The 226,249-nt window shown below is 60.2% G+C and carries 220 protein-coding genes, 1 other RNA gene and 2 pseudogenes (2 of these 223 running past the window's edge); 119 read left to right on the top strand and 104 right to left on the bottom strand.

What is annotated here, in order from left to right:
* Positions 1–1,006, top strand: the 3' portion of a protein-coding gene (locus JFT91_RS04970; RefSeq protein WP_201231724.1) for an MFS transporter. 140 nt of this gene lie to the left of the window's left edge; the window shows 1,006 of its 1,146 coding nt (coding positions 141–1,146); its start codon lies beyond the left edge, outside the window; the stop codon is at positions 1,004–1,006.
* Positions 1,007–1,195: 189 nt separating this feature from the next.
* Here the strand turns inward: JFT91_RS04970 and JFT91_RS04965 are convergent, their stop codons facing one another.
* A complete protein-coding gene (locus tag JFT91_RS04965) occupies positions 1,196–2,764 on the bottom strand; it encodes a phospholipase D-like domain-containing protein (RefSeq protein WP_201231723.1) in 1,569 nt (522 codons plus the stop codon).
* A gap of 59 nt (positions 2,765–2,823) precedes the next feature.
* On the bottom strand, positions 2,824–4,245 hold the full coding sequence (locus tag JFT91_RS04960) for an aminotransferase-like domain-containing protein (RefSeq protein WP_201231722.1): 1,422 nt from the start codon (positions 4,243–4,245) through the stop codon (positions 2,824–2,826).
* Between the two features lie 179 nt (positions 4,246–4,424).
* On the opposite strand from JFT91_RS04960, the gene JFT91_RS04955 reads away from it, so the two are divergent.
* Positions 4,425–4,670: a DUF1127 domain-containing protein gene (locus JFT91_RS04955; RefSeq protein WP_201147461.1), complete on the top strand. Its 246-nt coding sequence runs from the start codon at positions 4,425–4,427 to the stop codon at positions 4,668–4,670.
* Positions 4,671–4,786: 116 nt separating this feature from the next.
* Here the strand turns inward: JFT91_RS04955 and JFT91_RS04950 are convergent, their stop codons facing one another.
* Positions 4,787–6,097 (bottom strand): NAD(P)/FAD-dependent oxidoreductase, encoded by a 1,311-nt coding sequence (locus tag JFT91_RS04950; RefSeq protein ID WP_201231721.1) that lies wholly within the window; start codon positions 6,095–6,097, stop codon positions 4,787–4,789.
* A 148-nt stretch (positions 6,098–6,245) separates the two neighbouring features.
* Between JFT91_RS04950 and JFT91_RS04945 the strand changes: the two genes are divergently transcribed.
* The gene (locus tag JFT91_RS04945) at positions 6,246–6,599 is read left to right on the top strand and encodes a YkgJ family cysteine cluster protein (RefSeq protein ID WP_064116421.1); all 354 of its coding nucleotides are present in this window, start codon (positions 6,246–6,248) and stop codon (positions 6,597–6,599) included.
* Between the two features lie 119 nt (positions 6,600–6,718).
* On the opposite strand, the gene JFT91_RS04940 is transcribed toward JFT91_RS04945, so the two are convergent.
* Entirely contained in the window at positions 6,719–7,207 is a 489-nt protein-coding gene (locus tag JFT91_RS04940) for an Lrp/AsnC ligand binding domain-containing protein (protein ID WP_003206849.1), read from the bottom strand.
* Between the two features lie 153 nt (positions 7,208–7,360).
* Between JFT91_RS04940 and dadA the strand changes: the two genes are divergently transcribed.
* From dadA to JFT91_RS04910, 6 genes are all read left to right on the top strand, one after another.
* Positions 7,361–8,665: a D-amino acid dehydrogenase gene (dadA, locus tag JFT91_RS04935; protein WP_150649016.1), complete on the top strand. Its 1,305-nt coding sequence runs from the start codon at positions 7,361–7,363 to the stop codon at positions 8,663–8,665.
* The gene (locus JFT91_RS04930) at positions 8,637–8,990 is read left to right on the top strand and encodes a RidA family protein (RefSeq protein WP_201229253.1); all 354 of its coding nucleotides are present in this window, start codon (positions 8,637–8,639) and stop codon (positions 8,988–8,990) included. Before dadA ends, JFT91_RS04930 begins: the two co-directional genes overlap by 29 nt.
* A gap of 95 nt (positions 8,991–9,085) precedes the next feature.
* On the top strand, positions 9,086–10,159 hold the full coding sequence (gene alr / locus JFT91_RS04925) for an alanine racemase (RefSeq protein WP_201231720.1): 1,074 nt from the start codon (positions 9,086–9,088) through the stop codon (positions 10,157–10,159).
* 88 nt (positions 10,160–10,247) lie between these two features.
* Positions 10,248–10,796: a type II toxin-antitoxin system RelB family anti-toxin gene (gene relB / locus JFT91_RS04920; RefSeq protein WP_025112726.1), complete on the top strand. Its 549-nt coding sequence runs from the start codon at positions 10,248–10,250 to the stop codon at positions 10,794–10,796.
* Between the two features lie 181 nt (positions 10,797–10,977).
* On the top strand, positions 10,978–11,394 hold the full coding sequence (locus JFT91_RS04915) for a c-type cytochrome (protein WP_053125000.1): 417 nt from the start codon (positions 10,978–10,980) through the stop codon (positions 11,392–11,394).
* Positions 11,395–11,529: 135 nt separating this feature from the next.
* Positions 11,530–13,452, top strand: a complete 1,923-nt coding sequence (locus tag JFT91_RS04910) for an acetyl-CoA hydrolase/transferase C-terminal domain-containing protein (RefSeq protein ID WP_201231719.1) — start codon at positions 11,530–11,532, stop codon at positions 13,450–13,452.
* A gap of 129 nt (positions 13,453–13,581) precedes the next feature.
* Here the strand turns inward: JFT91_RS04910 and JFT91_RS04905 are convergent, their stop codons facing one another.
* Complete coding sequence (locus JFT91_RS04905) at positions 13,582–14,154, bottom strand: xanthine phosphoribosyltransferase (protein WP_201229243.1); 573 nt, start codon at positions 14,152–14,154, stop codon at positions 13,582–13,584.
* 58 nt (positions 14,155–14,212) lie between these two features.
* Positions 14,213–16,222, bottom strand: a complete 2,010-nt coding sequence (gene rep / locus JFT91_RS04900) for a DNA helicase Rep (protein ID WP_201147467.1) — start codon at positions 16,220–16,222, stop codon at positions 14,213–14,215.
* A 262-nt stretch (positions 16,223–16,484) separates the two neighbouring features.
* Here rep and JFT91_RS04895 point away from each other — a divergent pair, with 262 nt between their 5' ends.
* On the top strand, positions 16,485–18,158 hold the full coding sequence (locus tag JFT91_RS04895) for a putative bifunctional diguanylate cyclase/phosphodiesterase (protein ID WP_201229240.1): 1,674 nt from the start codon (positions 16,485–16,487) through the stop codon (positions 18,156–18,158).
* Between the two features lie 198 nt (positions 18,159–18,356).
* Here JFT91_RS04895 and JFT91_RS04890 read toward each other — a convergent pair whose 3' ends face one another.
* Positions 18,357–19,754 carry a NorM family multidrug efflux MATE transporter gene (locus tag JFT91_RS04890; protein ID WP_201231718.1) on the bottom strand — a complete coding sequence of 466 codons (1,398 nt, stop codon included), beginning with the start codon at positions 19,752–19,754 and terminating at the stop codon, positions 18,357–18,359.
* 159 nt (positions 19,755–19,913) lie between these two features.
* On the opposite strand from JFT91_RS04890, the gene JFT91_RS04885 reads away from it, so the two are divergent.
* Both JFT91_RS04885 and JFT91_RS04880 read left to right on the top strand, forming a co-directional pair.
* Positions 19,914–20,834 (top strand): LysR substrate-binding domain-containing protein, encoded by a 921-nt coding sequence (locus JFT91_RS04885; protein ID WP_201231717.1) that lies wholly within the window; start codon positions 19,914–19,916, stop codon positions 20,832–20,834.
* Between the two features lie 184 nt (positions 20,835–21,018).
* Complete coding sequence (locus JFT91_RS04880) at positions 21,019–22,995, top strand: methyl-accepting chemotaxis protein (RefSeq protein ID WP_201231716.1); 1,977 nt, start codon at positions 21,019–21,021, stop codon at positions 22,993–22,995.
* A 12-nt stretch (positions 22,996–23,007) separates the two neighbouring features.
* Here JFT91_RS04880 and JFT91_RS04875 read toward each other — a convergent pair whose 3' ends face one another.
* The 12 genes from JFT91_RS04875 to JFT91_RS04820 form a co-directional block, all read right to left on the bottom strand.
* The gene (locus JFT91_RS04875) at positions 23,008–23,721 is read right to left on the bottom strand and encodes an NTP transferase domain-containing protein (protein WP_201231715.1); all 714 of its coding nucleotides are present in this window, start codon (positions 23,719–23,721) and stop codon (positions 23,008–23,010) included.
* A gap of 7 nt (positions 23,722–23,728) precedes the next feature.
* Positions 23,729–24,349 (bottom strand): gamma-glutamyl-gamma-aminobutyrate hydrolase family protein, encoded by a 621-nt coding sequence (locus JFT91_RS04870; RefSeq protein ID WP_201231714.1) that lies wholly within the window; start codon positions 24,347–24,349, stop codon positions 23,729–23,731.
* Positions 24,346–26,661, bottom strand: a complete 2,316-nt coding sequence (locus JFT91_RS04865) for a PEP/pyruvate-binding domain-containing protein (RefSeq protein WP_201231713.1) — start codon at positions 26,659–26,661, stop codon at positions 24,346–24,348. The genes JFT91_RS04870 and JFT91_RS04865 overlap by 4 nt, the downstream gene beginning before the upstream one ends.
* Before the next feature lie 6 nt (positions 26,662–26,667).
* The gene (locus JFT91_RS04860; protein ID WP_201231712.1) at positions 26,668–27,417 is read right to left on the bottom strand and encodes a class I SAM-dependent methyltransferase; all 750 of its coding nucleotides are present in this window, start codon (positions 27,415–27,417) and stop codon (positions 26,668–26,670) included.
* Positions 27,418–27,419: 2 nt separating this feature from the next.
* Entirely contained in the window at positions 27,420–27,962 is a 543-nt protein-coding gene (locus tag JFT91_RS04855; RefSeq protein WP_201231711.1) for an adenylyl-sulfate kinase, read from the bottom strand.
* Positions 27,963–28,033: 71 nt separating this feature from the next.
* Positions 28,034–29,206: a hypothetical protein gene (locus tag JFT91_RS04850; RefSeq protein WP_201231710.1), complete on the bottom strand. Its 1,173-nt coding sequence runs from the start codon at positions 29,204–29,206 to the stop codon at positions 28,034–28,036.
* A 300-nt stretch (positions 29,207–29,506) separates the two neighbouring features.
* Positions 29,507–31,000 (bottom strand): YifB family Mg chelatase-like AAA ATPase, encoded by a 1,494-nt coding sequence (locus JFT91_RS04845; protein WP_201231709.1) that lies wholly within the window; start codon positions 30,998–31,000, stop codon positions 29,507–29,509.
* Between the two features lie 171 nt (positions 31,001–31,171).
* Positions 31,172–31,342: a hypothetical protein gene (locus JFT91_RS04840; protein WP_171057229.1), complete on the bottom strand. Its 171-nt coding sequence runs from the start codon at positions 31,340–31,342 to the stop codon at positions 31,172–31,174.
* A gap of 34 nt (positions 31,343–31,376) precedes the next feature.
* A complete protein-coding gene (locus JFT91_RS04835; RefSeq protein ID WP_201231708.1) occupies positions 31,377–31,913 on the bottom strand; it encodes an N-acetyltransferase in 537 nt (178 codons plus the stop codon).
* A gap of 667 nt (positions 31,914–32,580) precedes the next feature.
* A complete protein-coding gene (locus JFT91_RS04830; protein WP_347340310.1) occupies positions 32,581–33,126 on the bottom strand; it encodes an N-acetyltransferase in 546 nt (181 codons plus the stop codon).
* Between the two features lie 195 nt (positions 33,127–33,321).
* Positions 33,322–33,834 (bottom strand): BRO-N domain-containing protein, encoded by a 513-nt coding sequence (locus JFT91_RS04825; RefSeq protein WP_201232238.1) that lies wholly within the window; start codon positions 33,832–33,834, stop codon positions 33,322–33,324.
* 364 nt (positions 33,835–34,198) lie between these two features.
* On the bottom strand, positions 34,199–34,459 hold the full coding sequence (locus JFT91_RS04820; protein WP_201231707.1) for an accessory factor UbiK family protein: 261 nt from the start codon (positions 34,457–34,459) through the stop codon (positions 34,199–34,201).
* A 413-nt stretch (positions 34,460–34,872) separates the two neighbouring features.
* Between JFT91_RS04820 and glnK the strand changes: the two genes are divergently transcribed.
* From glnK to sutA, 4 genes are all read left to right on the top strand, one after another.
* Positions 34,873–35,211 (top strand): P-II family nitrogen regulator, encoded by a 339-nt coding sequence (gene glnK, locus JFT91_RS04815; RefSeq protein WP_002555808.1) that lies wholly within the window; start codon positions 34,873–34,875, stop codon positions 35,209–35,211.
* Between the two features lie 38 nt (positions 35,212–35,249).
* Entirely contained in the window at positions 35,250–36,587 is a 1,338-nt protein-coding gene (locus tag JFT91_RS04810) for an ammonium transporter (protein ID WP_064589789.1), read from the top strand.
* A gap of 216 nt (positions 36,588–36,803) precedes the next feature.
* Positions 36,804–37,229 (top strand): secondary thiamine-phosphate synthase enzyme YjbQ, encoded by a 426-nt coding sequence (locus tag JFT91_RS04805; RefSeq protein WP_201148218.1) that lies wholly within the window; start codon positions 36,804–36,806, stop codon positions 37,227–37,229.
* Between the two features lie 101 nt (positions 37,230–37,330).
* Positions 37,331–37,657, top strand: coding sequence for a dormancy-specific transcriptional regulator SutA (gene sutA / locus JFT91_RS04800; protein ID WP_007920420.1), 327 nt, complete (start codon positions 37,331–37,333; stop codon positions 37,655–37,657).
* A gap of 242 nt (positions 37,658–37,899) precedes the next feature.
* Here the strand turns inward: sutA and JFT91_RS04795 are convergent, their stop codons facing one another.
* From JFT91_RS04795 to lptM, 6 genes are read right to left on the bottom strand one after another with little or no spacing between them, the layout of a single operon-like run.
* Positions 37,900–38,604, bottom strand: coding sequence for an HAD family hydrolase (locus JFT91_RS04795; RefSeq protein ID WP_201231706.1), 705 nt, complete (start codon positions 38,602–38,604; stop codon positions 37,900–37,902).
* Positions 38,601–39,500, bottom strand: a complete 900-nt coding sequence (gene xerC, locus JFT91_RS04790; RefSeq protein ID WP_201231705.1) for a tyrosine recombinase XerC — start codon at positions 39,498–39,500, stop codon at positions 38,601–38,603. The genes JFT91_RS04795 and xerC overlap by 4 nt, the downstream gene beginning before the upstream one ends.
* A gap of 2 nt (positions 39,501–39,502) precedes the next feature.
* Positions 39,503–40,228 (bottom strand): DUF484 family protein, encoded by a 726-nt coding sequence (locus JFT91_RS04785; protein WP_201148216.1) that lies wholly within the window; start codon positions 40,226–40,228, stop codon positions 39,503–39,505.
* Between the two features lie 13 nt (positions 40,229–40,241).
* Positions 40,242–41,072 carry a diaminopimelate epimerase gene (gene dapF / locus JFT91_RS04780; RefSeq protein WP_201229216.1) on the bottom strand — a complete coding sequence of 277 codons (831 nt, stop codon included), beginning with the start codon at positions 41,070–41,072 and terminating at the stop codon, positions 40,242–40,244.
* 3 nt (positions 41,073–41,075) lie between these two features.
* Positions 41,076–42,323, bottom strand: a complete 1,248-nt coding sequence (gene lysA, locus JFT91_RS04775) for a diaminopimelate decarboxylase (protein ID WP_201229214.1) — start codon at positions 42,321–42,323, stop codon at positions 41,076–41,078.
* A gap of 9 nt (positions 42,324–42,332) precedes the next feature.
* The gene (lptM, locus tag JFT91_RS04770; RefSeq protein ID WP_003229400.1) at positions 42,333–42,509 is read right to left on the bottom strand and encodes an LPS translocon maturation chaperone LptM; all 177 of its coding nucleotides are present in this window, start codon (positions 42,507–42,509) and stop codon (positions 42,333–42,335) included.
* A 316-nt stretch (positions 42,510–42,825) separates the two neighbouring features.
* Here lptM and cyaY point away from each other — a divergent pair, with 316 nt between their 5' ends.
* The 3 genes from cyaY to rnk all read left to right on the top strand — a co-directional run bounded on the left by cyaY (position 42,826) and on the right by rnk (position 44,063).
* Entirely contained in the window at positions 42,826–43,158 is a 333-nt protein-coding gene (gene cyaY, locus JFT91_RS04765) for an iron donor protein CyaY (protein ID WP_077575013.1), read from the top strand.
* Positions 43,159–43,162: 4 nt separating this feature from the next.
* On the top strand, positions 43,163–43,381 hold the full coding sequence (locus tag JFT91_RS04760) for a DUF1289 domain-containing protein (protein WP_201231704.1): 219 nt from the start codon (positions 43,163–43,165) through the stop codon (positions 43,379–43,381).
* Positions 43,382–43,652: 271 nt separating this feature from the next.
* Entirely contained in the window at positions 43,653–44,063 is a 411-nt protein-coding gene (gene rnk / locus JFT91_RS04755; RefSeq protein ID WP_201231703.1) for a nucleoside diphosphate kinase regulator, read from the top strand.
* Positions 44,064–44,070: 7 nt separating this feature from the next.
* On the opposite strand, the gene JFT91_RS04750 is transcribed toward rnk, so the two are convergent.
* From JFT91_RS04750 to JFT91_RS04740, 3 genes are all read right to left on the bottom strand, one after another.
* Positions 44,071–46,914 carry a class I adenylate cyclase gene (locus tag JFT91_RS04750; RefSeq protein ID WP_201231702.1) on the bottom strand — a complete coding sequence of 948 codons (2,844 nt, stop codon included), beginning with the start codon at positions 46,912–46,914 and terminating at the stop codon, positions 44,071–44,073.
* Positions 46,915–47,097: 183 nt separating this feature from the next.
* Positions 47,098–47,343, bottom strand: a complete 246-nt coding sequence (locus JFT91_RS04745; RefSeq protein WP_008084565.1) for a TIGR02647 family protein — start codon at positions 47,341–47,343, stop codon at positions 47,098–47,100.
* A 257-nt stretch (positions 47,344–47,600) separates the two neighbouring features.
* Positions 47,601–47,891, bottom strand: a complete 291-nt coding sequence (locus JFT91_RS04740; RefSeq protein ID WP_201229205.1) for a hypothetical protein — start codon at positions 47,889–47,891, stop codon at positions 47,601–47,603.
* Positions 47,892–48,014: 123 nt separating this feature from the next.
* On the opposite strand from JFT91_RS04740, the gene JFT91_RS04735 reads away from it, so the two are divergent.
* Positions 48,015–48,674 carry a glutathione S-transferase family protein gene (locus JFT91_RS04735; protein ID WP_201231701.1) on the top strand — a complete coding sequence of 220 codons (660 nt, stop codon included), beginning with the start codon at positions 48,015–48,017 and terminating at the stop codon, positions 48,672–48,674.
* 106 nt (positions 48,675–48,780) lie between these two features.
* On the opposite strand, the gene argH is transcribed toward JFT91_RS04735, so the two are convergent.
* Positions 48,781–50,175 (bottom strand): argininosuccinate lyase, encoded by a 1,395-nt coding sequence (gene argH / locus JFT91_RS04730; RefSeq protein WP_201231700.1) that lies wholly within the window; start codon positions 50,173–50,175, stop codon positions 48,781–48,783.
* A 321-nt stretch (positions 50,176–50,496) separates the two neighbouring features.
* Between argH and JFT91_RS30075 the strand changes: the two are divergent.
* The 8 genes and pseudogenes from JFT91_RS30075 to rsd form a co-directional block, all read left to right on the top strand.
* Positions 50,497–50,649, top strand: a pseudogene (locus tag JFT91_RS30075) (sensor histidine kinase); the annotation flags it as partial.
* Positions 50,646–51,392: a LytR/AlgR family response regulator transcription factor gene (locus tag JFT91_RS04725; protein WP_126367570.1), complete on the top strand. Its 747-nt coding sequence runs from the start codon at positions 50,646–50,648 to the stop codon at positions 51,390–51,392. The pseudogene JFT91_RS30075 and the gene JFT91_RS04725, both read left to right, overlap by 4 nt.
* A gap of 138 nt (positions 51,393–51,530) precedes the next feature.
* Positions 51,531–52,472, top strand: a complete 942-nt coding sequence (hemC, locus tag JFT91_RS04720; RefSeq protein ID WP_201231699.1) for a hydroxymethylbilane synthase — start codon at positions 51,531–51,533, stop codon at positions 52,470–52,472.
* Positions 52,469–53,236 (top strand): uroporphyrinogen-III synthase, encoded by a 768-nt coding sequence (locus tag JFT91_RS04715; protein ID WP_201231698.1) that lies wholly within the window; start codon positions 52,469–52,471, stop codon positions 53,234–53,236. The genes hemC and JFT91_RS04715 overlap by 4 nt, the downstream gene beginning before the upstream one ends.
* A 16-nt stretch (positions 53,237–53,252) precedes the next feature.
* Complete coding sequence (locus JFT91_RS04710) at positions 53,253–54,395, top strand: uroporphyrinogen-III C-methyltransferase (RefSeq protein ID WP_201231697.1); 1,143 nt, start codon at positions 53,253–53,255, stop codon at positions 54,393–54,395.
* On the top strand, positions 54,392–55,630 hold the full coding sequence (locus tag JFT91_RS04705; RefSeq protein WP_201229193.1) for a heme biosynthesis protein HemY: 1,239 nt from the start codon (positions 54,392–54,394) through the stop codon (positions 55,628–55,630). Before JFT91_RS04710 ends, JFT91_RS04705 begins: the two co-directional genes overlap by 4 nt.
* Positions 55,631–55,850: 220 nt before the next feature.
* On the top strand, positions 55,851–56,402 hold the full coding sequence (locus JFT91_RS04700; protein WP_201231696.1) for a disulfide bond formation protein B: 552 nt from the start codon (positions 55,851–55,853) through the stop codon (positions 56,400–56,402).
* Positions 56,403–56,586: 184 nt separating this feature from the next.
* Positions 56,587–57,045: a sigma D regulator gene (gene rsd / locus JFT91_RS04695; RefSeq protein ID WP_201232237.1), complete on the top strand. Its 459-nt coding sequence runs from the start codon at positions 56,587–56,589 to the stop codon at positions 57,043–57,045.
* A gap of 57 nt (positions 57,046–57,102) precedes the next feature.
* Here rsd and JFT91_RS04690 read toward each other — a convergent pair whose 3' ends face one another.
* Positions 57,103–57,768 carry an FKBP-type peptidyl-prolyl cis-trans isomerase gene (locus tag JFT91_RS04690; protein WP_201229188.1) on the bottom strand — a complete coding sequence of 222 codons (666 nt, stop codon included), beginning with the start codon at positions 57,766–57,768 and terminating at the stop codon, positions 57,103–57,105.
* Between the two features lie 192 nt (positions 57,769–57,960).
* On the opposite strand from JFT91_RS04690, the gene JFT91_RS04685 reads away from it, so the two are divergent.
* A complete protein-coding gene (locus JFT91_RS04685; protein ID WP_201231695.1) occupies positions 57,961–59,082 on the top strand; it encodes an AlgP family protein in 1,122 nt (373 codons plus the stop codon).
* On the opposite strand, the gene JFT91_RS04680 is transcribed toward JFT91_RS04685, so the two are convergent.
* The gene (locus JFT91_RS04680) at positions 59,079–59,540 is read right to left on the bottom strand and encodes a TIGR02444 family protein (RefSeq protein ID WP_201231694.1); all 462 of its coding nucleotides are present in this window, start codon (positions 59,538–59,540) and stop codon (positions 59,079–59,081) included. The two genes, JFT91_RS04685 and JFT91_RS04680, sit on opposite strands and share 4 nt — an antisense overlap.
* 50 nt (positions 59,541–59,590) lie before the next feature.
* Here JFT91_RS04680 and JFT91_RS04675 point away from each other — a divergent pair, with 50 nt between their 5' ends.
* The 3 genes from JFT91_RS04675 to JFT91_RS04665 all read left to right on the top strand — a co-directional run bounded on the left by JFT91_RS04675 (position 59,591) and on the right by JFT91_RS04665 (position 62,870).
* Positions 59,591–61,501, top strand: a complete 1,911-nt coding sequence (locus JFT91_RS04675) for an ATP-binding cassette domain-containing protein (protein WP_201147872.1) — start codon at positions 59,591–59,593, stop codon at positions 61,499–61,501.
* Positions 61,501–62,082, top strand: coding sequence for a mechanosensitive ion channel family protein (locus JFT91_RS04670; RefSeq protein WP_201229179.1), 582 nt, complete (start codon positions 61,501–61,503; stop codon positions 62,080–62,082). Before JFT91_RS04675 ends, JFT91_RS04670 begins: the two co-directional genes overlap by 1 nt.
* Positions 62,083–62,237: 155 nt before the next feature.
* The gene (locus JFT91_RS04665; protein ID WP_201231693.1) at positions 62,238–62,870 is read left to right on the top strand and encodes a LysE family transporter; all 633 of its coding nucleotides are present in this window, start codon (positions 62,238–62,240) and stop codon (positions 62,868–62,870) included.
* Between the two features lie 191 nt (positions 62,871–63,061).
* On the opposite strand, the gene JFT91_RS04660 is transcribed toward JFT91_RS04665, so the two are convergent.
* From JFT91_RS04660 to JFT91_RS04640, 5 genes and pseudogenes are all read right to left on the bottom strand, one after another.
* Positions 63,062–63,805 (bottom strand): penicillin-binding protein activator LpoB, encoded by a 744-nt coding sequence (locus JFT91_RS04660; protein ID WP_201231692.1) that lies wholly within the window; start codon positions 63,803–63,805, stop codon positions 63,062–63,064.
* A gap of 3 nt (positions 63,806–63,808) precedes the next feature.
* On the bottom strand, positions 63,809–64,396 hold the full coding sequence (gene lpoB, locus JFT91_RS04655) for a penicillin-binding protein activator LpoB (RefSeq protein WP_201231691.1): 588 nt from the start codon (positions 64,394–64,396) through the stop codon (positions 63,809–63,811).
* A gap of 36 nt (positions 64,397–64,432) precedes the next feature.
* The gene (locus tag JFT91_RS04650) at positions 64,433–64,807 is read right to left on the bottom strand and encodes a YcfL family putative periplasmic lipoprotein (protein ID WP_011336502.1); all 375 of its coding nucleotides are present in this window, start codon (positions 64,805–64,807) and stop codon (positions 64,433–64,435) included.
* A 15-nt stretch (positions 64,808–64,822) separates the two neighbouring features.
* Positions 64,823–66,217, bottom strand: coding sequence for a COG3014 family protein (locus JFT91_RS04645; protein WP_201198799.1), 1,395 nt, complete (start codon positions 66,215–66,217; stop codon positions 64,823–64,825).
* Positions 66,218–66,425: 208 nt separating this feature from the next.
* Positions 66,426–67,831: pseudogene (locus tag JFT91_RS04640) on the bottom strand (COG3014 family protein).
* A gap of 130 nt (positions 67,832–67,961) precedes the next feature.
* On the opposite strand from JFT91_RS04640, the gene JFT91_RS04635 reads away from it, so the two are divergent.
* The 3 genes from JFT91_RS04635 to JFT91_RS04625 all read left to right on the top strand — a co-directional run bounded on the left by JFT91_RS04635 (position 67,962) and on the right by JFT91_RS04625 (position 71,400).
* Entirely contained in the window at positions 67,962–68,861 is a 900-nt protein-coding gene (locus JFT91_RS04635; RefSeq protein ID WP_201231690.1) for a LysR family transcriptional regulator, read from the top strand.
* Positions 68,862–68,946: 85 nt separating this feature from the next.
* Positions 68,947–70,842 carry an FTR1 family protein gene (locus JFT91_RS04630; protein WP_201231689.1) on the top strand — a complete coding sequence of 632 codons (1,896 nt, stop codon included), beginning with the start codon at positions 68,947–68,949 and terminating at the stop codon, positions 70,840–70,842.
* A 102-nt stretch (positions 70,843–70,944) separates the two neighbouring features.
* Positions 70,945–71,400, top strand: a complete 456-nt coding sequence (locus JFT91_RS04625; RefSeq protein WP_201229167.1) for a YaiI/YqxD family protein — start codon at positions 70,945–70,947, stop codon at positions 71,398–71,400.
* 155 nt (positions 71,401–71,555) lie between these two features.
* Here the strand turns inward: JFT91_RS04625 and elbB are convergent, their stop codons facing one another.
* Entirely contained in the window at positions 71,556–72,224 is a 669-nt protein-coding gene (elbB, locus tag JFT91_RS04620; RefSeq protein WP_201231688.1) for an isoprenoid biosynthesis glyoxalase ElbB, read from the bottom strand.
* 116 nt (positions 72,225–72,340) lie between these two features.
* Here elbB and JFT91_RS04615 point away from each other — a divergent pair, with 116 nt between their 5' ends.
* On the top strand, positions 72,341–73,576 hold the full coding sequence (locus tag JFT91_RS04615) for a sterol desaturase family protein (protein ID WP_201231687.1): 1,236 nt from the start codon (positions 72,341–72,343) through the stop codon (positions 73,574–73,576).
* Here JFT91_RS04615 and JFT91_RS04610 read toward each other — a convergent pair.
* A complete protein-coding gene (locus tag JFT91_RS04610) occupies positions 73,557–74,207 on the bottom strand; it encodes a DedA family protein (RefSeq protein ID WP_201231686.1) in 651 nt (216 codons plus the stop codon). The genes JFT91_RS04615 and JFT91_RS04610 overlap by 20 nt on opposite strands.
* A gap of 207 nt (positions 74,208–74,414) precedes the next feature.
* Between JFT91_RS04610 and hemB the strand changes: the two genes are divergently transcribed.
* Positions 74,415–75,428 (top strand): porphobilinogen synthase, encoded by a 1,014-nt coding sequence (gene hemB, locus JFT91_RS04605; protein WP_008084506.1) that lies wholly within the window; start codon positions 74,415–74,417, stop codon positions 75,426–75,428.
* Positions 75,429–75,446: 18 nt separating this feature from the next.
* The gene (gene ppk1 / locus JFT91_RS04600) at positions 75,447–77,672 is read left to right on the top strand and encodes a polyphosphate kinase 1 (RefSeq protein WP_201229160.1); all 2,226 of its coding nucleotides are present in this window, start codon (positions 75,447–75,449) and stop codon (positions 77,670–77,672) included.
* A 190-nt stretch (positions 77,673–77,862) separates the two neighbouring features.
* On the opposite strand, the gene ppx is transcribed toward ppk1, so the two are convergent.
* The 5 genes from ppx to JFT91_RS04575 form a co-directional block, all read right to left on the bottom strand.
* Positions 77,863–79,365 (bottom strand): exopolyphosphatase, encoded by a 1,503-nt coding sequence (gene ppx, locus JFT91_RS04595; protein ID WP_201231685.1) that lies wholly within the window; start codon positions 79,363–79,365, stop codon positions 77,863–77,865.
* Positions 79,366–79,572: 207 nt separating this feature from the next.
* A complete protein-coding gene (locus tag JFT91_RS04590; RefSeq protein WP_201229158.1) occupies positions 79,573–80,310 on the bottom strand; it encodes an amino acid ABC transporter ATP-binding protein in 738 nt (245 codons plus the stop codon).
* Positions 80,297–80,947 (bottom strand): amino acid ABC transporter permease, encoded by a 651-nt coding sequence (locus tag JFT91_RS04585; protein ID WP_201231684.1) that lies wholly within the window; start codon positions 80,945–80,947, stop codon positions 80,297–80,299. The genes JFT91_RS04590 and JFT91_RS04585 overlap by 14 nt, the downstream gene beginning before the upstream one ends.
* Positions 80,944–81,618, bottom strand: a complete 675-nt coding sequence (locus JFT91_RS04580) for an amino acid ABC transporter permease (RefSeq protein ID WP_201229157.1) — start codon at positions 81,616–81,618, stop codon at positions 80,944–80,946. Before JFT91_RS04580 ends, JFT91_RS04585 begins: the two co-directional genes overlap by 4 nt.
* Before the next feature lie 21 nt (positions 81,619–81,639).
* Positions 81,640–82,425, bottom strand: a complete 786-nt coding sequence (locus tag JFT91_RS04575; protein WP_201229156.1) for a transporter substrate-binding domain-containing protein — start codon at positions 82,423–82,425, stop codon at positions 81,640–81,642.
* 256 nt (positions 82,426–82,681) lie between these two features.
* On the opposite strand from JFT91_RS04575, the gene JFT91_RS04570 reads away from it, so the two are divergent.
* The 7 genes from JFT91_RS04570 to JFT91_RS04540 all read left to right on the top strand — a co-directional run bounded on the left by JFT91_RS04570 (position 82,682) and on the right by JFT91_RS04540 (position 90,833).
* Positions 82,682–83,389, top strand: coding sequence for a FadR/GntR family transcriptional regulator (locus JFT91_RS04570; protein ID WP_201231683.1), 708 nt, complete (start codon positions 82,682–82,684; stop codon positions 83,387–83,389).
* A gap of 120 nt (positions 83,390–83,509) precedes the next feature.
* A complete protein-coding gene (gene trxA, locus JFT91_RS04565; protein WP_003206727.1) occupies positions 83,510–83,839 on the top strand; it encodes a thioredoxin TrxA in 330 nt (109 codons plus the stop codon).
* Positions 83,840–84,087: 248 nt separating this feature from the next.
* On the top strand, positions 84,088–85,347 hold the full coding sequence (gene rho / locus JFT91_RS04560; RefSeq protein WP_003229334.1) for a transcription termination factor Rho: 1,260 nt from the start codon (positions 84,088–84,090) through the stop codon (positions 85,345–85,347).
* 124 nt (positions 85,348–85,471) lie between these two features.
* Entirely contained in the window at positions 85,472–87,427 is a 1,956-nt protein-coding gene (locus tag JFT91_RS04555; RefSeq protein ID WP_201231682.1) for an acyltransferase family protein, read from the top strand.
* Between the two features lie 80 nt (positions 87,428–87,507).
* Positions 87,508–88,974: a 4-hydroxy-3-polyprenylbenzoate decarboxylase gene (gene ubiD, locus JFT91_RS04550; protein WP_008081413.1), complete on the top strand. Its 1,467-nt coding sequence runs from the start codon at positions 87,508–87,510 to the stop codon at positions 88,972–88,974.
* A complete protein-coding gene (locus JFT91_RS04545) occupies positions 88,974–89,942 on the top strand; it encodes a CDP-6-deoxy-delta-3,4-glucoseen reductase (RefSeq protein WP_201229152.1) in 969 nt (322 codons plus the stop codon). Before ubiD ends, JFT91_RS04545 begins: the two co-directional genes overlap by 1 nt.
* Positions 89,943–90,164: 222 nt before the next feature.
* Positions 90,165–90,833, top strand: a complete 669-nt coding sequence (locus tag JFT91_RS04540) for a gamma-glutamylcyclotransferase (protein ID WP_201229150.1) — start codon at positions 90,165–90,167, stop codon at positions 90,831–90,833.
* On the opposite strand, the gene glpT is transcribed toward JFT91_RS04540, so the two are convergent.
* Complete coding sequence (gene glpT, locus JFT91_RS04535; RefSeq protein WP_201229148.1) at positions 90,809–92,158, bottom strand: glycerol-3-phosphate transporter; 1,350 nt, start codon at positions 92,156–92,158, stop codon at positions 90,809–90,811. The two genes, JFT91_RS04540 and glpT, sit on opposite strands and share 25 nt — an antisense overlap.
* Before the next feature lie 224 nt (positions 92,159–92,382).
* Here glpT and JFT91_RS04530 point away from each other — a divergent pair, with 224 nt between their 5' ends.
* Together JFT91_RS04530 and JFT91_RS04525 are read left to right on the top strand one after the other, a co-directional pair.
* On the top strand, positions 92,383–93,012 hold the full coding sequence (locus tag JFT91_RS04530; protein ID WP_201231681.1) for a flagellar basal body-associated protein FliL: 630 nt from the start codon (positions 92,383–92,385) through the stop codon (positions 93,010–93,012).
* A 178-nt stretch (positions 93,013–93,190) separates the two neighbouring features.
* A complete protein-coding gene (locus JFT91_RS04525) occupies positions 93,191–93,802 on the top strand; it encodes an energy transducer TonB (protein ID WP_201231680.1) in 612 nt (203 codons plus the stop codon).
* Positions 93,803–93,873: 71 nt separating this feature from the next.
* Here the strand turns inward: JFT91_RS04525 and JFT91_RS04520 are convergent, their stop codons facing one another.
* Positions 93,874–94,851 carry an NADPH:quinone oxidoreductase family protein gene (locus JFT91_RS04520; protein WP_201231679.1) on the bottom strand — a complete coding sequence of 326 codons (978 nt, stop codon included), beginning with the start codon at positions 94,849–94,851 and terminating at the stop codon, positions 93,874–93,876.
* Positions 94,852–95,001: 150 nt separating this feature from the next.
* On the opposite strand from JFT91_RS04520, the gene JFT91_RS04515 reads away from it, so the two are divergent.
* Positions 95,002–95,409, top strand: coding sequence for a flagellar basal body-associated protein FliL (locus tag JFT91_RS04515; protein WP_201147854.1), 408 nt, complete (start codon positions 95,002–95,004; stop codon positions 95,407–95,409).
* A gap of 141 nt (positions 95,410–95,550) precedes the next feature.
* Here JFT91_RS04515 and JFT91_RS04510 read toward each other — a convergent pair whose 3' ends face one another.
* Positions 95,551–96,003, bottom strand: a complete 453-nt coding sequence (locus JFT91_RS04510) for an EVE domain-containing protein (RefSeq protein ID WP_201229144.1) — start codon at positions 96,001–96,003, stop codon at positions 95,551–95,553.
* 196 nt (positions 96,004–96,199) lie between these two features.
* Here JFT91_RS04510 and JFT91_RS04505 point away from each other — a divergent pair, with 196 nt between their 5' ends.
* A complete protein-coding gene (locus JFT91_RS04505; protein ID WP_008081430.1) occupies positions 96,200–96,355 on the top strand; it encodes a hypothetical protein in 156 nt (51 codons plus the stop codon).
* 34 nt (positions 96,356–96,389) lie between these two features.
* Here JFT91_RS04505 and JFT91_RS04500 read toward each other — a convergent pair whose 3' ends face one another.
* The 4 genes from JFT91_RS04500 to JFT91_RS04485 all read right to left on the bottom strand — a co-directional run bounded on the left by JFT91_RS04500 (position 96,390) and on the right by JFT91_RS04485 (position 97,806).
* Positions 96,390–96,995, bottom strand: coding sequence for a 5-formyltetrahydrofolate cyclo-ligase (locus tag JFT91_RS04500; RefSeq protein WP_201231678.1), 606 nt, complete (start codon positions 96,993–96,995; stop codon positions 96,390–96,392).
* 78 nt (positions 96,996–97,073) lie between these two features.
* A non-coding RNA gene (ssrS, locus tag JFT91_RS04495) (6S RNA) lies at positions 97,074–97,252 on the bottom strand.
* Between the two features lie 30 nt (positions 97,253–97,282).
* The gene (locus tag JFT91_RS04490) at positions 97,283–97,600 is read right to left on the bottom strand and encodes a cell division protein ZapA (RefSeq protein ID WP_034151990.1); all 318 of its coding nucleotides are present in this window, start codon (positions 97,598–97,600) and stop codon (positions 97,283–97,285) included.
* Positions 97,597–97,806, bottom strand: coding sequence for a TIGR02449 family protein (locus tag JFT91_RS04485; RefSeq protein WP_016985919.1), 210 nt, complete (start codon positions 97,804–97,806; stop codon positions 97,597–97,599). The genes JFT91_RS04490 and JFT91_RS04485 overlap by 4 nt, the downstream gene beginning before the upstream one ends.
* Before the next feature lie 118 nt (positions 97,807–97,924).
* Here JFT91_RS04485 and JFT91_RS04480 point away from each other — a divergent pair, with 118 nt between their 5' ends.
* The 9 genes from JFT91_RS04480 (at position 97,925) to gcvH (ending at position 107,383) form a co-directional block, all read left to right on the top strand.
* Positions 97,925–98,485 (top strand): YecA/YgfB family protein, encoded by a 561-nt coding sequence (locus JFT91_RS04480; RefSeq protein ID WP_201229139.1) that lies wholly within the window; start codon positions 97,925–97,927, stop codon positions 98,483–98,485.
* A 27-nt stretch (positions 98,486–98,512) separates the two neighbouring features.
* Complete coding sequence (gene pepP / locus JFT91_RS04475) at positions 98,513–99,847, top strand: Xaa-Pro aminopeptidase (protein WP_201229137.1); 1,335 nt, start codon at positions 98,513–98,515, stop codon at positions 99,845–99,847.
* Entirely contained in the window at positions 99,844–101,031 is a 1,188-nt protein-coding gene (ubiH, locus tag JFT91_RS04470) for a 2-octaprenyl-6-methoxyphenyl hydroxylase (RefSeq protein WP_201231677.1), read from the top strand. The genes pepP and ubiH overlap by 4 nt, the downstream gene beginning before the upstream one ends.
* Entirely contained in the window at positions 101,024–101,509 is a 486-nt protein-coding gene (locus JFT91_RS04465; protein WP_201229133.1) for a DUF4442 domain-containing protein, read from the top strand. The genes ubiH and JFT91_RS04465 overlap by 8 nt, the downstream gene beginning before the upstream one ends.
* 9 nt (positions 101,510–101,518) lie before the next feature.
* A complete protein-coding gene (locus tag JFT91_RS04460) occupies positions 101,519–102,736 on the top strand; it encodes a 2-octaprenyl-3-methyl-6-methoxy-1,4-benzoquinol hydroxylase (protein WP_201232236.1) in 1,218 nt (405 codons plus the stop codon).
* A 221-nt stretch (positions 102,737–102,957) separates the two neighbouring features.
* Positions 102,958–103,962: an extracellular solute-binding protein gene (locus JFT91_RS04455; RefSeq protein WP_201146566.1), complete on the top strand. Its 1,005-nt coding sequence runs from the start codon at positions 102,958–102,960 to the stop codon at positions 103,960–103,962.
* 132 nt (positions 103,963–104,094) lie between these two features.
* On the top strand, positions 104,095–105,711 hold the full coding sequence (locus tag JFT91_RS04450) for an ABC transporter permease subunit (protein ID WP_201231676.1): 1,617 nt from the start codon (positions 104,095–104,097) through the stop codon (positions 105,709–105,711).
* A gap of 156 nt (positions 105,712–105,867) precedes the next feature.
* Positions 105,868–106,950, top strand: a complete 1,083-nt coding sequence (gene gcvT / locus JFT91_RS04445; protein ID WP_201231675.1) for a glycine cleavage system aminomethyltransferase GcvT — start codon at positions 105,868–105,870, stop codon at positions 106,948–106,950.
* 49 nt (positions 106,951–106,999) lie between these two features.
* Positions 107,000–107,383, top strand: a complete 384-nt coding sequence (gcvH, locus tag JFT91_RS04440; RefSeq protein WP_201229129.1) for a glycine cleavage system protein GcvH — start codon at positions 107,000–107,002, stop codon at positions 107,381–107,383.
* Positions 107,384–107,535: 152 nt separating this feature from the next.
* Here the strand turns inward: gcvH and JFT91_RS04435 are convergent, their stop codons facing one another.
* A complete protein-coding gene (locus JFT91_RS04435; RefSeq protein ID WP_201231674.1) occupies positions 107,536–108,678 on the bottom strand; it encodes a DegT/DnrJ/EryC1/StrS family aminotransferase in 1,143 nt (380 codons plus the stop codon).
* A gap of 156 nt (positions 108,679–108,834) precedes the next feature.
* Here JFT91_RS04435 and gcvP point away from each other — a divergent pair, with 156 nt between their 5' ends.
* Complete coding sequence (gene gcvP / locus JFT91_RS04430; protein ID WP_201231673.1) at positions 108,835–111,708, top strand: aminomethyl-transferring glycine dehydrogenase; 2,874 nt, start codon at positions 108,835–108,837, stop codon at positions 111,706–111,708.
* Positions 111,709–111,895: 187 nt separating this feature from the next.
* On the opposite strand, the gene JFT91_RS04425 is transcribed toward gcvP, so the two are convergent.
* The 5 genes from JFT91_RS04425 to JFT91_RS04405 all read right to left on the bottom strand — a co-directional run bounded on the left by JFT91_RS04425 (position 111,896) and on the right by JFT91_RS04405 (position 115,946).
* Positions 111,896–112,216: a DUF2388 domain-containing protein gene (locus tag JFT91_RS04425; protein WP_169843014.1), complete on the bottom strand. Its 321-nt coding sequence runs from the start codon at positions 112,214–112,216 to the stop codon at positions 111,896–111,898.
* Positions 112,217–112,282: 66 nt separating this feature from the next.
* A complete protein-coding gene (locus JFT91_RS04420) occupies positions 112,283–112,726 on the bottom strand; it encodes an NfeD family protein (protein WP_201231672.1) in 444 nt (147 codons plus the stop codon).
* A gap of 3 nt (positions 112,727–112,729) precedes the next feature.
* Entirely contained in the window at positions 112,730–113,650 is a 921-nt protein-coding gene (locus JFT91_RS04415) for an SPFH domain-containing protein (RefSeq protein ID WP_016983812.1), read from the bottom strand.
* A gap of 80 nt (positions 113,651–113,730) precedes the next feature.
* Positions 113,731–115,515, bottom strand: coding sequence for a type IV pilus assembly ATPase TfpB (gene tfpB / locus JFT91_RS04410; protein WP_201231671.1), 1,785 nt, complete (start codon positions 115,513–115,515; stop codon positions 113,731–113,733).
* 92 nt (positions 115,516–115,607) lie between these two features.
* Positions 115,608–115,946 carry an ACT-like domain-containing protein gene (locus JFT91_RS04405; protein WP_201229117.1) on the bottom strand — a complete coding sequence of 113 codons (339 nt, stop codon included), beginning with the start codon at positions 115,944–115,946 and terminating at the stop codon, positions 115,608–115,610.
* Between the two features lie 126 nt (positions 115,947–116,072).
* Between JFT91_RS04405 and JFT91_RS04400 the strand changes: the two genes are divergently transcribed.
* On the top strand, positions 116,073–116,537 hold the full coding sequence (locus tag JFT91_RS04400; RefSeq protein WP_027610503.1) for an Lrp/AsnC family transcriptional regulator: 465 nt from the start codon (positions 116,073–116,075) through the stop codon (positions 116,535–116,537).
* A 122-nt stretch (positions 116,538–116,659) separates the two neighbouring features.
* Here the strand turns inward: JFT91_RS04400 and JFT91_RS04395 are convergent, their stop codons facing one another.
* On the bottom strand, positions 116,660–118,030 hold the full coding sequence (locus tag JFT91_RS04395; RefSeq protein WP_201231670.1) for a CYTH domain-containing protein: 1,371 nt from the start codon (positions 118,028–118,030) through the stop codon (positions 116,660–116,662).
* Positions 118,031–118,186: 156 nt separating this feature from the next.
* On the opposite strand from JFT91_RS04395, the gene argE reads away from it, so the two are divergent.
* Positions 118,187–119,341 (top strand): acetylornithine deacetylase, encoded by a 1,155-nt coding sequence (gene argE / locus JFT91_RS04390; protein ID WP_201231669.1) that lies wholly within the window; start codon positions 118,187–118,189, stop codon positions 119,339–119,341.
* A 265-nt stretch (positions 119,342–119,606) separates the two neighbouring features.
* Positions 119,607–120,908, top strand: a complete 1,302-nt coding sequence (gene argA, locus JFT91_RS04385) for an amino-acid N-acetyltransferase (RefSeq protein ID WP_008085349.1) — start codon at positions 119,607–119,609, stop codon at positions 120,906–120,908.
* Between the two features lie 144 nt (positions 120,909–121,052).
* Here the strand turns inward: argA and tauA are convergent, their stop codons facing one another.
* Positions 121,053–122,042 carry a taurine ABC transporter substrate-binding protein gene (gene tauA / locus JFT91_RS04380; RefSeq protein ID WP_518524855.1) on the bottom strand — a complete coding sequence of 330 codons (990 nt, stop codon included), beginning with the start codon at positions 122,040–122,042 and terminating at the stop codon, positions 121,053–121,055.
* Between the two features lie 363 nt (positions 122,043–122,405).
* Between tauA and JFT91_RS04375 the strand changes: the two genes are divergently transcribed.
* The 9 genes from JFT91_RS04375 (at position 122,406) to coaA (ending at position 130,792) form a co-directional block, all read left to right on the top strand.
* Complete coding sequence (locus tag JFT91_RS04375) at positions 122,406–123,764, top strand: OprD family porin (protein ID WP_201229111.1); 1,359 nt, start codon at positions 122,406–122,408, stop codon at positions 123,762–123,764.
* Positions 123,765–124,057: 293 nt separating this feature from the next.
* A complete protein-coding gene (locus JFT91_RS04370; RefSeq protein ID WP_095186915.1) occupies positions 124,058–124,696 on the top strand; it encodes a peroxiredoxin in 639 nt (212 codons plus the stop codon).
* 309 nt (positions 124,697–125,005) lie between these two features.
* Entirely contained in the window at positions 125,006–125,599 is a 594-nt protein-coding gene (gene ssuE, locus JFT91_RS04365) for an NADPH-dependent FMN reductase (RefSeq protein ID WP_201231668.1), read from the top strand.
* 89 nt (positions 125,600–125,688) lie between these two features.
* Positions 125,689–126,669 (top strand): sulfonate ABC transporter substrate-binding protein, encoded by a 981-nt coding sequence (locus JFT91_RS04360; protein WP_201146804.1) that lies wholly within the window; start codon positions 125,689–125,691, stop codon positions 126,667–126,669.
* A gap of 25 nt (positions 126,670–126,694) precedes the next feature.
* The gene (gene ssuD, locus JFT91_RS04355; protein ID WP_141125856.1) at positions 126,695–127,843 is read left to right on the top strand and encodes an FMNH2-dependent alkanesulfonate monooxygenase; all 1,149 of its coding nucleotides are present in this window, start codon (positions 126,695–126,697) and stop codon (positions 127,841–127,843) included.
* 8 nt (positions 127,844–127,851) lie between these two features.
* Positions 127,852–128,634: an aliphatic sulfonate ABC transporter permease SsuC gene (gene ssuC, locus JFT91_RS04350; RefSeq protein WP_003229260.1), complete on the top strand. Its 783-nt coding sequence runs from the start codon at positions 127,852–127,854 to the stop codon at positions 128,632–128,634.
* Positions 128,631–129,437, top strand: a complete 807-nt coding sequence (ssuB, locus tag JFT91_RS04345) for an aliphatic sulfonates ABC transporter ATP-binding protein (protein WP_201229105.1) — start codon at positions 128,631–128,633, stop codon at positions 129,435–129,437. The genes ssuC and ssuB overlap by 4 nt, the downstream gene beginning before the upstream one ends.
* 32 nt (positions 129,438–129,469) lie before the next feature.
* Positions 129,470–129,685, top strand: a complete 216-nt coding sequence (locus JFT91_RS04340) for a TOBE domain-containing protein (RefSeq protein ID WP_003229256.1) — start codon at positions 129,470–129,472, stop codon at positions 129,683–129,685.
* Positions 129,686–129,838: 153 nt separating this feature from the next.
* On the top strand, positions 129,839–130,792 hold the full coding sequence (gene coaA, locus JFT91_RS04335) for a type I pantothenate kinase (protein WP_201231667.1): 954 nt from the start codon (positions 129,839–129,841) through the stop codon (positions 130,790–130,792).
* 4 nt (positions 130,793–130,796) lie between these two features.
* On the opposite strand, the gene JFT91_RS04330 is transcribed toward coaA, so the two are convergent.
* A complete protein-coding gene (locus JFT91_RS04330; protein WP_201229102.1) occupies positions 130,797–131,435 on the bottom strand; it encodes a TetR/AcrR family transcriptional regulator in 639 nt (212 codons plus the stop codon).
* A 259-nt stretch (positions 131,436–131,694) separates the two neighbouring features.
* Positions 131,695–133,071: a glutamine synthetase family protein gene (locus JFT91_RS04325; protein ID WP_007913842.1), complete on the bottom strand. Its 1,377-nt coding sequence runs from the start codon at positions 133,069–133,071 to the stop codon at positions 131,695–131,697.
* A gap of 278 nt (positions 133,072–133,349) precedes the next feature.
* Here JFT91_RS04325 and JFT91_RS04320 point away from each other — a divergent pair, with 278 nt between their 5' ends.
* The 8 genes from JFT91_RS04320 to JFT91_RS04285 all read left to right on the top strand — a co-directional run bounded on the left by JFT91_RS04320 (position 133,350) and on the right by JFT91_RS04285 (position 142,169).
* Entirely contained in the window at positions 133,350–133,715 is a 366-nt protein-coding gene (locus JFT91_RS04320) for a glutamine amidotransferase (RefSeq protein ID WP_201231666.1), read from the top strand.
* Between the two features lie 95 nt (positions 133,716–133,810).
* Entirely contained in the window at positions 133,811–135,169 is a 1,359-nt protein-coding gene (locus tag JFT91_RS04315; RefSeq protein ID WP_008085328.1) for a glutamine synthetase family protein, read from the top strand.
* A 55-nt stretch (positions 135,170–135,224) separates the two neighbouring features.
* Complete coding sequence (locus tag JFT91_RS04310; protein WP_201231665.1) at positions 135,225–136,589, top strand: aspartate aminotransferase family protein; 1,365 nt, start codon at positions 135,225–135,227, stop codon at positions 136,587–136,589.
* A 171-nt stretch (positions 136,590–136,760) separates the two neighbouring features.
* Complete coding sequence (locus JFT91_RS04305) at positions 136,761–137,870, top strand: polyamine ABC transporter substrate-binding protein (RefSeq protein ID WP_201229097.1); 1,110 nt, start codon at positions 136,761–136,763, stop codon at positions 137,868–137,870.
* A gap of 187 nt (positions 137,871–138,057) precedes the next feature.
* Positions 138,058–139,155, top strand: coding sequence for a polyamine ABC transporter substrate-binding protein (locus JFT91_RS04300; RefSeq protein WP_201231664.1), 1,098 nt, complete (start codon positions 138,058–138,060; stop codon positions 139,153–139,155).
* A 67-nt stretch (positions 139,156–139,222) separates the two neighbouring features.
* Positions 139,223–140,365, top strand: coding sequence for an ABC transporter ATP-binding protein (locus tag JFT91_RS04295; protein WP_007913856.1), 1,143 nt, complete (start codon positions 139,223–139,225; stop codon positions 140,363–140,365).
* Positions 140,362–141,282, top strand: coding sequence for an ABC transporter permease subunit (locus tag JFT91_RS04290; protein WP_207196772.1), 921 nt, complete (start codon positions 140,362–140,364; stop codon positions 141,280–141,282). The genes JFT91_RS04295 and JFT91_RS04290 overlap by 4 nt, the downstream gene beginning before the upstream one ends.
* Positions 141,279–142,169: an ABC transporter permease subunit gene (locus JFT91_RS04285; protein ID WP_093429780.1), complete on the top strand. Its 891-nt coding sequence runs from the start codon at positions 141,279–141,281 to the stop codon at positions 142,167–142,169. Before JFT91_RS04290 ends, JFT91_RS04285 begins: the two co-directional genes overlap by 4 nt.
* A gap of 186 nt (positions 142,170–142,355) precedes the next feature.
* On the opposite strand, the gene JFT91_RS04280 is transcribed toward JFT91_RS04285, so the two are convergent.
* Complete coding sequence (locus tag JFT91_RS04280) at positions 142,356–142,997, bottom strand: HD domain-containing protein (protein WP_201198685.1); 642 nt, start codon at positions 142,995–142,997, stop codon at positions 142,356–142,358.
* A gap of 302 nt (positions 142,998–143,299) precedes the next feature.
* Here JFT91_RS04280 and JFT91_RS04275 point away from each other — a divergent pair, with 302 nt between their 5' ends.
* On the top strand, positions 143,300–144,265 hold the full coding sequence (locus tag JFT91_RS04275) for a GlxA family transcriptional regulator (RefSeq protein WP_201231663.1): 966 nt from the start codon (positions 143,300–143,302) through the stop codon (positions 144,263–144,265).
* Between the two features lie 114 nt (positions 144,266–144,379).
* Here the strand turns inward: JFT91_RS04275 and JFT91_RS04270 are convergent, their stop codons facing one another.
* Entirely contained in the window at positions 144,380–146,791 is a 2,412-nt protein-coding gene (locus JFT91_RS04270) for a penicillin acylase family protein (RefSeq protein ID WP_201231662.1), read from the bottom strand.
* Positions 146,792–146,893: 102 nt separating this feature from the next.
* Positions 146,894–147,472: a DUF6436 domain-containing protein gene (locus JFT91_RS04265; protein ID WP_201231661.1), complete on the bottom strand. Its 579-nt coding sequence runs from the start codon at positions 147,470–147,472 to the stop codon at positions 146,894–146,896.
* Between the two features lie 98 nt (positions 147,473–147,570).
* Between JFT91_RS04265 and bipL the strand changes: the two genes are divergently transcribed.
* Positions 147,571–148,518 carry a phospholipase BipL gene (gene bipL / locus JFT91_RS04260; protein WP_201229083.1) on the top strand — a complete coding sequence of 316 codons (948 nt, stop codon included), beginning with the start codon at positions 147,571–147,573 and terminating at the stop codon, positions 148,516–148,518.
* 104 nt (positions 148,519–148,622) lie between these two features.
* On the opposite strand, the gene JFT91_RS04255 is transcribed toward bipL, so the two are convergent.
* On the bottom strand, positions 148,623–149,354 hold the full coding sequence (locus tag JFT91_RS04255; protein WP_201229081.1) for a DUF2059 domain-containing protein: 732 nt from the start codon (positions 149,352–149,354) through the stop codon (positions 148,623–148,625).
* Positions 149,355–149,462: 108 nt separating this feature from the next.
* Between JFT91_RS04255 and JFT91_RS04250 the strand changes: the two genes are divergently transcribed.
* Both JFT91_RS04250 and JFT91_RS04245 read left to right on the top strand, forming a co-directional pair.
* A complete protein-coding gene (locus JFT91_RS04250; RefSeq protein ID WP_201229079.1) occupies positions 149,463–150,095 on the top strand; it encodes a 2OG-Fe(II) oxygenase in 633 nt (210 codons plus the stop codon).
* A 2-nt stretch (positions 150,096–150,097) separates the two neighbouring features.
* A complete protein-coding gene (locus JFT91_RS04245; protein WP_201231660.1) occupies positions 150,098–150,583 on the top strand; it encodes a 2-thiouracil desulfurase family protein in 486 nt (161 codons plus the stop codon).
* A gap of 120 nt (positions 150,584–150,703) precedes the next feature.
* On the opposite strand, the gene JFT91_RS04240 is transcribed toward JFT91_RS04245, so the two are convergent.
* Positions 150,704–151,276 (bottom strand): transporter substrate-binding domain-containing protein, encoded by a 573-nt coding sequence (locus JFT91_RS04240; protein WP_201231659.1) that lies wholly within the window; start codon positions 151,274–151,276, stop codon positions 150,704–150,706.
* Positions 151,277–151,411: 135 nt separating this feature from the next.
* Between JFT91_RS04240 and JFT91_RS04235 the strand changes: the two genes are divergently transcribed.
* Positions 151,412–151,837 carry a DUF4399 domain-containing protein gene (locus JFT91_RS04235; RefSeq protein WP_201229073.1) on the top strand — a complete coding sequence of 142 codons (426 nt, stop codon included), beginning with the start codon at positions 151,412–151,414 and terminating at the stop codon, positions 151,835–151,837.
* A 61-nt stretch (positions 151,838–151,898) separates the two neighbouring features.
* On the opposite strand, the gene serA is transcribed toward JFT91_RS04235, so the two are convergent.
* Positions 151,899–153,128: a phosphoglycerate dehydrogenase gene (gene serA / locus JFT91_RS04230; protein WP_201146813.1), complete on the bottom strand. Its 1,230-nt coding sequence runs from the start codon at positions 153,126–153,128 to the stop codon at positions 151,899–151,901.
* A gap of 206 nt (positions 153,129–153,334) precedes the next feature.
* Here serA and JFT91_RS04225 point away from each other — a divergent pair, with 206 nt between their 5' ends.
* The 4 genes from JFT91_RS04225 (at position 153,335) to JFT91_RS04210 (ending at position 157,692) form a co-directional block, all read left to right on the top strand.
* Positions 153,335–154,729: a D-2-hydroxyglutarate dehydrogenase gene (locus JFT91_RS04225; protein WP_201231658.1), complete on the top strand. Its 1,395-nt coding sequence runs from the start codon at positions 153,335–153,337 to the stop codon at positions 154,727–154,729.
* A gap of 41 nt (positions 154,730–154,770) precedes the next feature.
* The gene (locus JFT91_RS04220; protein WP_053124802.1) at positions 154,771–155,436 is read left to right on the top strand and encodes a fumarylacetoacetate hydrolase family protein; all 666 of its coding nucleotides are present in this window, start codon (positions 154,771–154,773) and stop codon (positions 155,434–155,436) included.
* 290 nt (positions 155,437–155,726) lie between these two features.
* Positions 155,727–156,650 carry an SdiA-regulated domain-containing protein gene (locus JFT91_RS04215; protein WP_201231657.1) on the top strand — a complete coding sequence of 308 codons (924 nt, stop codon included), beginning with the start codon at positions 155,727–155,729 and terminating at the stop codon, positions 156,648–156,650.
* 112 nt (positions 156,651–156,762) lie between these two features.
* On the top strand, positions 156,763–157,692 hold the full coding sequence (locus JFT91_RS04210) for an SdiA-regulated domain-containing protein (RefSeq protein WP_201231656.1): 930 nt from the start codon (positions 156,763–156,765) through the stop codon (positions 157,690–157,692).
* Positions 157,693–157,861: 169 nt separating this feature from the next.
* On the opposite strand, the gene rpiA is transcribed toward JFT91_RS04210, so the two are convergent.
* The gene (gene rpiA / locus JFT91_RS04205) at positions 157,862–158,536 is read right to left on the bottom strand and encodes a ribose-5-phosphate isomerase RpiA (RefSeq protein WP_201231655.1); all 675 of its coding nucleotides are present in this window, start codon (positions 158,534–158,536) and stop codon (positions 157,862–157,864) included.
* A gap of 312 nt (positions 158,537–158,848) precedes the next feature.
* On the opposite strand from rpiA, the gene ilvA reads away from it, so the two are divergent.
* From ilvA to JFT91_RS04185, 4 genes are read left to right on the top strand one after another with little or no spacing between them, the layout of a single operon-like run.
* Positions 158,849–160,363 carry a threonine ammonia-lyase, biosynthetic gene (ilvA, locus tag JFT91_RS04200; RefSeq protein WP_041072159.1) on the top strand — a complete coding sequence of 505 codons (1,515 nt, stop codon included), beginning with the start codon at positions 158,849–158,851 and terminating at the stop codon, positions 160,361–160,363.
* A gap of 39 nt (positions 160,364–160,402) precedes the next feature.
* Positions 160,403–160,816, top strand: a complete 414-nt coding sequence (locus JFT91_RS04195) for a DUF2269 family protein (protein WP_201231654.1) — start codon at positions 160,403–160,405, stop codon at positions 160,814–160,816.
* A gap of 15 nt (positions 160,817–160,831) precedes the next feature.
* On the top strand, positions 160,832–162,088 hold the full coding sequence (locus JFT91_RS04190; protein WP_201231653.1) for an SDR family oxidoreductase: 1,257 nt from the start codon (positions 160,832–160,834) through the stop codon (positions 162,086–162,088).
* Positions 162,085–162,552, top strand: coding sequence for a DUF2269 family protein (locus tag JFT91_RS04185; RefSeq protein ID WP_201231652.1), 468 nt, complete (start codon positions 162,085–162,087; stop codon positions 162,550–162,552). Before JFT91_RS04190 ends, JFT91_RS04185 begins: the two co-directional genes overlap by 4 nt.
* A gap of 45 nt (positions 162,553–162,597) precedes the next feature.
* Here the strand turns inward: JFT91_RS04185 and JFT91_RS04180 are convergent, their stop codons facing one another.
* Entirely contained in the window at positions 162,598–163,254 is a 657-nt protein-coding gene (locus tag JFT91_RS04180) for a histidinol-phosphatase (RefSeq protein ID WP_201231651.1), read from the bottom strand.
* A gap of 143 nt (positions 163,255–163,397) precedes the next feature.
* Here JFT91_RS04180 and JFT91_RS04175 point away from each other — a divergent pair, with 143 nt between their 5' ends.
* The gene (locus tag JFT91_RS04175; RefSeq protein ID WP_003229203.1) at positions 163,398–163,877 is read left to right on the top strand and encodes an RNA pyrophosphohydrolase; all 480 of its coding nucleotides are present in this window, start codon (positions 163,398–163,400) and stop codon (positions 163,875–163,877) included.
* Positions 163,878–163,899: 22 nt separating this feature from the next.
* Positions 163,900–166,179, top strand: a complete 2,280-nt coding sequence (gene ptsP, locus JFT91_RS04170; RefSeq protein WP_201229065.1) for a phosphoenolpyruvate--protein phosphotransferase — start codon at positions 163,900–163,902, stop codon at positions 166,177–166,179.
* Positions 166,180–166,338: 159 nt separating this feature from the next.
* Here ptsP and JFT91_RS04165 read toward each other — a convergent pair whose 3' ends face one another.
* A complete protein-coding gene (locus JFT91_RS04165; RefSeq protein WP_201231650.1) occupies positions 166,339–167,085 on the bottom strand; it encodes an NRDE family protein in 747 nt (248 codons plus the stop codon).
* A gap of 129 nt (positions 167,086–167,214) precedes the next feature.
* On the opposite strand from JFT91_RS04165, the gene JFT91_RS04160 reads away from it, so the two are divergent.
* The 3 genes from JFT91_RS04160 to JFT91_RS04150 all read left to right on the top strand — a co-directional run bounded on the left by JFT91_RS04160 (position 167,215) and on the right by JFT91_RS04150 (position 169,914).
* Entirely contained in the window at positions 167,215–167,997 is a 783-nt protein-coding gene (locus JFT91_RS04160) for a sulfite exporter TauE/SafE family protein (protein WP_201231649.1), read from the top strand.
* Positions 167,998–168,076: 79 nt separating this feature from the next.
* On the top strand, positions 168,077–168,892 hold the full coding sequence (gene lgt, locus JFT91_RS04155; protein ID WP_201229059.1) for a prolipoprotein diacylglyceryl transferase: 816 nt from the start codon (positions 168,077–168,079) through the stop codon (positions 168,890–168,892).
* 50 nt (positions 168,893–168,942) lie between these two features.
* Positions 168,943–169,914, top strand: a complete 972-nt coding sequence (locus JFT91_RS04150; RefSeq protein WP_201231648.1) for a thymidylate synthase — start codon at positions 168,943–168,945, stop codon at positions 169,912–169,914.
* 125 nt (positions 169,915–170,039) lie between these two features.
* On the opposite strand, the gene cadR is transcribed toward JFT91_RS04150, so the two are convergent.
* Positions 170,040–170,489: a Cd(II)/Pb(II)-responsive transcriptional regulator gene (gene cadR, locus JFT91_RS04145; RefSeq protein ID WP_007964189.1), complete on the bottom strand. Its 450-nt coding sequence runs from the start codon at positions 170,487–170,489 to the stop codon at positions 170,040–170,042.
* Positions 170,490–170,573: 84 nt separating this feature from the next.
* Between cadR and JFT91_RS04140 the strand changes: the two genes are divergently transcribed.
* The 7 genes from JFT91_RS04140 to JFT91_RS04110 all read left to right on the top strand — a co-directional run bounded on the left by JFT91_RS04140 (position 170,574) and on the right by JFT91_RS04110 (position 179,656).
* The gene (locus tag JFT91_RS04140; RefSeq protein ID WP_201231647.1) at positions 170,574–172,883 is read left to right on the top strand and encodes a heavy metal translocating P-type ATPase; all 2,310 of its coding nucleotides are present in this window, start codon (positions 170,574–170,576) and stop codon (positions 172,881–172,883) included.
* A gap of 16 nt (positions 172,884–172,899) precedes the next feature.
* A complete protein-coding gene (locus JFT91_RS04135; RefSeq protein WP_201229049.1) occupies positions 172,900–173,763 on the top strand; it encodes a LysR substrate-binding domain-containing protein in 864 nt (287 codons plus the stop codon).
* Positions 173,764–173,985: 222 nt separating this feature from the next.
* On the top strand, positions 173,986–175,062 hold the full coding sequence (locus tag JFT91_RS04130; protein ID WP_201231646.1) for a putative 2-aminoethylphosphonate ABC transporter ATP-binding protein: 1,077 nt from the start codon (positions 173,986–173,988) through the stop codon (positions 175,060–175,062).
* Positions 175,062–176,786: a putative 2-aminoethylphosphonate ABC transporter permease subunit gene (locus tag JFT91_RS04125; RefSeq protein WP_201231645.1), complete on the top strand. Its 1,725-nt coding sequence runs from the start codon at positions 175,062–175,064 to the stop codon at positions 176,784–176,786. Before JFT91_RS04130 ends, JFT91_RS04125 begins: the two co-directional genes overlap by 1 nt.
* Before the next feature lie 35 nt (positions 176,787–176,821).
* Entirely contained in the window at positions 176,822–177,847 is a 1,026-nt protein-coding gene (locus JFT91_RS04120; protein WP_201231644.1) for a putative 2-aminoethylphosphonate ABC transporter substrate-binding protein, read from the top strand.
* 118 nt (positions 177,848–177,965) lie between these two features.
* Positions 177,966–179,099: a TIGR03364 family FAD-dependent oxidoreductase gene (locus tag JFT91_RS04115; protein ID WP_201231643.1), complete on the top strand. Its 1,134-nt coding sequence runs from the start codon at positions 177,966–177,968 to the stop codon at positions 179,097–179,099.
* Entirely contained in the window at positions 179,099–179,656 is a 558-nt protein-coding gene (locus JFT91_RS04110; protein WP_201231642.1) for a phosphonate degradation HD-domain oxygenase, read from the top strand. The genes JFT91_RS04115 and JFT91_RS04110 overlap by 1 nt, the downstream gene beginning before the upstream one ends.
* Before the next feature lie 114 nt (positions 179,657–179,770).
* Here the strand turns inward: JFT91_RS04110 and JFT91_RS04105 are convergent, their stop codons facing one another.
* Both JFT91_RS04105 and JFT91_RS04100 read right to left on the bottom strand, forming a co-directional pair.
* Positions 179,771–181,147: a GTPase/DUF3482 domain-containing protein gene (locus JFT91_RS04105; protein WP_201231641.1), complete on the bottom strand. Its 1,377-nt coding sequence runs from the start codon at positions 181,145–181,147 to the stop codon at positions 179,771–179,773.
* Positions 181,140–182,513 carry a DUF2868 domain-containing protein gene (locus JFT91_RS04100; protein ID WP_201231640.1) on the bottom strand — a complete coding sequence of 458 codons (1,374 nt, stop codon included), beginning with the start codon at positions 182,511–182,513 and terminating at the stop codon, positions 181,140–181,142. Before JFT91_RS04100 ends, JFT91_RS04105 begins: the two co-directional genes overlap by 8 nt.
* A gap of 85 nt (positions 182,514–182,598) precedes the next feature.
* Here JFT91_RS04100 and JFT91_RS04095 point away from each other — a divergent pair, with 85 nt between their 5' ends.
* A complete protein-coding gene (locus JFT91_RS04095; RefSeq protein ID WP_201231639.1) occupies positions 182,599–183,111 on the top strand; it encodes a dihydrofolate reductase in 513 nt (170 codons plus the stop codon).
* 79 nt (positions 183,112–183,190) lie between these two features.
* Here JFT91_RS04095 and JFT91_RS04090 read toward each other — a convergent pair whose 3' ends face one another.
* On the bottom strand, positions 183,191–184,582 hold the full coding sequence (locus JFT91_RS04090) for an L-cystine transporter (protein ID WP_201231638.1): 1,392 nt from the start codon (positions 184,580–184,582) through the stop codon (positions 183,191–183,193).
* Positions 184,583–184,822: 240 nt separating this feature from the next.
* Between JFT91_RS04090 and JFT91_RS04085 the strand changes: the two genes are divergently transcribed.
* Positions 184,823–185,884, top strand: a complete 1,062-nt coding sequence (locus JFT91_RS04085) for an HAD family hydrolase (protein ID WP_201229029.1) — start codon at positions 184,823–184,825, stop codon at positions 185,882–185,884.
* 164 nt (positions 185,885–186,048) lie between these two features.
* On the opposite strand, the gene ilvD is transcribed toward JFT91_RS04085, so the two are convergent.
* The 6 genes from ilvD to JFT91_RS04055 form a co-directional block, all read right to left on the bottom strand.
* Positions 186,049–187,890: a dihydroxy-acid dehydratase gene (ilvD, locus tag JFT91_RS04080; protein ID WP_201229028.1), complete on the bottom strand. Its 1,842-nt coding sequence runs from the start codon at positions 187,888–187,890 to the stop codon at positions 186,049–186,051.
* Between the two features lie 255 nt (positions 187,891–188,145).
* Positions 188,146–189,369 (bottom strand): MFS transporter, encoded by a 1,224-nt coding sequence (locus JFT91_RS04075; RefSeq protein WP_201198608.1) that lies wholly within the window; start codon positions 189,367–189,369, stop codon positions 188,146–188,148.
* On the bottom strand, positions 189,362–190,339 hold the full coding sequence (locus JFT91_RS04070) for a diiron oxygenase (RefSeq protein WP_201229026.1): 978 nt from the start codon (positions 190,337–190,339) through the stop codon (positions 189,362–189,364). The genes JFT91_RS04075 and JFT91_RS04070 overlap by 8 nt, the downstream gene beginning before the upstream one ends.
* Positions 190,336–191,409 (bottom strand): SagB family peptide dehydrogenase, encoded by a 1,074-nt coding sequence (locus tag JFT91_RS04065; protein ID WP_201198606.1) that lies wholly within the window; start codon positions 191,407–191,409, stop codon positions 190,336–190,338. Before JFT91_RS04065 ends, JFT91_RS04070 begins: the two co-directional genes overlap by 4 nt.
* 451 nt (positions 191,410–191,860) lie before the next feature.
* Positions 191,861–193,057, bottom strand: coding sequence for a class I SAM-dependent rRNA methyltransferase (locus JFT91_RS04060; RefSeq protein WP_201229024.1), 1,197 nt, complete (start codon positions 193,055–193,057; stop codon positions 191,861–191,863).
* A 241-nt stretch (positions 193,058–193,298) separates the two neighbouring features.
* Positions 193,299–193,838 carry a type 1 glutamine amidotransferase domain-containing protein gene (locus JFT91_RS04055; RefSeq protein ID WP_201231637.1) on the bottom strand — a complete coding sequence of 180 codons (540 nt, stop codon included), beginning with the start codon at positions 193,836–193,838 and terminating at the stop codon, positions 193,299–193,301.
* 227 nt (positions 193,839–194,065) lie between these two features.
* Here JFT91_RS04055 and JFT91_RS04050 point away from each other — a divergent pair, with 227 nt between their 5' ends.
* The 3 genes from JFT91_RS04050 (at position 194,066) to JFT91_RS04040 (ending at position 196,096) form a co-directional block, all read left to right on the top strand.
* The gene (locus JFT91_RS04050; protein WP_201230616.1) at positions 194,066–194,878 is read left to right on the top strand and encodes an HDOD domain-containing protein; all 813 of its coding nucleotides are present in this window, start codon (positions 194,066–194,068) and stop codon (positions 194,876–194,878) included.
* Between the two features lie 12 nt (positions 194,879–194,890).
* Positions 194,891–195,703: a bifunctional DNA-formamidopyrimidine glycosylase/DNA-(apurinic or apyrimidinic site) lyase gene (mutM, locus tag JFT91_RS04045; protein ID WP_201229019.1), complete on the top strand. Its 813-nt coding sequence runs from the start codon at positions 194,891–194,893 to the stop codon at positions 195,701–195,703.
* A 69-nt stretch (positions 195,704–195,772) separates the two neighbouring features.
* A complete protein-coding gene (locus JFT91_RS04040) occupies positions 195,773–196,096 on the top strand; it encodes a multidrug transporter (protein ID WP_201229017.1) in 324 nt (107 codons plus the stop codon).
* 121 nt (positions 196,097–196,217) lie between these two features.
* Here JFT91_RS04040 and JFT91_RS04035 read toward each other — a convergent pair whose 3' ends face one another.
* From JFT91_RS04035 to JFT91_RS04015, 5 genes are all read right to left on the bottom strand, one after another.
* Entirely contained in the window at positions 196,218–196,469 is a 252-nt protein-coding gene (locus tag JFT91_RS04035) for a YfhL family 4Fe-4S dicluster ferredoxin (protein WP_162439378.1), read from the bottom strand.
* A gap of 145 nt (positions 196,470–196,614) precedes the next feature.
* Entirely contained in the window at positions 196,615–197,094 is a 480-nt protein-coding gene (coaD, locus tag JFT91_RS04030; RefSeq protein WP_007953414.1) for a pantetheine-phosphate adenylyltransferase, read from the bottom strand.
* Positions 197,095–197,209: 115 nt separating this feature from the next.
* A complete protein-coding gene (locus JFT91_RS04025; RefSeq protein WP_201231636.1) occupies positions 197,210–198,805 on the bottom strand; it encodes a GMC family oxidoreductase in 1,596 nt (531 codons plus the stop codon).
* Positions 198,806–198,894: 89 nt separating this feature from the next.
* On the bottom strand, positions 198,895–199,440 hold the full coding sequence (locus tag JFT91_RS04020; RefSeq protein ID WP_201231635.1) for a twin-arginine translocation pathway signal protein: 546 nt from the start codon (positions 199,438–199,440) through the stop codon (positions 198,895–198,897).
* A gap of 28 nt (positions 199,441–199,468) precedes the next feature.
* Positions 199,469–200,899, bottom strand: coding sequence for a coniferyl aldehyde dehydrogenase (locus JFT91_RS04015; protein ID WP_201231634.1), 1,431 nt, complete (start codon positions 200,897–200,899; stop codon positions 199,469–199,471).
* Between the two features lie 146 nt (positions 200,900–201,045).
* Between JFT91_RS04015 and JFT91_RS04010 the strand changes: the two genes are divergently transcribed.
* Together JFT91_RS04010 and JFT91_RS04005 are read left to right on the top strand one after the other, a co-directional pair.
* On the top strand, positions 201,046–201,717 hold the full coding sequence (locus JFT91_RS04010; RefSeq protein WP_201229009.1) for a TetR/AcrR family transcriptional regulator: 672 nt from the start codon (positions 201,046–201,048) through the stop codon (positions 201,715–201,717).
* Between the two features lie 32 nt (positions 201,718–201,749).
* Positions 201,750–202,604, top strand: a complete 855-nt coding sequence (locus JFT91_RS04005; protein WP_201231633.1) for a sulfurtransferase — start codon at positions 201,750–201,752, stop codon at positions 202,602–202,604.
* Between the two features lie 77 nt (positions 202,605–202,681).
* Here the strand turns inward: JFT91_RS04005 and JFT91_RS04000 are convergent, their stop codons facing one another.
* The 8 genes from JFT91_RS04000 to JFT91_RS03965 form a co-directional block, all read right to left on the bottom strand.
* A complete protein-coding gene (locus JFT91_RS04000) occupies positions 202,682–203,512 on the bottom strand; it encodes an AraC family transcriptional regulator (protein WP_201231632.1) in 831 nt (276 codons plus the stop codon).
* A complete protein-coding gene (locus tag JFT91_RS03995; protein ID WP_347340622.1) occupies positions 203,509–204,516 on the bottom strand; it encodes a hydrolase in 1,008 nt (335 codons plus the stop codon). Before JFT91_RS03995 ends, JFT91_RS04000 begins: the two co-directional genes overlap by 4 nt.
* 66 nt (positions 204,517–204,582) lie before the next feature.
* Entirely contained in the window at positions 204,583–206,088 is a 1,506-nt protein-coding gene (locus JFT91_RS03990; RefSeq protein WP_201231631.1) for a M16 family metallopeptidase, read from the bottom strand.
* Positions 206,081–207,421: a M16 family metallopeptidase gene (locus JFT91_RS03985; protein WP_201231630.1), complete on the bottom strand. Its 1,341-nt coding sequence runs from the start codon at positions 207,419–207,421 to the stop codon at positions 206,081–206,083. Before JFT91_RS03985 ends, JFT91_RS03990 begins: the two co-directional genes overlap by 8 nt.
* A 116-nt stretch (positions 207,422–207,537) precedes the next feature.
* Positions 207,538–208,137 (bottom strand): 16S rRNA (guanine(966)-N(2))-methyltransferase RsmD, encoded by a 600-nt coding sequence (gene rsmD / locus JFT91_RS03980; protein ID WP_201231629.1) that lies wholly within the window; start codon positions 208,135–208,137, stop codon positions 207,538–207,540.
* Positions 208,137–209,624, bottom strand: a complete 1,488-nt coding sequence (locus JFT91_RS03975; RefSeq protein WP_201229004.1) for a M16 family metallopeptidase — start codon at positions 209,622–209,624, stop codon at positions 208,137–208,139. Before JFT91_RS03975 ends, rsmD begins: the two co-directional genes overlap by 1 nt.
* Positions 209,617–210,972, bottom strand: a complete 1,356-nt coding sequence (locus JFT91_RS03970; RefSeq protein ID WP_201229003.1) for a M16 family metallopeptidase — start codon at positions 210,970–210,972, stop codon at positions 209,617–209,619. Before JFT91_RS03970 ends, JFT91_RS03975 begins: the two co-directional genes overlap by 8 nt.
* A 417-nt stretch (positions 210,973–211,389) precedes the next feature.
* A complete protein-coding gene (locus JFT91_RS03965; protein WP_025112092.1) occupies positions 211,390–211,584 on the bottom strand; it encodes a hypothetical protein in 195 nt (64 codons plus the stop codon).
* Here JFT91_RS03965 and ftsY point away from each other — a divergent pair.
* The 4 genes from ftsY to rpoH all read left to right on the top strand — a co-directional run bounded on the left by ftsY (position 211,583) and on the right by rpoH (position 215,802).
* Complete coding sequence (ftsY, locus tag JFT91_RS03960) at positions 211,583–213,142, top strand: signal recognition particle-docking protein FtsY (RefSeq protein ID WP_201231628.1); 1,560 nt, start codon at positions 211,583–211,585, stop codon at positions 213,140–213,142. The genes JFT91_RS03965 and ftsY overlap by 2 nt on opposite strands.
* On the top strand, positions 213,139–213,810 hold the full coding sequence (gene ftsE, locus JFT91_RS03955) for a cell division ATP-binding protein FtsE (RefSeq protein WP_008065082.1): 672 nt from the start codon (positions 213,139–213,141) through the stop codon (positions 213,808–213,810). Before ftsY ends, ftsE begins: the two co-directional genes overlap by 4 nt.
* Positions 213,807–214,832 (top strand): permease-like cell division protein FtsX, encoded by a 1,026-nt coding sequence (gene ftsX / locus JFT91_RS03950; protein ID WP_201229000.1) that lies wholly within the window; start codon positions 213,807–213,809, stop codon positions 214,830–214,832. Before ftsE ends, ftsX begins: the two co-directional genes overlap by 4 nt.
* A gap of 115 nt (positions 214,833–214,947) precedes the next feature.
* Positions 214,948–215,802, top strand: a complete 855-nt coding sequence (rpoH, locus tag JFT91_RS03945) for an RNA polymerase sigma factor RpoH (protein WP_007897890.1) — start codon at positions 214,948–214,950, stop codon at positions 215,800–215,802.
* Positions 215,803–215,986: 184 nt separating this feature from the next.
* On the opposite strand, the gene mtgA is transcribed toward rpoH, so the two are convergent.
* Positions 215,987–216,709 carry a monofunctional biosynthetic peptidoglycan transglycosylase gene (gene mtgA, locus JFT91_RS03940; RefSeq protein ID WP_201231627.1) on the bottom strand — a complete coding sequence of 241 codons (723 nt, stop codon included), beginning with the start codon at positions 216,707–216,709 and terminating at the stop codon, positions 215,987–215,989.
* 74 nt (positions 216,710–216,783) lie between these two features.
* Between mtgA and JFT91_RS03935 the strand changes: the two genes are divergently transcribed.
* The 4 genes from JFT91_RS03935 (at position 216,784) to trmB (ending at position 219,026) form a co-directional block, all read left to right on the top strand.
* The gene (locus JFT91_RS03935) at positions 216,784–217,164 is read left to right on the top strand and encodes a DUF423 domain-containing protein (RefSeq protein WP_201231626.1); all 381 of its coding nucleotides are present in this window, start codon (positions 216,784–216,786) and stop codon (positions 217,162–217,164) included.
* A gap of 71 nt (positions 217,165–217,235) precedes the next feature.
* Positions 217,236–217,436, top strand: a complete 201-nt coding sequence (gene thiS / locus JFT91_RS03930) for a sulfur carrier protein ThiS (protein ID WP_201147634.1) — start codon at positions 217,236–217,238, stop codon at positions 217,434–217,436.
* Between the two features lie 60 nt (positions 217,437–217,496).
* A complete protein-coding gene (locus JFT91_RS03925) occupies positions 217,497–218,291 on the top strand; it encodes a thiazole synthase (RefSeq protein ID WP_201228808.1) in 795 nt (264 codons plus the stop codon).
* 9 nt (positions 218,292–218,300) lie between these two features.
* On the top strand, positions 218,301–219,026 hold the full coding sequence (gene trmB / locus JFT91_RS03920; RefSeq protein ID WP_201231625.1) for a tRNA (guanosine(46)-N7)-methyltransferase TrmB: 726 nt from the start codon (positions 218,301–218,303) through the stop codon (positions 219,024–219,026).
* Positions 219,027–219,157: 131 nt separating this feature from the next.
* Here trmB and JFT91_RS03915 read toward each other — a convergent pair whose 3' ends face one another.
* From JFT91_RS03915 to JFT91_RS03865, 11 genes are all read right to left on the bottom strand, one after another.
* On the bottom strand, positions 219,158–219,706 hold the full coding sequence (locus tag JFT91_RS03915; RefSeq protein WP_201231624.1) for an RNA 2'-phosphotransferase: 549 nt from the start codon (positions 219,704–219,706) through the stop codon (positions 219,158–219,160).
* 129 nt (positions 219,707–219,835) lie between these two features.
* Positions 219,836–220,159: a DUF3392 domain-containing protein gene (locus JFT91_RS03910; RefSeq protein ID WP_008083808.1), complete on the bottom strand. Its 324-nt coding sequence runs from the start codon at positions 220,157–220,159 to the stop codon at positions 219,836–219,838.
* A gap of 35 nt (positions 220,160–220,194) precedes the next feature.
* A complete protein-coding gene (hemW, locus tag JFT91_RS03905; RefSeq protein ID WP_242489208.1) occupies positions 220,195–221,400 on the bottom strand; it encodes a radical SAM family heme chaperone HemW in 1,206 nt (401 codons plus the stop codon).
* Positions 221,397–221,993, bottom strand: a complete 597-nt coding sequence (gene rdgB, locus JFT91_RS03900) for an RdgB/HAM1 family non-canonical purine NTP pyrophosphatase (protein WP_201147631.1) — start codon at positions 221,991–221,993, stop codon at positions 221,397–221,399. The genes hemW and rdgB overlap by 4 nt, the downstream gene beginning before the upstream one ends.
* The gene (locus tag JFT91_RS03895) at positions 221,990–222,424 is read right to left on the bottom strand and encodes a DUF4426 domain-containing protein (protein ID WP_201231623.1); all 435 of its coding nucleotides are present in this window, start codon (positions 222,422–222,424) and stop codon (positions 221,990–221,992) included. Before JFT91_RS03895 ends, rdgB begins: the two co-directional genes overlap by 4 nt.
* A gap of 26 nt (positions 222,425–222,450) precedes the next feature.
* Positions 222,451–223,071, bottom strand: coding sequence for a methionine biosynthesis protein MetW (metW, locus tag JFT91_RS03890; RefSeq protein ID WP_201228816.1), 621 nt, complete (start codon positions 223,069–223,071; stop codon positions 222,451–222,453).
* A gap of 7 nt (positions 223,072–223,078) precedes the next feature.
* A complete protein-coding gene (gene metX, locus JFT91_RS03885; RefSeq protein WP_201228819.1) occupies positions 223,079–224,218 on the bottom strand; it encodes a homoserine O-succinyltransferase MetX in 1,140 nt (379 codons plus the stop codon).
* Between the two features lie 236 nt (positions 224,219–224,454).
* Positions 224,455–224,745, bottom strand: coding sequence for a DUF167 family protein (locus tag JFT91_RS03880; RefSeq protein WP_201231622.1), 291 nt, complete (start codon positions 224,743–224,745; stop codon positions 224,455–224,457).
* Entirely contained in the window at positions 224,742–225,332 is a 591-nt protein-coding gene (locus JFT91_RS03875; RefSeq protein WP_201228822.1) for a YggT family protein, read from the bottom strand. The genes JFT91_RS03880 and JFT91_RS03875 overlap by 4 nt, the downstream gene beginning before the upstream one ends.
* A 10-nt stretch (positions 225,333–225,342) precedes the next feature.
* Positions 225,343–226,161 carry a pyrroline-5-carboxylate reductase gene (gene proC / locus JFT91_RS03870; protein ID WP_201228824.1) on the bottom strand — a complete coding sequence of 273 codons (819 nt, stop codon included), beginning with the start codon at positions 226,159–226,161 and terminating at the stop codon, positions 225,343–225,345.
* A 23-nt stretch (positions 226,162–226,184) separates the two neighbouring features.
* Positions 226,185–226,249, bottom strand: the 3' end of a protein-coding gene (locus JFT91_RS03865; protein ID WP_201228826.1) for a YggS family pyridoxal phosphate-dependent enzyme. Its footprint extends 622 nt past the window's final position; the window shows 65 of its 687 coding nt (coding positions 623–687); its start codon lies off the right edge, out of view; the stop codon is at positions 226,185–226,187.

Genomic DNA, 226,249 nt, shown 5'->3' with positions numbered 1-226,249 from the left:
GCCGGCGATTGGCGTGTTGTTGGGCGCAAAGATCTCCAGTCATTTGGCGGCGCGTTTCGGCACGGCGAATCTGATGCGTCTGTGCCTGTGGGCGGGGGCACTGTCGATTGGTCTGTTGGCGTTGTTGCCAAGCTATCCGATCTGGCTGGCGCTGCGCCTGATGATCGGCGTGATCCTGACCATCGTGTTCATCCTCGGCGAAAGCTGGATCAATCAACTGGTGGTCGAGCATTGGCGCGGCCGGCTGGTGGCGTTGTATGGCAGCAGTTATGCGTTGAGCCAACTGTCGGGGCCGCTGCTGCTGGGTGCGCTGGGCACCGAGCATGATTACGGTTTCTGGGTTGGCGTCGGCCTGCTGCTGGTTTCGCCGTTGCTGTTGCTGCGCCGTAGCGGTGCGCCGAGCAGTGAAGCGAGCAGTGTGACGTTCCGTGACCTCTGGGGGTTTGCCCGCGAACTGCCGGCGATTGCCTGGGCGGTGTCGTTGTTCGCGGCGTTCGAGGCGATGATCCTGACGCTGCTGCCGGTGTATTGCCTGCAACAGGGCTTCACCGCTGACATCGCCTTGGCGATGGTCAGTACCGTGGTGGTGGGCGATGCGCTGCTGCAACTGCCGATTGGTGCGTTGGCCGATTACCTGTCGCGACGGACGCTGTTTGCCGGGTGCGCGGTGGTGCTGATGCTGTCGAGTCTGGCGATTCCGTTGTTGCTCGATACGCTGCTGATCTGGCCGTTGTGGGTGTTGTTCGGTGCCAGTGCCGGCGGGCTGTTTACGCTCTCGCTGATTCTGATTGGCGAGCGTTACCGCGACGATGCGCTGGTACGGGCGAATGCCCATATCGCGCAGCTTTGGGGTGTGGGCTGTCTGGTTGGGCCATTGGCGGCAGGGGCAGGTAGCCAGTGGATCAACGGGCATGCGTTGCCGCTGTTGATGGCGATCGGGGCGTTTGGGTTGGTGCTGCTGCTATTGCGCCAAGGTGCGTTTGGCCCAGTCACCGAACCTGCCTGACCCGAACCTGAAGCGCTGATGACCTGTGGCGAGGGGATTTATCCCCGTTGGGCTGCGAAGCAGCCCCAAAACCTGCGATTACGCTGCATCAGATACACGGCGTGCGATGGTTTTTACGACTGCTACGCAGCCGAGCGGGGATAAATTCCCTCGCCACGAAAGCCCTCTAAAGCAGAGATCCTTGTGTGATTACAGCATGCGTTCCAGGCCCACGGTGGTGCTGAACCACGCATTGAACCGTCGCCACCAGCTCCCCGGTTCCTTGGTCAGCGTGTGCATCTGGCCGTTGTCCTCGGTCACCCAGACGATTTTTCCATCCTGCAGTTTCGCTTCGTAGCTGAGCGCTGGCGCCATGCCTTGCAGGGCCAGTTCGCGCACGTGTTCGGCGAGCTCCGGGCTGTCCACCAGAACGCCCACCTCGGTGTTCCACAACACTGAGCGAGGGTCGAAATTGAACGAGCCGATAAACGCTTTCTGCCGATCGAAGATCATCGCTTTGCTGTGCAGGCTTGAGTCCGAGCCGCGAAACGACTTGCTGTAAAACACGTGCGGCCCGCTGCCATAGTTATCCCCAGGCTGGCGGCGCAGTTCGTACAGTTTCACTCCGTGCTCCAGCAGCGCCTTGCGATACGGCGCGTAACCGCCGTGTACCGCCGGCACATCAGTGGCCTCCAGCGAATTGGTCAGCAGGCTCACGGATACGCCGGCATCGGCGCGGCCGGTGAGGTAAACCAGCCCCGGCTGGCCCGGCACGAAGTACGCAGAGATCATGATCAGTTCTTTGCTGACGCCTCGCAGCTCCGGCGCCAGCTGCGTAGTCAGCAGCAGTTGCGGATCCGGTTCGCCATCGGACAGAACCTTGCTCGGCGCATCCCACAGCGCCTGGTTCCACGCCCAGATCAGCTCTTTGCGCCAGATGTCCATGCGCGGTTCAGTGGTGAAGGTCATCAACTGTTGGTACAGCGCGTGGTTCTGTTTGCGGGTTTCCTCCAGCGATTCCTCCAGCCGCGTGCGGGTGTTCTGCAAGTCCTTGGCCGTCGGTTTGCTGGAGAGAAATTCATCGATCGGCTTGCTCAGCGCACTGTTCCAATACTGATCAAAGCTGTGCCCGAGCTGCTCGGCCACCGGCCCCATGCTGAGCATGTCGATGTCGGTGAAATTCAGGTTCGGCTCGGCATCGAAATACTCATCGCCCAGATTGCGCCCGCCGACGATGGCCGCGCTGTTGTCGGCCAGCCACAGCTTGTTGTGCATGCGCCGGTGTTGCAGCGACAGGTTGAACAGGCGCCCGGCCGCGCGGGTCACGCCGGTGCTGCGGCCCAGGTGCAGCGGGTTGAACAGGCGAATCTGGATCTGCGGATGCGCCGCCAGCGTGGCGATGATCTGGTCGAGGCCATCACTGGTGGTGTCGTCGAGCAGGATGCGGACGCGCACGCCCCGGTCGGCGGCCTTGAGCACTTCGTCGACCAGCATGCGCGTGCTGATGCCGTCGTGGACGATGTAGTACTGCAAGTCGAGGCTGACCTGCGCGTGGCGGATCAGCTCGGCGCGGGCGGTGAAGGACTCGGTGCTGTTGGACAGCAGGCGGAAACCGGAGCGGCCCTGATGCGGCGCGGCCTGGGCCTGGATCGAACGGCCGAAGGCCGAGCTGCTGGCGGGCAAGGCCTGGCTGGGTTCACGTTGCACATCGACACTGGCGCAGCCGCTCACGAGCGCGGCAAGCATCAGCAAAGCGGGCAGGGGCTGTCTGAAGCTCACGTAGGATCGTTCCGAAGGGCGGCAAGGGTCGGCATATGGACGCTGGGCTCTCAAAAAAGTCAGTCGGCTTCGGCGAGCAGTTTGATCGCCGCCGCGCCGACCTTGCGCACCGCCTCTTCGATCTGCGGGGTCGGCTTGGCGGCGTAGTTCATGCGCAGGCAATTGCGGTACTTGCCCGAGGCGGAAAAGATGCTGCCGACGGCAATCTGGACGCCTTGATCATGCAGCGCACGATTGAGCTTCAGCGTGTCGAAACCCTCCGGCAATTCGACCCACAACATGAAGCTGCCCTGCGGACGGCTGGCGCGAGTACCGGCCGGGAAATAGCGGGTGACCCAGTCGATCATCAGGTCGCGATTACGCTGGTATTGCGTGCGCATCCGCCGCAAGTGCGGTTCGAAGTGGCCGGACTTGAGAAACTCTGCGATGGCTATTTGTGGCTGTGGAGCGGTGGAGCCAGTGCTGATGTATTTCATGTGCAGCACCCGTTCCAGATAGCGGCCCGGCGCGACCCAGCCAATGCGCAAGCCCGGCGCCAACGTCTTGGAAAACGAACTGCACAACAGCACGCGGCCATCCTCATCGAAGGATTTGATCGTGCGCGGCCGCGGGTAGGTGTAGGCCAGTTCGCCATACACGTCGTCTTCGATGATTGCCACGTCGAAGCGCTGGGCCAGGTTGAGCAGGGCGCGTTTGCGCGACTCCGGCATGATGTAGCCGAGCGGATTGTTGCAGTTGGGGGTGAGTTGGATGACTTTGATCGGCCACTGCTCCAACGCCAGTTCCAGCGCTTCGAGGCTGATGCCGGTGAGCGGGTCGGTGGGGATTTCCAAGGCCTTCATGCCCAGGCCCTTGAGCGTCTGCATGGCGCCGTGAAAGCTTGGCGAATCCACCGCGACGATGTCGCCCGGCTCGCAGATCGCGTGGATGCTGGTGGACAGCGCTTCGTGGCAACCGGTGGTGACGACGAGGTCGCTGGCGCTCAACTGACAGCCGGAATCGAGCATCAATCGGGCGATCTGCTCGCGCAGTTCGAGGGTGCCGTGAATGTTGTCGTAATACAGACCGGGCATGTCCTGGCGGCGACTGATGCGCGCCAGTCCACGCAGCAGTGGTTTCATCGTTGGCGAACTGACGTCGGGCATGCCTCGGCCCAGTTGCACGACGTCCTTGCGCGGCACCGCGCGAATCAATTCCAGCACTTGATCCCACTGCGAAATTTCCACTGGCCGCTGCGCCGGGCGGCCGATGGCGGGCAGTTCCGGAAGCTCGCGGCCCACCGGCACGAAGTAGCCGGATTTGGGTTTCGGTGTGGCGAGGCCGCTGTCTTCAAGCATGCGATAGGCCTGCTGCACCGTGCTCAGGCTGACCCCATGTTCTACGCTCAAGGCGCGCACCGATGGCAGGCGATCGCCAGGACGGTAGAAGCCTTGTTCGATGCGCGTGCCGAGCAACTCGGCGAGGTTCACATAAAGGGTCATGGCACTGCCTCGGTGAAGGAAACTCGATAAACCAGTACAGATGCGGCACAAATCGGCAATTCAGTCTCAGGAACGGCAAATCTGTATGGATTTAATACAGTTGCTTTGAATCTGTAACGGTTTTGTCGACCCGCGCATCATGGAATCTCTGGCTACCCAAGTAAACAGGAGCAACAAAAATGAACGGCTTGAGCGATGTGCGGCTGACGTTACACAGTCAGGAACTGGCGGCAGGGCAGAAGGACAGTGCATGGAATACCGCCATGCGCAACGCGCCTTCCGGCCTTGGTCGCTGGGGCCTGCTCTGGCACCGTTTGCACACGCGCAAGGCGTTGCTCGGCTTGACGCCGGAGCAACTCAAGGATGTCGGGCTGACCCGGGAGCAGGCGCAGGAGGAGGGCTTGAAGCCGTTCTGGCGGATCTGAAATCTTCAGTGATCTTGAGGACCCTTCGCGAGCAGGCTCGCTCCCACAGGGAAATGCATTCCAAGTGTGGGAGCGAGCCTGCTCGCGAAGGAGTCAGCCAAGGCGCCACATATCTGTCAGACCAGCTCTTTGAGGCGATGCCACAACATCCCCAACGCCAGCAACGGCGAACGCAAATGCTTGCCACCCGGGAAGGTGATGTGCGGCACTCTGGCAAACAGATCAAAGCCACCGCTGTGCTGCCCACTGATCGCCTCAGCGAGCAACTTGCCCGCCAGGTGCGTGGCATTCACGCCGTGACCGGAATAGGCCTGGGCGTAATACACGTTCGGCTGATCCACCAGACGGCCGATCTGCGGCAAACGGTTCGCGCCGATGCCGATCATCCCGCCCCACTGGTAATCGACTTTCACCCCGGCCAATTGCGGAAACACTTCGAGCATTTTCGGCTGCATGTACGCGCCGATGTCCTTGGGGTCGCGCCCCGAGTAATGACAAGCACCGCCGAACAGCAAACGACGATCCGCCGAGAGCCGGTAGTAATCCAGCGCCACGCGCTGGTCACAGACCGCCATGTTTTGCGGCAACAGCCTGTGCGCCTGTTCTTCGGATAGCGGTTCGGTGGCGATGATGTAACTACCGGCCGGCAGGACTTTGCCGCTGAGTTGCGAATTGAGGTCATTCAGATAAGCGTTGCAACCGAGCACCAGCGTCTTCGCCCGCACCGAACCTTGTGCTGTGTGCACTTTCACTTCGCGGCCGTAGTCGATACGCGTCACCGCCGAATGCTCGTACAGTTTCACTCCCAGTTGGTGCGCCGCGGCCGCTTCACCCAAGGCCAGATTCAACGGATGCAGATGCCCGGAACCCATGTCGATCAAGCCGCCAACGTAGCGTGTGGAACCGACCACGGTGTGCATTTCATGGGCTTGCAGCAGGCGGGTTTCATGGCGATAACCGAGGCTGCGCAATTCCTCGGCGTCTGCGGCAAAACCGTCGAGGTCGGCGGGTTTGTTGGCGAGGTCGCAGTAACCCCAGGTCAGGTCGCAGGCGATTTGAAAACGTTCGACGCGCTGACGGACGATTTCCACCGCTTCCAGGCCCATCAATTTCATCTCGCGCACACCGTCGGCGCCGATGACGTTGGCGAACTGATCGAGACCATGACCGACGCCGCGAATCAATTGCCCGCCGTTGCGGCCGCTGGCGCCCCAGCCGATCTTGTGCGCTTCCAGCAAGACCACGCTGAGGCCGCGTTCGGCCAGTTCCAGCGCGGTGTTCAACCCGGAAAAGCCGCCACCGACCACACAGACGTCGGCCACTGCTTCACCTTCCAATACAGGATGATCCGGCTGCGGCAGGCTGCTGGCGGCGTAGTAGGAGGCAACGTGGGGTTGGCTCGCGGTGGTATGGGCGCGGGCATTCATGGGCATCATCCAACGGCTGTGGTGTCGAGAAAATTTGACGGAGCATAAGCCGCGCGCCCGAACGTGGGCAACACTGGTCGGCCTGCGGTGTCTGGATCACGGCTTTTGCGGCACAATTGCCGCCTATTTCACCTTGGTTACCGCTTCGATGAGCTGCAACAGCCAGAAAATTCGCGCCTTGCGCCAGCAGATCCCCTCGTTCGAGTGCGTGCCCGGCTGCCACGATTGCTGCGGCCCGGTGACCACTTCGCCGGAAGAAATGGCCCGCCTGCCGCGCAAGACCCGCGCCGAGCAGGATGCGGCGATGGAGGAGCTGAACTGTGTGCACCTGGGGCCGAATGGCTGCACGGTGTATGAGGAGCGGCCGTTGATTTGCCGGTTGTTTGGCACGACCAAAACCTTGCCTTGCCCGAATGAACGGCGGCCGGTGGAGCTGATTCATCCACGGGTGGAGAAGCAGATTTTCGAATACATGGCAGCGAATCGGCAGGTGCTGGTTTAGCGGGTTCACTCCTGACCGAATCGAGGCCATCGCGAGCAGGCTCACTCCTACAGGGGGAGTGCATTCCAACTGTAGGAGTGAGCCTGCTCGCGATAGGGCCAGGTCAGGCCCGGCAAAACTCAGTCCGGAATCGGCAGGTTCAAGCTCTCTTTCACTTCTTCCATCACGATATAGCTCTTCGACTCTCGCACATGCGGCAGCTTCAGCAGAATGTCGCCCAGCAACTTGCGGTACGAGGCCATCTCGGAAATCCGCGCCTTCACCAGATAGTCGAAATCCCCTGACACCAGATGGCACTCCAGCACGTGCGGCAATTTCAGCACCGCGCGGCGGAACTCTTCGAACGTGTCGCCGGATTTGTAGTCGAGGCTGATCTCGACGAACACCAGCAAGCTACCCTTCAAATGCTGCGGATTCAGCCGGGCGTTGTAGCCCATGATGATCCCTTCGCGCTCCAGCCGGCGCACCCGCTCAGTGCACGGTGTGGTGGAGAGGCCGACCTTTTCACCGAGTTCGGTAAAGGAAATCCGCCCGTCCGCCTGCAGGATCCGCAAGATGTTGCGGTCGATCTTGTCCAGCTCACGTTTGGTCTGAGTGTTGGTACGCATAGGGGATGCGCCTCCGTGAAAAGGGTTTTTGCCGAGAATTGTCGCCAAATATAGGCGCTTATATAGTGAAAAGCACTGGCATTTATTTTTTACACTGCGCGCATCATTGCTCTGACAACAGACGTACGCGGCACGCCGCGAGAGGGATAAAAAATGCGCGTTATGGTCTTGGGTAGCGGCGTCATCGGTACCGCCAGTGCTTACTATCTGGCCCGTGCCGGGTTTGAAGTGGTGGTGGTCGACCGGCAGCCAGCCGCGGCCATGGAGACCAGTTTCGCCAACGCCGGCCAGGTCTCGCCGGGCTATGCCTCGCCGTGGGCCGCGCCGGGCGTGCCGCTCAAGGCCATCAAGTGGCTGCTGCAACGCCACGCCCCTCTCGCGATCAAGGCCACCGCCGACATCGATCAATACCTGTGGATGGCGCAGATGCTGCGCAATTGCACTGCCAACCGTTACGCGGTAAACAAGGAGCGCATGGTGCGTCTGTCCGAGTACAGCCGCGACTGCCTCGACGAATTGCGCGCCGAAACCGGCATCGCCTACGAAGGCCGCAGCCTGGGCACCACGCAACTGTTCCGCACCCAGGCTCAGCTGGACGGCGCCGCCAAAGACATCGCCGTGCTGAAAGAGTCCGGCGTGCCGTTTGAAGTGCTCGACCGCGCCGGCATTGCTCGCGTTGAACCTGCGCTGGCGGGTGTGACTGACATCCTCGCCGGTGCCCTGCGCCTGCCGAACGATCAGACTGGCGATTGCCAGATGTTCACCACACGCCTCGCCGAAATGGCGGTGAAACTCGGTGTGGAATTCCGCTTCGGTCAGGACATCCAGAAACTCGACTACGCCGGTGATCGCATCAACGGCGTGTGGATCGACGGCAAACTGGAAACCGCCGACCGCTACGTATTGGCGCTTGGCAGCTACTCGCCGCAACTGCTCAAGCCGCTGGGCATCAAGGCCCCGGTGTATCCGCTCAAGGGTTACTCGCTGACCGTGCCGATCACCAACCCGGCCATGGCCCCGACTTCGACTATTCTCGACGAGACCTACAAGGTCGCGATCACCCGTTTCGACAATCGCATCCGCGTTGGCGGCATGGCCGAAATCGCCGGTTTTGACCTGTCGCTGAACCCGCGTCGGCGCGAAACCCTGGAGATGATCGTCAACGACCTTTATCCTCAGGGCGGCAATCTGGCCGAAGCAAGCTTCTGGACCGGCCTGCGTCCGACCACCCCGGACGGCACGCCGATCGTTGGCGCCACGCCGTTCAAGAATCTGTTCCTCAACACCGGTCACGGCACGCTCGGCTGGACCATGGCGTGCGGTTCCGGTCGTCTGTTGGCCGACTTGATGGCGAAGAAAAAACCACAGATCAGCGCCGAAGGCCTCGATATTTCCCGTTACGGCAACAAAATTCAGGAGTCCGCAAAACATGGCAATCCAGCGCCAGCTCACCAATGAGCGCATGAGTCAGATCGTCAGCCACAACGGCACCGTGTATCTGGCCGGGCAGGTCGGTGACGACTTCGACGCCGGGATTGAACAGCAGACCCGCGAAGTCCTCGGCAATATCGAGCGCTTGCTGGATCTGGCCGGGACTGACAAACAGCATTTGCTGTCGGCGACGATTTACCTGAACGATATCGAAGCGCACTTCGCCGGGATGAACTCGGTGTGGGACCAGTGGCTGCCAAAGGGTGCCGCCCCGGCCCGCGCCACCGTCGAAGCGAAAATGGCCAAGCCGAGCATTCTGGTAGAAATCTCTATCGTCGCCGCGCTGCCGTAACCCGTTGTAAAGATCCCTCTCCCGGCGCTATTGGCGGTTCACGTCGTCAGTCGGCGCCGGTTTTTATTCCCATGACCGCCAAGAAGTCTGCTGCCATGCGTCCTGCCCGTGCCCTGATCGACCTTCAAGCCCTGCGTCACAACTACCGAATTGCCCGCGAAGTCACCGGCGCCAAGGCGCTTGCGGTGATCAAGGCCGATGCTTACGGCCATGGCGCGGTGCGTTGCGCGCAGGCGCTGGAAGCCGAGGCTGATGGTTTTGCCGTCGCCTGCATCGAAGAAGCTTTGGAGCTGCGCGCTGCGGGCATTCGTGCTCCGGTGTTGTTGCTGGAAGGGATTTTCGAGGCCGATGAGCTGGCGCTGATCGTCGAGCATGATTTCTGGTGCGTGGTGCATTCGCTGTGGCAACTCGAAGCGATCGAGCAGGCTGCGCTGAGTAAACCGATCACCGTTTGGTTGAAGCTCGATTCGGGCATGCACCGCGTTGGGCTGCATCCGAAGGATTATGCGGCGGCTTATCAACGTCTGCTGGCCAGCGGCAAAGTGGCGAAAATCGTCTTGATGAGCCACTTCGCCCGCGCCGATGAGCTGCACGCGCAGAGCAGCACCGAGCAAGTTGCGGTGTTTGAAGCGGCGCGTCAGGGCCTGGCGGCGGAAGTCAGCCTGCGCAACTCGCCAGCCGTGCTCGGTTGGCCGCAGATTCACAGCGATTGGGTGCGCCCGGGCATCATGCTCTACGGCGCCACGCCGTTCGAAGAAGCCAACGCCGTGGCCGAGCGCCTGCAACCGGTGATGACGCTGGAATCGAAAGTCATCTGCGTGCGTGAACTGCCCGCCGGCGAACCGATCGGTTATGGCGCCAAATTCATCACCGACAAGCCGATGCGTATCGGCGTGGTCGCCATGGGTTACGCCGACGGCTACCCGCGTCAGGCGCCAACCGGCACGCCAGTTTTGGTGGCAGGTAAACGCAGCCGCATTCTCGGTCGCGTGTCGATGGACATGCTCTGCATCGATCTGACGGATGTGCCGGAAGCCGACCTCGGTTCGACCGTCGAGTTGTGGGGCAAAAACATCCTCGCCAGCGAAGTGGCGAAGTGGGCCGACACCATCCCGTACCAGATCTTCTGCAATCTGCGTCGGGTGCCAAGGCCCTATTCCGAGGGTTAAGGTCGCCGGGGAGCCCAAGTGTTGTAAATACTGAACGCTGTCGCCATGATAACGCTCAATATTCTTACAACATCAGGAGGCTCGCGCCTTGGACGTCGGTGAACGACTGCAATCGATCCGCAAGCTCAAAGGGCTTTCCCAGCGTGAACTCGCCAAACGTGCGGGCGTCACCAACAGCACCATTTCGATGATCGAAAAGAACAGCGTCAGTCCTTCGATCAGTTCGCTGAGGAAGGTACTGGGCGGGATTCCCATGTCCATGGTCGAGTTCTTTTCCGAAGAGATTCTGCAGGAAATCCCGACCCAGATCGTCTACAAGGCCAACGAGCTGATCGACATTTCCGACGGCGCCGTGACCATGAAACTGGTCGGCCGTGCGCATCCCAGCCGCGCCATCGCATTCCTCAACGAAATCTACCCACCGGGCGCCGATACGGGCGAAGAAATGCTCACCCATGAAGGCGAGGAGACCGGAATTCTGGTGGAAGGTCGTCTGGAACTGGTAGTGGGTCTTGAAACTTTTATTCTCGAAGCCGGCGACAGCTACTACTTTGAAAGTACCAAGCCGCATCGTTTTCGCAATCCGTTCGACTTGCCTGCGCGACTAATCAGCGCAGCAACGCCGGCAAATTTTTAAAATAGAGGCGCCAAGCCATGACGGCGAAGGCATCCGAAGAGTTTTTTCACTGCGCGGTATAACCCCTTCGACTATGGGGTTGTTTCAGTGTGGCGGGCTACCCGCTATACTTCCGCCCGCCTGCGAACCGTGGCCGCAGGCGTGAATAGCCACCATTGAGGGTGAACGCGTGAACCTAATTATGAAAATGCTGGCCGCACCAGCAACCGTACTGGCCCTCTGGGCTGTCAGCGCTCAAGCTGCGACCAATGACGACATTGCCAAACGCCTTGAACCTGTCGGCCAGGTGTGTGTTCAAGGGCAGGAATGCAAGGGGATGGAAGTGGCTGCAACTGCCGGCGGCGGTGGCGGTGCGAAAACCCCGGACGAAGTGATTGCCAAACATTGCAACGCTTGCCACGGTACCGGCCTGTTGGGTGCGCCGAAAATCGGTGACGCAGCAGCCTGGAAAGACCGCGCCGATCATCAGGGCGGCCTCGACGGTTTGCTGGCAAAAGCCATTACCGGCCTGAACGCCATGCCGCCAAAAGGCACCTGCGCCGATTGCTCGGATGACGAGCTCAAGGGTGCAATCCAGAAGATGTCCGGCCTGAAATAAGCCGCACTTCTGACGCAAAAAACCGTCTTCGGACGGTTTTTTTGTGTCCGCGATTCATTGCGTGGGCTGTTCATTGCAGCAAACTCAAGGCAAGCTCGGTCTACCTCTATTCACGGAACGGGCGGGAGGCTTCAGATGGTGCAGTTGTGTTCGATCGAACAGGCAGTGGACGACGTACTGGCGAGGTTGCCAGCGCACATCCACATGGGCATGCCGCTGGGCCTGGGCAAACCCAATCACTTCGTCAACGCGCTGTACCGGCGCATCAAGGGACTGCCCGAGCGCCAACTGACGATCTACACCGCACTGTGCCTGGGCCGTCCGAGCTTGGGCGATGGTTTGCAGAAACGCTTCATCGAACCCTTCGTCGAACGCGTCTTCGGTGACTATCCGGAGTTCGATTTTCTCGCCGATCTGCGCGGCGACAGCCTGCCCGCCAACATCCGCATCGAACAGTTCTTCATGCAGCCCGGCAGCCTGCTCAACAGCCCGCCGGCCCAGCAGGATTACGTCAGCAGCAACTACAGCCATGCCGCCCGCGACATCAACGCCGCCGGCCTGAATCTGGTGGCGCAACTGCTCGCCAGCAGCAGCGAACACCCGGATCGCCTGAGCCTGAGCTGCAACCCGGACATCACCCTCGACCTGTTGCCGATGATCGCCAAACGTCGCGAAGCCGGGGAGACCATTGTGCTGGTCGGTCAGGTTCATACCGATCTGCCGTACATGCCCGGCGATGCCGAAGTCGACATCGACACCTTCGACCTGCTGATCGACGCGAAGGACAGCAGCACGCTGTTTTCCACGCCGAACATGCCGGTCGGGTTTCAGGATCATTTCATCGGTCTGCACGCGAGTACGCTGGTGCGCGACGGCGGCACGTTGCAGATCGGCATCGGCTCGATGGGCGATGCGCTCACCGCCGCACTGCTCGCGCGCCAGGCTGACAACGCGGGTTACCAAGCGTTGCTCAGTGACATCAACCTCAGCCAATGGGCGCAGTTGATCGACCGCGAGGGCGGCACCGGGCCATTCGCCAAAGGCCTTTACGGTTGCAGCGAAATGTTCGTCAACGGTTTGCTGGTGCTGGCGGATGCCGGGATTATTCGGCGCAAGGTCTACCCCGACGTGCCGACGCAGGAGCAAGCCAACGCCGGCACCCTCGACGAAGCGGCGCAGACTGACGGCATCTCGGTGCACGGCGGATTCTTCCTCGGCCCGCGCAGTTTCTACGAGCGCTTGCGCGAGCTGCCGTTGAGCAAGCGCCTCGAATTCAACATGACCCGCATCAGCTACATCAACGAGTTGTATGGTCAGGAAGAACTCAAGCGCTTGCAGCGTCTCGATGCGCGGTTCATCAACACTGTGTTCACCATGACCTTGCTGGGCGCCGGCGTGGCCGATCAACTGGAAGACGGAAGGGTGCTCAGTGGTGTCGGCGGGCAGTACAACTTCGTTGCGCAGGGACATGCATTGCACGATGCGCGCTCGATTCTGATCCTGCGCAGTTGGCGTGAATCCGGCGGGGACGTCAGCTCCAACATCGTCTGGGAATACGGCCACTGCACGATCCCACGGCATCTGCGGGATATCGTGGTCACCGAATATGGCATCGCCGATCTGCGCGGCAAGACGGACGCTGCGGTCATTGAGGCGTTGCTCAATGTCAGCGACTCACGCTTTCAGTCAGGGCTGATCGAGCAGGCGCAGAAGGTTGGCAAACTGCCAAAGGATTTCCGTATCGATCCACGCTTCGCCGACAACACACCGCAGCGTTTGCAGGCGATTGCCGCGCGGCATCCGAACCTATTTCCGGAGTATCCGCTGGGCTGTGATTTCACCGCGATCGAACGGGATTTGCTGCGGGCGCTGAACTGGCTGAAGAGCAAGTTCAAGCTCACCGAGATTCTCGAACTTGGCAAAGCAGCCCTCGACGCCCCCGAGGCATCCCTATACCCGGAACACCTCGAACGCATGCAACTCACAAACCCGGAAGGCCTTAAAGAAGACCTGTTCCAACGCCTGCTCCTCACGGGCCTAAAAGCCACCGCGCAATAACTGCGCACCCCAAAACCAACTGTGGGAGCGAGCCTGCTCGCGAAAGCGGTGGATCAATCAACACAAGATGTCGACTGATCCAAAGCATTCGCGAGCAGGCTCGCTCCCACAGGGGTATGCGGTGTGGCTTTATTCGATGAAGGTGACAACGCCGCCCGCCAGCGACTTCACGCGAGCCAGCGATTCAACGCGATAGCCCTGCGAGTCCAGTTCGGCGCGGCCGCCCTGGAACGATTTCTCGATGACGATGCCCAGACCGGCAACGGTGGCGCCGGCCTGCTTGATGATCGAGATCAGCGCCTGCGATGCCTTGCCGTTGGCCAGGAAGTCGTCAATGACCAACACGCGGTCACTGCTGGTCAGGTGGCGCGGGGAGATGGCGACGGTGCTTTCGGTCTGCTTGGTGAACGAGTAAACGGTCGCCGACAGCAGGTTTTCAGTCAGGGTCAGGGACTGGTGCTTACGGGCGAAGATCACCGGCACACCGAGGTTCAGACCGGTCATGATCGCCGGGGCGATGCCCGAGGCTTCGATGGTGACGATCTTGGTGATGCCCGAATCCTTGAACAGCGTGGCGAATTCGTCGCCGATCAGCTTCATCAGGGCCGGGTCGATCTGGTGGTTCAGAAAGGCGTCGACTTTCAGGACCTGATCGGAAAGCACGATGCCTTCTTCGCGGATTTTCTTGTGCAGTGCTTCCATGAAGCTGTCCTCTGTTGGCGCTATGTGCGCCCTAAGGTTTTAAAAAAAGTGGTCAATTCTAGCGCTTTAACATCGCGCGTATATCAGCCAATGCGTTATTGCCGCGCACGGCTTTGACTTCGGTCGGTGTGTCGTCGTTGCCTTCCCACGCCAGATCGTCCGGCGGCAGCTCATCGAGGAAGCGGCTGGGCGCGCAATCGATGATCTCGCCGTACTGCTTGCGCTTGGCGGCGAAGGTGAAGGCCAGCGTCTGACGGGCGCGGGTGATGCCCACGTAGGCCAGGCGACGTTCTTCTTCGATGGTGTCGGCTTCGATGCTGGAGCGGTGCGGGAGGATTTCCTCTTCCATGCCCATGATGAACACGTACGGGAATTCCAGACCCTTGGACGCATGCAGCGTCATCATCTGCACGCCTTCGGCGCCGTCTTCCTCTTCCTGCTGACGTTCCAGCATGTCGCGCAGGACCAGTTTGCCGATGGCGTCCTCGACGGTCATTTCGCCTTCTTCGTCCTTTTCGAGGGTGTTTTTCAACGCCTCGATCAGGAACCAGACGTTGCTCATCCGGTAATCGGCAGCCTTGTCGCTGGAGCTGTTGGTGCGCAGCCAGTTCTCGTAGTCGATGTCCATGACCATGCTGCGCAGCGCCGAGATCGGGTCTTCGCCGGCGCACTGCTCGCGGACCTTGTCCATGAAGCGCTTGAAGCGCGACAGGCGATCGGTGAAGCGGCTGTCCAGATGCTCGCCCAGGCCGATTTCATCGGTGGCGGCGTACATCGAAATCTTCCGTTCGGTGGCGTAGTTGCCGAGTTTTTCCAACGTGGTCGAGCCGATTTCACGGCGCGGCACGTTTATCACCCGCAGGAAGGCGTTGTCGTCGTCCGGGTTCACGATCAGGCGGAAGTAGGCCATCAGGTCTTTTACTTCCTGACGGCCGAAGAAGCTGTTGCCGCCGCTCAGGCGGTACGGCACCTGGTGGTGCTGCAACTTCAGCTCGATCAGCTTGGCCTGATAGTTACCGCGATAAAGAATCGCGAAGTCGCTGTACGGGCGGTCGGTGCGCAAGTGCAGGCTGAGGATTTCCATGGCCACGCGCTCGGCTTCGGCGTCCTCGTTGCGGCAGCGGATCACGCGGATCTCGTCGCCGTGGCCCATTTCACTCCACAACTGCTTCTCGAATTCGTGCGGATTGTTCGAGATCAGCACGTTGGCGCAACGCAGAATGCGGCTGGTGGAGCGGTAGTTCTGCTCCAGCATCACCACTTTCAGGGACGGATAGTCGTCCTTGAGCAGCATCAGGTTTTCCGGCCGCGCACCGCGCCAGGCGTAGATCGACTGGTCGTCGTCGCCTACCACGGTAAATTGGTTGCGCTTGCCGATGAGCATTTTTACCAGCAGATATTGGCTGGCGTTGGTGTCCTGGTATTCGTCGACCAGCAGGTAGCGAACCTTGTTCTGCCACTTCTCCAGAATGTCGGCGTGCTCTTCGAAGAGTTTTACCGGCAGCAGGATCAGGTCGTCGAAGTCCACCGCGTTAAACGCTTTGAGCGTGCGCTGGTAGTGGGTGTAGACGATGGCGGCAGTCTGTTCCTTGGGGTTGCGCGCGTTCTCCAGCGCCTGCGGCGGCAGGATCAGGTCGTTTTTCCAGGCGCCGATCATGTTCTTGATCTCGTCGACGCCGTCTTCGCCCGCGTACTCCTTCTGCATGATGTCGGTCATCAAGGACTTCACGTCGGTCTCGTCGAAAATCGAGAAGCCGGGTTTGTAACCCAACCGCGCGTGTTCCTTGCGAATGATGTTCAGACCGAGGTTGTGGAAGGTGCAGACCGTCAGGCCACGCCCCTCGCCGGCCCGCAGCAGGGTGCCGACCCGCTCTTTCATCTCGCGCGCGGCCTTGTTGGTAAAGGTCATGGCGACGATGTACTGGGCGCGGATGCCGCAGTTCTGGATCAGGTGCGCGATTTTGCGCGTGATCACGCTGGTCTTGCCGGAGCCAGCACCGGCGAGCACCAATAGAGGGCCGCCGACGTAGTTCACGGCTTCTTGCTGCCGGGGATTGAGTCGGGACATATGAAAATTCGGGAGTCGTTGACGAAATGGGCCGGCATTTTAACAGGCTCAGAGAATTGTGCTGCTCTGTCCGACTTGTGACGCACCACGCGATTCAAATTTGCCGGTTTTGTTACTTTCACGCAGGATGCGCGGAGATTTTGCGGCTAATGTTCTCATTCGTGACACAAAATAACGTTTTGATAACCGTTGTCATTTGGTCATTGAACTGCGCAACGGCATAATGCCCCGCCCACATCATTGCAGAGTCTAGGGAGCTAGCTTGTCTACGCCTGTCGAACCCTTGCGTTTGCTGCTACTGGCCGAAGAGCCAGCGTGGACAGCGTTATTGCGCGAGTGTCTGGCTCCGATGGGGAGCGCGGCGGTGCTGATCAGTGCGCCGAGTTGGGACTCGGTCAGCAGTCTGTTCGAAGACAACCGCCATGCGGTGCTGTTGACCCTTCCCGCATTGCAACCGGCCCCGGGCCGTTGCAGCCTGCCGACCGTATTGCTGCTGGACCACGAGCCGGCGACCGCGCCTGTTGGGGTCAGCGACTGGCTGGTGTTCGACGCCCTCGACGCCGGCATGCTGCGGCGTTGCCTGCGCCATGTGCGTGAGCGCGGCGTACTCGAAAACACCTTGCAACGCCTCGCCGAACAGGATCCGCTGACCGGTATCGCCAACCGTCAGGGTTTTCAGACCTTGCTCACGGCGCGGCTGGCGGAAAACGACGGCCGTGGCCTGGCGCTCGGCCATCTCGATCTCGACAACTTCCGCCACGCCAACGACGCTCTCGGTCATCAGGCCGGCGACCGCTTGATCCTGCAAGTCGTCGCGCGGCTGAAAAGCCAGCTTGAGGCCGGTGATCAACTGGCACGGCTGGGCAGCGACGAATTCGCGCTGTTGATCGACACCCGCCGTGCACCGCAACGCGCCGAATGGATGGCCGAGCGCATCACCGAAGCCTTGTCCGAACCCTACTGGGTCGATGGCGAAAGCCTGTTGATCGGCTCCAGCCTCGGCATCGCCCATGCCCGCGCGCAGGGTGGCGCCGATCCGCTGATGTGGCACGCGCACATCGCCATGCAGCAGGCCAAGAGCACCCAGGGCTGCACCTTTCACATCTTCAACGAACGGATCAACCGCAACGCGCGAAGCATGGCCGACCTCGAAAGTGAGCTGCGCCGGGCCTTGCGTCGCGATGAACTGGAACTGCATTACCAGCCTCGGCTTAATCTTGAGGACGGCCAGATTGTCGGCCTCGAGGCCTTGGTGCGCTGGCGCCACGGCGAGCGCGGTCTGCTGCCGCCAAGTGAATTCGTGCCACTGGCCGAGCAGAGTGGTTTGATCGTGCCGCTGGGTTATTGGGTCATTTCCCGGGCACTGCGTGACATGCAGGCTTTGCGAGAGCGCGGCCTGCCGGCGCTGCACATGGCGATCAACCTGTCGTTTCGTCAGTTTCAGGACAGTCAGTTATTGCCGACGCTGAGCCGGTTGATCGCCGAACGCGGTGTCGAAGCACAGTGGCTGGAGTTCGAGCTGACTGAAACCGCAGTGATGCGGCGCAGCGATCTGGTCAAACAGACCATGGACGCCCTTGGACGCCTCGGCGTGCGCTTCTCGCTGGATGACTTCGGTACCGGTTTCTCGTCGTTTGTGCACCTCAACAGCCTGCCGATCACTTTGCTGAAGATCGACAAGAGCTTCGTCGGTGGCATGGAACAGCGCGAAGAAAACCGCAAACTGGTGCACGCGATGATCAACCTCGCGCACAACCTGCATCTGGAAGTCGTGGCTGAAGGGGTGGAAACCCCGGAACAGCTGGAATTGCTGCGCGGCTTTGGTTGCGATCAGGTACAGGGTTATCTGATCAGCCGGCCGTTGCCGCTGGCGGAACTGGTTGAATACCTGACCTTCGGCTCAAGCCAACAGCCCGCCCTCGAAATCGTGAGCTGACCACTAGAGCAAATTTGAAACAGCATTGTGGCGAGGGGATTCAGCGAAACGTCGCACCGCCCCGTTCGGCTGCGAAGCAGTCGCGAAACCGTCGCACCGGGTGTAACTGATACACCGCGACATCAGATTTTGGGGCGGCTTCGCCACCCAACGGGGATAAATCCCCTCGCCACGAGATTCCCTTTTATTGGGGGGATTTCAGTCGGTCTGAGGAACTGTGAATGGCCTGGATGACGCCGGCTCACGCCGAATCATCCGCTTCATCTTCCACTCGAACGCCAGCGTCAAACTCACCGCCGCACACGCCAGGCCCAGCGCCAATCCCCACCAGACCCCCGTCGGCCCCCAGTTCAAATGGAACGCCATCCACCACGCCGCCGGCGCGCCGATCAGCCAGTAGCAAGCGAGCCCGACCAGGAACGTGGTTTTCGCGTCCTTGAGCCCACGGATACAGCCCATGGCAATCGTCTGCGTGCCGTCGAACAGCTCGAACCACGCCGCCACCGCCAACAGGCTCACCGCCAGACGAATGACCTCGGCAAACGCCGGATCGTTGTGATCGAGGAACAACCCGACCAACTGATTCGGCAAAAACCAGAAGACCATCGCAAAGCCAAGCATCACCACCGCACCAAAAACGATCCCGACGCGACCGGACATCCGTGCATCCAGCAATTGCCCAGCGCCGTAATGCTGGCCGATGCGCATGGTGATCGCATACGACATACCGGCGGGCACCATGAATGCCACCGAAACGATCTGCAGGGCAATCTGGTGCGCGCCCATCTGTGTGCTGCCCATCGTGCCCATGCACAACGCAGCGAAGGCGAACAAGCCGACTTCCACCGCATAGGTGCCACCAATCGGCAGGCCGAGGCGCCAGAGTTCTTTGAGGTATTGCCGATCGGGCCGCGACAGGCCGGCACGCAACGGATACGCGTCATAGGCCGGATGCCGGCGAATATGCCAGGCCAGTGCCAGCGCCATGCAGTTGGCGACAATCGCGGTGACCAGGCCAATGCCCATCAGACCGAGTTTTGGCAGGCCGAACATGCCAGTGATCAGCGCGTAATTGAGCAGGAAGTTGGCCACGGTGCCGGCGAGACTGATGACCATCACCGGCGTCGCCCGACCGATTGCGCTGGTGAAGCCGCGCAGGGCCATGAAGCTCAGATAGCCGGGCAGGGCGAACGGCAGCGCAATCAGAAACTGCCCGGCAGCGATGACATTGGTTTCAGTCTGGCCGAACAGCAGCAATACGGGTTTCAGATTCCACAGCAGCAATCCGGCGCCCAGCGCCATCAGCCACGCCAGCCACAACCCGGCCTGGGTCAGCCGCGCCGCGCCGATGATGTCGCCGGCGCCCTTGCGGATCGCCACCAAGGTGCCGACGGCCGCGATCACGCCGATGCAGAAAATCGATACGAACGAATAGCTCGCAGCCCCCAGCCCACCGCCGGCCAGCGCTTCGGGGCTGATGCGCGCCATCATCAGGGTGTCGGTCAGCACCATCAACATGTGCGCTAACTGCGAGGCGATCAACGGCCCCGACAGCCGCAGGATGGCCCAGAGTTCGGTACGCACAGGATGCTGCATGGTCATCACCACTCAATTTTCAGAGGGAACAGGAGACCGTCGATTCTCGGCGCTCGGAAGGCTTTGCACAAAGGGATAAAAAGGATGGGTGGCATGATTAAAACTCATCCTGAACGGATTCTGCTAAGTTGGCCGCATCCCGCTACAGGAGCTTTGTGCATGTCCCGTCGACTTCCTCCGTTGTATGCCCTGCGCGCATTTGAAGCCGCGGCGCGGCACAGCTCGTTCACCCGTGCCGCCGAAGAACTGTCGATCACCCAGAGTGCAGTCAGTCGGCACATTCGTACGCTTGAGGATCACTTTGCCTGTCGGCTGTTTCATCGCAGTGGACGCAACTTGCAACTGACCGAAGCGGCGCGCCTGCTGCTGCCCGGTATCCGCGAAGGCTTCACCGCCCTTGAACGCGCTTGCAACACTTTGCGTGCTGAAGACGACATCCTGCGCATGAAAGCGCCATCGACCCTGACCATGCGCTGGCTGCTGGCGCGCCTTAGTCGCTTCCGTCATTTGCAGCCGGGCAACGAAGTACAACTGACCAGTGCCTGGATGGACGTGGATTCGGTGGACTTCAACGATGAGCCTTTCGATTGTGCCGTGCTGTTGAGTGACGGCCATTTTCCGCCGGACTGGGAGGGCAGCCTGCTTTTTCCCGAAGAGCTGATCCCGGTGGGCGCGCCGAACCTGCTGAATGATCAACCGTGGGATGTTGCGCGACTGGCCAGCGCCGAATTGTTGCACCCGACCCCGGATCGCCGCGATTGGCGCAGCTGGCTGGAGCACATGGGGTTGTCCGATCAGGTCTCGCTCAAGGGCGGTCAGGTGTTCGATACGTTGGAATTGGGGATGATCGCGGCAGCTCGCGGTTACGGCGTGTCGATGGGCGATCTGCTGATGGTGGCCGAAGATGTCGCTCAAGGAAGATTGAGCCTGCCGTGGCCGACGGTGGTCGCCAGTGGATTGAATTATTACCTGGTGTGGCCAAAAACCCGTCCGGGAGGTGAACGTTTGCGCCGCCTTAGCGACTTTCTCCAGGGCGAAGTCCGCGCCATGGAGCTGCCGGCAGTCAAACGCTTGAGCTGAAACGTTCGAGCCGCCACAATGCCGGCCTTCTGCCATAACCCTGCTGAGTGCTCAAGTATTCGGGTTTTCCGCCGACTACGAGCAAGTGGAACCGTCGTGCCGGTATCCACGAGCCACCCCCACTATTAGAAAATTATCCGAGCTGCGATCAAGGAGGATCGAAAAGTTCGGCCAGGAGCTGTCCATGTCTCAACCTCGCGCTCGGATCGCCTCGCAGCTGGGCCTCGCGCTCGCCGTGATACTGGCGATTGTCATCAGCGGCAGTACGGTGTTCGCCTTGCGTTCGCTGGATACCGCCAACCTCGCCACCCGTGAAGAGCATCTGGCCAGCGAAGCACGTCTGCTGGCCGACCAACTGAGCACTTTCCACGGCACGCTGCGTGAAAGCACCCAGCGCCTGAGCGGGTTGTTCGAGAAGCGCTTCAGCGCCGGTCTGAGCATTCATCCCGATGAGCCAGTGACGGTGGCTGGAACCCAGACCCCGGGCCTGCACTTGGGCAGCGAAGTGTTGAACAACAACTTCAAGGAAGTCGACGAGTTCAAGCAGATGACGGCGGGCGTCGCCACGCTGTTCGTGCGCAGCGGCGAAGACTTTGTGCGGGTCAGCACCTCCCTGACCAAACAAGACGGCACCCGCGCCATCGGCACCTTGCTTGATCACGCGCACCCGGCTTACGCGAAGTTGATGGCGGGGCAGGGTTATGTCGGCCGCGCCTTGTTGTTTGATCGCTCTTACATGACTCAGTACACGCCAGTGCGCGACGGCAGCGGCAAGGTGATTGCGGTGCTGTTCGTCGGTTTCGATTACACCGACGCGCAGAACATTCAGTTCGACAACCTCAAGCGTTTCCGCATCGGTCAGAGCGGTTCGCTGGCGTTGCTGGATGAGCAGAACAAATGGCTGGTTCCGCCAGCGGGCGTGCAGGCGCTGGATCAAGCCGTACCGGTGATCAATGGTCTGGTGAAGACGCCGGGCAAAGGCGAGTTCTGGAGCGACAAGTCGGAGGACTTCTACAGCATCGCCGTGCCGTTCGATGGCGGGCCGTGGTCGGTCGTGGCGAGCATGCCGAAGTCGGAAATTCGTGCCGTGACCTGGAGCGTCGGTACGCAACTGGCCATTGGCAGCCTGTTGGCGATGTTGTTGGCGGTGGGTTCGGTGGTGTGGCTGCTGCGCAGCAAACTCGCGCCGCTGAGCGATCTGGTACGTCAGGCCGAAGCCTTGGGCGCCGGTGATCTGAGCGTGCGCCTGAACGTGTCGAGCAATGACGAGATCGGGCAACTGTCCCGCGCGTTCAACCAGATGAGCCAAGCGTTGTCGACCATGGTCGAGCACATCCGCCGCTCTTCGGAAGAGGTCAACAGCCGCGCACAAGCCTTGTCTGGCCTGTCCGGCGGCGCGTACGAAGGCATGGAGCAGCAGTCTGGCGAAATCACCAGCATGGCCGGTGCGGTTGAAGAGTTCAGCGCCACCTCGCTGAACATTGCCGACAACATGGGCGCCACCCAGCGTCTGGCCCAGGAAAATGCTCAGCAAACACAAATTGGTCGCAGCTCGATGGAAGAAGCTTCGTCGTCGCTGGAGCAAATTGCTGGCGCCCTGAACAGCACCGCCACGGTGATCAACACCCTTGGCCAGCGTTCTCAGGAAATCGGCGGCATCGTTGGCGTGATTACCTCGATTGCCGAACAGACCAACCTGCTCGCGCTTAACGCTGCGATTGAAGCCGCGCGTGCCGGTGAGCAAGGTCGCGGCTTTGCCGTGGTGGCGGATGAAGTGCGCAGTCTGGCTTCGCGTACTCGTCAGGCGACCGATGAAATTTCCAGCATGATCCACAGCATCCAGCAGGAGACCGGCAACGCGATCAGCACCATGGAGCAGGGCAATGTGCTGATGCAGGAAGGCTTGTCGCGTAACGCTAATGTTGCGTCGGCGCTGGCGCGCATTGATGAGCAGAGCCGTTCGGCGGGGCAGCAGTTTGCGGCGATTACCACGGCGACTCAGGAGCAGAGCAGCACCGCGACGTTGCTGAGCAGTAATTTGCAGAGCATTGCGTTGGCCAACAGCGAGCAGCGTGAAGTGGTTTCCAACCTGGCCGTGACCGCCAAGGAACTGGAAGGTCTGGCGGCCGAACTGCGTCAGGAGGTTGACCGGTTCCGTTAAGGCGCCGGTGCCTTATTGATACACCGAGAGGTCCTCACTGGAGTCGACCTCTCCCCATTCGCCGGTGTAGGCGACAGCTTCAATTGGCACCCGACCGGCATCGATGACGCGTTGCAGAGTGTTGGTCATGTGCATGCTGTCGCGTTGCTGCGGCGACAGTTCGGCACGCAGTCGCACGACTTCCGCCCAGCCTTCGGGAGTGAAGCGCAAAAGCCCCATGTACTGACCCTGAACGTCATCCACCGATTGTGGCTTGTTGCCGATTTCCGCCAGCGTGTGCGTGGCGGCCAGGCGAAAGGTTTCGGCATCCAGCAATGGGTCGCCGAAACGCTCGGTCCACAGCTGCAACCAGTTGGGGTCGTAGGTTACGGCCAACGCCGCGTCGCTGTTGATCAACGACTGCACGGCCACAGGGCTGTAGAAAATATCCGAATAGCTGACGATGCACGGCTGACCCTGAAGCCAGGACTCGGCGCAGGCCAGTGACGAAACCATATTGGTCTCGGCCCAGCGCGGGTTGTGAAACTCGCTCAGACCACGCTCTGCCAGCAGCTCGCGCTTGTAACCGGTCACCACCGCGATGTCGCTGATACCCGCTGCCCGCAATGACTCCAACTGCCATTCCAGCAGTGGTTTACCGCGCAACTCGACCAGACATTTTGGGCGTTCATCGGTGAGGCTTTTCATGCGGCTGCCACGTCCGGCAGCCAGAATAATGGCTTTCACTACAGGTCTATCCCGTGAATGCTTCATTGGAGTCGGTTTCGCCAAACAGGCGCTGCAGACGCTGAAGGTCGTGCACCGCGAAATCGCTTTCACGCTCCGGGTGCCACATCCAGCCCTGCCACGGTAGTTGCAGGTGGCGGATCGCTTCGATTTCGCCGTCCTCGCTGCGCGCCAGCACCTCGAACCCGAGCGGGCAATCGGCGAGGGCGAAGGTGTGATAGCTATTGACCTCGGCGACGATCTGCCCGGATAGCTGATGCCGGGTGCGTACATGGCCGGTGACCGGTTTCAACGAGACACCCGACCAGTGCGCAAGCATTTGCATGCCCCGGCAAATCCCCAACAATGGCAGATGGCGCGCATGGGCGTGGTCCAACAGCCTGCTTTCAGTGAGGTCGCGAGCCGGGCACTGACCGATGTCGTTGCCGCCCGACAGCACGATGGCCTGTGGGTTAACCGCTGCCAGCCAACGATCGAGGTCGTCGGGTGATTGCCAGCCGTTTGGCACTGGCACAGGGATAAAGCCTGCCGCCTGCACAACCGCGATCAGGCGCTGATCCAGCGCGTCACGGCTTTCGCCGCGTTCTGGATGCATGTCGACACGTTGGCTGATCGCGACCACTTTCATGACATCAACTCCACTCGGCGACCCGGACAATCGAGGTGCAGAAAGTCTGCCGTCGACCAGCGACGGTAGAGCACTTCGCCGGCGCCAATCACTGCTGGCAAGCCAAGCTCACCGGCACGGATCGCCATGTGCGAATTGGCCCCGCCCCACGCAGTGATCAGCCCGGCAATCGGGTAGGCGAACAGCCAGTCAAACCCCGGATCGGCGTTGGGAATGCAAACAATCGCCCCGGCGAGTTTTTCCCGGTCATCACACAGCACCACCGGCGCGGTCACGCGTTTTTGCGTAATGAAATTGGGCGCAGTTTCCGGCCACTCGAAACACCAGACATCTTCTGGGCAGGTGATCACCGGCGGCAGCGACATCTTGAGTGTTTCGGCGTAACGCGCCTTGCCTTGTTCGATGCTGCGCAACAGCAGCTCTTTCGGGTCCGCCGCTGCTACGTGCAGCTCCTGGAAAGCGCTGATGTCGCAATAAGCCAGATCCTCGCGACCAATGCCGTACTGCGCACCGACCTGAGCGATCAAGGCCAAAGCATCGGAGAGGTTACGCGTGAAGTGAAACTTGGCCAGCTCGCGCAACTCGATGCCGTTCTGCAGGAAGTCCAGCAGCCCCACCGGATCAGGCTGCAGGCCATGGATTTCGAGCTGTTTGACGATTTCGCGCATCTGCGGCAGCGTCAGGGAAAACGGTCGTAGCGGCTCCGGCGCAGCGGGGCTTTGCGTCCAGTCGAAATACAGCTCTGGCGCCTCGTCATAACGCGGCGAGAGGATGTCGTAAGTGCCCGGTCGCAAATGCCCGTAACGGGCGAGGAACGTGGTTTTGTCGAGGGTCGCGCGATCACGGGCCAACTGCCCGCTGACGGTGGAAACCCCGGCCATGAACGCATCGTAATCCGCCTGCGAAAACACGCCGACGCTGACCAGCGATCGAAGCATCTGCACGGCAACAAACCCGGCGCGGGCCAGGCCGGCGAAGGGCAGGGTGCCATAACGCTTGGCATCCTCCAGCAGCCAGTAGATGCGTTCGAGCGGGTCGGCATTGGAGGCCAGTAACTCTTCGCGACGGGCGTTGAGTACCTCAAGCTTATTGGCATCGCTGCGCCACAAACCGTCCTTGGGGTGCACGATGCGGTTGGTCAGCTTGCGCAGACTGGTGCTGATGGCGTCCAGTTCATGCTCAAGAAAACCGGCACTGCGCAAACGTTCCAGTTGCTGCGACAAGTCGAGGGTGTAGCAGGAGAAAACGATCTCGAACTCTACCTTGTCGTGCAGCGTCGGTTCCGCCAGCAAGCGATCAATGTAGTAATCCACCAGGCGACCGGCCAGCCCTTCATCAAGGTCGGCCGGAATGAACGAGTTGAACGACAGGCGCACATCGATATACGGCAGACCGAAAAAATGCGGCATCAGCGGGAAGCTGCGCAAGTTACGGTAGCCATAGTTGTGGCGCTGGTAAGCCCAGATCGAGTCAGTGACCAGATCCCGATACAACGAAAGCGCCAACGGTTTGGGCCGGATACCGATGATCTCGGCCGGGTTCCAGTCGGGCATCACGCCGTACACGGTGCGCTGACCGATCAGAAATGGATGCGCACGCATGCCCCGTTCGACTTTGCTCTGAATGCTTTGCAGACGGGCGAACTGGGTGGCCGCGGACTCAGGCACCGCCGGCAGAATCAATGGCCGGGCTTGCAGCAGCCAGAGTGTCTCGCCTTCAGCATCGCGGGTGACCGCGAACTCGCAGTCGACCGGTCGATCACCAAACAGGCTGAGCAATTCCTCGAGCAAGGCCACCACCGGTGCGAGCGACGCGGGCGCTGCCACTGCACTGTGCGCCGCCTGCTGCCAGAGCCGGCCACCCATGCCGCCAGTGACGGCGGCGGTGTCATCGCCCTCTGACCAATTCACCACACGATACGGTGCGCAGGTGTTGGGGTCGTGAGAGAAGGCCACGCCGGAGCGCAGCACATTGCCGAGCATGGGTTGAATCAGAATCTCGTCAGTCAGGTGCACATCGCCGTAACTGGCGATGACCTGTTCGATCGCCGAGACCAGTCCAGCCTCATCGACATTCGGCACCGACAGGAAGGCGCCGGCGAACGACGCCTGCGCACTGTCCTCGCGCCCGCAACTGGAGCGTACGATCCACGGAGCGGCTGGCAGCCGACGCTGGATATCCTCAACGCAGGCGCGCTGATCCAGTTGCCAGTCCGCCACAGTGAACGCCAGCAACGGCGCAATGTGCGCCGAGGCGAGCCGCCCTTGCAGGCTGGTCAGGGTGCCGGCCTTGGTTGAGAAATGCAGGGCCATCAGCGGTTATCTCAGTTGAGCAACCCAGATGTTGGTCGAGTACGGGATCTGGATCGACGGCGTCTGCAGGCTTTTCAGGTAGTCGTCGATGGCCGCGATCACTTCATGGAAGCTGGCGCCAGCCTGACGTTCCAGCGTGGCGTGCGAGCGCCAGGCTTCGAGGCATTCTTCGATCGACTGCTCGTGAATCACACGGGCATCCAGATGCACGACCGGGCCGAACAATTCGCTGGCGTCGATCACGGCGGTCTGGTCTTCACGACGGGTGCCGTAGCCATAACCGGCTACGCGCTCTTTGATGATGGCTTCGATGCGCGCCTGGATCGGGTCTTCCAGATTGCGGTGGTTCCACATGCAGGCAAACCAGCCGCGTGGCTTGAGAATGCGCGCGGTTTCCTTGAGCGCCTGCTGACGGTCGCAAACATTGAAGGAGCTGCCGAAAGTGACCATGTCGAACGCATGCGCCGCTTGACCGGTGGCTTCACCGGTGCCTTCGTGCCATTTGACATTGGCCAACTCGGCGGTGCGCTTTATGCCGTTGGCGCGCATCGCATCGTTGGGTTCTACCGCTGTGACATCCAGGCCGCGGGCGGCCAGCATCAGCGTCAAGTGCGCAACACCCGCGCCGACGTCGCAGAACTTGTCGCCTTGCTCGGCACCGGCAATCGACAGCATGGCGTCGATTGCCGCGTCGGCGTAGTCAGGGCGCTTCAAATAGGCATCGGCCAGGGTGGTGTAGTCCCATTCGGTTTTCATAGTCAGTTCCTTCCAAGAATTTTAGGGAGCAAATCATCGGCCAGACGCTGGCTGGAGCGTTCGTGATCGAACTCAACCAGGCAGTCCGCCGCCAGCGGTTCATCAATGTCCAGGTCGAGCCCGGCAACGTTATGCAGTTCGCCCGCATCGAAACGGCGATAGATGTCCTTGGGGTCGCGGCGACGCAACTCCTCGACGGGCACCTTCAGATAAATCTCGAAATAATTGGGTAGATGGGCGCGGTTCCACTCGTGAACCTCGCGAAACAGCGAGATCGTGGCGATCACCACGGTTTGTCCCTGCGCAGCGATCATTTTGCACAGGCGAGCGTATTGCAGGGCGAGCGCGAGGCGACCCTCGCGGCCGTGGTTTTGCGTGCTGCTGGCGGCGGCGCCAAATACCTCGCGCAATTCATCGCCATCGAGCATTACGACCGAGCGTCCTTCAGCACGCATTCTGGTAACGAACTCACCGGCAAGCGTTGATTTGCCCGCTCCTGAAAGGCCCGTAATCCAGATTACCTGTCCACCAGCATCACGTTTCATAGTGTTCTGACTTGTGTTCGATTGGAATGTATTGGCAGGCTGTTCCCTCGCATGAGGTCAGGCCTGCTTTTTTAAGGTTTGTCGCGCTCGCTAATGTCTCCGAAAGAGTCAATCGAGAGCGGGCAATACTTCGACTCGTGCCGGTATTCAATCAAATCGTGGAACACTTCCTGAGGCAGGGGCAAGTCGCTGTACTGTGCCTGGTAGAACTTGTTGTATATGTAATAACTGTCTTCTGGTGTCAGCAGGCTGAACCCTAACGCCATGTCTCTGAGCTCATTACTGCTTCTGGCGATTGGCAACAAGTTGTCCATTTGATTCAGCCAGGTGTTGACGGAGAGATTGTTCTCGTCAGTAAACGGCACGTAATAAATCGGCAGTTTGCAGGTGTTGAGCATGAACGACACACCACCGGTGGATGCGTCGGTAATGACGGTGTCGCATTGTGCATAGAAAACCGTGCTGCTGGTGCCTGCCTTGTCGATGGTTATCCAGTCATAGGCAGACAGCTCTTTGCACAGAGCCTGTACGGTCGGATGGGAAAGTTCGGCCATGTACGGACGCAAGATGAACGTCGCGTGGGGAATTTGCGATTTGACTGCATTGATGACGGCCTGCAGGTTCTCATACAGCGTCGCCCCGTTCGGGCAGATACCCAGTTGAGTCGGCAGAAGCCCTACGACATAGTCGTCCGAGGTTTTTGTCGATGGCGGTGGTGACTCGAAATTACCGGGAATCTTCACCGGCAACGTGGCCACCGGGCTGGTGCTGCGCATGTCCGAACGCAACGCCAGTCCATCGACCAACATTGTTTTCAGGGCCTTTCTGTCGCGACGGTATGCCTGCATTCCGGCCGTAATCAAATCAAAGCCTGACCGGGAAGAAGCGATGATCACATCCCAGTAAGAGGTCAACTCGGCGTAGTAATACTTGTCTTTGGTCGGCATCCCGACATTGCCGTGACTGATGAAAATGCCAAAATTCGAGTTATCCAGCAGGCGTCCGGCATAGGCATCATTTGAAATGATAACCTGCGATTTCAAGCTTGCAATGAACTCATTGCCAATCTGCTCTACCGGGAAATCAAGGACGGCTTCGACTTCCTCTCTGCTCAAGCCGGTACGATCAGTGTTAATTACGATACAGTTATATTTTTCTCGAAGCGATTTAAGCGCTGGAATCAGATACTCGAGATATGTTTTGCCACCGTCCGCCACGTTGCTGAGCAAGTAAACATTTTTCATGATGAGGTTTTGCTTTCAAAGTTTATTTAAATAAGAACAATGCCAGACGGAGTCATAACGCCGGACAGGCCTTTTTAGTTGTCTGAATTTAAATTAATGAATTGAATAGCTTTGATAAACATTAGAAATCTTGTCCATGATGTCCCGCCTCCATTTCCACGCTGAATAATGCTCTATGTCTTGACGATAGACGGATAATTAGCAAAAAGAGCGCCGCCGTTATATCACATCTCGGCCAATGGCCATCAGCGCTCGGACGTTTATTTTTCAGGATCGTCCGTTTACGAGCAGCGCCGATGTTCATTGTGTTGCCGGCCGGTACTGCAAAGCCTCCGCCAGGTGTTCGCGCGTGATGTCTTTTTCCTGGCTCAGATCGGCCAACGTCCTGGCGACCTTGAGCAACCGGTGCGCCGAGCGCAGTGACAGGGTCAGCCGTTCACAGGCTGATTCCAGCCAGGTCTCATCGGCTGTGGATAACTTGCAGTGCCGCTTCAGGCCCGGCAGATCTAGAAACGCATTGGCGCAACCTTGACGCTTTTGCTGGCGCTCCCGAGCCTCGGCCACCAACGCTGCAGCGCTGGCGCTGTCCTCACCTGGCTTTACTGCTGGGTTCAACGCCGTCGCCTCCCGCGCCACTGTGAGGTGCAAATCGATCCGGTCCAGTAGCGGGCCTGACAGTTTGTTGCGATAGCGTTGGACCATATCCGGTGTGCAGGAGCACTTGCCGCTTGGCTCGCCAAGATATCCACAGGGGCAGGGGTTCATCGCCGCCACTAACTGAAACCTTGCGGGAAAACGCACGCGATCCTTGGCGCGGGCGATCACGATGAAGCCAGACTCCAAAGGCTCACGAAGCACTTCCAGCACCTTGCGATCGAATTCCGGCAACTCATCGAGAAACAGCACGCCGTGGTGGGCGAGGGTGATCTCGCCGGGTTGCGGTTTCGAGCTGCCGCCGACCAGTGCCGGCCCGGATGCGGAATGGTGCGGTTGACGGAATGGCCGCTGCGGCCAATGAGTCAGCGGCGCGCCGCTGGCGACGGATTGAATCGCCGCCACTTCCAGCGCTTCGCATTCGGACAGAGGTGGCAGCAGTCCCGGCAACCGGCTGGCCAGCAATGTTTTACCGGTACCCGGCGGCCCGCTGAACAGCAAGTTATGCGCGCCCGCAGCAGCAATCAGCAACGCCCGTTTCGCCGCCACTTGCCCCTGCACTTCATTCAAGTCGGGATAAGGCTTGCTGGCATGCATCAACCCGTCTGACACATACGGCTCAACCGGCGTATGCCCATTGAAATGCGCCACTGCCTCCAGCAAATGATCCACCGCAAAGACCTTCAACCCCGAAGCCAGACACGCCTCCTCGGCATTCGCCCGCGGCACTACCAGCGCCCGACCCGCCTTGCGCGCCGCCAATGCTGCCGGCAACACGCCACGCACCGCTCGTACCGCGCCGGACAACGCCAACTCACCCAGACATTCCACATCATCGAGCGTCAGACACGGCACCTGCACACTCGCCGACAGAATCCCCAGAGCAATCGCCAGATCAAACCTCCCGCCATCCTTGGGCAGATCCGCCGGCGCCAGATTCAAAGTGATCCGCCGCGCCGGAAACTGCAGCCCGGAATTGATGATCGCGCTGCGCACCCGATCCTTGCTCTCCTTCACCGCCGCCTCGGGCAGCCCGACCATGGTCAACGACGGCAGACCGTTGGCCAAATGGACTTCGACGGTGACAGCGGGAGCATCCACGCCAATCTGGGCGCGGCTGTGGACGATGGAGAGGGACATGGTCGTTCCTTGAGCTGAATCGGGGGCCGCTTCCTGCGGGTTTTTGAAGGGTAGTCTGGGGAGAGGGAGTTGGTCGGACAGTTTTAAGGGCGAACTTTCACTGGATGTTGCCGGAGGCACTAATCCTCAGGCATAAAAAAACCGCCTGTCAGGCGGTTATTTTGGCGGTACTCAGGTTCCACCACCGGCGAGCCAACCATCGGGCTCCATTTCCTTGCCATAGGTCGCGGCCACTTTCAGAAAATGCCGCTGACTGGCTGAAACTCTGTCCGGCAATCCGAGTGCCTCGGTACCCGGTTTGGACACCCGTGCCGGTTGGGTTTTCTGCTTCTTCTGCTTCATAAACACCTCACGTGCCGGGATGCTTGATTCGATCTTATTGGTCGTCCAATGGAAAGACAAGGCGACCGGTTGTATCAAAATAAAATCCCAGCGTTTGATAGTAAGGGATGGCGCCTGAGTCTGGCTCTTGTACTTCGATTTGCGTGCACCCCAGCTTCCGGGCGTAGAACTCTGTTGTCAGCAATGCCATCGGAGCGATCCAGCCCCGCAAGGTATTCGTCTTGCAGGTGTGTCCCTGCAAAAGGACGATTTTCATGCAGATCGTGCTTCTTCGCGGTGTTGCGTAGCACAGTCCGCACAGTTCTTCTTCGTACCACAACGCCAAGTCCAGCCCTTTTGCATCTTTGGTCTTCCAGTCCAAAACAGCGTCCCAAGGATACCCAGCGGGGCCGGTCCACTGGTGGAATGCGTTGATTGCTACTGGAGTAATCGGATCGATCCTGAGTGATAGAGCATCAACTCCAGCCGCCAGGGCTCCTGGGTCCATGGACATTGCTTGATGTGCGAGTTTGCGCGATTCAGATTTGAGTGTCTGATTTCGAAGCTCGGTACCTTTGCCTTTTCTTCGCATCGTCTTGTTCTGTCGGGATCAATATGCAGACGATATCGAAGGCATTGATGCTTACGTAATCAGACGTAGGGGACGGTCCTCGTAGGACTGTGCTTGCGTTAGTGAAGGACGTTGGAGATGGCCAGTTCAGGATGTGAGGGGGCGGAGAGGCAATACTTGATGTCGGCATGGATGAGGGTTTTACGCTGCTCTCGATCGTAAATGAGCTTTGACTCCTGAGCGGTACTGACGGATCATCCCGTTCGAGGACTGCAACTGCGCATTCGTCGGGACTGGGCACCAGTAAAAGCTCCCCCGCATTTTTGGCAGCAGAGAAAGCTGGTTTCTCTGAAGTAGTGACGACGGGCTAGCCTGTCGGATTCTGAACCCAAGGCCGTAAGGCCCGGAGCTAAAGAATCGCTGCGACTACTCCTCAAAAAATACTTAAAAGGCGTCCATCGGACGCCTTTTTTATTTCTGACTCAGGATCTTCTACCGGCCAGCGGGCCGCTTGGCTCAAGCGCTGGCCCACATGTAACAGCAACTTCAATAAATCGCCGTTGGTTGGCTGACATATCCCCAGCCAACCGGAGTGCTTCGAGATGTAGTTCAACAATCTGAAGAAGCTTTGCCTTTCGCTTTTTTGGGCTCATACGCACCTCGTGCGATTGGGTTGTTGATTTCGATGTTATTGACCGTCCACAGAAATGACAAGCCGGTTGGTGTGGTCGAATTCGAACCCCAGTTTTCGGTAGTAAAAAACAACATTCGGATCAGGATCCTGAATCTCGATTTCTTTGCATCCTAGCGCTCGCGCATAGTGATCTGCGACAAGCAGAGCAATCGGCGCGATCCTGCCGCGAAGCGGGTGCGCACTGTCCGGATGCCCTTCCAACAGAATAATCTTTAAGCAGATAGAGCTTGCGCGCGGGGTCGCATAGCACATGCCGCAAAGAATCTGTTTGTACCATATCGCCAAATCCAGACCTTTCGCATCTTTACTTTTCCAGTCTGCAACGTCATTCCAAGGGAAAATTGTTGGCCCCTCCCAGAGAAAGTATTGCGTTATCGCTGCTGGGGTAATTGGCTCAAACTTGACCGCTGCTGCATCAATATTCGGGATTCTCGGGGCAATGTTCTTGAGAAAGAATTTGTGGGCGATCTTTCGCGAGTTTGATCTGAATGTCTGGTTACGAAGATCCGTTGCTTTGCCTTTTCTTCTCATTGTTTTCATCTGTTTGGATCTGGTCGCAGAAGATAGCCAGCAGAGAGGGGGCAGCGAAATCAGACGTGGGGGACGCGTTTTGTAGGACGTTACTTCTGTGAGAGGGGGATTTCGGAGTAGGGGGCTGGAGAAAATGAAGACATAAAAAAGGTCATTTCAGTGGCATCACTGAAATGACCTTTGGTGAGGTTGCAGCGCAAAAATTCAGATCAATTGCAGAGCCTTTCTCCACCATGAGTTCACAGCCGTACGGTTTACCTGTTCTCGCTCCGTCACCATGTGTGGCACATCCTGCAACCGTATCCACGGCTGATTATTCCAGTGCAACAAACTCAACGTCATGTCCGGCCAACTGAGCAGGCTCAGGTGTGGACGTTCGCTTGTGCTGGGACGTTGGGCGTCGCGCAGGGTGGGGATGACTTGGTGGGTGAGCCATTCGCGCAGGGCTCGGTATTCGGGGCAGTAGTGGTAGACGAGGAGGGCGTAGATGCCGGATTCGCTGATCAGCAGGGTGTTTTCGATCTGGTTGTGGATCAAGGTTTTGCGGGTTTGGTATTGGTCGGGGTCGAGTTTTCGCAGCATGCGTTCGTTGAGATAAATGTGTAGCAGGCGACTCAGGTCTCGGGCGCAGAACCAGGGTTGGTTCTGGATGAGGAGGGCGTGGAGGGGGAGTTTGTGGCGGGTGAAGATGTAAGGCTTTAAATAGGTTTCTTCCATGGTGCAGTTCTCGAATTCGAATGAAGAAAACTGCCTCTGATCGTCGCCAAACGATTGGGTGGCAGTTGTACGCGGGTTGGCGAACCGGAGCAAAAGGAACCCGGCAGACCCGAAGGTCTCCCACGCACAACCGCCATGAAACGATGTGGCGGTAAATGTAGCCGCCATCATGGTTGTCGTGCGCCTTAAGCTGTCCAGGTCGCCAAACCCAGTGCTGAACATTCAGCATCGGATGAGCTTAAAAACCTGGGCTTTTCGGCGCAATCGGACGGCGATGGTGCAGGTTGTAGGACGTTGCCGGGATGGTTGAAGGGCTGGAGATCAAAAGATCGCAGCCTTCGGCAGCTCCTACAGGGGGCGCGGATTATTCAGCGGGCGGTGTCAGCTTGGCTTCCATCTCGGCGACTTTGGCTTCGAGGCTTTCGAGGCGAGCGCGAGTGCGGGCCAGAACAACCATCTGACTATCAAATTCTTCACGGCTGACCAGATCCAGTTTGCTGAACGCACTCTGCAGCAGAATCTTGAACTGGCTTTCGATTTCGGCTTTCGGCAGCGGCGTTTCGCCGTTGAACAGGCGGGAGGCGGTGCCGCTCAGGGCGTCGAGGAAGTCTTTGGGCGCGAGCATGGTGGATGTCCTGGAAACAATGGCCGGTAGTGTATCACGCAGTGTCTATAGTCATTTGCAACGGCCGCGATGCACGCTTTTCGCGCAGGCGGACGGACGGCGATGCACCGTTGTTGTGCGTATCCGTCAAGGCTTTTGCGCGGCAGTGCCAGCGACAGTGGCCAATGGATTGAAATCACAGGTTTTTGGCGAGATGGCAAGGTTTCTGCTTAGTCACCTTCGACCCATGCACTGATGCAGTCGCTGTGACGAATGCAGTGCGGCAGACGAAGCGGGGAGTTTCGTCAGCAGCGGTTAGCTGGCGTCAGTCGGGCAGGTAAGGCCGACGATGCGTTACAAAGCCAGGCACTGCGCTTAGACTTGAGTCGGGTTTGTTTTCCTGGGGCAAGTCCACCAATTCGGGAGAGAGTTTCATGAAGCTAGTCACTGCCATCATCAAGCCGTTCAAGTTGGACGACGTGCGCGAGTCGCTGTCCGAAATCGGCGTGCAGGGCATTACCGTTACTGAAGTCAAAGGCTTCGGCCGGCAGAAGGGTCACACCGAGCTGTATCGCGGCGCGGAATATGTGGTCGATTTTCTGCCCAAGGTGAAAATCGACGTGGCCATCGACGACAAGGATCTGGATCGGGTTATCGAGGCGATAACCAAGGCGGCCAACACCGGCAAGATCGGTGACGGCAAGATCTTCGTGGTCAATCTGGAACAGGCGATTCGCATCCGTACCGGCGAAACCGATACCGACGCGATTTAAAAGCCGCCACAAACCCCAACGCCCCAGGAGAAAACAATATGACTCTGCGTAAATTCGCAGGGCTAGGAGCCCTGTTGTCCATCGTAATGCCCAGCCTTGCAATGGCGGCAGACGAAGTGGCGGCCCCAGTCCTCAACTCCGGCGACACTGCCTGGATGCTCACCTCGACGGCACTCGTGCTGTTCATGACCATCCCGGGCCTGGCGCTGTTCTACGGCGGCATGGTTCGCTCGAAAAACATTCTTTCCGTGATGATGCAGTGCTTCGCCATTACCGGTCTGATCAGCGTCCTGTGGGTCATTTATGGCTACAGCATCGCGTTCGACACCACCGGCATGGAGCAGGGCGTCGTCAACTTCAACTCCTTTGTCGGCGGCTTCGGCAAGGCGTTCCTCGCGGGCATCACGCCAGCCAGCCTGACCGGGCCTGCTGCGTTGTTCCCTGAGGCGGTGTTCGTCACCTTCCAGATGACCTTCGCGATCATCACTCCGGCGCTGATCGTCGGTGCGTTCGCCGAGCGGATGAAATTCTCCGCGATGCTGATCTTCATGGGCATCTGGTTCACCCTCGTTTACGCGCCGATTGCGCACATGGTCTGGTCCGGTAACGGTGGCCTGCTGTGGGACTGGGGTGTGCTCGACTTCGCGGGCGGCACCGTGGTGCACATCAACGCCGGTGTGGCCGGTCTGATTTGCTGCCTGGTACTGGGTAAGCGCAAAGGCTTCCCGACCACGCCGATGGCTCCGCACAATCTGGGTTACACCCTGATGGGCGCGGCGATGCTGTGGGTTGGCTGGTTTGGCTTCAACGCCGGTTCCGCTGCGGCGGCCAACGGCACTGCCGGCATGGCGATGCTGGTTACTCAGATTGCTACCGCCGCGGCGGCGCTGGGCTGGATGTTTGCCGAGTGGATCACTCACGGCAAACCTAGCGCACTGGGCATCGCCTCGGGTGTGGTGGCCGGTCTGGTTGCAATCACTCCGGCTGCCGGCACCGTGGGCCCGATGGGCGCACTGGTGATCGGTCTGGCGGCGGGCGTGGTGTGCTTCTTCTGCGCTACCACCCTGAAACGCAAACTCGGATATGACGACTCCCTGGACGCGTTTGGCGTACACGGTATCGGCGGTATTCTCGGCGCGGTTCTCACCGGTGTGTTCGCTGCTCCGTCGCTGGGTGGCTTCGGCACCGTGACCGACATCGCCGCTCAAGTATGGATTCAGTGCAAAGGTGTCGGCTTCACGGTGATCTACACCGCGATCGTCACCTTCATCATCCTCAAGGTGCTGGACGCCGTGATGGGTCTGCGTGTGACCGAGGAAGAAGAGTCGGTTGGCCTCGATCTGGCACAACACAACGAACGCGGCTACAACCTGTAAGTACGCGCACTGAAAAAAATTGCCCGGTTCGCCGGGCATTTTTTTGTCCGGGATTTGTCATTGAAGGACAAGCTGAAAGGATTTTTCGTACGCCTTTAGTCGTGTTTACGACGGCGGTTTTTCACCGGCCAATGGCTTACATCATTGAGCGAATATTAGGGCCTTTGTTTTTTCCCAGAGCGCGCTAGAATGCGCCCCGAACGTGCGGAGAACTGTATGTGGCAACAGACTCTGATTACCCTGCGGGCACGGCCCCGGGGCTTTCATCTGGTAACGGACGAGTTGATCAACGGCCTGCCTGAACTCAGGGAGTGCCGGGTCGGTCTGTTGCATTTGTGGCTGCAGCATACCTCGGCGTCGTTGACCATCAACGAGAACGCCGATCCGGCGGTCCGTCGCGACTTCGAACGATTTTTCAATCGTCTGATCCCACAAGGAACAGATGGCTATGAGCATAACGACGAAGGCCTGGACGACCTCCCGGCGCACTTCAAGGCCAGCGTGCTGGGTTGCCAGATCAGTCTGCCGGTTTCGGCAGGTCGTTTGGCACTGGGCACCTGGCAGGGCGTTTATCTGGGCGAGCACCGTGATCATGGCGGTGCCCGAAAAGTCCTCGCCACCTTGCACGGTGAAGGGGCATAACCGCTGGTCAGCAGCGGTTAACGATTTTTTAACGGCGACTTTCGACAGTTGCCAAAGCTGGTCTATAACTAATCTGCTTTTCGCAAGTCATGAGGTAGAACATGAGCGACGATGATCTGGAAAACGACGACCTCGAAGTAGGCGACGAAGACGAGGCCGAGGAAGGCCTGGAAGCGGCAGCGGAAGACGTTGCTGATGACGATGGCGGCGACGATACGCCGGCCCCGGCTGCCAAAGGCAAAGCCAAGGCTGCGGTGTCGGTAGACGAGTTGCCGAGCATTGAAGCCAAGAACAAGGAACGCGACGCCCTGGCCAAGGCCATGGAAGAGTTCTTGTCGCGCGGCGGAAAAGTGCAGGAAGTGGAGGCCAATGTGGTCGCCGATCCGCCCAAGAAGCCGGACAACAAGTACGGTAGCCGCCCTATCTGAGGCGTGCCGCTTGCTTGCTGAAAAAGCCCGCCGTCGCTGCGGGCTTTTTCATGGGTGAAATAACAGGGACGCCCTGTAAGAGAGGCTTGTGTGGCGAGGGGATTTATCCCCGATCGGCTGCGAAGCAGTCGTAAAGTCAGCTTGCGCGGATTGTCAGGAAAGCACGATGCGCTGCATTTGGGGCTGCTTCGCAGCCCATCGGGGATAAATCCCCTCGCCACATGGTTTCCACAGGGATTGTGTCAGGCCCTGGCATTCCAGCGTGCGAGCACTGCTGGCAAGTCGCTCAGGCTGCGGATTTCGGCATCCGGCAAACGCTCGGCTTCCCAGACTTTGCCCCCCGGGTTGAACCAGATCGCGCGCAACCCGGCCTGCTGGGCGCCGGCAATGTCATCACCCGGATGATCGCCAATGTGCACGGCGGTTTCGGCGGTGGCGCCACCGCGTTGCAACGCTTCGTGAAACAGTCGCGCATCCGGTTTGGCGATGCCGATATCTTCCGCGCACAGGGCAAACTTGAAGTAATCCGCCAACCCCAACCGGCGCACGTCGGCGTTGCCATTGGTGACCACACCGAGCGAGTAATGATTGGCGAGAATCTCCAGCACCGGCTCGACTTCAGGGAATACCTCGATCTGATGTCGCGCATGCAAGAACACTTCAAAGCTCTTGTCGGCCAACTTCGACGCCTCGCCGTGGGCGTACCCGGCCTCCTCCAGCGCATGAAACAACACCCGCCGACGCAACGCGCTGATGCGGTGCTTGAGCCCCGGCTCGCTGGCCAGCACTCGTTCGCGGATCGCCCACAAATGCTCCACCGGCACCGCGCCCAGATTCGGCGCATGTTCGCTCAGCCATTCGCGCAATACCGCTTCGGCGCTGATGATCACCGGGGCGGTGTCCCACAAGGTGTCGTCGAGGTCGAAGGTGATCAACTGGATGCTCATGAATCGTCGCCTTTCATGCGTTTGGCCCGTGGGTGGGCGCTGTCGTAGACCGCCGCCAGGTGCTGGAAGTCCAGGTGGGTGTAGATCTGCGTGGTCTTGATGTCCGAGTGGCCGAGCAGTTCCTGCACCGCGCGTAGATCCTGCGAAGACTCCAGCAAGTGGCTGGCGAAGGAATGCCGCAGCATGTGCGGGTGCAGGTTCTGCCCCAGTTCGCGCTCGCCGGTCAGTTTGACCCTCACCTGAATTGCCCGTGGGCCGAGGCGCCGGCCTTGCTGGCTGACGAACACGGCGTCATCTGCCGGGTTGGTCATCGCCCGCAATGGCAGCCATTGCTCAAGGGCTTCGCGAGCCTTTTTGCCGACTGGCAGCAGGCGGGTTTTGCTGCCCTTGCCGAGAACCTGAACCATGCCATCGGCGAGGTCGAGCTGATCGAGATTGAGTCCGGTCAGTTCCGACAAGCGCAGGCCTGAGGAATAGAACAGTTCAAGAATCGCCTGATCACGCCGCGCGAGAAAATCATCCTCCACCGCGCCTTCGAGCAGTTGCAGTGCGCGGTCGGTGTCGAGGGTTTTCGGCAGGCGGCGCTCGCCTTTCGGCGGTGCCAGCCCCGTCGCCGGATCGTGGTCGCAAAGACCTTCACGATTCAGATAGTGGTAGAGCCCGCGCACTGCCGAGAGCAAGCGGGCGAGGCTACGCGAGGACTGGCCTTGCGCATGCAATCGAGCGATCAGGCTGCGCAGGCGCTGAATATCCAGCGCGGCCCAGCTGCCAATGTTCTGCTTGATGCACCAGCCAAGGACTTTATCGAGGTCGCGGCGATAGGCCGACAGTGTGTGCGGCGACACCTGCCGCTCACTGCGCAGGTGTTCGCAGTAAGCGTCCAGTTGTCGTTCCATGCTCAGCGAACCGAGCGCAGGGAGCTGTTGACCCGTGGCAGCACGCGGCCCATGACTTCGGCGATGTAGCTCAAGAACAGCGTGCCGACCGAACTCTTGTAATGCTGCGGGTCACGGCTGGCGATGGCCAGAATTCCGTGGATACCTTGATGGCTGACAGCGACCACGGCGGTGGAGCCGATCTGCAGGCGCTGTTCTTCACCGAAGAGAAAGTCCAGCTCGTGCTCACGCAGTGTGCCGCTGACGCTTTTGCCTTCGGTGAGCAAACCGCCGATGGCGACCTGGGCGTCGGCGTGGGTGACCCAGCGACCGACCGGGGCCGGGTTGTCGCCCAGCAGGATCAGGCTGACAAAAGGCACCTGAAAGTCTTGGCGCAAGCTGTCCTCGACGCTGATCACCACGTCTTCCAGACTGGTGGCGTCCATCAGGGCCAGAATCAAACGGCGGGTCTTGTCGAACAGGCGATCGTTGTCGCGGGCGACATCCATCAGCTGCGAGAGGCGATGACGCATCTCGATGTTGCGGTCGCGCAGAATGGTCATCTGCCGCTCGACCAGCGACACGGTGTCGCCGCGTCGATGGGGAATGCGCATCGCCGGCAGCAGTTCTTCGTGCTCGACGAAGAAGTCCGGATGAGCCTCGAGGTATGCGGCAACCGCTGCCGCCTCCAGGCTCTCGGACGCTGATTCGTCGGACTGTCGGGCGGGTACCTGAGGCTTATCGGTCATGGTTTTTGCTCACTCAAAGACGCACTTGTCCTTCGTATACACGCACTGCCGGACCGGTCATCAGCACCGGTTGGCCAGGGCCTGCCCATTCAATGGACAGGCGCCCGCCGGGCAAGTCGATCAACAGCGGCGAATCCATCCACCCCTGACTGATGGCGGCGACAGCCGCCGCACACGCGCCAGTGCCGCAGGCCTGGGTTTCCCCGGCGCCACGTTCCCACACGCGCAGTTGCGCACGGTGGCGGTCGATGACCTGGAGAAAACCGACGTTCACTCGCGCGGGGAAGCGCGGGTGGTGTTCGATTTTCGGCCCCAACTCATGCACCGGTGCGTTGTTGATGTCCTGCACGCGCAACACGGCGTGGGGATTGCCCATCGACACGGCGGCCAGTTCGACCGTGGTGCCGTCGACTTCCAGCTGATAGCTGGTGGCCTGCGCTGGCGCTTCGAACGGAATGTCCGCCGGCACCAGGCGTGGAGCGCCCATGTTCACACCGATCTGGCCGTCGTTACGCACGTCCAGTTCAATGATGCCGCCCTTGGTTTCGACGCGAATCTGCCGTTTCGCGGTCAGACGCTTGTCGAGCACGAAGCGCGCAAAGCAGCGCGCACCGTTGCCGCACTGCTCAACTTCCGAGCCATCAGAGTTGAAGATCCGATAACGGAAATCCACGTCCGGGTTGCTTGGCGCCTCGACGATCAGCAACTGGTCGAAACCGATGCCGGTGTGGCGGTCGCCCCATTGCTTGGCGTGCTTTGGCTGAATATGCGCGTGCTGGCTGACCAGGTCGAGAACCATGAAGTCATTGCCCAAGCCGTGCATTTTAGTAAAACGCAGCAGCATGAGTTACTCCGGCAGCAGGCTTTCGCCGGCAAACAGCTCAGCCACGGTCTCGCGGCGGCGCACTTCAAAAACCTTGTCACCGTCTACCAGCACTTCAGCGGCACGGCCGCGGGTGTTGTAGTTGGAACTCATCACAAAACCGTAGGCACCGGCCGAATGCACGGCCAGCAGATCGCCTTCGGCCAGGGCCAATTCGCGGTCCTTGGCGAGGAAGTCACCGGTTTCGCAGATCGGGCCGACGATGTCGTATTTGCGTGCAGCGCTGTCGCGCGGCTTGACCGCGGTAACGTCCATCCACGCCTGATACAGCGCCGGGCGGATCAGGTCGTTCATCGCTGCGTCGACGATGGCGAAGTCTTTGTGTTCGGTGTGCTTGAGGTACTCGACCTGGGTCAGCAGCACGCCGGCGTTGGCAACGATGAAACGGCCCGGCTCGAACACCAGCGCCAGATCACGACCGTTGAGACGCTCGCGCACAGCCTTGATGTAGTCGGCAGCCAATGGCGGCTCTTCATCGCGGTAGCGAACACCCAAACCACCACCGAGATCGATGTGGCGCAGGTGAATGCCGCAATCGCCGAGACGGTCGACCAGATCCAGCAAGCGGTCGAGGGCATCGAGGAAAGGTGGCAGCGTGGTCAGTTGCGAACCGATGTGGCAATCGACGCCAACCACTTCCAGGTTCGGCAGATGTGCGGCGCGCACGTACACATCTTCGGCGTCGGCGATGGCGATGCCGAACTTGTTCTCTTTGAGACCGGTGGAGATGTACGGATGGGTGCCGGCATCGACGTCGGGGTTTACCCGCAGCGAAACCGGTGCGCGAACGCCCAGTTCGGCGGCCACCACTTGCAGACGTTCCAGCTCGTCGGTGGATTCGACGTTGAAGCAGTGCACGCCGACTTCCAGCGCGCGACGCATGTCGTCACGGGTCTTGCCGACGCCGGAGAAGACGATCTTGTCGGGGCTGCCGCCAGCGGCGAGTACGCGTTCCAGTTCGCCACGGGAAACGATGTCGAAACCGGCGCCGAGACGGGCCAGGACATTCAATACGCCGAGGTTGGAGTTGGCTTTGACCGCGAAGCACACCAGGTGCGGCATGCCGGCCAATGCATCGGCGTAAGCCAGATACTGGGCTTCGATGTGCGCGCGCGAGTAAACGTAGGTAGGCGTGCCGAAGCGGTCGGCGATGGCGGACAGCGCCACACCTTCCGCGAACAGTTCCCCGCCACGGTAGTTAAAAGCGTCCATGGCGATCCCTTATTGGTAAACGTCGTGCTTGTGTGCCTTGGAGGCAGGTTGTTGTTGCGACGATTTGGCTTGCTCGGCCGGGTCCTGGTCGTCATCGGGCAGGTACAGCGGGCCTTTTTGACCGCAGGCCGAAACGAGGCAGGCAACCGCGACGAGCGCAGCAAGGGAAGAGATCAGGCGCTTCATGGCGAAATCCTTGAAAATGCGTTAATTGCGCCGGAGTATACCGGCCACCCGGCAGCTTGCCTATGCGATGGCCCTCCCGTCCGGCGGGGCTCCCGAGAAGCGCATGATTCCCTGTGGGAGCGAGCCTGCTCGCGAATGCGGTGTGTCAGCCAGCAATAATGTTGAATGTGCCGGCCATTCGCGAGCAGGCTCGCTCCCACAGGGTTCGGCGTTGTATGGGCCAATGGGTGCTTGGTCGTTATTCTTTGCAATCAGCGGGGCGCGTCCGTATCTTTCGGCGCTTGAGCCTGATCAGACATTTTTTGAGGTTGCCGCAATGAGTTTGTCCGAAGCCCGTTTCCACGATCTGGTCGATGAAACCCAGGAAAAACTGGAAGACATCTTTGATGAAAGTGACCTGGATATCGATCTGGAAAGTTCGGCCGGTGTGCTGACTGTCAAGTTCGAAAACGGCTCGCAGCTGATCTTCAGCCGTCAGGAGCCGCTGCGTCAGCTGTGGCTGGCGGCGGTATCCGGTGGGTTCCACTTTGACTACGACGAAGAAAGCGAACGCTGGATGTGCGACAAGAGCGAAGAGCAACTGGGCGAAATGCTCGAGCGCATCGTCAAGCAGCAGGCCGGCGCCGAATTCGATTTCGAAGGTCTGTGATTCCGTGACTGACACCGCTCCTGTCCGGCCACCCAAGCCGCTATACAGCAACATCAGCCCGGCGGTGCCATCACCGTGCAGCGGCGTGTGCCGGCTGGATGAGCAGAAGGTTTGCCTGGGCTGCTTCCGGCATGTCGAAGACATTCGTGAATGGCGTTCGGCAGACGATCAGCGCCGTAGGGTGATTGTTACTCAAGCCGCTGCTCGCAGATCCTTGGCCTGACTCAACCCTGTGGTGAGGGGATTTATCCCCGACAGACTGCGCAGCAGTCTCAAAAAGCTTGGGGCCGCTGCGCGACCCATCGGGGATAAATCCCCTCACCACAAAGTCTCCCTCAGGATTGAGTTGGGCTGATCGGGTGGGTGGCTTGTATATTTTTTGAGCTGTGATAGTGTCCGAACACGCCTCAACCCATCGAGGCCTGGTGAAAACCCCGCCTTTTTGGCGGGGTTTTGCTTTTTTTGTGTGCAGAAGAAAGGAGTCTGCCCGGATCATGACCGCACCTTCCATCACTCTTACCCGTCTGGACGTGCAACGTCTGGAGCGCCTGATCGACAGCCTGGATGACACGCTGCCGGGCGTGATCGCGCTGCAAACCGAACTGGATCGCGCCGATACACTGGTCGCCCACGATGAAGTGCCCGCCGATGTCGTGACCATGAATTCCCGTGTGCATTGCCGCGAAGAAGGCAGTGGCAAGGACTATCACCTGACGTTGGTCTATCCGAAAAACGCCAATGCCGACGAAGGCAAGATCTCGATCCTCGCGCCGGTAGGCAGCGCACTGCTGGGCCTGAAAGTCGGTCAACACATTGACTGGCCGGCACCCGGTGGCAAGACCCTCAAGCTGACTTTGCTCGAAGTCGAATCGCAGCCCGCCAACGGTGGCGCATTCCCCGAGTAACCCCGCTTCAGACCTGTTCGAGCGCCTCGTTCAGGGCGCGCTCCAGGTCGGCCTTGTAGCGCAGATATAAATTGCTTGAACTCTGACCATCACCGAGCAGGCCCGACAGGTCCAGGTCGGTGATGTAACAGCGATAGCGCTCGGATTCGCGGCGCTGCTCGACGATCTCCCGGGCGACCACACTGAACAGTTGGTCGCCATGCTCCAACTCACTGAATTCCCGCTGATTGCAATACAAGGTGACTTGCACTTCCCCTGGTGCGGCTTTGCCGACAATCGCCTGCACGTCGTAGAACGGTTTGTTCACTGGCGTCTGCGGCGCTGGTCGCGCTTCGACCCGCCGCGCGCGTCCCGGGCCCGAAGGCAATAACTGGTAATACAAAATCTCAGGCCCGACCTCGGGGCTGGCATCCATCGGCAGCACCGCTTCACGGCGGAACTGGATCGATTGCAGAAAACGTTGCAGGGGTATCAGCAAGCTCTGTTCGTCGTGGTAAGGCAAATGTTGCTGCCACAGCGCGTTGAACTCATCCAGCACGTACAACTCGGCCTGCTGCTCGGTGATCCGGTAGAACACCTGAACACATTCCGGCTGGCCCATCGGCAGGATCAGTGCGAGGTCGTGCTCTTCCAGCGCCATCGGATCCAGGTGCAGCGGGCTGTAGCGCGGCTGTTCTTCGCCGAGGTAATCGAGCAGCGCGGGCAGGGTGGCGAGGGCAACATGGTTGACCTGGCCCGGCACCAACTCCAGCACGTGATAGTGCTGCTGCACCTGAATCAGGTAGCGGTGGTTCAAATCACTGAGCAACAGGTTCTGCGCGGTGTCGACGATTTCTTCCACGCGGCGGGCAATGAACTGTGCGCGGTTATGGCAGAAGCAGCGCACCTTCAGCGACGGTTGCGACGGCCCGCGTGGCAAATTGTTGAGGTAGTCGCGCAGGCAGTCGAGCAAGGCGTGGGGCCCGTCGAAGCGGTTGACCAGCACTTCGTTCCAGCTATTGAGCGTGACCTGATCGAGGGTCAGCACGAGGTTTTCACGCACGCCGGCGTAACTCAGCGAGTCGGTGCGTTCGGTAGTCATCAGGATGTTCAGGTCGCGGTGATGCTTGAGCGGATCGACGCCGACATTGACCAGCATCAGCACCTCACTCGGCACCGCCGCGCGCAGCAAAGGCTCTTCGGCGACGGTGGGCAAGGGCAGGGCGATGCACTGTTGCAGGCTCCCTAGAAGGTTGAACAGTTCAAACTCGCTCAGGTCGCTGGTGCCGGGGTGCAGGGCCAGGCGGGTGCTGCTGTCGATCACGCCGTTGCGATGACTCCAGGTCAGCAGCTCCAGCAACTCGCGGCTGCGCTTGATCGGTGCAAAGTGTTCCCACTCCAGCGCGGTAAGGCTGCCGTTGTACAGGCCCCACTGGGTTTGCCCCGGTTCCTTCTTGTTGCGCGATTGCACCAGGGTCAGGGTGTCTTCGGCCAGATCCGGGGCGATGCCGGGATTGATGAACTCGACCTTGTCGGCCTTGCGCTCGAACGCGGCATAAAGCCGGCGACCGAGGACGTTGAGGTCGCGTTTGTTGATCAGGCTGACGGTTTGTTCGGTGCGGGCGAACTGGGTCAGGAAGCGATAGCTGTAATTCAGCTCATTGACCAGCGCGCGACGTTCGGCGCTGACCTGACGAACTTTCCACTGGCTGCGGCTATCGAGCAACGCCAGTTGCCGCTGATCCCAATGCCATTCACTGGCCAGACGTTCGAGCAGCGAGCGCTGCCAGCTCTGGGTGCGGCTGTTGCCGGTGAGCTTGCGGTTTACCTTCAGATACAGGGCGCGCCGCACCAGCTCCAGACGCTCCGGCTCGTTACGCGCAACGAGGTATTCCTCAATGCGTCGATACACGACCATGTACGGATCCAGTTCATCGAGATCCAGTTGATTGGCAAACACGGCTTTTTTGAAGCGCAGGCTCAGGCACTGCACCTTCGGATGCTCGCTGGCGTAGACCTCGGTCAGCAACAGTTTGAGCACTGACTTGTACGGCGACTCGATGCCTTTGAACAGCTGCCACAACCCGGCACCGATGAATTCCCCCGGCGGAATCGTCGCCAGGTGGCCGAGATCGAGGGTTTCGTCAGCGCGGATAAAGCGCTTCGACAGCAGGGTGTGGGTGTAACCGTCGTAGGCGGTTTCTTCGTAAACCGGCACCAGCCACCAGATCGGCGTGCGCCCGGCCAGCCAGATCGCCGTGCGATAAAACTCGTCGAGCAGCAGATAGTGCTGGGTGCTGCCGCAGTTTTCCGAGCTGAGCTGGTTGTCGCGTTCACCTTTGACGAAGCGCACCGGGTCGATCAGGAAGAAATGCGCCTCGGCACCCTGGCTCGCGGCCCAGACTTCGAGTAACTGGCATTTTTTGCTCAGCTCGGCGAGTTCGCTCTCGCTCAGATCCGGCGCGTGGCAGACCCACACGTCCATGTCGCTTTGATCGGCCTGGGCCAGCGTGCCGAGGCTGCCCATCAGGAACAGACCGTGAATCGGACGCGGCGGGTTGCTGCCGTGGCGCGGCTTATAAGAGAACGAACGCGTCAGGCGCTGGGCTTCGGCGAGCACAGTGGTGTCGGGATCGTAATTCGACAGACCGGCCGGCGTACTGCCCGAGACGTAACCCGGCAGCAGCGGATGATTGACGTGGAAGAACAGCGGCAACAGCGTCAGCACGCTCTGTTGGCGGGGCGATAAACCTTCGAGGGCGCGGCCGAGGCGGCCTTCATTGAGTTTTAGAAATCGCGCGCGCAGCTGGCTGAGAACCTTGCGGTCAATTCCCTCGTCCAGGTCGGGGCGGATTTCGTGGGTGCGCGTCATGTCAGCTCAAACCGGCTCGCGGGCTCGGACGTAGAGGGTCTCGGAATGTGAGGCAGTTTAGCCTCTGCACAGCGGGACTTTTAAGCTGAATTTGTTTTTTGACGTCAGATTTCTATCGCGGACAACCGGGCAGGCCCGCGGAAATCCCGTGGCAGGAGTTCCCGTGGGCAAAGTCGGGGGGAATCAGGCGGTTTCTTGCTCTCTCAGAATCGTCAGCACGGTTTGCACATTTTGCGCGGCATCACGACCGAGGCTGGTCAGATAACCACCGTCTGGCTGGTCGGTCAGGTCTTTTTCAAAGAGGCGTTTGGCGGCAGAAATATGTTTCGGGGCAGCGGTCTGATGAATTTTCAAACCTTCCTGGGAACTGTCCAGGGGAAAGAGTGCGAGGACTTCCAGTTCGGCAACCAGCTCAGGGGTAAGCGACATAAGGACTCCAGACTTTCTAGGAATTAGACGACAGCGCCCCTAAGGTGAACCCGCTGGTGCGGCATGTCCAGTGCTTCAGATCAGGGATTTTGTCTTGAGGCGGATTCCAGTGTAGTCCGGCTCCGTGAGATGGCTGGCCGGATACGTAACAAACCTTGTGGGAGCGAGCCTGCTCGCGAATACGGTGTGTCATTGAGCGTGTTTTTGCTGATGCACCGCATTCGCGAGCAGGCTCGCTCCCACAGGGGATTGTGTTGTTACGGCTTTTCGGGCGGCAGCTCTGGCAATGCGCGCAGGGCCGCTTCGTACCACTCGGTATTGAATGGACGGTCTTCTTCGAGCATCGCATCAATCTCATAAGCCAGCACGTGGGCCATCAGATTGAGGATCTCTTCACGCTCAGTACCCACCAACGTCAGCTTGTTGAATATCGCTTTGGCCGCTGGCGGGTTGTCGCTTTCGATCTGGTTCTCGATGGCTTCGATCAACGTAGCCTCGGTGAACTCTTCTTCGTCGTTGTCATTGTCGATGTCTGTCGGCTCGCTCATGGCAGGCTCCTCAAGGAAAGGCGCCAGTTTACCCGCATTCAGCGGCGTGATGCTGCTGGCGGGAAACGCCCGGGCGATCTATAAACAGGCACTGCCCACCCCGCACGGCCCGGAGGCTATGTGATGCTCAAGCTCTACGGATTCTCAGTCAGCAACTACTACAACATGGTCAAACTGGCACTGCTGGAAAAAGGCCTGCCGTTCGAAGAGGTCACGTTCTACCCGACGTCGACCCCGGAATCACTGGCCATCAGCCCGCGCGGCAAAGTGCCGGTGCTGGGCGTGGACGCCGGTTTTATCAACGAAACCGCGATCATCCTCGAGTACCTCGAACAGACCCAGCAAGGCACGCCACTGCTGCCGAGCGATCCGTTCGAGCGGGCGCAGGTGCTGGCAATCGCCAAGGAAATCGAGTTGTACATCGAACTGCCGGGCCGCGCTTGTTATGGCGAGGCATTCTTCGGCATGACCCTGCCGGACGCGATCAAGGAGAAGACTAAAACCGAGCTGCTGCTGGGTTTTGCTGCACTGGGCCGCCACGGCAGATTCGCCCCGTACGTGGCGGGCGACAGCCTGACCATTGCCGATTTGTACTTCCTCTACAGCGTGCCGCTGGCCTGTGCGGTCGGGCAGAAGCTGTTCGGGATTGATTTGCTGGCAGAGATGCCGCAGGCGAAGGCGCTGCTGGAGCGACTTGAACAGAATCCGCATGTGCAGAAAGTTGCAGCGGACAAGGAAGCAGCGATGCCGGCGTTTTTGGCGATGATCGCTGCTAAGAAGTGAGTTTTGTAGTGAGTTGAACGCAGCTATCGCGAGCAGGCTCACTCCTGCAGGGGAACGAATTCCAATGTAGGAGTGAGCCTGCTCGCGATGCTTTTGGCTTTTGCTGTTAGCGGCTGGCGATCAGCGCCTGACCGCGAACCACAGCTGCCTTGACCTGCGCCGGCGCAGTGCCGCCGATATGGTCACGGGCATTCACCGAGCCTTCCAGGGTCAGCACGGCGAACACGTCCTGTTCGATCTGATTGCTGAACTGACGCAGTTCTTCCAGGCTCATCTCGGCCAGATCCTTGCCCGTGTCCACGCCGTACTTCACCGCGTGGCCAACGATTTCGTGGCAGTCACGGAACGGCAGGCCGCGGCGCACCAGATAATCCGCCAGGTCGGTCGCGGTGGAGAAACCACGCAGCGCCGCTTCACGCATGATCGCGTGTTTCGGTTTGATCGCCGGGATCATGTCGGCAAAGGCGCGTAGCGAGTCGCGCAGGGTGTCGGCGGCATCGAACAGCGGCTCTTTGTCTTCCTGGTTGTCCTTGTTGTAGGCCAAAGGCTGGCCTTTCATCAAGGTCAGCAGGCCCATCAGCGCACCGAACACACGGCCGGTCTTGCCGCGCACCAGTTCAGGTACGTCGGGGTTTTTCTTTTGCGGCATGATCGAGCTGCCGGTGCAGAAACGGTCCGGCAGATCGATGAACTGGAACTGCGCGCTGGTCCATAGCACCAGCTCTTCGGAGAAACGCGACAGGTGCATCATCGCGATGCTCGCGGCCGAGCAGAATTCGATGGCGAAGTCGCGATCGGAAACGTTGTCCAGCGAGTTGCCGCCCACTGCGTCGAAATTCAACAGCTGTGCGGTGAATTCGCGGTCGATCGGGTAGGTAGTGCCGGCCAGCGCGGCGCTGCCCAATGGCATGCGGTTGGTGCGCTTGCGGCAGTCGACCAGACGCTCGTAGTCGCGGCTGAGCATTTCGAACCAGGCCAGCATGTGGTGCCCGAAGGTCACTGGCTGTGCGGTCTGCAAGTGGGTGAAGCCGGGCATGATGCTGCCGGCTTCGCGTTCGGCTTGCTCGAGCAGGCCTTTTTGCAGGCGGGTGATTTCGGCGAGGATCAGGTCGATCTCGTCACGCAGCCACAGGCGGATGTCGGTGGCGACCTGGTCGTTACGGCTGCGGCCAGTGTGGAGTTTTTTGCCGGTCACGCCGATGCGATCGGTCAGGCGCGCTTCGATGTTCATGTGCACGTCTTCGAGGTCGATGCGCCAGTCGAACTGACCGGCCTCGATTTCGCCCTGAATGGTCTTCAGGCCATCAATGATGCTGTCGCGCTCGGCATCGGTCAGCACGCCAACCTTGGCCAGCATGGTGGCGTGGGCGATCGAACCCATGATGTCGTGGCGATACAGGCGCTGGTCGAAAGTGACGGAGGCGGTGAAGCGGGCGACGAAGGCGTCGACGGGTTCACTGAAGCGGCCGCCCCAGGACTGATTGGTCTTGTCAGTGCTCATGAATTCGCTCGTATCGGCTTGAAGAAAAAAGGCGTGAAACGCTGGCGCGGATAATAACAGGGTTGCCCAGACTGTCGCTGACACTGGTCGATACGTTTTTTTCTCATCTCGTCATCCATAGTCGGCGCTGGCCCCGGGGGATTTGCGCAAGGATATTTTTCGATTGAGCAATATCGGCCCGGCGAGCGTCTACAGTTGGACATAAGGGTCGGCGCGACTGCGGATCGCGCAAAGGTCTGGCCGCCGACTATAAGAAGAGGGGTGGGTGTATTGTCTTTTGACAAACCTCGTGAAAAACGCAGGAAACAGCGGGCTTTGAGCGGTACGACCCGGACACTGGCAAATATTGCTGGCCGACGTACGGCACTTTTTGGCGCTCGGGCTAGTCTTAGCGTGGATCGCGGTGACGGACGTCACTTCACCTGTCTACGCTATCCTTGTGCGAGACTCACGCAGGAATCCAGCGCAATATGAATGTCCTGATCGTTGATGACGAACCACTGGCTCGCGAGCGCCTCAGCCGAATGGTGAGCGAGCTCGAGGGTTATACAGTCCTGGAGCCCAGCGCCACGAATGGCGAAGAGGCGTTGGCACTGATCGACAGCCACAAGCCGGATATCGTGCTGCTCGATATCCGCATGCCGGGCCTGGACGGCCTGCAGGTTGCTGCCCGTCTGTGCGAACGCGAAACACCGCCGGCGGTGGTGTTTTGCACCAGTCCCGATGAATTTGCCGTGGAAGCCCTGCAGGCCAGCGCCGTGGGCTATGTGGTGAAACCCGTGCGAACCGAACATCTGCATGAAGCCCTGAAACGGGCTGAACGTCCCAACCGGGCGCAACTTTCGGCCCTGACCCGTCCTGCTGCCGAAAGCGGCACCGGCCCTCGCAGCCACATCAGCGCACGCACCCGCAAAGGCATCGAACTGATCCCGTTGGATCAGGTGGTCTATTTCATTGCCGACCACAAGTATGTGACCTTGCGCCATGAAGCCGGCGAAGTGCTGCTGGACGAGCCGCTCAAGGCCCTCGAAGACGAATTCGGTGAGCGCTTCGTGCGCATCCACCGCAACGCGCTGGTCGCTCGCGATCGTATCGAACGTTTGCAACGGACCCCGCTGGGCCATTTCCAGCTGTTCCTCAAAGGCCTCAACGGTGACGCGCTGATCGTCAGCCGTCGGCATGTGGCCGGTGTACGCAAGATGATGCAGGGCTTGTAACCCGGTTACTCCGGGTGGCACCAACGACTTTTTACCGGGCATTGCAGGCCAGGGAGGCCACTTCGTTTCTGATTCAAGTCAAAGTGGATTTGGCTGAGCTGTTATTATCCGCCGTATCTATTCAGTACGGATTGATCCATGTCCTCTCGCGAAATCCGCATCGCCACCCGTAAAAGTGCGCTGGCCCTCTGGCAGGCCGAATACGTCAAAGCCCGTCTGGAAGAGGCCCATCCCGGCCTGCTGGTGACGCTGGTGCCCATGGTCAGTCGCGGCGACAAGCTGCTCGATTCGCCACTGTCGAAGATCGGTGGCAAGGGCCTGTTCGTCAAAGAACTGGAAACCGCGCTGCTGGAAAACGCAGCCGACATCGCCGTCCACTCGATGAAAGACGTACCGATGGACTTCCCTGAAGGCCTCGGTCTGTTCTGCATCTGCGAGCGCGAAGACCCGCGCGATGCTTTCGTCTCCAATACCTACGCCAGCCTTGAGTCGTTGCCTGCCGGCAGCATCGTTGGCACTTCGAGCCTGCGGCGTCAGGCGCAATTGCTGACCCGTCGCCCTGATCTGCAAATCCGCTTCCTGCGCGGTAACGTCAATACTCGCCTGGCCAAGCTCGATGCCGGCGAGTACGACGCGATCATCCTCGCGGCGGCCGGTCTGATCCGTCTAGGTTTCGAAGATCGCATCACCTCGGCCATCAGTGTCGATGACAGTCTGCCAGCCGGTGGCCAGGGTGCAGTCGGCATCGAATGCCGCAGCGTCGACACTGAAATCCATGCCTTGCTGGCGCCGCTGCATCACGCCGATACCTCTTCTCGCGTCACCGCTGAACGTGCCCTCAACAAACATTTGAATGGCGGCTGCCAAGTGCCGATCGCCTGCTACGCCGTGCTTGAAGGCGAGCAGTTGTGGTTGCGTGGTCTGGTCGGCGAGCCGAGCGGTGGCAAGCTGCTCAGTGCGCAAGCCCGTGCACCGCGAGCCGATGCCGAAGCGTTAGGTGTGAGAGTCGCAGAAGACCTGCTCAGCCAGGGCGCGGACGACATTCTCAAGGCTGTCTACGGTGAGGCAGGTCACGAGTGACCGGTTGGCGCCTGCTGCTGACGCGCCCTGCGGATGACTGTGCGGCGCTGGCCGAGACGTTGGCCGGTCAGGGTGTTTTCAGCAGTTGCCTGCCGCTTCTGGAAATTGCACCACTGCCTGTCTCTGACAAAATGCGCCAGACGATTGCGCAGCTGGGCGGTTGTAGCGCGTTGATCGTGGTGAGCAAACCGGCGGCGCGCCTCGCGCTGGATCTGCTCGATGCCTGTGCGCCGTCCTCACTGGCGATGCCGTGGTTCACCGTCGGTGCGGCGACGGCGCAGATTCTGCTGGAGCGCGGCCTGGACGTGCACTGCCCGGCGGAAGGCGATGACAGCGAAGCCTTGCTGCAGTTGCCGCGCCTGCGTGCGGCGGTGGCCCAGCCCGGTTCGCGGGTGTTGATCCTGCGCGGCGAAGGCGGTCGCGAGCTGCTCGCCGAGCGTCTGCGTGCGCTTGGTGCTAGTGTCGAGTATCTGGAATTGTATCGACGGGAGCTGCCAGCCTATGCGTCGGACGAACTGCAGCAGCGCATCGAAGCGGAACGCTTGAACGGGCTGGTGGTCAGCAGTGGACAGGGTTTTGAGCACCTGCGTCAGTTGGCCGGTGATGCCTGGCCTGCGCTGGCGCAGTTGCCGTTGTTTGTACCAAGCCCGAGGGTCGCCGAGCTGGCACGTGCCGCCGGGGCTCAAACAGTTGTGGATTGCCGCGGCGCGAGTGCCGCGGCTTTGCTGACGGCGTTACGGGAGCATCCCGTGGCCGTTCTCTAATGCAAAGGATGGATACGTGAGCGAAACAGCCTTGCCTAAAGATGACGTGCAACCTGTGTTGGAAAAGCAGGTTGAAACTCCACCACCGGCCAAAGAGCCGCGCCGAGGCAATGGACTGGCCATCGTCGCCCTGTTGCTCGGTGCTGCCGGGGTTGCGATCGGTGGCTGGGGTGTCTGGCAGGTGCGCCACCTGCAAAGCAACACTCAACAGCAGTTGGGTCAGGTGCAGGCGCTGAACGATCAGGCGCAGAGCCTGAAGCTCAACGATCAGCGTCTGACCGAGCGCCTCGCGCAGTTGCCGGGTGCCGACGAACTTGCCGAACGCCAGCGTCTGGTCACGCAACTTCAGGGCGATCAGCAACGCCTCAATCAACGTCTGGAAACAGTGCTTGGCGCCAGCCGCAAAGATTGGCGACTGGCCGAGGCCGAGCACTTGTTGCGCCTGGCCAGCCTGCGCCTCTCGGCGTTGCAGGACATCAGCAGCGCTCAAGCGCTGGTGCAGGGCGCTGACGAAATCCTTCGCGAGCAGAACGATCCAGGGTCCTTCGCCGCCCGCGAGCAAGTGGCGAAAACGCTGGTGGCGTTGCGCAGCACTGCGCAGCCGGATCGCACTGGCTTGTTCCTGCGCCTCGGTGCTTTGCGGGATCAGGTCATCGATCTCACCGAGTTGGCCCCGGAATACAAGGATCGCGGCGAATCGCTGCTCGGCCTGACTGCCGACGGTGACGGCGCCAGTCGCTGGGCGCAGTGGTGGGATCAAATCTCGCGTTACATCCGTATCGATTTCAACGCTGACAAGAACGTGCGACCACTGCTGGCCGGACAAAGTCTGAGTCAGGTGCGCCTGGCCCTGAGCCTCGCGTTGGAGCAGGCGCAATGGGCCGCTCTCAATGGGCAGGCGCCGGTGTATACCCAGGCTTTGGCCGAGGCGCGTGACGTCCTCAAGGGCAACTTCAATCCGGACAATGCGCAGAGCAAAGTGATGCTGGAACAGATGGCGGAGCTGAGCAAAGAGCCTGTCACGGTCAATACTCCGGATCTGGCCGGCACTCTCAGTGCAGTGCAGGCGTATCTGGAACGGCGCAACGTCAACGCCGAAGAATCGGTGAAGCCCTTCGCCAAACCTGCCGCCAACACCGCGCAGGAGGCCACCCCATGAAACGCCTGTATGTGATTGTGTTCCTGGTGATTGCTGTGACGGCGGCGCTGGGGCTGGCCATTGCTCAGCATTCCGGTTACGTGCTGGTTGCCTACAAGAGCTTTCGCTATGAGTCGAGTCTGTGGGCGACCCTGGCAGTCATCGCCGTGCTGTGGCTGCTGATCTGGGGCATCAAGGCGTTGGTTGAATTGGTGATGACCTCCAGCGGCGTGGTCAATCCATGGTCGCGACGCAACCGCAGCCGTCGCGTGCAAGTGGCGATCGAGCACGGTCAACTGGACTTGGCCGAAGGTCGTTGGGCCAGCGCGCAACGTCATCTTCATCGCGCCGCTGAAGCCGAGCGCCAACCACTGCTGTATTACCTCGGCGCTGCTCGTGCTGCTAATGAACAAGGTCACTACGAGGAATGCGATCAGTTGCTTGAACGTGCCCTGGAGCGGCAGCCGCAGGCCGAGCTGGCGATTGCCTTGAGCCATGCGCAGTTGCAGACCGATCGTGGCGACACCGACGGGGCACTGGTCACGCTGCAAGCGATGCATGAACGCCATCCGCACAATGCGCAGACATTGCGTCAGTTGCAGCGTCTGTATCAGCAGCGGGGTGAATGGTCGTCGGTGATTCGTCTGCTGCCGGAGCTGCGCAAGGATAAAGTCCTGCCCAAGGCCGAACTGGCTGAACTGGAACGGCGCGCCTGGGGCGAGAACCTGTCGCTGGCGGCGCAGCGCGAAGAGGACGGCACGGTTGGCCTGCAATCGCTGAATCGAGCCTGGCAACAGCTGACATCGGCGCAACGCCAGGAGCCGCCGCTGGTGCTGGCGTACGCCGAACAACTGCGTCAGCTCGGCGCTCAGGTTGAAGCCGAAGAAGTGTTGCGCACCGCTATAAAGCGCAACTACGACAGCCATCTGGCGCGTCTGTACGGTCTGGTGCGCGGCAGCGATCCGGCGCGTCAGCTGCAAACCGCGGAAGGCTGGCTCAAAGAGCATCCGGCCGATCCGAGCCTGCTGTTGACCCTGGGCCGCTTGTGTCTGCAAACCAGCCTGTGGGGCAAGGCGCGGGATTATCTGGAAAGCAGCCTGCGTGTGCAGCGCAATCCTGAAACCTGTGCAGAGCTGGCGCGTTTATTGGCGCAGTTGGGTGACACCGAACGCAGTAACCAGTTGTTCCAGGAGGGCCTCGGTCTTTTGGATGAGCGTCTTCTGGCGGCACCCTTGCCAGTGCCTGCTCGCGCCTGAAATCACGGGGGAGTTGGCTTCCCCCGTACACCTTCTGCGACTGAATAATTACCCGCCAATTGGCCTCAAAGGCAAAATCCTACGTCTTGCTTCACCTTTTCCTCTCCACTCTGTCGGGATTTCCCTACACCTTTGCTGAAGTGTCGCCAGCCCCTTGCCTTGAAAGGCTGACGCGCTTTCCTCTACCGTAACTGCCTGTCTCTACTGTTACGGAAAAGCCATGTCGTTGGCCTGCTCACGCTCCTTGTTTTTCATGGCTTTCACTGCGGGGGCCGTTGCCCTGGGAGCTTCTTATTACCTTGAATATGCGGTTGGCCTGGTGCCGTGCAGTCTGTGTCTGGTGCAGCGATTGTTCATGACGCTGCTGACAGCCTGTTGCGGGCTGGCGGCAGTGCATGGCCCCAAGCGTGGCGGCTTGTGGCTTTACTGGCTGCTCGCGCTGGGCGCGAGTCTGGGTGGCACCACCGCAGCCTGGCGGCAAGTATTGATCCAGAGTGATCCGGTGTTGCAATTGATCAAATGCACCCCGGATCCGCAGACGCTGTTCAGCGGCTTGCCCTGGATCTGTGCGTTGCAAAAGATGTTTGAAGGTGGTGCCGATTGCGCTGAAATATCCTGGACGCTGTTTGACTTGAGCATCCCGGAATGGAGTCTGCTGTTCTTTGTCGCGGTGTCGACGCTGGCGTTTTTTCAACTCATGCGGCTGGTCTGGAATGCTCTGCAGCGACCGCTCAGCGGCGAAGCGTCGCACCGAGGGCTGGTCAGGGATTAAACACTTGTATGAACTTTATCTCCTGCGTACCTTGAAGCCATAGGCGTGCGGGCATAATCTGGCCCGCACGTGTCATTGGATTTATGTTGCTCGATGACGCTCTGCCCGGCCGCCCTCCAAGCGATAAACCAGAAGAGAGGCGCGGGTGTAGAGCAGCATGACCCACAAGGGAAGAGAGATCGCCATGCTCGAAAGTTGTCAGAATGCTCAGGAACGTTGGGGTGGAGTTCATCTGCTGATCGACCGCTGGTTGCAGGAGCGTGAAGAGCTGATTGGCGCCTACGACAAACTCGGTGACCAGCCTCAAACGTTGTCCGAGAGCCGCAAGCCCTTGCAGGAATTCTGCGGTGTCCTGGTCGATTACGTGTCGGCTGGGCACTTCGAAATCTACGAACAGCTGACGGGCGAAGCCAAGGCGTTCAACGACAAGCGGGGTCTCGAGCTTGCCGAAACGCTCTACCCGCGCATCGACGTCATCACCGAGAAACTGCTCGCGTTCAACGATCTGTGCGATGAAGGCAAGTGCGTTGTCGAGAAGTTCAAGGAACTCGGCGGTCTGCTCCACGAGCGCTTTGAGCTTGAAGATTGCCTGATCGAAGTGCTGCATACAGCACACAAGGAAGAAGATCCGGTTCAGGCCTGATCCAGGTCCCGATCAAAAAAACGGTGCGCCCAAAGCGCACCGTTTTTTATTGCCTGCTCAACTCGTCGCGCCGCGCAATTCCACTTCAAACACCAGCGGTGTGAACGGTGCGATCAAGTCACCGGCACCATCTGCGCCGTACGCTTGATCCGATGGAATCACCAGTCGCCATTTCGCACCTACCGGCATGTTCTGCAACGCGGTGCGCCAGCCAGCGATCACGCTGTCGAGGTTGAACCACTGCGGCTGAGTGTTCTGATCGAACACGGTGCCGTCCGGCAACCGCCCGATATATAGCACCTGCACTTTTCCATCGGGGCCCGCCTTGGTACCAGTGCCTGGCGTCAACTCGGTCAGCAGGATGCCGTCGGCCAATTCCTTCACACCCGGTTTGGCTTTTTCTGCGGTGAGAAAACGTTGTTCGTTTTCCATCGCAGCATCGCTCGAGGGTTGTGAGGAATGCTCGGCATTCTGCGATTCGTGATCGGCCAGAATCTGCTCGATGCGTGCTTCGCTGAGCGCCAGCGGCTTGCCTTGATAGGCCTGCTGCAAGCCTTCGATCAACGCCTGAATCTGTAGCTGCGGGACTTCCTGACGCAGCCGTTCGCCGAGGCTGGCGCCGAGGCTGTAAGCAAGATCGTGAGCGTCATTCGCGGTGGTTTTGTCGTCGGCCTGGGCCGCCGAAAAAACCATGCAGAGGGATAAAAAAAGGTAGCGCGACATGGGCACTCTCCAACCTGAGATGCGGTGGATTATGCCAGCGCAAACGTCTGCAACGGTGAACTGCTTTTGTCTTGTTGAAGAACATTTTCACTTCGGTGCAACGCAACGGAATTGATACTGTCAAGATGACCTAGCGGCGGTAGCAGCAGAGGTCTAGTATGAGCCGCACTCACGTCAGCCAGGAGGTAAACCATGTCGGCCACCAAGAAGCCTGTAAATACTCCGTTGCACTTACTCCAACAACTCTCGGGCAGCTTGCTCGAGCATTTGGAAAACGCTTGCTCGCAAGCCTTGGCTGATGCTGAAAAATTGCTCGCCAAACTGGAAAAGCAACGCGGCAAGGCGCAAGAAAAACTGCACAAATCCCGCACCAAATTGCAGGACGCAGCTGCCGCCGGTAAAGCCAAGGCGCAGACCAAAGCCAAAGGCGCAGTGAAAGAACTCGAAGACCTGCTCGATGCCCTGAAGGATCGTCAGTCCGATACCCGCAGCTACATTCTGCAACTCAAGCGCGATGCCCAGGAAAGCCTGAAACTGGCCCAGGGTGTTGGCCGCGTTCAAGAAGCTGTGGGCAAAGTATTGTCGACTCGCTCGGCTAAACCAGCGGCGGCACCGGCGAAGAAAGCAGCAGCCAAACCGGCAGCAGCCAAGGCTCCGGCAAAAGCAAAAACTGCGGCGGCCAAACCAGCTGCAAAAGCTGCTACTAAAACTGCGGCCAAGCCAGCTGTAAAAGCGCCGGTGAAAGCGGCTGCAAAACCTGCAGCGAAAAAACCCGCTGCAGCGAGCGCTGCAAAACCAGCGGCTAAAACCACTGCGGCAAAACCTGCTGCCGCCAAGCCAGCTGCCAAAGCTGCCGCTGCAAAACCGGTTGCCAAACCGGCCGCTAAACCCGCTGCCAAAGCTGCAGCAAAACCAGCAGCAAAACCTGCTGCTAAAACTGCCGCTGCCAAACCGGCTGCCAAACCAGCTGCAGCCAAACCCGTTGCAAAAGCTGCGGCAAAACCCGCCGCCAAGCCGGCCGCCAAACCGGCAGCCAAGCCAGCCGCCACTGCTAAACCAGCGACTGCTGCCGCCAAGCCTGCTGCTGCAAAAACAGCCGCCAAGCCTGCTGCAAAACCTGCCGTGAAAAAGCCAGCCTCTGCCAAACCAGCTGCCGCCAAACCGGCCATTGCACCAGCCGCCAAGCCTGCCGCAGCGGCAACTTCGGCTGCTCCAGCGGCACCTGCTCCAGCCGCTACTGCCTCGACACCTTCGACTGCGCCAACGCCAGCCGCTGCGTCGAGCGTCAGCAACAATCCAACCAGCGCCTCCTAAGTGCCGGTTACCGCGACGCGCAGCACTTGCAGCGCGTCGCGGTTCGGGCTGGTGGCCGCTCCCGCCAGGCTTTCCAGCCAGGTGTTTGAACCTGCGACGTTTCGCGTCCACTCCTGCGCCATACCTTCAAGCCGTGACAGCAATGCTCGCTCAGCCTCAAGCTCGAGTGATTTGAGCTGCTCGCGCATACCCTTCAGCACCGGATCTTCAGCTGCCAGGGTTTTCCATTGCGTGCGCAAGGCCCGCAGCGGCTGCACGACCTCCACATCCCAAGGCCCCACCAGCATTGCCAGTTGCCGCGCGCGTTGTTCGTCGTAGGCCACACCGCGTTGTTCCAGCCATAGACCGCACAGCAGCAGGCAGACATTGGCGCCCGCCGTCTGCAATTGCAGGCAAGCGTGTTCCACACCCGGTCGGGCGTAGGTGGCAAGGGAAAAGCTCCACAGGTCAGAGGACATCGTGCTACTCGCGCCAGTTGTGAGCGAAGCTGGTAGACTCCGCCGCCATTATGATCCGACTTCAGAACCTGACTTTACAGCGTGGCCCGCAACGTCTGCTAGAAGACGCCGAGCTGACCCTGCACGCCGGCCACAAAGCCGGCCTCATCGGTGCCAACGGCGCCGGCAAATCGAGCCTGTTCGCCTTGATTCGGGGTGAATTGCACCCGGACTCGGGTGACTGCTACTTGCCGGCCGACTGGCGCATCGCCCATATGCGCCAGGAGATCGAGACGCTCGAACGTCTGGCGGTCGACTATGTGCTCGATGGCGACCTGCGTCTACGCGAGGTGCAACGTGACCTCGCTGCCGCCGAGGCTGCCCATGACGGTGCCGCGCAGGCCCGCCTGCACGCCGAACTCGACAGCGCCGACGGCTACACCGCCGATGCGCGCGCGCGCAAATTGCTCGCCGGTCTCGGTTTCACCAATGAACAGATGGATCGTCAGGTCGGTGATTTTTCCGGCGGCTGGCGGATGCGTCTGAATCTGGCGCAGGCCTTGATGTGCCCGTCGGACTTGTTGTTGCTCGACGAACCGACCAACCACTTGGATCTCGACGCGATCATCTGGCTCGAAGAGTGGCTGAAAAGCTACCCGGGCACCTTGCTGTTGATTTCCCACGACCGCGATTTCCTCGACGAAGTCGTCGACCACGTGGCGCATGTCGATCAGCGCAAAATCACCTTGTATCGCGGCGGCTACACCGCGTTCGAACGCGCCCGTGCCGAGCGTCTGGCCCAGCAGCAACAGGCCTACGAGAAGCAGCAGGCGCAACGTGCGCACATGGAAAGCTACATCGCCCGCTTCAAGGCCCAGGCGACCAAGGCCCGTCAGGCGCAGAGCCGGATCAAAGCGCTGGAGCGGATGGAAGAGTTGTCGGCGGCCCACGTCGATTCGCCGTTCGATTTTGTCTTCCGCGAATCAACCAAGATCTCCAGCCCGCTGATCGACCTGTCCGACGCGCGTCTGGGCTACGGCGATAAAACCATCCTCGAGAAGGTCAAGCTGCAACTGACCCCGGGTGCGCGGATCGGTCTGCTCGGCCCGAACGGTGCGGGTAAGTCGACGCTGATCAAGAACCTTGCCGGCGAGCTATCACCGATCGCCGGGCGCCTGACCCGTGGCGAGAACACCGTGGTCGGCTACTTCGCTCAGCATCAGCTCGATTCGCTGGACTCCAAGGCCAGCCCGTTGTTGCACATGCAGCGACTGGCGCCGACCGAGCGCGAGCAGACCTTGCGTGACTTCCTCGGCGGTTTCGACTTCCGTGGCGCGCGGATCGACGAGCCGGTGCTGAATTTCTCCGGTGGCGAAAAGGCTCGTCTGGCCCTGGCGTTGATCGCCTGGGAACGTCCGAACCTGCTGCTGCTCGACGAACCGACCAACCACCTCGACCTGGAAATGCGCCTGGCACTGACCATGGCGTTGCAGGAATTCAGCGGCGCGGTATTGGTGGTGTCTCACGATCGGCACTTGCTCAAGAGCACCACCGACAACTTCTACCTGGTTGCCGATGGCAAGGTCGAAGAGTTCGATGGCGACCTCGAAGATTACGCGCGTTGGCTGGTGGAATACCGTCAGCGCAATGCGCCGGTCAGCAACACCCCGGTCAACCCGGACAAGACCGACAAGAAGGCTCAGCGTCAGGCTGCCGCTGCACTGCGCCAGCAACTGGCGCCGCACAAGCGTGAAGCCGACAAGCTCGAAGCCGAGCTGGGCAAGCTTCACGAGAAGCTCGCCAAGGTCGATGCCAGCCTCGGCGACAGTGACATCTACGAGCCGGCGCGCAAGCACGAATTGCGTGATCTGCTGGCCGAACAAGCCAAGCTGAAAGTGCGCGAAGCCGAGCTTGAAGAGGCGTGGATGGAAGCGCTGGAAACCCTGGAAAGCATGCAAGCGGAGCTGGAGGCGCTGTCCTGATGGAAGCGTTCCAGCTGCCGTTGCCAGCCGTGTGGATCGAGCCGATCTGGCTCGGCGTGCAGATTCTGCTGATCCTGCTGGCCGGTTACATTGCCCAGCGCTTTGTCGCCAAATGCCTGACCCGGTTGGGCGAACGCTATCCGTTCCCGCCGCAGTTGCTGATGCCACTGCGTGGCGTGCTGCGCTGGCTGATCATGGGCAGCGCGGTGATCTTTGTACTGGAACGCCTCGGCGTGTCGGCCACGGTGTTGTGGACCGCGTTGTCCGGTTTTGTTGCCGTGGCGGCGGTGGCGTTCTTCGCGATGTGGAGTGTGCTGTCGAATCTGTTGTGCGCGATTCTGATCTTCACCGTTGGGCCGTTTCGATTGGGCGATATCGTCGAGCTGGTGGACACCACGGACAAGCCCGGTGTGAAAGGGCGGGTGGTGGCGATCAATCTGCTCTACACCACGTTGATCGAGGCCGAGGAATTGGGCACCGGTAGCGCGATGGTGCAGGTGCCGAACAGTCTGTTCTTCCAGCGCTCGGTGCGGCGTTGGCGCGGGACGGATGTGTTTCCTTCGAGCGGCTTCGAAAAGTAAGTCTTGAAGCAAGATCAAAAGATCGCAGCCTGCGGCAACTCCTACAGGGTAAACGTCAATCCTGTGCAGGAGTTGCCGCAGGCTGCGATCTTTTGCTTTTAGGCCCAAACCGCATTAGCTTGGACGTCTGTGACGATTCAGAGTCGAGGTGTGCGATGGAGCTTCAAACATGGCTGGCGTTTTTCGCCGCCTGCTGGGTGATCAGTCTTTCTCCGGGCGCTGGCGCCATTGCGTCGATGTCCAGCGGTCTGCAATACGGTTTCTGGCGTGGCTACTGGAACGCCCTCGGCCTGCAAATCGGCCTGGCGGTGCAGATTGCGATTGTCGGCGCCGGCGTTGGCGCGATCCTGACTGCTTCGGCTACCGCGTTCCATGCAATCAAATGGTTCGGTGTCGCTTACCTGGTTTATCTGGCGATCAAGCAGTGGCGTGCGCTGCCTATGGACATGAGCGATGACGCGGCGGTGCGGCCGATCGGCAAGCCGCTGGCATTGGTGTTCCGTGGTTTTCTGGTGAACATCAGCAACCCCAAGGCACTGGTGTTCATGCTGGCGGTACTGCCGCAGTTCATCAATCCACATGCACCGCTGCTGATCCAGTACGTGGTGATCGGCGCGACCATGATCTGCGTCGACCTGATTGTGATGGCGGGATACACCGGCCTGGCGTCGAAAGTGCTGCGCTTGTTGCGCACACCGACGCAGCAGAAGCGGATGAACCGCACGTTTGCCGGGCTGTTCATTGGCGCTGCGGCGTTTATGGCGACGTTGCGCAAAGCAGCGGTCTAAAGCTTTCGGGCAGAAAAAAGGCGACCTCATGAGGTCGCCTTTTTTTGTGCCTTTCTGGCGAGTGAGCTTTTGTGGCGAGGGGATTTATCCCCGTTGGGCTGCGAAGCGGCCCCTTCTTTCAAGATCAAGAGGGCCCGCTGCGCGAGCCAACGGGGATAAATCCCCTCGCCACAGGAAGCCCGCATCCAAGATCAGCGCAAGATCATTGGCGCCGTATCGCGCGGCAGATTGTTGCGCTGTGGCGCTTCACGCGGCTGTTCATAACCGCCACCACCGAGCTGCATGCTCAGTTGCCCGGCCACGTCCTCACCCAATGCCTTTGACACATCGCGAACCACCCGTGGGCGGTTCAGCGAGATTTTGATGTCGCGATGGTTCACCAGTTTGGTGTCCTGCGCTTCACCCATCGCCGTGAAGGCCGAAGTGATCTCGAAGGTCTTGGTGTTGATCAGGCTGAAATCTGCCACCAGCGTCAGGCCCAGCACCGCCGAATAGCTGTCGGTATTCGCCAGCTCGTTGATGTCCTGGGTGAAGTCGATGTCCGACACCGTGCCGAACAGAACATAGTCGGCACCCTTGAAGTTGCCGGCCTTGATCCGCTTGATCACATCGTAGATGTCACCCTTGGACGACGCGGTGTACGGCGTGCCCTGCACCAGTTGGAACATGCCGGTACGCAGAATTTCACCCTTGATGTCGCCGGTGAATTTACGCAGCTCGGTCTGCTCGATGTAGCTGGTGGTGGCTTCGATCTCGTTGTAACTCGAAGAACCGCTGGAGCTGTAGTAACCCTCGCGATGATTGCTCTGGGCCGAAACGATGTGGATGTATTGCTCCACACGTTCCTGGTACGCCAGATCCGTCACCGCGACTTTCGGGGCCGCTTGCACGCTGAACGCGCAAGCCAGGGCCATCATGCCAATCCATGCGCGCATCGATTAACGCTCCGTGGTTTTGCGGATCTCTTTTTCGTCCATCCACTCGGCCAGACCGCTTTCCACGTCGATCAATTGCAGGCTGAATTTGTAGAAGACGTCCTTGTAATCGCTGCTGCGCTTGACGATCGAACTGATCGAACCTTCGATGCGGTACTTGGCAGCCACCATGTTGCCGGTCTTGGCCACGGTGCTCTTCTTGTACAGACCGCTCTGGTTCTGCAGCTTCAACTGGTCAACCTGGCTTTGCATCGCGTTGTTGTCGCTGGCGAAACGGGCAACACCGGTTTTCATCAGCTGGGTCTTGATGCTGGTGGTGATTTCGCGGGTATCGATGTACTCGCTGGTCTTGTTCTTCACGTCGTAGACCTGAACCACAGGACGGTTCTGCAGAATGCCGGATTGCGCCAGCGAGCGGGTCATCGACTCGGCGATCATTTGCAGGTCGGTCGAACCGAATTCGTTGGTTACGGTTTCAACCGCTTTGGTGTCGCCGTAGCTGATGTTCTTGCTGCCCAGGGTCGGCGAAGTATTGGCGCAACCGGAGGCCAGCAGGGCGATGACAGCGATGCAGGAAAAGCGTGCAAACATGGCAATGTTCTCTAAATCAGGAATAGGGGGGCGGGCTTAGGGCGTCTTGAGTTCCAGACGGAAGTCCACGGCTTTCGGCGTCGGGGCGATGCCCTGGATGAAGCTGGTCTGTGCGCCGTACATCATCTGGCTTTTCCAGACTTCTTCTTCGGCGATCGGGAAGCCTTCCGGGCCGAGCCAGGCGAAGCGGTAGTAGAACGTCTTGTTGCTGTTGAGGGTGTTGCTCAACTGCACGTTGACGGTCATGAAACCGTTTTCGCGAGCGACGCGCATGGCGCCGACGACGATGTGCTTTTGCGGGCCCATGGCCACGACTTTGCTCGCGGCGCTGCCCGGCTCAGGTGGTGGCGGGGTGGCGCAGCCGCTCGCCAGCAAGGCGAGGGCAGCGACGGCGATGAGTTTGAAGCGCATGCAAAGACTCCGTTCTTAAGGTTGTTTGAGGCTGGCGACGTTGGTCGCGCCGGCGCTCGGGACTACGTGTGCGGCGAGGCCGCCGGCGAATACCTGATTGCCCACTGCGCGCAGGCTGATCACCTGATAACGCTGATCGACGGTGACCTTGACCACCGAACCGCCCACGGCGCTCGGCAGGGTAACCTGATGCTCGCCCTTTTTCAGGCGCAGACGCACCACTTGGGTGTAGTCCGGCAGGGTACGCCACGTGCGGGTATCGGCACCTTCGAGCACAGCTGAAGAGATACCGACGGCCAAGCCAGCCAGTGGGTTGGTTTCGTTGATCTTCTTCTGCGCGACACCTTTGGTAATCGCGCGCACGGTGGTGCGTACGATGATCCCCGGCATGTCATCACGCAGGGCGCGACGCGACATCGCGGTGGTGCTGTTGAGGGCCGTCAGATCCACTTGCTGACCGTCGACACCAATTTGCGCAAACGTTGCGGTGGAAGTGTCCGGTTTGATGATCGGGAACGACAGCGGGGTGATCACCAGGTTGTTGGAGATTGGCAGTGGCAGTGGCACGCGGATCGAATCACGGGCCGGTGCCAGGCCGCTTTGCACCACGATCAGGATGTCGCTGTCGTCGGATTTGACCGGCTTGTCGAGGTTGACCAGCGCCTGTTCCAGCAGCGGCGTGTTCGGGCGCAGTTCGGCCGCTTTGCGGTAACCCGGCGCCGCCAGGTCTTTTTCACCCAGGGCTTCGTAGACGAAACCGGCCAGGTAATGGCTGAAGGCACTCTGGTAGCTGTTCTTCAGGCCGACCACTTCCGGCGCGTCGAGGCTGGCGACCGGGTAGCCTTGCAGATCCTTGTACTGAGTCTTGATGCCTTCTTTCTCGGCCTCTTCTTCGCTCTTGAGGTATTCCTTGTCACGCAGGTCGGCGATCACGGCTTCACGCTCGTGAGTCTTTTTGATCGCAGTGCGCGCGCCGTCGAAGTCGTTGACCGCCAGCAGGTTCAGGGCCATCTGCGTGGTCAGCATGACTTTTTCGTAGTCGTAGCCTTCGTAGCGACGCACCTTGTCGTTGACGATGAAGCTGCCGAACTGAGCGAGGTATTTACCGGTGTCGAGCTTGACCGAATCTTCCCACTGACCGACCACCTGATCGGCGCTGGTCCAGGCACTCTGGCTACCCGACAGGTCGCCCTTGGCACGCAGCAATTCACCTTTCTCGAAGTAATAGAGCAGGTCTTTGTCCGGGCCGCTGTTGTTCTTTTCCAGCAGGGTCAGGGCGGCGTCGACGTGGCCGCTGGCCAGTTGCTGGTTGGTCTGGGCCAGTTCGGAGTCGTAGTTGCGAAAAGCGGAACAACCGGACAGCAGAGTGACAGCGCTGAGCGCGATCAAGGTGGGAGCGCGGAATGCCATGGGGGTACTTCTTCCCTGGAGTAAATACAGCCGCGGATGCTGGTCGGGCTGGTATGACCCATCGACAGTGGCGCTGGCCTCCTGCCAATTCCTCATATCCTGAGGAGCTTTAATGCCGTTTCGCAATAGCGAGGGCGCGGCATTATAAGCGGGAGGTGATGGCTATGTAATAGCTTTTTAATTGCACTGGTTAGTTAGATGCCATTACTTATTTCGAGCTTGTTACTTTCTCTGGCAAAGGCGTCGCAGGTGCAACGAAAGCCGACCCCACGTAATAGGTCTGATCCCGGAACACGCGCAGATTGAGTATTTGATGATCCTTATCGACGCGCAAGGTAAGGGGATGGCCCGGGGGTAAATGGGGACGTCGACCGTGTGCAGCCCCTTTTTCAGACGCAAACGAGTGACGAGCGTCTTGTCGGGCAGGGCGCGCCAGGTGCGCGTGTCGGCCTCCTCGAGAGGATCCTTCTGTGTTACCACCAATGAGGCCTTGGCTGGATTGCGATCGTTTTCCTGTGCTTGGCCGATGGCGGCCAGATTGGCGCGGAACATGGCGCGCGAGATGATTTGCGGCATGTCATCACGCAGTGTTCGCATGGCCATGTCGGTCACGCTGTTGATGACCGTCAGCGGCTGTTTATGGCCATCAATGTTCAGGTGATTGAAGGTGGGGGTGACAGCGTCCGCAATCATCACCGGGAAGGATATCGGCGCAATGATCACCAGGTTTTCATTCAGTCGCACCGGAATCGGCACTTGCACCGAACTGCGAGCCGGTGCCAGCCCGCTTTGCACAATGATCAGAACGTCACTTTCATCGGCCTTCGCTGCAGGCTTGTCGAGATTACGCAGCGCTTTCTGGAGAAACGGCATGTCCGGGCGCAATTCGATGGCCTGGCGATAACCCGGCGCAGCGAGGTCACGCTCACCCAGGGCTTCGTAGGTGAAACCGGCCAGATAGTGGCTGAACGCACTCTGATAGCCGTTCTTCAGTTCGACCACTTGCGGCGCATCGAGTATGGCCACCGGATAACCTTCCAGATCTTTGTAACGCAGGGTTATGCCCTGGGTCTTGGCCTGTGCCTCCGCCTCTTCGTATTGCACTTCGCGCTGGCGGGCAATCAGGACTTCGCGTTCATGGGTCTTCTTGATATCTGCGCGGGCACCGTCGAAATCATTGACGGATAACTGGTTGAGGGCCATTTGCGTGGTCAGCATGACCTTTTCATAGTCATAGCCTTCGTAGCGCAGCAGTTTGTCGTTGACGAGCATGGTGCCCATTTCATTACCGAACCGCGTCAGCAACTTCATGGCACCGGAAGGATTGGCCTCTTCGCGCTGGAAAATCATGCGATCGGCGGTGCGCCAGTCTTCTTGGCTTTCGGGCAATGCACTGCCGGCGCTGAGAATGGCGCCTCTTTCCAGGTAATAAAGCAGATCCTTGTCTTCCCACGGGTTATGCCTTTCCATCAACGCCAGCGCACCGTAGAGATTGCCTTGGGTCATCTGATCGGTAGTCTGCTGCATCTCCAGATCGTAATTGCGAAAAGCGGCGCAGCCACTCAGATGCACGAGGACACTGAACAGCAGAAAAGTCGGCAGGCAAAGGCGCATGGAGGCGGGTTCTTCCTTGAACGGCAAGGGCGGGCAGATGGCGCATTATAGGGGCGGTTTGCGGATGTCGGTGCACCATGGATTGCGCTAGGCTTGCGTGCTCACCGATCAATTGAATCCCGGTATTTCAATGAATCAACTGCTGGCCATGCGTGCGTTTCGTTGCATCGTCGAGTGTCACGGTTTCAGCGCCGCCGCCGAGCGACTCGACACCACGCACTCGACCATTTCCCGGCAGCTGCAGCAACTGGAAGCCGAACTCGGCACACGGCTGATCAATCGCAATACCCGACGCTTCAGCCTGACCACGGCGGGACAGCAGTATTACACCGCCTGCGTGGACATTCTTGATCGACTGGACCAAGCCGCCATCGCAGTCGGGCAGGCCCATGAAAGCCCCAGCGGCGTCCTGCGTATCAGCGCGCCGATGGTGATCGGCACGCTGGAGCTGGCGAACTGGCTCCCGGCATTTCAACAACGTTATCCCGAGATTGAAGTCGATCTGTCCTGCGAAGACCGCTTTGTCGACCTGATCGCCGAAGGCTTTGATGTCGCGCTGCGTATCTGCGGGCCGCTGGCGGACTCGTCATTGGTGGCGCGATTGCTGACGGTCTCGGACATGTTGCTGGTGGCGTCGCCTGCGTATGTGGCCCGGCATGGCCTGGTGCGTCAGGTGCGGGAGTTGGCCGAGCATCAACTGTTGGCATTTACCGGCGGCAGCGACTGGTCGTTGACCGATGCGCGCGGAGCGATCACGGCGGTCAGGGCACAAGGTCACTTCAGGGCGGACTCGATCAGTTCGCTGCATGCAGCCGCGCTGGCGGGTGTCGGCATCGCCTCATTCACCCGGGCCACGGTGCAGGACGACCTGCTGAGCGGGCGGCTGGTGCAGATACTGCCCAACTGCACCCTCGGCCAGCGGCATTATTACGCGCTGTATCCGCATGCCCGACATGTCGCGCTGAAGGTCAAAGTGTTGGTTGATTTCATGGCCGAGCATTACCGGAACCTGACGGCGTCTACGCGTTAAACACCGCGAAACGCCGACAAAGCTTGAGAGAAACGTCGTCGGAGTGAACAATATGTAACTCTGTATTTCCCCTTGAGAACCCTTCATGACTGCCTCGTCCCGATTTCTGGCCTGGCTGGTGTTTCCGCTGTGCGCCCTGAGCAGCTTCAATCTGCTGGCCGACACAGTGGAAGGCGCGCCGCAAGCGCTGCACCTGCTCGATTACATCAGCGCCGATTACCCGCCGACGGTCGAGGCGGGAAAAATTCTCGATGACGCCGAATACCGCGAGCAGCTGGAATTCACTCAGGCGTTGCAGAGCCTGATCAGCGCGCTGCCGGCCAAGCCGGAAAAGGCCGCGCTGGAGCAGGGCGTCGATGCGCTGCACAGTGCGATCACGGCGAGGCAGGACGGTGCGGACGTCGCCCGTCAGGCGCGGCAACTGGGGGCGAAACTGGCCGTGGCCTATGAAGTCAGCCAGGCACCGATCATCACCCCGGACCCTGCACGTGGCGCGCCGCTGTATGCGCAAAATTGCTCGGTGTGCCACGGCGACAGCGGCGTCGGTGACGGCCCGGCAGCGCTCGGCATGGCGCCTGCGCCAGCCAATCTGCGGGAAGCTGCGCGGATGGATCACCTGAGCCTGTATGCGATCTACAGTACCCTCGGTCAAGGCGTCGAAGGCACCGACATGCCGGCGTTCGCCGATCAGCTCGACGATCGTCAGCGCTGGGATCTGGCCACCTACATCGCCGGCTTCAGCGCCGATGCGGCGGCCGCCAAGTCCGAGAAAACCTACAACATCGCCGACCTGGCGCGTCAGACCCCGGCCGAAGTACAGGCCGCCGAGGGCGCTCCAGCGGCGGCGACGTTCCGTGCGCAACGGGCGCAGCCGCCGCAGGTCAAACGTGGCCCGGCGCAGTTGCTCGACTACACCGCCGCGACGCTGGACAAGAGCCTGGCGGCGTACCGAGCCGGTGAGCACGATCAGGCCTATGACCTGTCGGTAGCGGCGTATCTGGAAGGTTTCGAGCTGGTCGAAAGTTCGCTGGATAACGTCGACGCCAACGTGCGCAAAGACACCGAAAAAGCGCTGATGGCTTATCGGCAATCGTTGCAGGACGGTTTGCCGGTCGAGCAGGCCGAGCAGCGCCTGGACGCGGCCAAGGCCAAGCTGAAGGAATCCGCCGGTCTGCTGGGCAGCGATGGCTTGAGCTGGTCTTTGAGTTACATCTCCGGGTTGCTGATTCTGCTGCGCGAAGGGCTGGAAGCGATTCTGGTGCTGGCGGCGATCCTCGCGTTCCTGCGCAATACCGGCCAGCAATCGGCGGTGCGCAGCGTCAACGTTGGTTGGGGGCTGGCACTGCTGGCTGGCCTCGGCACTTGGGCGCTGGCGGCGTATGTGATCGATGTCAGCGGTTCGCAGCGTGAATTGCTTGAAGGTGCAACGGCGTTGTTCGCCAGCGTGATGGTGCTGTGGCTCGGCGTGTGGATGCACGACCGTCGCCACGCGGCGGCCTGGCAGGATTACATCAAGAGCAGCCTGGTCGGTGGCGGCGGGCGCTTCGGCTTTGCGATCCTGGCGTTTTTCTCGGTGTATCGCGAACTGTTCGAAGTGATTCTGTTCTACGAAACCCTGTGGTTGCAGGCAGGGCCAGCCGGGCATGACGCGGTGCTGGCAGGCGGGGCGACGGCGCTGGTGCTGCTGGTCGGTCTGGCGTGGGTGATCCTGCGAGGCTCGGCGAAACTGCCGCTGACGTTGTTCTTCAGCATCAACGCCGCGCTGCTCTGCGCGTTGTCGGTGGTGTTTGCCGGGCATGGCGTGAAGGCGCTGCAGGAAGCCGGGATCTTCGGCACGCGGCCGGTGGCGTTCTTTGAATTTGACTGGCTGGGGATTCATGCCGACGCGTATTCGTTGACGGCGCAGGCGGTGGCGATCTTGGCGATTGTTGTGTTGTATGGGCGCAGTTGGGTGGCTGAGAAACGGCGAGTAACGGCCTGACAGCATTCGCTGCGCTCACATTCGCGGGCAAGCCTTGCTCCTACAATGAACGTTGTGGGAGCGTGGCTTGCCCGCGATGCTTTTTGGAATGAGGAAACGATGATGCGTGTATGGATCGATGCCGACGCCTGCCCTCGGCAAGCGAAAGATCTGGTGGTGAAGTTCGCCCTCAAGCGCCAGTTCGAGGTGGTGCTGGTGGCCGGGCAACCGCAGACCAAGCCGGGGCTGGCCATCGTCAAACTGATCGTGGTGCCGAGCGGGCCGGATGCGGCGGACGATTATCTGGTCGAGCACGCGGTGCCCGGTGAGCTGGTGATCTGCAGCGATATCCCGCTGGCGGATCGGCTGGTGAAGAAGGGCGTGGCGGCGCTGGATCCGCGCGGCAAAGAGTTTGATGCGCAGAACATGGGCGAGCGCTTGGCCGTGCGTAATCTCTTCACCGACCTGCGTGAGCAAGGTCAGATGAGCGGCGGCCCGGCGCCGTTCGGCGATCGCGAGAAGCAGGCGTTTGCCAATGCGCTGGACCGGATCCTCACCCGCCTGACCCGCAAACCCTGATTCAACCGGATCCCTGTGGCGAGGGGATTTATCCCCGTTGGCTTGCGCAGCAGGCCCCGCTCTTGAATTAAAACAGCGGGGCCGCTTCGCGCCCCAACGGGGCGGTGCGACGTTTCGCTAAATCCCCTCGCCACAAAGGATTTCAGCAGTTTCGGTCAGGCGTCGTTTTCGTGGGTCAGTTCGAGCACGCGGTCGACCAGTTTGTTGATGCCGGACGCCGCTTCACTGATGTTCTGCGCCAGCATGTAAGCCGGGGTGGTCACCAGTTTGCGTGCCTTGTCTTCGATGATGTCGCTGACGGCGCAATCTTCGTGGGTCGCGCCCATCTTGTTCATGGCGGTGGCGGTGTCGGCATCATTGCCGATGGTGCAGGTCACGCCCGGGCCGTAGATTTTTGCCGCAAGTGCCGGCGAGATGCACATCAGGCCGACCGGTTTTCCTGCTTCGGCAAACGCCTCGGCCAACGCCAGGACTTCAGGCTGAACGGAGCAGCCCGCGCCTTCGACGGCAAAGTTGGAAAGGTTCTTCGCCGCACCAAAACCACCGGGCACGATCAGCGCATCGAAGTCGTCGACGTCGGCCTCGCGGATGTCCTTGATGTTGCCACGGGCAATGCGCGCCGATTCCACCAGCACGTTGCGCGACTCGGGCATTTCTTCACCGGTCAGGTGATTGATCACATGCAATTGCGCGATGTTCGGGGCAAAGCACTGCACCTGCGCGCCGCGTTGATCGAGGCGCAGCAGGGTGATGACGCTCTCATGGATCTCGGCGCCGTCGTACACGCCACTGCCGGACAGGATCACTGCAACTTTTTTGCTCATGGGTTTCTCTCCAGATTCATGGCGCTAAATGTCCACTAAATTGTCGCGCGTTGCCATAGGGTTAACGGGCGGCTACGCCTAGGATCTGTCCTTCAAGACTTCACTCAGGACGCGTCATGGACTTCATTCTGTATGCGGTGCCGTTCTTTCTGGTGTTGATTGCGCTGGAACTGCTCGCCGACCGTTGGCGCGGGGTCAGCAACTATCGCCTGGCCGATGCGGTGAACAGCATCAGCACCGGCGTGCTGTCGACCACCACCGGGTTGCTGACCAAAGGCGTAGGGCTGATCACGTACGCGTTTGCCCTGGAGCATCTGGCGGTGATCCGGCTGCCCGCAGACAGCGTCTGGGTCTGGGTATTGGCCTTCGTCCTCTACGATTTCTGCTACTACTGGCTGCACCGCATGGGCCATGAGCGCAACATCCTCTGGGCTGCGCATTCGGTGCATCACCAGAGCGAGGAGTACAACCTCTCCACCGCGTTGCGCCAGACCAGTACCGGGTTTCTGCTGGGCTGGGTTTTCTACCTGCCGATGGCGGTGCTCGGAGTGCCGCTGCTGGTGTTTGTCAGCGTCGCGGCGCTGAACCTGCTTTATCAATTCTGGGTTCACACCAAACACATTCCCAAGCTCGGCTGGTACGAGTGGTTTTTTGTCACGCCGTCCAATCATCGGGCTCACCATGCACAGAACGCTCTCTACATGGATCGCAACTACGGCGGGGTGTTCATTTTTTGGGATCGGCTGTTCGGCACGTTCCAGGAGGAAGATGACAACGAACCGGTGATTTTCGGCGTGACCACAGCGCTGGCGAGCTGGAATCCGCTGTGGGCCAATGTGCAGTTTTATGCGCAGCTGTGGGACGACGCCCGGCGGGCCGAGAGCAAGTGGGACAAGTGGCGGATCTGGTTCATGCGCACCGGTTGGCGTCCGGCCGATGTCGCGGCCAGGTACCCGATGAACAAGCCGGATCTGGCTCAATTTCGCAAATTCGACGTGCCGCTTGAACGGCGTCAGCAGGGATACGTGGCGTTGCAGTTTTGCGTGTATATCGCGCTGGGCAGTTATCTGATGAATCTCGAGCGTAGCCTGCCGACGGCCGCATTGGTGCTCGGCTGGGGCGCGGTGGCGTTCGGGGTGTTTGCGTTGGGCGTAGCCCTGGAGAATCGCCCGTGGGCGCTGAAGGTGGAGCTATTGCGGCTGGCATCGAATGTGCCGCTGGTGTCGCTGGCGCCGGTCGTTGGGCTATGGCCGGCCAGCCCGCTGATGTGGGCTGGCTTGCTCGGTTACAGCCTGCTCAGTGGCATCGGGCTGTATGTGTGCCGCCAACGAATTACTCGGTTGGCGGTTTAGGCTCGTCGGCTTTGGCCTGTTCGGCTTGATGCAACTGCGCAGCTTTTGCTGCTTGCTCGTCGGCGTAGACCTGCTTCGCCAGACGCGCATTCTTGAAGCGGCGGCGCAGCCACAGGCCAACACCCAGCACCAGCAAGGCACCGAGAACCCACAGCTCGTATTTCTTGATGCTGCCGAGCATGCCTTCCAGTACCGCACCGAAGTGGTACGCCGCAGCGGCCAGTGCCGTCGCCCAGATCGCCGCACCGATGCCGTTGAGCAACAGATAGCGTCCCGGTGGATAGCCGGACAGGCCGATCGCCACCGGCATCACCGTGCGCAAGCCATAAACGAAGCGGAAGCTCAGGACCCAGATGTCCGGATGCTTGCGAATGTGTTCCAGCGCGCGGTCGCCCATCATCTGCCAGCGCGGTTTGCGCGCCAGCAACTTGCGCCCGTGCTTGCGGCCGAGGAAGTACCACAGCTGATCGCCGGCATAACTGCCGAAGAACGCCACGACCACCACCATATTGATGTCCATGTATCCACGGAACGCGAGGAAGCCCGCGAGCACCAGAATGGTTTCGCCTTCGAAAAACGTGCCGAGGAACAAGGCAAAGTAGCCAAAGTCATGCAGAAATTGTTGGAGCATTGTCTGGGTGCTGGCGAAATGAACGCGCAGCCTAACCCTTCGGACACATTCATGAAAGTGTCGAAATGTGTCTCGACGTGAACAATTCCTACACTGAGAATGGAATGCGGCTACGTGTCACGGGTCTCACGCAACTGTCATCTGTTAGTCATAATGGCCGTCTATAACTGTCACGCTCGCCCGTTTGCGCGGGCTCAGGAGTCCGCCGTGAGCTTTACCCCTGCCAACCGTTTGTTCCCAGCCACTCGCCTGCGGCGCAATCGTCGTGACGATTTTTCGCGTCGGCTGGTGCGGGAAAATGTGCTGACGGTCGATGACTTGATCCTGCCGGTGTTCGTGCTCGACGGTGAAAACCGCCGCGAAGCCGTGGCGTCGATGCCGGGCGTAGAGCGCTTGACCATCGACCTGCTGCTTGAAGAAGCGGCGAAATGGGTCGAACTGGGTATTCCGGCGCTGGCGCTGTTTCCGGTGACGCCTCCTGAACTCAAATCCCTCGACGCTGCCGAAGCCTGGAATCCCGAAGGCATTGCCCAGCGCGCGACCCGCGCCCTGCGTGAGCGCTTCCCGGAACTGGGGGTGATCACCGACGTCGCCCTCGACCCGTTCACCACTCATGGTCAGGACGGTATTCTCGACGAAGAAGGCTACGTGCAGAACGACATCACCGTCGACGCACTGGTGCGCCAGGCCCTGTCCCACGCCGAAGCCGGCGCGCAGGTGGTTGCACCGTCGGACATGATGGACGGTCGCATTCAAGCCATCCGTGAAGCGCTGGAAATCGCCGGTCACGTCAACGTGCGGATCATGGCCTACTCGGCCAAGTACGCCAGCGCCTATTACGGCCCGTTCCGCGATGCTGTGGGTTCGGCGTCGAATCTTGGCAAAGCGAACAAGGCTTCTTACCAGATGGACCCGGCCAACAGCGACGAAGCGCTGCACGAAGTCGGTGCGGACTTGTCTGAAGGCGCGGACATGGTCATGGTCAAGCCGGGCATGCCATACCTGGACATTCTTTTCCGGGTAAAAGATGCCTTCAAAGTGCCGACCTTCGTCTATCAGGTTAGCGGCGAATACGCCATGCACATGGCGGCGATCCAGAATGGCTGGTTGAGCGAGGCGGTGATTCTTGAATCACTGACCGCCTTTAAACGTGCCGGCGCTGATGGCATCCTGACTTACTTTGCTGTCCGTGCCGCTCAATTGTTACGAGAGCAGAAATAGCCCTCCCAGGAACATTCAATGAATACCGAAGGACTCACTGAAGTTGCAGTAAAAGAAGCTCAGCCGGTGGTGGAGCAAATCACCGAAACCCCGCCGGAGCTGGAGCCTGCGCCACCCGCGCCGGTGGCCGAAACCGCTGCGGCGGTGCCGGCGATTGCCATTCCGGGCCTGGATGACAGCAGCCTGTATATCCACCGCGAGCTCTCGCAACTGCAATTCAACATCCGCGTGCTGGAACAGGCGCTGGACGAGTCCTATCCGTTGCTGGAGCGGCTGAAGTTCCTGCTGATCTTCTCCAGCAACCTCGATGAATTCTTCGAAATCCGTGTTGCCGGCCTGAAAAAGCAGATCACCTTCGCCCGTGAACAGGCCGGTGCCGATGGCTTGCAGCCGCATCAAGCGTTGGCGCGAATCAGCGAGCTGGTGCACGGTCACGTTGATCGTCAATACGCGATCCTCAACGACATACTGCTGCCGGAGCTGGAAAAGCATCAGGTGCGCTTCATCCGTCGCCGTAACTGGACGACCAAGCTCAAGACCTGGGTGCGCCGCTATTTCCGCGACGAGATCGCGCCGATCATCACCCCGATCGGCCTCGACCCGACGCACCCGTTCCCGTTGCTGGTGAACAAGAGCCTGAACTTCATCGTTGAACTCGAAGGCATCGACGCCTTTGGTCGCGATTCCGGTCTGGCGATTATTCCGGCGCCGCGTCTGCTGCCACGAATCATCAAGGTGCCGGAAGAGGTTGGCGGCGCTGGCGACAACTACGTGTTCCTCTCGTCGATGATTCACGCGCACGCCGATGACCTGTTCCAGGGCATGAAGGTAAAAGGCTGCTACCAGTTCCGTCTGACCCGAAACGCCGACCTCGCGCTCGATTCCGAAGACGTCGAAGACCTGGCCCGCGCGCTGCGTGGCGAGTTGTTCTCGCGTCGTTACGGTGATGCGGTACGTTTGGAAGTCGCCGACACCTGCCCGAAACATTTGTCGGACTACCTGCTCAAGCAGTTCAACCTGAGCGAGACCGAGCTGTATCAGGTCAACGGCCCGGTCAACCTGACGCGACTGTTCAGCATCACCGGTCTGGACAGCCATCCGGAGCTGCAATACACGCCGTTCACCCCGCAGATTCCGAAACTGCTGCAAAACAGCGAGAACATTTTCAGCGTGGTCAGCAAACAGGACATCCTGCTGCTGCACCCGTTCGAGTCGTTCACGCCAGTGGTCGACCTGCTGCGCCAGGCGGCGAAAGACCCGCATGTCCTGGCCGTGCGCCAGACGCTTTACCGCTCCGGCGCCAACTCGGAAATCGTCGATGCGCTGGTCGATGCCGCGCGTAACGGCAAGGAAGTGACCGCGGTCATCGAGCTGCGCGCGCGCTTCGACGAAGAGTCCAACCTGCAACTGGCCAGCCGTCTGCAAGCGGCCGGTGCGGTGGTGATCTACGGCGTGGTCGGCTTCAAGACCCACGCCAAGATGATGCTCATTTTGCGTCGCGAGGCCGGAGAGATCGTGCGTTACGCGCACCTCGGCACCGGTAACTACCACGCCGGCAACGCCAAGCTCTATACCGACTACAGCCTGCTGACCTCCGACGATGCCTTGTGCGAAGACGTCGGCAAACTGTTCAGCCAGTTGATCGGCATGGGCAAGACGCTGCGAATGAAGAAGCTGTTGCACGCGCCGTTTACCCTGAAGAAGGGCATGCTCGACATGATTGCCCGCGAGACCCAGTTCGCCGTTGAAGGCAAACCGGCGCACATCATCGCCAAGTTCAACTCGCTGACCGATCCGAAGATCATCCGCGCGCTGTACAAGGCCAGCCAGTCCGGCGTGCGCATCGATCTGGTGGTACGCGGCATGTGCTGCCTGCGTCCGGGGATTGCCGGGGTTTCGCACAACATCCATGTGCGTTCGATCATTGGCCGCTTCCTTGAGCACACGCGGGTGTTCTACTTCCTCAACGGCGGCGAGGAGCAGATGTTCCTCTCCAGCGCCGACTGGATGGAGCGCAACCTCGACAAGCGTGTGGAGACTTGCTTCCCGGTGGAAGGCAAAAAGCTGCTGACCCGCGTGAAGAAAGAGCTGGAGCTGTACCTGACCGACAACACCCACAGCTGGAGCCTGCAGTCGGATGGCCGTTACATCCGCAACACGCCAACCGGCAACCAGAACCCGCGCAGCGCGCAGGCGACGCTGCTGGAACGCTTGGGCAGCCCGATTTTGCCGGTAAGCAGCTGACCTTCAGCCCAATAAAAAAGGCGATCCCACGGGATCGCCTTTTTTGTACCTGTCATGCACACAACCTGTGGCGAGGGGATTTATCCCCGTTGGACTGCGCAGCAGGCCCCGCTTTTGATCAAGAAAGGGGCCGCTTCGCGCTCCGACGGGGATAAATCCCCTCGCCACAAAATCCCCAGTAAACAATGTCTCAGTGGACAGTGAGGACAATCCCCACCCGCGTCAGCCAATCGGCCTCGAGGCCAAAATCCGCCTGAGTCAGCTGATTCTCATCCAGCCAGTTCTCCGGGAATTCCACGTCAAGGTTATTACCCTTGGCGTGCAATGCCACCTGCGGCATCGTCTGTGTACCGCGAATGTGGTGGAACAGGATCGCAAAGCGTAGCAGCACACAGAGGCGGATCAGCTTGTCGCCGTCGTCGCCGAAATCGGCAAACTTGTCCTTGGGAATATTGCGGCGATGGCCGCGCACCAGCAGGGCGAGCATTTGCTGGTCTTCGCGAGAGAAGCCGGCAAGGTCCGAGTGCTCGATCAGATAAGCACCGTGCTTGTGGTAGTGATAGTGAGCGATATCAAGCCCGACTTCGTGCACTTTCGCCGCCCAGCCAAGAAGTTCGCGCCAGATGCCGTCATCCAGTTCCCAGTCCACTGCTACTTGATCGAAGGCGTGCAGGGCTTTGCGCTCAACCCGTGCCGCTTGTTCCAGATCAACGTGATAGCGCTCCATCAGCGAGGTCAGGGTGCGTTCGCGCACGTCTTCGTGATGGTGACGGCCGAGCAGGTCGTAGAGCACGCCTTCACGCAGCGCGCCGTCACAGTGATCCATGCGTTGCAGTTCGAGGGCGTCGAAAATCGCTTCGAGAATCGCCAGGCCCGCCGGGAAGATTGTCCGGCGATCAGGCTTGATGCCTTCGAAATCGATCTTGTCGACGTCGCCAAGCTTGAACAGGCGACGCTTGAGCCACGCCAGACCTTCGGCGTTCACTTCGCCAGTGCCGTGCCCGCCTGCCTTCAGTGCCAGGCCGATGGCGCGGATGGTGCCTGAGGAGCCGATGGCTTCATCCCAGGTCAGGCGATGCAGGGCGTGCTCAATGCTCATGATCTCCAGCCGCGCCGCGGTGTACGCCTGGGCGTAGCGGGCCGGGGTGATCTTGCCATCCTTGAAATAGCGCTGAGTGAAGCTGACACAGCCCATTTGCAGGCTTTCGCGCAATAAAGGCTCGAAACGCTGGCCGATGATGAATTCGGTACTGCCGCCGCCGATGTCGGCCACCAGACGCTTGCCCGGGGTGTCGGCGAGGGTGTGGGACACACCGAGGTAGATCAGGCGCGCTTCTTCACGACCGGAAATGACTTCCACCGGGTGGCCGAGGATTTCTTCGGCGCGGTGGATGAACTCGAGGCGGTTGCGCGCTTCACGCAAGGCGTTGGTGCCAACGATGCGCACGGCGCCGAGCGGCATGCCGTTGATCAGTTGGGCAAAGCGCTTGAGGCAATCGAGGCCGCGTTGCATCGATTCTTCGTTGAGCTTGCGCTCATCGTCGATGCCGGCAGCCAACTGAACCTTCTCGCCGAGCCGCTCGAGAATGCGGATTTCGCCGTTCTGGGCCTTGGCCACGACCATGTGAAAGCTGTTGGAGCCCAGGTCGATTGCGGCGATCAGGGACAGATTCTTGGCTTGGGATTGCGGCATGGTCAGGGGGTCTCGGTCGATAACCCCGACATCGTGCCACGATCAAACGCTGGCGCCAACGCGCATGGTTCAAACCCTTGATTCAGCGCATAAAGTCTGTGACCGCTGCGCGGTCAATCGCGGGCAAGCTCACTCCTACAGGTGACCGCATTCCAATGTAGGAGTGAGCCTGCTCGCGATGAGGACCTAAAAGCCCCTGTATTTCCTTCAGGCTGTCGCTTCAACGGTGCCAATAAAGTTCGCCAGCTCAGCCGTCTGCGGATTGGCAAACAACACCTTCGGATCCCCCACCTCATGCACCTTGCCATGGTGCATGAACACCAATTTATCGCCGACCTCACGGGCAAAGCGCATTTCGTGGGTGACCATGATCAGTGTCATGCCTTCCTTGGCCAGTTGCCGCACCACGCTGAGCACTTCGTTGACCAGTTCCGGGTCGAGCGCCGAGGTGATCTCGTCGCACAGCAGCACCTTTGGCGACATCGCCAACGCGCGCGCAATCGCTACCCGTTGCTGTTGGCCGCCGGACAACCGATCCGGGAAGGCGTCAAATTTTTCCCCCAGGCCGACCCGTTCGAGCATCTCGCGCGCCAGTTCCGCTGCCTTGGCTTTCGGCACTTTCTGCACCACTTGCGGTGCAAGCATGACGTTTTCGCCAACGGTCAGGTGCGGGAACAAGTTGAACTGCTGAAAGACCATGCCGACTTTCTGCCGCAGGCTGCGCAGGTCGGCGCGGGCGGCGTCGAGATACTCGCCGTCGACTTCAATCACGCCGTCGTTGATCGACTCCAGGCCATTAAGCGTGCGCAGCAAGGTCGATTTGCCCGAGCCGCTGCGGCCGATGATCGCCACCACCTGGCCTTCCTCGACGGTCAGGTCGATGCCTTTGAGCACATGGTGATCGCCGTAGTATTTATGCAGGGCGGAAATTCTAAGCAGAGGCATGCAGTCTCCTTTCCAGGTAGCGCGCACTGAGGGACAAGGGGTAGCAGAGCAGGAAGTAGCCGAGGGCGACGAGGCCATAGACCATGAACGGTTCAAACGTGGCATTGGCGAGCATGCCGCCAGTCTTGGTCAGCTCGGTGAAACCGATGATCGAGGTCACCGCGGTGCCTTTGACCACTTGCACCGAGAAGCCCACGGTCGGCGCCACGGCAATGCGCAGCGCTTGCGGCAGGATCACGTAGCGCAGTTGTTCCAGCGGATTCAGCGCCAGACTCGCCGAGGCTTCCCACTGGCCATTCGGAATCGACTCCACGCAACCGCGCCAGATCTCCGCCAGATATGCACTGGTGAACAAGGTCAGGGCAATCGCTGCGGCCATCCACGGTGATATTTCGATCCCGGCCAGCGCCACGCCGAAGAACACCAGAAACAGCTGCATTAACAGTGGCGTGCCCTGAAACAGTTCGATCCAGGTGCGGGCGATATTGCTCGACACGGCGTTTTTCGAGATGCGCATGATCAGGATCAGCAGCCCGACGAGCCCGCCGCCAATAAACGCCACCAGCGACAACGCCAGTGTCCATTGCAGGCCGACGAGCAGGTTGCGCAGGATGTCCCAGAAGGTGAAATCGCTCATACGCGGCTCCCGCTTCGGCTGATGTAGCGACGGCCGATCCAGTTCAGCAGTTGGCGGATCAGCAGCGCCATGCACAGGTAGATCAGCGTGGTCAGCGCATAGGTTTCAAAGGCGCGGAAGTTGCGCGACTGAATAAAATTGGCGGCAAAGCTCAACTCTTCGGTAGCGATCTGCGAACACACCGCCGAACCGAGCATGACGATGATGATCTGGCTGCTCAGCGCCGGCCAGACCTTGCCCAGCGCCGGCAGCAGCACCACGTGGCGGAACGCCTCGAAACGCGTCATCGCCAGTGCCGCCGCCGCTTCCAGTTGCCCGCGCGGGATCGCCTGAATGCCGGCGCGGATAATCTCGGTCGAGTACGCGCCGAGGTTGATCACCATCGCCAGCACCGCCGCTTGCCACTCGGAAATCTGCAGGCCAAGCGAGGGCAGACCGAAGAAGATGAAGAACAGTTGCACCAGAAACGGCGTATTGCGGATCAACTCGACGTAGACGCCGAAGATCGTCGAGAACGGGCGGATCTCCCAAGCCCGTACCAGCGCTCCGACAATACCCACGCCCACCCCAAGCAGCGCGCCGATGGCCGTCAGTTCAAGGGTGAACAGTGCTCCGCGCAGCAGCAGGTCGGTGTTTTCCAGCACCGGCATGAAATCAAACTGATAAGCCATGAAGGTCTCCCGCGCAGTCGATCAGAGATCGGCCGGCAGCGGCTCTTTCAGCCAGGTCTGCGAGTTCTTTTCCAAAGCGCCGTCAGCTTTGGCGGTGGTCAGGATGTCGTTGACCTTGGCCAGCAGCGCTGCTTCGTTCTTGTTCACGCCAACGTAGACCGGCGAATCCTTGAGCTTCACTTTCAGCGCCGGCACACGTTTCGGGTTCTTTTCGCTGATTGCGACCATCACCACGTTGCCGCTGGCGATCAGGTCGACCTGCCCGGCGAGATAAGCGGCGATGGTCGAGTTGTTGTCTTCGAAACGCTTGATGGTCACGCCTTCCGGGGCGACTTTGCTCAGCTCGATGTCTTCGATGGCGCCACGGGTGACGCTGATGGTTTTGCCCTTGAGGTCGTCGAGGCTGGCGATCGCCGCGTCTGGCGGGCCGAACACGGCGAGGTAAAACGGTGCGTAGGCGCGGGAGAAGTCGATGACTTTCTCGCGCTCCGGGTTTTTGCCGAGGCTGGAAATCACCAGGTCGACTTTGCCGGTGGTCAGAAACGGAATGCGGTTGGTGCTGTTGACCGGGGTCAGTTCGAGTTTGACCTTGAGCTGATCGGCCAGCAGTTTTGCCGTGTCGATGTCCAGGCCACGGGGTTTCATGTCCGGGCCGACCGAGCCGAACGGCGGGAAGTCCTGGGGTACGGCGACTTTCAGCGTGCCGCGTTTGACCACGTCGTCGAGACCGTCGGCATGAGCGGGGGCCTGGCACAGCAGCAGGCCGGCAAACAGGGAAGCGAGGAGGGCGCTGTAACGCTGGGTCATGGACAATCTCCGGATCGGCGGGAAGTGAATGCTGCGATCGGACAGAGCACGGGCCGTGCCAATACGCTGCTTTTGCCCCGGAAAGCCCCAGTTTCAGCGGACTTGTTCGGTCTTACTGGTCTGAACAGTCAGGTTGTTTTTCGCACTGCCATGGCGCACCGGGCGGATTCACCGAACCCCGCTGGGGCACGACTTGCCGGACTCGGCGAATAGCTTTACAACTAGCCGCACATTGGCCTGACGCGTCTGAACAACCATGAATTCGATTTCCCGTGCGGTCCCCGAAGTGGCACTGCAAGCGATCCGCAAACTGATCACCGAACAGGGTTTCGGCGCGGGCGATGCCTTGCCGTCGCAGCGCGATCTGGCCTTGCAGTTGGGCGTCAGCCGGGCTTCATTGCGTGAAGCACTGTCGTCGCTGAGCGCGTTGGGTGTGGTCAGCATTCAGCCGGGCAAGGGTGTTTTCGTGCAGTCACCGGTGGAGTTGTCGCGCGGTGAGAACGCTCCGGGCTGGTCCTTCGCGGCGCAGGCGTCACCGCTGGATATCTTTCAATTGCGCTACGCGCTGGAAGGCTTTGCCGCCGGGCTGGCGGCAATGACCCTGAGCACGTTCGATCTGGATGCACTGGAGGACAATGTCGCGGCAATGCGCGAGCAATTGCGCAATGCAGACTTCGAAGCGGCGGCGAAGCTGGACTTCGAATTCCACCGGCGAATCCTGCTGGCCAGCGGCAATCAGGCGATGCTGAGCATCCTCACCAACAGCGCCGAGATGTTTCTGGAGAGTCAGAAACTACCGTTCATCCGTGCCGAACGCGCCATGGAAACCTGGCAGGAACACCGCAAGATCCTCCGCGCGCTCGCACGCCGGTCCTCCGGGGCCGCGCAAAAAGCCATGCAGGAACACGTGCGCAACGCTGCCCTTCGTACTGGAATCGCCTTTACCGCCCCCGCCACGGCGTGACTTGAGCTATACCCAAACTCATGGGGCACCATAGCAAGACTCAATCATCTGCGGCTTCCTGAACAGGGGAAGGGCGGCTATGATGGGCCACGTTTTTTTGCTTACAACCTGGAGAATTCCATGAGCAGCGATCTTATCAAACACGTTAGCGACGCTAGCTTCGAAGCCGACGTACTCAAGGCCGAAGGCGCTGTCCTGGTCGATTACTGGGCTGAATGGTGCGGTCCTTGCAAAATGATCGCTCCGGTTCTGGACGAGATTGCCGAGACTTACAAAGGCAAGCTGACCGTTGCCAAACTGAACATCGACGAAAATCAGGAAACCCCGGCCAAGCACGGCGTGCGTGGTATCCCGACGCTGATGCTGTTCAAAAACGGCAACGTTGAAGCGACCAAGGTCGGCGCTCTGTCGAAGTCGCAACTGGCCGCTTTCCTCGACGCCAACATCTAAGCGTCGCTGTAAAGAGCCGGAAAAAAAGCCCCGCAAATAGCGGGGCTTTTTGCGTATTCAGGGCTAGACGCTCCGAAACTCAGGTGGTACATTCGGCCCCGCACTGGTTTCTCCAATGCCCCCTGCTAGCCGTCGCCGACGCACTCCTTTTCGAATAAGACGCGATCCTGTCGCCTTCTCTGCGGCGCGGCCTCATTAAGCCAAAAGCTTAATTTCCCCCCCTCCATAAATGATTACGTCATTCCTATATGAATCTGACTGAACTCAAGCAAAAGCCGATTACCGAACTGCTCGAATTGGCCGAACAGATGGGCATAGAAAATATGGCCCGTTCGCGCAAGCAGGACGTGATTTTCTCCCTGCTGAAAAAGCACGCGAAAAGCGGCGAGGAAATCTCCGGTGATGGCGTGCTGGAGATTCTCCAGGACGGCTTCGGCTTCCTGCGCTCCGCTGACGCTTCCTACCTGGCCGGCCCGGACGATATCTACGTCTCGCCAAGCCAGATCCGCCGTTTCAACTTGCGCACCGGTGACACCATCGTTGGCAAGATCCGCCCTCCGAAGGAAGGCGAGCGGTATTTCGCCCTGCTCAAGGTCGACACGATCAACTTCGATCGTCCCGAGAACGCGAAAAACAAGATTCTTTTCGAGAACCTGACCCCGCTGTTCCCGACCGTGCGCATGAAGATGGAAGCCGGTAACGGTTCCACCGAAGACTTGACCGGTCGCGTGATCGACCTGTGCGCCCCGATCGGCAAAGGCCAGCGTGGTCTGATCGTGGCACCGCCGAAAGCCGGTAAAACGATCATGCTGCAAAACATCGCAGCGAACATCGCCCGTAACAACCCTGAAGTTCACCTGATCGTGCTGCTGATCGACGAGCGTCCGGAAGAAGTAACCGAAATGCAGCGCACCGTGCGCGGCGAAGTGGTTGCCTCGACTTTCGACGAGCCGCCGACCCGTCACGTACAGGTTGCCGAAATGGTGATCGAGAAGGCCAAGCGCCTGGTCGAACACAAGAAAGACGTGGTGATCCTGCTCGACTCCATCACCCGTCTGGCCCGTGCCTACAACACCGTGATCCCGAGCTCCGGCAAGGTATTGACCGGTGGTGTCGATGCTCACGCCCTGGAGAAGCCAAAGCGTTTCTTCGGTGCTGCGCGTAACATCGAAGAAGGCGGCTCGCTGACCATTATCGCCACCGCGCTGGTTGAAACCGGCTCGAAAATGGACGAAGTGATCTACGAAGAGTTCAAGGGTACCGGCAACATGGAGCTGCCTCTGGATCGCAAGATCGCCGAGAAGCGCGTGTTCCCTGCGATCAACATCAACCGCTCCGGCACCCGCCGTGAAGAGTTGCTGACCGCTGACGACGAACTGCAGCGCATGTGGATTCTGCGCAAGCTGCTGCACCCGATGGACGAAGTGGCTGCCATCGAGTTCCTGGTCGACAAGCTGAAAACGACCAAGACCAACGACGAGTTCTTCCTGTCGATGAAACGCAAGTAATACACACGCTGTAAAAAAGAACGCTCCCGAAAGGGGCGTTTTTTTGCGTGCGCACTGCATAACTTTCGATACGCGCTAGTGTCCTTGTTTGGATCGGTTTGTACCTACAAGGACAAGAAAGGTTATGCACACGTTTGGCAATCGCCGTGATATCGACGGATTACGGGCATTGGCGGTTTTACCCGTCGTACTGTTTCATTTCGGATTCAGTACATTCAGCGGCGGCTTTGTCGGCGTTGACGTGTTCTTCGTCATTTCCGGTTTCCTGATCACCGGTATTCTGTTTCGGGAAATCAGCGCGCAACGTTTCAGCTTCATTGATTTCTGGGCCCGTCGGGCACGTCGCATCATCCCGGCACTGACAGTGGTCATGGTAGTCACGCTGGCGTTGGGCTGGTTGTTGCTGACAGCCAAGGACTATTCCGAACTGGGACGAACGGTGCGCTATCAGTCGCTGTTCATCTCCAACATTCTGTTCATGCGCGAAGACGGCTACTTCCAGCCGGCTTCGGACCTGAAACCGCTGCTGCACACCTGGTCGCTGGCGGTGGAAGAGCAGTACTACATTTTCTTCCCGTTGCTGATGGCCGTGCTGGTCCGTTATGTCCGTCATTGGCGCTGGATGCTGTTTGCGGTACTGCTGGTGTCGTTCGGCTTGAACATTCATTACATCGAACACAAGCCGGAATTCACCTTCTTCTCGCTGCCAACCCGAGCCTGGGAGCTGTTGTGCGGCGCAATGCTCGCGGTGACGCCGGCGCCGAAACAGCCCATGCGCCCTTGGCTGTACCAGGTTGTCGGCCTCGCCGGGCTGACAGCGGTGCTGGTCGCGGTGTTCACTTTTGACAAGTCCACCGTATTCCCCGGCTGGGCGGCCCTGCTGCCGGTGTTGGGGACGACGGCGCTGATCTGGTCGGGTGCACAAGGTGCGAGCTGGACGGCGCGACTGTTGAGTCTGCGCGTGCTGGTCTGGGTCGGTTTGCTCTCTTACTCGCTGTACCTGTGGCACTGGCCGGTCTATGTCTACGCCAATGCCATTTCGATCGACGGCATTCAGCCTGTGGAGGCCATCGGCTGGATCGCTCTGGCGTTGAGCCTTGCGTGGCTGAGCCTGCGCTATGTCGAGTTGCCGTTCCGGGAAAAGCGCCTGCTGGCTTCGCGCAATGCAGTGTTGGCTGGTGCGGTGGCGACCATCGCCGTGTTGGTGGCGACAGGGTCGGCGATCCGTTCGGCCGATGGTGTACCTCAGCGTCTGACCGGCAAGGCACTGGAATACGCACAGTCCCGTGAATGGCGGGCCGGGCAGATGAAATGCATGTTGGTCACCCAGGACAAGTCCCTGGACAAGGCCTGTCTGGTCGGTGGCAATGAAGATGTCCCGGCCACTCAACTGATCTGGGGCGACAGCCACACCGCCGCGTTGCTCCCGGCCATCGAGAGCAATGCGCGTCGCGAAGGGCGCCCGGTCTGGCTGTACAGCATGAGCGCCTGTCCGCCGATTCTCAGTGATGATCCGCGCCAGCGCTGCAAGGATTTCAACGAGCAGACCATGGAGCGCGTGCGCAGCCTGGGGATCAAGGATGTGGTGCTGGCGTCCAACTGGAGTCTGTACATGTATGGCCGCGAAGACGGCGACAAAAAGGTTCTGCTCAATCCCCATGACGATACTGCCCAGGCCGAACAGCGCATGGCTGTGGCGCTCAAGGCGCGAGTGGCAGCGCTGAGGCAAGCGGGTGTGCAAGTCTGGCTGTTCAAGGAAGTGCCGTTGCAACGCAAAGGCATCATCAATCGCCTGACCAGCCTTGCGCGGATCGGGCGCTCGGCCGAAGGTCTTGGCCGTCCCCTTGAGGAGCATCTGGCGCGGCAGCGCTTTATCAGCGTTTTGTTCGAGTCCATGAGCGCTGCCGATCCTGGCGTTCATGTGATTGATCCGACACCGATGATGTGCGCGGGCGAGGTCTGCAGTATCGAGGTCAACGGTCATTCGCAGTACCGGGACGAAGATCACTTGTCGGACGCCGGCAGCGCCCGACTGAGCCCGCTGTTTGCGCCGTTGCTGCTGGGTGTGAGCCACAATTGAGCGATGCCGGGCGCTGACGGGCTGCTGTTTGCCCGTCAGAGCAGGTAGGATGTACGCCTATTTTGAGGGTGCCATCGTCAATGAAATTCAAGGATCTTCGGGATTTCGTGCAGCAGCTTGAGCAGCGCGGAGAGTTGAAACGCATCCAGATTCCCGTCTCGCCGGTGCTGGAGATGACTGAGGTGTGCGACCGCACGCTGCGGGCCAAGGGCCCGGCGTTGCTGTTCGAGAAGCCGACAGGCTACGACATCCCGGTGCTCGGCAACCTGTTCGGCACCCCCGAGCGGGTGGCCATGGGCATGGGCGCCGAGTCGGTCAGCGAGCTGCGCGAGATCGGCAAGCTGCTGGCCTTTCTCAAGGAGCCGGAGCCGCCGAAGGGCTTGAAGGACGCGTGGTCGAAGCTGCCGATCTTCCGCAAGATCATCTCGATGGCGCCGAAAGTCGTCAAAGACGCGGTGTGCCAGGAAGTGGTCATCGAAGGCGACGACGTCGACCTGGCGATGCTGCCGGTGCAGACCTGCTGGCCCGGCGACGTTGGGCCGCTGATCACCTGGGGCCTGACCGTCACCAAAGGCCCGAACAAGGAGCGCCAGAACCTTGGCATCTACCGTCAGCAAGTGATCGGCCGTAACAAGGTGATCATGCGCTGGCTGAGCCACCGTGGCGGCGCGCTCGACTTCCGCGAATGGTGCGAGAAACATCCGGGCCAGCCGTTCCCGGTGTCCGTGGCTCTGGGTGCCGATCCGGCGACCATTCTTGGCGCCGTGACGCCGGTGCCGGACAGTCTCTCCGAATACGCTTTTGCCGGTCTGCTGCGCGGTAACCGAACGGAACTGGTCAAGTGCCGTGGCAACGACCTGCAAGTGCCGGCCACCGCCGAGATCATCCTTGAAGGCGTGATCCATCCGGGCGAAATGGCCGACGAAGGCCCGTACGGCGACCACACCGGTTACTACAACGAAGTCGACAGCTTCCCGGTGTTCACCGTCGAGCGCATCACCCACCGGATCAAGCCGATCTACCACAGCACCTACACCGGCCGTCCGCCGGATGAGCCGGCGATTCTCGGCGTGGCGCTGAACGAAGTGTTCGTGCCGATCCTGCAGAAGCAGTTCCCGGAGATCACCGATTTCTACCTGCCGCCGGAAGGTTGCTCGTACCGCATGGCCATCGTGACCATGAAGAAATCGTATCCGGGGCACGCCAAGCGCGTGATGCTCGGTGTCTGGTCGTTTTTGCGACAGTTCATGTACACCAAATTCGTTATCGTCACCGACGACGATATCAACGCCCGGGACTGGAATGATGTGATCTGGGCGATCACCACGCGCATGGACCCCAAGCGCGACACGGTGATGATCGATAACACGCCGATCGACTATCTCGATTTCGCCTCGCCGATTTCTGGCCTGGGTTCGAAGATGGGCCTCGATGCCACCCACAAGTGGCCGGGCGAAACCACTCGCGAGTGGGGCCGTGTGATTGTCAAGGACGACGCCGTTACCCAACGGATCGATGCCATCTGGAATCAATTAGGAATAGATTGATGCGTGTAACCCTTCAGCCCTCCGGAGCAGTGCTTGAGATACGGCCCGGTGAGCGGATTCTCGACGGTGCGCGGCGGTTGGGCTATGAATGCCCGCAAAGCTGCCGCAATGGTAATTGTCACGTGTGCGCGGCGCTGCTGGTGGAAGGCCGGGTCGAGCAGGACGGCAAGGTGCACGACCACGGCGAGTTCTACACTTGCATAGCCGAGCCGCTGGAAGACTGCATCCTGCTGTGGGATGGCGTGCTCGCGCTGGGAGAACTGCCGGTGCGCAGCCTGTCGTGTCAGGTCATCGAATGCCGCGACGTCGGCGGCGATACCTGGCGTGTGCGTTTGCGCGCACCCGCCGGCAAGCCGCCGCGTTATCACGCCGGGCAATATTTGATGATCGAGCGCGAGAACGGCGAGAAATCGGCGTTCTCCATGGCCTCGGCTCCGCATGGCGGGCGCGATCTGGAAATCCATGTGCTGGCGCGCGAAGCCAGTGCACTGAGCCTGCTCGAACAGCTGCAACGCAACCCGATGGTGCGCGTTCAGTTGCCGTTCGGTGACACGCATCTGGCGGAATTGCCCGACGGGCCGCTGGTGCTGGTCGCTGCTGGTACCGGCATGGGCCAGATTCACGCACTGATCGAACATTGCCGCGCCAACGGCTTCAAACACCCGGTGCATCTGTACTGGGGCGTGCGTCGTCCGGAAGATTTCTATGAGATCGAACATTGGGACGAATGGCTGAAGCTGCCCAATCTGTTCCTGCACAAAGTCGTCAGCGATCAGTGCGGCTGGGAAGGGCGCTGCGGCATGCTGCACGAGGCGGTCTGCGAAGACTTCCCGGATCTGAAACCGCTGCACGTCTACGCCAGCGGTTCGCCGGCCATGGTCTACGGCACACTCGACGCTTTGGTCGAGGCCGGGATGGACGCTCACCAGATGCGTGCCGACGTGTTTGCGTACGCGCCTCGCTCTTGAGCCTCGCTCTTAAGCTGCGCTGCTGATTCGTTATAACTCTCTATATAGCCGATCGGTATTTATCTAATTGGATAAATACCGCTAGGTTATATATCAATCAGGCAATCGATTAATAACTGTGCCATGGCACTTAAATTGCCTTAAAACATATGTGCCTTATTGTTACAGCGGTGCGTTCTATTAAGTAATTCTTCACCCGCGGGGAGCTGAACGCTATTCGCCATGAGTGCCATTGAAAACGCTTTTCTGAACCTGGCTTACCCTCCGCGGCTCGATCTTGGGCCGCAGCTGACGCACGAACAACTTCTCGCTTCCATGCAATCGACCATGGCGCGCCACAAGGGCGGGCCGGTGTGGCTGTTCGCCTACGGTTCGCTGATCTGGCGGCCGGAATGCACGGCGGTGGAAAGGGTGCGCGGCCGCGTGCATGGCTACCATCGCGGCTTGTACCTGTGGTCGCACGAGCATCGCGGTACGCCGGAAATGCCCGGTCTGGTGTTTGGTCTGGATCGTGGCGGTTCGTGCAGCGGCTTCGCTTATCGCCTGCCGGAAGACAATCTCGACGCGGCGCTGTACGCATTGTGGAAGCGCGAAATGCCAGTGCCATCCTATCGGCCACACTGGCTCAACTGCCGGCTCGAAGATGGCAGTCAGGTGCAGGCGTTGGGGTTTGTATTGGAGCGACACCTGCCCAGCTATGCCGGCAACTTGCCGGATCACGTGCTGAGTCAGGTGTTTGAAAGCGCTTGCGGGCGTTACGGTACCACTCGCGATTATGTCGAGCAGACCGCACACGCCCTGCGCAGCCACGCCATGCCAGACCGAAATCTGGAGGCGCGGCTCAAGCGCTGTCAATCACAGTCCGATCACGCGACTGCTTCACGGCTCTGACTGGCGACTTGCTTGTGCCACAGGGTCGGGGCCAGGAAGGCCATCGACAGCAGGCAAGCGCCCACCAGCAGCACGAACCCGCCGTCCCAGCCGAAGTGGTCAACGGTGTAGCCCATCGCCGCACTCGCCGCGACCGAACCGCCCAGATAACCAAACAGACCGGTGAAACCGGCCGCCGTGCCAGCGGCTTTTTTCGGTGCCAGTTCCAGCGCCTGCAGACCGATCAGCATCACCGGGCCGTAGATCAGGAAGCCGATCGAGAACAGCGCGATCATGTCGACGGTCGGGTTGCCAGCCGGGTTCAGCCAGTACACCAGCGTCGCCACAGTCACCAGCGCCATGAACACCATGCCGGTCAGGCCGCGGTTGCCACGGAAGATCTTGTCCGACATCCAGCCGCACAGCAGCGTGCCCGGAATACCCGCCCACTCGTAAAAGAAGTAAGCCCAGGAAGTTTTATCGACGGTGAAACCCTTGGCTTCTTTCAGATAGGTCGGTGCCCAGTCCAGCACGCCATAGCGCAGCAGGTAGACAAAGACGTTGGCCATGGCGATGTACCAGAGCATTTTGTTGCGCAGCACGTATTTGACGAAGATTTCTTTCGCGCTGAATTCGTCTTCGTGGCTGGCGTCGTAGCCTTCCGGGTAATCGTTCTTGTACTTCTCGATTGGCGGCAGGCCAACCGATTGCGGGGTGTCGCGCATGGTGATGAAGGCAAACACCGCCACGCCCAGCGCTACCGCTGCCGGTACGTAGAACGCCGCGTGCCAGTCGTTGAACAGGCCCATGCCGAGCAGGAACAGCGGGCCGATCAGGCCGCCACCGACGTTATGCGCCACGTTCCATACCGAGACCACGCCGCCACGTTCTTTCTGCGACCACCAGTGCACCATCGTCCGGCCACTTGGCGGCCAGCCCATGCCCTGAGCCCAGCCGTTGATGAACAGCAGAATGAACATCATGGTCACGCTGGACGTTGCCCACGGTGCGAAACCGAAAACGAACATCACCCCGGCCGACACCAACAGGCCGAAAGGCAGGAAGAAGCGCGGGTTTGAACGGTCGGACACCAGGCCCATGAGGAACTTCGACAAGCCATAGGCGATGGCAATCGCCGACATCGCCAGACCCAGATCACCGCGGCTGTAGCCTTCGTCGATCAAGTACGGCATGGCCAGCGAGAAGTTTTTGCGCAGCAGGTAATAACCCGCGTAACCAAAGAAAATACCGGCGAAGATCTGCCAGCGCAGGCGTCGGTAAGTGCTGTCTATTTTTTCTTCAGGCAATGGAGCCTGATGTGCGGCAGGTCGAAAGAAAGCAAACATTCAAGAGCTCCAAATTTCTTGTTTTGACTGCGGATGCGAATGTTACAGTTTCGTTACCGAAAATAGCACCGGTTCGCATCGCCAAAACAGCGGAAAATGTTGGAAGTCGCATGTTCTTTTACGAACCTGTCGCTCAGCTGTAAGAACAGGGCGTTTTTGTCGCCGTCACAGGGTTGTGTCATAGACTCGCCAGCAGTCACCCACTGATCGCGCAGAGAACAATGATGGCCCCGATGATTCGCAGGTTATGGCCCAGATTGCTGATGGTGGTCGCCGTCATCGCCTCTGTTCTCGCGCTGAGTTTCGCTCAGGGCGCTGCGGCGCCGGGGTTGCGCAATGCCACGGTGCTGATCGTCCGTCATGCGGAAAAACCGGCATTAGGCCCGCAACTCAATGCTCGGGGTGAAGCGCGCGCCGCCGCTTACGCTGACTACTTCACTTCATTGCAGCTGGAGGGTGAGGCCCTGACACCGCAACGCCTGATCGCCACCGCCGACAGCGCGCAAAGCATCCGCCCGCGCCAGACCTTGATCCCCTTGGCGCAACGCCTGCAACTGCCGATCGAACAACCCTTCGCCAACAACGACGTCGACAAACTGGTCAGCCTGCTGCGCAAGGACAATCAGGCGAAAACCGTGCTGATCGCCTGGCACCACGGCCACATCAATAAACTCATCGGCGCGTTCGGCGGCAATGGCCCGGCATTGATCGGCCAGCCGAAATGGCCGGTGGATGTATATGACTGGCTGATCGTTTTGCGTTTCGACGACAAGGGGCAACTGGTTGAGTCCCGAAGCGAGAAGGTGCAGGAGCAGCTGATGCCGGGCGACATTGCTGACCCTAGCGGAGGCTAACAGTCCGTCAGAAAAGTTACCCGAGACACTTTGCCCGGTGTTTTTGCCCTTTTATGCTTGGGGTTTAGGAAATGTCCTGCGTCCAACGGAGAAGCTGCGCCATTCATTGATCAGTCATTGTTCCGTAACCTTTGTGCTGTTGCCGGGAAGGGCGAATCACTAAGGAAGGGGCGGGATCATGCGCTGGTTTTTTGTTTGGCTTTTGTTGGCGTTCGGAGGTTCTGCTCTGGCCTCAGAGATGTTTTTGATACCGGAAAACAATCCCAAACCTGTTTATCCCCGAATGCTGCAACGTGCGGGCATCACGGGGGAGGTGAGGGTCAGTTTTATCGCCAGGGCGGATGGCTCGGTCGGTGAGATCAAGATTCGGGAAAGCACTCACCCTGACTTGTCCGAAGCGGTTCGAGTCGCGATAGCGCAGTGGCGGTTCAAACCCTGGGTGGTTGAAGGGGAGAAACCTGAAGAGCAGGAAATCGTCGCACCCATGATCTTTCGCCTCGAAGACCAGCCGCTTCATATCAACCAATGGCTGAAAACAGTTAAATGCCGGGCGGTTAACGAAAACCTTGGGAATATGAGTGAGTTCGATTGGGTTGACTCGAACATTTTTGCGTATACGCGAGCTTATCTTTCAAATTCACTCACCCGGCATCAATTGTCGGATGAACAGCGTCTGGCGATGATTGCGAAGATGAACAAACGGGTTTCGATGATTGTAAGAGGTTGTCGAGAGAGCCCAACGCGCAAGTTTATGAGTCTGCTGCCTGTGGAGATTCGGGAGTTGCTTTGAGTTGAGGCCTGAGCAATAAACGGAAAGCCAGAATTACCGGACAGGCAACTCTGGCCTTCGTCGAGAGTTTCTCAGCGCACCTGCACCACAACCTTACCGACAGCCTTGCGCTGGCCAAGATCATTGATCGCCTGCGCCGCATTGCTCAGCGGATAAACCTGCGACACAAGCGGTTTCAACTTGCCCTCGGCAAACCAGCCGAACAATTGCTGAAAGTTCGCCGCGTTGTCCTGCGGCTGGCGTTGGGCGAAGGAGCCCCAGAACACGCCAAGTACCGCCGCCCCTTTGAGCAGGGCGAGGTTGACCGGCAGCTCAGGGATGCGCCCGCTGGCGAAGCCGACAACGAGCAAGCGGCCGTTCCAGGCGATGGCGCGGATGGCCTGGTCGAACAGATCGCCACCGACCGGATCGTAAATCACGTCGGCGCCCTGGCCGTCGGTGAGGCGCTTGATTTCATCCTTGAGGCTGGCTTCGCTGTAGTTGATCAACTCGTCGGCGCCGGCAGCCTTGGCCACCGCGAGTTTCTCGGCACTGCTGGCGGCGGCGATGACGCGGGCGCCCATGGCTTTGCCGATTTCCACAGCAGCGAGGCCGACACCGCCGGACGCACCGAGCACCAGCAGGGTTTCGCCCGGTTGCAGTTGGGCGCGTTGCTTGAGCGCGTGCATCGAGGTGCCGTAGGTCATGCTGAAAGCGGCGGCGGTGTTGAAGTCCATTGATGGCGGAATCGGCAGGACGTTATAGCCCGGCACGGCGACCTGTTCGGCGAAACTGCCCCAGCCGGTCAGGGCCATGACCCGATCGCCGACCTTGAGATGACTGACCTTTTCGCCGACTTCGCGAACCACCCCCGCGGCCTCACCGCCCGGGGAGAACGGGAAGGGCGGTTTGAACTGGTACTTGCCCTCGATGATCAGCGTGTCCGGAAAGTTGACCCCGGCGGCGTGCACGTCCAGCAGGATTTCGTTCTTTTTCGCGACAGGGCTGGCGACGTCTTCCAGCACCAGCGATTCGGCAGGGCCGAAGGCTTTGCACAGCACGGCTTTCATCAGGGCTATTCCTTTGGGAGTGATGGCCGATAAGTGTAGGTGTGTCAGTCAACGGGTCAACGAGCATGCCCGACCCTGATAGTCAGCCATAAGCTTGTGCTTGCGCGGCGGGTCGTTATGCTAGGCCGCAAACCGGATAAGGAGCGAATTGTGAAAGCGTGGATCATGTTGTTGCTGGCCCTGTCTCTGCCTGTGGCAGCGCTGGCCGAAGAGGCCAAAGAAGGCGAAGCGCCGAAGGTCAGCTATATCACCTTGAGCCCGCCGTTTGTGGGCAACTATGGGCTGGACGGCACGCCGAAGCTCAAGGTCTACAAGGCTGACGTGGCTTTGCGCGTGACCGGCGACGAGGCGAGCAAGCTGGTCAAGGCCAACGAACCGCTGATTCGTAATCAACTGGTGGCGTTGTTTACCCAGCAGTCGACCGAGGCGATGAGCAGCATCGAGGGTAAAGAGAAGCTGCGTCAGGAAGCGCTGAAGCAAACTCAGCAAGTCATGAATGACGAGACCGGCAAGCCGGTGGTTGAGGATCTGTTGTTCAACAACCTGATCATTCAGTAAGACTTCTGCTGTCCGGGCGGGCCCCTTCGCGAGCAGGCTCGCTCCCACATGTTTCTCTGGTGTTCACAAAATCTGTGGTCACTGAAAATCCCTGTGGGAGCGAGCCTGCTCGCGAAGGCATTTTGTCAGGCGAAGGATTATTCAGGGTTTCAGGGCGATAACCGCAGCCCACTGCTCCGCTGTCACCGGCATCACCGACAACCGTGATCCCTTCTGCACCAACGGCATCTCGGCCAACGCCGTCTGCTGTTTCAGATAATCCAGCTTCAACACCCGCGCAAACGTCTCGACGTGTTCAACGTCAATTGCGCTCCAGGCGTTTTTCTCCGGCGTGGCCTTTGGGTCGTAGTAATGACTCTCCGGCTCCAGTGCGGTGGGATCCGGGTACGCCGCTTCGATTATTTTGCCAATCCCGGCAATCCCGGGCTCCGGGCAGCTGGAATGGTAGAAAAAGAATTCATCGCCCACCGCCATCGCCCGCAGGAAATTGCGCGCCTGATAGTTGCGAACCCCGTCCCAGCGCGCTTTGCCAAGCTTTTCCAGACCTTTGATCGAGAGTTCATCGGGTTCGGATTTCATTAGCCAATAGGCCATGGTTTTTGCTCCTGAGACGGTCATTGGGCAGGTTGTCGGGCAATTTTATGACAAACCGACGGTCGGTTGACGTCAGCGTTTGCGCAGCGGTTCACGTTGCCGCAAAATGCCGGCCTTTAAAGCTTGACGCTGCTGCACGGCCTACGAACGGAAACCGCTGCTGTCATCGTGTTGATGTGCCTTTGGGGGGCAATCGATGAAACGCAAACCGGATTTACTATGGACTTTGGTAATTTTGTTTGGCCTGGGCGTCGTGACCACCGGTTACGCGCAGAGTCTGTGGACAACCAAAGCTGACGCTCCAATCGAAGTCGCGCAACAGGTTCAACAGTCGACCGCGTTCAAGCGCTGAAACTGCACACCCGACGCCGCTGATCTGCGGCGTCCTATCCCGCGAAATACCACGCCTTGTCGCTGACCGTGCCTTGTAACGGCACATCCCAACTTGCCTGCGCCAAGCGTTCGACCTTCTGACATTCATGGGCCAGCCCCAGCAACGTCGGCTTGCGCCAGCTTTTGCGCCGGGCCAGATACGCCAGGCTGCGATCATAAAAACCGCCGCCCATCCCCAGTCGCCCACCGACATCGTCAAACCCAACCAAAGGCAACAACACCAGATCCAGCGCCCAGACCTTGCGTTGCTGCGCCAGATTGGCCCGCGGCTCGAGGATGCGGAAGCGATTGGGTTTGAGTTGTTCGCCGGGACGAATCCGCTGAAAGACCATTTTGGTTCTTGGCCAGGCGCTGAGCACCGGCAGGTACGTCGCCTTGCCCCGACGCTGCGCTTCACGCAGCAGCAGGCGCGGATCGATTTCACCGTCGGTGGGTAAATACAGGGAGATATGTTTAGCCCGGCGAAAGTGCGGGTCTTGCGCCAGTTGCCGGTACAGGCCTTTGGCCGCTTGGCGTTGTTCGCTCTTGGTCAGCGAACGGCGCGCCTTGCGCAGCAGGCGGCGAAGTTGCGGGCGGGGCAGCAGCGCGGGTTCGGTCATGGTTCGGCTTCGGCAGGTGGGACGAAAACGTACGCATAAAAAATCCGATGTCGGATTAACCGACATCGGATTCGAATCAGGCTCCCCGGATGAACCGCTGTCAACTTAGCCCTTGAACCCGAAAGTTCAAGGTGGAAGATGCAGTAGACTTTAAGGCTTTCCGTCTAGCGGACATGCACACCAGCCCAACGTGCAACTTCCAGGGTAGTGCGAATCGGCTCAGGGACATCGTCAACTGGCAAGCACCCCAGGGAGTGCCGCGAGTATACCGCAAGCGGCCAGTCGAATCAGCCCTTGGTAGTGTTCTGATCGTCGGCGAGTACCAGATCGACACGATCGAGCAAGTCGCGCACCTGTTCACGGGTCGAGCCGCTGGCCTGAATGTCCGGGCGCTCTTCTTTGTGCAAGAGGTCGTGAGTGATGTTCAGCGCGGCCATCACGGCAATGCGATCGGCGCCGATGACTTTGCCGCTGCTGCGGATCTCGCGCATCTTGCCATCCAGGTAGCGTGCGGCACTGACCAGATTGCTGCGTTCTTCCTGCGGGCAAATGATCGAATATTCTTTGTCGAGGATTTGCACGGTAACGCTATTGCTTGAACTCATGAGTCTTGCTCCAGGGCCTTGAGGCGCGAAATCATCGATTCGACCTTACGCCGGGCGATTTCGTTTTTTTCAATGAGGTGCGCGCGTTCCTCGCGCCAGGTCTTTTCCTGAGCTAGTAAGAGTGCATTTTGACTCTTTAGTTGCTCGACTCGGCCAATCAGCAGTTCGAGTCTGGCCATCAGCGCTTGCAGGTCGTTGTCTTCCATTGTGTTCACTGTCTGATGGGTTAGCTGGCGGACAGCCTTTAATAGTCTTGGCGAGTCTGTCGATGTAGGATACAAGGCCTTCATTCTAGACATAGCGCCGTCTGGCGCCTAGCTGCCCATGACCATTGCGAATTCCCCGTACCAAGCCTTTGCCACCCTGCTGACCTCCAGCGGCCACAACGTCTCGCCTGCCGAACTGCATGGCGTGCTGCTCGGACGCAGTTGCGCCGGTGCCGGCTTCGATAACGAAGGCTGGCTGATCGACGCCGCCGAACTGCTCGAAGGCGACATTCAGGACAACGTCCGCAACGCCCTGATCGGCCTGCAAGAGATGGTCAAAGGCGAGCTGACCGGCGACGACGTCACCGTTGTTCTGCTGCTGCCGACCGATGACGCGCCGCTGGCTGACCGCGCCGCTGCATTGGGCGAGTGGTGCCAGGGCTTCCTCAGCGGCTTTGGCCTGAACTGCCGCGACAGCAGCATGCTCAGCACCGAAGCCACCGAAGTGCTGCAGGATCTGGCCGCCATTTCCCAGGTGCAAGACGCCCTGGAAGAATCCGAAGACGGCGAGTCCGACTACATGGAAGTCATGGAGTACCTGCGCGTCGCGCCGCTGCTGCTGTTCTCGGAAACCAAGAAAGCCGACGTGCCGCCAGCCGCCAAGCCGTCGCTGCATTAATCGCGTGCCAGGGAAAGCCATCTGCCCATGACCCATATCCCCAAAGCGGAATACAGCCGTCGCCGCAAGGCCCTGATGGCGCAGATGGAACCCAACAGCATCGCGATCCTGCCCGCCGCCGCAGTTGCCATCCGCAACCGCGACGTCGAGCACGTCTACCGTCAGGACAGCGACTTCCAGTACCTCAGTGGTTTCCCCGAGCCGCAAGCCGTCATCGTCCTGATGCCCGGCCGCGAGCACGGCGAATACCTGCTGTTCTGCCGTGAACGCAATGCCGAACGCGAATTGTGGGACGGTCTGCGCGCAGGGCAGGAAGGCGCGATCCGCGACTTCGGCGCCGATGACGCTTTTCCGATCACCGACATCGACGACATCCTCCCAGGCCTCATCGAAGGCCGTGACCGGGTGTATTCGGCGATGGGCAGCAACCCCGAATTCGACCGCCATCTGATGGACTGGATCAATGTGATCCGCTCTAAAGCGCACCTTGGCGCCCAGCCACCGAACGAATTCGTTGCGCTGGATCATCTGCTGCACGACATGCGCCTGTATAAATCGGCGGCAGAAGTGAAGGTGATGCGCGAAGCCGCCCGGATCTCGGCGCAAGCCCATATTCGTGCGATGCAGGCCAGTCGGGCGGGGCTTCACGAATACAGCCTCGAAGCCGAGCTGGATTACGAGTTTCGCAAGGGCGGAGCGAAAATGCCGGCCTATGGCTCGATTGTCGCCGCCGGGCGCAACAGCTGCATCCTGCATTACCAGCAGAATGACGCGTTGCTCAAGGACGGCGATCTGGTGCTGATCGACGCCGGTTGCGAGATCGATTGCTACGCCAGCGACATCACCCGCACCTGGCCGGTCAACGGCAAGTTCTCCGCTGAACAGAAAGCGATCTACGAATTGGTCTTGGCCTCGCAGGAAGCCGCATTCGCTGAAATCGCTCCGAACAAGCACTGGAATCAGGCGCACGAAGCCACGGTGCGAGTAATCACCACAGGGTTGGTGAAACTCGGGCTGCTGCAAGGCGAGGTCGACGAGTTGATCGCCAGCGAAGCCTATAAGGCGTTTTACATGCACCGCGCCGGTCACTGGCTGGGCATGGATGTACACGACGTCGGCGAATACAAAGTCGGCGGCGAATGGCGCGTTCTAGAGGTCGGCATGGCGCTGACCGTGGAGCCGGGCATCTACATTGCACCGGACAATCAGACCGTCGCGAAGAAATGGCGCGGCATTGGCGTGCGCATCGAGGACGACGTAGTGGTGACCAAAACCGGCTGTGAAATCCTCACCAACGGCGTACCGAAAACCGTCGCCGACATCGAAGCGCTGATGGCGCAAGCAAGGACACACGCGGCATGAGTCGAGTCAATCTGGCAATCATCGGTGGCGGTCTGGTCGGCGCCAGTCTGGCGTTGGCCTTGCAGGCCGGGGCCAAGGCGCGCGGCTGGAAGATCGTCCTGATCGAGCCATTTGCCCCCGGCGACAGTTGGCAGCCGAGCTACGACGCACGTTCGTCGGCGCTGTCCTTTGGTTCGCGACAGATTTATCAACGGCTGGGCGTGTGGCAGGAAATCTCCCGTCGCGCCGAGCCGATCAAACAGATCCACGTCTCCGACCGTGGCCGCTTCTCCACCGCGCGTTTGTCGGCGATGGAAGAGGGTGTGCCGGCGCTCGGTTATGTAGTGGAAAACGCCTGGCTCGGCCAGTGCCTGTGGCAGCACATCGATAAAGACGTGATCAGTTGGCGCTGCCCGGCGGAAGTCACGCGCATGGAGCCGCTGCCTGACGGCTATCGCCTGACCCTTAACGATGAAACCACGCTTGAATGCGACCTGGCAGTGCTCGCCGATGGCGGTCGCTCGGGTTTGCGCGAGCAATTGGGCATCAACGTGCGCAAGCGTCCGTACAACCAGAGCGCGCTGATCGCCAACATCACGCCGAGCGAAGCGCACAACGGCGTGGCTTTCGAGCGTTTCACCGACGAAGGCCCGATGGCGCTGCTGCCGCTGCCGGAAAACCGCTGCGCCCTAGTCTGGACCCGTTTGGGCATGGACGCGCAGCGTCTGGCCGATCTGAGCGAACGTGATTTCCTCAGCGAATTGCAGGGCGTGTTCGGTTATCGCCTTGGCACGCTGAAACAGGTCGGCGCACGGCATTTGTATCCGCTGACGCTGGTCGAAGCCGAAGAGCAGGTGCGCTCGCACCTGGCCGTGCTCGGCAACGCGGCGCACAGCCTGCACCCGATTGCCGGCCAGGGTTTCAACCTGTCCCTGCGCGATGCCGATGCCCTCGCGGCCGCGTTGCTTGCCAGCGACAAACCGCTGGGCGATTTCGCCACGTTGCAGGCTTATCGTGAACGTCAGCGTCTCGATCAGGACCTCACCGTCGGGTTCTCCGATCAGGTCACGCGCCTGTTCGGCAGCACGCAGCCGCTGGTTTCGCTGGGTCGTAACATCGGCTTGCTCGGCCTCGATCTGTTGCCGCCGGCCAAGCGCTGGTTTGCGCGTCAGGCGATGGGTTTGGGAACGCGTCCGGATGCTTAAGTGGCTGACCCGAAAATTCGGCAAGGCGCGACTGATGCGCTGGGTCATGACGTGCTACCCGCCATACCTGGGCGCTGGTGTGCGGGTCAGACACATCAGCGATGACTTCCGCGACATTCAGGTGTCGATGGGCCTCGGCTGGTACAACCGCAACTACGTCGGCACACAGTTCGGCGGCAGCCTGTATTCGATGGTCGATCCGTTTTTCATGCTGATGCTCATGGAAAACCTCGGTTCGCGGTACATCGTCTGGGACAAGGCTGCCGACATCGATTTCATTGCGCCGGGCAAAGGTCAGGTGTTCGCCCGCTTCACCATCGACGACACCTTGCTCGACGAGGTTCGCCGGCAGACTGCCAGTGGCGAGAAATACCTGCCGCAGTTGCAGGTCGATATTCATGACGGCGCCGGCAACCTTGTCGCGCGGGTCGGTAAAACCCTTTACGTGCGGCTCAAGCCGCAAGCGAGACAGGCTTAAAGCATGGAAATGCGCGCAGATCTGCTGATTGTCGGAGCTGGAATGGTCGGCAGTGCCCTGGCGCTGGCGTTGCAGGACAGCGGGCTGGAAGTCCTGCTGCTCGACGGCAGCCCGCTGAGCGTCAAACCGTTCGATGCTCAAGCGCCATTTGAGCCGCGTGTCAGTGCGCTGTCGGCGGCCAGCCAACGAATTCTCGAACGCCTCGGCGTGTGGGACGGCATCGCTCAGCGGCGCAGCAGTCCGTACACCGACATGCACGTCTGGGACGGCAGCGGCACCGGGCAGATTCACTTCTCGGCGAGCAGTGTGCACGCCGAGGTACTCGGCCATATCGTCGAGAACCGCGTGGTGCAGGACGCCTTGCTCGATCGCTTGCACGACTGCGATCTGGGCATGCTGGCCAATGCGCGGCTGGAACAGATGCGCCGCTCCGGCGACGACTGGCTGCTGACCCTGGCCGATGGACGGCAATTGCGCGCGCCATTGGTGATTGCCGCTGACGGCGCCAATTCGGCAGTACGTCGCCTGACCGGCGTAGCCACCCGCGAATGGGATTATCTGCACCACGCCATTGTCACCAGCGTGCGCAGCAGCAAACCGCACCAGATGACCGCGTGGCAGCGTTTTACCGATCACGGGCCATTGGCATTCCTGCCGCTGGAGCGTGACGGTCAGCAGGATTGGTGCTCGATTGTCTGGTCGACCACGCCGAGCGAGGCCGAGCGTTTGATGGCGCTGGATGAAGCGGAATTCTGCGCTGAACTGGAGCGCGCCTTTGAGGGGCGTCTCGGCGACGTGATCAGCGCTGATCCGCGACTGTGCGTGCCGCTGCGTCAACGCCATGCCAAGCGTTATGTGGCTGAAGGGTTGGCCCTGATTGGCGACGCGGCGCACACCATTCACCCGTTGGCGGGGCAGGGGGTGAACCTTGGCTTCCTCGATGCAGCGGTGCTGGCCGAAGTGCTATTGCAAGCGGCGGAACGTGGTGAGCGTTTGGCGGATGTGAAAGTGCTGAGCCGTTACGAGCGTCGGCGCATGCCGCACAATCTGGCGCTGATGGCGGCGATGGAAGGGTTTGAGCGGTTGTTCCAGGCTGATCCGTTGCCGGTAAGGTGGTTGCGTAATGCCGGGTTGAAGCTGGTGGAGCAGATGCCCGAGGCCAAGGCGCTGTTCGTGCGGGAGGCGCTGGGGTTGACGGGTGATCTTCCGGCGCTCGCCAAGGCCTGAAATCAATATTGAGGCTGATGGCCTCTTCGCGAGCAGGCTCGCTCCCACAATTGACATGCATTCCAATGTGGGAGCGAGCCTGCTCGCGAAGGCGTCAGCCCAGTCACCGCATCTTTCAACCTGTGCAACATCTGGTAACTCCTTCAAAAAGAGTTCGATTGAGGTGGTAAATGTGAGTCCTTATCATTTGGCCCACATTTTCCGACCGAGAGACCACTCCCATGTTGGCACCCAAGCGTCTTCTGACTGCACTGGCCTTGACCCTGATCGGCAGCACCACGGCCCAGGCCGCTGATGAGGTGGTGGTTTACTCGTCGCGCATCGATGAACTGATCAAACCGGTGTTCGATGCCTACACCGCCAAGACCGGGGTGAAGATCAAGTTCATCACCGACAAGGAAGCGCCGCTGATGCAGCGCATCAAGGCCGAAGGTGAAAACGCCACCGCCGACCTGCTGCTGACCGTCGATGCCGGCAACCTCTGGCAGGCCGAACAGATGGGCATCCTGCAGCCGTTCACCTCGAAGACCATCGACACCAACATTCCCGCCCAATACCGCTCGTCGACCCATGCCTGGACCGGCCTGAGCCTGCGCGCGCGAACCATCGCCTATTCCACTGATCGGGTGAAACCGGGTGAGTTGACCACCTACGAAGCGTTGGCCGACAAGAATTGGGAAGGGCGCCTGTGCCTGCGTACGGCGAAGAAGGTCTACAACCAGTCGCTGACGGCGACCATGATCGAAGTCCACGGTGCCGAGAAAACCGAGAAAATCCTCAAAGGCTGGGTCAACAACCTGTCGACCGATGTGTTCTCCGATGACGTCGCGGTGCTCGAAGCGATCAACGCTGGTCAGTGCGACGTCGGCATCGTCAACACCTACTACTACGGTCGCCTGCACAAGCAGAAGCCCGATCTGCCGGTGAAACTGTTCTGGCCGAATCAGGCTGATCGCGGCGTGCACGTCAACCTGTCGGGTATCGGCCTGACCAAACATGCGCCACACCCGGAAGCGGCCAAGGCTTTGGTTGAGTGGATGACCACGGCTGAGGCGCAAAAGATCTTTGCTGACGTGAACCAGGAATTCCCGGCCAATCCGGCCGTGGCGCCTTCGGAAGAAGTGGCGGCGTGGGGCAAGTTCGTGGCGGATACCTTGCCGGTGGAAGTGGCGGGCAAGCGTCAGGCCGAGGCGATCCGGATGATGGATCGCGCGGGCTGGAACTGAGTCTGCTGTTGTAAAGATCAAAAGATCGCAGCCTTCGGCAGCTCCTACATGAGATCACCTGTAGGAGCTGCCGGAGGCTGCGATCTTTTGCTTTTTCCCTAAACTCCACGATTTTCCCGCGAGACCTTCGAAGTGGCCCACCCCGCCCAACGCCGCTGGTACCCCATCGTCTTCGCCATCGCCGCGTTGGTGCTGTTGCCCCTGAGTGTTCTGCTGCTCTCATGGCAGACCATCGATCAGCAGATCTGGTCGCACCTGTGGGAAACCCAGATGCCACGCCTGCTGGGCAACACCCTGACGCTGGTGCTCGGCGTCGGTGTCGGCGTGACGCTGCTGGGCGTAAGCCTCGCCTGGCTTACGAGCCTCTGTGAATTCCCCGGTCGGCGCTGGCTCGACTGGGCGCTGATGCTGCCGTTCGCCATCCCGGCTTATGTGCTGGCCTTCGTTTTCGTCGGCCTGCTGGATTTCGCCGGCCCCGTGCAAACCCTGTTGCGCGAATGGTTTGGCACAGGTCTGCGTCTGCCGCGTGTGCGCTCCACCGGCGGGGTGATTATCGTGCTGGTGCTGGTCTTCTATCCCTACGTTTACCTGCTGGCGCGTACTGCGTTTCTTGCTCAGGGCAAAGGTCTGATGGAGGCCGCGCGGGTGCTTGGGCAATCGCCGTGGCAAGCGTTCTGGCGCGTGGCATTGCCGATGGCGCGCCCGGCCATCGGTGCCGGCGTGGCGTTGGCGCTGATGGAAACCCTCGCCGATTTTGGTGCGGTGTCGGTGTTCAACTTCGACACCTTCACCACAGCGATCTACAAAACCTGGTACGGCTTCTTCAGCCTGCCCAGCGCGGCGCAACTGGCCAGCCTGTTACTGCTGGTGGTGATGCTGGTGCTCTACGGCGAACGTCGCGCCCGCGGCGCAAACCGCGCAAGCAACGAGCGGCCACGGGTCAAAGCCCTGTACCACTTGCGCGGGCTCAAGGCGTTCGCGGCGATGAGCTGGTGCGGCCTGGTCTTCGCCTGCGCGTTCGTCATTCCGATGCTGCAATTGATCGTCTGGTTCTGGCAGCGTGGGCGCTTCGATCTGGACGAGCGTTACGCCGGGCTGATCCTGCATACCCTCTATTTAGGTGGCATGGCCGCATTGATTACCGTCAGCGTCGCTTTGTTGCTGGTCTTCGCTCGCCGGTTGGCGCCAACGCAGGCGATCAACTCCGGGGTCGGTCTGGCCAATCTTGGTTATGCGTTGCCGGGGTCGGTGCTGGCGGTGTCGATCATGCTGGCTTTCAGTTATCTGGATCGCGAGCTGGTCATTCCGCTCTCGGGCTGGCTCGGTGGCGCGGGCAAACCGTTGCTGCTCGGCAGTCTGGCGGCGTTGCTGATGGCCTATCTGGTGCGCTTCATTGCCGTGGCGTATGGCCCGCTGGAAAGCAGCCTGGCGCGTATACGGCCGTCTTTGCCCGAAGCGGCACGTAGCCTGGGTGTCAGTGGGCCGCGACTGTTTTTCAAAGTGTATCTGCCGCTGTTGCTGCCCGGCACCTTGAGCGCGGCGTTGCTGGTGTTCGTCGATGTGCTCAAGGAAATGCCCGCGACCCTGCTGATGCGCCCGTTTGGCTGGGACACGCTGGCGGTGCGGATCTTTGAAATGACCAGCGAAGGGGAATGGGCGCGCGCGTCGTTGCCGGCACTGACCCTGGTTTTGGTGGGTCTGTTGCCGGTCATTGGCCTGATCCGCCGCTCGGCGCACCGAAACACTTAGTCGTCAGTCCTGAATCATGCGGCTACAATGCGCGGCATTCGGTGCGGATCGTCTGACAGACCCGTTCGCTGGAATCGGCTGAGAGCCTTGTATTTCAAGGCTTTCACTCCGTACAGCGGCTGTCCGCACCTTCGCCACGCCCGGAAGGAGAAACCCATGGGACAGCGTACGCCTCTGTATGACCTGCATCTCGCCCTCGGCGCGAAGATGGTCGATTTTGGCGGTTGGGACATGCCACTGCATTACGGCTCGCAGGTCGAGGAGCACCACGAAGTGCGCCGCGATTGCGGGGTGTTCGATGTATCCCACATGACCGTGATCGATGTTGACGGCCCACAGGCCAAAGCCTGGCTCCAGCACTTGCTGGCCAATGACGTCGAGCGCCTGCACCGCCCCGGCCGAGCGTTGTACAGCACCATGCTCAACGAGCGCGGCGGCATCGTCGACGACATGATCGTCTACCGCCTCGACGACGGCTATCGTCTGGTGGTCAACGCCTCTACCCGCGATCAGGATCTGGCCTGGATGAACGCGCAGCTCGGCGATTTCGACGTGCAATTGCACGAGCGCTCAGAGCTGGCGATGCTGGCCATTCAGGGCCCGCAGGCCCGGCACAGGATTGCCGAACTGGTGACCCAGTCCCGCGCCACGCTGATCCAGCAGCTCAAACCTTTCGAAGCCTACGTCGACGGCGACTGGTTCATTGCCCGTACCGGCTACACCGGCGAAGACGGTCTGGAAATCGCCCTGCCGGCCGATCAGGCCCCGGCGTTCTTCAATGAACTGGTGGGGGCCGGTATTTCCCCGATCGGCCTCGGTGCCCGCGACACCTTGCGCGTCGAGGCCGGGATGAACCTCTACGGTCAGGACATTCATCAAGACGTTTCGCCGCTCGCCTCGAACATGGCCTGGAGCATTGCCTGGGAACCCGCCGCCCGCCAGTTCATCGGCCGCGCTGCGCTGGAGGCGGAAAAAGCCGCTGGCGTTGCGCACAAACTGGTCGGTCTGGTGCTGGAAGAACGCGGTGTTTTGCGCGCTCATCAAGTGGTTCGTATCGCCGATGTTGGCGAAGGGGAGATCACCAGTGGTAGTTTCTCTCCTACGCTGAGCAAATCGATTGCCCTGGCGCGTGTTCCGATGGCAACCGCCGACCGCGCCGAAGTGGAAATCCGTGGCAAGTGGTACCCGGTACGGGTGGTCAAACCGACCTTCGTACGCCATGGCAAAACTTTGATCTAACCTTTTTTGGCGGGCATGACCGCTGACCCAATTCCTGAGGACACCGAAGATGAGCAATATCCCCGCTGAACTGCGTTTTGCCGAAAGTCATGAATGGGCGCGTCTGGAAGCTGACGGCACCGTCACTGTGGGCATCAGCGATCACGCGCAAGAAGCGCTGGGTGATGTGGTGTTCGTCGAGTTGACCGAAGTCGGCAAGGTATTCGCCGCCGAAGATCAGGCCGGTGTGGTCGAGTCGGTGAAAGCCGCTTCCGACATCTATTCGCCGATCAGCGGTGAAGTGATTGCAGTCAACGAAGAACTCAGCGGCTCGCCAGAGCTGCTGAACTCTGACCCTTACGGTGCGTGGATCTTCAAGCTCAAGCCAAGCGACAAGGCTGAGCTGGACAAGCTGCTCGACGCCGCTGCCTACAAAGCCGCCATCGGCGAATAACCCTGTGGCGAGGGGATTTATCCCCGATGGGGGCGAAGCCGCCCCCAAATGCTGCTTCGCGGATTATCCAGCAGACCCAACGCGGTGGAATACGACGGCTACGCCGCCGATCGGGGATAAATCCCCTCGCCACAGTTGGGTGTGCCTGCCTGTCAGGCTTCGCGCAATACGGTTTTTACTGCGGCCACTGAACGCTCGACGTCGTCCTTGTTCATGCTGGTAAACATCGGCAGCGAGACGATCAGCCGTCCGACACGCTCCGCCACTGGCAACATCCCTTCTTTGCAACCGCGCTCGCGATACAAACTCAGCAAGTGAATCGGCGGGTAGTGATAGCCGATGCCGACACCATGCGCCTGCATCTGCTCCATGAACGTCGCCCGCGCCGGTAAGCCATCCCCACGTTCTGGCAATACCAGCTGAAACAGGTGCCAGTTGCTGTTATCGAAATCCGCCGGCGGCAGTTGCGCGCCATAAACCGCTTCGAAGTCATCGCAAAAACATTTGAAGTAATGCCGAGCCAGTTCACGGCGATGAGCGGTCAGCGCTTCAATGTGAGCGAATTGCCCGAGGCCGATGGTGGCCGCAACATCCGTCATGTTGAACTTGCCGCCCAACACATCAACGTCCAGACCGTCGAAGCCATTACGCGTCACGCCCTGCAAGCGGTACTTCTCGGCCAGCCGTGCTTCTTCAGGTGTGTTCAGCACCAGGCATCCGCCTTCGGAGCAGGTGACATTCTTGTTCGCCTGAAAACTGAACGACACGAAGTCGCCCGTGGCGCCGATGCGCTGGCCGTTCCAGCTCGATCCCAGGGCCTGAGCGGCGTCTTCGACAATGCGCAGATTGTGTTTGCGGGCAATGGCGTAGAGACGATCCATGTCCACCGGCAAACCGGCGAGATACACCGGAATCAGCGCTTTGGTGCGTGGTGTAATCGCCGCTTCCAGTTGATCCAGATCGATGTTGCGGGTCACCGGGTCGATGTCGGCAAACACTGGCGTGGCGCCGACTTCAAGGATCACATTGGCCGTGGCCACCCAGGAAATCGGCGTGGTGATGACCTCGTCGCCGGGGCCGATGCCGGCGATGCGCAAGGCGATTTCCATGGTGCAAGTGCCGGAATTGAACGTGCGCACAGGGCGCCCGCCGAAGTACTCCGACAGCTGCGCTTCAAAGGCCTGAACCTTTGGCCCACTGGTAATCCAGCCGGAGCGCAGCACGTCGCCAACGGCGGCAATCGTCGCTTCATCGATAACGGGTTTGGAGAAAGGCAGAAAGGGCAGTTGGCTCATGGGGCTTCGATCATCCGAGGGTTGGATGCCTGAGGCAGGCGTCACAGCATGGCCCGGAACACCCTCGGCCGCCAAGCCGTGCGCGTCGTTATCGGCTGCTATGCTGGTTTGACCGTGTTGCATTGACGCCGAGCGCCAGCCAAGAGAGAGCCCGTCATGTCCCAGTTGCCGTCCCTGAGCCAGTTACGCGATCCCGAGGCCTTCCTGCGCCGCCACCTCGGCCCCGACGCCGCCGAGCAGCAGGCGATGCTCGACAGCCTTGGCCTCGGCAGTCGGGTCGAACTCATCGAGCAAACCGTGCCGCCGGGTATCCGCTTCAATCGCGCACTGGATCTGCCGCCAGCACTGGACGAGCCAGCGGCGCTGGCCAAACTGCGTGGGTATGCCGAGCAGAATCAGCTTTGGACCAGCCTGATCGGTATGGGCTACTACGCCACCCTGACGCCGACGGTGATCTTGCGCAATGTGCTGGAAAATCCCGGCTGGTACACCGCCTATACGCCCTATCAACCGGAGATCGCCCAGGGGCGGCTCGAAGCGCTGCTGAATTTCCAGCAATTGACCATCGACCTCACCGGCCTGGAGCTGGCCAACGCTTCGTTGCTCGACGAAGCCACTGCGGCTGCCGAGGCCATGGCGCTGGCCAAGCGTGTAGCGAAGTCGAAGAGCAATCTGTTTTTTGTCGACGAGAACTGCCATCCGCAAACCATTTCGGTGGTGCAAACCCGTGCTGAAGGTTTCGGTTTCGAGCTGATCGTCGACGCTGTGGATAACTTGAAACAGCACCAGGTGTTCGGCGCGCTGCTGCAATACCCCGATACCCACGGCGAAATCCGTGATTTGCGGCCGCTGATCGACCATTTGCATGCGCAACAGGCGCTGGCTTGCGTCGCCACGGATTTGTTGAGTTTGCTGTTGCTGACGCCACCGGGCGAGTTGGGCGCCGATGTGGTGTTCGGTTCGTCCCAGCGCTTCGGCGTGCCGATGGGGTATGGCGGCCCGCATGCAGCGTTTTTTGCCAGCCGCGAAGAATACAAACGGGCGATTCCCGGCAGAATCATCGGCGTGTCGAAAGACGCCCGCGGCAACGTCGCGTTGCGCATGGCCCTGCAAACCCGCGAGCAACATATCCGCCGCGAGAAGGCCAATTCGAACATCTGCACGGCGCAAGTGCTGTTGGCCAACATTGCCAGTTTCTACGCGGTGTACCACGGCCCGGAAGGTCTGAAACGGATCGCCCAGCGCGTGCATCGGTTGACCTGCATTCTGGCGGCGGGTCTTGAGCGTCGCGGGATCAAACGGCTCAACGCACAGTTTTTCGACACGCTGACACTCGACGTTGGCGGCGTGCAAACCGCGATCATCGAAAGCGCCCAGAGTGCGCAGATCAATCTGAGAATTCTCGGCCGTGGCCGCGTCGGTCTGAGCCTCGACGAAACCTGTGATGAAAACACCGTCGCGCGGCTGTTCGATGTGCTGCTAGGTGCCGATCATGGAATGAACGTCGCGGAACTTGATGCTGAAGTGCTGGCTTCAGGCATTCCCGACGACTTGCAGCGCAACACGCCTTATCTGCGGCATCCGGTGTTCAACGCCCATCACAGCGAAACCGAGATGCTGCGTTACCTCAAGCAACTGGAGAACAAGGATCTGGCGCTCAACCAGTCGATGATTCCGCTGGGCTCCTGCACCATGAAACTCAACGCCACCAGCGAGATGATCCCGATCACCTGGCCGCAATTCGCCAACCTGCATCCGTTTGTGCCTCGCGAGCAGGCCATTGGTTACACGCTGATGATCGAGGAGCTGGAGCGTTGGTTGTGCGCGATCACCGGGTTCGATGCGATCTGCATGCAACCCAACTCCGGCGCTCAGGGCGAGTACGCCGGGCTGCTGGCGATCCGCAAATATCATGAGAGCCGTCAGCAGGGCGCGCGCGATATCTGCCTGATTCCCTCCTCGGCCCACGGCACCAACCCGGCCTCGGCACAGATGGCCGGGATGCGCGTGGTGATCGTGGAATGCGACGAGGCCGGCAACGTCGATCTGGAGGACTTGAAGAAGAAAGCCATCGAAGCGGGGGATAAATTGTCGTGCCTGATGGCGACCTATCCGTCGACTCACGGTGTGTACGAGGAGGGCATCAGCGAGATTTGCGAGGTTATCCACCAGCATGGCGGTCAGGTGTACATGGACGGCGCCAACCTCAATGCGCAAGTCGGGCTGGCGCGGCCGGCAGACATTGGCGCCGATGTCTCGCACATGAATTTGCACAAGACCTTCTGCATTCCCCATGGCGGTGGCGGGCCGGGCATGGGGCCGATTGGCATTCGCGCGCACCTTGCGCCGTTCGTCGCCAATCACCCGGTGGTGCCGATTGACGGGCCGCTCGCGCAGAACGGCGCGGTCAGCGCGGCGCCGTGGGGAAGTGCGAGTATTCTGCCGATCAGCTGGATGTACATCGCCATGATGGGCCCGCAATTGGCCGATGCGAGTGAGGTGGCGATTCTCGCGGCGAATTATCTGGCGCAGCATTTATCCGGCGCGTTTGCGGTGCTGTACACCGGGCGCAATGGGCGGGTGGCGCATGAATGCATTCTTGATCTGCGACCATTGAAAGCGCAGACCGGGATCAGCGAGGAAGACGTCGCCAAGCGGCTGATGGATTACGGCTTTCACGCGCCGACCATGTCATTTCCAGTGCCGGGGACGTTGATGGTCGAACCGACCGAGAGTGAGTCCAAGGCGGAACTGGACCGTTTCATCGGCGCGATGCTGAGCATCCGCGCAGAAATCACCGAGGTGCAGAATGGCAACTGGCCGGCGGAAGACAACCCGCTGAAACGAGCGCCGCATACCCTCGCGGATGTCACCGGGGTGTGGGAGCGGCCGTACAGCATCGAGCAAGGCATTACCCCGGATGCGCACACCAAGGCACACAAATATTGGCCGGCGGTGAATCGGGTGGATAACGTCTATGGCGATCGCAATCTGTTTTGCGCGTGCGTCCCGGTGGACGATTACCGCTGATCTTCAGGTTCCACAGAACCCTTGTAGGAGTGAGCCTGCTCGCGATAGCGGTCGATAAGTCACCGCAGATATTGCCTGACACACCGCTATCGCGAGCAGGCTCACTCCTACAAGGGAGCGCGGTGCGATCAAAAAACGAACAAAAAAATGCCGCTCATTTGAGCGGCATTTTCTGTTGGCGCAAGGCTTACTCGGAAGCCACGGCGTTCTTCGCCAGAATCGCATTGGCCAATTCCATATCGGTCGCCTGCAAGCCCGGGTTATCGGCGCGCACTTTCTGCATCGCCGCTTCCAGATACGGCCCACGAATGCCGCCGTCACTGGCGACGAAGCTGCCGGCATCGTCCTGCGCGGCGACGATCAGCTTGTGATCCTTGAAGGTCAGGTAAGTCGAGCCGGTGGTTGCACCGGACGAAATGACGTTACGCCAAAAGCTGTCGGCCATCGCTGAGCCAACAGGAAGGGACAGCAAGGCCAGGGTGGCGACAGCAAGTTTGAGACGCATGATTAGGTGACTCCTGGGGGTTAACTATGGCGTTGGATCGTCATTTTCCCGATCCGGTTCCGTGCCGGGCTATTCGGCGTGTTCCACTAGCAAAACCGCGCCCTGCTGCCCGGTCACGCGCACGCGTTCGCCGAGCGCTGTGTCCGGCCCGCGAGCGATCCACACGCCATCGGCCACCTTGATCTTGCCGCGACCGTCGACAATCGCCTCACTGACCACGAACACTTTGCCGATCAATTCCTGACCGCGCAGGTTCAGCAGTGGTTGATCGCTGCTGCGCACTGCCGTGCGCTGACGGCGCCACCAATACAGCGCCGTGAGAATTGAAAACACGGCAAACAGCAGCAGTTGAATCTCCCACGGCAGGGTTGGCAACACGAACGTAGTGACGCCCACAGCGGCCGCTGCCATGCCGATCCACAACAGGTAGCCGCCCGCCCCGAACACTTCGAGGATCAGCAACATGGTGCCCAGCCCCAGCCAACTCCAGAAGGTGAACAGTTCGGTTGGCATGACTCAGGCCTTCTTGCCGTCGAAGGTCGCCTTGACGATTTCGCCGATCCCGCCCACGGCGCCGATCATCGAACTGGCTTCCAGCGGCATCAGGATCACTTTGCTGTTGTTGGCCGACGCCAGTTTGCCCAGCGCGTCGATGTATTTCTGTGCAACGAAATAGTTGACCGCCTGAACGTTACCGCCAGCGATGGCCTCGGACACCACTTTGGTCGCCTGAGCTTCGGCTTCGGCCTGACGCTCACGGGCTTCCGACTCGAGGAATGCGGCCTGACGACTACCTTCGGCTTCGAGAATCTGTGCCTGCTTCTTGCCCTCGGCGGTGAGGATCGCCGAGGCGCGCAGGCCTTCGGCTTCGAGGATTTGCGCGCGTTTGATCCGCTCGGCTTTCATCTGCCCGGACATCGCCGCCATCAGATCGGCAGGCGGGCTGATGTCCTTGATTTCGATCCGGGTGATCTTGATGCCCCACGGCGCGGTGGCTTCGTCGACGGTGCGCAGCAGACGTTCGTTGATGTTGTCACGCTGGCTGAGCATCGCATCGAGTTCCATCGAGCCGAGCACGGTGCGGATGTTGGTTTGCAGCAGATTACGAATGGCGTGCTCAAGGTTGTTCACCTCGTACGCTGCCTGGGCGGTGTTCACTACCTGGAAAAAGCACACCGCATCGATCTGCACCGTAGCGTTGTCGGCGGTGATGACTTCCTGCGGCGGGATATCCAGCACGCTTTCCATCACGTTGATCTTGCGCCCGATCCGGTCCATCACCGGAATGATGATGTTCAGCCCAGGCTTGAGGGTGTTGGTGTAGCGACCGAAGCGCTCGACCGTCCACTCGAACCCTTGCGGCACGACTTTGAAGCCCATGAACAGGATGGCGACGGCCAGGGCCACAAACAGTAAAAGTACACTTCCGGTCTGCATAACGATTCCTTGTTGGATAGATCAGTGGTGCAAGTGTAACGGCGTGGCCCGGGGTTAAGAACTGATTGATGGCAATTTGCTCATTTCTGCTCGCTCTGCGGCGTCACTCGCAGCACCTCCTCAACCGTCGTCAGCCCCGCTGCGACTTTCTGCGCGCCGGACAGGCGCAGGCTGCGCATACCTTCCTTGAAAGCCTGACGACGGATCGCCGTGAGGTCGGTGTCGGGGGTGATGAATGCCTTGAGGCTGTCGCTCAGTTGCATGATTTCGTACACCCCGGCGCGACCGTGATAACCGGTGTCGCGGCATTCCACGCAACCGATGGCCCGTTGCGCATTGCCCGGCAATGGCGCTTGCCAGGGGCGGGTCAGGGTTTGCCAATCTTCTTCCTCCAGCGCCAGCGGTACTTTGCAGTGCGGGCACAAGGTGCGCACCAGACGCTGGGCCATGACCCCGAGCACGGTGGCTTTGATCAGGTAATGCGGCACGCCGAGTTCGAGCAGGCGACTGATCGCACTGGGGGCGTCGTTGGTGTGCAGGGTCGACAACACCAGATGCCCGGTGAGCGCCGCCTGAATGGCCATTTCGGCGGTTTCGAGGTCACGGATCTCGCCAATCATGATGATGTCCGGGTCTTGTCGCATCAGTGCGCGCACCCCGGCGGCAAAGCTCAGGTCGATGTTGTGCTGGACCTGCATCTGATTGAACGCCGGTTCGACCATTTCGATCGGGTCTTCGATGGTGCAGAGGTTGACCTCCGGCGTCGCCAGTTTTTTCAGCGTGGTGTACAGCGTGGTGGTCTTGCCCGAACCAGTCGGCCCGGTGACCAGAATGATCCCGTTGGGCTGGCGGGTCATGTCTTGCCAGCGCCGCAGGTCGTCGGCGCTGAAGCCCAGTTGATCGAAATCCTTGAGCAACACTTCCGGGTCAAAAATCCGCATGACCATTTTTTCGCCGAACGCAGTAGGCAGCGTTGAAAGACGCAACTCGACCTCACCGCCGTCCGGGGTCTTGGTCTTGACCCGGCCATCCTGGGGTTTGCGTTTTTCGGCGACGTTCATCCGCCCGAGGCTTTTCAGGCGGCTGACAATCGCCATGGTCACCTGCGGCGGGAATTGATAGACGTTGTGCAGCACGCCGTCGATGCGAAAGCGCACGGTGCCTTGCTCACGCCGAGGTTCGATGTGGATATCGCTGGCGCGCTGCTGGAAGGCGTACTGGAAGAGCCAATCGACGATGTTGACGATGTGCGCGTCGTTGGCGTCCGGCTCCTGATCGCTGGCGCCGAGGTTGAGCAACTGTTCGAAGTTGCCGAGGTTGCCGCTCTGGGTGTCGGCATTGCTGGCGCCGCTGACCGATTTCGCCAGTCGAAAGAACTCGACGCTGAAGCGCTGGATGTCCGCCGGGTTGGCCACCACCCGTTTGATCGGCAGCTTCAAGACGTGAGTCAGATCGGCTTCCCATCCCGTGACATAGGGCTGGGCGCTGGCCACGGTGACCGCATCGCGGTCGACCGCCACGGCGAGAATCTTGTGCCGTTGGGCAAAGGCGTAGGACATCAACGGAGTGATGGCGGCAACGTTGATCTTTAGCGGATCGATGCGCAAATACGCCTGGCCGGCCTGCTGCGCCAGCCACAGAGTCAGGCTTTCCAGGTCGAGGTGTTTGCCTGGGCGACTGAGGTCGTCGAGTTGCTGGCTGGCGATAAATTCCAGCGGATGCATCTGACCGTGGGCGGCGTGGCGGCGCCGGGCATTCAGCGCCTGTTCCGCCGCGTCCTGACCGATAAAGCCTTGGGCGACCAGTTCTCGCAACACATCGTTGAGTTCCAGCCAGCGGTCCTGAGTGACGAGTTGAACGGACATGCGGGCTTCCTTTTAAGCGACATTGCGCAAAAGGATAGTCGTGGGCGGGCAGACCGTTGGGCCACTACCCGACGAAGCCGTTGCCGGATTTGTCAGCCGGCCGCTTGCGCTGGCGCGGCCCAGGCGCTGTCGGCATTTTGCAGATTCACCGAGCAGACGCTGATCAGGTTACGAAGTTTTTCCGCGATCACTTGCGCGCGGTGCCAGCTCAAGCCGCCCATGACCAAGTCGATCGACAGCAGATCGTCCAGCCGTTGCACGTTGACCTGTTCGGGCGTGAGGAACTGCAGCGCGAACAGGTTGAGCACCCGCACCAGCAAGTCCGGCTCGGCCTCGGCAAGAATCTGATACTGCGCCAGGCAGTGGGCATTGCTGACGTTCCAGACATCGGCGCGGGTTGGCGCGCTGTTCACGGCTTCGAGATGCGGCATAAGAAGTCTCCAAAATCACTGGAGGAATTTTTACATTCGATGCGGGGTATTTCTTGGCTATGATCGGCGTTATTGGCGGTTGATCGAATGGATTGATTCGCAAGGTGTTTGATTAGAGGTTTTTTTATGCACAGTGAACTGGACAGCTACGACCGCAGGATTCTCGCCCTGCTGCAAGAGGACGCTTCGCTGTCGAGCGCGCAGATCGCCGAACAGGTCGGCCTGTCGCAATCGCCTTGCTGGCGGCGGATTCAGCGGATGAAGGAGGAGGGCATCATTCGCGGGCAAGTGACCTTGCTTGATCGCAAGAAGATTGGCCTGAATACGCAAATCTTTGCCGAGATCAAACTCAATGCGCACGGGCGCTCGAACTTCACAGAGTTCACCGAGGCGATTCGCGGGTTCCCGGAAGTGCTGGAGTGTTATGTGCTGATGGGCGCGGTGGATTTTCTGTTGCGCATTGTCGCGGCGGACATCGAGGCGTATGAGCGGTTCTTCTTCGAGAAACTCTCGCTGGTGCCGGGGATACAGGAAGTGAACTCGATTGTGGCGCTGTCGGAGATCAAATCCACCACCAGCCTCCCGGTTTAGTGCGGCTGGCCTTTGTGGCGAGGGGATTTATCCCCGTTGGGCTGCGAAGCAGCCCCAGCTCTTCAATAAAAGCAGGGCCGCTGCGCGCCCCAACGGGGATAAATCCCCTCGCCACAGGGTAATTACATGCGCAGCAGCATTTTCCAGGCACGGTTCTGGTAAACCGCAATTGCCTGCTGCTTGCGCGCATCGAGCAGTTCGTCAGTGATCGTCGGCTCGTTGGCCAACTGTGCCAACTTGTTCAGCTCGCCGTACAGACGATCCATTTCCGGGATCTCCAGCACGTTACGCGCGTGGTGCAGCCAGACCTGAATGCGCTCGATACGCGGCAGTTGTTCAGCCAGATCTTCTGGCTGCTGCTGATAACGCTGCAATTGCAGGGCAGTCGCTTCTTCGCCCAATGTGCGCGGCAACCAGCTGTGCAATTGCGCGCCACCCTGACGGTTGCCCCGCACGTTACGGTCAGCGGTCCATGTGCGGGCCAGCAACCAGCGCGACGTGGTCAGCGAGAACAGGCCCCAGCGCGGGTCTTCGAGTTCTTCGAGGAATTGCTCCGGCGCGGCTTTGCGTACGTCTTCGTCTTCGATACCGGCCTGCACCAGCGGGCGCCAGTCTTCCAGCAAGGCATCGAGGGCCACGCGCAGGTCGTGCGTCGCCTGACGCGGTGCAGCCTGGCCGAGGCTGCTGAGCAGGGCGCGCATTTCCGCGAGGTTTTCAACCCAGTCGAGCAACAGGCGCCAGTGGCCGTTGAAACGGTATTGCTCAGCCAGACGCTGGCTGCTGCCAAGCAAGTGCCAGCTCAGCGCAGCGAAAGCGTCGTCGAGTTGAGTTTCCGGGGTCAGCTCAGGCGCTGGCAGGCTCAGCGAGTAGCTGTTGGCGTCGTACAGACGATAGCCGCGCTCAGCCTTGCTGATGTCGCACGGCATCAGCGCCAGGGTTTCGGCCAGTTCAGCGGCCAGCTCCAGCAGCGCGGCAGGCTCGCCCTCGCGCAGTTCCAGTTCCAGCTCGCAGATTTCTTCTTTCTGTTTGCCGACCACTACATGACCCAGGTCCAGCGCTGCTTCGATGACCACTTTGGTCTTGCCACGGCCCCAGGCGATTTCGGCGCGCTCGCGAACGAAATCGGTGGTGAAGATCGGCTTGAGGGTTTTCTTGTCCAGCTCGGCCAGCGACTCGGGCCAGCATTCGCCGTCGAGTTTCTTTACGTCGAGCTTGGCTTTCGGCAACTTCCAGTCGTATTCATTACGTTCGGACAGCCCGGCGACGCTCTGGCCACGGGTCTTGAGGGTCTGAATCACCTCGTCGCCATCCTTGCGCAGGCGCAGGGCAACTTTGGCCTGGGCCAGATCGCGCTCGGGCGTGTCGAAGTACTGATTCATCAACTCACGGCGTTCCCAGCCACTTTTGTTGCGTTTTTTCAGTAACGGGTGCTCGCGCAGAGCGGCGAGGGTTTCGCGGCTGACGCGGAGTTTGATTTCGGTTTCTTTCTGCATGGCCGGAAAATCCAGGATCGGGAGCGCAGCCGGGGGAATGTGTGGCTGCCAAGGCCGTGCAGTGTACAGGACTGATTCGTCCTACGCCCTGCGGCGGTTTATTCCTGACGCCGGATGGCTCTATGATGGACTTCAAATCGGGAGTGGGAGTCAGCGATGCCTTTGCCGTCCATGCAAGACCAGTTCGTCGCGCTGATTGCCGCGCCGTCGGTCAGCTGTACCCAACCGAGCCTGGATCAGTCCAACCGGGCGGTGATCGATTTGCTCGCAGGCTGGCTCGGCGATCTGGGCTTCAGTTGCGACATCCAGCAGGTCAGCCCCGGCAAATTCAACCTGCTCGCCAGCTTTGGCAGCGGCCCCGGCGGGCTGGTGCTGGCCGGGCACAGCGACACGGTGCCGTACGACGATGCGTTATGGCAGACCGATCCGCTGAAACTCACCGAAGTCGATGGGCGCTGGGTCGGGCTGGGCAGTTGTGACATGAAGGGTTTTTTTGCCCTGATCATCGAGGCTGTGTTGCCGCTGCTCGATCAGCCCTTCAAGCAACCGCTGCTGATTCTTGCCACGTGCGATGAAGAAAGCTCGATGTCCGGCGCCCGGGCGCTGGCCGAGGCCGGGCGTCCGTTGGGTCGCGCGGCGGTGATTGGCGAGCCGACCGGGCTCAAGCCGATCCGCATGCACAAAGGCATCATGATGGAGCGCATCGACATCCTCGGGCAGAGCGGCCACTCGTCGGATCCGCGCCTGGGCCATAGCGCCCTCGAAGCAATGCACGATGCCATTGGCGAACTTCGCGGTCTGCGCCTGTTATGGCAGCGTGAGTTCAACAACCCGCAATTCAGCGTGCCGCAACCGACGATGAACTTCGGTTGCATCCATGGCGGCGACAACCCCAACCGCATCTGCGGTCAGTGTTCGCTGGAGTTCGACCTGCGGCCATTGCCGGGCATGGCCCCGAAAGTCCTCCGCGCGGAAATCCTGCGCAAGCTCAACCCGGTTGCCGAACGGCATCAGGTGAAGATCGATTACAAACCGTTGTTCCCGGAAGTGCCACCGTTCGAGCAGTCCGAAGACGCCGAACTGGTACGGATAGCGGAAAAACTCACCGGCCACATGGCTGAAGCGGTAGCGTTCGGCACTGAAGCGCCTTATCTTCAGCGCCTTGGCTGCGAAACCATTGTCCTCGGCCCCGGCGACATTGCCTGTGCGCACCAGCCCGGCGAGTACCTTGAAATGTCACGTTTGCAGCCTACCGTGCATCTATTACGGCAACTGATTGAACATTACTGTCTGAGCCCGGACAAAACATGATGTCCCCCTGTGGGAGCGAGCCTGCTCGCGAAAGCGTCATTTCAGATGCCTAATGTCGACTGATACACCGTTTTCGCGAGCAGGCTCGCTCCCACAGGGGGTATGTGGCTTATCCGATCAAACGCTGTAAATTGCCAGCATTCCAACCCGTATTCATGAGGAGAGCGCGCGTGTCGCCAAGCCTGTTCCGACGATAACCATCAGCCCGCTGTGCGTTTTTCGTTTCGCCCTTTTTTCGGCTGCTATTTATTACAGGCCCAGGTTCATGCCCGAATACGTTAATTGGCTTCGTCACGCGTCCCCTTACATCAATGCCCACCGCGATTGCACCTTCGTCGTCATGCTGCCCGGCGACGGCGTGGAGCATCCGAATTTCGGCAACATCGTCCACGACCTCGTCTTGCTGCACAGCCTCGGCGTGCGCCTGGTGCTGGTGCACGGTTCGCGCCCGCAGATTGAAACCCGCCTCGCCGCTCGCGGCCTGACCCCGCATTACCATCACGGCATGCGCATCACCGATGCGGCAACGCTGGAGTGTGTGATCGACGCGGTCGGCCAGTTGCGCATCGCCATCGAGGCACGGCTGTCGATGGACATGGCCTCGTCGCCGATGCAGGGCTCGCGCCTGCGCGTGGCCAGCGGCAATCTGGTCACGGCGCGGCCAATCGGCGTGCTCGAAGGCGTTGATTACCATCACACCGGCGAAGTACGCCGGGTCGACCGCAAAGGCATCAATCGTCTGCTCGATGAGCGTTCGATCGTTTTGCTGTCGCCGCTGGGCTACTCGCCGACCGGGGAAATCTTCAACCTCGCTTGCGAAGACGTCGCCACCCGCGCCGCTATCGACCTGGGCGCCGACAAGCTACTGCTGTTCGGCGCCGACCTCGGTCTGATCGACGAGAACGGCAAACTGGTGCGTGAATTGCGTCCGCAACAAGTGCCGGCGCATTTGCAGCGTCTGGGCAGCAGCAACTATCAAGCGGAGTTGCTGGATGCAGCGGCTGAAGCCTGCCGTGGCGGTGTGGCGCGCAGCCACATCGTCAGCTACGCCGAAGACGGCGCGCTGCTGACCGAGCTGTTCACCCGTGACGGTGGCGGTACGCTGGTGGCACAAGAGCAATTCGAACTGGTACGCGAGGCGGCGATTGAAGATGTCGGCGGCTTGCTCGACTTGATCAGCCCGCTGGAAGAGCAGGGGATTCTGGTGCGGCGTTCGCGCGAAGTGCTGGAGCGCGAGATCGAGCAGTTCAGCGTGGTCGAGCGCGAAGGCATGATCATCGCCTGTGCGGCGCTGTACCAGATTGCCGATTCGGATGCCGGTGAGCTGGCGTGCCTGGCGGTGAATCCGGAGTATCGCCATGGTGGTCGCGGTGATGAACTGCTGGAACGCATCGAGACCCGCGCCCGCGCGCAGGGCTTGAAGACGCTATTCGTCCTCACCACCCGCACTGCGCACTGGTTCCGCGAACGTGGATTCGAGCCGAGCAGCGTCGAGCGTATGCCGGCGGCGCGGGCGTCGCTGTACAACTATCAGCGCAACTCGAAAATCTTCGAAAAGACCCTCTGAAGACAGGTGAGGCGCTTTTGTGGCGAGGGGATTTATCCCCGATGATGGGGCGCGCAGCGGCCCCGCTTTTGGGACTGCTGCGCGCCCCATCGGGGATAAATCCCCTCGCCACAGGTTTCATTCAGCCAGTGATGGATTTCGCAATTATTCGGTGATGAATTTCGCGCTGACGTACGGCGAGTAATCCGGCAGCACCGTTTCAACCTTGCCTTGCTCCTTCAAAAACTTCGCCGTCTCGCCAATTGCCTTCGCTGTGCCGCCGTCCAGCAGCGCAGTGGTCTGCTGTGCCTTGGCATCCGGGAACGCTGAGCCTGCGAGTAATTCCGGCACGTCGGCGGCATTGGCACCGGTCAGTTTGGCGATTTTCTGCACAGGCTCGGAGTCTGCCGTCCAGCTGTCTTTATGGCTGGCGTAATCGGCAAACGCGTCTAGAGTGACCTTGGCAAATTTGGCTACAACGTCAGGATGCTTCTCGGCGAAGTCTTTACGGGCGACCCAGACTTCAAAGGTGGGCGCACCCCACTGACCGACCTGCGCAGCGTCCGTAAGGGTCTTGCCGGTCTTGCGGATTTCGCCCAGAGCCGGCGACCAGACAAATGCCCCATCAATATCACCGCGCTTCCACGCAGCGGCGATTTCCGCGGGTTGCAGGTTCACCACTTTGACTTTCGAGGTGTCCAGGCCCCAGTGCTTGAGCGCACCGAGCAGGCTGTAGTGGGAGGTAGAAACGAAGGGTGTGGCGATGGTCTTGCCGACCAGGTCCTGCGGTGTATTGATACCGCTGCCGTTGCGCACGACCAGTGCTTCGGCGGCATTAATCTGCGCCGAGACAATGAACGCGACGATCGGCAGATTGCGCGAAGCGGCGGCCGCCAGCGGACTGGAGCCGAGGTTGCCGATCTGCACGTCACCGGATGCAATGGCTGTCACAACTTCCGGGCCACTATTGAAGCGGCGCCAGTCGATTTTCTCGCCGATGGTTTTCTCATAGACGCCATCGGCCTGCGGGACTTTGCTTGGGTCAATGCCGGTTTGATAACCGACCGTGAGGTTGGCGGCGTGGGCAGAAAAAGAAATAAGTGCTGATACACAAACTGTAACAAATTGACTAGATAGTGCGCGTTTGGCCATCATGGCGTCGCCTTTTCGATAGGGTTTGACGATTCGGGGTTACGCCAAAGCTAATCGATATAAAAAAAGGCTAACAAATACCATTTAGGAATGAGCTTAGTCGCCGATACGCTGTAATCCGGCGAAGCTGGCCAAACAATGGCCATATTCCGAAATGATATGAAAAAGAATGAATAAATTCTTTTTGGGTTTATCAGGAAATCTTTACTCTGCACGGACCAAATCACTGCGATTAGACCTTGGTCGTAGACACACAAGGTTACGATTGACTTGTCAGTCACGAACTGGCGCTAATCGCGCATCTCGGATCCAGGGCAACAGACCCAGGGCCAGAAACACAAAAATTAGAAACGAGAGGAGCTTTACATGAACAAGTCCACCTTGGCCCTGGCTGTGGCCGTAGGGGTTATGGCGCAGCAGGCAGGCGCCGCCGGTTTCATCGAAGACAGCAAGGCCACCTTGGGCCTGCGTAACTTCTACATCAACACCGACAACCGCGACAGCGCTGCCAAAACCGCTTCGGGCGTGCAGAGCAAGAACGAAGAATGGGGCCAAGGCTTCGATCTGCGCTTCATCTCCGGTTACACCCAAGGCACCGTCGGCTTCGGTATCGACGCGATCGGCCTGCTGGGCGTCAAGCTGGATTCGGGCGGCGGCACCAACGGTGCTACCTCGACTTCCTACGGCGGCACTGTGTTCCCGAGCAAGTCCAACGGCGAAGCTGTTGATAACTTCTCGAGCCTGGGTCTGACTGCCAAGGCCAAGATCTCCCAGACCGAACTGAAGCTGGGTACTCTGCAGCCGAAGAACCCGGTCATCGTCACCAACGACGGTCGTCTGCTGCCACAAACCTGGCAGGGTGGCCAGATCACTTCCGGCGAGATCAAGGACCTGACTCTGGTCGGTGGTCAAGTCGAGCACGTGAAAGGTCGTAACTCGAGCAACGAAGAGCAGCTGTCGATCGGCGGTGCCAACGCTCGCGTCGCCAACAGCAACAAGTTCATCTACGCCGGTGGTGACTACAAGATCACCAAAGACCTGACTGCCCAGTACTACTACGGCAACCTGGAAGACTTCTACAAGCAGCACTTCCTGGGTCTGGTTCACAACTGGGCAATCGGCCCGGGCGTATTGAAGTCCGACCTGCGCTACTTCAACAGCTCGGATGATGGTGCCAACTCCAACACTCCGGCCTATTACAGCAACGGTAACTACACCGGTCAGGCTAGCGGTAAAGGCAAGGTCGACAACAACCTGTACAGCGGCTTGTTCCTGTACACCGTTGCAGGTCACACCTTCGGTGGCGGCTACCAGGTTTCCAACGGTAGCAGCGACTTCCCTTGGCTGAACCAGGGTGACGGTTCGTCCAACGGCACCATCACTGACATGCAGATCCAGAAGTTCGGCCGTGCCGGCGAGCGTACCTGGCAAGCACGCTACTCGTATGACTTCGCCAAAGTCGGCCTTCCAGGCCTGACCGCCGGTATGGTTTACCTGCGTGGCGACAACATCGACACCGTTTCCGGTACTCGTCCATTCGCAGAGAACGGCAACGGCCGCTCCGAGTGGGAACGCGACCTGACTATCGGTTACGTGATTCCAGAAGGCCCGGCGAAAAACCTCGGCTTCATGTGGAAAAACGCTACCTGGCGCAACGACATCCCAGGTCAACGTGACCAGGATGAAAACCGCCTGATCGTCAGCTACTCGATCCCGCTGCTGTAATAGCGCGCTCCTGCACCTGATGTAAAAAAGCCCCGTCCGGCATCGCGCCGGACGGGGCTTTGCGTTTCCGAGTCAGACTCACCCCCGTAAGTCCTCCCCGAATTTCCCTCTTTGCAGCAACTCAAGGCCTTCTCGAACCTTGCGGCCGATGTTCGTCGCGATGGCGGCGAGCGTCCAGTGAACAGATGTTTAATATTCCTTTGAGATCTAAATATCTCATTATTTATTCTTTTTCATGACGCTAAATCCCAAGCTACAGTTGAGGTCTCCAACAACTCATCAGGAGCAGCACCATGAGCCTCAGACTCGGCGACATCGCCCCCGACTTCGAACAGGATTCCAGCGCCGGCAAGATTCGTTTCCACGAGTGGCTGGGCGATAGCTGGGGCGTGCTGTTTTCCCACCCGGCGGACTTCACCCCGGTGTGCACCACCGAACTGGGCTTCACCGCCAAGCTCAAGGACGAGTTCAGCAAGCGCGGCGTCAAAGCCATCGCGCTGTCGGTCGACCCGGTGGACTCGCACCACAAATGGATAGAAGACATCAACGAAACCCAGAACACCCTCGTCAACTTCCCGATCCTGGCCGATGCCGATCGCAAGGTCTCGGATCTGTACGATCTGATCCACCCCAATGCCAACGACACGCTGACCGTGCGTTCGCTGTTCGTGATTGATCCGAACAAGAAGATTCGCCTGACCATTACTTATCCAGCGAGCACCGGACGCAACTTCCACGAGATTCTGCGGGTGATCGATTCGCTGCAACTCACCGATAACTACAAAGTGGCCACGCCGGCCAACTGGCAGGACGGTGACGAGGTGGTGATCGTGCCGTCACTCAAGGACGAGGAAGAGATCAAGAAGCGCTTTCCGAAGGGCTATCGCGCCGTGAAGCCATACCTGCGCCTGACGCCGCAGCCGAACAAGTAAAGTTTCTCGGTGTAGCCACCACCGCCATCGCGAGCAGGCTCACTCCTACATTTGAAATGCATTGCCCTGTAGGAGTGAGCCTGCTCGCGATGGCATTAGTCCAGTCACTACAGAACCACTAAGCAGGGGATTTCGGGCCGTTTCGACGGCCTTTTTTTCGTCCGGAAAAACGCGATTCGTATATCTCTTAATCGTATAACCAAATGAATAAATATGATTTATAGATATATAAATCAGCTGGTAAGGTCACTCCCATCGAAGCGAGATCGCAACCCGCGAATCGCCTGTAACGCTAAAGGAATTGTCTCAATGCTGGTCGTCTCACTCGGTGGCAGTCCCAGCCTGCGCTCCCGTTCCGGGGTGCTGCTGGAGCGCTCGCAACGCTGGTTGCAGGAGCAAGGGGTGGAAGTGGTGAGTTATCAGGTACGGGATTTCCCGGCCGAAGATTTGCTCCATGCCCGCTTCGACAGCCCTAAGGTGCTCGACCTGCTGCAACAGATCGAAAACGCCGACGGCCTGCTGATCGCCACGCCGGTGTACAAGGCTTCGTTTTCCGGAGCGTTGAAGACCCTGCTGGATCTGCTACCCGAGCGCGCCCTGAACCACAAAATTGTTTTGCCTATGGCCACCGGCGGCAGCATCGCCCACATGCTGGTGGTCGATTACGCGCTCAAGCCCGTGCTGTCGGCATTGAAGGCCCAGGAAATGCTCCAGGGGATTTTCGCCGAGGACAGCCAGATCGCTTACGGCGAAGGCAGTGCTCAGGCGCAACTGGCACCGGCGCTGGAGCAGCGTCTGCATGAAGCGCTCGACCAGTTTGTCGGCGCCATGGCGCGCCGGCCGAAACCGCTGGAACCGGGCCTGTTGAACGAACGTTTGTTGAGTGCTCGCTGGAGCATTTAAGCCTCACCGAAATTTGAAGTACTCGCCTTACTCGCCCGCCAACGGGCAAGCAGGTGCAGCCAAAACCCAACAGCAAAAAGGAGAGCGCTATGCGCACTGTATTTTTGCGTCGTGGTCTGGTCGCTCTGTTTGCTGCGGCTGTCACCTTCGGCGCCATCACTCAAGCTCAAGCCGAGACATTGCGGATCGGTTATCAGAAATACGGCACGCTGGTGCTGCTCAAAGCCAAGGGCACCCTGGAAAAACGTCTGGCCGCCCAAGGCGTCGACGTGCAATGGACTGAATTCCCCGGCGGCCCGCAATTGCTCGAAGGCCTCAACGTCGGTTCGATCGATTTCGGCGTGACCGGCGAAACCCCGCCCGTGTTTGCCCAGGCTGCTGGCGCTGATTTGCTCTACGTCGCCTACGAGCCGCCGGCGCCGAACAGCGAAGCGATCCTTGTACCGAAAGACTCGCCGATCAAATCGGTGGCCGATCTCAAAGGCAAGAAAGTCGTGCTGAACAAAGGCTCCAACGTTCACTACCTGCTGGTACGTGCACTGGAAGACGCCGGCCTCAAATACACCGACATTCAAACCGTCTTCCTGCCGCCGGCCGATGCCCGCGCCGCGTTCGAGCGTGGCAGCGTCGACGCCTGGGTTATCTGGGATCCGTACCAGGCCGCCGCCGAGAAACAACTGCAAGCGCACACCCTGCGCGATGGTAAAGGCATCGTCGACAACCACCAGTTCTATCTCGCGACCAAGCCTTACGCACAGAAAAATCCCGAGGTGATCAAGGCCCTCGTCGAGGAAGTGCGCGCGGTCGGCGAGTGGTCGAAAGCCAACCCTCAAGAGGTCACCGAGCAGGTCGCGCCACTGCTCGGCCTGCCGGCAGACATCACCCTGACGTCGGTGAAGCGCCAGGGCTACGGCGCGCTGTTCCTGACCCCGGAAGTGGTCGCCGCGCAACAGAAAATCGCTGACACGTTCTTCCAGCTCAAGCTGATTCCCAAGCCGCTGAGCATCAAGGATGTGATCTGGACACCACCGGCCGCTGTGGCCCAAAGCTCGGCCACCCAAGCCCAGTAACTCGAATCCCCAAGGAGACCACTCCATGAGCCTCAATATCTTCTGGTTCCTGCCTACCCACGGTGACGGCCATTACCTTGGCACCGCCGAAGGCGCTCGCGCCGTCGACCACGGTTATCTGCAACAGGTCGCGCAAGCGGCGGATCGTCTGGGCTTCGGCGGTGTGCTGATTCCTACCGGCCGCTCCTGCGAAGACTCGTGGCTGGTGGCGGCGTCGCTGATCCCGGTGACCCAGCGTCTGAAATTCCTCGTCGCCCTGCGTCCCGGGATCATTTCCCCGACAGTAGCAGCGCGCCAGGCCGCGACGCTGGATCGCCTGTCCGGTGGTCGTGCGCTGTTCAATCTGGTGACTGGCGGTGACCCGGAAGAATTGGCCGGCGACGGACTGTTTCTCAGCCACGAAGAGCGCTATCAGGCCTCGGTGGAATTCACGCGGATCTGGCGTCGTGTGCTGGAAGGCGAAACCGTTGACTACGACGGCCAGCACATCAGCGTGAAGGGCGCCAAATTGCTCTATCCGCCGATCCAGCAACCGCGTCCGCCGCTGTACTTCGGTGGCTCGTCGGAAGCGGCGCAGGACTTGGCCGCCGAACAAGTGGAAATGGTCCTGACCTGGGGCGAGCCGCCTGCAGCGGTTGCCGAGAAGATCGCACAGGTTCGCGCCAAAGCCGCCAAGCTCGGCCGCACCGTACGCTTCGGCATTCGTCTGCATGTGATCGTCCGCGAAACCAACGCCGAAGCGTGGCAAGCCGCAGATCGGCTGATCTCGCATCTGGACGACGAGACCATCGCTCGTGCTCAAGCTTCGCTGGCGCGCTTTGATTCGGTTGGCCAGCAGCGCATGGCGGCACTGCACGGTGGCAGCCGCGACAACCTCGAAGTCAGTCCGAATCTGTGGGCCGGTGTTGGCCTGGTGCGCGGCGGTGCCGGTACAGCGCTGGTCGGCGATGGTCCAACAGTGGCGGCTCGCGTGAAGGAATACGCAGACCTGGGCATCGACACCTTCATCTTCTCCGGTTATCCACACCTCGAAGAGTCGTATCGCGTCGCTGAACTGTTGTTCCCGCACCTCGACATCGAGCGTCCGGAACTGCCGAAAAGCGCCGGTTACGTCAGCCCGTTCGGCGAGATGGTCGCCAACGACATTCTTCCCAAAGCCGCGTCGCAGAGCTGAGGCGCGCCATGAAGAAAATCATCCACAGCCTTGCGCCCTGGGCGTTGCCGGTGTTGTTGCTGGCGGTGTGGCAGTTGTCGGTGTCGGCCGGTTGGTTGTCGACGCGGATTCTGCCGGCACCGGTGGCGGTGATCGAGGCGGGTGTCAGTCTGGTGCGCAGCGGCGAAATCTGGACGCACCTGGCAATCAGCGGCTGGCGCGCGGCCCTTGGCTTCACCATCGGCGGCAGCATCGGTCTGGTGCTGGGTTTCATCACCGGCTTGTCGAAATGGGGCGAACGCCTGCTCGACAGTTCGGTGCAGATGATCCGCAACGTGCCGCACCTGGCGCTGATTCCGCTGGTGATCCTGTGGTTCGGCATCGACGAGTCGGCAAAGATTTTCCTGGTGGCGTTGGGCACGTTGTTCCCGATCTACCTCAACACGTATCACGGCATCCGCAACGTCGATCCGGCGCTGGTGGAGATGGCACGCAGTTATGGCCTTTCCGGTTTCAGCCTGTTCTGGCAGGTGATTCTGCCGGGCGCGCTGCCTTCGATTCTGGTCGGCGTGCGCTTCGCTCTGGGCTTTATGTGGCTGACGCTGATCGTCGCCGAAACCATTTCGGCCAGTTCCGGCATCGGCTATCTGGCGATGAACGCCCGCGAGTTTTTGCAGACCGACGTGGTGGTGCTGGCGATCCTGCTTTACGCGGTGCTGGGCAAACTCGCCGACCTCGCAGCCCGTGGACTTGAACGTGTGTGGTTACGCTGGCATCCGGCTTATCAGGTTGCCAAGGGAGGTGCGGCATGACCGCTCAACAACCTCCACGCCTGCTGCGCGGGATTCCGCTGGCGGTGCGCAACCTGCAGAAAACCTTCGGCGCACGGCAAGTGCTGCGCGACATCGATCTGCACATTCCGGCGGGGCAATTCGTCGCCGTAGTGGGGCGCAGTGGCTGCGGCAAAAGCACTTTGCTGCGCTTGCTCGCCGGCCTCGATCAACCGACTGGCGGCGACTTGCTGGCCGGCGCAGCACCGCTCAGCGATGCGCGGGAAGACACCCGGCTGATGTTTCAGGAAGCACGCTTGTTGCCGTGGAAAAAGATCATCGACAACGTCGGCCTCGGCCTGAAAGGCGACTGGCGGCCGAAAGCGCTCGATGCGCTGGAAGCTGTCGGTCTGGCCGATCGCGCCAACGAATGGCCAGCCGCTTTGTCCGGCGGGCAGAAGCAGCGTGTTGCGCTGGCTCGGGCGCTGATTCATCAGCCGCGGCTGCTGTTGCTCGACGAACCGCTCGGCGCACTGGACGCGCTGACCCGCATTGAAATGCAGCAACTGATCGAGCGTCTCTGGCAGCAGCACGGCTTTACCGTGTTGCTGGTGACCCACGACGTCAGCGAAGCGGTGGCGATTGCCGACCGCGTGATTCTGATCGAGGACGGCGAAGTCGGCCTCGATCTGCATGTGGAACTGCCGCGGCCGCGAGTGCGTGGCTCGCACCGATTGGCAGCGCTGGAAACCGAAGTGCTTAACCGTGTTCTCTCCCTGCCCGGCGAACCGCCGGAGCCGGAACCCGTTTCACCACTGCCTACGCAACTGCGTTGGGCTCAATAACTCAAGTTCTATCAACGACAGGAATCAATGCCATGACTATCAAAGCCATCAACGTCCGCAACCAGTTCAAAGGCTCGATCAAGGAAATCGTCCTCGGCGACGTGCTGTCGGAAATCGACGTGCAGACCGCCTCCGGCATCGTCACTTCGGTGATCACCACCCGTTCGGTCAAGGAACTGGAACTGGTGGTGGGCAGTGAAGTGATCGCTTTTGTGAAATCCACCGAGGTGTCGATCGCCAAGTTGTAATCGATGCGCAACACACGCCCCGGACGGCTTGAGCCCTCCGGGGTTTTTTTTGTCTGGGTCTGGCAAATGAGATCGAGGCTGACGGGCGTGGTTTGGAGGCCCTGAGCATATCTGCTATGTTCCGGCTTTTGCCAAGGCACATACAGGAAGATTATGACCACGAAGCAGGATGCCGCAGGGCATTCGCCCGCTCACCGCGAGTACCGGGAATTTACTCGCGAGCAATGGTCTGCCTTGCGGGAAGAGGCGGCGCAGAGCCTTTCGGCCACGCAAATGAATGCGCTGATCAGCCCCACGCAGCCCATCACCCGCGAGGAGGTGGAAATAATCCTTCTGCCGCTGTCGCGCCTGTTGAATCTGTACGCAGAGTCAGCGCAATCGGCAGGTCTGGTGCAAAGTGAGTTTCTTGGCGAACCGGCCCGCAAGCCACCGTACGTTATCGGTATCTCCGGCAGTGTCGCGGTGGGTAAAAGCAGCTTTGCCCGAGTATTGTCGGCACTTCTGGCGTCCTGGCCGGGCTCGCCGAATGTGCAGTTGGTGACCACCGACTCCTTTCTGTTTCCGCTGGCGACGCTTGAGCAGAACAATATTCTGCACCGCAAAGGCTTCCCCGAGTCGTACGATCGGGCGCGCCTTCTCGACTTTTTGCACACCGTGCGCAACGAAGGAGCGCCAGTACAGATCCCGGTGTATTCGCACGTTCGCTACGACATTCTGGTCGACGAGACGCAGACCGTGCAGGCGCCGGATATCATCGTTCTGGAAGGCCTGAATGTCCTGCAGGAGGACAAACTCGACAGCCTCAACGTCCTCGATTTCGTCGACTTTTCCATCTATGTCGACGCGGCACCAGAGGACATCAAGCGTTGGTACCTTGAGCGTTTCGTTTATTTGAAGAACACCGCTTTCCAGTCTGGCGAATCGTACTTCAACAAGTACAAATCGCTGTCGGACGATGAGGCACTGGCCATGGCCTCGGCCACGTGGGATCGGGTCAATCTGAAGAACCTCGTTGAAAACATCCTGCCAACCCGTGACCGGGCGAGTCTGATCCTCAACAAATCGGCCGATCACTCCATCGATAAAATCCTGCTGCGGGCGATCTGAATCATCAGTCGGTGATGGCGCGCTTGGGCAGGTAGGGCGGCAGATACAGGCCGATGTAGGCATCGAATACGCGCATGCCTTCCTCGGCCATGCGCGGGGTGATCTGTCCGTGTTGCTGCACCGAGCGTGCGTAGACGCGGTCGCCCAACTCCATCGCCAAGGCAAACACATCGACATCGGTCGGCAGCCTTGGCAGTTCGAAATGATGGTCGAACAATTTGTGCATGAGGTCGCCGAGTTCGATGTCGTGCTGGCGGTCGGCTTGCGTCACTTCGGTGAGCCCGTGCTGGGCGAGGATCAACTGGCGCGCGGCGGCGTCTTCGTCGTAGATCTCCAGCATGCGCTGTTCCACCAGACGCGACAGATCCCGCCAGTCACGCAAGCTTTCATGATCGATCGGCGCTTGCAGGCAGGCGCGGAAGGCTGCGTGCACATCGGCGGTCAGCGCTTCGAGCAATGCCGGCACGCTGGCGAAGAAGTGGTACACGGAGGAGGGCGGGATCTGCGCGCGCTCGGCGACGCTGTAGATCGACAGGCTGGCCACACCCTCGGCGGCCAGCAATGTACGCGCTGCGTCGAGTATCGAATCGATTCGCGCCTGGCTGCGGGCACGGGGTTTGCGAACGGGGGCGGGACGCGTCATGAAAGTCTCCTGCGGGGCAGCGGGCATTGTACGAGCCGGGTTCGATGTTGTCTGCCAGTACCCTGTGGCGAGGGGATTTATCCCCGGTGGGCAGCGAAGCGGCCCCAAACCATTCAGCTTGGTGTATCAGGAATAATCGGTTTTCAGGGTTTACGGCTGCTGTGCAGCCGATCGGGGATAAATCCCCTCGCCACAGAGGCCATAAAAAAAACGCCGCTGGCTGAATCAGCCGACGGCGTTTTTTTGCAGCTACATCCGCTTAAACGGTATGCAGATACCAGTTGTACTCAAGGTCGGAGATGGAGTGTTCGAACTCCTCCAGCTCGCTTTCCTTGCAGGCGACGAAGATATCGATGTATTTCGGATCGATGTACTTGGCCATCACCTCGCTGTCGTCCAGCTCACGCAAGGCATCGCGCAAGTTGTTCGGCAGGCTCTGCTCGTTCTGCTCGTAGCTGTTGCCTTCGACGGGCGCGCCCGGCTCGATCTTGTTGGTCAGGCCGTGGTGCACGCCTGCAAGAACAGAAGCCATCAACAGATACGGGTTGGCATCGGCACCGGCTACACGATGCTCGATACGCACGGCATCGGAAGAGCCGGTGGGTACGCGAATCGCCACGGTGCGGTTGTCCAAGCCCCAGCACGGCGAGTTCGGCACGTAGAACTGGGCGCCGAAACGACGGTAGGAGTTGACGTTCGGGCAGAGGAAAGCCATCTGCGCGGGCAGGGTCTCGAGCACACCGCCGATCGCGTGACGCAGCGCGGCGTTCTGCTCGGGATCCTCGCTGGCAAAAATGTTTTTGCCTTCTTTATCCAGAATCGAAATGTGTACGTGCAGACCATTACCTGCCTGGCCCGGGTACGGCTTGGCCATGAAGGTGGTGTCCATTTCATGGTCGTAGGCGATGTTCTTGATCAGACGCTTGAGCAGTACCGCGTAGTCGCACGCCTTGATCGGGTCGGCGACGTGGTGCAGGTTCACTTCGAACTGCGCCGGGGCACTTTCCTTGACGATGGCGTCGGCCGGGATGCCTTGCTCTTTGGCACCTTCCAGAATGTCCTGGAGGCAGTCGACGTATTCGTCGAGGTCGTCGATCAGGTAGACCTGCGTCGAGTGCGGACGTTTGCCGGAGATCGGCGAGCGTGGAGGCTGCGGACGGCCGTTCACGTTTTCCTGGTCGATCAGGTAGAACTCGAGTTCGAATGCGGCGCAGATGGTCAAACCCAGCTCGTCAAACTTTGCAACAACTTGACGGAGCACTTCGCGCGGATCGGCGAAGAAAGGGTCGCCTTCGAGTTCGTGCATGGTCATCAACAGTTGCGCGGTAGGGCGCTTCTGCCATGGCTCGTTGCACAGGGTATCGGGGATTGGATAGCAGATACGATCGGCGTCGCCGATGTCCAGGCCCAGGCCGGTGCTTTCCACCGTCGAACCATTGATATCCAGAGCAAATAGAGAGGCCGGCAGGTTGATGCCTTTCTCGTAAACCTTGTGGAGGCTGGTGCGTTCGATGCGCTTGCCGCGCACCACACCATTCATATCCGCAATCAGAAGGTCAACGTACAGAACCTCAGGATGTTCCTTAAGGAACGCGTTCGCTTCGTTAAGCTGAACGGCACGCGGGGGTACCGACATGATGCAACACCTTTGTTGTTAAAAATATCAATCATTGATCTTTTCTGGTTTCAGTCAACCCGAACGGCCTGCCGAAGTCAAGCGAGGCCTTTTTTGCCCTAAAAAAGCGCCGCGAGGGCATTTATGGGGCACTTTGAGGCGCTTTTCAGTCATTGAGACGCTTGCCACCCGCAGGCTTGAGCAGGCCGTGTTGTATTTTTTACGGGGGTGTTGTGTAAAAAAATGAACAAGGCTAAGCTCCGATCAAACCCATAACAGCAATAATACCGGGGTGCTTCATGTCTCGCCTGCCGTTAATCGGCATCACCGACTGCTCGCAACAGTCCGGTCTGCATGCTTATCACATCAGTGGCGACAAATCCGTCCGTAGCGCAGCCAGCATGGCGCGCAGCCTGTCGACGACATTCTCGTCAGCGGCAGCCAGAACGGCAGCGTCCGATATTCTGGACGTATGGCAAAGCATTCTGTTTATGGCGTTCCCTTCCAATATAGATCTCTTTCGATCCCAAAACCTGAGCCGCTCACCGAGCCGTGCTCATGATTCTGCACGCATTGGAAATATCGAGTGTGCACAGCAAATGCAACGCCAGCGTAAAGGGCAGGTAAGCTCCTCTTTCATTGTCTATGCGCGGTGCCTGGCGTAAGCCCGCACTGCGCACAAGCAAGCCCCCTTCAACGCGACGCGCAAGCGTCAAACTTTGCCTGACATTGCGTCAGGAGACTCAGCCCAGAGGCATTTATGAGTAACAACCTCGACCAGCTCACCGATTGGTTGAAAGACCACAAGATCACAGAAGTCGAATGCATGATCGCCGACTTGACCGGTATCACCCGGGGCAAGATTTCGCCGACCAACAAGTTCATCGCCGAAAAAGGCATGCGCCTGCCAGAGAGCGTGCTGTTGCAGACCGTGACCGGCGACTATGTCGAAGACGACATCTATTACGAGCTGCTCGACCCGGCCGACATCGACATGATCTGCCGCCCCGACCAGAACGCTGTGTACATGGTGCCGTGGGCCATCGAGCCGACCGCGCAGGTGATCCACGACACCTACGACAAGCAAGGCAACCCGATCGAGCTGTCGCCGCGCAACGTCCTCAAGAAAGTCCTCAAGCTCTATGCCGACAAGGGCTGGCAGCCGATCGTGGCGCCAGAGATGGAGTTCTATCTGACCAAGCGCAGTGACGATCCCGACTATCCGTTGCAGCCGCCAATCGGCCGCTCGGGCCGTCCGGAAATCGGTCGTCAGTCGTTCTCTATCGAAGCGGCGAACGAATTCGACCCGCTGTTCGAAGACGTCTACGACTGGTGCGAATTGCAGGAGCTGGACCTCGACACGCTGATCCATGAAGACGGCACGGCGCAGATGGAAATCAACTTCCGTCACGGTGACGCCCTGTCGCTGGCCGACCAGATCCTGGTGTTCAAACGCACCATGCGTGAAGCCGCGCTGAAGCACGACGTGGCCGCGACCTTTATGGCCAAGCCGATGACCGGCGAGCCGGGCAGTGCCATGCACTTGCACCAGAGCATCATTGATATCGAAACCGGCAAGAACGTCTTCTCCAATGAAGACGGGACCATGAGCCAGCTGTTCCTGCACCACATCGGCGGTTTGCAGAAGCTGATCCCTGAGCTGTTGCCGTTGTTCGCCCCGAACGTCAACTCGTTCCGCCGCTTCCTGCCAGACACCTCGGCGCCGGTGAACGTGGAGTGGGGCGAAGAAAACCGCACCGTGGGCCTGCGCGTACCGGATGCCGGCCCGCAGAACCGTCGGGTGGAAAACCGCCTGCCGGGCGCCGACGCCAACCCTTACCTGGCGATTGCCGCGAGCCTGCTCTGCGGTTACATCGGCATGGTCGAGGGCCTCAACCCGAGCGCACCTGTGGTTGGCCGTGGTTACGAGCGCCGCAACCTGCGCCTGCCGTTGACCATCGAAGACGCACTGGAGCGTATGGAAAACAGCACCACCGTCGAGAAATACCTCGGCAAGACTTTCATCACAGGCTACGTCGCGGTCAAGCGGGCCGAGCATGAAAACTTCAAGCGCGTGATCAGTTCGTGGGAGCGTGAGTACCTGCTCTTCGCCGTCTGATACGCCGGGCGCGGCCTCACAAGCCGCGCCTTCACCGATAACAAGGAGAATTGGCATGACCAGCAACAACCCGCAAACCCGCGAGTGGCAAGCGCTCAGCAATGATCACCACCTGGCGCCGTTCAGCGATTTCAAGCAGCTGAAAGAGAAAGGCCCGCGGATCATCACTAACGCCAAGGGCGTTTACCTGTGGGACAGCGAAGGCAACAAGATCCTCGACGGCATGGCCGGTCTGTGGTGCGTGGCCATCGGTTACGGTCGTGATGAACTGGCTGACGCTGCCGCCAAACAGATGCGCGAACTGCCTTACTACAACCTGTTCTTCCAGACCGCGCACCCGCCGGCACTGGAACTGGCCAAGGCCATCGCCGACGTTGCGCCAGAAGGCATGAACCATGTGTTCTTCACCGGTTCCGGCTCCGAAGGCAACGACACTATGCTGCGCATGGTTCGCCACTACTGGGCGATCAAGGGCCAGCCGAACAAGAAAGTCATCATCAGTCGCAAGAACGGTTATCACGGTTCGACCGTGGCCGGCGCGAGCCTCGGTGGCATGACTTATATGCACGAACAGGGCGACTTGCCGATTCCCGGCATCGTCCACATCGCTCAGCCGTACTGGTTTGCCGAAGGCGGCGACATGTCGCCGGAAGAGTTCGGCATCTGGGCGGCCAATCAGTTGGAAGAGAAGATTCTCGAAGTCGGCGTGGATAACGTTGGTGCCTTTATTGCCGAGCCGATTCAGGGTGCCGGCGGCGTGATTATTCCGCCAGACACCTACTGGCCGCGCATCAAGGAAATCCTCGCCAAGTACGACATCCTTTTCGTCGCCGATGAAGTGATCTGCGGTTTCGGCCGTACCGGTGAGTGGTTCGGTAGCGATTTCTACGACCTTGCGCCCGACATGATGACCATCGCCAAAGGCCTGACCTCCGGCTATATCCCGATGGGTGGCCTGATCGTCCGTGACTCGGTGGTGGCAGTGCTCAACGAAGGTGGCGATTTCAACCACGGCTTCACCTACTCCGGTCACCCGGTGGCGGCAGCGGTCGGTCTGGAAAACATCCGCATTCTGCGCGACGAGAAAATTATCGAGAACGCGCACAACGAAACGGCACCGTATTTGCAGAAACGTCTGCGGGAACTGAACGATCACCCGTTGGTGGGTGAAGTTCGCGGGGTCGGTCTGCTGGGCGCAATCGAGCTGGTGCAGGACAAGGCCAATCGCAAGCGTTACGAAGGCAAGGGCGTCGGCATGATCTGCCGCCAGTTCTGCTTCGACAACGGCCTGATCATGCGCGCTGTGGGCGACACCATGATCATCGCGCCGCCGCTGGTTATCAGCAAAGCGGAGATCGATGAGCTGGTTACAAAGGCACGCAAATGCCTCGACCTGACCCTCAGTGCGTTACAGGGCTAGGTGCTAGGCTCTGAGCGGGGGAGCTGCGGCGCTCTCGCTCAAAGCTGTCAGAAAGGCTGGTCTTTTCTTGAAAGACCGCCTCGGATCTTGCCAGACTAGCCGCGGTTCCAGTTGTCCGGGTTCGGCCGCTGAACAATGTGGTTCAAAAAAGAAAAATTTGGAGCATGACGCATGAAGGCATTAGGTAAAAAGCTTGCTGGCAAGACTCTTCTCGCCCTGTCCGTCGCGGGGATGATGGCGGGTGCGGTTCACGCGGACGACAAAGTGCTGCACGTCTACAACTGGTCCGACTACATCGCTCCGGACACCATCGCCAACTTCGAGAAAGAGTCCGGGATCAAAGTCGTCTATGACGTCTTCGACAGCAACGAGACCCTGGAAGCCAAGCTGCTGGCAGGCAAGTCCGGCTACGACGTGGTCGTGCCGTCCAACAACTTCCTCGCCAAGCAGATCAAGGCTGGCGTTTACCAGGAGCTGGATCAGTCCAAGCTGCCTAACTGGAAGAACCTGAACCAGGATCTGCTCAAGGCCGTTTCGGTCAGCGACCCAGGTAACAAACACGCCTTCCCGTACATGTGGGGCTCGATCGGCATTGGTTACAACGCCGAGAAGGTCAAGGCTGCGCTGGGCGTCGACACCATCGATTCGTGGGACGTGCTACTCAAGCCTGAAAACATCGCCAAGCTCAAGGGCTGCGGTGTGAGCTTCCTCGATTCGCCGACCGAAATGCTCCCGGTCGCGCTGCACTACCTGGGCCTGCCAACCGACAGCCAGAAGAAAGAAGACATCAAGAAAGCCGAGGAACTGTTCCTCAAGATTCGTCCTTCGATCACCTACTTCCACTCCTCCAAGTACATCTCGGACCTGGCCAACGGCAACATCTGCGTAGCCGTCGGCTACTCGGGTGACGTGCAGCAAGCCAAGTCCCGTGCCGCCGAGGCCGGTGACAAGGTCAAAGTCAGCTACGCCATTCCGAAAGAAGGTGCCGGCAGTTTCTTCGACATGGTCGCCATCCCTAAAGATGCCGAAAACGTTGAAGGCGCCTACAAGTTCATGACCTTCCTGCAGAAGCCTGAAGTCATGGCCGGCATCACCAACGCCGTACGTTTCCCGAACGGTAACGCCGCTGCAACGCCACTGGTGGAAAAAGACATCACCAGCGATCCAGGCATCTACCCGCCAGCCGACGTGCAGGCCAAGTTGTATGCCATCGCCGATCTGCCAGCGGCAACCCAACGCGAAATGACCCGCAGCTGGACCCGAATCAAATCCGGTAAATAAACCGGTTTGAAGCAACAACCGTTGGCCGTCGTCGCCGTGACGACGGCCAGCGGGACAATTAAATGACAGAAAGTTTTGCTGGAACGGTTTTTCGAGGGTAAGTTGCGCGCCGGTTTTGTTGCCGGGCAGCCATGGCTGTCATGCAGCGCGGGGCAACTTGGGCCCAACTAATTTAGAGGACCTCCACTTGCCTATTTTTTCTTCTTTGCGCAAAGCCCTGCTGGCCACTGCCGGCCTGACGATTGCTGTCGGAGCCCAGGCCGCCGGTACGGTGCATATTTATAACTGGTCGGACTACATCGGCGAGACGACCCTGGCTGACTTCCAGAAAGCCACCGGGATCAAACCGGTCTACGACGTCTTCGACTCCAACGAAACCCTGGAAGGCAAGCTGCTGGCCGGGCGTACCGGTTACGACGTGGTCGTGCCGTCGAACCACTTCCTCGGCAAGCAGATCAAGGCGGGCGCGTTCCAGAAGCTCGACAAGTCGCAACTGCCGAACTATTCCAATCTCGACCCGGCGCTGCTCAAGCGTCTGGAGCAGAACGATCCGGGCAACCTGTACGCCGTGCCGTACCTGTGGGGCACCAACGGCATCGGCTACAACGTCGATAAAGTGAAGGCTGTGCTCGGTGTCGACAAGATCGATTCGTGGGGCGTGCTGTTCGAGCCGGAGAACATCAAGAAGCTGCAAAGCTGCGGCGTGGCGTTCCTCGATTCGGCGGATGAAATGATGCCGACGGTGCTGAACTATCTGGGCCTGAATGCCAACAGCACCAATCCCAAGGATTACGAAAAAGCCACCGCCAAGTTGCTCGCCGTGCGCCCATTCGTAACCTACTTCCACTCCTCGAAATACATCGGCGACCTGGCTAACGGCGACATCTGCGTGGCCATCGGTTTCTCTGGCGATATTTTCCAGGCCAAGCACCGCGCCGAAGAAGCCAAGAAGGGCGTGAACATCGCCTACGCAGTGCCGAAAGAGGGCGGCGCCTTGTGGTTCGACATGCTGGCGATTCCCAAGGATTCGTCGAACGTGAAAGAAGCCCACGCCTTCATCAACTATTTGCTGAAACCTGAGGTGATTGCCCAGGTCAGTGACTACGTCGGTTATGCCAACCCGAATCCCGGGTCGGACAAACTGATGGAGCAATCCATCCGCACCGATGAGTCGGTTTATCCACCGCAGGCCGTAATCGACAAGGCTTATGTGTCGACCGAGTTGCCACCGAACATTCAGCGTCTGATGACCCGCAGCTGGACCAAGGTCAAGTCGGGCATGTAAGGCACAAACTATCCTGGGTTCGTCTGTATTGGGCGAACTGCACTCTTTTTTTCTGGGAGTTTCGTAAATGGCAGTTGCCTCCGGCGCCTATAAGAAAGCCCTCGAGGGCGACCAGACACCGAAGCAGGTGTTGGTCAAAATCGACCGGGTCACGAAGAAGTTCGACGAGACGATTGCCGTGGACGACGTGTCCCTGGAAATCAAAAAGGGCGAGATCTTCGCTCTGCTCGGCGGTTCGGGATCGGGCAAATCCACTCTGCTGCGGATGCTGGCAGGGTTCGAACGGCCCACGGAGGGGCGCATTTTTCTCGACGGCGTCGACATCACCGACATGCCGCCGTACGAACGTCCGATCAACATGATGTTCCAGTCGTACGCCTTGTTTCCGCACATGACCGTGGCGCAGAACATCGCCTTCGGCCTCAAGCAGGACAAGATCCCGGCCGCTGAAGTCGATGCCCGCGTGGCCGAGATGCTCAAACTGGTGCAGATGAGCCAGTACGCCAAGCGCAAGCCGCACCAACTGTCTGGCGGTCAGCGTCAGCGTGTGGCGCTGGCGCGTTCGCTGGCCAAACGGCCGAAGCTGTTGCTGCTCGACGAACCGATGGGCGCACTGGACAAGAAACTGCGTTCGCAAATGCAGCTGGAACTGGTGGAAATCATCGAGCGCGTGGGTGTGACCTGCGTGATGGTGACGCACGACCAGGAAGAGGCCATGACCATGGCCGAGCGCATCGCGATCATGCACCTGGGCTGGATCGCCCAGATCGGCAGCCCGATCGACATCTACGAGACCCCGACCAGCCGTCTGGTCTGCGAATTCATCGGCAACGTGAACATCTTCGAAGGCGAAGTGATCGACGACGCCGAAGGCCATGCGACCATCACTTGCAAAGACCTCGATCGGCAGATCTACGTCGGCCACGGCATCAGTACTTCGGTGCAGGACAAGTCGGTCACCTACGCGATTCGCCCGGAGAAGCTGCTGGTCACCGCCGATCAACCGACCTGCGAATACAACTGGTCGAGCGGCAAGGTGCATGACATCGCCTACCTCGGCGGGCACTCGGTGTTCTACGTCGAACTGCCGAGCGGCAAGCTGGTGCAGTCGTTCGTCGCCAATGCGGAGCGTCGCGGCGCGCGGCCGACCTGGGGCGATCAGGTTTACGTGTGGTGGGAAGACGACAGCGGCGTGGTACTTCGCTCATGAACATGCGCAAATTCAAACGCCGCCTCAATCGAATAATCCCCAGTGGCCGGCAATTGGTCATCGGGGTCCCTTTCATCTGGCTGTTCCTGTTCTTCATGCTGCCGTTCTTCATCGTTCTGAAGATCAGCTTCGCCGAAGCCGACGTGGCCATTCCGCCGTACACCGAGATCTACACGTACGCCGAGCAGAAGCTGCAACTGCTGCTGAACCTGGGCAACTACGCGATGCTCGGCGACGACGAGTTGTACATCGCCGCTTACCTCGGCTCGCTGAAAATGGCGTTTTTCAGCACGCTGTTGTGTCTGTTGATTGGCTACCCGATGGCCTATGCCATCGCCACCGCCCGTAAAGAGATGCAAACGGTGCTGGTGCTGCTGATCATGATGCCGACCTGGACCGCGATCCTGATCCGCGTTTACGCGTGGATGGGCATCCTCAGCAACAACGGTCTGCTCAACGGTTTCCTGATGAGCATGGGCTTTATCGACGAGCCGCTGCAGATCCTCAACACTAACCTTGCGGTGTACATCGGCGTCGTTTACTCGTACCTGCCGTTCATGATCCTGCCTCTGTACGCCAACCTGGTGAAGCACGATCACAGCTTGCTGGAAGCCGCTTCCGACCTCGGTTCGAGCACCTTCAACAGCTTCTGGAAAATCACCATTCCGCTGTCCAAGAACGGGATCATTGCCGGCTGCATGCTGGTATTCATCCCGGTGGTCGGCGAGTTCGTGATCCCGGAACTGCTCGGCGGTCCGGAAACCCTGATGATCGGTAAAGTGCTCTGGCAAGAGTTCTTCAACAACCGTGACTGGCCGGTGGCGTCCGCGCTGGCGGTGGTGATGCTGGCGATCCTGATTGTGCCGATCATTCTGTTCAACCGCAGTCAGGCCAAGGAAATGGAGGGTAAAGAATGAAGCGCTTCCGTTTCTCCAGCCTGATGCTGGTTCTGGGTCTGTTGTTCATCTACCTGCCGATGCTGATCCTGGTGATCTACTCGTTCAACGCCTCGAAACTGGTGACGGTGTGGGGCGGCTGGTCGATCAAGTGGTACGTCGGCCTGCTCGACAACACGCAACTGATGGGCTCGGTGTTGCGCTCGCTGGAAATCGCCTGCTACACCGCGGTTGCCGCGGTGGCGCTGGGTACGCTGGCAGCGTTTGTACTGACGCGCATCACCCGCTTCAAGGGCCGCACGCTGTTCGGTGGCCTGGTGACGGCGCCGTTGGTGATGCCGGAAGTGATCACCGGTCTGTCGCTGTTGCTGCTGTTCGTGGCCATGGCGCAGATGATCGGCTGGCCGCAGGAGCGTGGCATTGTCACCATCTGGATCGCCCACACGACGTTCTGTGCGGCGTATGTGGCGGTGGTGGTGTCGGCGCGTCTGCGTGAGCTGGATCTGTCGATCGAAGAAGCAGCGATGGATCTGGGGGCGCGGCCGTGGAAGGTGTTCTTCCTGATCACCATCCCGATGATCGCGCCATCGCTGGCGGCGGGCGGCATGATGTCGTTCGCGCTGTCGCTGGATGACTTGGTACTGGCGAGCTTCGTGTCTGGCCCGGGTTCGACGACCCTGCCGATGGAAGTGTTCTCGGCGGTGCGCCTGGGCGTGAAGCCTGAGATCAACGCCGTGGCCAGTCTGATTCTGCTGGCGGTATCGATCGTGACCTTCATGGTCTGGTTCTTCAGCCGCCGTGCCGAAGAAGCGCGCAAGAAAGCCATCCAGCAAGCCATCGAAGAAAGCGCTGCCGACTCGTGGAAACAACCGGACGTGCGTCGCGCACCGGCGCCGGAAGCGGCGTAAGCCAATCGGGTTGGTCTCAGTATCGAGGCCAACCCGAATCCAATGCTGGAATGGGTTTCTGTGGTGAGGGGATTTATCCCCGTTGGACTGCGTAGCAGGCCCCTTCTGTTTAGATCAAGAGAGGGGTCGCTTCGCAACCCAACGGGGATAAATCCCCTCGCCACAGGACCTATTCCACAGTTGGATTTAGGCAGTCCAGGGGGATTGGCGGATGACCTCGACGAAGTTCATCGGCTTGAATTCCGGCTCCTGATCCTTCAGCACATCGGTCTTCACGTTGCCGAATGTGGTCTGCGGACGGTGGCGCAAGCCGTCGGCAAACGCGCAGATGATGCACTCCTTGAAACCTTCCCCACGCGGGTGCGCATGCACCACCGCTTCACGCTGTACGCTGCTGAACGCCGCGTAATCCATGCCCAGCACGTCCATCTCGACACCGGCAGTCACCAGCGCCACAGTCGGACGCAAATGCTTCGGCACGCCCGGCGTGGTGTGCAGGGCAATCGACAGCCACACCTGTTCGATGTCGTCATCGCTCAACCCGTAAGGCTTGAGAAACGCTGCTGCCGCATTGGCGCCGTCGACTTCAAAACGCTCGTCAGCGCTGCGATGACCTTCAACCAGACCGAGGTCATGGAACATTGCTCCGACGTAGAGCAGTTCAGGATCGTAGGCCAGTTGCTGGCGCTCACCGCTTAGCGCGCCGAACAAAAATACCCGGCGTGAGTGGTGATAGAGCAGATCGGATTCGATGTCGCGAATGTACTCGGTGGTGGCCCGGGCGAGGGCGCTGTCAGGGATTTTGATGCCGGCAATGGTCGTGCTCATGGGAGGTTTCCTCACTGAAACGCCGTCGTGGCGCTGATGGGCAAAGTCTGTTCCTGGCGCTGAAAGCGAACAATCGACGCATGGCTGCGATCCTTGCCAATCCACCTGCAAATCGTGCCAACTCAACAGTAGGAGAGATATCGCGATACTCATTGTGGTGAGGGGATTTATCCCCGTTGGGTTGCGCAGCAGCCCCAGGATCTCAGGCGTTTCAGATAGATCGAGTTCACCGGTCTTACGACTGCTTCGCAACCCAACGGGGATAAATCCCCTCGCCACTGGGTTACAGGGGACTTCAAAACATGAATAAAACCGTCGCCATCGTGGTGTTTGCTGGCGTGCAGTCGCTCGACGTCACCGGCCCCATGGATGTGTTCGCCGAAGCCAATCGTTTTCTTGCGCCCGAGGATCACTATCGGCTGGAGGTGATCGGTATCGGGCACGGCGCGATAGCCTGTTCCAACGGCTTGATCCTCAACGCCCATCGTCATTTCAGCGAAGCCATCGAGGCCTACGACCTGTTGCTGGTAGCCGGCGGGCCGCAACTGCCGTTCATGGATTTCGGTGCAGTCTTCGACACCTGGCTGCGCGAAGCCTGCGCCCGGGCGCAGCGTTTCGGCTCGATCTGCAACGGCGCGTTCATGCTGGCGCGCGCCGGGTTGCTGGAAGGGCGCACCGTCACCACGCACTGGAACGATGCCGAGGCGTTGGCGCAGTTATGCCCGTCGACACAGGTCGAAGCCGATCGCTTGTACGTCGAGGACGGCACGCTCTACACCTCGGCCGGGGTGACGGCGGGGATCGATCTGTCGTTGTACCTGCTGGCGCGTGATTACGGTGCCGAGGTGGCGTTGAGCGTGGCCAAACGGCTGGTGGTATTCACCCAGCGCTCAGGCGGGCAATCGCAGTTCAGTCCGTTCCTGACGCCGCATGCGGAGCCGACTTCGGCGGTGGCGATGGTGCAGTTGTATGTGCTGGCGAATCTGACCGGCGATCTGACCATTGCCGATCTGGCCAATGCGGCGAACATGAGTGCACGGAATTTCTCCCGGGTGTTTGCCAGGGAAGCCAAGGTGACGCCGGCGGAGTTCGTTGAACGGGCGCGCGTGGATGCAGCGCGGGTGATGCTGGAAAGCACCACGGCACCGCTGAAGACTGTGGCGTATCAGTGCGGGTTTCGTGACGCGCAGCATATGCGCAGTGTGTTCAACCGCCGCTTGGGCGTGACACCGCAACAGTTCCGGCTGAATTTTGCGGTTCTGCTCTGAGATTTAAGGTGTTGCTGATGGCTCTTTCGCGAGCAGGCTCGCTCCCACAGGGGAATGCATTGCAAATGTGGGAGCGAGCCTGCTCGCGAAGGCGTCAGCCCGGAAAACCAAAAACTACTGCGCAGCCCGCGCCGGCAACAGCTTCAACGTGCTCCGGGTATTCGCCGTCACCTCTTCTTCGCTGAAATGCGCCTGCACATACATCCCGTCGACATACGCTTCGGCCTGGTCGTCATAGTGACTGTCAAACGGCACGCCACTCTGCCCAACCGGATTGATCGTCAGACCATGCGCCGGGTCGGCGAAATCCACCAGCCGCCGCGTCGACGGCCCGTAAGTCACCGGCCACGGCGCCGGGCCGATCCGCGCGGAAAGATTATTCGGCACCTCATGACTGCCCGGCGCTGCGAACGGCCCGACGTTGAAAATCCGCTCCAGCGGCTTCTGCTGCCCCAGCGGATGCCCGTGCGTCAGCGTATGCGCCGCGCCCCATTTCCAGCCAGCCACATCGTCGCCAAGCGTCAGCTTCAAATGCGCCATGCTCGCCGCCCATGCAGTGCGCACGACATCGGCGCGGGTCTCCTTGACCGGTGTGTTGCGGTTGTCCCACCACGGTGAATCAGCGGTCGCCGCCAGGCGTGGCAGCGCCGCATCAATCACCCGCGTCGACAGCAGCGTGTCGAAAAAGTCGTTGCCCAGCTCATCCCGCATCGCTGCGTCGGCGAGGTCGTAGAGGAACTGGTTGAACACCGTGGCACTCACCGAATCCAGCGGATAATCGCCTTGCCACTGCGCCAGTTGCTCGACCAGTTTCAGTTGTGCCGGATCGCTCACCACTGCACGCAATACCGGCAGCAACGGCGCCAGCAAGCGCGGACCGTAACCGGTGGCGGTGCCGAGCTGCAGTTTCTGATTGGCCTCGTTTGTCCACTCGATGTTCTTGTCGCTGAGCTGACGATTGAGTTGTTGGCCACGGTCGGCGAGGTTGTAGTAACCGGGAATCGCCATGCCGGTGGGCGACAACGGCTGGAAGTTGGCCGAGACGATGTAGCCGCGTGCCGGATTCTCTTCTTGCGGGTTGGCGCTGAACGGGTAGAAACCATCCTTGTCGGCCTGGTTGGTACTGCCGTCGAGAATGAATTCCGGCCTGACCCCGGCCGGGCGCTTGGGCAGCAACGCCGAAGCCCACCAGGCGATATCGCCCTTGGCGTTGGCATAGACCAGGTTCAGCCCCGGCGCCTGCACTTTCGCCGCAGCGGCGCGGGCCTTGGCCAGTGTGTCCGCGCGGTTGAGTTGATAGAAACCTTCGAGGATCGGGTTGGGTGTTTCAAGAAACGCCCACCACATTGCAATTGGTGTTTTCCCGGCAGCACTCCCCAGCGCATCGTTGACGATCGGGCCGTGCGGCGACTGACGCAGGGTGAGGGTCACCGGCGTCTGGCCCTTCACATTGATCTGCTGTTCGGTGCTGACCATGTCCGTCCACTGACCGCGATACCAGACCTGATTCGGGTTGTCCGGGTTGACCTTCTCGGCGATCAGATCGAGATCGTCGTTCTGGAACATGGTCAGGCTCCAGCCGAAATCGAGGTTGTGCCCCAGAAACGCAAACGGCACCAACGCCTGATGATGGCCGTACAACTCAAAACCCGGCGCCGACAGCTGCGCCTCGTACCACACCGACGGCACCGAAAAGCGAATATGCGGATCGCCCGCCAGCAACGGTTTGCCGCTTTGGCTACGGCTGCCGGCAATCACCCAGGCGTTGCTGCCTTCGAACTGCGGCAGGCCGTTGTCGATCAGTGCCTGTTCACTGAGGCGGGCGAGGGCGTTGAGGTCTTGCCAGTCGGCGGCAGCCAGTGCAGGCGTTTGTTTGGCGTGACCGTTGGCCAGAACGCCTTTGGGCTGCCAGTCGAGGTCGAAGACGTTGAGGTAATCGGTGCCGAGCTGATCGCGCACATACGTCAGCAACGGTTCGGTGCGAAACGCGGCAGCAAAACTGTAAGCCATGTAGCCGGCGACGCTGATGCTGTCTTCTGCCGTGAACGGCCGTTTGGGGATGCCCAGCACGTCGAACTCGATGGGCGCGGCGTGCGAGTCCTGATATTGGTTGATGCCGTCCAGATAGGCTTGCAGGGCCTTCCACGCCGGCGACTGCTTATCGAGGCTGGCGACGTAACTGGCGGCGCGCTCGCGTATGCGCAGGCTGCGGAACAGTTTGTCGGTGTCGAGCAGTTTCGGCCCGAGCACTTCGGCCAGCTCGCCACGGGCGAGGCGGCGCATGGCTTCCATCTGGAACAGACGATCCTGGGCATGCACATAGCCAAGGGCGCGGTAGAGGTCGGTCTCGTTCTCGGCACGGATGTGCGGTACTCCGCGCTCGTCGTAGCGCACGGTCACCGACCCTTGCAGGTTGCGTAGTTCGACCTGGCCCTGGCGTGTCGGTTGTTTGCTGTAGACGTACCAGCCCCCGGCGCAGAGCAGAACAACGATGAGCAAGGCAAGAACGGTGAACACGCGCTTCATGGTGACTCCTTGTGCATGCGGGATTGCCGCCCATCGGGCTGCAAACAATTAGCACAGACCTTCCGTGCCGTGCAGCGCTGTCCTTGAAAAGTCCGGAATGCCTTACTTCGCCTCCACGGGCCACGGGCAATAACAACCGACGGCCAGCGTGTGCGTGACGTCGACCGGGCGATCATCAGTCAGAGCGTTGAGAATCGGTTCGATGAAGCTGTTGCTGGAGTTGCAGGTCAGGCCTTCGCTGTAGGGGCCGAAGTAGGCCAGTTTGCCGTTGCGATCCCAGATCGCCACGGCCGGGCTCGCGGGCACCTGTTCGGAGCCAGGCAAAACGGCGATGGTTTTCAGACGGCTGAGGGTGGCGGGCAACTGGCCGTGGCTGCCGGTTCTCTGCACGGCAAAAAACTCGACGCCCTTGGCGCTGAACTGCTCGACCATTTCGGTCAGGTGTTGTTGATTGCCGACATTGCACGGGCAGGCCGGGTCCCAGAAATGCACCAGACGAATCGGCCCGGGGCCGGCGAGGTCATCGGGCAGGCGCAGCGGATCGCCGGAAAACACCGCGGTGTGTTCGCTGAACGCCCGCAGGTAGCGGCCCTGAAACCAGTCGTACGCCGCCCACAGCACCCCGGCGCAGATGAGCGCAAGCAGGCTGGCAAACAGTGCGGTGCGGTAGGGCGAACGCATGGTTTTCGATCCTCGAAGGCCGGCTAGCTTGCCATGCTTGCCGCGACAGATGAATATCGCAGGCCGATAAAGTCTGTTTACCGCTCTGGAATTGCCTCATGCCTGCTACTTTCGACCCCGATCAATTACGCGCCAGCCTCAAGCCATTGGCCGAGTGGCAGCCGTTGTCGGACGAGGCCAAAGCCTATCAGCGCTTCTACCAGACTGATTTTCCCGAGCGCGATGTGTGGCGCGGCATGGGCCGTTTCGAGGTCGATGGCTATGAACTGGTCAGCCATTGCTGGTGGCCGGAGAAGGTCAAGGCGACGCTGTTTCTGCTGCACGGTTATTACGATCACACCGGGCTCTATCGCCATGTGATCGAGTGGGCGCTGGATCAGGACTTCGCCGTGATTGCCTGCGACTTGCCCGGGCATGGTCTGTCGAGCGGGCCGCGCGCGAGCATTCGCGATTTCTCCGAGTATCAGGATGTCCTGCAGGCGTTGTTCGCCGAAGCGCAGTCGATCTCGTTGCCGCAGCCGTGGCACTTGTGCGGACAAAGCACTGGCGGAGCGATTGTGGTCGATCACGTGCTCAACCATGGCGAAGGCAGCCCGGCGCAAGGTCAGTTGATTCTGATGGCACCGCTGGTGCGGCCTCGTGCGTGGGGCTGGTCGCAGTTGAGTTATTACCTGCTCAGGCCTTTCGTCAGAGGGGTTGCGCGGCGCTTCAGCGAGAACTCCAACGACCCGGATTTCCTGCCGTTTCTTCAGGCTGATCCGTTGCAGCCACGCCGCTTGCCGACGAAATGGGTCGGTGCGTTGTCGCGCTGGATCATTCGCGTCGAGCACGCGAAAAAAAGTCCGCGACGGCCGCTGATCATTCAGGGGCAGGCGGACATGACGGTCGACTGGCAGCACAATTTGCAGGTGTTGAAGTGGAAGTTCGATCGGCCGCAGATCTTGCTGCTGGCGGAGGCACGGCATCATCTGGCGAATGAAACGGTGGAGATGCGCGAGGAGTATTTCGAGTTCTTGAGCAAGCGGATCAAGGGCCGCAATCTCTAGCGTCTGTGAGGACCTCTTCGCGAGCAGGCTCGCTCCTGCATTTGGAATGCGTACCCCTGTGGGAGCGAGCCTGCTCGCGAAGGCGGCCGATCAGGCGCTAAAGATCACTGCCCGACCGCCAGGCCTGCGCGAATCGCTGCCAGCGCCGCCTGGTAATACGCCTTGCCCTCAGTCGACTCGGCAAACGTCGAAAACTCCTCCAGCTCTTCATCCGACAGGTCGCGATACACGTAGAGCAGCGTGTTGTTCAGGTCTGCGCCAATCTGATCCATCAAGCGCTGACGCTGGCCGTTCAGCATGCCTTGCGCCTGACCGCCACCGAGCAGGCCGGGAATCATCGAACTCAAACTGTCTGCCGCGACACCGGCAATCGCCAGGCTCACTTCAGCGCCAGCCTCGCGCGCCGGCAAAGCCTGGGCGAGGTGGCCGATGATCAGCAGGCGGCTGTCGCTGACCTGCATCTTCGGCAGGCCCTTGGCATTCTTCGCCAATTGATCACGGCGGGTTGCGAGCAATTCGGCCGCAACGATTTTCTTGCCCAGTGGCGATTGAAAGAAGGACAGGGCCGGTTTCGGATCGGCGAGGTGCTGGCGCAGTTGCGCTTCGGCGCGTTGATCCATGGCCTGTGGAGCAAAGCGCTGGTTGCTGTTGTTCACCAGCGCTTGAAACACGGCGGGCGGCAGGCTGTTCTGATAGCGCTGCTGCGCGGCACTCAGGGCGTCATTGAAATGCGCACGTTGATCTGGCCAGCCGGCGACCTTGTACAACTGATCGTGGCCGTCCGCCCAAGCGGGCAAAACACAAAGCATCAACAGTGAAAAAAGCAAACGGCGCATAGGGACTCCTGTCAGCAGCGGACTATTCTCCGTGCGGTGCCGGTACTTGTCGAGAATTCGTAGCAAGCCGCCGCGTGGCTCTGTCGGATTTCTTGCCGCCGACATACTATGCGCGCCATGCAAATATCCTCTGAACACCCACTGCTGTTACGCATCGTCGACGACCTGGCCGAGCACGGCTGGTCGCAGCAGAACATTTTCCTGCCCGCGGGTTTGACCCGTGAGCTGGCGGCCGAGTGCCGTAAACGTGAGGCCGAGGGTGAGCTGGCGCCGGCGGCGGTTGGCCGTGGGCCGTTTTCAGAGATTCGTGAGGGTATTCGCGGCGACCACATTCAGTGGATCGATCCGGGCCAGGCCGATTCCAGCGACCGCTATCTGAATTTGATGGACAGCCTGCGCGAGGCACTCAACCGTGGTTTGTTCCTCGGCCTTGAAGACTTCGAATGCCATTTCGCCCTGTATCCGCCGGGTGCGTTTTATCGCAGGCATGTCGACCGTTTTCGCGACGATGACAAGCGCATGGTGTCGGTGGTGGTCTACCTCAATGACGCCTGGCTGCCGGAGGATGGCGGTCAGTTGCGCATGTACCTGAACGATGAGCGCGTGCATGACGTGCAGCCTACCGGCGGTTGTCTGGTGGTGTTTCTTTCCGGCGAAGTGCCGCACGAAGTACTGCCGGCCAATCGTGAGCGCTTGTCGCTGACCGGCTGGTTCCGCCGTCGCGGCAACGAGCCGTTCTGATCATGGAAAAGATTCTGGTCAGCCGCTGCCTGTTGGGTCACCGCGTGCGCTACGACGGTGGCGCCAGTGGACCATATGACGTGTTGGAACAGTGGATTGCCGAAGGGCGCGTGGTGCCGTTGTGCCCGGAGGTCGCGGGGGGATTGCCAACGCCGCGTGCGGCCGCAGAGATTCCGGGCGGGCAGGGTGGTGAAGTGCTTGATGGCGTTGCTGCGGTGATGACCACCGAGGGCGAGGATGTCAGCGCACAGTTTCTGGAGGGTGCTCGGCAGGCGCTGGCGTTGGTGCAGAAACACGGCATCCGCGTGGCGGTGCTGAAAGCCAACAGCCCATCGTGCGGCAATCTGCTCACGTATGACGGCACGTTCAGTGGAGTGAAAGTCTCCGGCGAAGGCGTGACGGCTGCGTTGCTCAAGCGCCATGGGGTGCAGGTTTTCAGCGAACTCGAACTCCCGCAAGCCGCATTGGCCCTGACACAGCTCGATTAAAAGCAAATCGCATATCCCATGTAGGAGTGAGCCTGCTCGCGATAGCGGTGTGTCAGTTAACAATTATGTCGACTGACCTGACGCCATCGCGAGCAGGCTCACTCCTACAGGGTTTTGTGTTCACTCGGGTTTGGGGAACCATTTCTCGGTCAGCGCTGCCAGGCGCCCGTCGGCTTTGATCCGCTGCATGGCGCTCGCAAGGCTGGCCTGAAACGCCGGATTACCTTTCTGAAACGGTATCGCCATCTCCACCGGCGGGCTCGACTTTGGCTTGGCGTCAGTCAACGCCTGCACCAGCACCATCGGCCGTGGTTGCTCATCCTTTTTCGCCAGCAGTTGTGCATCGACCTTGCCGTAAGGCTCACTGAAGTCGAAACGATCCTTGAGTTCAGGTGTCAGTGCTATGTGGTTGAGCGCGACGTCGTACTTGCCGCTTTCAACGCCCTGGAGCAGATCGCCTTCATCGGTGACGATGAAATCGGCGCGCACATCCAGCTCAGAGGCTATCAATTGCCCAAGCTCGACCTCGAACCCCGTGAGTTGGTCGCCGTCGTCCTTGTAATTGAAGGGCGGTGTATTAGCCTCAAGGGCTATGCGCAGCTCGCCACGGTCGTTGACGTCATCAATCAGTTCGGCATGAGCCAAAGGGCTCAAAAGGGGTAGCAGGCAGATCAGGCCAGGCAGAAAACGCATGGTCACTCCTTTGAAATCATTATTGCGACGCTCTGAGTCAGGCGCGCTTTGCTATGGTTGTCGAGTGCCTTCGACAACGAATGGTCATGAAGTTGTCATGACCGTGCGGATTTTACGGAAAAACTGGAGAAGAGAATGAAAACGTTTATGTCACGTGCAGCATTGGCTGGCCTGTTGATGGGTGTTTCGGTGCTGGCCAGTGCAGCGACTCCGGCCCCTAAAGGCGCGGAAGTGTTCATCGTTTCTCCCGAGGACGGGGCGACTGTTTCTCAGGAATTCAAAGTCAAGTTCGGCACCAAGGACGTGGCGCTGGCGCCAGCGGGTGATGTCACCAAAAACACCGGTCACCATCACCTGCTGATCGACGTCGACAAGCTGCCAGCCGCCGGCGCGCCGATTCCGAATGACCCAAACCACATGCACTTCGGCAAGGCGCAGACCGAAGCGACGATCAAACTGGCACCGGGCAAGCACACCCTGCAGCTGGAGCTGGGTGACAGCGGCCACATGCCGTTCGATCCGCCAATCGTCTCGAAGAAAATCACCGTCAACGTCGAATAAGCTTTTCGCCGTGCATGAAAAAGGGAGCCCGAAGGCTCCCTTTTTTGTCGCTGACGTTTGATCAGAACAGAACACGGCTACGGATAGTGCCGTTGATGTGCTGCAGCTTCTCTTGCGCCAGGTCCGAGTACTCGGCGTCGACGTCGATCACCACGTAGCCAACCTTCTCGTTTGTCTGCAGGAACTGACCGGAGATGTTGATGCCGTTTTCGGCGAAGACCTTGTTGATCTCGCTCATCACACCCGGGATGTTCTCGTGGATGTGCAGCAGGCGGTGCTTGCCAGGGTGAGCCGGCAGGGCCACTTCCGGGAAGTTCACCGACGAAACGGAGGTACCGTTGTCGCTGTACTTGACCAGTTTCTCTGCGACTTCCAGACCGATGTTGGCTTGCGCTTCAGCGGTCGAGCCACCGATGTGCGGGGTCAGGATCACGTTGTCGAGGCCACGCAGCGGGCTTTCGAACTCTTCGTCGTTGGAGCGTGGCTCCACCGGGAACACGTCGATGGCCGCGCCGATCAGGTGCTTGTCCTTGATCGCGTCCGCCAGGGCGTCCAGCTCGACCACGGTGCCGCGTGCTGCGTTGATCAGGATGCCGCCCTTCTTGATGGCGCGGATTTCCTTCTCGCCGATCATCCACTGGGTCGCAGCGGTTTCCGGAACGTGCAGGGTGACGATGTCGGACATGCCCAGCAGGTCGTGCAGGTTGCCGACCTGAGTGGCGTTGCCCAGCGGCAGCTTGGTCACGGTGTCGTAGAAGAACACCTGCATGCCCAGACCTTCGGCCAGAACCGACAGCTGAGTACCGATCGAGCCGTAGCCGACGATGCCCAGCTTCTTGCCACGGATCTCGAAGGAGTTGGCCGCAGACTTGATCCAGCCGCCACGGTGGCAGGAAGCGTTTTTCTCAGGGATGCCGCGCAGCAGCAGGATCGCCTCGGCCAGCACCAGCTCGGCAACGGAGCGGGTATTGGAGTACGGCGCGTTGAACACGGCGATGCCGCGCTCGCGGGCAGCACTCAGGTCAACTTGGTTGGTGCCGATGCAGAAACAGCCGACCGCTACCAGCTTCTTCGCGTGATCGAAGATCTCTTCGGTCAATTGGGTGCGCGAACGAATGCCGATGAAGTGAGCGTCAGCGATCTTTTCCTTCAACTGGGCTTCCGGCAAGGAACCTGTCAGGTATTCGATGCTGGTATAGCCCGCCGCCTTGAGGACGTCGACAGCCGATTGGTGGACGCCTTCGAGAAGAAGGAACTTGATCTTGCTCTTATCGAGAGAAGTCTTGCTCATCTGCGTAAACCTGTATCCCGGAGAAAAATGGCAGGGAGGGGCGCAGCCTGGAGCTGACCCAAACGGCAGGAAAGCCGTTACCGCAGATCAGGCCTTGGGCACTGTCCTGCGGGGTCGATATGCTAGCATAGCCGCCCCGCTAAACACTCATTCCTGCGACGTGAAGCGTTCTCAGGATGACCATGAATTGTTCGAGAGTTCTGTCGATGACCAATCCTGCCCTGATTGATGAACTGAAGACCCTGGTCGAGCCTGGCAAGGTCCTGACCGACGCCGACTCCCTGAATGCGTACGGCAAGGATTGGACCAAGCACTTCGCCCCGGCGCCCAGCGCCATTGTGTTTCCCAAGACCATCGAGCAGGTGCAGGCCGTTGTCCGTTGGGCCAACACGCACAAGGTCGCGCTGGTGCCATCAGGCGGGCGCACCGGCCTTTCCGCCGCTGCGGTGGCCGCGAATGGCGAAGTGGTCGTGTCGTTCGACTACATGAATCAGATTCTCGGCGTGAACCTCACTGACCGCACCGCCGTTTGTCAGCCGGGCGTGGTCACCGAGCATTTGCAGAACGTCGCCGAAGAAAAAGGCTTGTACTACCCGGTAGACTTCGCTTCGGCGGGTTCCAGCCAGATTGGCGGCAATATCGGCACCAATGCCGGCGGGATCAAGGTGATTCGCTACGGCATGACCCGCAATTGGGTCGCCGGCATGAAAGTTGTCACCGGCAAGGGCGACGTGCTTGAACTGAACAAAGACCTGATCAAGAACGCCACCGGTTACGACCTGCGTCAGCTGTTCATTGGTGCTGAAGGCACCCTCGGTTTCGTCGTCGAAGCGACCATGCGCCTCGATCGTGCGCCGAAAAACCTCACCGCGATGGTCCTCGGCACCGCCGATTTCGATTCGATCATGCCGGTGCTGCACGCTTTCCAGGGCAAGCTTGACCTGACGGCGTTCGAATTCTTCTCCGACAAAGCCCTGGCCAAAGTCATGGGTCGCGGCGACGTACCGGCGCCGTTCGAAACCGACTGCCCGTTCTACGCATTGCTGGAATTTGAAGCGACCACCGAAGAAGTGGCCAACAGCGCGCTGGAAACCTTCGAACACTGCGTCGAACAGGGCTGGGTGCTGGACGGCGTCATGAGCCAGAGCGAAACCCAGTTGCAGAACCTGTGGAAACTGCGCGAATACATTTCCGAGACCATCTCGCACTGGACCCCGTACAAGAACGACATCTCGGTCACCGTCTCGAAAGTGCCAGCGTTCCTGAAGGAAATCGACGCGATCGTCGGCGAACACTATCCGGATTTCGAAATAGTCTGGTTCGGCCACATCGGCGACGGCAACCTGCACCTGAACATCCTCAAACCGGATAACCTCAGCAAGGACGAGTTCTTCGCCAAGTGCGCGACCGTCAACAAGTGGGTGTTCGAAACCGTCGAGAAGTACAACGGTTCGATCTCCGCTGAGCACGGCGTGGGCATGACCAAGCGCGATTACTTGACCTACAGCCGCTCGCCGGTTGAGATCGAGTACATGAAAGCGGTCAAAGCGGTGTTCGACCCGAACGGCATCATGAATCCGGGCAAGATCTTCGCGGTTTGATCTGTAATCTTTGATGAATCAATGAAGGCAGGAGTCGGTAAATGAGCTATCAGCACCAGTACGTCGACGGCACGCGCATCCACTTCCCGATCGGGAAAGTCGTATGCATTGGCCGCAATTACGCCGAACACGCCAAAGAACTGGACAACCCGGTGCCTACCGAGCCGTTGCTGTTCATCAAGCCGGGCAGTTGCGTGGTTGAGCTGGAAGGCGGTTTCGCCATTCCGACCGAGCGCGGTTCGGTGCACTACGAAGCGGAAATCGCGGTGTTGATCGGTAAGCCATTGTCGACCAAACCGAGTCGCGAAGAAGTGCTCGACGCGATCTCCGGTTTCGCCCCGGCGCTGGATCTGACCCTGCGCGACAAGCAGGCCGAGCTGAAAGCCAAGGGCCTGCCGTGGGAAATCGCCAAGTCGTTCGATGGCGCGGCGGTGATTGCACCCTTCGTGGTCGGCAGCACCTTTGCTGATCTGACCGACATCGGCATTCGCCTGACCATCAACGGTGAAGTCCGTCAGGACGGCAACAGCAGCGCGATGCTCAACCCGATCGTGCCGATGATCCAGCACATGGCTGGCTGCTTCTCGTTGCAGGCTGGCGACGTGATTCTCACTGGCACGCCGGTCGGTGTCGGCCCGCTGAATGTTGGCGATGACATCGTTCTGGAACTGGTCGGCGCCAGCAGCTTCAACAGCAGCGTTCGCTAACCCGCCATTCCTGTCATGTGAGCTTTGTGGTGAGGGGATTTATCCCCGTTGGACTGCGCAGCAGGCCCAAGATTTTTGGGGCCGCTTCGCGACCCAACGGGGATAAATCCCCTCACCACAGAAGTAAGTCTCGGCATTCATCGATGTGATCGCTTCTGCAAAGGTGCAGGGTAATCCCGCCATTTGCCGTTTTTTTCACATTCTGTCTGGATAATTTCCGCAATTCTGGCGTCTGAGCCGGCCTCTTTGTGCTATTACCCATAGCCTGAATTTTCGGAACGCGTCCTTCGATGTCATCTCAAACTCAGCTCAAAACCACCCGTCGCTCGCGTTTCTTCATGCGCTGGTACCTCTGGTTGTTGTTGGCGGTCGCTGCCGTTTATGGCTTGGCGTTCGCCATGCATTGGGATGATCGGGCATTGCTTTGGGTGCATGAGCGCTTTGAAAGCCAGGCCGAGCAGAAAGAAAGCATCTGGCTGCCGGATTACCGCGCGGTGATTGACGCGAAACTGCTGCCGGGCATGGAAAAAGACGAAGCCTCCGACCTTTCCTACAACCCGCAGACCAAAACCCTGTTCTCGGTGATGGGCAAGAACCCGTTCCTGGTCGAGCTGACCTTGCAGGGTGATGTGCTGCGCAAGATGCCGTTGGTGGGTTGGGTCAATCCGGAAGGGCTGACCGTGATGGAAAACGGTCTGATGGCGATTGTCGATGAGCGCGAGCATATTCTGACCATCGTCAAGGTCGATGCCGATACCCGCCAATTGAACATCGCTGATTTCCCGAAATACGATCTCGGCCCTTCGGCCAATCAGAACAAGGCCTTTGAGGCGATCACCTGGGATCCGCGCAATCAGCAACTGCTGCTGGGCGAGGAGCGGCCGCCGGCGCTGTTCACCTGGAAAAGTGATGGCAGCCAGGTCTTGAAGGGTGAAAAGCAGAAGCTCGTCAGCGACGAACTGGATATCCGCAATCTCTCGGCGCTGGCAATCGACCCGCGCACCGGCCACACGTTGGTGTTGTCCGCTGATTCGCATTTGTTGCTGGAATTGGACGAGAAGGGCGAACAAGTCAGCTTCATGACCCTGCTGAGCGGTTTCAACGGCCTGAAAAAGACCATCCCCCGCGCCGAAGGCGTGACCATGGACGAGGCGGGCACGCTGTACATGGTCAGCGAGCCGAACCTGTTCTACCGCTTCGAAAAACAGAAATGATGTTCCTGAGCTGCCACATGGTTCTCTTGTGGTCGCGGGCAAGTGGCCATTAAGCTTCAGTTCAGACAGGCGTGATATTTCATCCGCCTGTTTTGATTCAGAGCCCGCCCGAATGCGTCGACTTGCCCGTCCCAAACCTCTGGTTGTCCTCCTCTCAGTGATTGCCCTGATCGCGTTGATTGCGATCGGCCAATACATGCGCCTGTTCGAACGTGCCTGGTTCAACCTGCATGCGCTGTGGCAACCGCAGAGCAGCGAATCCATTGGGCTGGATAAATATCGCGTGGCAATTGAGGCACGGGTCATCGACGGTCTGGACGACGATGTTTCAGCGCTGACCTTCGATCCGGTGCGCAAAAGCCTGTTCACTGTGACCAACAAGAATGCCGAGCTGGTCGAGCTGTCGCTGGAGGGCAAGATCCTGCGGCGTATTGCGCTGATCGGTTTCGGCGACCCTGAGGCGGTGGAGTTCATCAGCGCTGACACCTACGTGATCACCGACGAGCGTCAGCAGCGTCTGATCAAGATTCATCTGGAAGCAGACACGACCTTTCTCGATGCGGCCGACGCCGAGCAGATGACCCTCGGCGTGCACATGAGCGGTAACAAGGGTTTCGAGGGCTTGGCTTACGATTCCGTGGGCAAGCGCTTGTTTGTGGCGAAAGAGCGCGATCCGATGCTGATTTATGAGGTGCACGGTTTTCCACACTTCAACCCGGAAAAGTCCTACGCCGTGCATGTGATCAACGATCCCAAGCGCGATGCCGGGATGTTTGTCAGGGATTTATCCAGCCTGCAATACGACGAGCGCAGCGGCCATTTGCTGGCGCTGTCGGATGAGTCGCGGTTGATTCTGGAGCTGGATGTCGACGGGCGCCCGTTGAGCACGATGTCGATCAGCGGCGGCCGTCAGGGTTTGCAGAAAACCGTGCCGCAAGCGGAAGGGATTGCGATGGATGACGACGGCACGTTGTATCTGGTGAGCGAGCCGAACCTGTTTTACGTCTTCAAAAAACCAGCACAGCCTCGACCAGCACCATAAAACACTGTGGGAGCTGGCCCTGTGGTGAGGGGATTTATCCCCGATGGGCTGCGAAGCGGCCGCAAAAAAGGGTCTGCTGCGCAGTCCATCGGGGATAAATCCCCTCGCCACAAAGGCTCACTCCTACAGGGGGTATTTCGTCTGCCCACAATTGTGTGGGTGACTGGGCCTACTCAGCCTTCAGGGTTTTCACGCCTTCGCTGGTACCCAGCAACAACAAGTCCGCCGGACGCGCCGCGAACAAGCCGTTGGTGACCACGCCGACGATTGCATTGATCTGCGCTTCCAGTTCGACCGGGTTGGTGATCTGCATATTGAACACGTCGAGGATGATGTTGCCGTTGTCGGTCAGCACGCCTTCGCGGTAGACCGGGTCGCCGCCCAGTTTCACCAGTTCGCGAGCGACGTGGCTGCGAGCCATCGGGATCACTTCGACCGGCAGCGGGAACTCACCAAGCACCGGCACCAGTTTGCTGGCGTCGGCGATGCAGATGAAAGTCTTGGCCACGGCCGCGACGATCTTCTCGCGGGTCAGCGCAGCGCCGCCGCCCTTGATCAGATTCAGGTGCGAATCGCTTTCGTCGGCGCCATCGACGTAGAACTCGAGGTCGCTGACCGTGTTCAACTCGTACACCGGAATCCCGTGGCCTTTCAGGCGCGCGGCGGTGGCTTCGGAACTGGCGACCGCGCCATCGAACGCGCCCTTGTGCTGGGCCAGGGCGTCGATGAAGCAGTTGGCGGTGGAGCCGGTGCCGACCCCGACGATGCTCTTGTCGTCGAGTTTGGGAAGGATGAAGTCGACGGCGGCCTGAGCCACTGCCTGTTTGAGTTGATCCTGGGTCATGCGGGCTCCGGAAGCGGGCAAGGGGAGAACGGAAAGGCCGGCATTATATCCCCATGCCCGGCGAAAACTCCTGTGGCGAGGGGATTTATCCCCGTTCGGCGGCGCAGCCGTCGTAAAACCAGAGAACGCGGTATTCGCGAAAGAGTGGCGGGGAGCGCTTCGCACTCCAACGGGGATAAATCCCTTCGCCACAATGGTGCTCGCTCAAGAATGGATTTCCAGACCGTAAAACCACCTGTTTAGTGTGGTCGCCCGGGCAAAAGCCGGGTTAGACTCCTTGGCCCTGCCCAACCCGCTCAGTGATGCTTTCCGATGCTCGAACAGTACGTCAAAAAGATCCTCACCTCGCGCGTTTATGACGTTGCCGTAGAAACCCCGCTGCAGAACGCTCGCCAGCTCTCCGAGCGGCTGGGCAACGACATTTGGCTCAAGCGCGAAGACTTGCAGCCGGTGTTCTCGTTCAAGATTCGCGGCGCCTACAACAAACTCACTCAACTGACTGACGAAGAGCGCGCCCGTGGCGTGGTCACTGCGTCGGCGGGCAACCATGCGCAGGGTCTGGCCCTGGCGGCGAAAGTGCTGGGTGTGAAAGCCACCATCGTCATGCCCAAAACCACTCCCGAGATCAAAGTCGAAGGCGTGCGTTCGCGCGGCGGCAAAGTGGTGCTGCACGGCGACTCGTTCCCGGAAGCTTTGGCCTACTCGCTGAAACTGGTTGATGAAAAAGGCTACGTCTACATTCACCCGTACGATGATCCGCACACCATTGCCGGGCAGGGCACCGTGGCAATGGAGATTCTGCGTCAGCACCCGCAGCCACTGGACGCGATTTTCGTCCCGGTCGGCGGCGGCGGCTTGATCGCCGGCATCGCCGCGTACGTGAAATACCTGCGTCCGGACATCAAAGTCATCGGCGTTGAGCCGGACGACTCCAACTGCCTGCAAGCGGCGATGGCGGCGGGCGAGCGCGTGGTGCTGCCGACTGTGGGCATCTTCGCCGACGGCGTGGCGGTGGCGCAGATTGGCCAGCACACCTTCGATATCTGCAAAGATTATGTCGATGAAGTGATCACCGTCAGCACCGACGAGATCTGCGCGGCAATCAAGGATATCTACGACGATACCCGCTCGATCACCGAACCTGCCGGCGCCTTGGGCGTTGCCGGGATCAAGAAGTACGTCGAACTGCGCGGCGTCAGCGGCCAGACGTTCGTCGCCATCGACTCCGGCGCCAACGTCAATTTCGATCGCTTGCGTCACGTTGCCGAGCGCGCCGAGCTGGGTGAAGGCCGCGAAGCGATCATCGCCGTGACCATTCCCGAGAAGGCCGGCAGCTTCAAGGCTTTCTGTGAAGCCATCGGCAAACGCCAGATCACCGAATTCAACTACCGCTACAACACCGGCAGCGAAGCGCACATCTTCGTCGGCGTGCAGACTCACCCGGAAAACGATCCGCGCAGTGCGTTGCTGGCGAGCCTCACCGAGCAGGGTTTCCCGGTGCTTGATCTGACCGACAACGAACTGGCTAAGCTGCACATTCGCCACATGGTCGGTGGGCATGCCGCGCATGTCATCGATGAAGTGGTGTTTCGCTTCGAGTTCCCGGAGCGTCCGGGTGCGCTGTTCAACTTCCTTAACAAGCTCGGTGGGCGCTGGAACATCTCGATGTTCCACTACCGCAACCACGGTGCGGCGGATGGTCGTGTGGTCGCGGGCCTGCAGGTACCGCACGACGAGCGTCATCTGGTGCCGGCGGCGCTGGAAGAAATCGGCTACCCGTATTGGGATGAGAGTGAGAACCCGGCCTATCAGCTGTTTTTGGGCTGAGCGGCTACGCTGATGGGCACGTCCCAAGGAAGACAAAGTATGGAAACCCTGACCACCCTGAAAGTCCTGCATGTCGCCGCGACAGTCGTGTTGCTGGTCTGTGGTATCGGCCTCGCGTACCTGGCCTGGCGCAAGCGCAGCGAGGGAGCGGCGAGCACGTTACGTCGCCCGTGGATTTTCGTCTGGTGCCTGATGTTGCTGTGCATGTTCAGCATGCCCTTCAGCGGCTGGTGGCTGGTGCACCTGGTTGGCTGGCCGTTGGGGCAGACCTGGATGCTGTTTTCCAGCGTGATCTACGCCGTGGCGACGCTCAGCACATTATGGTTGCTGGCGCGCCTGAACCGCGTGCGGATCGGCCAGGCCGGTCATTGGAAATTCACCCTGATTCTGGCAATCATCAGCGCCATCGGATTTCTCGCGATTGCCGGATTGATGGGCGCAAAACCGGTTTAAGCCACAAGGATTGTGATGAAAATTCTCTTGGTGGGCGGCACCGGGTTTGTCGGCCGCCACCTTCTGCGTGCGCTGTGCAACGCAGGCCATTTCGTCATTGCTACCAGTCGCGAACCGCAAGTGCCGGGATGGCCAAGTGTCGAATGGCGCCAGCTCGACCTCGGTGTGCTGGCGGTTGATCCCGCACATTTTGCTTTGCCTGACGGTATCGACTTGCTGATCAATGCCGCCGGCTTGTTGAGCGTGGATGAGCAAGCGTTGAGCCTGATCCAGGATCGTGGCGCTCGGGCATTGTTCGATCTGGCCGCACGCCAGAGCGTTCGGGTTCTGCAGATTTCAGCGCTGGGTGCAGCGGCACAATCCGATGTGCCGTTTCTGGCGAGCAAAGGCCAGGCTGACGACTATCTGCTGAAGCTGGACACCGTCGCGGTGGTGCTGCGCCCTTCGCTGGTGCTCGGCGCCGGCGGGACGAGCAGTCTCTGGCTCGCGGGGCTTTCGCCCTGGCCATTGATTCCCTTGCTGGATCTCAAGGCCCGCTCGCAACCCATCCATATCGATGATGTGGTAGGCGCGGTACTGGCGCTGTTGCGGCAATGGCCGGCGCATTCGCGGGTTTTGCCGTGTGTCGGGCCTGAGCCGATGACGCTGGCTCAGGTCATTGATTGTTTGCGCCGGGCGCAGGGTTGGACGCCGGGGCGATACGTACAGATACCGAAACTGTTGCTGCGCACGGGCAGTTGGCTGGGAGAGCGTTTCGGCTGGCGAGCATTGAATCGGCAGAGCGTGAAACTGGCGCAGCGTGACAACCTCGCTGATCCCGATGTGCTGACTTCCAATTGCGGCTATCAAGCCGCTGCGCTGCACACTCGCCTGCAAGATTGGCCGAGTGTTTCCCAGAGTGCTCAACGCGCGTTGCGCCCGTTGATGCTGGTGGTAATGGCGCTGATCTGGCTGGGTACTGCTGCGGTGTGCCTGGGCCCCGGTTACCCATGGGGCCTGCGGATCATGGCCGAAGCCGGCGTGCATGGCTTGTGGGCACAGTGCGCGGTGATCGCTGGTGCCATGATCGATGGGGTGTTGGGTGTCGCCATGTTGTTCAGCCGTTGGCGCCGGCAAGCGTTGCGACTGCAATTGGGGTTGATGCTCGCCTACACCGTCTTCATAAGTTTCGTGCTGCCCCACTATTGGGCTGATCCTTACGCGGCCGTCGGCAAAAATCTGGTGCTGATGGTGGCTACTTTATGGCTTCTGTGGACTGAACCTCGCCGATGAGCGCTTATCTGCTGCTGAAAACCCTGCATATTCTGTCGTCGACGATTCTCTTCGGGCTGGGTGCCGGTTCGGCTTATTACGCGCTCAGGGCGTGGCGTTCGGGCAAGGTCGAAGTGATTGCCGTGACCTTCAAGCATCTGGTGTTTGCCGACTGGGCGTTCACTGCCACGACGGCCGTGTTTCAGCCGTTGAGTGGCCTGGGGTTGATGCACATGGCCGGTTGGCCGCTGCAGCAGACGTGGCTGATGTGGAGCATTGGCCTGTATGTCCTGGCCGGGGTTTGCTGGTTGCCGGTGGTCTGGTTGCAGATCCGCGTGCACCGGATGGCCGATCAGGCGCTGTTGCAGGGAACGCCGATGCCTTTAAAAGCCTCGACCTACATGCGCTGGTGGTTTGCCTTGGGATGGCCGGCATTTCTGGCGTTTATGGGGATTTTCTACTTGATGGTGGCAAAGCCTGCGTGAGGCTGTGCCCACAGCCATGTCGAAAGCGCTGTGGGCAAGCGGATATCAGTCGCGCAGGCTGATGACTGGCCATCTACGCTTCTCGGCCTCGGCGCGCAGATTCGGATCCGGATCGACAGCGACGGGATTCGCCACCTGCTCAAGCAGCGGCAAGTCATTCATCGAATCGCTATAGAAATAGCTGTCGTCCAACGAATACCCGGTCTCTTTCAGCCAACGGTTCAGGCGCGTTACCTTGCCTTCCCGGAAGCACGGAACATCGGTGCTGCGCCCGGTGTAACGGCCATCGACCATTTCACATTCAGTGGCGATCAAGGTTTCAACGCCCAGACGCACCGCAATCGGTGCGGTAACGAAGCGGTTGGTCGCGGTGATGATCACCAGTTTGTCGCCAGCGTCGCGGTGCTTTTTCAGCAGTTCCAGCGCCTGCGGCAGCATGATCGGTTCGATGCAGTCGCGCATGTAATCGTTGTGCCATTGATCGAGCACGGCCATTTCGGTGCGGCCGAGGATTTCCAGGCAGAAGTTCAGGTACGCGGCGTTATCCAGTTTGCCGGCCAGGTAATCCTGATAGAACTCGTCGTTACGCGCTTTGTACGCAATCGGGTCGAGGAAACCGCGTTCACACAGATAGTCGCCCCAGGCGTGATCGCTGTCGCCGCCCAGAAGGGTGTTGTCCAAATCGAATAGAGCCAGGCGCATTGCAGTTACCCGCTGATAAGTCTGTAAAAAGGCGACAAGAATACGGTCTTTTCACAAGAGTGCACATAAGGTAGGAAGCTTCGTTGCCGCCTTATCAACCTTTGTGGAACAATGCGGCGACATGCGTTTGCGAGGTTGTTGCCGTGATCGACCCCGATGGTTTCCGCCCCAATGTCGGGATCATTCTGACGAATGACGCCGGCCAGGTGCTATGGGCTCGCCGTATCAATCAAGATGCCTGGCAGTTTCCGCAAGGGGGAATCAACCCTGAGGAGACGCCGGAAGACGCCTTGTACCGCGAGCTGAACGAAGAAGTTGGCCTGGAACGTGAAGATGTTGAAATACTGGCCTGTACTCGGGGCTGGTTGCGCTATCGTTTGCCGCAACGTCTGGTGCGTACCCACAGCCAACCGCTGTGCATCGGCCAGAAACAGAAATGGTTTCTCCTGCGCCTGATCTCCAACGAGCAGCGGGTGCGGATGGATTTGACCGGTAAACCGGAGTTCGATGGCTGGCGCTGGGTCAGCTATTGGTATCCGTTGGGCCAGGTGGTGACATTCAAGCGCGAGGTGTATCGCCGCGCCCTCAAAGAGCTTGCCCCGCGCCTTTTAGCGCGCGACTGACGACGGAGTTCGACCCCGAGCCATGCTCAATACGCTGCGCAAGATCGTCCAGGAAGTTAACTCCGCCAAGGATCTCAAGGCGGCGTTGGGGATTATTGTGTTGCGCGTCAAAGAGGCCATGGGCAGCCAGGTCTGCTCGGTCTACCTGCTTGATCCCGAGACCAACCGCTTCGTCCTGATGGCCACCGAGGGCTTGAACAAGCGCTCGATCGGCAAGGTCAGCATGGCACCCAACGAAGGTCTGGTGGGTCTGGTCGGCACGCGTGAAGAACCCCTGAACCTCGAAAACGCTGCGGATCACCCGCGCTACCGCTACTTCGCCGAAACCGGTGAAGAGCGTTATGCCTCGTTCCTCGGTGCCCCGATCATTCACCACCGCCGCGTTGTTGGCGTGTTGGTCATCCAGCAAAAAGAACGCCGCCAGTTCGATGAAGGTGAAGAAGCCTTCCTCGTGACCATGAGCGCGCAGCTCGCCGGGGTCATCGCCCACGCCGAGGCCACCGGTTCGATCCGTGGTCTGGGCCGTCAGGGCAAGGGTATTCAGGAAGCCAAGTTCGTCGGCGTGCCGGGTTCACCGGGGGCGGCGGTCGGTACCGCCGTGGTCATGCTGCCGCCGGCCGATCTCGACGTGGTGCCGGACAAGACCATCACCGACATCGACGCTGAGCTGGCGCTGTTCAAGACCGCCATTGAAGGCGTGCGCGCCGACATGCGCGCCTTGTCGGCCAAACTCGCGACCCAGCTGCGCCCGGAAGAGCGTGCGTTGTTCGATGTGTACCTGATGATGCTCGACGATGCCTCGCTGGGCAGCGAAATCACCACGGTGATCAAGACCGGCCAGTGGGCTCAGGGCGCCCTGCGTCAGGTGGTCACCGAACACGTCAACCGTTTCGAACTGATGGACGACGCCTACCTGCGTGAGCGCGCCTCGGACGTCAAAGACCTTGGTCGCCGTCTGCTCGCCTACTTGCAGGAAGAGCGCCAGCAGAACCTGGTCTACCCGGAAAAAACCATTCTGGTCAGCGAAGAACTGACGCCGGCCATGCTCGGCGAGGTGCCGGAAGGCACGCTGGTCGGTCTGGTCTCGGTACTCGGTTCGGGTAACTCGCACGTGGCGATTCTGGCCCGAGCCATGGGCATTCCGACGGTGATGGGTCTGGTCGACCTGCCGTACGCCAAGGTCGACGGTATCGAAATGATCGTCGACGGCACACGCGGCGAGGTCTACACCAACCCGAGCGAAGTGCTGCGCAAGCAGTTCGCCGAAGTCGTCGAAGAAGAGAAACAACTGGCACTGGGCCTCGACACCCTGCGCGACCTGCCGTGCGTGACCCTTGATGGCCACCGCATGCCGCTGTGGGTCAACACCGGGTTGCTCGCCGACGTGGCGCGGGCGCAGAAGCGTGGCGCCGAAGGTGTCGGCCTGTACCGCACCGAAGTGCCGTTCATGATCAACCAGCGCTTCCCGAGCGAGAAGGAACAACTGGCGATCTACCGCGAACAGCTCGCCGCGTTCCACCCGCAACCGGTAACCATGCGCAGTCTGGATATCGGCGGTGACAAGTCGCTGTCGTACTTCCCGATCAAGGAGGACAACCCGTTCCTCGGCTGGCGCGGTATTCGCGTGACCCTCGACCACCCGGAAATCTTCCTGGTGCAGACCCGCGCGATGCTCAAGGCCAGCGAAGGCCTGAACAACCTGCGGATTCTGCTGCCGATGATCTCCGGCACTCACGAACTCGAAGAAGCCTTGCACCTGATCCACCGGGCGTGGGGCGAAGTGCGCGACGAAGGCACTGACGTGCCGATGCCGCCGATCGGCGTGATGATCGAGATTCCGGCAGCGGTCTACCAGACCAAGGAATTGGCGCGGATGGTCGACTTCCTGTCCGTCGGTTCCAACGACTTGACCCAATATCTGCTGGCGGTCGACCGCAACAACCCGCGTGTGGCCGACCTCTACGACTACTTGCATCCAGCGGTGCTGCAAGCCCTGCAAACCGTGGTTCGCGATGCCCATGCCGAAGGCAAACCGGTGAGTATCTGCGGCGAAATGGCCGGTGATCCGTCGGCAGCGGTGCTGTTGATGGCAATGGGTTTTGACAGCCTGTCGATGAACGCCACCAACTTGCCGAAGGTGAAGTGGATGTTGCGGCAGGTCAATCTGAGCAAGGCCAAGGAGTTGCTGGCGGAGTTGATGACCATCGATAACCCGCAAGTTATCCACAGCTCGCTGCAATTGGCGCTCAAGAACCTCGGGTTGTCGAAGATCAATCCGCCGGCGGTCGTCAAAGCCCTCTAACACCCTGAGGGCCCTGTGGCGAGGGAGCTTGCTCCCGCTGGAGTGCGGAGCGCTCCCAATTCGGTCAATGAGGTTCTTCAGAGAAATCGCATTGGCTGAATTGCGGCTGCTTCGCAACCGAGCGAGAGCAAGCTCCCTCGCCACAATGGTTGCTCGCTTTCAGGTATTGATCTCAACCTCACCCAAATGCCCGCCATACGGCCCAAAACTCCGCTCCACCATCCGCCGCGTGCCGTCCGCCTGGACGATCAACGCGGTACTCGCCCGCGTGCCGTAACTCTGGCTGGCAATAAACACACTCGACAGCAGTGATTCCGTCGCCAGCCCGACCCCGGTGTCCGGCAACTCGGCAAACGGCGCGGTCTGCGCATCGCTCAACAACGCCAACAATCGCGCAGGCTGCGGATCATCCAGCACTGCGCGCAACGCCGCTCTGGCCTTGAGCAGCTTCGGCCACGGCGTGTCCAGTCCCGCGTTGGATAACCCGTAAACCCCAGGCTCAAGCATCACCGGCTCCGACATCCGCGCATTGAAGTGCCACATTTCATGGCTATTGCCGAGCAGCAGGTTGAATCCGGCGTATTCCGGTGCGCGGGCGACCACGTCGCTCAAATAATCATCAATCGACAGATTACCGGCGAGGAACCGCGCCACCAGTTCACCCCGCGACTTGCGCGCTGGCGGCTGGTGCGGGTCGCGAATATTGGTCAGTGCGGCGAAGCGGCCGTTGGCACCGATCCCCAGCCAGGTACCGCCCGCCTCAAGGTCGCGGCCGGCGTGCACATCCGGCGCTTCAGGCCATTGCGCCAGCGGCAGGCTGGGGCGTGCGTAGAACTCGTCACGGTTGGCCGCGACGATCAGCGGCTGGGCATGGCCCGGGCGCCAGGCAAAAACGATCAGGCACATAAGGTTGTCCTTGTGTGTTTTTTGCCCACTCTACGCATCCGGCGCCCGTGCATCCATCGCCAGTGGAGCAGAAGGCCGCGCATCCGTTACCATGCCGCTCCGGTTTTGGGATGCGTCTGGGAGAAGGACATGGAATTTCTGCTCTATCTGGCGCTCGGCGCCTGCGCTGGCGTGTTGGCCGGGCTGTTCGGTGTCGGTGGTGGGATCATCATCGTTCCGGTGCTGGTGTTCAGTTTCACCTTGCAGGGCTTTGATCAGTCGATTCTCACGCATCTGGCGGTCGGTACGTCGCTGGCGACGATCATCTTCACCTCGGTCAACGCCGTGCGTGAACATCACCGTCGCGGCGCGGTGCGCTGGCCGATTTTCATGTGGATGACCGTCGGTATTCTGCTCGGTGCCGGTTTTGGTGCGCTGACCGCTGAAGCGATTTCCGGGCCCAATCTGCAAAAAGTCATCGGTGTGTTCGCCCTGGTGATCGCTGTGCAACTGGCGCTGGAGGTAAAACCCAAGGCCAGCCGAACGGTGCCGGGTAAACTCGGTCTGACCGTGGCCGGCAGTGTGATTGGCTGGGCCTCGGCGATTTTCGGCATTGGTGGCGGCTCGTTGACCGTGCCGTTTCTGACCTGGCGCAGCGTGCCGATGCAGCAAGCCGTGGCGACGTCGTCGGCCTGTGGCCTGCCGATCGCTTTGGCCAGTGCATCAAGTTTCATGATTCTGGGCTGGCACGATCCATTGTTGCCGCCGCATAGTCTCGGTTTTGTCTATTTGCCTGCGTTGTTGGGCATCGCCCTGACCAGCATGGTGTTCGCCCGTCTCGGCGCGCGCCTGGCGCACAAGTTGTCGCCGCGCTTGCTGAAAAGGCTGTTCGCCGCTTTGCTGTTCTGCGTGGGTGTGAGCTTTCTGCTTTAGCCGCGCCGCAATCCTGGCTTAATCCTGAGGTGGCAGCGTCGCCCGGGAATTTTGGTTTCAACTCTAACGAGGAGTCGCAATGCTGCCTTACCCGCAGATCGACCCGGTGGCACTGTCCATCGGTCCGCTGAAAATCCATTGGTACGGCCTGATGTACCTGATCGGCATCGGCGGTGCGTGGCTGCTGGCGTCGCGCCGGCTCAACCGCTTCGACCCGACCTGGAGCAAGGAGAAACTCTCCGATCTGATCTTCTGGCTGTCGATGGGCGTGATCGTCGGCGGACGTCTGGGCTACGTGCTGTTCTACGATCTGAGCGCCTACCTCGCCAACCCGACGCTGATTTTCGAAGTGTGGAAGGGCGGCATGTCGTTCCACGGCGGCTTTATCGGCGTAATGCTGGCTGCATTGTGGTTCGGCAAGCGCAACGGCAAGTCGTTCTTCCAGTTGATGGACTTCGTCGCACCGATGGTGCCGATCGGCCTGGGAGCCGGGCGCATCGGTAACTTCATCAATGCCGAATTGTGGGGCAAGGCGACCGACGTGCCATGGGCCATGGTCTTCCCGCCATTCAGCGATCCGGCGCAACTGCCGCGTCACCCGTCGCAGCTGTATCAGTTCGCGCTCGAAGGCGTGGCGCTGTTCCTGATCCTGTGGATTTTCTCGCGCAAGCCGCGTCCGACCATGGCCGTTTCCGGCATGTTCGCACTGTTCTATGGCATCTTCCGTTTCATCGTCGAGTTCGTCCGCGTGCCGGATGCGCAGCTCGGTTACTTGGCGTGGAACTGGCTGACCATGGGCCAGGTGCTCTGTGTGCCGATGATCATCGGCGGGCTGTTCCTGATCTGGCTGGCCTATCGTCGCGCGCCGGCAGCACCGCTCGCTCCAACGGCTTAAACTACGAACCCCGCCGCGCGACGGCGGGGCTCAAAGGACACAGGTAACTCATGAAGCAATATCTCGAACTGGTCTCGCACGTCATTCAGAACGGCAGCAAACAGGCCAACCGCACCGGCATCAACACCATCAGCTTTCCGGGGGCGATGCTGCGTTTCGATCTGCAGGAAGGTTTTCCGGCGATCACCACGCGCAAAATGGCCTTCAAATCGGCCATCGGCGAGATGTGCGGCTTTCTCCGTGGCGTCAACAACGCCGCTGAATTCCGCGCGCTGGGCTGCAAGGTCTGGGACCAGAACGCCAACGAAAACGCGCAGTGGCTGGCCAACCCGTTCCGCCAGGGTGACGACGACCTCGGCGAAATCTACGGTGTGCAATGGCGCAAATGGCCGGCGTACAAGCAGATCCCGCTGAGCAACACGGCAGCCATCGAGCAAACCTTGAGCAATGGCTACAAGCAGATCGCTCAAGGCGAAGAAGACGGCCAGGCTTACGTGGTGCTGTACAAAGCCATCGATCAGGTGCGTCAGTGCGTCGACACGATCATCAACGATCCGGGTAGCCGCCGCATTCTGTTCCACGGCTGGAACGTCGCACAGCTGGACGAAATGGCCCTGCCGCCGTGCCATCTGCTGTATCAATTCCACCCGAATGTCGAGACCAAAGAGATTTCTCTGACCCTCTACATCCGCTCCAACGACCTGGGTCTGGGCACACCGTTCAACCTCACCGAAGGCGCCGCGCTGCTGAGCCTGATCGGTCGCCTGACCGGTTACACGCCGCGCTGGTTCACCTATTTCATCGGTGATGCACACGTCTACGAGAACCATTTGGACATGCTCAACGAACAGCTCAAGCGCGAGCCGTTTGCCATGCCGAAACTGAGAATCTCCGACCGCGTACCGGAATTTGCCAAGACCGGCGTGTACCAGCCGGAATGGCTGGAACTGGTCGAACCGAGCGACTTCTCCCTCGAAGGTTACGAGCACCATGCGCCAATGACCGCGCCAATGGCGGTCTAAGCCGTTGCACAAATCCCCTGTGGGAGCGAGCCTGCTCGCGAAAGCGTTACATCAGGCAAAGCAGTGTCGCCTGACACTACGCATTCGCGAGCAGGCTCGCTCCCACATTTGGTTTTGCGTGAGTCTTAATGGCCGTGGCTGCGGCCTACGTGGGAGTGTTCGACTTCGGTTGCGACGACTCCGCCGCTGACTTCCAGCCGCTGCAAAATTCCGCATTGATCGGCCCCGGGCCCTTCGCCACAGCGTTGGCGCAGGTCGAGCAACTGTGTCTGCAACGCCAGTAACCCGTCAATCCGCGCCTTCACGTGCTGGATGTGCTCGTCGATCAGCGTGTTCACGCTTGCACACTGATCCTGTGGGCTGTCACGCATGGCCAGCAGGCTGCGAATTTCTTCGAGGGTCATGTCGAGGGTGCGGCAGTTGCGGATGAAGGTCAGGCGCTCGGCGTGGGCCTGGGTGTAGACGCGGTAATTGCCGTCGCTGCGGGCTGGCTCCGGCAGCAGGTTTTCGCGCTCGTAGTAGCGGATGGTTTCCACGGCGCAATCGGTCAGTTTGGCCAGTTCTCCGATCTTCATGACGGCAATCTCCAAAAGGGTGCTTGACCCTATAGTGGCTACAGGGTCTTTACTTGGCAACAGGCACCTTCATGGACGCGACCAATGAGCGATTCCCAGCACACCCACAAGCCCGGCGACGGGCACGATCACAGTCATAAATTGCAGCCTGTGCATAAGCATTCCCATGTCGGCGATTCCTGCTGCGGGTCGAAAGTTGCAGCACCGGCACCGGTACATTCGCACGAAGATTCCTGCTGCTCGTCGCAAGCCGCCGCGCCTGCGCTGGTGCAACTGAGCGAGAAAACCAGCGCCGATGCGCGGTTGAGCAGTTTCCGCATCGAGGCGATGGACTGCCCGACCGAGCAGACGCTGATCCAGAACAAACTCGGCAAACTCGCCGGCGTTGAACAACTGGAATTCAACCTGATCAATCGCGTCCTCGGCGTAACCCACACGCTGCCGGGCACGGAGCCCATCACCGAGGCGATCAAATCCTTGGGCATGCACGCCGAGCCGTTGGAGGCGGGCGTCGACGCGCCAGCACCTGCGCCTGTGAAAAAACACTGGTGGCCGCTGGCACTGTCCGGCATCGGTGCGCTTGCTGCCGAAGTCATCCACTTCACCAACGCTGCGCCAACCTGGGTGGTGGCAATCATCGCGCTGGTGTCGATCCTCAGCGGTGGCCTGACCACTTATAAAAAGGGCTGGATTGCCCTGAAGAACCGCAACCTCAACATCAACGCGCTGATGAGTATTGCCGTGACCGGTGCAATCCTCATCGGTCAGTGGCCAGAAGCGGCGATGGTGATGTTTCTGTTCACCGTGGCTGAATTGATTGAAGCGCGTTCGCTGGACCGTGCGCGTAACGCCATCGGCGGCCTGATGCAGATGACGCCCGAGCAGGCCACCGTACAGCAGGCTGATGGAAGTTGGCTCGAACAGGACGTGAAAACCGTCCAGTTGGGCGCGCGCGTTCGGGTCAAACCCGGCGAACGTATTGCGCTCGACGGCGAAGTGGTCAGCGGCAGTTCGACCATCGATCAGGCGCCGATCACTGGCGAGAGTCTGCCGGTAGAGAAAACCGTCGGCGACAAAGTCTTCGCGGGCACCATCAACCAGGCCGGTTCGCTGGAATACGCGGTCACCGCTGCGGCGAACAACTCGACGTTGGCGCGCATCATTCACGCCGTCGAGCAGGCTCAAGGTGCGCGGGCACCGACCCAGCGCTTCGTCGATCAGTTCTCGAAAATCTACACGCCCGTGGTGTTTGTGTTTGCCTTGGCCGTGGCGATCATCCCGCCGCTGTTTATGGGCGCCGTGTGGTTCGACTGGATCTACCGCGCGCTGGTGTTGCTGGTGGTTGCGTGCCCATGTGCGCTGGTGATTTCCACCCCGGTGACCATCGTCAGCGGCCTAGCCGCAGCGGCGCGCAAAGGCATTCTGGTCAAGGGCGGCGTGTACCTGGAGGGCGGTTTCAAGCTCGATTATCTGGCGCTGGATAAAACCGGGACGATCACCCACGGCAAACCGGTGCAGACCGATTATCTGTCCCTCGACCCGACCGCTGAAGCGACGGCCCCGGCGATTGCCGCAGCGCTGGCCGGGCGTTCCGATCACCCGGTCTCGCTGGCCATCGCCAACGCCGCTGTGGATAAAAACTTCGCAGCGCTGATTGTGGATAACTTCGAAGCGCTGGGCGGGCGCGGTGTGAAAGGTGACATCAACGGCCAGACCTATCACTTGGGCAACCATCGGCTGGTCGAAGAACTGGGTCTGTGCTCGCCACAACTCGAAGAAAAGCTGTTTGCGCTGGAAAAGCAGGGCAAATCCGTGGTGTTGCTGCTCGACAAGTCCGGCCCACTGGCGCTGTTCGCTGTGGCCGACACCGTCAAGGAGACCAGCCGTGAAGCGATCCGTCAGCTGCATGCACTGGGCGTGAAAACCCTGATGCTCACTGGCGACAACGTCCACACCGCGCAAGCGATTGCGGCGCAGGTCGGTATTGATCAGGCCAGGGGCGACTTACTGCCGACTGACAAACTTCAGGCCATTGAAGAACTGTACAAACAGGGCCATCGGGTCGGCATGGTCGGCGACGGCATCAACGATGCGCCGGCGCTGGCCCGCGCCGAGATCGGTTTTGCCATGGCCGCTGCGGGCACCGACACGGCGATCGAAACCGCCGATGTCGCGCTGATGGACGATGATCTGCGCAAGATCCCGGCTTTCATCAGCCTGTCGCGCAACACCGCCAGTATCCTGAAACAGAACATTGCGTTGGCGCTGGTGATCAAGGCTATCTTTCTTGCGGTAACCTTCGCCGGGCTCGCCACCATGTGGATGGCGGTGTTCGCTGACATGGGCGTGAGCCTGTTGGTGGTGTTCAACGGTTTACGCCTGCTGCGTAAATAGAAGAAGAGGAACGGTTGTGCTGAGTGCCGAGCTAAAGGCGTTTTACATGGTTGCTCGCCTGGGCAGCATCACGCTGGCGGCGAAAAAGCTCGGCCTCAGCCAACCGACCGTGACCACGCAGATCCGCAATCTGGAAAGTCAGTATTCGGTGGAGTTGTTCTACCGGGGCGGCCGGCGCTTGAGCGTCAGCGACGAAGGCGCGCGATTGCTGCCGATGGTCAAGGCGCTGTTGCAGCAGGAGGCCGATATCGAGTTTTTCCTGCGCAACAGCGGCCAGGTGCAGGGCACGTTGCGCATCGCCGCCACCGCGCCGTATTACATCCTTGATCTGGTGAAGACCTTTCGTGAGCGTCTGCCGCAGGTCGAGGTCTCGGTGGAAATCGGCAATTCACAGCAGGTGCTTGAGGCGTTGGAGGACTACCGGGTGGATGTTGCGGCGTCTTCGCAGTTGCTCGAGGATGCGCGGCTGATTCGCCGGGTGCTGGGCACTGATCCGCTGGTGCTGGCGGTGCATCGCAATCATCCGTTGGCGGCGCAGGAGCATGTGGCGCTCAGTGCGTTGGCCGGGCATACGTTGTTGATGCGCGAGTCGGGCTCGACCACGCGGCGGCTGACGGAAGAATTGCTGGCGACTGCCGGAGTGAGTTACGGGCCGTTGTTGGAGATTGGCAGCCGTGAGTCGATCCGTGAGGCGGTGCTGCGCAATATCGGCATCAGCATCATTGCGCGGCAGGAAGTGCCGCATGATCCGCAGTTACGCGTGTTGACGATCGAGAATGCACCGCAGATTCCGGAATATCTGTATTGCCTCAAGGAGCGCAAGAACGCGCGGCTGCCGGCGGCGTTTCTTGGCTTGGCCCAGGAAATGTCTCCTGCCTGAGTTCTTCGATGTGCGAGCTGGCCTCTTCGCGAGCAGGCTCGCTCCCACATTGGAATGCGTTCCCCTGTAGGAGTGAGCCTGCTCGCGATGAGGTCAGTGCAAGCAACATTTCATCTGAACCAAAATCCCCGAATACCACTATCGGCCGTTTTTGCCTCGTTGCCACATGACGGACGCATTACAACTCTAGGATTGGCCCCATCTGCTTGATGAGGTCTGTCCATGAATCCTGCCATCGCAACTGCCCTGACCAACCCCGGTGCGCCGATGAAAGTGCGCGGCGTGCAGAAACGCTTCGGCGCGTTCACCGCTCTGGATAACGTCTCCCTCGACGTCGCCGCCGGTGAACTGGTGTGCCTGCTCGGCCCGTCGGGCTGCGGCAAGACCACGCTGCTGCGCTGCATCGCCGGCCTGGAAAAGCAGGACAGCGGCGAGTTGTACCTCGGCGATCGCGACGTCTCGCACCTCGCCCCGCAAGCCCGCGACTACGGGATTCTGTTCCAGTCCTACGCGCTGTTCCCCAATCTCACCGTCGAAGCGAACATTGCCTACGGCCTCGCCGGCAGCGGTCGCGACGAGGTGCGCCGCCGCGTCGGGCAGATGCTCGAGCTGGTCGGCCTCACCGGCAGTGAGAAAAAGTATCCCGGCCAATTGTCCGGCGGCCAACAGCAACGCGTCGCTTTGGCCCGCGCCCTGGCACCTGCACCGTCGCTGCTGCTGCTCGACGAACCGATGTCGGCCCTCGACGCCCGCGTTCGCGAGCATCTGTGCACCGAACTGCGCCAACTGCAACGCAACCTCGGCATCACCACCCTGATGGTCACGCACAATCAGGACGAGGCCATGCTGATGGCCGACCGCATCGCCGTGATGAACAACGGCCGCGTCGAGCAGTACGCCACCCCGCAGGAAATCTACAACCGCCCGGCCACGCCTTTCGTGGCCGAGTTTGTCGGCCAGGGCAACTGGCTGCCGTTCCAGCGCAGCAGCGACAGTCATGCGCAGGTTGGCGGGATGAGCCTGCGCCTGAGCGACGGCAGCGTCCAGCGTGCTTCGGGCCGTCTGTTCTGCCGTCCGGAAGCGATCAACGTCAATCCGCCGGTGCACGAAGAAAACCTGTTCCCGGCCAAGGTTCGTGAAATCACTTTCCTCGGCAACCGTTGCCGCATGAGCTTCGAACTCGATCAACTGCCGGGCCACGCACTGCTCGCCGAGCTCGCGCCGGAAGCCATGCCACGCCTCGGTGCTCAACAAATCATGGTCGCCTTGCCGCCGCGCAGCTTGCAGGTGTTTGCCTGATGAACAGCAATCTCGCGCTGCCGCTACCGCACAAGCAGGTGCGACAGGCTTCGAAAGCCGAGATCGGCGACCGCATTTTCGTCGTTGGCGGCAAACTCCTGCTGCTGGTATTGCTTGGCGTTGCGGTGCTGTTGCCGTTGCTGGCGATCTTCTGGCGCGGCTTCAGCAGTGAAGCCGGGCAGGGCGGTGGCTGGGTTGCGGCGAAGGAACTGGTGACCAGCGAGAATTTCCACTGGCTGCTCGGCAACAGCCTTAAGGTTTCCCTCAGTGTCGCGGCCATCGTCGTGCCGCTGGCCTATCTGTTTGCCTACGCGCTGCAACGCACAATGATTCCGGCCAAGGGCATCTGGCGCGGAATTTCCCTGCTGCCGTTGATGGCGCCGTCGATGCTGCCGGGTATTGCGCTGGTCTATCTGTTCGGCAACCAAGGCATGTTGCGCGGGCTGCTCTCGGACAATATCTACGGCTTCTGGGGGATTGTGCTGGGCGAGGTGATTTACACCTTCCCGCATGCGTTGATGATTTTGCTGTCGGCGTTGTCGCTGGCGGACGCACGCCTTTTCGATGCCGCGTCGAGCATGGGCGCCAGTCCGGCCAAGGCCTTTCGCAGCATCACCTGGCCGGCGACGCGCCAAGCGGTTTTTGCCGCGTTCTGTCTGGTGTTCACCCTGACCATCACCGATTTCGGTGTGCCGGTGGTGGTCGGTGGCGACTATCAAGTGCTGGCGCTCGAAGCCTACAAAGCCGTAGTCGGTCAGCAGCAGTTCGGTCGTGGCGCGTTGATCGGCATGGTGCTGTTGCTGCCGGCGCTGTTCAGCTTTGGCGTCGATGCCTGGCTGCGTCGCCGTCATGGTGATTCCATGAGCGGTCGTGCCCAGGTGTTCAAACCGGCGCCGTCGAAGCTGCGCGATGGCTGCTATCTGGCGATTGTCTTGTTGATCAGCGCCGCGTTGATTCTGGTGTTCGGCATGGCGGTGTTTTCGTCGCTGGTGAAGTTCTGGCCGTACAACCTGTCGCTGTCGCTCAACCATTACCAGTTCAACGAAACCGCCGGCGGTGGCTGGCTGGCCTACAGCAACAGCTTGAAGATGGCCTTGGGCACAGCGCTGATCGGCAGCGTGCTGATCTTCACCGGTGCTTACCTGATGGAGAAAACCCGCGGCCAGCGCGGCCTGAACTTGGCGTTGCGCATGCTCAGTTTTGTGCCGATGGCGGTGCCGGGGCTGGTGCTCGGTCTCGGTTACGTCTTCTTCTTCAATCTCACGGGTAACCCGCTGCACGTGCTCTACGGGACGATGACGCTGCTGATCGTCTGCACCATTGCGCACTATCTGACCACCGCACAAATGACCGCGACCACTGCGCTGCGCCAACTCGATGCCGAGTTCGAAGCCGCTGCGCTGTCGCTGAAGGCGCCGCTGTATCGGCACTACCTGCGCGTCACCGTGCCGATCTGTCTGCCGGCGCTGCTCGACATCGTGCGCTACCTGTTCGTCTCGGCGATGACCACCGTTTCCGCTGCGATCTTCCTCTACAGCCCCGACACCATCCTCGCGGCGGTAGCGGTGCTGAACATGGATGACGCCGGCAACGTCGGCGGCGCGGCGGCGATGTCGACTCTGATTCTGTTCACCTCGGCGGGCGTGTCCCTGCTGCTGGCGTGGGCTTCGCGCGGCTTGCTGCGCCGTTCTCAAGCCTGGCGGCAAACCGCGCCCGGTCACTGATTAGCACCTTCAACTCAAAAGACAGGAAAACGATCATGTTCAAGCCTATGGCTCTGGCCGCTGCTGTGCTCGCTACTTTCAGCCTGAATGCCTTTGCGGCAAAAACCGAGTTGACGGTGTACACCGCCCTCGAAGCCGAGCAATTGACCGCTTACAAAGCCGCGTTCGAAAAGGCCAACCCGGACGTCGAGATCAAGTGGGTGCGTGACTCCACCGGGATCATCACCGCCAAACTGTTGGCCGAAAAGGCCCGTCCACAGGCTGACGCGGTGTGGGGCCTCGCGGCTTCGAGCCTGGCGATCCTCGATCAGCAAGGCATGCTGCAAAGCTATGCGCCGAAGGACCTCGGCAAGATCGGCGCGAACTACCGCGACGCCGCAAATCCGCCAGCGTGGGTCGGCATGGACGTCTGGGCCGCGACCATTTGCTTCAACACCGTCGAAGCCGAGAAGCAGGGCCTGAGCAAACCGGTGAGCTGGCAGGATCTGACCAAGCCTGAGTACAAAGGCAAGATCGTCATGCCCAATCCGGCATCGTCCGGCACCGGTTTCCTCGACGTCAGCGCCTGGCTGCAAACCTTCGGCGAGAAGCAGGGTTGGGCGTACATGGACGGTCTGCACCAGAACATCGGTCAGTACGTTCACTCCGGTTCCAAGCCTTGCAAGTTAGCGGCGGCGGGCGAGTTTCCGATCGGGATTTCCTTTGAGTACCCAGCGGTGCAGTTGAAGCGTCAGGGCGCGCCGCTGGACATCATCCTGCCGAAGGAAGGTCTGGGCTGGGAGATCGAAGCGACGGCGGTGATCAAAGGCACGCCGCATGAAGACGCGGCGAAGAAACTGGCTGACTTCTCGGCGAGTGCCGAGGCGATGGATCTGTACAAGGAGAACTTCGCCGTGCTCGCGCAGCCGGGTATTGCCAAGCCGCAAACCGAATTGCCGGCGGATTACGAGCAGCGTCTGATCAAGAACGACTTTGCCTGGGCTTCGAAAAATCGCGACGAAATCCTCACCGAGTGGCGCAAGCGCTATGACGGCAAGTCCGAGAAAGTCGTCGCCAATTAACATTTTTATCGGCTGACAGGGCCCCTTCGCGAGCAGGCTCGCTCCCACAGGGGAACGCATTCCAATTGTGGGAGCGAGCCTGCTCGCGAATGCGGTCTCTCATTCAGAGCACCTCTAAATGACACACCACAAAGACCTGCTCATCGTAGGTGCCGGCATCCTCGGCCTGTCCCACGCTTACGCCGCCGCCAAGCGCGGCCTCAAGGTCACTGTTTTCGAACGCACCGCTACGCCCCTCGGCGCCTCGGTGCGCAACTTCGGCCAAGCGCTGGTCACCGGCCAACCACCCGGCCCGATGCTCGAACTGGCCAAGGCCAGCCGCGACATCTGGGGCGATTGGGCGCAACTCGCCGGGCTGAAAATCAAACGCAACGGCTCGTACCTGTTCGCCCGCACCGAAGCCGAAGAACATCTGCTCGAAGCCTTCTGCGCCGGCCGCGCCGTCGAGCACGGTTACCACGTCGACTTGCTGCGCGGCGCGGCACTGCGCGACGTGTACAACGGCCAGTTCAGCCATCATCGCGCCGCACTTCACGGCGTCGACGATCAACAGTTGTATTCGCGCGAAGCAATTCCGGCGTTGATCGACTACCTGCGCCGCGACCTCGGCGTCGAGTTTCATTTCTCGACGCTGGTGCGTGACGTCGAGCCGGGGCACCTGCACAGCACCGCCGGCAGCTTCACCGCCAGGCAGATCATCGTCTGCTCGGGCCACGACTATCAGACCTTGCTGGCCGAGCCAATCGCCGCGCTCGATCCGCACATCTGCCGGTTGCAAATGCTCCGCGCCAAACCGCAAGCCGAGCTGAATCTGCAACACGCCTTGCTCACCGGCCTGAGTTGCGTGCACTACGGCGCCTTCGCCGATCTGCCGGAAGCGGCGGCGGTGCAGGCGCAGATCCTGCGCGAACAGCCACATCTGCACGACAACGGCATTCACCTGCTGATCAGCCCGACACCTTACGGCGAGTTGATCATTGGCGACTCGCACCATTACGGCAGCGACCCATCGCCATTCAACGCTGAGCAAGTGGATAACTGGATGCTTGAGCTGGCCGAACAGACACTGGGCTGCAAGGTGCAGGTGGTCGAGCGCTGGCAGGGCGTCTATGGTTCTCGGGGCCCGGGGCCGTTTTCGTTCCTGCGCCCGGCTCCTGGGCTGAGTGTTGCGTTGATGCACACGGGCGTCGGCATGAGCGTCGGCCCGGCGATGGCCGAGCGCAACATTGCGCAGTTGCTGGAGGAAGTGTGATGGCAGGTCACGAGCAAACCGTCGCCAAGGTATTCGGGCTGTATGAACGCTTCGGCACTCGCGATTACATTGGCGAACCGGTGTCGCAGATCGAGCATATGTCTCAAGCGGCCGAGCTGGCGATGGCCGAAGGTTTTGATGACGAAGTGGTGCTGGCGGCGTTCTTTCATGACATCGGCCATTTGTGTGCCGAAGGCGCGGAGAACATGGGCGGCTATGGCGTGGTCAGCCATGAACGTTTGGGCGCGAATTATCTGCGTGAGGCCGGTTTCAGCGAGCGCATGGCGCGGCTGGTGGAATATCACGTTGAGGCCAAGCGCTATCTGACGCTGCGTGAGCCGGGGTATTTCGAGCGGTTGAGTGAGGCGAGTCGCCGGACGCTGGAATATCAGGGCGGGGTGATGACCGAGGCCGAGGCGGATGAATTCGAGCGCGATCCGTTGTGTGCCGTCAGTTTGCGCATGCGGCAGTGGGATGAGCTGGCAAAGGAGAGGGCGGTGCCGGTGATTGATATGGCAGTGCTGAAAGAGAAAGCGGCGCGATTGTTTGCTGCCTAAGTTTTTGAACCGAGTTGCTGCAATCGCTAGCAGGCTAGCTCCCACAGGGGATTTGTGTTGTGACCACGATCCAGTGTGGGAGCGAGCCTGCTCGCGAAGAGGCCGGCTCAGGCGCTACAAATCTTCAGCCAAAGACTCAATCTGCTCCTGCCGCTCCGCCTGATTCAACTTCGGATGCGGATTCAGTGATGACCACTGCGGATGCGCCCGCGCCTTGTTCAGCGCTTCCGGCAGTTTGCCCTCGCGCCAGGTCTTGTCTTGTGGCGTGGCAACCTGAACGGCGTCCATCGCTGCATGTCCCCGGGCGTTCAACGCCTGCACCAACTGCCGCTGACGCAATGCCAACAGGCGCAGAACGCTGTCGTCGACGGTAAGCTCACGCTGCCCTTTGATCTTGCCGAGCAACCGGCTGCCATAACTGCGCGCCGTTTGCAGAGCACCCCCGGCAATCGCACCCGCCAACGCCGCGGCGCCGAGGGTAATCCCGCCGACCAGCAGGTCCACGCCTGCCCCGGCCGCCGCGCCGGCAGCAATTCCGCCGCCCACGCGCACACCGAGTTGCTTCAGGGTTTCCGGGTTGAACAAGTCATCGCCCCAACGCCCATCCAGCAACGGCAAATCACTCGCTGCGGCATCTTGCGGGCGAAATCCGTAGAGCTTGAGCAACGCCTCGACGCATGTCTGCTCACGTTGGCGCACCGCTTTGCGCAGTTCGCTGATGGCTTGCTGTTCCTGTTCGGCTTCACTGACCACACTGCGTCGACACGCGGCGCAGTCAATCAGCAGTTCGGCGATCAGTCGCGCCGCACTTTGCTGACGGGCGAGGCGCTGGGCTTGCTGATCAGCGATCAACCGCTCCAGCTGCGGACGTGCATTTTCCAGCAGCAGCGCGAGGCTTTCGTACAGCCGCCGCTCGCCATCTTCCGGCGGCGCCACGCTGTCGAAGCGCACCAGCGCATGCAGGCCAAGCCGCGCCAGCGCCTCGCGCCAATCGGGTTCGCGATGGTTGGCGCTGCTGACAAAATTCAGCACCGGCAGCAGCGGTTTTCCGCAACTGGCCAGCACTTCAAGTTCGTCGCGGTACTTGGCCAGCACCGGCTCGCGGGCATCGATCACATACAGCCCGGCGTCGGAGGCGAGCAGTTGTCGCAGCACTTTGGCTTCCTGCTCGAAACGCTGACGCGCCTCGCTGCCGTCGAGAAACCGCGCCAGCCGCGCCGGGCCATCGAGGCGCTCGCCGGGGCGTTCCAGGCGCTCGAGAAAATCCAGCAGGGCGATGGCGTCTTCCAGCCCCGGCGTGTCGTAGAGGTCGAGCAACGGCTCGCCGTCCACCGACAACCGCGCACCTTCGACATGCCGCGTGGTGCTTGGGCGATGGGAGACTTCGCCGAAGCCGACATCGCGGGTCAGCGTGCGCAGCAGCGAGGTCTTGCCGACGTTGGTGTGGCCGACCACCGCGAGTTTCAGCGGCGCTTTCCAGGCATCAGTCATGACCCGTCTCCAGCCAGTTCAACGGTGCGCAATCGGCGAACGGTAATTCAAGCTGTTGCAACGCGATGTGCCAGTCGCCGAGGCGCTCGGCGTCCAGCGCTTCGCCGGGTGGCGCTTGCAGCAGCCAGACGCGGGTTTCGCCCGCACTACGCGCCAGTTCGGCGATCAAGGCGAGGCTGCCGCGATCCGGCGAGCGTCGTGGGTCACAGGCGATGGCCAGACGTGCCGGCGGGAAACGGCTCAGTTGTTCGAGGAGTTTATGGCGCGATTCGCGGCTGTCGAGGATGCCGGCGTTGCTGACGTTTTTCGGCAACGCGGGCGGCCATGGACGTTGCTCGTCGAGTTCGATGGCGACCAGCAACGCACCTTCGCAGGCGAGTTCGCCAACGCCGCTTTCGACGCGATGCATCTGCGCCGGCTCCGGATCGTTGACGCCGAGGCGCTCGCTGGTCGGCATCAGGCGTTCGCGCAATTGCGCGTAGCCGGGCAGGTTCAAGTCCAGCCGCAGCGCGGCTTTGCCGCTGTTCCAACGCCAGAAACACAACAGCGCCAGCAGCAGGCGCGGCAGTACGCCGTACACCACCAACACGCCGACCAGCCAGGTCGCCCAGGCCTGACGGGCGCTTTCGATATCGAGTGCGCCGTCGCCGCTGGCGCGGATCATCTCCACGGTTGGCACGTTGAAACCCAGCAGCGACGGCAGATAGCCGAGCGCGTGGGTGACGTGGATAAAGGTGTCGGCGCTGAGAATCGTGGTTTCCCAGACGAAGCCGTAGCGCCGGGTCGCCATCAGCATCAGCAGCAGAATCAATGCGCACAGCATTGCCATTAGCCACAAACCGTTGACCAGCGTACCGAGCGCCCAACGGTTGAGTTTCTTGCGTTGCAGCATCAGCAGGAGGGCGGGCGCCAGTTGTGCGGCTTTGGCGTCGCGGGCGAGTTTCTCGCTGAGCCACAGCCATAACCGGCCGAGGGTAGCGCCGTGTTCGCCGGCGAAGATCAATCCCAGCACCCAGCTCAACAACAGAATCAGGTTCAGCCCGAGCAAGCTGCCCAAGGCCCAGAACACGTTGACCGGCGTTTGCCCCAATGCGGCGAAGGCCAGCCCGGCACCGCTCAACAGCGCGAAGATCATCAGCAACACCAGCGCCAGACGCGCGCCTTGCAGCCAGTGTTTGAGGGCGGCCGCCAGCCCGTCACGCTCGGCCAGCCACAACGCGCGGCGCTGAATACGGCTCGGCAGATCGCCGCCGGCCGCGCGGGCCAGTCGATTGGCTTCCAGGTCATCCAGGGGGCCGGCGTGTTCTTCGCGTAGACGCACGGTCTCGGTGAGCCAGAGGTTTTGCAGTGGAGTCAGTTCAGTCACGCGGCATCCCGTCGCTTAATTGAGCCGTGAGCATAACCGCTGTGGCGCTTATCGGGGTAAGCGGCGCTCTGGTATCCTCGCCGGCATGACTAAATCACTCCCCCTCAGCCTGATCGCAGCCCTCGGTGAAAACCGCGTGATCGGCGTCGACAACAGCATGCCCTGGCACTTGCCTGGGGACTTCAAATACTTCAAGGCCACCACGCTCGGCAAGCCGATCATCATGGGTCGCAAGACCTGGGATTCGCTCGGTCGACCGTTGCCGGGGCGCTTGAACATCGTGGTCAGCCGTCAGGCCGATCTGGCGCTCGAAGGTGCCGAGGTTTATCCGTCGCTCGAGGCCGCGGTGGTTCGCGCCGAGGAATGGGCGAAAGAGCAGGGCGTCGATGAGCTGATGCTGATTGGCGGCGCGCAGTTGTATGCGCAAGGGCTGGCTGATGCGGATCGGTTGTATTTGACCCGTGTAGCGCTGAGCCCGGAAGGCGATGCGTGGTTTCCGGAGTTCGATTTGCAGCAGTGGAAACTGGTGTCGAACGTGCCGAATCCAGCGGAAGGCGATAAACCCGCGTACAACTTCGAAGTCTGGGAAAAAGCCTAAAAGCATCGCGAGCAGGCTCACTCCTACAGGGGGAACGCATTCCAATTGTAGGAGTGAGCCTGCTGGCGATAGCGGTCTGTCAGGCCTGAGCAAGCTCCGCATGCTCATCCGCATCCAGCAGCGCTTTATCGGTCTGCTGCATCACCTGGCTGGTGATCGCGCCGGCTGTGATCGAACCGCTCACGTTCAACGCCGTACGACCCATGTCGATCAGCGGCTCCACCGAAATCAGCAACGCCACCAGTGACACCGGCAAGCCCATCGCCGGCAGCACGATCAGCGCCGCGAACGTTGCACCGCCACCCACGCCCGCCACACCGGCCGAACTCAGCGTGACAATCGCCACCAGCGTCGCGATCCACAGCGGATCCAGCGGATTGATGCCAACAGTCGGCGCAACCATCACCGCCAACATCGCCGGGTACAGACCTGCGCAACCGTTCTGGCCGATGGTCGCACCGAACGACGCGGCAAAACTGGCCACCGACTGTGGAATGCCCAGACGACGCGTCTGCGCTTCAATGCTCAGCGGAATGCTCGCCGCGCTGGAGCGGCTGGTGAACGCGAACGTCAGCACCGGCCAGATCTTGCGGAAGAAACGCAACGGGTTGATCCCGGCCGCCGACACCAGCAAGCCGTGCACCACGAACATCAGGCCGAGGCCCAGGTACGACACCACGACGAAACTGCCGAGTTTGATGATGTCTTGCAGGTTGGAGCCGGCGACCACTTTGGTCATCAGCGCCAGCACACCGTACGGGGTCAGTTTCATCACCAGACGCACCAGACGCATCACCCAGGCTTGCAGGGTGTCGATGGCGTTGATCACTTTCTGACCTTTCTCGACGTCGTCCTTGAGCAGTTGCAGCGCGGCAACCCCGAGGAACGCAGCGAAAATCACCACGCTGATGATCGAGGTCGGCTTGGCCCGCGCCAGATCAGCGAACGGGTTCTGCGGGATGAACGACAGCAGCAGTTGCGGAATATTCAGATCGGCGACCTTGCCGGCATAGTCAGTCTGAATGGTTTGCAGACGGGCCATTTCCTGAGTGCCGGCGACCAGGCCTTCAGCGGTGAGGCCGAACAGATTGGTCAGACCGATGCCGATCAGCGCCGCAATCGCGGTGGTGAACAGCAGCGTGCCGATGGTCAGGAAGCTGATCTTGCCCAGCGACGAAGCGTTGTGCAGACGCGCCACGGCGCTGAGGATCGAGGCGAACACCAGCGGGATGACGATCATTTGCAGCAACTGCACGTAACCGTTGCCGACCAGATCGAACCAGCCGATCGAGGCTTTCAGCACCGGGTTGCCGGCGCCGTAGACGGTGTGCAGGGCCACGCCGAACGCCACGCCCAACACCAGCGCGAGCAGGACTTTTTTCGCCAGACTCCACGAGGTGTGGCGGGTTTGCGCGAGGCCGAAGAGCAGGGCGAGGAACACCAGCAGATTGAGGATCAGCGGCAGATTCATGAAAACTCCGATAAGACTTGTGCCAGTCACATGCTTGGGCGACTGCGAACCGGCAAGCCTAACAGTTTGATTTGCATTGATTTAATACCGAAATCGCAGGGCGTCCGTCGTTTTTGGAATAAGCGCGTGTCGCTCTCGGCAATGCATTTGGCGCAATGGGGACGCGGACGGTCGCTGACAGACGAGGACTGTCACACTTATTTGTTAGCGTCGATCTCTTTGAATCAGGGAGAAGGGCTTATGAAGTTCGCACCGAAATTTCTGGCTGTCGCGCTGGCTGTGGGCTTGGGCCTGGCGGGTCAGGCGTTCGCCACTGACCTCAAGCATTGGCCGGCCGATCAGGCCAAAGCGCTGGACGCGATGATCGCCGCCAACGCCAACAAGGGTAACTACGCGGTGTTCGACATGGACAACACCAGTTACCGCTACGACCTCGAAGAGTCCTTGTTGCCGTTCATGGAAAACAAAGGCCTGATCACCCGCGACAAGCTCGACCCTTCCCTGAAACTGATGCCGTTCAAGGACACCGCCGACCACAAGGAAAGCCTGTTCAGCTACTACTACCGTCTCTGCGAAGTCGACGACATGGTCTGCTACCCGTGGGTGGCGCAGGTGTTCTCCGGCTTCACCCTCAAGGAGCTCAAAGGCTACGTCGATGAGCTGATGGCCTCGGGCAAACCGGTGCCGGCCACCTATTACGAAGGCGATGTGGTCAAGACCCTCGACGTGCAGCCGCCAAAAATCTTCACCGGCCAGGTTGAGCTGTACAACAAGCTGATGGAGAACGGCATCGAGGTCTATGTGATGACCGCCGCTTCTGAAGAGCTGGTGCGTATGGTCGCTGCTGATCCGAAGTACGGCTACAACGTCAAACCGCAGAACGTGATCGGTGTGACCACGCTGCTGAAAAACCGTGAAACCAATGAATTGACCACCGCGCGTAAGCAGATCACTGCTGGCAAATACGACGAGAAGGCCAACCTCGGTCTAGAGCTGACGCCTTACCTGTGGACGCCGGCGACGTGGATGGCCGGCAAGCACGCGGCGATCCTGACCTACATCGATGAGTGGAAAAAGCCAGTATTGGTCGGTGGCGATACCCCGACCAGCGACGGTTACATGCTGTTCCACGATGTTGATGTGGCCAAGGGCGGTATCCACCTGTGGATCAACCGCAAGGACAAGTACATGACGCAATTGAACGGCATGATGGCCAAACATGCAGCGGCGCAGGCCAAGGAAGGGTTGCCGGTGACGGCGGACAAGAACTGGGTGATCGTCAAGCCTGAAGAAATTCAGTAAGACCGAGTCGCTCCCATCGCGAGCAGGCTCACTCCTACAGGGGAACGCATTCCAATTGTAGGAGTGAGCCTGCTCGCGATGGGGTCCTCATGCTCACCAATAATTTCAGCCAAGCAAAAAAATGCCCCGCACTTGGCGGGGCATTTTTATTCGGCGGCTAAAACTTACAGCCCGTCGAGCATTGCCTTGTTGCGCACAGCACCTTTGTCGGCGCTGGTCGCCAGCAGGGCGTAGGCCTTCAGCGCGGTGGTCACTTTGCGTGGACGAATCTCGACTGGTTTCCAGCCTTTCTTGTCCTGCTCGGCGCGGCGTGCAGCCAGTTCTTCGTCGCTGACCAACAGGTTGATCGAACGGTTCGGAATGTCGATCAGCACTTTGTCGCCGTCCTGCACCAGACCGATCGCGCCGCCGGCCGCAGCTTCTGGCGAAGCGTGACCGATGGACAGACCCGACGTACCGCCGGAGAAACGACCGTCGGTGAGCAAGGCGCATGCTTTGCCCAGACCTTTGGATTTGAGGTACGACGTCGGGTAGAGCATTTCCTGCATGCCCGGGCCGCCTTTCGGGCCTTCGTAGCGAATGATGACGATGTCGCCAGCCTTCACTTCGTCGGCGAGGATGCCGCGCACGGCGCTGTCCTGGCTTTCGAAGATTTTCGCGTTGCCTTCGAAGACGTGGATCGATTCGTCGACACCGGCGGTTTTCACCACGCAGCCGTCGAGGGCGATGTTGCCGTACAGCACAGCCAAACCACCTTCTTGCGAATAGGCGTGTTCGACGCTGCGGATGCAGCCGTTTTCACGGTCGTCATCAAGGGTTTCCCAGCGGGTCGACTGGCTGAACGCCGTCTGCGTCGGGATACCGGCAGGGCCGGCCTTGAAGAAGTGGTGCACGGCTTCATCGGTAGTCTGGGTGATGTCCCACTTGGCGATGGCTTCTTCCATGCTGCGGCTGTGCACGGTCGGCAGGTCGGTGTGCAGCAGACCGCCACGGGCCAGCGAACCGAGGATGCTGAAGATGCCGCCAGCGCGGTGCACGTCTTCCATGTGGTACTTCTGGATGTTCGGCGCGACTTTGCACAGCTGTGGAACGCTGCGCGAAAGACGGTCGATGTCGCGCAGGTCGAAATCGATCTCGGCTTCCTGGGCGGCAGCGAGCAAGTGCAGGATGGTGTTGGTCGAACCGCCCATGGCGATGTCGAGCGTCATCGCGTTCTCGAACGCTTTGAAGTTGGCGATGTTGCGTGGCAGCACCGATTCGTCGTTCTCGCCGTAGTAACGCTTGCACAGCTCGACGATGGTGCGGCCAGCCTGCAGGAACAACTGCTCGCGATCGCTGTGGGTAGCGAGGGTCGAACCGTTGCCCGGCAATGCCAGACCCAGTGCTTCGGTCAGGCAGTTCATCGAGTTGGCGGTGAACATGCCGGAGCACGAACCGCAGGTCGGGCAGGCGCTGCGCTCGTACTCGGCGACTTTCTCGTCAGAAGCGCTTTCGTCGGCGGCGATCACCATGGCATCGACGAGGTCGAGGCCGTGGGAGGCGAGTTTGGTCTTGCCGGCTTCCATCGGGCCGCCGGAAACGAAGATCACCGGAATGTTCAGGCGCAAGGCAGCCATCAGCATGCCCGGGGTGATCTTGTCGCAGTTGGAGATGCAGACAATGGCGTCGGCGCAGTGGGCGTTGACCATGTACTCGACGGAGTCGGCGATGATCTCGCGGCTCGGCAGCGAATAGAGCATGCCGTCGTGGCCCATGGCGATGCCGTCATCCACGGCGATGGTGTTGAATTCTTTCGCTACGCCACCGGCGCGTTCGATTTCGCGAGCAACCAGCTGACCCAGGTCTTTCAAGTGCACGTGCCCGGGCACGAACTGGGTGAACGAGTTGGCAATGGCGATGATCGGCTTTTTGAAGTCGTCATCTTTCATCCCGGTGGCGCGCCACAGTGCGCGGGCGCCGGCCATGTTGCGGCCGTGGGTGGATGTTTTCGAACGGTAATCTGGCATGGAACACTCCGGGCGGCTAATCAGGTACTAAAGGGGAGTGAGCTTCTATGAACGTCTGGAACACTCAGAAATGGCCGTGTGTCCGGAAGTTGCCGATGACGTTGCGGGATCGCCGCTGGTCTCAGCCTGAGCTCATAAACCCGCCGGGGGATGAATGGCGATGAATCAGGCGATTCTACACCGCTGGCGTCTGGAGGGAATGGCGCAAAGTGTTGTTGCAGCACCGACGGTGTGTGTGGAATGACGACCGGCAGGCTAATCACCACCCACGGCGTTGGCTTCGAGGATTCTGGCGCGAAGACTGATGTGCCTGTTGAGCGCCAACGCCACGGTGCTCAGCAGAATAAAGCTGTAGCCCAATGTCAATTGCAGGTTGGCCGGGCTCAAACTGATCAGCGCGCTGATAAGGCCACCGCAAATGAAGATGAGGGTGCTGCCTGCCGAGGCCGAGGTGCCGGCAATCTCGGGGAACACGTTCATGGCCTTTGACGTGGCAGCCGGGCGGGCAATGGTGGTACCGGCGGTGCAGATCAGCATCGGGATCAGCACGGTGGCCGGTGCCAGCGCAAAGTTCGCGGACAGGTACAGCATCGTCAGACCCGACAGCAGAATCAGGCTCAGGCCGACGATGATTTGCTGGCCGGGGCGGACCCGTCGACTCAGCAGTGTGGCGACGATGCCGCCCACCACATAGGCGGCACCGTAGATCAGCAGAATCAGTGAGAAGTCATAGGGCGCCATTTGCAGTTGATCCATGAAGATCAGCGGCGAAATCACGATGAAGGAGAAGTGGCAGGCAAAGGCAAATGCCGACACCAGCCAATAGCTGACGAATTCGAAATCTCCCAGCACCCGCCGGTACGACTGAATGAAACCCAGGCGCACGCCGCTGTGAGCAGGGCGACTGTTGTTCAGGAACAGCCAGGCTTTGATCAGCACGACGGCAGCCAGCACGGCGAACACCCAGAAGCTGCCGCGCCAGCCGAGGGTGGCCTGCAGGAAGGTGCCGGCCAGGGGCGACACCGAAATGAAGATCCCCGTGGCGGTCACCATCAGAATGCGCAGACGGTCACGCTGCTCGCCTTCGAACAGATCCTGCACCAAGGCCTGTGACAACACGAAACAGCCGCAGCCCAGGGCCTGCACCACGCGGAATATCAGGAACAACGTGTAATCACTGGTGGCCACGCAGCCGAGCGCGCCGATCATCGAGACCGCCATGCCTGCCAGCAGCAAACCCTTGCGGCCGATCACGTCTGACAGCGGGCCTATCAATACTTGAGCAAAGGCGATGCCCACCGCAAACAGGCTGATCGACAGCGCGATGTCCGCCGGGGAGGTACGGAAGTGTCCGGCCAGCGCCGGAAAAGAAGGCAGCAGGACATCCAGCGGAAACACGCCCAGCAGCACCATCGCCATGAGCAAGCTGACAGCTGCGCGTCGTTGTCGGGTGGTCACCACAGATTTTCCATCATCCATCGATCAATCCTGCCTTGGCAAAAAGTTTCTGGTTGTTGGGGAGTGCGAAGAATCCGGCTTTTTCCAGTGCGTCGAGCGTAGCCATTGCTCCCGTTTTGGCGCGCTGACGGCCGGCGTGTGCATTGACCAAACCGTCGAGAATTTCCCTGATGGCACTGTCGGCAATACCCGCACCACGCAAACTCTGTTGTAGCCAGCGTTCATCGACTTCGAAAAAAATCCTGATGACTTCCAGCAGGATTTTTGCCGCAAACGAGCGTTGACGGCTGTTCAGGGTCAGCCACAGGTAATGGAACACTTCGGAGAAATACCGGCTATGGCGAGCCTCATCAGCGAGGTGGTCGCGCAGCATGTCATTGACGCTGGAGACCAGACTGTCGCGACAGACCTCAAGCAGCTCGCGGGCAATAATGGTTTCCGAGACAAAACCAAGCAGAAACCAGGCCAGCGGGCGGTTGCTTTCTGGCGTTCGGGCGATCACTGCGTTCAGTCGAGTGATCCGTAATGGCATTACCGGGCGTTCGGCAATGCCGTGCAGGCTGGCAATCTGTTCGGCGAGCCGATTGGAGAACAGCGCGTGGTAACCCTCGTCGGTGTACAGCTGCAGGGCAGCGTTTTTCATTCGGGACGGGACGAAGGCGGGCAGTTCGCCATGGACAATGATTTCCACAGCCCGGTTGACGATGCGATGTTCGAGCAGCGTGGTGTAGTCGAGAAAGTGCACCAGATGATTGGCCGCCAGCCTGTGCGTAACATCGAGGCCCGCGGCCTGAACGGCAGGGTGCGCCAGGTACGGCAGGAATGCCGGAGGAAACCAGTGGCGGGTTTGCAGCTGTTGCTGCAGGTCATCCGGCAATTGGTAGTCATGTTGGCTGGTGCGCACCGAAGCGCGGTTGTCCCAGTCGTTGAGGGTGAACTTGAGCGGCCAGGATACAGGTGCTTCGAGTTGATCCGGGGTCAGCGCGCTCATGCTTGCGTTTCCTGCAGCAGGGTCTGCATTTCCTGACACATCGCCTGACCGTCGCTGGCGCCGCAACCGACAAAGAACAGCGGCTGCTCGGCGCTGCCGGTGATGCCCAGCAGGTTCTCGACCTGATGATCGCCAAACGCGCCGGTCAGCCAGGTATTGAGACCCAGCGCTGTGGCTATCAACTGGAACGATTGCGAAAGGTGGCCCGCTTCGACGAAGGCCATGCGATAGGCCCGCGAATGTTCGTATTTCCACCAGAGCTTGTCGAAGCGCGCAGTGATGAACAGCCCCAGCGGCAGGTTATTGATGAAGTGTTGGCCGCCGAGCAGGTTGCCCAGCGCCGATTCGGGCAAAGGGTTGATCAGGCTCAGGGCATGCTCTGCCGAGTGATAGGCATAAATGCCGGGCTCCAGGCCGCGGACATTCTGTGCCAGAACAAAACCTTCACACGCATTCAGTCCTCCGCCCGAAGGGCTGCTGCGACGGGCGTGGAGACCATTGGCGATGCTGTCGTCGCGGTCGTTTTCGCGCTCGTGAAGAAAGCCGAGGGACAAGTAAAGCAGGGTGGCGACGTCATTCAGCGTGATCGCTTCACCGGTATAGGAACGACAGGTCTTGCGCTGACGCAGCGCGCTGCCGAGGCTGTCATCGGCCAACTCGCAAGGCGCGGGCAGCACGATGCGCTCGCTCGCATCCGGCGCTGGACGCTCGTTTTCGGGTGCCGGTTTGCTCAGCACTTCATTGCAGTGGCTCAGGTATTGTCGGGACCATTCGTGGATATTCTGTGGTGTCTGTTCGCACGGGATATTCTGAGTGCCGATGTGATAAATCTTCGACAGTTCATCCCAACCCCATTCAGGGTTGTCTATTTTTGAAACGGTTAGTATTCCTGCGCTTAACAGTTGTGTGTCTATTATGTTGCCGTGATCGAATATGTTCGGATTGTCGATAAGTTTGGCAAGTCGGCAGGCGTAATTAAGATCGAGTTCATGTTGAACGTGGTCTTTGTAGTTCCAGACTATTTGTCCGGGCGTGCGCGGTAATATGAATAGGTACGGATTGATGTGCATGTTCAATACTTCACTCTGGAAGGGTCGGGTGGACGCTGGGTTGCCGGCACTCCCCAGCGTCCTGACTTACTTAACGGGCTTTAGGGGCAACCAGAAAAGCCAGGTTTGCGATTTTGTTAGCTTCCAGGGTAATTGCTTTCATAGTATGAACTCCTTGTTCATTGGGATTGAATGCCACCTCGTGGTGACAACTTAATCATAGTTACTAATTAATTATTGGCAAGTGGATATTAAGTAGGAAGATTCCGTAAATTTGTCGGATCGATCTTTAGCTGGAGTTGGACTTTGTAGGGTAAGTTTCAATAATTAAAAGACGTAAGGAAATGTCCTGCACGTTATTAGGAAGGCCGTGTAGGAAGTTTTGATGGTTGAAGCAGAAAGTGCGCCCTGGCTGGCATGGGCTGGCGTAAAGCAAACGGGGAGCCTGCTGGCTCCCCGTCATCCGCATTGATCAGCTGTTAGGCAACAGACGGCAGGTGATGCTCTTGATGTAGCGGGTCTCGGCGATGGCCGGGTGCACCGGATGGTCCGGGCCCTGACCCCCACGCTCCAGCAACTGGATGTTGCGATCCAGGTGGCGGGCGCTGGTCAGGAGGATGTTCTGCAGATCGTCTTCCGGCAGGTGCATCGAGCACGACGCGCTGACCAGGATGCCGTCCTTGTTGAGCAGGCGCATGGCTTGCTCGTTCAGGCGACGGTAGGCGCCTTCGCCGTTCTTCATGTCTTTCTTGCGTTTGATGAACGCTGGCGGATCGGCCACGATCACGTCGAAGCGTTCTTCGCTGGCTTTCAGCTCTTTCAGGGCTTCGAAAACGTCGCCTTCGATGCAAGTCATCTTGTCGGCGAAGCCGTTCAGCGCAGCGTTGCGCTCAACGCCGTCGAGGGCGAAAGCCGAGGCGTCGACGCAGAACACTTCGCTGGCGCCGAATGCGGCAGCCTGCACGCCCCAGCCACCGATGTAGCTATAAAGGTCGAGCACGCGTTTGCCTTTGGCATAAGGCGCCAGGCGTGCGCGGTTCATGCGGTGGTCGTAGAACCAGCCGGTTTTCTGACCCTGGATGACCGGTGCTTCGAACTTCACGCCGTTCTCTTCCAGCGCGACCCACTCAGGCACCAGGCCGAACACGGTTTCGACGTAGCGGTTGAGGCCTTCGGCGTCACGGGCGGCGGAGTCGTTCTTGAACAGAATGCCGCTTGGCTTGAGCACTTGGGTCAGCGCGGCGATCACGTCGTCTTTGTGCGCTTCCATGGTCGCCGAAGCGATTTGCACGACGAGGATGTCGCCGAAACGGTCGACAACCAAGCCTGGAAGCAAGTCGGAATCACCGTAGACCAGGCGATAGAACGGCTTGTCGAACAGGCGCTCGCGCAGCGACAAAGCGACGTTCAGACGGTGCACCAGCAGCGACTTGTCCAGCGACAGCTTGATGTCGCGCGACAGCAGACGGGCGCAGATCAGGTTGTTCGGGCTCATCGCGACGATGCCCAGCGGCTTGCCACCGGCGGCTTCGAGGATGGCTTGATCGCCGGCATTGAAGCCGTGCAGTGGCGTGGCGGCTACATCGATTTCGTTGCTGTAGACCCACAGGTGACCGGCGCGCAGGCGACGGTCGGCGTTGGCTTTGAGGCGCAAGCTAGGCAGGGACATGACGTCGCTCCGGAAAAAAGAGCGGGAGTATAGCGCGTCGGGCCGGCTGATTGGCCGGCAAATGGACATGTGGTGCGTTCCCAATGTGGGGGGATTTATCTGTGGCGAGGGGATTTATCCCCGTTGGACGACGCAGCCGTCCCAAGGCCATCTGACACGGTATGTCTGATACACCGCGCTGTCAGGTTTTGCGACTGCTGCGCAGCCGAACGGGGATAAATCCCCTCGCCACAAGGGCAATTCAATCAGACAGCGCTTCGATCAACTCTTTGCTGAACGCCGGAATATCATCCGGCTGGCGGCTGCTGATCAAATGTCCGTCCTTGACCACCTCCTGATCGACCCAGTTGGCACCGGCATTGACCAGGTCGTCCTTGAGCGTCTTGTAGCTGGTCATGGTTTTACCATTGACCAGCCCTGCCGAAATCAACAGCCAACCACCATGACAAATCACTGCAATCGGTTTTCCGGCAGAGGTGCCCGTCTTGACCAGATGCTGGGCGTCCTGATCGATACGAATGGTGTCGGAGTTCTGCACGCCGCCCGGCAGCACGATCGCGTCGTACTGCTCGCTACTGGCAGCCTGGAAGGTCTGGTCAACTTTAAAGTCGTCCGCCGGCTTGTCATGGTTCCAGCCTTTGACCGTGCCTTCCTCGGCCGAGAGGATGTCGACCTGAGCACCGGCCTGTTCCAATGCCTGCTTGGGACCTGTCAATTCAACCTGTTCGAAACCATCGGTTACCAAAAAAGCGACGCGCTTGCCGTTGAGGGAAGTGGCCATCGATAAGCTCCTGAGTCTGTGGGGATTTGTTGCCGCGCCGGACAGAAATTGTCCGTTGGGCCTTACAAACTCCGAAGCCTGAGCTTGAATGAAAGTTCCTCCAATATGCCCATCGGTGTGTCGCCCTGCGGTTTCAACGGTTAGAATCGCCGCCTGTCCCAGAGTGTGTACTTATGTCCCAAGAGCTGACCACCGAACAGATTCAACAATCGCTGCAAGGCATCAGTGTGCCCGCGCAGCCGCAGATCATGGTGGATCTGCAAATGGAGCAGTACATGCCTGACCCGGATCTGGAGGTGATCGCCAAACTGATCGCTCAGGATCCCGGCCTGTCCGGTTCGCTGCTGAAAATCGTCAACTCGCCGTATTACGGCCTGAGCAACAAGATCACCTCGATTCAGCGCGCGGTGAACCTGTTGGGCAGCCGTTCGATCATCAACCTGATCAACGCACAGTCGATCAAGGGCGAGATGAACGACGACACTATCGTCACGCTCAACCGTTTCTGGGACACCGCCCAGGACGTGGCGATGACTTGCCTGACCCTGGCCAAGCGTGTCGGCACCCAGGCCGGCGATGAGGCGTATGCCTTGGGCCTGTTCCACGATTGCGGCGTGCCGTTGATGCTGCAACGGTTCCCCAATTACATGTCGGTGCTGGAAAAGGCTTACGCCAACGCCAGCCCGGAATGCCGCGTGGTCGACACCGAAAACCGTGAGTTCAACACCAACCATGCCGTGGTTGGTTATTACACCGCCAAATCCTGGCGTCTGCCGGAGCACGTCAGCGCCGCCATCGCCAATCACCACAATGCCCTGGCGATCTTCAGCGATGAATCGTCGCGCAACAGCCAACTGAAAAATCTGTTGGCGCTGCTGAAAATGGCCGAGCACATCTGTGCCTCGTATCGTGTGCTCGGTAATCAGACCGAAGACTTCGAATGGAACGCGGTCGGGCCGCTGGTACTCGATTACGTAGGTCTGTCGGATTACGATTTCGAAACGCTCAAACAAACGATCCGCGACCTCGGCGCGCATTGATTCGAGAACACCATGCCTGAATTGCCGGAAGTCGAAACCACCCGCCGCGGCATTGCCCCGCATCTGGAAGGCCAGCGCGTCAGCCGGGTGATCGTGCGTGATCGGCGGCTGCGCTGGCCGATCCCGGAGGACCTCGATGTGCGCCTGTCCGGGCAGCGTATCGTGCTGGTCGAGCGCCGCGCCAAGTATCTGTTGATCAATGCTGAAGTGGGTACGTTGATCAGCCATTTGGGCATGTCGGGTAATTTGCGTCTGGTCGAGGTCGGATTGCCGGCACTCAAGCATGAGCATGTCGATATCGAGCTGGAGTCGGGTTTGGCCTTGCGTTACACCGACCCACGGCGTTTCGGCGCGATGCTCTGGAGTAACGATCCGCTCAATCATGAACTGCTGATTCGTCTCGGGCCGGAGCCGTTGACCGATCTGTTCGATGGCGAGCGCCTGTTTCAGCTGTCGCGCGGGCGGTCGATGGCGGTCAAGCCGTTCATCATGGACAACGCGGTAGTGGTCGGCGTCGGCAATATTTACGCGACCGAAGCGTTGTTTGCCGCCGGCATCGATCCGCGTCGCGAAGCCGGTAGCATTTCCCGCGGGCGTTATCTGAAACTGGCGATCGAGATCAAACGCATCCTTGCTGCGGCCATTGAGCGCGGCGGCACCACGTTGCGTGATTTCATTGGGGGTGACGGGCAGCCGGGCTATTTCCAGCAGGAACTGTTTGTTTACGGCCGTGGCGGCGAACACTGCAAGGTCTGTGGTACCGGATTGCGCGAAGTGAAGCTGGGTCAGCGCGCGAGTGTGTTCTGCCCACGCTGCCAGAGCTGAAGCAAAAAGCTTAAAAAGTCCTACGGTCTATAGTGAGTTGTCTCACTGTTCAGCCCGAAGGATCGTGCCATGAAATCCTTGCAAGTCCTCTTTCTCACGCTGCTGCTGTGTTCCAGCCAGGCTGCTCAAGCCACGGAAAATGGCAGCGGTGATCCGCGCTACGCCATCCAGAACCCACCTGCCTACGCCATGATCGGTGATTTGCTGATTGCCCGACCTTTGCTGGCGGTGGCGACAGTGATCGGTGCGGGCGTATTTGTCGTGTCGCTGCCGTTTACCGCGCTGGGTGGCGGGGTTGGCGATGCGGGGCAGGCGCTGGTCGTGGATCCGGCAAAAGCGGCGTTTGTGCGGTGTCTGGGGTGTACGGGGGAGGGGTTTGAGCAGCGCGAGTGAATCGGGATTTGTTGTGAGGCTGATGGCCCCATCGCGAGCAGGCTCGCTCCCACAGTTTGAAATGCATTCCAATGTGGGAGCGAGCCTGCTCGCGAAGAGGGCCGAACAGGCGCTGAAGGACTCAGGCCTTGCCGGTAATCACGCGGTACTTCTCCATCAACTGCTCTTCAGTCTCGGGATGCGCTTCGTCCAGCGGAATGCAATCCACCGGGCAGACCTGCTGGCACTGCGGTTCGTCGTAGTGGCCGACGCACTGGGTGCACAGATTCGGGTCGATCACGTAGATCTCTTCGCCTTGGGAAATGGCGGCGTTCGGGCACTCGGGTTCGCAGACGTCGCAGTTGATGCAATCGTCGGTGATGATCAGGGACATGCTAACTCCAGCCGGGGCGGAAGGCCCGGGCGCTATAAATCAATGCGCGCAATTGTGCCGCATTGGCGAGCGCAGTGCACGCGGGTGCGATCAAGGGCACTGTTGGCTGCGATCTAAAAACCCGGATCGCAGCCTTCGGCAGCGCTTACTTCTTGAAGCGCAGGGTCAGGGCTTCAGCGACGGCCGGGTGGACGAACTTGCTGATATCGCCGCCCAGCGCGGCAATTTCCCGCACCAGCGTCGAAGAAATGAACGAATAACGCTCGGACGGCGTGAGAAACAGGCTCTCCACATCCGGCGCCAGTTGGCGATTCATGTTGGCCAGCTGGAATTCGTATTCGAAGTCCGACACCGCACGCAAACCGCGCAGGAACACGTTGGCGTTCTGCTCTTTGGCGAAATGCGCGAGCAGCGTCGAGAAACCGACCACTTCCACGTTCGGCAGGTGTTTGGTGACCTCGCGAGCCAGTTCGACCCGTTGTTCCAGCGGGAACAGCGGGTTTTTCTTCGGGCTGGCAGCGACCGCAATGATCACGTGATCGAACAGGCGCGAGGCGCGTTCGACCAGATCGCCATGGCCCTTGGTAATAGGGTCGAAGGTACCTGGGTACAACACTCGGTTCATCGCGTCGTCCTGGCGGGAGTCCGTTGGGGAGTCGGATGGTATCGCAGCCGTCCCGGTCGGCCAAGTCGCCTGTTGGGTAAGAAAGCACTATAGACGATCGGAATATTCCGCTTTTTCATGGGTTTTTCAGTCGATCGGCGAGGGCTGTCGCCAATTGTGCCGTCAGCCCGTACACCGACAATTGCGGGTTGGCGCCAATACTGGTGGGGAACAGCGAGCCGTCATGAATCGACAGATTGCTCAGTTGATGATGGCGGCCGAGGCTGTCGGTGACCGCATTTTTCGGCTCTTCGCCCATCGCGCAACCACCCATGACGTGAGCGCTGCCCAGTCGCGTGCGATACAACTCAAGGCTCAAGCCATCGATCAGCGTACGTGCTTCGGCGAGGGTTTTGACGTAGCGGGCGTCGGCATGCATTGGCATCACCGCTTGGGCGCCGCCGGCGAACTGGATCTCGGCCATGCTGTGGAAGGCCCGGCGCAAACCCTCCCAGGCGTAAGGCGATACCTGATAGTCGAGCACCGGCGAGCCGTCGCCACGCAACTCGACATTGCCGCCGGGGCTGTCCGGGTGAAAACCGTCGCGCAGCAGCGCCAGCATGGCGTGCGTGTGTGGCAAGTCAGCCATGTGTTGCGCGCTTTCCTGCCCGAAACCACCGAGCAGCGTCGCCGCCAGCGCCGGATGCAGCGGTGGCACTTCGAGTTTGTAGCCCATTGGCCCGGTGGCGCCGTCCTTCCACTGGAAATAGTCGGAATAAATCGACTGCGGCGCGCCGTAGAACGGGTTGATGACCTCGTCGAAGCGTGCGGCAGACATGTTCACCAAATGCAGGAATGTGCGTTTGCCGAGGGCTTTGTGGGGGTCCGGCGCGTCCGAACGCAGCAGCAGTGCCGGACTGTTGATGCCGCCACCGGCCAGCACGTAGTGGCGCGCCTTGACCGTGATGGTGCGTCCGGTCGGCTCGACGCAGCGCTCGTCCATCGCCACGCAGTGCAGGCCGGTGACCTTGTCGCCGCTGATCAACAGTTTTTCGGCGCGGGCCAGGTAGAGCAACTCGCCGCCCTTTTCCAGGGTCGCCGGAATGGTCGTGACCATCATCGATTGCTTGGCGTTGGTCGGGCAGCCCATGCCGCAGTATCCGAGGTTCCAGCAGCCGCGCACGTTACGCGGGATCACGTGCCAGCTATAGCCGAGTTGCTCACAGCCTTTGCGGATCACGTCGTTATTGGCGTTAGGCGGCACCATCCACGGCGCGACACCGAGGCGTTGCTCCATTTTTTCGAACCACGGCGCCATCTCGGCGGTGCTGTGACCTTTGACGTTGTGCTCTTTGGCCCAGTGTTCGAGGGTCGGTTCTGGCGTGCGGAAGCTCGAAGTCCAGTTGATCAGTGTGGTGCCGCCGACCGCTCGACCCTGGAGGATGGTGATCGCGCCGTCCTTGCTCATGCGACCGATGCCTTCCTGGTAGAGGCTGCTGTAGGCCTGGTCTTCGAGCATTTTGAAGTCGGAGCTGGTTTTCAGCGGACCTTCTTCGATCAGCAGGACTTTGTAGCCGGCGGCGCTGAGAATTTCCGCCGTGGTGCCGCCACCCGCGCCGCTGCCGATGATGGCGACATCGGCTTCGAGGGTCAGGTCGTTGCTCAGTTGTGCGCCGTTGTAGGTTTTCCAGCCTCGGGCGAGGCCTTCGCGGAATGGGTCGGGTACGGGCATCGATCAGGTTCTCTTTATTATTTTGGATGCAGGGTGTGGCTGCTGGCCCCTTCGCGAGCAAGCCCGCTCCCACAGGGTTCGGGTGATGTCTAGACGACTGGCGGCCCGGGATAACCGCAATGCGCCCAGGATTCGGCGCGGGTGTACCAGGCCATCATCACCATCTGCTGCAATGAGCTGTGTCCCATGCGCAACAAGCTCAACGAGCTGTTTTCCCAGCGGTCGAGGAAATGCCGCATCGCTTCGGCGTTGGCGTTTTCCCAAGTGCCCCAGATTCCGGTCAGCGGCCCGCGCGTCACGGCCATGCCGAGGACGTCGAACAATTGTCGGGTGAGTTTGAGCATTTCCGGCGACAGGTGATTGAGGCTGTAGTCCAGCGACTTGAGCGTGCCGTCGACAGCCCCGGGCATTTTCTCGACGGCCACGGCGCCATCGAGCATCACCGGAATCAGCGCGCGCAAAAACAGCAGGTCGCCATCGCGCAATGCGACGAAGCCGTTGGCCGTGACGTTCGACGAACAGCCGCTGAGGCTGGCGCCCAGGCCGACAGTGGTCAGAAACGCGGTGGCGCCGAGGCTGAATTTCAGCAAGCCACGGCGCGACAGGGCAGGTGTTTCGGTCAGGCTTGGGTGCATTATTGTTATTACCCGGCGGTGACGAACGTTAGCGAATGAACAGTTTCTGGATCAGTTTCTGAATCGATTTGCCGTAAGGCGGATAAATCAGTTTGGCCGCGTTGAAGCGCTGTTTAATCAGCACGCCTTTGGCCTTGCTGAACGTCAGGAAGCCTTCATGCCCGTGGTAATGGCCCATGCCGGACGGGCCGATGCCGCCAAACGGCATATCGTCCTGCGCCACATGCAGCAAGGTGTCGTTCAGGCAGACCCCGCCGGAGTGGGTTTCGTGCAGCACACGGTTCTGTTCGCGCTTGTCGTAGCCGAAGTAGTAAAGAGCCAGAGGTCGTGGGCGCTGATTGATGTAAGCGAATGCCTGCTGCAGATCCTGATACGGCACGATTGGCAGCAAAGGACCGAAAATCTCGTCCTGCATCACGGTCATGTCGTCGCTGACATTCAGCAGCACACTGTGCGGCATGCGTCGGCCCTGGCCTTGCTCGAACAGCGGAATCAGCAGCGCGCCCTTGCTGGTTGCATCGCTGACGTAGCCATTGAGTCGCGCCAACTGGCGTTCGTTGATGATCGCCGTGTAATCCGGATTGTCGGCGAGGTTGGGGTAAAAGCTTTGCACGGCTTGACGATAGGCTTCGACGAAACCACCGACACGGTCTTCCGGCACCAGCACGTAGTCGGGGGCGACGCAGGTTTGTCCGGCATTCAGGGTTTTGCCGAAGGCGATGCGCTCGGCGGCATCCTTCAAGGGCACGTCGCGCGAGACGATTGCCGGAGACTTGCCGCCCAGTTCGAGGGTGACCGGGGTGAGATTCTCGGCGGCAGCGCGCATCACGTGCTTGCCGACGCTGGTGGAACCGGTGAACAGCAGATGATCAAAGGGCAGGCGCGAGAATGCGACGCCGACGTCCGCCTCGCCGAGTACCACGCAGACCTGATCCTCGGGAAACACCTTCGCCAGCAGTTGTTTAAGCAACAGCCCGGTGGCCGGGGTCGATTCGCTGAGCTTGAGCATGACCCGATTACCCGCTGCCAGCGCGCCGACCAATGGGCCGATGGCCAGATACAGCGGGTAGTTCCACGGCACGATGACACCGATCACGCCCAGCGGCTGGTAAACCACCTTCGCTGATGCCGGCTGGAATGCCATGCCGACCTTGCGCCGCGAAGGTTTCATCCAGCCCTTGAGGTGGCGACTGGCGTAATGAATGCCGTGCAGGCTCGGCATCAATTCGGCGAGCAAGGTCTCGTCGGCGCTGCGATGACTGAAGTCGGTGCTGATGGCGTCGATCAAAGCCTGACGTTCGCTGCTCAACAACTCGCGCAAGCTCTTCAGCCACTGCTGGCGTTGGGCGGCGGGCGGCATAGGATTGGCAGCGTAAGCGGTGCGTTGCGCTGCGAATAGCCGATCAAGCTCTTCCAATGGCTGTTGCAGCGTTTGCAGGTAGGCAATATCGGCAGTCATCGTAGGCTCCGGATTTATTGTAGTGAGGAACTTTTTAGAGTCTATGCTCTATAAAGTCAAATGACTTCCTTGTGCAGCTTTGTTTTATCCATTTCCGGATAGGTCGTAAGATGCCCCTCACCGCACTCTGAATTAAAGCTCAAGCCATGGCCCCACGAATAAAAACCAGCGAGCGCATCGTGCAGAACAGCCTCGAGCTGTTCAATCAGCAGGGCGAGCGCAGCATCAGCACCAACCACATCGCTGCCCATATGGAGATTTCTCCGGGCAATCTGTACTACCACTTCCCTAACAAGCAGGCGATCATCTCGGTACTGTTCAGCGAGTACGAGGCCTTGGTAGACAGCTTTCTGCGCCCGCCGCAGGGACGCGCCGCGACGGTCGAAGACAAGCGTTTCTATCTCAAGGAACTGCTCTCGGCGATGTGGCGTTACCGCTTTTTGCATCGCGATCTCGAGCATCTGCTCGACAGCGATGCCGAACTGGCGGCGCGCTATCGGCGCTTCTCCCAGCGCTGCGTGATTCAAGGCGCGGCGATCTACGAAGGTTTTGTCGCCGCCGGGATCCTCAAGATGGATCGCGTGCAGATCGAATCCCTGACCCTCAATGCCTGGATCATCCTGACGTCGTGGGTGCGTTTTCTGTGCACCACCCGCGAGAACTCCAATCACTTGAGCGAGCAAGCTGTTAAACGTGGCGTTTATCAGGTGTTGGTGCTGGAGGCCGGGTTTGTCACTGATGAGGCGCGAGACCAGGTCAATGCGCTGTTCGACGAGTTCTACGTGTCGCTGGCTCAGGCCCTCGAAGACGTAAAGTAAACATTACCGTTGCAACCCCACAGGAGCCCGTTATGCCGATTGCGCAACTGATCAGCCCGCAAGCATTGGATGCCCGTAAGGAACAGCCGGGGCTGGTGATTCTCGATTGTCGTTTTGCCCTCGAAGATCCTGATTACGGGCAGCGCAGCTACGCCGAAGGGCACATTGCCGGCGCGAGCTTCGCCGATCTTGAGCGTGACCTGAGCGGCAAAGTGCTCAAGGGTGTAACCGGGCGCCATCCGTTGCCTGAACCGGCAGCGTTGATCGAGCGTCTGCAAGCCTGGGGCATCAATGCCGACAGTGACGTGGTTCTGTATGACGACGGCCCCGGTGCCTATGCGGCGCGGGCGTGGTGGTTGCTGGCGTGGCTGGGCAAGCGTGATGGCGTGTTCATTCTCGATGGCGGGCTCAAGGCCTGGCATGCGGCGAGGTTGCCGCTGAGTCTGGATGCGCCAACGGTCAGCCGTGGCGATTTCAGTGGGCAGGCGGACATGGGCTTGCTGCTCAGTGCCGAGCAATTGCAGCAGCGCCTCGGCCAGCCGAGCCTGACGTTGCTCGATGCGCGGGCGTTGCCGCGCTTTAAAGGTGAGGTCGAGCCGATTGATCCGGTGGCCGGGCATATTCCGGGCGCACAATGCGCAGCGTTCACCGAGAACCTGGGGAGCGATGGTCGGTTCCTGCCGGCGGATCAGTTGAAGCAGCGGTTTGCAGCGAAACTGGATCAACGTTCGCCAGCGGAATTGGTTGCCTATTGCGGCTCCGGGGTCACGGCGTGTCATAACCTGTTTGCGTTGTGCCTGGCGGGGTATCCCTTGGGATCGTTGTACGCCGGGTCTTGGAGCGAGTGGATCAACGAACCTTCGCGCGGTATTGCCACCGGCGAATAAGATCAAAAGATCGCAGTCTGCGGCAGCGCCTACATTGGAATGCATTCCATGTAGGCGCTGCCGCAGGCTGCGATCTTTTAGCTTTTAAGGCGGGCACTGCGGTAAGCGGCGGGGCCGACGCCATAAGCCTGCTTGAACTGTCGGCTCAGGTGGCTCTGGTCGGCAAACCCCAACTGTGTCGCGACTTCCAGCGGCAAGCACCCACTCTGTAACAAGGCCCGCGCCCGGGCAATGCGCTGCTGCATCAGCCAGGTGTGCGGCGGCATGCCGGTTGCGCGGCGGAACACCCGGGCGAAGTGGAACGGCGACAAACTCACCGCCGCCGCGAGTTCTTCCAGCGACGGTGGCGCGGCCAGTTGCGCATACAGCAGATCCTTGGCGATCAGCACCGCGCGATGCTCCTTGCCGGGGTTGGCGAGATCTCGCACCGCCGCGTGGCGCTGCAACAGCAGCAACATCATCTCGCGCCACACCGTTTGCTGTTGCAGCGCCGTGGCGGGGCTTTCGAGCAAGCGGTGCAACTGCGCGAAGCCACTGACCAGGTCCGGGTCGCGGTACAGCGTGGCGCCAAACGCCGGCAGGTTGCTGGTGGACAGTTCCAGCTCCTCCAGCAACGAAATGATCTTGCCGGTCTCGGGGTAGAACGCCCGGTACCGCCAGCCATCCTCGGTGCCCTTGTGCCCGGTGTGCAGTTCATCCGGATTGATCAACACCAGCGTGCCACTGCCTGCCAGGTGTTCGGCGCCGCGATAACGGTAGCGCTGGGCGCCGGCCATGATCATGCCGATCACAAAACCGTCGTGGACATGCGGGGCGAAGCGATGGTCGATGTAGCGTGCCGAGAGCAGTTCGACCCCGGCCAATGGCGCGGTTTGCCAAAAGCGGATCGACTCGCCCTGATCGCTCATGAGGGCACGCTGGCCAACCACTGAGGTATGCGCCGTTCCAGATAATAGGCAGGCTGGCGGAACGAGCCATCGACAAAACCGACATGCCCGCCCCTGGCCTGCAACTCGAATTGCGTGGTGGCAGACAGTTCATCGGCCGACGGCAGGCTATGGGGAAATACAAACGGATCGTCCGCGGCCTGAATGATCAGGGTCGGCGTACGAATCTCGCCGAGGAAATAACGGCTCGAAGCCCGGCGATAGTAGTCTTCGGCATCATCGAAACCGTGCAATGGCGCGGTCACCCGACCATCGAAGTCCCAGAACGTGCGCATGTTTTCCAGTGAGCCAAGGGCTGCCAACGCTGCCAGTCCATCCTCGCGCCCGTCATGCTGAAACTGGCGTTGTTTGTTTTTTATGTACGCGACCATTTCGCGCATGAAGTGCGCTTGATAGACCTTGGAAAATCCCTGGCCGATGCGGTCGGCACATTGGTCGAGTCGAAAGGGCACAGAAACCGCTACCGCACCGAGCACACCGCTGGCGCTGCCGGTTTCGCCCAAATGCTTGAGCAGAACATTACCGCCCAGTGAATAGCCGACTGCGTACAGCGGCGCCAACGGACGCTTGGCGCGCAGGTGTTTGATGGTTTCGGCGAGGTCTTCGCTGGCGCCGGAGTGGTAGCTGCGCGGCAACAGATTCGGCTCGCCCGAGCAACCGCGCCAGTTCAGCGCGACACTGGCCCAGCCTTGATCGGCCAAGGCCTTTTGCACGCCGGCCACGTAGGGAGAATTGGAGGAACCGGTCAGCCCATGCAGTACCAGCACCAACGGCGCGTCGGCGCTATGCGGGCCATGCCAGTCGAGGTCGAGAAAGTCGCCATCCTCAAGCCACAAGCGCTCGCGCTCACGTTCGATGTGTACGGTTTTGCGCCACAGCGGCCCCCACAAGGTTTGCAGGTGCGGATTGCCGAGGCCGAAGGCTGGATTGAAACGCAGGCTGGGTGACAGGGAGCTTGGTTGCACGACACATCTCGACAAGGTCTTACCTAAAGCGGCCGACGCCAGGCGCCTGCCGCTTTCAATTAAAACCTAACTTGCCACAAAGCCTGCTTCGGCGCGACACATGCTCTGGGAGGAGGCGCCGGGCGGTGTGACGGGCAGTGCCGGCAACGGCTGCTGCTCGACGGTTGCGCCGATGGTCAGGACGCGCCAGCGGTCGGCGGCCAGTTGTCGGTTCAGCGCTTCGTGGATTTGCCGGAGGGTCAGGCGTTGAACCTGCTGAACCGTGTAGTCGAGGTCGAGAGGCAGGTCGTGGCGATTGATTGCCACCAATTGCTTGAGTATCTGCAGGTTGCTGGCGCGGTTGAAGGCGCTCATGTTGGCCACGTACTGCTTGATCTGCTCGAGTTCCTGTTGCGTTGGCCCGTCGCGCAGAAAGTCACTGAACAACGACCGGGTCAACGCCAGCGTAGCCTCAACGAATTGCGGACTGACTTGCAGGGAGATGCTCATCAGGCCTGCACCGGCCCAGTGGCTGTTGTCGGAATCGACGTCGTATACCAAGCCGCGTCGCTCGCGCAGTTCGTTCATCAAGCGACTGTTTGGCGTCCCGCCCAATATTAGATTGGCGGCGTACAGCGCGACGTAATCCGGATGCTGAGGCGGCACTGCTAACTGAGCGAGCAGCAGATGGGTCTGGGTCTGTGGTTGCTCCTCGTGGCGGGTCAGTTCAGCACCCGTCCGGCCCAAGGCGGGTATCGGCGGGCTGGCAGTTCCGGGCGGCGTGGTCGGCAACGCATGGCTGATTTGCAGGCTGATGGCCTGTGCCTGTTCCAGCGTCAGGTCCCCGACCAGCGTGATCTGTGCATGACGGGCGCTGTAGAACCGTTGGTGGAAATCTTCGACCGCTGTCCGGGTCACTGCTTGCAACCCCTGGTCCGTGCCATAGAACGGCAGCGCGTAGGGGCTGCCCGGGGCGAGCAAGGTCCTCACCTGGTGCATGGCGGAATTGCCCGCCTCGGGCGATTTGAATTTGAGGTGGTCACGCAGGACCTTTTTCACCCGCTTCAATGCGCCATCGTCGAGCAATGGCTTGCCGAGGATCTGCGCAAACAACTGCAAGGCCGGCGTGCTTTTCCGGGCATCGCTCAAACTGCGCATGTGCAGATTGGCGCGGTCATGATCAAGGCTCATGTCGAGCTGCGCACCCAGGCCGTCGAAGGTTTCGAGAATGGCCGACAGGTCTTTGTCTTCGACGCCTTCATTGAGCAGGCTGAACGTGGCAGCGGCGAGCCCTGGCAGGTTGTCGTCCCGTGCACTGCCCGCCGCGAAGCTGACATGCAGATCGAACATCGGCAGCTCGGCGGTGCGGATGAACAGCACCTTGGTGCCGGTCAGGGTCTTCCAGGCCTTGATGTCCAGCATGCGTGAAGCGTCGACAGGAGGGGCGAGTACCTGCAGCGAATGCAAGCGCGACGCAGGGAAGTTCGTCGGCGCGACAATCTCGGTGTCCGCCAGTGTTTGAGCGCCCGCCAGACATGTAACGAGTCCGAGCCCAAACAATGTGCTTCTGGCGCGCCGAAATTCCTTACTCATGGCCTGCCTCCTTGAATACCTGAGCGACCGTCAGGCGTTCGCGGGTCAAAAACGTAGCGGCGGCCTGCTGAATGTCAGCGGGTGTCACTTGTGCCAGTTCATCGGCATCCTGATCCAGCATCTGCCAGGGCAGACCGATACTCTCCAGCGTGGCCAACTGGTGCGCCTGTTCAACGATTGAATCTCGTGCATAGATCTGCCGGGCGATCAATTGCGTGCGGGCGCGCTCCAGTTCCTCGACGGTCGGCGGCTGGGCATGCAGTTCTTCGATCAACTGCCAGATTCGCGTCTGCGCCGCGTCGAGCGGATCGGTGTGAGTGCTGGCAAGTTCAGACGTCAGTAACAGCAGGCTGTCGCCTCGCGTCAGGTGGTCGTAAGAGGTGCTGATCTCGCTGAACAGTGGTTCGGCATACTGCAAGCGCTTTTGCAGGCGAGCGCTATGGGCGCCGCCCAGCAACATATCGATCAGGCGCAAAGCGTGCACCGATCGCCGATTCTCGGCCGTGGTCAGTCCCGGTACGTTGAAGGCCATCATGATCAACGGTGTGTGGATAGGAAGATGCAGAGTCAGTTTGCGTTCGCCGGGTTGGGCCAGCTCCATCGGCTGCACCGGCGGCGTGACGCTTCGTGTCGCCAGGTGGCCAAAGTAGCGCTGCACCAGCGGTTTGACCTGATCAAGCGTCACCGCGCCGACGACCACCAATGTGGCGTTGCCAGGCGCATAACGGCTTTCGTACCAGTGGCGCAGAGCGTCGGCATTCAAACGGTGCAGGTCATGCGTCCAGCCGAGAATCGGCGTCTGATAACTGTTGGCCAGATGCGCTACGGCGGTGAGGCGTTCAAAGGCCAGATGGTGGGCATCATCGTCGGTGCGCCAGCGACGTTCTTCGCGAATTACCGCCATTTCCGCGATCAGGTCTTCACTGCGCAGATAGGCGGTCGACATCAGGTCGGCCATCAGCTCGAATGCGACGCCCAGATAGCGCGGCGCCAGTGTCTGGTAATAGGCCGTGGCATCTTTATGGGTAAAAGCGTTTTCCCGGGCGCCGAGGGTTTGCAGGATCGCCGCCGCTTCACCGGCGCAGGTTTTGCTGCTGCCCTTGTAGAGCATGTGTTCGAGTGCGTGGGATATTCCGCTCTGCCCTGGCGACTCGTCGGCGGAACCCACCCTGAACCAGAGTTGCGAAGTTACCAGCGGCGCGCGATGGTCTTCGCGCACCAGCACTTTCAGGCCATTGTCCAGGGTGAATGAGTGAGTTGCAGGTGGGGCGGCCAGGCTGATCAAGGGCGCCAGGCAAAGCAGGAGCAGCATCCGGCTGCAAAATATGTCCATAGATGAATCGTCCAAAGTGGTTAGCGCTGAGTGCGCTAACCACTTTGGCGAGAGTCGAGGGGCGAAGTGCGGTATCTATTTATCGCTGACGCAGTGAGCGCACAGGACTTGGCGAATCAGGCGCTGCGCTGCCAGAGGGCGTAATAAACCCGCCCGGATTTTTGCTCGCGGTGCAGGCGCCAGTTGCCCGGCAGACCCAGCGTCGACGGCGCCGTTTCGCTTTCAGTGTAGATCCACGAGTCGGGAGCCAGCCACTGACGCTCTTCCAGCAGCGTGCAAACGGCGGGCAACAGATTCTGGTTGAACGGCGGGTCGAGGAACACCAGATCGAACGGTGTCGCCGTCTGGGTTTCCAGATAGCGCAGGGCGTCGGCAGTTTGCACCTGGCCGTTGGTGCAGCGCAGCGTGCCGAGGTGTTCTTTCAGGCTGGACACTGCGATGTTGCTGGCATCCAGCGCCTGACCCATGGCCGCGCCACGCGACAGCGCTTCGAGAAACAGCGCGCCGCTGCCGGCGAACGGATCAAGCACCTTGGCCCCTTCAACGTACGGCGCCAGCCAGTTGAACAGGGTTTCACGCACTCGGTCCGGCGTCGGGCGCAGGCCCGGCGCGTCGGGGAAGCTCAGCTTGCGGCTGCGCCATTGGCCGCCAATGATGCGCAGTTGGTTAACGCCGTTATGCACGTTGTGAAGCGGTTTTTTGGGACGAGTAGCCATTAATGCTCCGGAACCCCGAGCGGTTGCTCGGCAGGTTTATCAGAAGGGGCCGGTAACGGCTTTTGCGGCACGGTCGGGCCAGCGGTGACGATGACCATTTTGTCCGTGCTCAGGTGTTTGTTCAGGGCGTCGCGGACTTGTTCCACGGTCAGGCTCTGCGACTGACGCATGAAGTCGTCCAGATAGCTCAACGGCAGATTATAGAAGCCCATGGCGCCGAGTTGGCCAACGATATCGGCGTTGCTTGCGGTGGACAGCGGGAAGCTGCCTGCGAGTTCGCGTTTGGCGTCGTCGAGTTCTTTCTGCGTCGGACCGCTTTTCAGGTAGTCGGCGAGCACGTCCTGCACCAGTTTCAGGGTGCCTTCGCTCATTTCTGCGCGGGTCTGCAGGTTGATCATGAACGGCCCGCGCGCCTGCATCGGGCTGAAACCCGAGTACACGCCGTAGGTCAGGCCACGTTTTTCGCGGACTTCACTCATCAACCGCGTGCCGAAACCACCGCCACCAAGGATCTGGTTGCCCATCGACAGGGCGGCGTAGTCCGGGTCATCACGGTCGATGCCCAGTTGCGCGAGCAGCAGGTTGGTCTGCTTCGACGGAAACTCGATGTGATTGACGCTGGCTTTCGGTTCCTGCGGCTGAGCGATCTTCGCCAGCGCCGGGCCTTTCGGCAGGGCAGTGGATACCTGATTGGCAATTGCCTCGGCTTCCGCGCGGGACAAGTCGCCGACCAGCGCGATCACCACGTTGCCGGCCGCGTAGGCCTTGGCGTGGAACTCACGCAGCTGCGCGAGGGTGATCTTCGGTACGCTCTGCGGATTGCCGTCGCTCGAATGCGCGTACGGATGATCGCCATACAGACGCTTCATCAGTTCGAGGCTGGCGAGTTTGCCGGGGTTCTGTTTCTGATACTCGAAACCGGCAAGCATCTGGTTCTTGATGCGTGCGAACGAGTCGGCCGGGAAGGTCGGTTTGCCGACCACTTCGGCGAACAGTTTCAGCGCCGGTTCGCGTTTGTCGGGAGCACTCAGGCTGCGCAGCGAGGCCAGCGCCATGTCCTTGAAAGCACCGTTGCCGAAATCGGCACCGAGGCCTTCAAAGCCCTGAGCGATAGCACCGACGTCTTTGCCGGCGACACCTTCATTGAGCATCGCGTTGGTCAGCACCGCCAGACCTGCCGCGTTGCCGTCCTGGCTGCTGCCGGCGGCAAAGATCAAGCGCATGTCGAACATCGGCAGCTCATGGGCTTCGACGAACATTACCTTGGCGCCTTCGGCGGTGTTCCAGGTTTGCACGTCGAGCTTGCGGCTGGCCGGGGCCTTGCCGTCGAGTTCGGCCAGCGATTGCAGTTTCTGGCTGGACTTGGCGTTGTCGAGGGCTTCGCTGGCCTTGCTGTCAGCGCTTGGCGTCAGGTAGAAGGCGGCAGAGCCGATCACCGCGACAGCAATCAGGCCGAGCAGCAGGCGTGGGGATTTGCGCTCACTCATGAGTCGTCTCCAGTGGCAGGACGTGGGCGACGCTGAGACGTTCGCGGGTGAAATACAGCTTGGCGGCGTTCTGGATATCTTGCGGAGTGACGCTTTCCAGATCGGCGAGTTCGGTGTCCATCAGTTTCCACGACAGGCCGACGGTTTCCAACTGGCCAATGGCGGTGGCCTGGCTGGTGATCGAGTCACGTTCGAAGACCAGACCGGCGATCACTTGCGCACGCACGCGCTCCAGCTCTTCGGCGGACGGCGCGGTGGTTTTCAGCTGCTCCAGCAGTTTCCACAGGCCGGCCTCGGCTTGCGCCATGGTCTTTTTCTTCTGCGTGTTCGGGGTTGCCGACAGGGTGAACAGGCTGTCGCCACGGGTGTAGGCGTCGTAACTCGACGAACCGCCGGACACCAGCTCTTCGCCGCGCTCCAGTTGTGTCGGGATACGGCCGCTGTAACCACCGTCGAGCAGTGCCGAGATCAGGCGCAGAGCGTTGACCGAGCGCTTGTCTTCAGCGGTGGCGATGCTCGGCACATTGAAACCGAGCATCAGGCTAGGCAACTGGGTTTGTACATGCAGGGTGATCTGGCGCTCGCCGGGTTCGGCCAGTTCCAGCGGTTTTTTCGCCGGTGGCACGTCGCGCTTGGCGATCGGGCCGAAATAGCGCTGGGCGAGAGTTTTGACTTCGTCCGGGGTGACGTCGCCGACCACTACAAGCGTGGCGTTGTTCGGCACATACCAGGATTGGTACCAGTGGCGCAGTTCTTCGACCTTCATCCGGTCGAGGTCAGCCATCCAGCCGATGGTGGGCGTGTGGTAGCCGCTGGCCGGGTAGGCCATGGCTTTGTAGCGCTCGTAGGCTTTGGACATCGGCTTGTCATCGGTGCGCAGACGGCGCTCTTCCTTGATGACTTCGATTTCCTTGGCGAATTCGTCCGCCGGCAGGCGCAGGTTGGCCATGCGGTCGGCTTCCAGCTCAAACGCTACGCCCAGACGGTCGCGGGCCAGAACCTGGTAATAAGCGGTGAAGTCGTCGCTGGTGAAAGCGTTCTCTTCGGCGCCGAGGTCGCGCAGGATCAGCGACGCTTCGCCGGGGCCGACTTTTTCGGTGCCCTTGAACATCATGTGCTCAAGCGCGTGTGACAGACCGGTCTGGCCCGGGGTTTCGTAGCTGGAGCCGACCTTGTACCAGACCTGCGAGACCACCACTGGCGCGCGATGGTCTTCGCGCACGACGACCTTGAGGCCGTTGTCGAGGGTGAATTCGTGAGTCGGTTGCGGGTCGGCCGCCAGGGCCGAAAGGGGCAGGCAGACTGTGCTGAGCAGCAGGCCTGCGGCGCGGCGGGCTAGAGCATTCATTCGTTTTTTAACCTGTTGGGCTGCCCGCTTGGTCTTAGCCTAGGCGGGCGAGGAGGTAGGACGTGTCATCGATCATTACCAGTACCGCGCCGGCGCCTGATAGTGTGCAGGGCAAGGCGCGAGGAGTGCGGTTTGGTCGTTTCAAATAAACTCCGAGCAACGCAGCCCTGCACACTATCAGGCCCGGCCCTCCGGGTGGCGCCTGAAAACGGGCCATACTGCGTTGCAGTCCTTGGGAAGGAAAGCACATTCCCTGCAGCCTGCGCCTTGTCTGGCCCGTTTTCAGGCGGCCACGCGGTACTGGTAATGATCGATGACACGTCCTAGGATACTGATCCGTTTTACTGGCGGCCACGCCTATCAGGCCACTGATCGGTCGATAGGTTGTATGGGTTTCCGGCAGAAGCTTTGAGTTTGTCAGCTAAACTCTGCGTTTTCGCCGACGATGCCGTTCCAGTCCTTCGTATTAATCGACCTTTGAGGTGCCTGTGGCGCCTCGACAAAATGTTGCGCGTGAACAAGCTGGATGAAACACAGTCTGTTCTGCATCGAATATTTATTTGCCGGGGCGCCCTTATGGCGCGTCGCTACCGTGAGATAGCCGTCCTCCATGTTTGGTTCCAACGACGACAAGAAGACCCCAGCTGCGGCTGGCGAGAAGAAAAGCCTGTTCGGATGGCTGCGTAAGAAACCGCAGCAACCCGTCGTCGAACAGCCGCCCGCGATTCCTGAGCCCGCCCCGGCACCTGCGCCTGTTGTAGAAGAAGAGCCGGCGCCGATTGTCCTCCCGATTGCCGAGCCGGTGTTGCAACCGTCGGTTGAGCCCGAGCCCGAGCCCGAGCCCGAGCCAGAAGCGCCAATGGTGGCCGAGTTGCCACTGACGCCGGCGGCCGAGCCGTGGCTGACCTTGCCGGTGGCGGAAGAGCCAGTGGCGTTGGTTGAAGAGGCTGCGCCGCACGTGACGCCAGTGATTCCTGCGCCTGCCGCGTTGGTTACCGAGGTTGCTCCGGCGCCTGTGGTCGAGCCGATTGTCGAGCCTGCGCCGGTTGTCCCTGAGCCTGTTGTTGCCGAACCTGTGATTCCTGAGCCAGTTGCCCCGGTAGCTGTTGCGCCCGTAGCTCCGGTCATTCAACAGCCTGCACCTGCACCTGTCGTCGCTGCGCCAGTTGTGCCGGTTGAAGTGGTTGCCGAAGCAGCCGTTGAAGCGCCCACCGAAGCTCCGCGCACCGAAGAAACCAAAGCCGGTTTCTTCGCCCGCCTGAAACAAGGTCTGTCGAAGACCAGCGCCAGCATCGGCGAGGGCATGGCCAGCCTGTTCCTTGGCCGTAAAACTATTGATGACGATCTGCTCGATGACCTCGAAACCCGTCTGCTCACCGCCGACGTGGGCGTCGAAGCCACCACGCAGATCATCCAGCGCCTGACCCAGAAGGTCGCCCGCAAAGAGCTGGCCGACGCCGACGCGCTGTACAAATCCCTGCAGGCCGAACTGGCCGCGATGCTCAAGCCGGTCGAACAACCGTTGAAAATCGTCTCGCAGAACAAGCCGTTCGTGATTCTGGTGGTCGGCGTCAACGGCGCCGGCAAAACTACCACCATCGGCAAACTGGCGAAGAAGCTGCAACTGGAAGGCAAGAAAGTCATGCTTGCCGCCGGTGACACCTTCCGCGCCGCTGCCGTGGAGCAATTGCAGGTCTGGGGCGAGCGCAACAAGATCCCGGTCATCGCTCAGCACACTGGCGCCGACTCGGCTTCGGTGATATTCGACGCCGTGCAGGCCGCCAAGGCCCGTGGCATCGACGTACTGATCGCTGACACCGCCGGTCGCCTGCACACCAAAGACAACCTGATGGAAGAACTGAAAAAGGTTCGCCGGGTGATCGGCAAACTCGACGCCGACGCGCCGCACGAAGTGCTGCTGGTGCTCGACGCCGGCACCGGCCAGAACGCCATCAACCAGGCCAAGCAATTCAACCAGACCGTCGAACTGACCGGCCTGGCGCTGACCAAGCTCGACGGCACCGCCAAGGGCGGGGTGATTTTCGCCCTGGCTAAGCAATTCGGCCTGCCGATCCGCTACATCGGCGTCGGTGAAGGCATCGACGATTTGCGTACTTTTGAAGCAGAACCCTTTGTCCAGGCACTGTTTGCCGAGCGGGAGCGTTCATGATTCGTTTCGAACAGGTCGGTAAACGCTACCCGAACGGTCACGTCGGCTTGCATGAGCTGAGCTTTCGAGTCCGTCGTGGCGAGTTCTTGTTTGTCACCGGCCACTCCGGTGCCGGTAAATCCACCCTGTTGCGCCTGTTGTTGGCGATGGAACGTCCGACCAGCGGCAAATTGCTGCTGGCCGGGCAAGACCTGAGCACCATCAGCAACGCGCAGATTCCGTTCCTGCGTCGGCAGATCGGCGTGGTGTTCCAGAATCACCAGTTGTTGTTTGATCGCACGGTGTTCAACAACGTCGCGTTACCGCTGCAGATTCTTGGTCTGTCCAAAGCCGAGATCGCCAAGCGTGTCGATTCGGCGCTGGAGCGTGTGGCCCTGTCGGACAAAACCGATCTTTACCCCGGCGACCTGTCCACCGGTCAGCAACAGCGCGTCGGTATTGCCCGCGCCATCGTCCATCGCCCGGCCTTGCTGCTGGCCGACGAACCGACCGGTAACCTCGACCCGCGTCTGGCGGCCGAGATCATGGGCGTGTTCGAAGACATCAACCGTCTGGGCACCAGCGTGTTGATCGCCAGTCACGACCTGGCGTTGATCGCACGCATGCGCCACCGCATGCTGACCTTGCAACGTGGCCGATTGATCGGCGACGGGGAGGCAGGGGAATGAGCGCAACACGCAGTCCGAAGGTTTCCGAGCGCGTGGCCCCGAAAGCCGCCGATCCACAGCCGCCAAAGAAGAAAAAACACGACGAAGACGACGGCCCGGACTTCGCCACGTTGTTCCGTGCCTGGGTCGAAAGCCATCGCGCCAGCCTGCTCGACAGCCTGCGCCGCCTCGGCAAGCAGCCGATCGGCAGCTTCTTCACCTGCATGGTGATGGCTGTGGCGCTGAGCCTGCCGATGGGCTTGTCGCTGCTGCTCAACAACGTCGAGCGTCTCGGCGGTTCGTGGCAGCGCGCGGCGCAGATCTCTTTGTATCTGCAACTCGACGCCAGCCCGCAGCAGGGTGAAGCCTTGCGCGAGCAGATCAAAGGCATGCCCGGCGTAGCTGATGCTGAATATGTCGGCCGCGATCAGGCGCTGGAGGAGTTCCAGCAGCAGTCCGGATTGGGCGAAGCCCTGCGCGAGCTGCCGGAGAACCCGTTGCCGGGCGTGGTGCTGGTGACCCCGAACGAGGTCGACAAGCCGACGCTGGAAGCATTAAGACAAAAACTTTCCGAGCTGCCCAAGGTACAACAGGCGCAACTTGATCTAGTCTGGGTCGAGCGTCTGGCCGCCATCCTCAAGCTGGGCGACCGGTTTGTCTTCGGTCTGACAGTGCTGTTGGTTTCTGCATTACTTTTGGTGATAGGCAATACCATTCGTCTTCATATTGAAAACCGCCGCACCGAGATAGAAGTGATTAAACTCGTCGGCGGCACTGACAGCTATGTGCGGCGTCCCTTCCTTTATATGGGCGCGCTGTATGGTTTCGGTGCAGGGCTGTTGTCCTGGGGTGTATTGGCGTTCGGCCTGAACTGGCTGAACGATGCGGTGGTTGGATTGGCCGGCTTGTACGGCAGTGATTTCGCGCTGGCCGGAGTGCCAGTTGCCGACGGTCTGTCGCTCTTGCTTGGCGCGGTGCTGTTGGGTTATATCGGTGCATGGATTGCAGTCGCACGTCATCTCAGGGAGCTGGCGCCGAAGTAGAATCTTTTTTGCGCGTGATTGGCCTCGCGGTTTTTTTGGGAACTTGTACTTGAGTTTCCGGTCAATTTTTCGCAGTGCTGAAAGGCATGAGTCTGTAAGTCGGAGGTTTTTTCGTATGACCAATTCTTTGCAACCTGCGTATGCGTTGGTTCCCGGTGCGAACCTGGAAGCCTATGTACACACCGTCAACAGCATTCCATTGCTGACGCCGGAGCAGGAGCGTGAACTGGCCGAGAGTCTCTACTATGAGCAGGATTTGGGGGCGGCTCGGCAGATGGTGCTCGCCCACCTGCGTTTTGTCGTACACATTGCCCGTAGCTATTCCGGCTACGGTCTGGCTCAGGCTGACCTGATCCAGGAAGGTAACGTCGGCCTGATGAAGGCCGTCAAACGCTTCAACCCGGAAATGGGTGTGCGTCTGGTGTCGTTCGCTGTGCACTGGATCAAGGCGGAAATTCACGAGTTCATCCTGCGCAACTGGCGCATTGTGAAAGTCGCGACCACCAAGGCCCAGCGCAAGCTGTTCTTCAACCTGCGCAGCCAGAAGAAGCGTCTGGCGTGGCTGAACAACGAGGAAGTCCACCGTGTGGCGGAAAGCCTCGGTGTTGAGCCGCGGGAAGTGCGCGAGATGGAAAGTCGCCTGACAGGCCATGACATGGCCTTCGACCCGGCGGCTGAAGCCGACGACGACAGTGCTTTCCAGTCGCCGGCCAACTATCTGGAAGACCACCGGTACGACCCGGCGCGTCAACTGGAAGATGCCGACTGGAGTGACAACTCCAACCACAACCTGCACGAAGCGCTGGAAGTGCTGGACGACCGCAGCCGTGACATCCTCTACCAGCGCTGGTTGGCAGAAGAGAAGGCCACGCTGCACGACCTGGCGCAGAAGTACAACGTGTCGGCCGAGCGTATCCGTCAGCTCGAGAAGAGCGCGATGAACAAGCTCAAGTTGTCGATCGCCGCGTAACCGGTGAGCAGGCAATAAAAAACGCCCCGATCAGCAATGATCGGGGCGTTTTCATTTGTGATTCACCACAACCCCTGTAGGAGTGAGCCTGCTCGCGATAGCGTCAGGTCCGTCACCACAAATGTGGCAGGCAAACCGCTATCGCGAGCAGGCTCACTCCTACAGGGATCTACTGCGTTTCAAATTATTGCGCCCACGGAGCACGGCGCGAATCGTTGAGACCGAGCAGATAGCTGTCGCCACCCAACTGGCTCATCTGCTGACGAATCCAGCCAGCGCGGCGCGACACATAAGCGGTCGGGTGGCTGGCGCTCCACACGCGCGGATTCGGCAACACCGCCGCCAGATAACTCGCCTGCTGGCGGGACAACGACTTGGCACTCACGCCGAAGTGATGGCGGGCGGCAGCTTCGGCGCCGAACACGCCGTCATCCCATTCGACGCTGTTGAGGTACACCTCAAGAATCCGCTGCTTGGGCCAGAACACTTCGATCAGCGCCGTGAACCAGGCTTCGAGGCCTTTGCGCAGGTAGCTGCGCCCCGCCCACAGAAACAGGTTTTTCGACACTTGCTGGCTCAACGTACTGGCGCCGCGAATCGAACCGCCGAGTTCGTTGTGCGCCAGTGCGGCCTGGATCGCGCTGAAATCAAAACCCCAGTGCTCCGGGAATTTCTGATCTTCACCGGCCATGACGGCGACTTTGAGATCATCGGAGATCTCGTCCCAAGGCTTCCAGGTGCGCTGCAGATCAATCGGCTCGCCGTCGACCCAGGACTCGACCTTGCGCTCGACCATCAGCGCTGTGCCCGGCGGCGGCACGAAACGAAAGATCAGCACCAGCACGATGCTGCCGCCCGCGAACCAGAGCAGGGCCTTCGTGAGACGACGGAAAATAGTACGCAGCATAGAGATGGCTTGGCCGAACCCGTGGAGCGGGCCATTATACAGACCCTGCCGACCGAGTCTGACTGGAGTTCTTCATGTTGCGTGGCTTTCTGCTGCTGGCCGCTTTCTTTGGTTTTACCGGTGTAGCGCTGGGCGCATTCGCCGCCCACGGCCTGAAAAACCGCCTGACGCCGGAGTATCTGGCCATTTTCCACACCGGCGTCACCTATCAATTGGTGCACACGCTGGCGCTGTTCGGCGTTGCGCTGCTGGCCACGCATATTCAGGGCCGACTGGTCGCTTGGGCCGGCGTTTCCTTCACCGTCGGCATTCTGCTGTTCTCCGGCAGCCTGTACGTGCTGACCACCACCGGCATCAGCAAGCTCGGCATCATCACCCCGTTCGGCGGCCTGGCCTTCCTGATCGGCTGGCTGTGCCTGGGCCTCGCCGCCTGGCGCTTGCAGCTAACCGCTTGACGCTTGGTGCTGACCTTTAGGTCATGATCGGGCTAGAATGCCAGCCCCTAAAAATGATGGCGGCGTTGCGCATGCGCATTCAGTTGAACGGCGAATCCCTTGAACTGCCCGACGGTGAAACCGTTGCGGCCCTGATCACCCGTCTGGAACTGACCGGACGCCGGGTGGCAGTTGAACTCAATCTGGATATCGTCCCGCGCAGCCAGCATGCCGAGACCACGCTCAACGACGGCGACAATGTCGAAGTCGTGCACGCCATCGGCGGCGGCTAGCCACCCGGCTCGCAAGGGCACAGAATTCTGCAAGACCCTCACTCCTAAAGAGGATTCCCCATGAGCATCGTTCGTAGCGACAAGCCTTTTGTGCTGGCCGGTCGTACTTACCAGTCGCGTTTGCTGGTCGGTACCGGCAAGTACCGTGACATGGAAGAGACCCGCCAGGCCATCGAAGCCTCGGGTGCCGAGATTGTCACCTTCGCCGTGCGCCGTACCAACCTTGGCCAGATCGAAGGCGAGCCGAACCTGCTCGACGTGCTGTCGCCGGAGCGTTACACCTTCCTGCCGAACACCGCCGGTTGCTACGACGCCATCGAAGCCGTGCGCACCTGCCGCCTGGCCCGTGAGCTGCTCGACGGCCACAACCTGGTGAAGCTGGAAGTCCTGGCTGACCAGAAGACCCTGTTCCCTAACGTCATCGAAACCCTCAAGGCCGCCGAAACGCTGGTCAAAGAAGGTTTCGACGTGATGGTCTACACCAGCGATGACCCGATCATCGCCCGCCAACTGGCAGAAATCGGCTGCATCGCGGTGATGCCGCTGGCCGGTCTGATCGGTTCCGGTCTGGGCATCTGCAACCCGTACAACCTGCAGATCATCCTCGAAGAAGCGAAAATCCCTGTGTTGGTCGATGCCGGTGTCGGTACTGCGTCCGATGCAACCATCGCCATGGAACTGGGCTGCGATGCGGTGCTGATGAACTCGGCCATCGCCCACGCAGGGCAACCGGTGATGATGGCGCAAGCCATGCAACATGCGATCGTCGCGGGCCGTCTGGCCTACCTCGCTGGTCGTATGCCGAAAAAACTCTATGCCAGCGCCTCTTCGCCGCTGGATGGTCTGATCAAGTAAGAGCCATTGATGACTGAATCGAACGACACGCCTATCCAGACGGAAGAAGGCGACGAGCGCCAACACCGCCGCATCAAGAGTTTCGTGATGCGCGCCGGGCGCATGACCGAAGGCCAGCAAAAAGGTCTGGATCAAGGCACGCCGCTGTTCGTGTTGCCGCTGGCCGACGCGCCGGTGGATTACGATCAGGTGTTTGGCCGTTCGGCACCGCGCTCACTGGAGATCGGTTTCGGCATGGGCCACTCGCTGCTGGAAATGGCCGCCGCCGCGCCGGATCAGGACTTCATCGGCGTGGAAGTTCACCGTCCGGGTGTTGGCGCGCTGCTCAATGGCGTGCTGACTCAGGGCCTGACCAACCTGCGGGTCTACGATTGCGACGCGATCGAAGTGCTCAACCGCTGCATCGCCGACAACAGCCTCGATCGCCTGATGCTGTTCTTCCCGGATCCGTGGCACAAAAGCCGTCACCACAAGCGTCGTATCGTTCAGGCATCGTTCGCTGAACTGGTGCGCAGCAAGTTGAAGGTCGGCGGCATTCTGCACATGGCCACCGACTGGGAACCGTACGCCGAATACATGCTGGAAGTGATGAACGTCGCCCCGGGCTATCGCAACCTCGCCGAAGACGGCAAGTGCGTACCGCGCCCGGCCGAACGCCCGATCACCAAGTTCGAACGCCGCGGCGAACGTCTTGGCCATGGCGTCTGGGATCTGAAGTTCGAAAAACAGTCCTGAGCATCACGCAACACTCCCTGTAGGAGCCGAGCTTGCTCGCGAAAGCGGACTGACAGTCACCGAAGAGGTTGAATGTCAGACCGCTATCGCGAGCAGGCTCACTCCTACAGTTGTTTTGGGTGTTCGAGAAGTTACAGGGTAGAGATGAAGCGCACCGGTACTTGCTCTGTCAGCCAGACGCCATTCTCTGCCTGATAGAACTTGAAGCCCTGTTCCTGCATCTGCTGTGCGGCAACTTTCAGGATCACCACAGTGCCGTAGCGTTGACCTACGGCTGAGGCGGTGGTGGTTTCTTGCGAGAGATGCACATGATGGCGCGATCCCGGTATCAATCCCTGCTGGTTGATCGAGTCCATGAAGCGCGTCGCCGTACCGTGATACAGCGTCTTCGGGGGCTGTTTTGCCTCAAGCTGCAGTTCCACACTTTTCGTCGAGTGGCCCTGCACGGCACGAATCATTTGGCCGTCCTCAGAAATCGAAAAGCGCTTCTTGTCGCTGCTCGCAACAACGATTTCGATCAGTGCGCGATCGAGAGTGCGACCGTCGCGTGCCGCACCGCTGATCAACACTTCGATATTCGCCCAGCCTTCTGAGTCCAGCGTAAGGCCAATGGCTTGAGGCTCGTGGCGCAAAACGAAGCTGAGAAATTTGCTTGTCTCGTCCAACAGTTTTTTGTTCATGAACGTCCCTGTCTCTTCGCGCAATCCGATGTAGGAGCTGCGGCACGCTGCGATCTTTTGATCTTGAAAGAGCAGATCCAAAGATCGCAGCGTGCCGCAGCTCCTACAGATGTTATGTGTGTACTGAAATCAGCGGCGGTCGGCGACTACGCCAATCAACACCAGCACCACGAGCAGCACTGGTGCCAGGCTGTAGTTGTTGAACTGGCTCAACCCCTTGATCACCCACGGTGTGGCGTAGATCAGTGCGGCGCCACTGCCGATCAGGCAGAGCAGGGCCATCAGTGGCACGCGCAGGGCGCCGGCGATGCTGCCCAGGCGTTGCTCGACCCAGCCTTTGAAATCAGCACCGAACAGCACCAGCAGGCAGCCAACCAGCGCGAGGGCGATTTCCGAGAGGTTGCTGCGGCTCCAGCGGGAGACGGTGGCGAGCAGGTCGAGTATCAAATCCATGCGTTTTTCCTTGGGGCAGCCGTTGGGCGTTGGGCTCAGCTCAGAAATTTCTGCAGCAAATCGTTGAGGAACAGTTGTCCGCGCTCGGTCGCCGCCAGACGTGACGGTTCGACCTGCAACAGACCGCTTTGTTCGGCGTCCGAGCGGGCTTCTGCGAGGCTGTCCAGCGACAGGCCAGTGCGTTCCGGATACAGGCGCGATTCCACACCATCGGTCAGCCGCAGCGCGTTCATCAGAAAGTCGAACGGCAGCTCGTCGTTGGTCAGCGATTTCTCTCCGGCCTGAAAGCTTTTCGCCGGGTTGAGGTAGTCCTTCGGCAGACGCGTCTTCCAGGTACGCACGATACGTCCGTCCGGGTGGCTGAGCTTGCCGTGGGCGCCAGCGCCGATGCCGATGAAGTCGCCAAAGCTCCAGTAATTGAGGTTATGCCGCGCCGGCCGCCCGGCCTGTGCATAAGCCGAGACTTCGTATTGCGCGTAACCGTGCTCGGCCAACAACGCCTGCCCGGCTTCCTGGATGTCCCACAGCGTGTCGTCTTCCGGCAGCACCGGCGGCTGGTTCCAGAACACCGTGTTCGGCTCCAGCGTCAGTTGATACCAGGAAATGTGCGTCGGCTTCAGCTCGATGGCCTGGCGCAGATCGCTCAAGGCATCGTCCAGCGACTGATCCGGCAAGCCGTGCATCAAGTCGAGGTTGAAGTTATCGAACCCGGCCTGCCGCGCCATACCCGCCGCGCGCACCGCTTCGTCACCGTTGTGAATCCGGCCGAGGGCCTTGAGTTTTTCCTGCTGGAAACTCTGAATGCCGATCGACAGGCGATTGATCCCCAACTGGCGATACGCGACAAACTTCTCTTGTTCGAAGGTGCCGGGGTTGGCCTCCAGAGTGATTTCGATGTCGTGCGCAAACGGAATACGTTGCTCGACGCCTTCCAGCAAACGCCCAAGCGCTTCAGCGCTGAACAGGCTCGGCGTGCCGCCACCAAAGAAGATCGAGGTGATTTCACGACCGTAAACAGCGTGCAGATCCTGATCGAGATCGGCCAGTAACGCGTCGACGTATTCCTGCTCCGGCAGCACCGGGCTGGCAGTGTGCGAGTTGAAGTCGCAATACGGGCATTTGCGCACACACCACGGGATGTGGATGTACAACGACAAGGGCGGCAGCGTTGGCAGCGGCGCCCGAGGCGAAGCAGCGCCGCCGCCGATGATCAGCGACGACGCAGAAGAATCACCGGTCATTTCAAGCCCAGACGCTGGCGCAGCAGATCCATTGCACGGGCGCGGTGGCTGATCTGGTTCTTGTCGGCCGGGCTCAGTTCGGCGCTCGACACGTTCCGCTCCGGCACCCAGAACAGCGGGTCATAACCGAAACCGTGTTCGCCACTGGCAGCGGTCAGAATCCGTCCGTGCCACAGGCCTTCGCAGAGGATCGGCAACGGATCATCGGCGTGACGCACCAGCGCCAGCACGCACACGAACTGCGCGCCGCGCTCGGCTTCCGGGACATCCTTCAAGGCGTCGAGCAGTTTGGCATTGTTCGCCGCATCGCCCTTGCCATCGGCATAACGCGCCGAGTAGATACCCGGCGCACCGCCGAGAAAATCCACAGCCAGCCCGGAATCATCGGCCAGCGCCGGCAATCCGGAAATACGCGCGGCGTTGCGCGCCTTGAGGATGGCGTTCTCGACGAACGACAGACCGGTTTCTTCCGGCTCGACCTTGCTCCACTCGCCAATCGAGCGCAGTTGCACCGATTCGCCGAGCATGGCCTGAAGTTCTTTGAGTTTGCCGGCGTTATGGCTGGCCAGTACGAGTTGCTTGAGGTTCATCATTCGCCGGGAAAGAGTTCTTGGTTGAAATTGATGGTGTTGATCTTGTCGCCGTTCTGCACCTTGATTTCAAAGGTGCGGGTTTCCTGCTGGTCAACCGGGTACTGGGCGATGTAGTACACCGCGCCCTGTTCGGTGATCTGGCGGAAATTCAACGGCACACTTTGGCTGGTCAGGTCTTTGACCGTGCCGGTGACGTTGGCGATCAGCGGTTTGCCGTCCTTGACCACCGAGACATTGATCACGCCTTGGTTCTTGCTGCGAATCAGCTCCGCCGCTTTGGCGATGTCCGGTTGCAGGTACGTCGAGTTGAAAGTGTTGTAGTGCACCGTCACGTCGCCAAAGGTTTCCTGACGCTCGCCCTTGATGACGTCCGCCGCCAGCGCGCTGGCGCTCAGGCAGGCAGTCAATAACAACAACGCTAAACGACCCATGATCGTTCTCCTCGAAATGTCGTGGCTCAGACCGCGACTTTGTGATCGGCAAGCACTGGGCTGCTGACGCGGTAGATCCCAATCTCACCTAACAGATTAGGCCATAGCTTACTGGCCCACCCGTGGCGGTGCTGTTGATCCACGGCAAGCCGATCAATGACCTTCGCGTCACGTTCGCGACAAAGCTCTTCAAAATCTTCGAAAGTGCAGAAGTGAATGTTCGGCGTGTTGTACCAGGTGTAAGGCAGGAACTCGGAAACCGGCATGCGGCCCTTGCTCGCCAGGTACCAGCGGCAGCGCCAGTGGCCGAAATTCGGGAAGGTGATGATGCATTGACGGCCGACCCGGAGCATCTCATCGAGGATCTTGTCCGGGTAATGCACGGCTTGCAGGGCCTGAGTCATCACGACGATGTCGAAACTGTTGCTGGCGAAGTTGCCCAGCCCCTTGTCCAGATCCTGCTCGATGACGTTGATGCCCTTGGCCACGCACTCGGCGATGTTGTCGGCGTCGTTTTCCAGGCCATAACCGGTAACGTTCTTGTGGTCACGCAGCCAGGTCAGCAGTTCGCCGTCACCGCAACCGAGGTCGAGGACGCGGCTGCCGGCGGGGATCCATTCCTGGATGATTTCCAGATCAGCTCTCATGGCTTTCTCACAACGTGATGCGGTTCATGTAATTGCCGAACGCCTGCAAGTAGCGCGGGATCGGAATCAGGAAGGCGTCGTGGCCCTGCGGTGCGTCGATTTCCAGATAGCTGACGTCTTTGCGCGCCGCCATCAATGCATCGACCAGCTCACGCGAACGGGCCGGGGAGAAGCGCCAGTCAGTGGTGAACGACATCACGCAGAACTTGGCCGTGGCGTTCTCGAAGGTTTTCGCCAGGTTATCGTCGAAGTTCGCCGCCGGATCGAAGTAATCCAGCGCCTTGGTCATCAACAGATAGGTGTTGGCGTCGAAACGACCGGAGAACTCTTCGCCCTGATAACGCAGGTAGCTTTCGACCTGGAACTCGACACTGTGAAAGTCATAGTTGAGCTTTTCGCTCTTCAGACCTCGGCCGAATTTCTCGCCCATGGAATCGTCGGACAGGTAGGTGATGTGCCCGACCATGCGTGCCAGCATCAAGCCACGCTTGGGGATCACGCCCGCTTCCTGGAACGAACCGCCGTGGAATTCCGGGTCGGTGAGGATCGCCTGACGCGCCACTTCGTTGAAGGCGATGTTCTGCGCCGACAACTTGGGTGCCGAAGCGATGGCCAGGCAGTGACGCACGCGATCCGGATAAGTGATGGTCCATTGCAACGCCTGCATGCCGCCAAGGCTGCCGCCGATGACCGCTGCCCACTGGCCGATGCCGAGCAGGTCAGCGAGGCGCGCCTGGCTGTGGACCCAGTCTTCCACGGTCAGCACCGGGAAGTCGGCACCAAACGGCTTGCCGGTCTCCGGGTTGATGCTGCTTGGGCCGGTGGAGCCGTTGCAGCCGCCAAGGTTGTTCAGGCTGACCACGAAGAACTTGTTGGTGTCGATCGGTTTGCCGGGGCCGATGCAGCTGTCCCACCAACCGGGTTTGCGGTCGTCGGCGCTGTGATAGCCAGCAGCGTGGTGGTGCCCGGACAAGGCGTGGCAGATCAGCACGGCGTTGCTCGCCTGTGCGTTGAGCGTGCCGTAGGTTTCGTAGATCAGGTCATAGGCGGGCAGCGAACGGCCACAGGCCAAGGCCAGCGGTTCGCTGAAGTGCGCCGTTTGCGGCGTCACCAGACCAACAGAATCGGGGGGAAAGGCAGTTGGCATCGACCCTGCTCTCGTTGAAATGAGGCGTAAGTCTAAAGACCGGGGGGGTTAGCGGCAAGCAACGATCAGGCCTGATTCATTCATTGAACGCGACCCCTGTGGCGAGGGGATTTATCCCCGATCGGCTGCGCAGCAGTCGCAAAACCTGCTGACGCGGACTGGCTGGAAGAAAGCAAGGGGCGGCTTCGCCACCCATCGGGGATAAATCCCCTCGCCACAAGTGCTGCACTGCTCGATCAGGGGCGCACCAGATCAGGCAAATCCGGCAACTTCTTCGGCGAGCAGATCTTCACGCGCTTCTGCCGGTTCAATTCGCCACTGAGCAAACTGACCTGGCTCTTGGACACCCCAAACGCTTTGGCCAGAAAGCTCATCAGATAAGCATTGGCCTTGCCCTCGACCGGCGGCGCGGTGAGGCGAATCTTCAAGCGATCACCGTGCAGCCCGGCGAAGTCATCGCTACGGGCTGCCGGTTGCAGGTGACACTCGAGGATCAAGTCGTCACCGTCCCATCGGAACCAGCTCACATCAGCAAGCGCAGGATTTCCGGCATCATCGTCATTGCCGCCAGATTGTTGATCACCAGCATGTCGATCAGCTTCAACGCCAGAAACGCGAAGATCGGCGACAAGTCCAGCCCACCGAGGTTCGGCAGAAACTTGCGGAACGGCGCCAGCGCCGGTTCGCAGATCTGATTGACCAGCTCAGCGCCCGGATTGTGGCTGCCCGGTGCGACCCACGAGAGGATCACGCTGATGATCAGGGCGAAGAAGAAAATCTTCAGGAACAGCGCGGTCACGCCGATCAGCGACCAGATGAACAGTTGCAGCGGATTACCAGTGGTGCCGTAAGTCAGCAGCAGGGTCAGCGCCATCAACGCCAGTTGCACCAGAATCGCCAACACCAGCGACGACATGTCGAGGCCGAACATGCTCGGGATGATCCGACGCAGTGGTTTGAGCAGCGGTTGTGTCGCCTTGACCACAAACTGGCACAACGGGTTGTAGAAGTTCGCCCGCACCAACTGCAGGACGAAGCGCAGCAGCACGATCAGCAGGTACAGACTGCCGAGGGTTTGCAGCACGTAAACCGCTGCGGTGTTCAATCCAATCATGTAAGGCTCCTTATTTGCCCAGTTGTTCGGCCATTTCGGCCGAGCGGTGCGCGGCGGCGCCGAGTGCGGTTTCGACCAGGGCTTCGAAGCCATTGGCCTGGAATGATTTGATTGCGGCTTCCGTGGTGCCATTTGGCGAGGTCACGCGGCGACGCAGTTCGGCGGCATCGACGTCACTGGAAACTGCCATATGCGCGGCGCCGAGGGCGGTCTGCAGGGTCAGCTGTTCAGCAATGTCTTTGGGCAGGCCGAGTTTGACGCCAGCAGCGGTCATGGCCTCGATCAGCAGGAAGAAGTACGCCGGGCCGGAACCCGACACGGCAGTGACCGCGTCCAGTTGCTGCTCTTCGTTCAGCCACAGGGCGATACCAACGGCGGACAGCAACTCTTCGGCTTGCTGACGTTGTTCGGCAGTCACTTCGTGAGTCGCGTACAAGCCGCTGACGCCTTGGCGCAGCAGCGCCGGCGTGTTCGGCATGCAGCGCACGATTGGCTGCTCGCCGAGCCAGGCCGTCATGCTTGCGCAGGTGATGCCGGCGGCGATCGACACCACCAGTTGATTCGGCTTCAGGCTCGGGCGAATCGCTTCGCACACGGCTTTCATGGCTTGTGGCTTGACCGCCAGCACGACCACGTCGACGCCGTCGATGGCCTGAGCGTTGTCGGCAAACGTTTCGATGCCGTGCTCAGCACTGACCTTGGCGCGGGTTTCTTCGCCCGGATCGCTGGCACGGATGTGTGCAGCTTCCAGACCTTTGGCGCGCAGGCCGCCGATCAAACTGGCTGCCATGTTGCCCGCACCGATAAACGCAATACGTGTGTTGCTCATGTGTGGTCCTTATCTGGAAACGTTCAAGATTGGGAATAGTCGCGCGCACCAAACAGGGCCGTACCGATACGCACCCAGGTGGCGCCTT

Source organism: Pseudomonas sp. TH08, assembly GCF_016651275.1.
Taxonomy (GTDB): domain Bacteria; phylum Pseudomonadota; class Gammaproteobacteria; order Pseudomonadales; family Pseudomonadaceae; genus Aquipseudomonas.
Note: the sequence above shows the minus strand (reverse complement) of the source record. Positions and strands in the feature narration are given on the sequence as shown.

Coding starts and splice junctions, on each gene's coding strand:
- JFT91_RS04180 (WP_201231651.1), bottom strand. CDS start 163,254: ATGCGCCTGGCTCTATTCGATTTGGACAACACCCTTCTGGGCGGCGAC.
- JFT91_RS04700 (WP_201231696.1), top strand. CDS start 55,851: ATGTCGTTGGCCTGCTCACGCTCCTTGTTTTTCATGGCTTTCACTGCG.
- JFT91_RS04115 (WP_201231643.1), top strand. CDS start 177,966: ATGACACACCACAAAGACCTGCTCATCGTAGGTGCCGGCATCCTCGGC.
- ppx (WP_201231685.1), bottom strand. CDS start 79,365: ATGCCGCAATCCCAAGCCAAGAATCTGTCCCTGATCGCCGCAATCGAC.
- proC (WP_201228824.1), bottom strand. CDS start 226,161: ATGAGCAACACACGTATTGCGTTTATCGGTGCGGGCAACATGGCAGCC.
- JFT91_RS04850 (WP_201231710.1), bottom strand. CDS start 29,206: ATGAAAAATGTTTACTTGCTCAGCAACGTGGCGGACGGTGGCAAAACA.
- argA (WP_008085349.1), top strand. CDS start 119,607: ATGCCCGAATACGTTAATTGGCTTCGTCACGCGTCCCCTTACATCAAT.
- JFT91_RS04530 (WP_201231681.1), top strand. CDS start 92,383: ATGGCCCCGATGATTCGCAGGTTATGGCCCAGATTGCTGATGGTGGTC.
- JFT91_RS04190 (WP_201231653.1), top strand. CDS start 160,832: ATGAAAATTCTCTTGGTGGGCGGCACCGGGTTTGTCGGCCGCCACCTT.
- mutM (WP_201229019.1), top strand. CDS start 194,891: ATGCCTGAATTGCCGGAAGTCGAAACCACCCGCCGCGGCATTGCCCCG.
- JFT91_RS04040 (WP_201229017.1), top strand. CDS start 195,773: ATGAAATCCTTGCAAGTCCTCTTTCTCACGCTGCTGCTGTGTTCCAGC.
- hemC (WP_201231699.1), top strand. CDS start 51,531: ATGTCCTCTCGCGAAATCCGCATCGCCACCCGTAAAAGTGCGCTGGCC.
- JFT91_RS04835 (WP_201231708.1), bottom strand. CDS start 31,913: ATGCGAAGAAAAGGCAAAGGTACCGAGCTTCGAAATCAGACACTCAAA.
- JFT91_RS04240 (WP_201231659.1), bottom strand. CDS start 151,276: ATGCGTTTTCTGCCTGGCCTGATCTGCCTGCTACCCCTTTTGAGCCCT.
- ilvA (WP_041072159.1), top strand. CDS start 158,849: ATGCTCGAACAGTACGTCAAAAAGATCCTCACCTCGCGCGTTTATGAC.
- mtgA (WP_201231627.1), bottom strand. CDS start 216,709: ATGCTGCGTACTATTTTCCGTCGTCTCACGAAGGCCCTGCTCTGGTTC.
- JFT91_RS04490 (WP_034151990.1), bottom strand. CDS start 97,600: ATGAGTTCAAGCAATAGCGTTACCGTGCAAATCCTCGACAAAGAATAT.
- thiS (WP_201147634.1), top strand. CDS start 217,236: ATGCGCATTCAGTTGAACGGCGAATCCCTTGAACTGCCCGACGGTGAA.
- JFT91_RS03985 (WP_201231630.1), bottom strand. CDS start 207,421: ATGGACATATTTTGCAGCCGGATGCTGCTCCTGCTTTGCCTGGCGCCC.
- JFT91_RS04860 (WP_201231712.1), bottom strand. CDS start 27,417: ATGAAAACCGAATGGGACTACACCACCCTGGCCGATGCCTATTTGAAG.
- lgt (WP_201229059.1), top strand. CDS start 168,077: ATGCTGCCTTACCCGCAGATCGACCCGGTGGCACTGTCCATCGGTCCG.
- JFT91_RS04740 (WP_201229205.1), bottom strand. CDS start 47,891: ATGAGCGAGCCGACAGACATCGACAATGACAACGACGAAGAAGAGTTC.
- JFT91_RS04020 (WP_201231635.1), bottom strand. CDS start 199,440: ATGCACCCAAGCCTGACCGAAACACCTGCCCTGTCGCGCCGTGGCTTG.
- JFT91_RS04090 (WP_201231638.1), bottom strand. CDS start 184,582: ATGAATCTGCCGCTGATCCTCAATCTGCTGGTGTTCCTCGCCCTGCTC.
- JFT91_RS03875 (WP_201228822.1), bottom strand. CDS start 225,332: ATGATTGGATTGAACACCGCAGCGGTTTACGTGCTGCAAACCCTCGGC.
- JFT91_RS04645 (WP_201198799.1), bottom strand. CDS start 66,217: ATGGCATTCCGCGCTCCCACCTTGATCGCGCTCAGCGCTGTCACTCTG.
- rpoH (WP_007897890.1), top strand. CDS start 214,948: ATGACCAATTCTTTGCAACCTGCGTATGCGTTGGTTCCCGGTGCGAAC.
- JFT91_RS04125 (WP_201231645.1), top strand. CDS start 175,062: ATGAACAGCAATCTCGCGCTGCCGCTACCGCACAAGCAGGTGCGACAG.
- JFT91_RS04465 (WP_201229133.1), top strand. CDS start 101,024: ATGCTTAAGTGGCTGACCCGAAAATTCGGCAAGGCGCGACTGATGCGC.
- JFT91_RS04060 (WP_201229024.1), bottom strand. CDS start 193,057: ATGTCCCTGCCTAGCTTGCGCCTCAAAGCCAACGCCGACCGTCGCCTG.
- JFT91_RS04830 (WP_347340310.1), bottom strand. CDS start 33,126: ATGAAAACAATGAGAAGAAAAGGCAAAGCAACGGATCTTCGTAACCAG.
- serA (WP_201146813.1), bottom strand. CDS start 153,128: ATGAGCAAGACTTCTCTCGATAAGAGCAAGATCAAGTTCCTTCTTCTC.
- JFT91_RS04455 (WP_201146566.1), top strand. CDS start 102,958: ATGTTGGCACCCAAGCGTCTTCTGACTGCACTGGCCTTGACCCTGATC.
- JFT91_RS04625 (WP_201229167.1), top strand. CDS start 70,945: ATGCGTGTATGGATCGATGCCGACGCCTGCCCTCGGCAAGCGAAAGAT.
- JFT91_RS04130 (WP_201231646.1), top strand. CDS start 173,986: ATGAATCCTGCCATCGCAACTGCCCTGACCAACCCCGGTGCGCCGATG.
- JFT91_RS04110 (WP_201231642.1), top strand. CDS start 179,099: ATGGCAGGTCACGAGCAAACCGTCGCCAAGGTATTCGGGCTGTATGAA.
- tfpB (WP_201231671.1), bottom strand. CDS start 115,515: ATGTCCGTTCAACTCGTCACTCAGGACCGCTGGCTGGAACTCAACGAT.
- JFT91_RS04650 (WP_011336502.1), bottom strand. CDS start 64,807: ATGCGCTTCAAACTCATCGCCGTCGCTGCCCTCGCCTTGCTGGCGAGC.
- JFT91_RS04215 (WP_201231657.1), top strand. CDS start 155,727: ATGTCATCTCAAACTCAGCTCAAAACCACCCGTCGCTCGCGTTTCTTC.
- JFT91_RS04580 (WP_201229157.1), bottom strand. CDS start 81,618: ATGGCTTATCAGTTTGATTTCATGCCGGTGCTGGAAAACACCGACCTG.
- JFT91_RS04005 (WP_201231633.1), top strand. CDS start 201,750: ATGCCGATTGCGCAACTGATCAGCCCGCAAGCATTGGATGCCCGTAAG.
- JFT91_RS04890 (WP_201231718.1), bottom strand. CDS start 19,754: ATGCAGCATCCTGTGCGTACCGAACTCTGGGCCATCCTGCGGCTGTCG.
- JFT91_RS04010 (WP_201229009.1), top strand. CDS start 201,046: ATGGCCCCACGAATAAAAACCAGCGAGCGCATCGTGCAGAACAGCCTC.
- JFT91_RS04000 (WP_201231632.1), bottom strand. CDS start 203,512: ATGAGCGATCAGGGCGAGTCGATCCGCTTTTGGCAAACCGCGCCATTG.
- JFT91_RS04250 (WP_201229079.1), top strand. CDS start 149,463: ATGCGCGCCATGCAAATATCCTCTGAACACCCACTGCTGTTACGCATC.
- JFT91_RS04480 (WP_201229139.1), top strand. CDS start 97,925: ATGACCATTGCGAATTCCCCGTACCAAGCCTTTGCCACCCTGCTGACC.
- JFT91_RS04825 (WP_201232238.1), bottom strand. CDS start 33,834: ATGGAAGAAACCTATTTAAAGCCTTACATCTTCACCCGCCACAAACTC.
- coaA (WP_201231667.1), top strand. CDS start 129,839: ATGACCACGAAGCAGGATGCCGCAGGGCATTCGCCCGCTCACCGCGAG.
- JFT91_RS04525 (WP_201231680.1), top strand. CDS start 93,191: ATGCGCTGGTTTTTTGTTTGGCTTTTGTTGGCGTTCGGAGGTTCTGCT.
- alr (WP_201231720.1), top strand. CDS start 9,086: ATGCGTCCTGCCCGTGCCCTGATCGACCTTCAAGCCCTGCGTCACAAC.
- JFT91_RS04820 (WP_201231707.1), bottom strand. CDS start 34,459: ATGCTCGCGCCCAAAGACTTCCTCGACGCCCTGAGCGGCACCGCCTCC.
- JFT91_RS04315 (WP_008085328.1), top strand. CDS start 133,811: ATGAGTAACAACCTCGACCAGCTCACCGATTGGTTGAAAGACCACAAG.
- JFT91_RS04395 (WP_201231670.1), bottom strand. CDS start 118,030: ATGCAGAAAGAAACCGAAATCAAACTCCGCGTCAGCCGCGAAACCCTC.
- lpoB (WP_201231691.1), bottom strand. CDS start 64,396: ATGTTTGCACGCTTTTCCTGCATCGCTGTCATCGCCCTGCTGGCCTCC.
- JFT91_RS04310 (WP_201231665.1), top strand. CDS start 135,225: ATGACCAGCAACAACCCGCAAACCCGCGAGTGGCAAGCGCTCAGCAAT.
- JFT91_RS04370 (WP_095186915.1), top strand. CDS start 124,058: ATGAGCCTCAGACTCGGCGACATCGCCCCCGACTTCGAACAGGATTCC.
- JFT91_RS04070 (WP_201229026.1), bottom strand. CDS start 190,339: ATGAGCGCGCTGACCCCGGATCAACTCGAAGCACCTGTATCCTGGCCG.
- JFT91_RS04035 (WP_162439378.1), bottom strand. CDS start 196,469: ATGTCCCTGATCATCACCGACGATTGCATCAACTGCGACGTCTGCGAA.
- ftsY (WP_201231628.1), top strand. CDS start 211,583: ATGTTTGGTTCCAACGACGACAAGAAGACCCCAGCTGCGGCTGGCGAG.
- pepP (WP_201229137.1), top strand. CDS start 98,513: ATGACCCATATCCCCAAAGCGGAATACAGCCGTCGCCGCAAGGCCCTG.
- JFT91_RS04150 (WP_201231648.1), top strand. CDS start 168,943: ATGAAGCAATATCTCGAACTGGTCTCGCACGTCATTCAGAACGGCAGC.
- JFT91_RS04855 (WP_201231711.1), bottom strand. CDS start 27,962: ATGAAACGTGATGCTGGTGGACAGGTAATCTGGATTACGGGCCTTTCA.
- JFT91_RS04680 (WP_201231694.1), bottom strand. CDS start 59,540: ATGTCCTCTGACCTGTGGAGCTTTTCCCTTGCCACCTACGCCCGACCG.
- ubiH (WP_201231677.1), top strand. CDS start 99,844: ATGAGTCGAGTCAATCTGGCAATCATCGGTGGCGGTCTGGTCGGCGCC.
- JFT91_RS04520 (WP_201231679.1), bottom strand. CDS start 94,851: ATGAAAGCCGTGCTGTGCAAAGCCTTCGGCCCTGCCGAATCGCTGGTG.
- gcvT (WP_201231675.1), top strand. CDS start 105,868: ATGGGACAGCGTACGCCTCTGTATGACCTGCATCTCGCCCTCGGCGCG.
- JFT91_RS04275 (WP_201231663.1), top strand. CDS start 143,300: ATGAATAAAACCGTCGCCATCGTGGTGTTTGCTGGCGTGCAGTCGCTC.
- JFT91_RS03915 (WP_201231624.1), bottom strand. CDS start 219,706: ATGAACAAAAAACTGTTGGACGAGACAAGCAAATTTCTCAGCTTCGTT.
- JFT91_RS04725 (WP_126367570.1), top strand. CDS start 50,646: ATGAATGTCCTGATCGTTGATGACGAACCACTGGCTCGCGAGCGCCTC.
- argH (WP_201231700.1), bottom strand. CDS start 50,175: ATGAGCACTGACAAGACCAATCAGTCCTGGGGCGGCCGCTTCAGTGAA.
- JFT91_RS04750 (WP_201231702.1), bottom strand. CDS start 46,914: ATGACGCGCACCCACGAAATCCGCCCCGACCTGGACGAGGGAATTGAC.
- JFT91_RS04745 (WP_008084565.1), bottom strand. CDS start 47,343: ATGTCGCTTACCCCTGAGCTGGTTGCCGAACTGGAAGTCCTCGCACTC.
- rsmD (WP_201231629.1), bottom strand. CDS start 208,137: ATGGCTACTCGTCCCAAAAAACCGCTTCACAACGTGCATAACGGCGTT.
- JFT91_RS04485 (WP_016985919.1), bottom strand. CDS start 97,806: ATGGAAGACAACGACCTGCAAGCGCTGATGGCCAGACTCGAACTGCTG.
- JFT91_RS04865 (WP_201231713.1), bottom strand. CDS start 26,661: ATGGCCCTGCATTTCTCAACCAAGGCCGGCACCCTGACCAGCCTGCAA.
- JFT91_RS04690 (WP_201229188.1), bottom strand. CDS start 57,768: ATGTCGCGCTACCTTTTTTTATCCCTCTGCATGGTTTTTTCGGCGGCC.
- JFT91_RS03965 (WP_025112092.1), bottom strand. CDS start 211,584: ATGGAGGACGGCTATCTCACGGTAGCGACGCGCCATAAGGGCGCCCCG.
- JFT91_RS04660 (WP_201231692.1), bottom strand. CDS start 63,805: ATGCGCGCATGGATTGGCATGATGGCCCTGGCTTGCGCGTTCAGCGTG.
- JFT91_RS04510 (WP_201229144.1), bottom strand. CDS start 96,003: ATGGCCTATTGGCTAATGAAATCCGAACCCGATGAACTCTCGATCAAA.
- JFT91_RS04290 (WP_207196772.1), top strand. CDS start 140,362: ATGAACATGCGCAAATTCAAACGCCGCCTCAATCGAATAATCCCCAGT.
- JFT91_RS04185 (WP_201231652.1), top strand. CDS start 162,085: ATGAGCGCTTATCTGCTGCTGAAAACCCTGCATATTCTGTCGTCGACG.
- rho (WP_003229334.1), top strand. CDS start 84,088: ATGAATCTGACTGAACTCAAGCAAAAGCCGATTACCGAACTGCTCGAA.
- xerC (WP_201231705.1), bottom strand. CDS start 39,500: ATGGAACGACAACTGGACGCTTACTGCGAACACCTGCGCAGTGAGCGG.
- JFT91_RS04360 (WP_201146804.1), top strand. CDS start 125,689: ATGCGCACTGTATTTTTGCGTCGTGGTCTGGTCGCTCTGTTTGCTGCG.
- JFT91_RS04405 (WP_201229117.1), bottom strand. CDS start 115,946: ATGCCGCATCTCGAAGCCGTGAACAGCGCGCCAACCCGCGCCGATGTC.
- JFT91_RS04375 (WP_201229111.1), top strand. CDS start 122,406: ATGAACAAGTCCACCTTGGCCCTGGCTGTGGCCGTAGGGGTTATGGCG.
- JFT91_RS04805 (WP_201148218.1), top strand. CDS start 36,804: ATGTGGCAACAGACTCTGATTACCCTGCGGGCACGGCCCCGGGGCTTT.
- gcvP (WP_201231673.1), top strand. CDS start 108,835: ATGTCCCAGTTGCCGTCCCTGAGCCAGTTACGCGATCCCGAGGCCTTC.
- JFT91_RS04435 (WP_201231674.1), bottom strand. CDS start 108,678: ATGAGCCAACTGCCCTTTCTGCCTTTCTCCAAACCCGTTATCGATGAA.
- ubiD (WP_008081413.1), top strand. CDS start 87,508: ATGAAATTCAAGGATCTTCGGGATTTCGTGCAGCAGCTTGAGCAGCGC.
- JFT91_RS04615 (WP_201231687.1), top strand. CDS start 72,341: ATGGACTTCATTCTGTATGCGGTGCCGTTCTTTCTGGTGTTGATTGCG.
- JFT91_RS04105 (WP_201231641.1), bottom strand. CDS start 181,147: ATGACTGATGCCTGGAAAGCGCCGCTGAAACTCGCGGTGGTCGGCCAC.
- JFT91_RS04845 (WP_201231709.1), bottom strand. CDS start 31,000: ATGTCCCTCTCCATCGTCCACAGCCGCGCCCAGATTGGCGTGGATGCT.
- JFT91_RS04545 (WP_201229152.1), top strand. CDS start 88,974: ATGCGTGTAACCCTTCAGCCCTCCGGAGCAGTGCTTGAGATACGGCCC.
- JFT91_RS04120 (WP_201231644.1), top strand. CDS start 176,822: ATGTTCAAGCCTATGGCTCTGGCCGCTGCTGTGCTCGCTACTTTCAGC.
- JFT91_RS04420 (WP_201231672.1), bottom strand. CDS start 112,726: ATGCCAACCGAACTGTTCACCTTCTGGAGTTGGCTGGGGCTGGGCACC.
- ssuB (WP_201229105.1), top strand. CDS start 128,631: ATGACCGCTCAACAACCTCCACGCCTGCTGCGCGGGATTCCGCTGGCG.
- rdgB (WP_201147631.1), bottom strand. CDS start 221,993: ATGATGAACCTCAAGCAACTCGTACTGGCCAGCCATAACGCCGGCAAA.
- elbB (WP_201231688.1), bottom strand. CDS start 72,224: ATGAGCAAAAAAGTTGCAGTGATCCTGTCCGGCAGTGGCGTGTACGAC.
- dadA (WP_150649016.1), top strand. CDS start 7,361: ATGCGCGTTATGGTCTTGGGTAGCGGCGTCATCGGTACCGCCAGTGCT.
- JFT91_RS04945 (WP_064116421.1), top strand. CDS start 6,246: ATGAGCTGCAACAGCCAGAAAATTCGCGCCTTGCGCCAGCAGATCCCC.
- JFT91_RS04555 (WP_201231682.1), top strand. CDS start 85,472: ATGCACACGTTTGGCAATCGCCGTGATATCGACGGATTACGGGCATTG.
- JFT91_RS04280 (WP_201198685.1), bottom strand. CDS start 142,997: ATGAGCACGACCATTGCCGGCATCAAAATCCCTGACAGCGCCCTCGCC.
- JFT91_RS04840 (WP_171057229.1), bottom strand. CDS start 31,342: ATGAAGCAGAAGAAGCAGAAAACCCAACCGGCACGGGTGTCCAAACCG.
- JFT91_RS04940 (WP_003206849.1), bottom strand. CDS start 7,207: ATGCGTACCAACACTCAGACCAAACGTGAGCTGGACAAGATCGACCGC.
- JFT91_RS04590 (WP_201229158.1), bottom strand. CDS start 80,310: ATGCCTCTGCTTAGAATTTCCGCCCTGCATAAATACTACGGCGATCAC.
- JFT91_RS04955 (WP_201147461.1), top strand. CDS start 4,425: ATGAACGGCTTGAGCGATGTGCGGCTGACGTTACACAGTCAGGAACTG.
- trmB (WP_201231625.1), top strand. CDS start 218,301: ATGACTGAATCGAACGACACGCCTATCCAGACGGAAGAAGGCGACGAG.
- JFT91_RS04055 (WP_201231637.1), bottom strand. CDS start 193,838: ATGGCCACTTCCCTCAACGGCAAGCGCGTCGCTTTTTTGGTAACCGAT.
- JFT91_RS04870 (WP_201231714.1), bottom strand. CDS start 24,349: ATGAAAGTGGTCGCGATCAGCCAACGTGTCGACATGCATCCAGAACGC.
- JFT91_RS04400 (WP_027610503.1), top strand. CDS start 116,073: ATGCACAGTGAACTGGACAGCTACGACCGCAGGATTCTCGCCCTGCTG.
- JFT91_RS04085 (WP_201229029.1), top strand. CDS start 184,823: ATGAAGTTCGCACCGAAATTTCTGGCTGTCGCGCTGGCTGTGGGCTTG.
- JFT91_RS04685 (WP_201231695.1), top strand. CDS start 57,961: ATGTCGGCCACCAAGAAGCCTGTAAATACTCCGTTGCACTTACTCCAA.
- cadR (WP_007964189.1), bottom strand. CDS start 170,489: ATGAAGATCGGAGAACTGGCCAAACTGACCGATTGCGCCGTGGAAACC.
- rnk (WP_201231703.1), top strand. CDS start 43,653: ATGACCGCACCTTCCATCACTCTTACCCGTCTGGACGTGCAACGTCTG.
- JFT91_RS04340 (WP_003229256.1), top strand. CDS start 129,470: ATGACTATCAAAGCCATCAACGTCCGCAACCAGTTCAAAGGCTCGATC.
- JFT91_RS04265 (WP_201231661.1), bottom strand. CDS start 147,472: ATGCGTTCGCCCTACCGCACCGCACTGTTTGCCAGCCTGCTTGCGCTC.
- JFT91_RS04225 (WP_201231658.1), top strand. CDS start 153,335: ATGACCAATCCTGCCCTGATTGATGAACTGAAGACCCTGGTCGAGCCT.
- JFT91_RS03895 (WP_201231623.1), bottom strand. CDS start 222,424: ATGGGTCGTTTAGCGTTGTTGTTATTGACTGCCTGCCTGAGCGCCAGC.
- JFT91_RS04635 (WP_201231690.1), top strand. CDS start 67,962: ATGAATCAACTGCTGGCCATGCGTGCGTTTCGTTGCATCGTCGAGTGT.
- JFT91_RS04270 (WP_201231662.1), bottom strand. CDS start 146,791: ATGAAGCGCGTGTTCACCGTTCTTGCCTTGCTCATCGTTGTTCTGCTC.
- JFT91_RS04500 (WP_201231678.1), bottom strand. CDS start 96,995: ATGACCGAACCCGCGCTGCTGCCCCGCCCGCAACTTCGCCGCCTGCTG.
- JFT91_RS04610 (WP_201231686.1), bottom strand. CDS start 74,207: ATGCTCCAACAATTTCTGCATGACTTTGGCTACTTTGCCTTGTTCCTC.
- metX (WP_201228819.1), bottom strand. CDS start 224,218: ATGCCAACTGCCTTTCCCCCCGATTCTGTTGGTCTGGTGACGCCGCAA.
- JFT91_RS04095 (WP_201231639.1), top strand. CDS start 182,599: ATGACTAAATCACTCCCCCTCAGCCTGATCGCAGCCCTCGGTGAAAAC.
- JFT91_RS04285 (WP_093429780.1), top strand. CDS start 141,279: ATGAAGCGCTTCCGTTTCTCCAGCCTGATGCTGGTTCTGGGTCTGTTG.
- JFT91_RS04630 (WP_201231689.1), top strand. CDS start 68,947: ATGACTGCCTCGTCCCGATTTCTGGCCTGGCTGGTGTTTCCGCTGTGC.
- JFT91_RS03975 (WP_201229004.1), bottom strand. CDS start 209,624: ATGAGTGAGCGCAAATCCCCACGCCTGCTGCTCGGCCTGATTGCTGTC.
- lptM (WP_003229400.1), bottom strand. CDS start 42,509: ATGAAGCGCCTGATCTCTTCCCTTGCTGCGCTCGTCGCGGTTGCCTGC.
- JFT91_RS03970 (WP_201229003.1), bottom strand. CDS start 210,972: ATGAATGCTCTAGCCCGCCGCGCCGCAGGCCTGCTGCTCAGCACAGTC.
- cyaY (WP_077575013.1), top strand. CDS start 42,826: ATGAGTTTGTCCGAAGCCCGTTTCCACGATCTGGTCGATGAAACCCAG.
- JFT91_RS04915 (WP_053125000.1), top strand. CDS start 10,978: ATGAAAATGCTGGCCGCACCAGCAACCGTACTGGCCCTCTGGGCTGTC.
- JFT91_RS04795 (WP_201231706.1), bottom strand. CDS start 38,604: ATGAGCATCCAGTTGATCACCTTCGACCTCGACGACACCTTGTGGGAC.
- JFT91_RS04025 (WP_201231636.1), bottom strand. CDS start 198,805: ATGCCCGTACCCGACCCATTCCGCGAAGGCCTCGCCCGAGGCTGGAAA.
- rep (WP_201147467.1), bottom strand. CDS start 16,222: ATGTCCCGACTCAATCCCCGGCAGCAAGAAGCCGTGAACTACGTCGGC.
- JFT91_RS04675 (WP_201147872.1), top strand. CDS start 59,591: ATGATCCGACTTCAGAACCTGACTTTACAGCGTGGCCCGCAACGTCTG.
- trxA (WP_003206727.1), top strand. CDS start 83,510: ATGAGCAGCGATCTTATCAAACACGTTAGCGACGCTAGCTTCGAAGCC.
- JFT91_RS04255 (WP_201229081.1), bottom strand. CDS start 149,354: ATGCGCCGTTTGCTTTTTTCACTGTTGATGCTTTGTGTTTTGCCCGCT.
- ssuD (WP_141125856.1), top strand. CDS start 126,695: ATGAGCCTCAATATCTTCTGGTTCCTGCCTACCCACGGTGACGGCCAT.
- JFT91_RS04540 (WP_201229150.1), top strand. CDS start 90,165: ATGAGTGCCATTGAAAACGCTTTTCTGAACCTGGCTTACCCTCCGCGG.
- JFT91_RS04705 (WP_201229193.1), top strand. CDS start 54,392: ATGAAACGCCTGTATGTGATTGTGTTCCTGGTGATTGCTGTGACGGCG.
- metW (WP_201228816.1), bottom strand. CDS start 223,071: ATGAGAGCTGATCTGGAAATCATCCAGGAATGGATCCCCGCCGGCAGC.
- ftsE (WP_008065082.1), top strand. CDS start 213,139: ATGATTCGTTTCGAACAGGTCGGTAAACGCTACCCGAACGGTCACGTC.
- coaD (WP_007953414.1), bottom strand. CDS start 197,094: ATGAACCGAGTGTTGTACCCAGGTACCTTCGACCCTATTACCAAGGGC.
- glpT (WP_201229148.1), bottom strand. CDS start 92,158: ATGTTTGCTTTCTTTCGACCTGCCGCACATCAGGCTCCATTGCCTGAA.
- sutA (WP_007920420.1), top strand. CDS start 37,331: ATGAGCGACGATGATCTGGAAAACGACGACCTCGAAGTAGGCGACGAA.
- ssuE (WP_201231668.1), top strand. CDS start 125,006: ATGCTGGTCGTCTCACTCGGTGGCAGTCCCAGCCTGCGCTCCCGTTCC.
- JFT91_RS04220 (WP_053124802.1), top strand. CDS start 154,771: ATGAGCTATCAGCACCAGTACGTCGACGGCACGCGCATCCACTTCCCG.
- JFT91_RS04585 (WP_201231684.1), bottom strand. CDS start 80,947: ATGAGCGATTTCACCTTCTGGGACATCCTGCGCAACCTGCTCGTCGGC.
- rpiA (WP_201231655.1), bottom strand. CDS start 158,536: ATGACCCAGGATCAACTCAAACAGGCAGTGGCTCAGGCCGCCGTCGAC.
- hemW (WP_242489208.1), bottom strand. CDS start 221,400: ATGACCGGTGATTCTTCTGCGTCGTCGCTGATCATCGGCGGCGGCGCT.
- tauA (WP_518524855.1), bottom strand. CDS start 122,042: ATGATGGCCAAACGCGCACTATCTAGTCAATTTGTTACAGTTTGTGTA.
- dapF (WP_201229216.1), bottom strand. CDS start 41,072: ATGCTGCTGCGTTTTACTAAAATGCACGGCTTGGGCAATGACTTCATG.
- lysA (WP_201229214.1), bottom strand. CDS start 42,323: ATGGACGCTTTTAACTACCGTGGCGGGGAACTGTTCGCGGAAGGTGTG.
- ptsP (WP_201229065.1), top strand. CDS start 163,900: ATGCTCAATACGCTGCGCAAGATCGTCCAGGAAGTTAACTCCGCCAAG.
- argE (WP_201231669.1), top strand. CDS start 118,187: ATGCCTTTGCCGTCCATGCAAGACCAGTTCGTCGCGCTGATTGCCGCG.
- JFT91_RS04295 (WP_007913856.1), top strand. CDS start 139,223: ATGGCAGTTGCCTCCGGCGCCTATAAGAAAGCCCTCGAGGGCGACCAG.
- JFT91_RS04950 (WP_201231721.1), bottom strand. CDS start 6,097: ATGAATGCCCGCGCCCATACCACCGCGAGCCAACCCCACGTTGCCTCC.
- JFT91_RS04320 (WP_201231666.1), top strand. CDS start 133,350: ATGTCTCGCCTGCCGTTAATCGGCATCACCGACTGCTCGCAACAGTCC.
- JFT91_RS03990 (WP_201231631.1), bottom strand. CDS start 206,088: ATGAGTAAGGAATTTCGGCGCGCCAGAAGCACATTGTTTGGGCTCGGA.
- JFT91_RS04910 (WP_201231719.1), top strand. CDS start 11,530: ATGGTGCAGTTGTGTTCGATCGAACAGGCAGTGGACGACGTACTGGCG.
- JFT91_RS04670 (WP_201229179.1), top strand. CDS start 61,501: ATGGAAGCGTTCCAGCTGCCGTTGCCAGCCGTGTGGATCGAGCCGATC.
- JFT91_RS04065 (WP_201198606.1), bottom strand. CDS start 191,409: ATGCACATCAATCCGTACCTATTCATATTACCGCGCACGCCCGGACAA.
- JFT91_RS04245 (WP_201231660.1), top strand. CDS start 150,098: ATGGAAAAGATTCTGGTCAGCCGCTGCCTGTTGGGTCACCGCGTGCGC.
- JFT91_RS04330 (WP_201229102.1), bottom strand. CDS start 131,435: ATGACGCGTCCCGCCCCCGTTCGCAAACCCCGTGCCCGCAGCCAGGCG.
- JFT91_RS04195 (WP_201231654.1), top strand. CDS start 160,403: ATGGAAACCCTGACCACCCTGAAAGTCCTGCATGTCGCCGCGACAGTC.
- JFT91_RS04015 (WP_201231634.1), bottom strand. CDS start 200,899: ATGACTGCCGATATTGCCTACCTGCAAACGCTGCAACAGCCATTGGAA.
- JFT91_RS04575 (WP_201229156.1), bottom strand. CDS start 82,425: ATGACCCAGCGTTACAGCGCCCTCCTCGCTTCCCTGTTTGCCGGCCTG.
- JFT91_RS04460 (WP_201232236.1), top strand. CDS start 101,519: ATGCGCGCAGATCTGCTGATTGTCGGAGCTGGAATGGTCGGCAGTGCC.
- JFT91_RS04305 (WP_201229097.1), top strand. CDS start 136,761: ATGAAGGCATTAGGTAAAAAGCTTGCTGGCAAGACTCTTCTCGCCCTG.
- JFT91_RS04665 (WP_201231693.1), top strand. CDS start 62,238: ATGGAGCTTCAAACATGGCTGGCGTTTTTCGCCGCCTGCTGGGTGATC.
- glnK (WP_002555808.1), top strand. CDS start 34,873: ATGAAGCTAGTCACTGCCATCATCAAGCCGTTCAAGTTGGACGACGTG.
- JFT91_RS04210 (WP_201231656.1), top strand. CDS start 156,763: ATGCGTCGACTTGCCCGTCCCAAACCTCTGGTTGTCCTCCTCTCAGTG.
- gcvH (WP_201229129.1), top strand. CDS start 107,000: ATGAGCAATATCCCCGCTGAACTGCGTTTTGCCGAAAGTCATGAATGG.
- ssuC (WP_003229260.1), top strand. CDS start 127,852: ATGAAGAAAATCATCCACAGCCTTGCGCCCTGGGCGTTGCCGGTGTTG.
- ppk1 (WP_201229160.1), top strand. CDS start 75,447: ATGAATACCGAAGGACTCACTGAAGTTGCAGTAAAAGAAGCTCAGCCG.
- JFT91_RS04160 (WP_201231649.1), top strand. CDS start 167,215: ATGGAATTTCTGCTCTATCTGGCGCTCGGCGCCTGCGCTGGCGTGTTG.
- JFT91_RS04880 (WP_201231716.1), top strand. CDS start 21,019: ATGTCTCAACCTCGCGCTCGGATCGCCTCGCAGCTGGGCCTCGCGCTC.
- JFT91_RS04885 (WP_201231717.1), top strand. CDS start 19,914: ATGTCCCGTCGACTTCCTCCGTTGTATGCCCTGCGCGCATTTGAAGCC.
- JFT91_RS04810 (WP_064589789.1), top strand. CDS start 35,250: ATGACTCTGCGTAAATTCGCAGGGCTAGGAGCCCTGTTGTCCATCGTA.
- rsd (WP_201232237.1), top strand. CDS start 56,587: ATGCTCGAAAGTTGTCAGAATGCTCAGGAACGTTGGGGTGGAGTTCAT.
- bipL (WP_201229083.1), top strand. CDS start 147,571: ATGCCTGCTACTTTCGACCCCGATCAATTACGCGCCAGCCTCAAGCCA.
- JFT91_RS04140 (WP_201231647.1), top strand. CDS start 170,574: ATGAGCGATTCCCAGCACACCCACAAGCCCGGCGACGGGCACGATCAC.
- JFT91_RS04075 (WP_201198608.1), bottom strand. CDS start 189,369: ATGGATGATGGAAAATCTGTGGTGACCACCCGACAACGACGCGCAGCT.
- ilvD (WP_201229028.1), bottom strand. CDS start 187,890: ATGCCAGATTACCGTTCGAAAACATCCACCCACGGCCGCAACATGGCC.
- ftsX (WP_201229000.1), top strand. CDS start 213,807: ATGAGCGCAACACGCAGTCCGAAGGTTTCCGAGCGCGTGGCCCCGAAA.
- JFT91_RS04905 (WP_201229243.1), bottom strand. CDS start 14,154: ATGGAAGCACTGCACAAGAAAATCCGCGAAGAAGGCATCGTGCTTTCC.
- JFT91_RS04165 (WP_201231650.1), bottom strand. CDS start 167,085: ATGTGCCTGATCGTTTTTGCCTGGCGCCCGGGCCATGCCCAGCCGCTG.
- JFT91_RS04735 (WP_201231701.1), top strand. CDS start 48,015: ATGCTCAAGCTCTACGGATTCTCAGTCAGCAACTACTACAACATGGTC.
- JFT91_RS04960 (WP_201231722.1), bottom strand. CDS start 4,245: ATGACCCTTTATGTGAACCTCGCCGAGTTGCTCGGCACGCGCATCGAA.
- JFT91_RS04570 (WP_201231683.1), top strand. CDS start 82,682: ATGAATTCGATTTCCCGTGCGGTCCCCGAAGTGGCACTGCAAGCGATC.
- JFT91_RS03910 (WP_008083808.1), bottom strand. CDS start 220,159: ATGGATTTGATACTCGACCTGCTCGCCACCGTCTCCCGCTGGAGCCGC.
- JFT91_RS04415 (WP_016983812.1), bottom strand. CDS start 113,650: ATGCAGACCGGAAGTGTACTTTTACTGTTTGTGGCCCTGGCCGTCGCC.
- JFT91_RS03935 (WP_201231626.1), top strand. CDS start 216,784: ATGTTGCGTGGCTTTCTGCTGCTGGCCGCTTTCTTTGGTTTTACCGGT.
- JFT91_RS03925 (WP_201228808.1), top strand. CDS start 217,497: ATGAGCATCGTTCGTAGCGACAAGCCTTTTGTGCTGGCCGGTCGTACT.
- JFT91_RS04785 (WP_201148216.1), bottom strand. CDS start 40,228: ATGACCGATAAGCCTCAGGTACCCGCCCGACAGTCCGACGAATCAGCG.
- JFT91_RS04930 (WP_201229253.1), top strand. CDS start 8,637: ATGGCAATCCAGCGCCAGCTCACCAATGAGCGCATGAGTCAGATCGTC.
- JFT91_RS04325 (WP_007913842.1), bottom strand. CDS start 133,071: ATGTCGGTACCCCCGCGTGCCGTTCAGCTTAACGAAGCGAACGCGTTC.
- JFT91_RS04505 (WP_008081430.1), top strand. CDS start 96,200: ATGAAACGCAAACCGGATTTACTATGGACTTTGGTAATTTTGTTTGGC.
- JFT91_RS04235 (WP_201229073.1), top strand. CDS start 151,412: ATGAAAACGTTTATGTCACGTGCAGCATTGGCTGGCCTGTTGATGGGT.